The 230,686-nt window shown below is 41.8% G+C and carries 209 protein-coding genes and 4 tRNA genes (2 of these 213 only partly in view); 100 read left to right on the plus strand and 113 right to left on the minus strand.

What is annotated here, in order from left to right; genetic code table 11:
• Positions 1-315 carry the 5' end (the start) of an MBL fold metallo-hydrolase gene (locus tag BM008_RS03725; protein ID WP_091933330.1) on the minus strand. It extends 441 nt beyond the left edge of the window, so only the first 315 of its 756 coding nucleotides appear in the window; it begins with the start codon at positions 313-315; the stop codon falls past the left edge of the window.
• 87 nt (positions 316-402) lie between these two features.
• Here BM008_RS03725 and BM008_RS03730 point away from each other — a divergent pair.
• Positions 403-487 (plus strand) — tRNA-Leu (locus BM008_RS03730).
• A 236-nt stretch (positions 488-723) separates the two neighbouring features.
• On the opposite strand, the gene BM008_RS03735 is transcribed toward BM008_RS03730, so the two are convergent.
• From BM008_RS03735 to BM008_RS03745, 3 genes are all read right to left on the minus strand, one after another.
• Positions 724-3,828: a hypothetical protein gene (locus BM008_RS03735; RefSeq protein ID WP_091933333.1), complete on the minus strand. Its 3,105-nt coding sequence runs from the start codon at positions 3,826-3,828 to the stop codon at positions 724-726.
• Positions 3,825-5,570, minus strand: a complete 1,746-nt coding sequence (locus BM008_RS03740) for a hypothetical protein (protein WP_091933336.1) — start codon at positions 5,568-5,570, stop codon at positions 3,825-3,827. Before BM008_RS03740 ends, BM008_RS03735 begins: the two co-directional genes overlap by 4 nt.
• A gap of 278 nt (positions 5,571-5,848) precedes the next feature.
• On the minus strand, positions 5,849-6,316 hold the full coding sequence (locus tag BM008_RS03745) for a hypothetical protein (RefSeq protein WP_245747853.1): 468 nt from the start codon (positions 6,314-6,316) through the stop codon (positions 5,849-5,851).
• 53 nt (positions 6,317-6,369) lie between these two features.
• Between BM008_RS03745 and BM008_RS03750 the strand changes: the two genes are divergently transcribed.
• The 3 genes from BM008_RS03750 to BM008_RS03760 all read left to right on the plus strand — a co-directional run bounded on the left by BM008_RS03750 (position 6,370) and on the right by BM008_RS03760 (position 8,450).
• Positions 6,370-7,059: a DUF4386 domain-containing protein gene (locus BM008_RS03750; protein ID WP_091933339.1), complete on the plus strand. Its 690-nt coding sequence runs from the start codon at positions 6,370-6,372 to the stop codon at positions 7,057-7,059.
• A 167-nt stretch (positions 7,060-7,226) separates the two neighbouring features.
• The gene (locus BM008_RS03755) at positions 7,227-7,490 is read left to right on the plus strand and encodes a 2TM domain-containing protein (RefSeq protein WP_218146683.1); all 264 of its coding nucleotides are present in this window, start codon (positions 7,227-7,229) and stop codon (positions 7,488-7,490) included.
• A 387-nt stretch (positions 7,491-7,877) separates the two neighbouring features.
• Positions 7,878-8,450, plus strand: a complete 573-nt coding sequence (locus tag BM008_RS03760; protein WP_091933344.1) for an acetate uptake transporter — start codon at positions 7,878-7,880, stop codon at positions 8,448-8,450.
• Between the two features lie 144 nt (positions 8,451-8,594).
• Here BM008_RS03760 and BM008_RS03765 read toward each other — a convergent pair whose 3' ends face one another.
• Positions 8,595-9,029: an ester cyclase gene (locus BM008_RS03765; RefSeq protein ID WP_091933347.1), complete on the minus strand. Its 435-nt coding sequence runs from the start codon at positions 9,027-9,029 to the stop codon at positions 8,595-8,597.
• 299 nt (positions 9,030-9,328) lie between these two features.
• Here BM008_RS03765 and BM008_RS03770 point away from each other — a divergent pair, with 299 nt between their 5' ends.
• Positions 9,329-10,243, plus strand: a complete 915-nt coding sequence (locus BM008_RS03770; protein ID WP_091933350.1) for a DUF5996 family protein — start codon at positions 9,329-9,331, stop codon at positions 10,241-10,243.
• A 112-nt stretch (positions 10,244-10,355) separates the two neighbouring features.
• On the opposite strand, the gene BM008_RS03775 is transcribed toward BM008_RS03770, so the two are convergent.
• Positions 10,356-14,291, minus strand: a complete 3,936-nt coding sequence (locus tag BM008_RS03775) for a PAS domain S-box protein (protein ID WP_091933352.1) — start codon at positions 14,289-14,291, stop codon at positions 10,356-10,358.
• 473 nt (positions 14,292-14,764) lie between these two features.
• On the opposite strand from BM008_RS03775, the gene BM008_RS03780 reads away from it, so the two are divergent.
• Together BM008_RS03780 and BM008_RS03785 are read left to right on the plus strand one after the other, a co-directional pair.
• Positions 14,765-15,073: a (2Fe-2S) ferredoxin domain-containing protein gene (locus BM008_RS03780; protein WP_091933355.1), complete on the plus strand. Its 309-nt coding sequence runs from the start codon at positions 14,765-14,767 to the stop codon at positions 15,071-15,073.
• Positions 15,074-15,615: 542 nt separating this feature from the next.
• On the plus strand, positions 15,616-16,314 hold the full coding sequence (locus BM008_RS03785) for a formylglycine-generating enzyme family protein (RefSeq protein WP_091933357.1): 699 nt from the start codon (positions 15,616-15,618) through the stop codon (positions 16,312-16,314).
• Between the two features lie 345 nt (positions 16,315-16,659).
• Here BM008_RS03785 and BM008_RS03790 read toward each other — a convergent pair whose 3' ends face one another.
• Together BM008_RS03790 and BM008_RS03795 are read right to left on the minus strand one after the other, a co-directional pair.
• Entirely contained in the window at positions 16,660-18,024 is a 1,365-nt protein-coding gene (locus tag BM008_RS03790) for a multiheme c-type cytochrome (RefSeq protein ID WP_177187952.1), read from the minus strand.
• Positions 18,025-18,158: 134 nt separating this feature from the next.
• Positions 18,159-18,584, minus strand: a complete 426-nt coding sequence (locus BM008_RS03795) for a hypothetical protein (protein ID WP_091933363.1) — start codon at positions 18,582-18,584, stop codon at positions 18,159-18,161.
• Positions 18,585-18,706: 122 nt separating this feature from the next.
• Here BM008_RS03795 and BM008_RS03800 point away from each other — a divergent pair, with 122 nt between their 5' ends.
• The 4 genes from BM008_RS03800 to BM008_RS03815 all read left to right on the plus strand — a co-directional run bounded on the left by BM008_RS03800 (position 18,707) and on the right by BM008_RS03815 (position 21,977).
• Positions 18,707-19,435: a DUF4386 domain-containing protein gene (locus BM008_RS03800; RefSeq protein WP_091933366.1), complete on the plus strand. Its 729-nt coding sequence runs from the start codon at positions 18,707-18,709 to the stop codon at positions 19,433-19,435.
• A gap of 83 nt (positions 19,436-19,518) precedes the next feature.
• On the plus strand, positions 19,519-20,217 hold the full coding sequence (locus BM008_RS03805) for a DUF4386 domain-containing protein (RefSeq protein WP_091933369.1): 699 nt from the start codon (positions 19,519-19,521) through the stop codon (positions 20,215-20,217).
• Between the two features lie 34 nt (positions 20,218-20,251).
• On the plus strand, positions 20,252-21,214 hold the full coding sequence (locus BM008_RS03810) for an NAD(P)-dependent alcohol dehydrogenase (protein WP_091933372.1): 963 nt from the start codon (positions 20,252-20,254) through the stop codon (positions 21,212-21,214).
• Positions 21,215-21,368: 154 nt separating this feature from the next.
• Positions 21,369-21,977 (plus strand): hypothetical protein, encoded by a 609-nt coding sequence (locus BM008_RS03815; RefSeq protein WP_091933374.1) that lies wholly within the window; start codon positions 21,369-21,371, stop codon positions 21,975-21,977.
• A 46-nt stretch (positions 21,978-22,023) separates the two neighbouring features.
• On the opposite strand, the gene BM008_RS03820 is transcribed toward BM008_RS03815, so the two are convergent.
• Positions 22,024-22,446 (minus strand): VOC family protein, encoded by a 423-nt coding sequence (locus BM008_RS03820; protein WP_091933377.1) that lies wholly within the window; start codon positions 22,444-22,446, stop codon positions 22,024-22,026.
• Between the two features lie 207 nt (positions 22,447-22,653).
• On the opposite strand from BM008_RS03820, the gene BM008_RS03825 reads away from it, so the two are divergent.
• Positions 22,654-23,259, plus strand: a complete 606-nt coding sequence (locus tag BM008_RS03825; protein ID WP_091933379.1) for a methyltransferase family protein — start codon at positions 22,654-22,656, stop codon at positions 23,257-23,259.
• 88 nt (positions 23,260-23,347) lie between these two features.
• Here the strand turns inward: BM008_RS03825 and BM008_RS03830 are convergent, their stop codons facing one another.
• Complete coding sequence (locus BM008_RS03830; RefSeq protein WP_177187974.1) at positions 23,348-23,548, minus strand: TRAM domain-containing RNA chaperone; 201 nt, start codon at positions 23,546-23,548, stop codon at positions 23,348-23,350.
• Positions 23,549-23,795: 247 nt separating this feature from the next.
• On the opposite strand from BM008_RS03830, the gene BM008_RS03835 reads away from it, so the two are divergent.
• Positions 23,796-24,080: a ferritin family protein gene (locus BM008_RS03835; protein ID WP_091933385.1), complete on the plus strand. Its 285-nt coding sequence runs from the start codon at positions 23,796-23,798 to the stop codon at positions 24,078-24,080.
• Between the two features lie 246 nt (positions 24,081-24,326).
• Here the strand turns inward: BM008_RS03835 and lon are convergent, their stop codons facing one another.
• The 3 genes from lon to BM008_RS03850 form a co-directional block, all read right to left on the minus strand.
• The gene (gene lon / locus BM008_RS03840; protein WP_091933388.1) at positions 24,327-26,714 is read right to left on the minus strand and encodes an endopeptidase La; all 2,388 of its coding nucleotides are present in this window, start codon (positions 26,712-26,714) and stop codon (positions 24,327-24,329) included.
• Between the two features lie 64 nt (positions 26,715-26,778).
• Positions 26,779-27,195 carry a MarR family winged helix-turn-helix transcriptional regulator gene (locus tag BM008_RS03845; protein WP_091933393.1) on the minus strand — a complete coding sequence of 139 codons (417 nt, stop codon included), beginning with the start codon at positions 27,193-27,195 and terminating at the stop codon, positions 26,779-26,781.
• A gap of 140 nt (positions 27,196-27,335) precedes the next feature.
• The gene (locus tag BM008_RS03850) at positions 27,336-30,080 is read right to left on the minus strand and encodes a UPF0182 family membrane protein (RefSeq protein WP_091933395.1); all 2,745 of its coding nucleotides are present in this window, start codon (positions 30,078-30,080) and stop codon (positions 27,336-27,338) included.
• Positions 30,081-30,319: 239 nt separating this feature from the next.
• On the opposite strand from BM008_RS03850, the gene BM008_RS03855 reads away from it, so the two are divergent.
• Positions 30,320-30,976 (plus strand): YggS family pyridoxal phosphate-dependent enzyme, encoded by a 657-nt coding sequence (locus BM008_RS03855; RefSeq protein WP_091934197.1) that lies wholly within the window; start codon positions 30,320-30,322, stop codon positions 30,974-30,976.
• Positions 30,977-31,140: 164 nt separating this feature from the next.
• On the opposite strand, the gene BM008_RS03860 is transcribed toward BM008_RS03855, so the two are convergent.
• The 7 genes from BM008_RS03860 to BM008_RS03890 all read right to left on the minus strand — a co-directional run bounded on the left by BM008_RS03860 (position 31,141) and on the right by BM008_RS03890 (position 36,105).
• Positions 31,141-31,518: a hypothetical protein gene (locus tag BM008_RS03860; protein WP_091933398.1), complete on the minus strand. Its 378-nt coding sequence runs from the start codon at positions 31,516-31,518 to the stop codon at positions 31,141-31,143.
• A 138-nt stretch (positions 31,519-31,656) separates the two neighbouring features.
• Positions 31,657-32,376, minus strand: a complete 720-nt coding sequence (locus BM008_RS03865; protein ID WP_091933401.1) for a hypothetical protein — start codon at positions 32,374-32,376, stop codon at positions 31,657-31,659.
• Between the two features lie 104 nt (positions 32,377-32,480).
• Positions 32,481-33,266 (minus strand): helix-turn-helix transcriptional regulator, encoded by a 786-nt coding sequence (locus BM008_RS03870; RefSeq protein ID WP_091933404.1) that lies wholly within the window; start codon positions 33,264-33,266, stop codon positions 32,481-32,483.
• 12 nt (positions 33,267-33,278) lie between these two features.
• Complete coding sequence (locus BM008_RS03875; protein ID WP_177187953.1) at positions 33,279-34,070, minus strand: helix-turn-helix transcriptional regulator; 792 nt, start codon at positions 34,068-34,070, stop codon at positions 33,279-33,281.
• Between the two features lie 338 nt (positions 34,071-34,408).
• The gene (locus tag BM008_RS03880) at positions 34,409-34,927 is read right to left on the minus strand and encodes a pentapeptide repeat-containing protein (protein ID WP_091933409.1); all 519 of its coding nucleotides are present in this window, start codon (positions 34,925-34,927) and stop codon (positions 34,409-34,411) included.
• 53 nt (positions 34,928-34,980) lie between these two features.
• A complete protein-coding gene (locus BM008_RS03885) occupies positions 34,981-35,352 on the minus strand; it encodes a hypothetical protein (RefSeq protein ID WP_143072267.1) in 372 nt (123 codons plus the stop codon).
• Positions 35,353-35,370: 18 nt separating this feature from the next.
• Positions 35,371-36,105 (minus strand): hypothetical protein, encoded by a 735-nt coding sequence (locus tag BM008_RS03890; RefSeq protein ID WP_143072268.1) that lies wholly within the window; start codon positions 36,103-36,105, stop codon positions 35,371-35,373.
• Positions 36,106-36,229: 124 nt separating this feature from the next.
• Between BM008_RS03890 and BM008_RS03895 the strand changes: the two genes are divergently transcribed.
• The 4 genes from BM008_RS03895 to BM008_RS03910 are packed head-to-tail and all read left to right on the plus strand — an operon-like array spanning position 36,230 to position 39,896.
• Positions 36,230-36,670 (plus strand): pyridoxamine 5'-phosphate oxidase family protein, encoded by a 441-nt coding sequence (locus BM008_RS03895; RefSeq protein ID WP_091933418.1) that lies wholly within the window; start codon positions 36,230-36,232, stop codon positions 36,668-36,670.
• Entirely contained in the window at positions 36,667-38,823 is a 2,157-nt protein-coding gene (locus BM008_RS03900) for a PEP/pyruvate-binding domain-containing protein (protein WP_091933420.1), read from the plus strand. Before BM008_RS03895 ends, BM008_RS03900 begins: the two co-directional genes overlap by 4 nt.
• 7 nt (positions 38,824-38,830) lie before the next feature.
• A complete protein-coding gene (locus BM008_RS03905; RefSeq protein WP_143072269.1) occupies positions 38,831-39,208 on the plus strand; it encodes a DUF6713 family protein in 378 nt (125 codons plus the stop codon).
• Positions 39,209-39,257: 49 nt separating this feature from the next.
• The gene (locus tag BM008_RS03910; protein WP_091933425.1) at positions 39,258-39,896 is read left to right on the plus strand and encodes a CDGSH iron-sulfur domain-containing protein; all 639 of its coding nucleotides are present in this window, start codon (positions 39,258-39,260) and stop codon (positions 39,894-39,896) included.
• Positions 39,897-39,939: 43 nt separating this feature from the next.
• Here BM008_RS03910 and BM008_RS03915 read toward each other — a convergent pair whose 3' ends face one another.
• Positions 39,940-40,407 carry a metal-binding protein gene (locus tag BM008_RS03915; RefSeq protein ID WP_091933428.1) on the minus strand — a complete coding sequence of 156 codons (468 nt, stop codon included), beginning with the start codon at positions 40,405-40,407 and terminating at the stop codon, positions 39,940-39,942.
• 181 nt (positions 40,408-40,588) lie between these two features.
• On the opposite strand from BM008_RS03915, the gene BM008_RS03920 reads away from it, so the two are divergent.
• Positions 40,589-41,395 (plus strand): HD domain-containing protein, encoded by an 807-nt coding sequence (locus tag BM008_RS03920; RefSeq protein ID WP_091933430.1) that lies wholly within the window; start codon positions 40,589-40,591, stop codon positions 41,393-41,395.
• 68 nt (positions 41,396-41,463) lie between these two features.
• Positions 41,464-41,889, plus strand: coding sequence for an FKBP-type peptidyl-prolyl cis-trans isomerase (locus BM008_RS03925; RefSeq protein ID WP_091933433.1), 426 nt, complete (start codon positions 41,464-41,466; stop codon positions 41,887-41,889).
• Between the two features lie 547 nt (positions 41,890-42,436).
• On the opposite strand, the gene BM008_RS03930 is transcribed toward BM008_RS03925, so the two are convergent.
• The 6 genes from BM008_RS03930 to BM008_RS03955 all read right to left on the minus strand — a co-directional run bounded on the left by BM008_RS03930 (position 42,437) and on the right by BM008_RS03955 (position 47,747).
• Complete coding sequence (locus BM008_RS03930; RefSeq protein WP_091933435.1) at positions 42,437-43,207, minus strand: CPBP family glutamic-type intramembrane protease; 771 nt, start codon at positions 43,205-43,207, stop codon at positions 42,437-42,439.
• Between the two features lie 39 nt (positions 43,208-43,246).
• Positions 43,247-44,686, minus strand: coding sequence for a ribulose-bisphosphate carboxylase (locus BM008_RS03935; protein ID WP_091933438.1), 1,440 nt, complete (start codon positions 44,684-44,686; stop codon positions 43,247-43,249).
• Between the two features lie 85 nt (positions 44,687-44,771).
• The gene (locus BM008_RS03940) at positions 44,772-45,818 is read right to left on the minus strand and encodes a succinylglutamate desuccinylase/aspartoacylase family protein (RefSeq protein WP_091933441.1); all 1,047 of its coding nucleotides are present in this window, start codon (positions 45,816-45,818) and stop codon (positions 44,772-44,774) included.
• A gap of 3 nt (positions 45,819-45,821) precedes the next feature.
• Complete coding sequence (gene rimK, locus BM008_RS03945) at positions 45,822-46,727, minus strand: 30S ribosomal protein S6--L-glutamate ligase (protein ID WP_091933444.1); 906 nt, start codon at positions 46,725-46,727, stop codon at positions 45,822-45,824.
• Positions 46,727-47,206, minus strand: coding sequence for an ATP-dependent zinc protease family protein (locus BM008_RS03950; protein WP_091933446.1), 480 nt, complete (start codon positions 47,204-47,206; stop codon positions 46,727-46,729). Before BM008_RS03950 ends, rimK begins: the two co-directional genes overlap by 1 nt.
• 187 nt (positions 47,207-47,393) lie before the next feature.
• Complete coding sequence (locus BM008_RS03955; RefSeq protein ID WP_091933449.1) at positions 47,394-47,747, minus strand: hypothetical protein; 354 nt, start codon at positions 47,745-47,747, stop codon at positions 47,394-47,396.
• 152 nt (positions 47,748-47,899) lie between these two features.
• Between BM008_RS03955 and BM008_RS03960 the strand changes: the two genes are divergently transcribed.
• From BM008_RS03960 to BM008_RS03975, 4 genes are all read left to right on the plus strand, one after another.
• Positions 47,900-48,247: an ion channel gene (locus BM008_RS03960; protein WP_091933451.1), complete on the plus strand. Its 348-nt coding sequence runs from the start codon at positions 47,900-47,902 to the stop codon at positions 48,245-48,247.
• Positions 48,248-48,298: 51 nt separating this feature from the next.
• Positions 48,299-49,009 (plus strand): DUF2189 domain-containing protein, encoded by a 711-nt coding sequence (locus tag BM008_RS03965; protein ID WP_091933454.1) that lies wholly within the window; start codon positions 48,299-48,301, stop codon positions 49,007-49,009.
• Positions 49,010-49,088: 79 nt separating this feature from the next.
• Positions 49,089-51,413 (plus strand): PAS domain-containing protein, encoded by a 2,325-nt coding sequence (locus BM008_RS03970; protein ID WP_177187954.1) that lies wholly within the window; start codon positions 49,089-49,091, stop codon positions 51,411-51,413.
• A gap of 345 nt (positions 51,414-51,758) precedes the next feature.
• The gene (locus BM008_RS03975; RefSeq protein ID WP_091933460.1) at positions 51,759-52,931 is read left to right on the plus strand and encodes a type III PLP-dependent enzyme; all 1,173 of its coding nucleotides are present in this window, start codon (positions 51,759-51,761) and stop codon (positions 52,929-52,931) included.
• Positions 52,932-52,984: 53 nt separating this feature from the next.
• Here the strand turns inward: BM008_RS03975 and BM008_RS03980 are convergent, their stop codons facing one another.
• Together BM008_RS03980 and BM008_RS03985 are read right to left on the minus strand one after the other, a co-directional pair.
• A complete protein-coding gene (locus BM008_RS03980) occupies positions 52,985-54,436 on the minus strand; it encodes a hypothetical protein (RefSeq protein WP_091933462.1) in 1,452 nt (483 codons plus the stop codon).
• Positions 54,437-54,505: 69 nt separating this feature from the next.
• Complete coding sequence (locus BM008_RS03985; RefSeq protein WP_091933465.1) at positions 54,506-56,875, minus strand: PAS domain-containing sensor histidine kinase; 2,370 nt, start codon at positions 56,873-56,875, stop codon at positions 54,506-54,508.
• A 455-nt stretch (positions 56,876-57,330) separates the two neighbouring features.
• On the opposite strand from BM008_RS03985, the gene BM008_RS03990 reads away from it, so the two are divergent.
• Positions 57,331-59,667 (plus strand): PDC sensor domain-containing protein, encoded by a 2,337-nt coding sequence (locus BM008_RS03990; RefSeq protein ID WP_177187955.1) that lies wholly within the window; start codon positions 57,331-57,333, stop codon positions 59,665-59,667.
• Between the two features lie 165 nt (positions 59,668-59,832).
• On the plus strand, positions 59,833-60,222 hold the full coding sequence (locus BM008_RS03995) for a potassium channel family protein (RefSeq protein ID WP_245747854.1): 390 nt from the start codon (positions 59,833-59,835) through the stop codon (positions 60,220-60,222).
• A 241-nt stretch (positions 60,223-60,463) separates the two neighbouring features.
• On the opposite strand, the gene BM008_RS04000 is transcribed toward BM008_RS03995, so the two are convergent.
• The 3 genes from BM008_RS04000 to BM008_RS04010 form a co-directional block, all read right to left on the minus strand.
• Positions 60,464-60,539: transfer RNA gene (locus BM008_RS04000), tRNA-Gln, on the minus strand.
• Between the two features lie 57 nt (positions 60,540-60,596).
• A complete protein-coding gene (locus BM008_RS04005) occupies positions 60,597-61,001 on the minus strand; it encodes a hypothetical protein (protein WP_091933471.1) in 405 nt (134 codons plus the stop codon).
• Between the two features lie 56 nt (positions 61,002-61,057).
• A complete protein-coding gene (locus tag BM008_RS04010) occupies positions 61,058-61,381 on the minus strand; it encodes a DUF2551 domain-containing protein (RefSeq protein WP_091933474.1) in 324 nt (107 codons plus the stop codon).
• A 155-nt stretch (positions 61,382-61,536) separates the two neighbouring features.
• Here BM008_RS04010 and BM008_RS04015 point away from each other — a divergent pair, with 155 nt between their 5' ends.
• Together BM008_RS04015 and BM008_RS04020 are read left to right on the plus strand one after the other, a co-directional pair.
• Complete coding sequence (locus BM008_RS04015; protein ID WP_091933477.1) at positions 61,537-61,986, plus strand: hypothetical protein; 450 nt, start codon at positions 61,537-61,539, stop codon at positions 61,984-61,986.
• Positions 61,987-65,868: 3,882 nt separating this feature from the next.
• The gene (locus tag BM008_RS04020; protein WP_091933480.1) at positions 65,869-66,990 is read left to right on the plus strand and encodes an MFS transporter; all 1,122 of its coding nucleotides are present in this window, start codon (positions 65,869-65,871) and stop codon (positions 66,988-66,990) included.
• A gap of 137 nt (positions 66,991-67,127) precedes the next feature.
• On the opposite strand, the gene BM008_RS04025 is transcribed toward BM008_RS04020, so the two are convergent.
• Complete coding sequence (locus BM008_RS04025) at positions 67,128-67,793, minus strand: hypothetical protein (protein WP_091933482.1); 666 nt, start codon at positions 67,791-67,793, stop codon at positions 67,128-67,130.
• 764 nt (positions 67,794-68,557) lie between these two features.
• Between BM008_RS04025 and BM008_RS04030 the strand changes: the two genes are divergently transcribed.
• The 6 genes from BM008_RS04030 (at position 68,558) to BM008_RS04060 (ending at position 73,898) form a co-directional block, all read left to right on the plus strand.
• Positions 68,558-70,045, plus strand: a complete 1,488-nt coding sequence (locus tag BM008_RS04030; RefSeq protein ID WP_091933485.1) for a sulfatase-like hydrolase/transferase — start codon at positions 68,558-68,560, stop codon at positions 70,043-70,045.
• Positions 70,046-70,076: 31 nt separating this feature from the next.
• Positions 70,077-70,877, plus strand: a complete 801-nt coding sequence (locus tag BM008_RS04035; RefSeq protein WP_177187956.1) for a metallophosphoesterase — start codon at positions 70,077-70,079, stop codon at positions 70,875-70,877.
• 476 nt (positions 70,878-71,353) lie between these two features.
• On the plus strand, positions 71,354-71,578 hold the full coding sequence (locus BM008_RS04045) for a sulfurtransferase TusA family protein (RefSeq protein ID WP_091934203.1): 225 nt from the start codon (positions 71,354-71,356) through the stop codon (positions 71,576-71,578).
• Between the two features lie 44 nt (positions 71,579-71,622).
• The gene (locus BM008_RS04050) at positions 71,623-72,042 is read left to right on the plus strand and encodes a DsrE/DsrF/DrsH-like family protein (protein WP_091933493.1); all 420 of its coding nucleotides are present in this window, start codon (positions 71,623-71,625) and stop codon (positions 72,040-72,042) included.
• Between the two features lie 44 nt (positions 72,043-72,086).
• Positions 72,087-73,253, plus strand: coding sequence for a cysteine desulfurase family protein (locus BM008_RS04055; protein ID WP_091933496.1), 1,167 nt, complete (start codon positions 72,087-72,089; stop codon positions 73,251-73,253).
• 9 nt (positions 73,254-73,262) lie between these two features.
• Complete coding sequence (locus BM008_RS04060; RefSeq protein ID WP_091933498.1) at positions 73,263-73,898, plus strand: iron-sulfur cluster assembly scaffold protein; 636 nt, start codon at positions 73,263-73,265, stop codon at positions 73,896-73,898.
• 121 nt (positions 73,899-74,019) lie between these two features.
• Here BM008_RS04060 and BM008_RS04065 read toward each other — a convergent pair whose 3' ends face one another.
• The gene (locus BM008_RS04065; protein ID WP_091933501.1) at positions 74,020-74,649 is read right to left on the minus strand and encodes a cysteine hydrolase family protein; all 630 of its coding nucleotides are present in this window, start codon (positions 74,647-74,649) and stop codon (positions 74,020-74,022) included.
• Between the two features lie 593 nt (positions 74,650-75,242).
• Positions 75,243-75,710, minus strand: a complete 468-nt coding sequence (locus tag BM008_RS04070; protein WP_091933504.1) for a hydrolase — start codon at positions 75,708-75,710, stop codon at positions 75,243-75,245.
• 580 nt (positions 75,711-76,290) lie between these two features.
• On the opposite strand from BM008_RS04070, the gene BM008_RS04075 reads away from it, so the two are divergent.
• From BM008_RS04075 to BM008_RS04095, 5 genes are all read left to right on the plus strand, one after another.
• Entirely contained in the window at positions 76,291-77,637 is a 1,347-nt protein-coding gene (locus BM008_RS04075; protein WP_143072270.1) for a hypothetical protein, read from the plus strand.
• 57 nt (positions 77,638-77,694) lie between these two features.
• A complete protein-coding gene (locus BM008_RS04080; RefSeq protein WP_091933509.1) occupies positions 77,695-78,231 on the plus strand; it encodes a DUF2284 domain-containing protein in 537 nt (178 codons plus the stop codon).
• 35 nt (positions 78,232-78,266) lie between these two features.
• Positions 78,267-79,058 (plus strand): ribonuclease III family protein, encoded by a 792-nt coding sequence (locus BM008_RS04085; RefSeq protein WP_091933511.1) that lies wholly within the window; start codon positions 78,267-78,269, stop codon positions 79,056-79,058.
• A 161-nt stretch (positions 79,059-79,219) separates the two neighbouring features.
• Positions 79,220-79,765 (plus strand): LbetaH domain-containing protein, encoded by a 546-nt coding sequence (locus BM008_RS04090; RefSeq protein ID WP_091933513.1) that lies wholly within the window; start codon positions 79,220-79,222, stop codon positions 79,763-79,765.
• 59 nt (positions 79,766-79,824) lie between these two features.
• Positions 79,825-81,318, plus strand: a complete 1,494-nt coding sequence (locus BM008_RS04095) for a carbon starvation CstA family protein (protein ID WP_091933515.1) — start codon at positions 79,825-79,827, stop codon at positions 81,316-81,318.
• A 47-nt stretch (positions 81,319-81,365) separates the two neighbouring features.
• Here BM008_RS04095 and BM008_RS04100 read toward each other — a convergent pair whose 3' ends face one another.
• On the minus strand, positions 81,366-81,605 hold the full coding sequence (locus tag BM008_RS04100) for a helix-turn-helix domain-containing protein (RefSeq protein WP_245747855.1): 240 nt from the start codon (positions 81,603-81,605) through the stop codon (positions 81,366-81,368).
• 768 nt (positions 81,606-82,373) lie between these two features.
• Here BM008_RS04100 and hypF point away from each other — a divergent pair.
• Complete coding sequence (gene hypF / locus BM008_RS04105; protein ID WP_245747856.1) at positions 82,374-84,668, plus strand: carbamoyltransferase HypF; 2,295 nt, start codon at positions 82,374-82,376, stop codon at positions 84,666-84,668.
• An 85-nt stretch (positions 84,669-84,753) separates the two neighbouring features.
• Here hypF and tatC (BM008_RS04110) read toward each other — a convergent pair whose 3' ends face one another.
• Positions 84,754-85,491: a twin-arginine translocase subunit TatC gene (tatC, locus tag BM008_RS04110; protein WP_091933522.1), complete on the minus strand. Its 738-nt coding sequence runs from the start codon at positions 85,489-85,491 to the stop codon at positions 84,754-84,756.
• 134 nt (positions 85,492-85,625) lie between these two features.
• On the opposite strand from tatC (BM008_RS04110), the gene tatC (BM008_RS04115) reads away from it, so the two are divergent.
• The 3 genes from tatC (BM008_RS04115) to tatA are packed head-to-tail and all read left to right on the plus strand — an operon-like array spanning position 85,626 to position 87,103.
• Positions 85,626-86,390, plus strand: a complete 765-nt coding sequence (gene tatC, locus BM008_RS04115) for a twin-arginine translocase subunit TatC (RefSeq protein ID WP_091933524.1) — start codon at positions 85,626-85,628, stop codon at positions 86,388-86,390.
• Between the two features lie 52 nt (positions 86,391-86,442).
• Complete coding sequence (locus BM008_RS15200) at positions 86,443-86,751, plus strand: twin-arginine translocase TatA/TatE family subunit (protein ID WP_091934206.1); 309 nt, start codon at positions 86,443-86,445, stop codon at positions 86,749-86,751.
• Between the two features lie 37 nt (positions 86,752-86,788).
• Positions 86,789-87,103, plus strand: a complete 315-nt coding sequence (tatA, locus tag BM008_RS04125; RefSeq protein WP_091933526.1) for a twin-arginine translocase TatA/TatE family subunit — start codon at positions 86,789-86,791, stop codon at positions 87,101-87,103.
• Between the two features lie 119 nt (positions 87,104-87,222).
• Here tatA and BM008_RS04130 read toward each other — a convergent pair whose 3' ends face one another.
• The 5 genes from BM008_RS04130 to BM008_RS04150 all read right to left on the minus strand — a co-directional run bounded on the left by BM008_RS04130 (position 87,223) and on the right by BM008_RS04150 (position 91,801).
• A complete protein-coding gene (locus tag BM008_RS04130) occupies positions 87,223-88,494 on the minus strand; it encodes a WD40 repeat domain-containing protein (protein WP_091933529.1) in 1,272 nt (423 codons plus the stop codon).
• Between the two features lie 217 nt (positions 88,495-88,711).
• Complete coding sequence (locus BM008_RS04135) at positions 88,712-89,584, minus strand: DUF1638 domain-containing protein (protein ID WP_091933532.1); 873 nt, start codon at positions 89,582-89,584, stop codon at positions 88,712-88,714.
• 3 nt (positions 89,585-89,587) lie between these two features.
• Positions 89,588-90,391 carry a DUF1638 domain-containing protein gene (locus BM008_RS04140; protein WP_091933535.1) on the minus strand — a complete coding sequence of 268 codons (804 nt, stop codon included), beginning with the start codon at positions 90,389-90,391 and terminating at the stop codon, positions 89,588-89,590.
• Positions 90,392-90,505: 114 nt separating this feature from the next.
• Positions 90,506-91,084 (minus strand): TetR/AcrR family transcriptional regulator, encoded by a 579-nt coding sequence (locus tag BM008_RS04145; RefSeq protein WP_091934209.1) that lies wholly within the window; start codon positions 91,082-91,084, stop codon positions 90,506-90,508.
• Between the two features lie 84 nt (positions 91,085-91,168).
• Positions 91,169-91,801: a DUF2115 family protein gene (locus tag BM008_RS04150; RefSeq protein ID WP_342707564.1), complete on the minus strand. Its 633-nt coding sequence runs from the start codon at positions 91,799-91,801 to the stop codon at positions 91,169-91,171.
• 96 nt (positions 91,802-91,897) lie between these two features.
• Between BM008_RS04150 and BM008_RS04155 the strand changes: the two genes are divergently transcribed.
• A complete protein-coding gene (locus BM008_RS04155; protein ID WP_091933543.1) occupies positions 91,898-93,070 on the plus strand; it encodes an ABC transporter substrate-binding protein in 1,173 nt (390 codons plus the stop codon).
• A gap of 68 nt (positions 93,071-93,138) precedes the next feature.
• Here BM008_RS04155 and BM008_RS04160 read toward each other — a convergent pair whose 3' ends face one another.
• The 4 genes from BM008_RS04160 to BM008_RS04175 are packed head-to-tail and all read right to left on the minus strand — an operon-like array spanning position 93,139 to position 97,019.
• The gene (locus tag BM008_RS04160; protein WP_091933546.1) at positions 93,139-93,984 is read right to left on the minus strand and encodes a class I SAM-dependent methyltransferase; all 846 of its coding nucleotides are present in this window, start codon (positions 93,982-93,984) and stop codon (positions 93,139-93,141) included.
• 19 nt (positions 93,985-94,003) lie between these two features.
• Positions 94,004-94,756 (minus strand): ABC transporter ATP-binding protein, encoded by a 753-nt coding sequence (locus tag BM008_RS04165; RefSeq protein WP_091933549.1) that lies wholly within the window; start codon positions 94,754-94,756, stop codon positions 94,004-94,006.
• Positions 94,753-95,823 (minus strand): FecCD family ABC transporter permease, encoded by a 1,071-nt coding sequence (locus tag BM008_RS04170; RefSeq protein WP_091933551.1) that lies wholly within the window; start codon positions 95,821-95,823, stop codon positions 94,753-94,755. The genes BM008_RS04165 and BM008_RS04170 overlap by 4 nt, the downstream gene beginning before the upstream one ends.
• 23 nt (positions 95,824-95,846) lie before the next feature.
• On the minus strand, positions 95,847-97,019 hold the full coding sequence (locus BM008_RS04175) for an iron ABC transporter substrate-binding protein (protein WP_245747858.1): 1,173 nt from the start codon (positions 97,017-97,019) through the stop codon (positions 95,847-95,849).
• A gap of 342 nt (positions 97,020-97,361) precedes the next feature.
• On the opposite strand from BM008_RS04175, the gene BM008_RS04180 reads away from it, so the two are divergent.
• Positions 97,362-98,654 (plus strand): S-layer protein domain-containing protein, encoded by a 1,293-nt coding sequence (locus BM008_RS04180; protein WP_091933554.1) that lies wholly within the window; start codon positions 97,362-97,364, stop codon positions 98,652-98,654.
• An 89-nt stretch (positions 98,655-98,743) separates the two neighbouring features.
• On the opposite strand, the gene hypE is transcribed toward BM008_RS04180, so the two are convergent.
• From hypE to BM008_RS04205, 5 genes are read right to left on the minus strand one after another with little or no spacing between them, the layout of a single operon-like run.
• Positions 98,744-99,796 (minus strand): hydrogenase expression/formation protein HypE, encoded by a 1,053-nt coding sequence (hypE, locus tag BM008_RS04185; protein ID WP_091933557.1) that lies wholly within the window; start codon positions 99,794-99,796, stop codon positions 98,744-98,746.
• 5 nt (positions 99,797-99,801) lie between these two features.
• Positions 99,802-100,470: a hydrogenase nickel incorporation protein HypB gene (hypB, locus tag BM008_RS04190; RefSeq protein WP_245747860.1), complete on the minus strand. Its 669-nt coding sequence runs from the start codon at positions 100,468-100,470 to the stop codon at positions 99,802-99,804.
• A 12-nt stretch (positions 100,471-100,482) separates the two neighbouring features.
• Positions 100,483-100,866 carry a hydrogenase/urease maturation nickel metallochaperone HypA gene (locus BM008_RS04195; RefSeq protein WP_091933560.1) on the minus strand — a complete coding sequence of 128 codons (384 nt, stop codon included), beginning with the start codon at positions 100,864-100,866 and terminating at the stop codon, positions 100,483-100,485.
• Positions 100,859-101,926, minus strand: coding sequence for a hydrogenase formation protein HypD (gene hypD, locus BM008_RS04200; protein ID WP_091933563.1), 1,068 nt, complete (start codon positions 101,924-101,926; stop codon positions 100,859-100,861). Before hypD ends, BM008_RS04195 begins: the two co-directional genes overlap by 8 nt.
• Entirely contained in the window at positions 101,916-102,158 is a 243-nt protein-coding gene (locus BM008_RS04205; RefSeq protein ID WP_091933566.1) for a HypC/HybG/HupF family hydrogenase formation chaperone, read from the minus strand. The genes hypD and BM008_RS04205 overlap by 11 nt, the downstream gene beginning before the upstream one ends.
• 187 nt (positions 102,159-102,345) lie before the next feature.
• On the opposite strand from BM008_RS04205, the gene BM008_RS04210 reads away from it, so the two are divergent.
• From BM008_RS04210 to BM008_RS15205, 13 genes are all read left to right on the plus strand, one after another.
• Positions 102,346-103,482 carry a hydrogenase small subunit gene (locus BM008_RS04210; RefSeq protein ID WP_091933569.1) on the plus strand — a complete coding sequence of 379 codons (1,137 nt, stop codon included), beginning with the start codon at positions 102,346-102,348 and terminating at the stop codon, positions 103,480-103,482.
• Positions 103,483-103,496: 14 nt separating this feature from the next.
• Positions 103,497-105,287, plus strand: coding sequence for a nickel-dependent hydrogenase large subunit (locus tag BM008_RS04215; RefSeq protein ID WP_091933572.1), 1,791 nt, complete (start codon positions 103,497-103,499; stop codon positions 105,285-105,287).
• 16 nt (positions 105,288-105,303) lie between these two features.
• Positions 105,304-106,140, plus strand: a complete 837-nt coding sequence (locus BM008_RS04220) for a cytochrome B (RefSeq protein WP_245747862.1) — start codon at positions 105,304-105,306, stop codon at positions 106,138-106,140.
• Between the two features lie 7 nt (positions 106,141-106,147).
• Positions 106,148-106,615, plus strand: coding sequence for a hydrogenase maturation protease (locus BM008_RS04225; protein ID WP_091933574.1), 468 nt, complete (start codon positions 106,148-106,150; stop codon positions 106,613-106,615).
• Positions 106,616-106,791: 176 nt separating this feature from the next.
• Positions 106,792-107,076: a helix-turn-helix domain-containing protein gene (locus BM008_RS04230; protein ID WP_091933577.1), complete on the plus strand. Its 285-nt coding sequence runs from the start codon at positions 106,792-106,794 to the stop codon at positions 107,074-107,076.
• A gap of 261 nt (positions 107,077-107,337) precedes the next feature.
• The gene (locus BM008_RS04235; protein WP_091933581.1) at positions 107,338-107,829 is read left to right on the plus strand and encodes an AraC family transcriptional regulator; all 492 of its coding nucleotides are present in this window, start codon (positions 107,338-107,340) and stop codon (positions 107,827-107,829) included.
• Between the two features lie 478 nt (positions 107,830-108,307).
• The gene (locus BM008_RS04240) at positions 108,308-109,258 is read left to right on the plus strand and encodes an NAD-dependent epimerase/dehydratase family protein (protein ID WP_177187960.1); all 951 of its coding nucleotides are present in this window, start codon (positions 108,308-108,310) and stop codon (positions 109,256-109,258) included.
• A gap of 8 nt (positions 109,259-109,266) precedes the next feature.
• Positions 109,267-110,454 (plus strand): glycosyltransferase family 4 protein, encoded by a 1,188-nt coding sequence (locus BM008_RS04245; RefSeq protein WP_143072271.1) that lies wholly within the window; start codon positions 109,267-109,269, stop codon positions 110,452-110,454.
• Position 110,455: 1 nt separating this feature from the next.
• Entirely contained in the window at positions 110,456-111,457 is a 1,002-nt protein-coding gene (locus tag BM008_RS04250) for a radical SAM/SPASM domain-containing protein (protein ID WP_177187961.1), read from the plus strand.
• Entirely contained in the window at positions 111,457-112,233 is a 777-nt protein-coding gene (locus BM008_RS04255) for a WG repeat-containing protein (protein ID WP_091933593.1), read from the plus strand. The genes BM008_RS04250 and BM008_RS04255 overlap by 1 nt, the downstream gene beginning before the upstream one ends.
• Before the next feature lies 1 nt (position 112,234).
• Entirely contained in the window at positions 112,235-112,885 is a 651-nt protein-coding gene (locus tag BM008_RS04260; RefSeq protein WP_177187962.1) for a histidine phosphatase family protein, read from the plus strand.
• Complete coding sequence (locus BM008_RS04265; protein ID WP_091933598.1) at positions 112,882-114,537, plus strand: carbamoyltransferase C-terminal domain-containing protein; 1,656 nt, start codon at positions 112,882-112,884, stop codon at positions 114,535-114,537. The genes BM008_RS04260 and BM008_RS04265 overlap by 4 nt, the downstream gene beginning before the upstream one ends.
• A complete protein-coding gene (locus tag BM008_RS15205; protein WP_281246261.1) occupies positions 114,515-114,640 on the plus strand; it encodes a hypothetical protein in 126 nt (41 codons plus the stop codon). Before BM008_RS04265 ends, BM008_RS15205 begins: the two co-directional genes overlap by 23 nt.
• A gap of 36 nt (positions 114,641-114,676) precedes the next feature.
• Here the strand turns inward: BM008_RS15205 and BM008_RS04270 are convergent, their stop codons facing one another.
• Together BM008_RS04270 and BM008_RS04275 are read right to left on the minus strand one after the other, a co-directional pair.
• Positions 114,677-115,189 carry a dihydrofolate reductase family protein gene (locus BM008_RS04270; protein WP_091933601.1) on the minus strand — a complete coding sequence of 171 codons (513 nt, stop codon included), beginning with the start codon at positions 115,187-115,189 and terminating at the stop codon, positions 114,677-114,679.
• 84 nt (positions 115,190-115,273) lie between these two features.
• Positions 115,274-115,711 (minus strand): NTF2-like N-terminal transpeptidase domain-containing protein, encoded by a 438-nt coding sequence (locus BM008_RS04275; protein WP_143072272.1) that lies wholly within the window; start codon positions 115,709-115,711, stop codon positions 115,274-115,276.
• A gap of 437 nt (positions 115,712-116,148) precedes the next feature.
• On the opposite strand from BM008_RS04275, the gene BM008_RS04280 reads away from it, so the two are divergent.
• Complete coding sequence (locus BM008_RS04280; RefSeq protein WP_245747864.1) at positions 116,149-116,478, plus strand: winged helix-turn-helix domain-containing protein; 330 nt, start codon at positions 116,149-116,151, stop codon at positions 116,476-116,478.
• A 315-nt stretch (positions 116,479-116,793) separates the two neighbouring features.
• Here BM008_RS04280 and BM008_RS04285 read toward each other — a convergent pair whose 3' ends face one another.
• The 5 genes from BM008_RS04285 to BM008_RS04305 form a co-directional block, all read right to left on the minus strand.
• Positions 116,794-118,512, minus strand: a complete 1,719-nt coding sequence (locus tag BM008_RS04285) for a thiamine pyrophosphate-binding protein (protein ID WP_091933607.1) — start codon at positions 118,510-118,512, stop codon at positions 116,794-116,796.
• A 230-nt stretch (positions 118,513-118,742) separates the two neighbouring features.
• Positions 118,743-121,973, minus strand: coding sequence for a DEAD/DEAH box helicase (locus tag BM008_RS04290; protein ID WP_091933610.1), 3,231 nt, complete (start codon positions 121,971-121,973; stop codon positions 118,743-118,745).
• A 74-nt stretch (positions 121,974-122,047) separates the two neighbouring features.
• Positions 122,048-122,272, minus strand: a complete 225-nt coding sequence (locus BM008_RS04295) for a hypothetical protein (RefSeq protein ID WP_143072273.1) — start codon at positions 122,270-122,272, stop codon at positions 122,048-122,050.
• A gap of 443 nt (positions 122,273-122,715) precedes the next feature.
• Positions 122,716-123,819, minus strand: coding sequence for a ribosome small subunit-dependent GTPase A (gene rsgA, locus BM008_RS04300; protein ID WP_091933616.1), 1,104 nt, complete (start codon positions 123,817-123,819; stop codon positions 122,716-122,718).
• Positions 123,820-124,259: 440 nt separating this feature from the next.
• Positions 124,260-125,636, minus strand: coding sequence for an autotransporter outer membrane beta-barrel domain-containing protein (locus BM008_RS04305; protein ID WP_218146684.1), 1,377 nt, complete (start codon positions 125,634-125,636; stop codon positions 124,260-124,262).
• A gap of 945 nt (positions 125,637-126,581) precedes the next feature.
• Here BM008_RS04305 and BM008_RS04315 point away from each other — a divergent pair.
• Complete coding sequence (locus BM008_RS04315; RefSeq protein WP_091934224.1) at positions 126,582-128,018, plus strand: TrkH family potassium uptake protein; 1,437 nt, start codon at positions 126,582-126,584, stop codon at positions 128,016-128,018.
• A 32-nt stretch (positions 128,019-128,050) separates the two neighbouring features.
• Here the strand turns inward: BM008_RS04315 and BM008_RS04320 are convergent, their stop codons facing one another.
• A complete protein-coding gene (locus BM008_RS04320; RefSeq protein WP_091933625.1) occupies positions 128,051-128,899 on the minus strand; it encodes a class I SAM-dependent methyltransferase in 849 nt (282 codons plus the stop codon).
• Between the two features lie 478 nt (positions 128,900-129,377).
• Here BM008_RS04320 and BM008_RS04325 point away from each other — a divergent pair, with 478 nt between their 5' ends.
• The 5 genes from BM008_RS04325 to BM008_RS04345 all read left to right on the plus strand — a co-directional run bounded on the left by BM008_RS04325 (position 129,378) and on the right by BM008_RS04345 (position 134,659).
• Complete coding sequence (locus BM008_RS04325; protein ID WP_143072274.1) at positions 129,378-131,342, plus strand: subtype A tannase; 1,965 nt, start codon at positions 129,378-129,380, stop codon at positions 131,340-131,342.
• A gap of 130 nt (positions 131,343-131,472) precedes the next feature.
• The gene (locus BM008_RS04330) at positions 131,473-132,174 is read left to right on the plus strand and encodes an MBL fold metallo-hydrolase (RefSeq protein ID WP_245747865.1); all 702 of its coding nucleotides are present in this window, start codon (positions 131,473-131,475) and stop codon (positions 132,172-132,174) included.
• Between the two features lie 244 nt (positions 132,175-132,418).
• Positions 132,419-132,739 (plus strand): sugar-specific transcriptional regulator TrmB, encoded by a 321-nt coding sequence (locus BM008_RS04335; protein ID WP_245747866.1) that lies wholly within the window; start codon positions 132,419-132,421, stop codon positions 132,737-132,739.
• A gap of 190 nt (positions 132,740-132,929) precedes the next feature.
• Complete coding sequence (locus tag BM008_RS04340; protein ID WP_091933631.1) at positions 132,930-133,403, plus strand: MarR family winged helix-turn-helix transcriptional regulator; 474 nt, start codon at positions 132,930-132,932, stop codon at positions 133,401-133,403.
• Entirely contained in the window at positions 133,373-134,659 is a 1,287-nt protein-coding gene (locus BM008_RS04345) for an MFS transporter (protein ID WP_091933634.1), read from the plus strand. Before BM008_RS04340 ends, BM008_RS04345 begins: the two co-directional genes overlap by 31 nt.
• Positions 134,660-134,711: 52 nt before the next feature.
• Here BM008_RS04345 and BM008_RS04350 read toward each other — a convergent pair whose 3' ends face one another.
• The 8 genes from BM008_RS04350 to BM008_RS04385 all read right to left on the minus strand — a co-directional run bounded on the left by BM008_RS04350 (position 134,712) and on the right by BM008_RS04385 (position 145,058).
• Positions 134,712-135,398, minus strand: coding sequence for an ABC transporter ATP-binding protein (locus BM008_RS04350; RefSeq protein ID WP_091933637.1), 687 nt, complete (start codon positions 135,396-135,398; stop codon positions 134,712-134,714).
• A gap of 2 nt (positions 135,399-135,400) precedes the next feature.
• Positions 135,401-136,612, minus strand: a complete 1,212-nt coding sequence (locus BM008_RS04355; protein WP_091933639.1) for an ABC transporter permease — start codon at positions 136,610-136,612, stop codon at positions 135,401-135,403.
• An 11-nt stretch (positions 136,613-136,623) separates the two neighbouring features.
• A complete protein-coding gene (locus BM008_RS04360; protein ID WP_091933642.1) occupies positions 136,624-137,853 on the minus strand; it encodes a COG1361 S-layer family protein in 1,230 nt (409 codons plus the stop codon).
• A gap of 169 nt (positions 137,854-138,022) precedes the next feature.
• The gene (locus BM008_RS04365; protein ID WP_091933644.1) at positions 138,023-138,781 is read right to left on the minus strand and encodes a formylglycine-generating enzyme family protein; all 759 of its coding nucleotides are present in this window, start codon (positions 138,779-138,781) and stop codon (positions 138,023-138,025) included.
• Between the two features lie 59 nt (positions 138,782-138,840).
• Positions 138,841-141,342, minus strand: a complete 2,502-nt coding sequence (locus BM008_RS04370; protein ID WP_091933647.1) for a GAF domain-containing protein — start codon at positions 141,340-141,342, stop codon at positions 138,841-138,843.
• An 89-nt stretch (positions 141,343-141,431) separates the two neighbouring features.
• On the minus strand, positions 141,432-143,075 hold the full coding sequence (locus BM008_RS04375) for a methylamine methyltransferase corrinoid protein reductive activase (RefSeq protein WP_091934231.1): 1,644 nt from the start codon (positions 143,073-143,075) through the stop codon (positions 141,432-141,434).
• 711 nt (positions 143,076-143,786) lie between these two features.
• Positions 143,787-144,569 carry a helix-turn-helix transcriptional regulator gene (locus BM008_RS04380; protein WP_091934235.1) on the minus strand — a complete coding sequence of 261 codons (783 nt, stop codon included), beginning with the start codon at positions 144,567-144,569 and terminating at the stop codon, positions 143,787-143,789.
• Between the two features lie 123 nt (positions 144,570-144,692).
• Entirely contained in the window at positions 144,693-145,058 is a 366-nt protein-coding gene (locus BM008_RS04385) for a hypothetical protein (RefSeq protein ID WP_143072275.1), read from the minus strand.
• Positions 145,059-145,369: 311 nt separating this feature from the next.
• Here BM008_RS04385 and BM008_RS04390 point away from each other — a divergent pair, with 311 nt between their 5' ends.
• The 10 genes from BM008_RS04390 to BM008_RS15095 all read left to right on the plus strand — a co-directional run bounded on the left by BM008_RS04390 (position 145,370) and on the right by BM008_RS15095 (position 155,803).
• Positions 145,370-147,538, plus strand: coding sequence for an FAD-dependent oxidoreductase (locus BM008_RS04390; protein ID WP_091933654.1), 2,169 nt, complete (start codon positions 145,370-145,372; stop codon positions 147,536-147,538).
• Between the two features lie 401 nt (positions 147,539-147,939).
• Positions 147,940-148,605 (plus strand): corrinoid protein, encoded by a 666-nt coding sequence (locus tag BM008_RS04395; protein ID WP_091933657.1) that lies wholly within the window; start codon positions 147,940-147,942, stop codon positions 148,603-148,605.
• Positions 148,568-148,798, plus strand: a complete 231-nt coding sequence (locus tag BM008_RS14710; protein WP_143072276.1) for a hypothetical protein — start codon at positions 148,568-148,570, stop codon at positions 148,796-148,798. The genes BM008_RS04395 and BM008_RS14710 overlap by 38 nt, the downstream gene beginning before the upstream one ends.
• Before the next feature lie 157 nt (positions 148,799-148,955).
• The gene (mtbA, locus tag BM008_RS04400) at positions 148,956-149,975 is read left to right on the plus strand and encodes a methylcobamide:CoM methyltransferase MtbA (protein WP_091933661.1); all 1,020 of its coding nucleotides are present in this window, start codon (positions 148,956-148,958) and stop codon (positions 149,973-149,975) included.
• 249 nt (positions 149,976-150,224) lie between these two features.
• A complete protein-coding gene (locus BM008_RS04405) occupies positions 150,225-151,088 on the plus strand; it encodes a hypothetical protein (protein WP_245747868.1) in 864 nt (287 codons plus the stop codon).
• Between the two features lie 38 nt (positions 151,089-151,126).
• Positions 151,127-152,536 (plus strand): aldehyde dehydrogenase family protein, encoded by a 1,410-nt coding sequence (locus tag BM008_RS04410; protein WP_091933664.1) that lies wholly within the window; start codon positions 151,127-151,129, stop codon positions 152,534-152,536.
• The gene (locus tag BM008_RS04415) at positions 152,503-153,429 is read left to right on the plus strand and encodes an SDR family NAD(P)-dependent oxidoreductase (RefSeq protein WP_245747870.1); all 927 of its coding nucleotides are present in this window, start codon (positions 152,503-152,505) and stop codon (positions 153,427-153,429) included. Before BM008_RS04410 ends, BM008_RS04415 begins: the two co-directional genes overlap by 34 nt.
• Positions 153,430-153,463: 34 nt before the next feature.
• Entirely contained in the window at positions 153,464-154,246 is a 783-nt protein-coding gene (locus BM008_RS04420) for a DUF5714 domain-containing protein (protein ID WP_245747872.1), read from the plus strand.
• Between the two features lie 386 nt (positions 154,247-154,632).
• The gene (locus BM008_RS04425) at positions 154,633-155,640 is read left to right on the plus strand and encodes an alpha/beta fold hydrolase (protein WP_245747873.1); all 1,008 of its coding nucleotides are present in this window, start codon (positions 154,633-154,635) and stop codon (positions 155,638-155,640) included.
• 7 nt (positions 155,641-155,647) lie between these two features.
• Entirely contained in the window at positions 155,648-155,803 is a 156-nt protein-coding gene (locus BM008_RS15095) for a CRISPR-associated endonuclease Cas1 (RefSeq protein WP_245747874.1), read from the plus strand.
• A gap of 92 nt (positions 155,804-155,895) precedes the next feature.
• Here the strand turns inward: BM008_RS15095 and BM008_RS04435 are convergent, their stop codons facing one another.
• Positions 155,896-156,423 (minus strand): pyridoxamine 5'-phosphate oxidase family protein, encoded by a 528-nt coding sequence (locus tag BM008_RS04435; protein WP_177187963.1) that lies wholly within the window; start codon positions 156,421-156,423, stop codon positions 155,896-155,898.
• A 290-nt stretch (positions 156,424-156,713) separates the two neighbouring features.
• Positions 156,714-157,577: an HD domain-containing protein gene (locus BM008_RS04440; protein ID WP_091933673.1), complete on the minus strand. Its 864-nt coding sequence runs from the start codon at positions 157,575-157,577 to the stop codon at positions 156,714-156,716.
• A 235-nt stretch (positions 157,578-157,812) separates the two neighbouring features.
• Here BM008_RS04440 and BM008_RS04445 point away from each other — a divergent pair, with 235 nt between their 5' ends.
• Positions 157,813-158,595 (plus strand): helix-turn-helix transcriptional regulator, encoded by a 783-nt coding sequence (locus BM008_RS04445; protein ID WP_091934245.1) that lies wholly within the window; start codon positions 157,813-157,815, stop codon positions 158,593-158,595.
• 98 nt (positions 158,596-158,693) lie between these two features.
• Here BM008_RS04445 and BM008_RS04450 read toward each other — a convergent pair whose 3' ends face one another.
• The 4 genes from BM008_RS04450 to BM008_RS04470 form a co-directional block, all read right to left on the minus strand.
• Positions 158,694-159,332, minus strand: a complete 639-nt coding sequence (locus BM008_RS04450; protein WP_091933676.1) for a CDGSH iron-sulfur domain-containing protein — start codon at positions 159,330-159,332, stop codon at positions 158,694-158,696.
• Between the two features lie 153 nt (positions 159,333-159,485).
• Entirely contained in the window at positions 159,486-161,342 is a 1,857-nt protein-coding gene (locus BM008_RS04455; RefSeq protein ID WP_091933678.1) for a monovalent cation:proton antiporter-2 (CPA2) family protein, read from the minus strand.
• 2 nt (positions 161,343-161,344) lie between these two features.
• Positions 161,345-161,953, minus strand: a complete 609-nt coding sequence (locus BM008_RS04460; RefSeq protein WP_091933681.1) for an NAD(P)H-dependent oxidoreductase — start codon at positions 161,951-161,953, stop codon at positions 161,345-161,347.
• Between the two features lie 428 nt (positions 161,954-162,381).
• A complete protein-coding gene (locus BM008_RS04470) occupies positions 162,382-163,830 on the minus strand; it encodes a saccharopine dehydrogenase C-terminal domain-containing protein (protein ID WP_091933686.1) in 1,449 nt (482 codons plus the stop codon).
• A 411-nt stretch (positions 163,831-164,241) separates the two neighbouring features.
• Here BM008_RS04470 and BM008_RS04475 point away from each other — a divergent pair, with 411 nt between their 5' ends.
• The 6 genes from BM008_RS04475 to BM008_RS04500 all read left to right on the plus strand — a co-directional run bounded on the left by BM008_RS04475 (position 164,242) and on the right by BM008_RS04500 (position 172,245).
• Positions 164,242-164,952 carry a matrixin family metalloprotease gene (locus tag BM008_RS04475; RefSeq protein WP_091933689.1) on the plus strand — a complete coding sequence of 237 codons (711 nt, stop codon included), beginning with the start codon at positions 164,242-164,244 and terminating at the stop codon, positions 164,950-164,952.
• A 275-nt stretch (positions 164,953-165,227) separates the two neighbouring features.
• Entirely contained in the window at positions 165,228-166,847 is a 1,620-nt protein-coding gene (hcp, locus tag BM008_RS04480) for a hydroxylamine reductase (protein WP_091933692.1), read from the plus strand.
• Between the two features lie 170 nt (positions 166,848-167,017).
• A complete protein-coding gene (locus BM008_RS04485; protein WP_218146685.1) occupies positions 167,018-167,764 on the plus strand; it encodes an META domain-containing protein in 747 nt (248 codons plus the stop codon).
• Positions 167,765-168,544: 780 nt separating this feature from the next.
• Entirely contained in the window at positions 168,545-169,255 is a 711-nt protein-coding gene (locus tag BM008_RS04490; RefSeq protein ID WP_218146686.1) for an FmdE family protein, read from the plus strand.
• Positions 169,256-169,338: 83 nt separating this feature from the next.
• Positions 169,339-170,094, plus strand: a complete 756-nt coding sequence (locus BM008_RS04495) for a sulfite exporter TauE/SafE family protein (protein WP_091933698.1) — start codon at positions 169,339-169,341, stop codon at positions 170,092-170,094.
• A gap of 219 nt (positions 170,095-170,313) precedes the next feature.
• Positions 170,314-172,245 carry a hydantoinase/oxoprolinase N-terminal domain-containing protein gene (locus BM008_RS04500; protein WP_091933700.1) on the plus strand — a complete coding sequence of 644 codons (1,932 nt, stop codon included), beginning with the start codon at positions 170,314-170,316 and terminating at the stop codon, positions 172,243-172,245.
• Between the two features lie 440 nt (positions 172,246-172,685).
• On the opposite strand, the gene BM008_RS04505 is transcribed toward BM008_RS04500, so the two are convergent.
• From BM008_RS04505 to BM008_RS04530, 6 genes are all read right to left on the minus strand, one after another.
• The gene (locus tag BM008_RS04505) at positions 172,686-173,399 is read right to left on the minus strand and encodes an MIP/aquaporin family protein (protein ID WP_091933702.1); all 714 of its coding nucleotides are present in this window, start codon (positions 173,397-173,399) and stop codon (positions 172,686-172,688) included.
• Positions 173,400-173,410: 11 nt separating this feature from the next.
• Positions 173,411-174,550 (minus strand): phenylacetate--CoA ligase family protein, encoded by a 1,140-nt coding sequence (locus BM008_RS04510; RefSeq protein WP_091933704.1) that lies wholly within the window; start codon positions 174,548-174,550, stop codon positions 173,411-173,413.
• 98 nt (positions 174,551-174,648) lie between these two features.
• Positions 174,649-176,106, minus strand: coding sequence for a radical SAM protein (locus BM008_RS04515; protein WP_091933706.1), 1,458 nt, complete (start codon positions 176,104-176,106; stop codon positions 174,649-174,651).
• A 57-nt stretch (positions 176,107-176,163) separates the two neighbouring features.
• Positions 176,164-176,622, minus strand: a complete 459-nt coding sequence (locus BM008_RS04520; protein ID WP_091933708.1) for a DUF7479 domain-containing protein — start codon at positions 176,620-176,622, stop codon at positions 176,164-176,166.
• Positions 176,623-176,668: 46 nt separating this feature from the next.
• Entirely contained in the window at positions 176,669-177,781 is a 1,113-nt protein-coding gene (locus BM008_RS04525; protein WP_177187964.1) for a uroporphyrinogen decarboxylase family protein, read from the minus strand.
• 359 nt (positions 177,782-178,140) lie between these two features.
• Positions 178,141-178,716 (minus strand): hypothetical protein, encoded by a 576-nt coding sequence (locus BM008_RS04530; RefSeq protein ID WP_091933710.1) that lies wholly within the window; start codon positions 178,714-178,716, stop codon positions 178,141-178,143.
• A 339-nt stretch (positions 178,717-179,055) separates the two neighbouring features.
• Between BM008_RS04530 and BM008_RS04535 the strand changes: the two genes are divergently transcribed.
• Positions 179,056-179,310, plus strand: coding sequence for a DUF504 domain-containing protein (locus BM008_RS04535; RefSeq protein ID WP_091933712.1), 255 nt, complete (start codon positions 179,056-179,058; stop codon positions 179,308-179,310).
• Positions 179,311-179,380: 70 nt separating this feature from the next.
• On the opposite strand, the gene BM008_RS04540 is transcribed toward BM008_RS04535, so the two are convergent.
• The gene (locus BM008_RS04540; RefSeq protein ID WP_091934252.1) at positions 179,381-180,127 is read right to left on the minus strand and encodes a class I SAM-dependent methyltransferase; all 747 of its coding nucleotides are present in this window, start codon (positions 180,125-180,127) and stop codon (positions 179,381-179,383) included.
• A gap of 187 nt (positions 180,128-180,314) precedes the next feature.
• Between BM008_RS04540 and BM008_RS04545 the strand changes: the two genes are divergently transcribed.
• Positions 180,315-181,148 carry a TrmB family transcriptional regulator gene (locus BM008_RS04545; protein ID WP_091933714.1) on the plus strand — a complete coding sequence of 278 codons (834 nt, stop codon included), beginning with the start codon at positions 180,315-180,317 and terminating at the stop codon, positions 181,146-181,148.
• A gap of 146 nt (positions 181,149-181,294) precedes the next feature.
• On the opposite strand, the gene BM008_RS04550 is transcribed toward BM008_RS04545, so the two are convergent.
• Both BM008_RS04550 and fen read right to left on the minus strand, forming a co-directional pair.
• Entirely contained in the window at positions 181,295-182,077 is a 783-nt protein-coding gene (locus BM008_RS04550) for a helix-turn-helix transcriptional regulator (protein ID WP_091933716.1), read from the minus strand.
• A 369-nt stretch (positions 182,078-182,446) separates the two neighbouring features.
• Positions 182,447-183,478 (minus strand): flap endonuclease-1, encoded by a 1,032-nt coding sequence (gene fen / locus BM008_RS04555; RefSeq protein ID WP_091933718.1) that lies wholly within the window; start codon positions 183,476-183,478, stop codon positions 182,447-182,449.
• A 237-nt stretch (positions 183,479-183,715) separates the two neighbouring features.
• Here fen and BM008_RS04560 point away from each other — a divergent pair, with 237 nt between their 5' ends.
• The 3 genes from BM008_RS04560 to BM008_RS04570 all read left to right on the plus strand — a co-directional run bounded on the left by BM008_RS04560 (position 183,716) and on the right by BM008_RS04570 (position 188,435).
• Entirely contained in the window at positions 183,716-183,895 is a 180-nt protein-coding gene (locus tag BM008_RS04560) for a ferredoxin (protein ID WP_342707559.1), read from the plus strand.
• 122 nt (positions 183,896-184,017) lie between these two features.
• Positions 184,018-186,426 carry a phosphoenolpyruvate synthase gene (ppsA, locus tag BM008_RS04565; protein WP_091934255.1) on the plus strand — a complete coding sequence of 803 codons (2,409 nt, stop codon included), beginning with the start codon at positions 184,018-184,020 and terminating at the stop codon, positions 186,424-186,426.
• A 164-nt stretch (positions 186,427-186,590) separates the two neighbouring features.
• Positions 186,591-188,435, plus strand: a complete 1,845-nt coding sequence (locus tag BM008_RS04570; protein ID WP_091933724.1) for a DUF4365 domain-containing protein — start codon at positions 186,591-186,593, stop codon at positions 188,433-188,435.
• Here BM008_RS04570 and BM008_RS04575 read toward each other — a convergent pair.
• Positions 188,417-188,803, minus strand: a complete 387-nt coding sequence (locus BM008_RS04575; protein ID WP_091933726.1) for a hypothetical protein — start codon at positions 188,801-188,803, stop codon at positions 188,417-188,419. The two genes, BM008_RS04570 and BM008_RS04575, sit on opposite strands and share 19 nt — an antisense overlap.
• A gap of 155 nt (positions 188,804-188,958) precedes the next feature.
• On the opposite strand from BM008_RS04575, the gene BM008_RS04580 reads away from it, so the two are divergent.
• Positions 188,959-189,252, plus strand: a complete 294-nt coding sequence (locus tag BM008_RS04580; protein WP_091933728.1) for a hypothetical protein — start codon at positions 188,959-188,961, stop codon at positions 189,250-189,252.
• A 54-nt stretch (positions 189,253-189,306) separates the two neighbouring features.
• Here the strand turns inward: BM008_RS04580 and BM008_RS04585 are convergent, their stop codons facing one another.
• From BM008_RS04585 to BM008_RS04595, 3 genes are read right to left on the minus strand one after another with little or no spacing between them, the layout of a single operon-like run.
• A complete protein-coding gene (locus tag BM008_RS04585; protein WP_091933730.1) occupies positions 189,307-190,080 on the minus strand; it encodes an alpha/beta fold hydrolase in 774 nt (257 codons plus the stop codon).
• Positions 190,058-191,338 (minus strand): radical SAM/SPASM domain-containing protein, encoded by a 1,281-nt coding sequence (locus BM008_RS04590; RefSeq protein ID WP_245747876.1) that lies wholly within the window; start codon positions 191,336-191,338, stop codon positions 190,058-190,060. The genes BM008_RS04585 and BM008_RS04590 overlap by 23 nt, the downstream gene beginning before the upstream one ends.
• A gap of 15 nt (positions 191,339-191,353) precedes the next feature.
• Positions 191,354-192,088, minus strand: coding sequence for a hypothetical protein (locus tag BM008_RS04595; RefSeq protein WP_091933734.1), 735 nt, complete (start codon positions 192,086-192,088; stop codon positions 191,354-191,356).
• A 323-nt stretch (positions 192,089-192,411) separates the two neighbouring features.
• On the opposite strand from BM008_RS04595, the gene BM008_RS04600 reads away from it, so the two are divergent.
• Positions 192,412-192,672: a hypothetical protein gene (locus BM008_RS04600; RefSeq protein WP_091933736.1), complete on the plus strand. Its 261-nt coding sequence runs from the start codon at positions 192,412-192,414 to the stop codon at positions 192,670-192,672.
• Positions 192,673-192,706: 34 nt separating this feature from the next.
• Here BM008_RS04600 and BM008_RS04605 read toward each other — a convergent pair whose 3' ends face one another.
• The 10 genes from BM008_RS04605 to BM008_RS04650 all read right to left on the minus strand — a co-directional run bounded on the left by BM008_RS04605 (position 192,707) and on the right by BM008_RS04650 (position 200,549).
• Complete coding sequence (locus BM008_RS04605; RefSeq protein ID WP_091933739.1) at positions 192,707-192,934, minus strand: hypothetical protein; 228 nt, start codon at positions 192,932-192,934, stop codon at positions 192,707-192,709.
• A gap of 71 nt (positions 192,935-193,005) precedes the next feature.
• Positions 193,006-193,710 carry an LrgB family protein gene (locus tag BM008_RS04610; protein ID WP_218146687.1) on the minus strand — a complete coding sequence of 235 codons (705 nt, stop codon included), beginning with the start codon at positions 193,708-193,710 and terminating at the stop codon, positions 193,006-193,008.
• Positions 193,703-194,059: a CidA/LrgA family protein gene (locus tag BM008_RS04615; protein WP_091933741.1), complete on the minus strand. Its 357-nt coding sequence runs from the start codon at positions 194,057-194,059 to the stop codon at positions 193,703-193,705. The genes BM008_RS04610 and BM008_RS04615 overlap by 8 nt, the downstream gene beginning before the upstream one ends.
• Before the next feature lie 175 nt (positions 194,060-194,234).
• On the minus strand, positions 194,235-195,680 hold the full coding sequence (locus tag BM008_RS04620; protein WP_091933744.1) for a DEAD/DEAH box helicase: 1,446 nt from the start codon (positions 195,678-195,680) through the stop codon (positions 194,235-194,237).
• Positions 195,681-196,395: 715 nt separating this feature from the next.
• Positions 196,396-196,473: transfer RNA gene (locus tag BM008_RS04625), tRNA-Glu, on the minus strand.
• Positions 196,474-196,671: 198 nt separating this feature from the next.
• Positions 196,672-196,749: transfer RNA gene (locus BM008_RS04630), tRNA-Glu, on the minus strand.
• A gap of 66 nt (positions 196,750-196,815) precedes the next feature.
• Positions 196,816-197,166 carry a helix-turn-helix transcriptional regulator gene (locus BM008_RS04635; protein WP_177187965.1) on the minus strand — a complete coding sequence of 117 codons (351 nt, stop codon included), beginning with the start codon at positions 197,164-197,166 and terminating at the stop codon, positions 196,816-196,818.
• Positions 197,167-197,185: 19 nt separating this feature from the next.
• Positions 197,186-197,410, minus strand: coding sequence for an LSM domain-containing protein (locus tag BM008_RS04640; protein WP_091933750.1), 225 nt, complete (start codon positions 197,408-197,410; stop codon positions 197,186-197,188).
• 150 nt (positions 197,411-197,560) lie between these two features.
• Positions 197,561-197,962 carry a DUF3467 domain-containing protein gene (locus BM008_RS04645; protein WP_245747878.1) on the minus strand — a complete coding sequence of 134 codons (402 nt, stop codon included), beginning with the start codon at positions 197,960-197,962 and terminating at the stop codon, positions 197,561-197,563.
• A 109-nt stretch (positions 197,963-198,071) separates the two neighbouring features.
• The gene (locus tag BM008_RS04650; protein ID WP_091933752.1) at positions 198,072-200,549 is read right to left on the minus strand and encodes a DUF5814 domain-containing protein; all 2,478 of its coding nucleotides are present in this window, start codon (positions 200,547-200,549) and stop codon (positions 198,072-198,074) included.
• A gap of 107 nt (positions 200,550-200,656) precedes the next feature.
• On the opposite strand from BM008_RS04650, the gene BM008_RS04655 reads away from it, so the two are divergent.
• Positions 200,657-201,490 carry a DUF7125 family protein gene (locus BM008_RS04655; RefSeq protein WP_245747880.1) on the plus strand — a complete coding sequence of 278 codons (834 nt, stop codon included), beginning with the start codon at positions 200,657-200,659 and terminating at the stop codon, positions 201,488-201,490.
• 31 nt (positions 201,491-201,521) lie between these two features.
• Here BM008_RS04655 and BM008_RS04660 read toward each other — a convergent pair whose 3' ends face one another.
• The 11 genes from BM008_RS04660 to BM008_RS04710 all read right to left on the minus strand — a co-directional run bounded on the left by BM008_RS04660 (position 201,522) and on the right by BM008_RS04710 (position 214,762).
• On the minus strand, positions 201,522-202,316 hold the full coding sequence (locus BM008_RS04660) for an MTAP family purine nucleoside phosphorylase (RefSeq protein ID WP_091933755.1): 795 nt from the start codon (positions 202,314-202,316) through the stop codon (positions 201,522-201,524).
• A gap of 6 nt (positions 202,317-202,322) precedes the next feature.
• Complete coding sequence (locus tag BM008_RS04665; protein ID WP_091933758.1) at positions 202,323-203,423, minus strand: DUF373 family protein; 1,101 nt, start codon at positions 203,421-203,423, stop codon at positions 202,323-202,325.
• Positions 203,424-203,523: 100 nt separating this feature from the next.
• Entirely contained in the window at positions 203,524-204,153 is a 630-nt protein-coding gene (locus tag BM008_RS04670; RefSeq protein WP_091933761.1) for a 6-hydroxymethylpterin diphosphokinase MptE-like protein, read from the minus strand.
• A 7-nt stretch (positions 204,154-204,160) separates the two neighbouring features.
• Positions 204,161-207,337, minus strand: coding sequence for an isoleucine--tRNA ligase (gene ileS, locus BM008_RS04675; protein ID WP_091933764.1), 3,177 nt, complete (start codon positions 207,335-207,337; stop codon positions 204,161-204,163).
• Positions 207,338-207,582: 245 nt separating this feature from the next.
• Positions 207,583-208,434, minus strand: coding sequence for a formylglycine-generating enzyme family protein (locus BM008_RS04680; protein ID WP_091933767.1), 852 nt, complete (start codon positions 208,432-208,434; stop codon positions 207,583-207,585).
• 289 nt (positions 208,435-208,723) lie between these two features.
• Positions 208,724-209,356 (minus strand): NTP transferase domain-containing protein, encoded by a 633-nt coding sequence (locus tag BM008_RS04685; protein WP_091933769.1) that lies wholly within the window; start codon positions 209,354-209,356, stop codon positions 208,724-208,726.
• 11 nt (positions 209,357-209,367) lie between these two features.
• Complete coding sequence (gene cobS / locus BM008_RS04690) at positions 209,368-210,162, minus strand: adenosylcobinamide-GDP ribazoletransferase (protein WP_091933772.1); 795 nt, start codon at positions 210,160-210,162, stop codon at positions 209,368-209,370.
• A gap of 7 nt (positions 210,163-210,169) precedes the next feature.
• Positions 210,170-210,736 carry an alpha-ribazole phosphatase CobZ gene (gene cobZ, locus BM008_RS04695; protein ID WP_091933775.1) on the minus strand — a complete coding sequence of 189 codons (567 nt, stop codon included), beginning with the start codon at positions 210,734-210,736 and terminating at the stop codon, positions 210,170-210,172.
• Positions 210,737-210,777: 41 nt separating this feature from the next.
• Positions 210,778-211,758, minus strand: coding sequence for a cobalamin biosynthesis protein (locus tag BM008_RS04700; RefSeq protein WP_091933779.1), 981 nt, complete (start codon positions 211,756-211,758; stop codon positions 210,778-210,780).
• Positions 211,755-213,248: a threonine-phosphate decarboxylase CobD gene (gene cobD, locus BM008_RS04705; RefSeq protein ID WP_091933783.1), complete on the minus strand. Its 1,494-nt coding sequence runs from the start codon at positions 213,246-213,248 to the stop codon at positions 211,755-211,757. The genes BM008_RS04700 and cobD overlap by 4 nt, the downstream gene beginning before the upstream one ends.
• Positions 213,249-213,310: 62 nt before the next feature.
• Positions 213,311-214,762 carry an aminotransferase class I/II-fold pyridoxal phosphate-dependent enzyme gene (locus BM008_RS04710; protein WP_143072277.1) on the minus strand — a complete coding sequence of 484 codons (1,452 nt, stop codon included), beginning with the start codon at positions 214,760-214,762 and terminating at the stop codon, positions 213,311-213,313.
• 195 nt (positions 214,763-214,957) lie between these two features.
• Here BM008_RS04710 and BM008_RS04715 point away from each other — a divergent pair, with 195 nt between their 5' ends.
• The 6 genes from BM008_RS04715 to BM008_RS04740 all read left to right on the plus strand — a co-directional run bounded on the left by BM008_RS04715 (position 214,958) and on the right by BM008_RS04740 (position 219,530).
• Positions 214,958-215,740 carry a TIGR00266 family protein gene (locus BM008_RS04715; RefSeq protein ID WP_091933790.1) on the plus strand — a complete coding sequence of 261 codons (783 nt, stop codon included), beginning with the start codon at positions 214,958-214,960 and terminating at the stop codon, positions 215,738-215,740.
• A gap of 34 nt (positions 215,741-215,774) precedes the next feature.
• Positions 215,775-216,443, plus strand: coding sequence for a metallophosphoesterase family protein (locus BM008_RS04720; protein WP_091933793.1), 669 nt, complete (start codon positions 215,775-215,777; stop codon positions 216,441-216,443).
• 33 nt (positions 216,444-216,476) lie between these two features.
• The gene (locus BM008_RS04725; protein WP_091933795.1) at positions 216,477-216,962 is read left to right on the plus strand and encodes a cupredoxin domain-containing protein; all 486 of its coding nucleotides are present in this window, start codon (positions 216,477-216,479) and stop codon (positions 216,960-216,962) included.
• A gap of 22 nt (positions 216,963-216,984) precedes the next feature.
• Positions 216,985-218,139: a tRNA (guanine(10)-N(2))-dimethyltransferase gene (locus BM008_RS04730; RefSeq protein ID WP_091933798.1), complete on the plus strand. Its 1,155-nt coding sequence runs from the start codon at positions 216,985-216,987 to the stop codon at positions 218,137-218,139.
• Positions 218,140-218,248: 109 nt separating this feature from the next.
• Entirely contained in the window at positions 218,249-218,827 is a 579-nt protein-coding gene (locus BM008_RS04735) for a helix-turn-helix domain-containing protein (protein WP_091933799.1), read from the plus strand.
• Positions 218,828-218,843: 16 nt separating this feature from the next.
• Positions 218,844-219,530, plus strand: coding sequence for a DUF2110 family protein (locus BM008_RS04740; RefSeq protein ID WP_091933802.1), 687 nt, complete (start codon positions 218,844-218,846; stop codon positions 219,528-219,530).
• 28 nt (positions 219,531-219,558) lie between these two features.
• Here the strand turns inward: BM008_RS04740 and BM008_RS04745 are convergent, their stop codons facing one another.
• On the minus strand, positions 219,559-220,299 hold the full coding sequence (locus BM008_RS04745; RefSeq protein ID WP_091933805.1) for a transcriptional factor MsvR: 741 nt from the start codon (positions 220,297-220,299) through the stop codon (positions 219,559-219,561).
• A 159-nt stretch (positions 220,300-220,458) separates the two neighbouring features.
• On the opposite strand from BM008_RS04745, the gene BM008_RS04750 reads away from it, so the two are divergent.
• Positions 220,459-221,472, plus strand: coding sequence for a class I SAM-dependent methyltransferase (locus BM008_RS04750; RefSeq protein WP_091933808.1), 1,014 nt, complete (start codon positions 220,459-220,461; stop codon positions 221,470-221,472).
• Between the two features lie 349 nt (positions 221,473-221,821).
• Here the strand turns inward: BM008_RS04750 and BM008_RS04755 are convergent, their stop codons facing one another.
• The 3 genes from BM008_RS04755 to BM008_RS04765 all read right to left on the minus strand — a co-directional run bounded on the left by BM008_RS04755 (position 221,822) and on the right by BM008_RS04765 (position 224,979).
• The gene (locus BM008_RS04755; protein ID WP_091933812.1) at positions 221,822-222,295 is read right to left on the minus strand and encodes a DUF2124 domain-containing protein; all 474 of its coding nucleotides are present in this window, start codon (positions 222,293-222,295) and stop codon (positions 221,822-221,824) included.
• 72 nt (positions 222,296-222,367) lie between these two features.
• A complete protein-coding gene (mch, locus tag BM008_RS04760) occupies positions 222,368-223,330 on the minus strand; it encodes a methenyltetrahydromethanopterin cyclohydrolase (RefSeq protein ID WP_091933815.1) in 963 nt (320 codons plus the stop codon).
• Between the two features lie 173 nt (positions 223,331-223,503).
• On the minus strand, positions 223,504-224,979 hold the full coding sequence (locus BM008_RS04765; protein WP_091933818.1) for a response regulator: 1,476 nt from the start codon (positions 224,977-224,979) through the stop codon (positions 223,504-223,506).
• Between the two features lie 343 nt (positions 224,980-225,322).
• Between BM008_RS04765 and BM008_RS04770 the strand changes: the two genes are divergently transcribed.
• From BM008_RS04770 to BM008_RS04780, 3 genes are read left to right on the plus strand one after another with little or no spacing between them, the layout of a single operon-like run.
• Positions 225,323-225,883 carry a helix-turn-helix transcriptional regulator gene (locus BM008_RS04770; RefSeq protein WP_245747882.1) on the plus strand — a complete coding sequence of 187 codons (561 nt, stop codon included), beginning with the start codon at positions 225,323-225,325 and terminating at the stop codon, positions 225,881-225,883.
• Positions 225,880-226,758, plus strand: coding sequence for a hypothetical protein (locus BM008_RS04775; protein WP_091933821.1), 879 nt, complete (start codon positions 225,880-225,882; stop codon positions 226,756-226,758). The genes BM008_RS04770 and BM008_RS04775 overlap by 4 nt, the downstream gene beginning before the upstream one ends.
• The gene (locus tag BM008_RS04780; RefSeq protein WP_091933824.1) at positions 226,755-228,638 is read left to right on the plus strand and encodes a HEAT repeat domain-containing protein; all 1,884 of its coding nucleotides are present in this window, start codon (positions 226,755-226,757) and stop codon (positions 228,636-228,638) included. Before BM008_RS04775 ends, BM008_RS04780 begins: the two co-directional genes overlap by 4 nt.
• A gap of 32 nt (positions 228,639-228,670) precedes the next feature.
• Here BM008_RS04780 and BM008_RS04785 read toward each other — a convergent pair whose 3' ends face one another.
• Positions 228,671-230,152 (minus strand): dihydropteroate synthase-like protein, encoded by a 1,482-nt coding sequence (locus BM008_RS04785; protein ID WP_091933826.1) that lies wholly within the window; start codon positions 230,150-230,152, stop codon positions 228,671-228,673.
• Between the two features lie 91 nt (positions 230,153-230,243).
• Positions 230,244-230,686 carry the end of a cell division protein FtsZ gene (gene ftsZ / locus BM008_RS04790; RefSeq protein WP_091934270.1) on the minus strand. 754 nt of this gene lie beyond the right edge of the window, so the window shows 443 of its 1,197 coding nt (coding positions 755-1,197); the start codon falls outside the window, past its right edge; it ends in the stop codon at positions 230,244-230,246.

Raw genomic sequence — 230,686 nt, forward strand, 5'->3', positions numbered from 1 at the left:
ATAGTCGTAAACGTCCAGTGTCTTCTCAAACCATTCCCGCGTGCCCTGCGGCCCGTACAGTTTCATGTCGGTCCTGCCAATTAGCCAGTTTGCCTTGATGAGTGCCAGTACATCCCCTACGTGGTCGAGATGCAGGTGGGTAAGCACTATACCTGTGATATCCTTATGCTGGTACCCGCTCTCGAATATTCGTCCAAGGACCCCGCATCCACAGTCGAAGAGCAGAAGGGAATCCCCTGTATCCATGAGCACACCGGACTGTACTCTGTCAGCCTGAGGTATGCCAGTTCCTGTGCCAAGAAACGTGATTTTCATATCCGCTATAATAAGACTTAAGTAACTTAATTGTTATTATCTCGTGTTTAAGACCGCAAGACCGGCACACAACTCTTTATTCTTACTGCGGGGGTTGCCCAGCTAGGTCAAAGGCGCCGGACTTAAGATCCGGTATCGAAGGATTTCGAGGGTTCGAATCCCTCCCCCCGCACTTTGTTTTTGGGTAATAGGTATCTTAGAAAATAGATACTCAGAATTTTGGGAAGTTGTATGTTAAAAGTTTACAATGATTTTTCTCCAAAAAACTATAACTCTAGCTATAAATTAACTTCATCAAATAGAAGTATTACCTAAAAATAACAGATAATCAAATATGGATAATTCTATCAAAAAATCATATTCATTTACCTATTTTTGGGTTACTTTAGAAATCAACCATGCAAATTATTAATCCGCGTAAGACCTGCTTAGGTTAAATTTTTTAAAATTATCATTTCCAAGAAAATCAAATTTTCGTTCAAACAATGTGGCTATTTTCTCATTTGATGTTGCAAAAAATACCTGTTTATCACTACTCAATACAAGTTCACGTATATAGTCAAGGAACGACAGTGCATTTAGATCATCTATATGAGCAATAGGGTCATCAATCAGAACGACAGGAGGCCCTCTTTTTAGTTGAGCATTTTGTGAAAGGAAAATTGACAGAGCGAGCGCTGCTCTTTGACCAGTGCTAATTTGATTCAGGTGGGCCACATCCCCATTCTTTCGAATAAGGGATTGCCAATCTGAACTGAATTTTTCAAATTCTGCTGGTGAATGAATACAAGAAAAAATATGCTCAATGCTAGCACGGTTCTTTTGAAGTTCAGAGCCCATAGCTTCTATCAAGGAATGTTCCTCTATCAACTTTTGAAGAACGAAATCTGCATTAACCAGATTATCTATTTCCTTACGCAAATTAGAGCACTTTGGTTCAAGAACATCTAACCGTTTCGTAGAATTTAAAAAATTAATACTTGATTTTTTTTCTTTACTAAGAGCCGTTTGTAAATCCACTGCAAGTTGATAAATTAATTTAGATTCATCCAATAACTCTGTTAGTGGCATTTCACTCGAAAATGGGAATGATGAGAGAAAAGTTCTCAGCTTTTTCTGAATTCTCTCTGTTTTATTAAGTTTTTCTTTCAATTTAACTAGTGCATCAATCGAATCCTGCGTCTCTAGTACTTCTTCCTCCAGATTCATAACAATCTTTTGTTTTAATGCACGTATATTTTCTCCATTAAACTCAGACTTACTTGAAAGAGAGGCCATATCTTGTTCAATTCGATTATGCAGTTGTTCGACGTACTCTTCCTTGAAATCTGCAAACGTATATCCAGACTCATTCAAACTAACTACAATATTCTCCATCTTCGCTTTAGCCAATCCGTTTGGGTCAAATAAAAGTAATTTATCATTAATTTCGACTAGATGAGCTTTAGCTGTTTCAAACCTTTCTTCAACTTCTTTTACTTCTGAAAGTACCTGCTGCAACGTGGAATTTGTAGATAAATTATTCTCATTACAATAACGCATTAACCAAGCCAAAGTGCACTTCAAATCATGTTCATTGCTTACTAATTTGTCTTGAAGATGCATCCGAGAAACAAAATGTTGGGCGTGACTTTTAAGACGTTCATCGATATCCATAGTCATATGATTGACTAATTCACCAGAATCAAATTGTGTATTGCAAAGGGGGCATTTATCTGATTCAGGACTAATCTTCAGAAGCTTATCTGCAATTTCACGAAGCTCTTGTGAAAGACGGAAAGATTTATCTTGTGTTTCAGTAAATTTGTCGTATTCTTCTTTTTGCTTTATTGCAAGATTTCTTGCATCATCAAGTCTTGAAATCGCGTCTTCGTAGCATTCAGCCAAAGAAACATCGAAGTATATCTTTTTAATTGTATCGAGTTTAATTCCATCAAATCCAACCAACAAATCAGCATATTTTGATATGCTTTTTTGTTGTTTTCTTTGATTTTCAAGGAGTATAGGTACGTCTGTTTTTACCAATTGATTTGCCTCTTCCAAGAGGGACAATGCTACTTGTTTTTGATTTTTAGATTTTTCAAGAGCTTTCTGATCTTTTAGTAATGTTTCAAGACGAGAAATGTCGGCTTCAAGCTTTTCAATAAGAGGTTTGGCACTATTGCAGTAACTAACCAAACCGTCAAGCGAGATAGGAGAAGGAATCCACTTAAGTTCCAAAGCTTGCTCCAGTAATACTTTCAATTCAGAAAGATTTTCCACAATATTAGTAGCAAATAATTCCTTATTATTCTGAGTTGAATCCCATCCAATATTGCAAATCTTTTCATTCAAATGAGTATAGATTGAGTCGGACTCATGTTGTACACTATTAGCTTCTCGAATCTGTATTTCCAAAGCAGCAATTTCATCACTTGTTTGTAATTCTAGTGCTTTAAGATTTTTTAACTCAGATGAAAGAGCCGTACGGACTTTTTTTATTGTTGTCTCTATTGTAGAAGTTTCAGAGCCTAATATCAATTTTGAAAGAGCGTCTTTAATGTCTGAAGCTGAATCTGCCAACCTCGAAGCAGCATCTGTATCTAAAAAGTTAAATTTTTCAAAACTTTGGTACAGATAATTTGTCTTAATTTCGTATTGAGAATACCAAATAAGATTACGATCTCGAAATTCAGATAAAGGCCGCTTATGGTCAACTTCATCAGGAGTTCCCTCAGCCAATTCTACACTCAATTTATATTCCAGTGAATTATCCGGATTCCTTCTATTTCGGCCACAGTAATATAATTCAATTGATTCGAGAAGAGATGTTTTACCTGAGCCATTAGGGCCAACAATAAGATTTACTTTGCCAAATTCAAAATGTCTTTGTAGAGGATAATCCAAATATTTTATTAGCTTCATTGATTTAATAAAAGGTACATCCGGTGTTGTTGAATGGGAAGTTCGTGGAAATTGCAGGGATTGTGAGGTTTGTTCAGGATTCGATTCTAAATATGACTTTTTAATCAAATCTAATCTTTCTGGCATTGTATGCTTGTTTAGAATTGCATCCTCAAATCCCGCATCTATAAGGTAATCCGTCCAAATTGAAAGGATACTTTTGTGGAGAGTGCTTTCAGTCGGTATAATATTTGCAGGTGGAAGTATCGAGTCGAGTTTATCTTCTGAGATGACTAATTTACGTGCATAAGTTCGATTACTTTCAATTAATTTTCTAGCCTTCAATATATCGGGCTCAGATAAACGTTCTTCATCCAAAATAAAGTAGAGATAATTATTCCATTGAAGGCTTTTTTTACCCTCGAAATAATAGGGCCCTATAACACCATCTTGATAATTATTAATTTCTTCTGGTGTTTTAGGTAAGTGTTCTACAAGATCTAAATAGCAAATAGCGTAAGGATTACCCCCATCCATCTTAGTGAATCGAATAATTGTATCATCCACTTGTTGGACATCGAAATAATAATCTGAAATGCGTTTTTTTATTTGTTCAAGAGTTAAATTCATTGTTCCCTCCCAATATCAACAGGAGATTCATCACCTGTTTGATCATAATTGAGATTACGGTGTGGTTCGTATAGAACTATTTGATCATTATTATCACGATACCAAATATGGAAGCGCTGTTGCGCTGATATACATTGATTGATATCTGAAGATGATTCATAAATAAAGGAGTTAACACGAGTGACAGTTTTTTCTATTTGAGGAATGGTAGAATCTTCACCCACATAGATTACTGTAGCGTATTTTTCAATTGATGATTTGATATTTTGTTGAGGATTATTTGGAGACCACTGAAACTCAAAATCACCTTTTAAATCGTTAATACTGGGTGGCAAATCATTTTGTTCTATTATATTCCATAAACGACTAAAGCGCTGTAACCTAGATGTTCTGAACTTTATTGCATCCTCATGCATATCTTGGGCAAAAGTTATTCTTCGGACAACCTCAGGTAATTCAATTACACAAGAATCCAATGATTTAACTTCATACCATCTATTTTTATTGATTTCACCAGAAGATAATGCCATTATGCGCTCTGCATTGAAAGGGTTGGTATCTGCTATTTGTTTAATAGCACTTTGAGCATCGATTCCTTCATCCACTAACGTAGAAAAACCATCATCTACAGCATCCAGCACAATCCATTTATTAGCCTCATTATTCCAAGTGCAAGTTCTAGTGAGCCGAGGTCCAGTACGCTTTGATGCTGATCCAGGGACTCCAATATGGGCTACCTTGGTTGCGGTCAACAAAAAAGTCGCTGGTTCATAATTAAAGAATAATGCATGTGATCGGTGTGGTTGAAGATATGTGTAATAAAGCCCAAGTCGGTGATTGGCACAAAGTCTATGGTCAGACTCGTCGAAGTCTTTTGTTTTCAAGTACCATGCTGACCCAGCTATTGTTTTCCAAGACTTATCTTGTCCATTTATTTCCATAATAACATCTGAAGCCCAATTTATACAGAGTATCTCTGTTTCATCCCGACTATATCGTAAAAGATTGCTTCTACATGCAAGAAATGATTCATGTCGTGGATTAGGGTTTAATTGGATATGAAGTATCAAAGCACGATCATGAATCTTTTTAGCAATTGTATCCTCAAACCCAAAAGCATCAGCACAAATCAAAGACACAAGTTTTATGGAAGCATCATCTCCGCCAAATAGATAGAGATGTGTGCCTTTTTGCATACCAATATTCTCAAAATGGTCTACATCTCCCATTGCCTCTGTTTTAAATTGTACGAGTATTACAGTTCTTGATTCCTCTAAATTAGCAGCAATTGGTGCTTTAAAAACATAGGCAAGTGGGCTGACAAATTTAGGAGAAAACGAGTCAAGTGGTTCATAAATTACAGTTGCTACTGAATCAAGAGCTGATTTTAGTGCATCAAGTTCACTTATTTTTATGCTCTCACAACCAAGCGCCCATAATTTCCCATTGGTAGGCCCTTGCCCTTCTTTAATCACTGTTTCAAGAACAGACCATGGCATCGAATACTCTGGAGTAATTAGCAAATCAGCCTGCTTTTTATTTGCATCTTCCAAAAATAGACTATACTGATTAATTGCAAGTGTATGGTCGCGATTTCGAACACCATTTTCATCTGCCTCTATATCACCATGAGGTTGTAATAGTAAAACTTCATAAGTATCCACATTTGAAATCAATGCATTTAATGTTGGATTCCCTAGTCTATTTTCAAGTAGTATCTCCTTGACTGGTATAACGTCCATGTAATTAACAACCTTTGGCCTTATGATCAGCATATTCTAAAGATATTTTGATATTTGCTTTGTTGTAAGTTATGGCTTTGTCTATTGATAGTTTTGTGTATTACATCATACAATAACTTATAAATTATTTGTGTTTAATGTGACTGTTCTCATTAGTCTGTCGCTTTGTCCTTTGTGTCTGTCTCTTGTCTGTCGTCTGTATTTGTCTCATATGTCTCTTGGAATTGTCTCCTAAATATGGCATGAAAAGACAAAAGAGACACATGTCTCCGTCAAAATCAACCATTTGCAACAAGTTTTTCCCACTGATCCAAACGTTCTTTATTATGAGCATTAAGTGTAAAAGGTGTATCTGCCTTCGCATTTTTCTTCATGTAATGCAATGTTCCTTTTGAAAAACCTAGCTTTTTCCAGTCTGAATAGGAAATACTTAGAATCTTTTTTCGTATGTCGCTTGTGTCCTGTCGCTTTGTCTCATACTGAGGGACAATGAAATCAATGTCCTTTCTTTTGTTAGTTAAGTATTGAGCTAATTCCATAGTCTTCAGGAACATGACATAGCTCCACATAGTCATATTTCCTTTATAGCTAACTCTTTTGTTAAACCACAGATTTACTTCTTCAGTTAGTTTCTTAGCCCCGGTAGGTCTCAGACGCAATGAGTAATTCTCTGTCCTGATGAAATCCTTGTTTTCCATCCTCTCTGACTCTATCAGGTTAACCACTGCAAAATCAAAATTGAACATATCCGTAAATAGTAAATAGTTAATTTACCCCACTTATAATGGGGGGATATTAGATGGACTCAAACAGAAAGACTGCAATAATTGTGGGCATCTTGTTCATAACTGCGACAGTTGCATACTCGCTTGGTGTTATTTTATTGGAACCGATCCTGAGAGCTTCAGATTATCTTACTATGGCTTCTGAGAATGAGAACACGATGATAATAGGATCGTTCCTTGTTCTGATAGATGCCGTTGCAGTAGCAGGCATTGGAATAATGATATATCCGGTCCTGAAAAAGCATAGTGGATCTTTAGCCCTTGGGTACGCCGGTGCCAGAATTGCAGAGGGCGTACTTTTTACTATTAATGTGATCGCCATACTGACACTACTGGCATTAGCTCAGGATCTTGCAAAAGCAGGATATCCGGATACTGCCTATTATCAAACCTTTGGCACTGTATTACTGGCAGCAGGTGACCTGGCCTTTTTGTTTGGATTCGCAGTTGCCTTTACTATATCTGCCCTTATCTTGAACTATTTATTGTACAGATCAAAATTAGTTCCCAGATGGTTATCAGGCTGGGGTTTTATTGGAGCTGCATTGCTGTGGGTATATTATTTGTTGCAACCTTTCAATATCTATCTGCTTGGTATTCTATTTGTTCCAATAGCCATGCAGGAAATGGTTTTTGCAGTATGGCTTATCGTCAAAGGATTCGATCCGGATGCGATCGATACCGAGCCTTCGGGAACAGTATGAACGAGATATAATGAACAGATCAAAGTAAATTTGGAGGAATACATCACTTAGCGGTTTCCAATATTCCCTTCCTTGAAGCGTATCCACTGATAATTCCCCTGTAGATATCCATATCCAAAATACTAATTAATCATTCCTTTTATACTCTAAAGGGGGAGGCAATATTAGTGGAAGGAACAGACAGGAAATTATTACGTGCTCAGGCACGAGTAAAGGAACTTAAGAACTTTTACACCCATCTGGTATTATACGTAGTGATAATGGGCCTGCTATTTTTCATCGACTATTCAGATGGAGGCACTTGGTGGGTTCAATGGCCGGTCATTGGATGGGGGATCTTTGTAGTGATGCATGGGATAAATGTGAGCAAATTTGGAACGAACTGGGAAGATAAAAAGATAAAAGAGATCATGGAAAAAGAGGATAAATGATCATCTCATGAATTTTTTCATGTAATAAGGACTGCCTTTTAAGGCCCTATCTTTTTTTACTTAACACTATCCTACGCTTCATTGTAGTCTCGTGATCACAGAGACCACAAGAGCTAAATAAATATATCATTATTATTCATGATAGTTGAGAACTATTAACCTCTGGTTTCATTATCTCTTCCTTATTTGGTTCCATAAATAACCAGGGTATGCAGCTTAATTCTCTGCCTGCCGGGTCTTTTAGAATGGTTCCGGAGTTGAGTTCGATCAGTAAGGGATAAGATCAGCTCATACGAAAAATATAATGGATAATAGTTAAGAATAACTAATATATATCTAAAAATTGGCATTTGTCTGACAATGAAGACTATTTAATGGGGTATTAGTATGGATGAAACTTTGATAAAAGATATAACAGCAAACCCGGCTCCATTGGGGTTGATGGGATTCGGGATGACCACAGTACTGCTTAATTTGCATAATGCAGGATTATTTGGACTGGGGTCAATGATCCTGGCTATGGGTCTGTTCTATGGCGGTATCGCTCAAATGATAGCAGGTATCATGGAGTGGAAAAAAGGTAACACCTTCGGGACAACAGCATTCACTTCATACGGAATGTTCTGGCTTACTCTGGTCTTTATAGTCATAGCACCTCAATTCGGTCTGGGAGAGGCTCCAGGTGCGCTCGAAATGGCTGCATACCTGTTCATGTGGGGACTATTCACCTTTGGAATGTTCATAGGGACCTTCAAAGCAAACAGGGCCTTGCAGGTGGTTTTTGGAACATTGACAGTGCTATTCATATTGCTGGCAATAGCCGATCTCACCGGTAATGGGTCCATAAAACAGTTCGCCGGCTATGAAGGCATCTTCTGTGGGCTTAGTGCTATCTATCTGGCTCTTGCTGAAGTGCTCAATGAAAAGTTCGGTAGAACGATCCTTCCAATTGGAGAATGATAAAGTTAAAGATCTAAACTCAGGACAGTCTCTCTTAAAAGCCTGTCCTGTTCAGTTATTTGCAGATGACCTTGCCATAACAACATTATTTTTGTCATTTCTGCAGGGCCATATACATAATGTTATTTTCACTCAAAATAGCAGTTACATCAGACCTATCTGTTTCATCACTCCAACAAGGTCATAGAACAGTTTCTCATCAACGATCTGTCCGTCCTTCCAGTGAGCAACTGTACAAAAGTCCACTTTGAAGCTCTTATTTGTAGGTGGGATCTCATCTCCCTCTGGAGTTTTCATGGGACCTTTCATGGTACCGGAAAGGACAGCCACTGAACATGTCCAGTCCCCCTGGCCAAAAAGTACCTTGTATGGTCTGTTCTCAACATGATTGTCCGGAAATGTCTTGTAGAACTCTATAGCCTCTTCGTTATGTGCTTTTCTTCCCCTTGTTGGTTCCGTTTGTCCCGGCCAGTAAACAGCCGTGTCTTCACTATGCCGTTTATTGAATGTTTCCCAATCCTGTGCATTCCATGCATCGTCCAGTGTGATCATTAATTCCAGATTCTCTTCAACGGTCATTTAACTCCCCCTTTATTTATTTTCAACGATCAGGCAGCTTGTGATCAAAACAAAACCCAAATATCAACAGGAAAATAATACAACTAAGCTCCCCACTAATAATTGGTTTTCTTTACTATATAATCAGATTGGCTTTGTAGAAAATAGGCCCTATAATAAAAAAATCGAATTGCAGGTTATTTAAGTGGTGTGTCTATATCTAAAGATCTCTCTGATCAGAAGGTACTTTATAGCATTATTTTCATACTTACATTGGGACTACTTAGAAATTATTTTACATATTCTGTGGGAGGAATATTATGAATAACTCATATCAAGAAGAACAATTTCCAGTTCTTCCTATTGAAGAATGGGAAGATACAATGAACACGTTTCATCTGTTCCTGCAAGTGATAGGGAAGATCAGACTTAAGCTGTTCCCTAAAAGAAATCACTGGTGGCATGTGACCTTATACATATCAACAAGAGGGATCACAACAGGCCCTATTCCATATGAGGATATGAGCTTTGAGATGGAATTCGATCTCATTGAGCATGTGCTGATCATCAGAACAAGCACAGATCAGAATAGGAACATCGAACTAAAGGGACTCTCTGTCTCTCAGTTCTATAAAAAAGTGTTCTCAGAGCTTTCAGATATCGGTATAAGTACTAAGATAGTAGCGGTTCCTTATGACACGCCGTTTAGCACAGAACCATTTGAAACCGATGATAAGCATTCTTCATATAATGAAAAGTATGTCAACAGATACTGGCGTATTCTTGTTCAGATGAACTCGATCTTTGAGACCTACAGAGGTACATTCACAGGAAAATGTTCACCATCGCAATTTTTCTGGCACCATAAAGACCTGTCATTGATATTCTACTCAGGAAGATCTGTAGAACTATGGGAAGGTGCCAATCCGGTGGATACTGAAGCCTATTCACATGAATTGATAGCCTTTGGATTCTGGCCAGGTGATGAGAACGTCAGAGAACCTGCATTTTACGCTTCCGTATATCCCGAACCAGAAGGACTTACCGATGAACCGCTGAGCCCTGAGAAAGCATTCTGGTCCCCTGACGGAGGTGGAATGGCCCTATTGATGTATAATGATGCCAGAAGCACTCCTGATCCAAAACAAGCAATAGTGGAATTCATGGAAAGTGTCTATCAGGCCGGTGCTAAAAAGGCGAACTGGGATAAAAAAGCTTTCCAGCTTCCGGTGTAAAAGCAAAAGATGCCATTTTAATGGCACATACAATTGAGATGATCATTGATCATCATTTTCTTTTCATTCAGAAATGCGTTCAATATCTTCTGACCACACATACTCGATCGTTTCACAGACCGATCGGTATTGTAAATGTGAAAGTACTTCCTTTTCCAGGTTCACTTTCAACATATATATCTCCTGAATGCATCTCTATGTAATGTTTAACAATTGCAAGACCTAAGCCGGTTCCACCATGATCACGATTCACAAAGGAACTGAGCTGTTTAAATGGATCGAATATAGCATTTTGTTGTTCAGGAGGAATGCCAATACCATTATCGATGATAGACACCTGAACATTTTCGTTCATTATTTTAGAATCGATCCATACTTGGCCTGATCTTGGTGTGAACTTGATCGCATTACTAAGAAGATTATACATGAGTTGTTTAAGCTTGATCTTATCAGCAATGATCGCCAGTTCATCAAACTCGATATTGACTTCCAGGTCAAGGTCCTTCTCTCTGAAAAGCGGGTCCATTAAGATCAAGATCTCATCTATTAGTCTCCGGAGATCGACCATCTCAGGTATGTATTCCATATTGCCAGATTCTATTTTTGAAATATCAAGAATATCATTGATAAGTTCCAGCAGATGATTACCACTAGTAAGGATATTAGAGACATACTGAACCTGCCTTTCATTCAGATCTCCAAACAGTTTGTCGTTGAGTACCTGAGAAAAACCAATGACCGAATTAAGTGGTGTACGAAGTTCATGGCTCATATTCGCAATGAACTCTGATTTTATCTGGTTTGATTCTTCAGCCAGGGCCTTAGCCTGAAGAAGGGCCATTTCAGCCTGCTTACGCTCAGTTATGTCTGTGAGGAAAAGAGTAAGACCGATAACATTTCCCATCTCATCTTTAAGAGGACTGTATACATTCTCATACCATTTTCTCTCAAAGAATGAATCACCATACTCCTCAACAACAGTGAAGGCTTCACCTGCAAGTACCCTGTCAAAATTAGACCTTGCTTTTTCTATATCCATCGTATTTTTTATATGATCAAGAATGCTGTCCCCTATCTCTATTTTGGTACCCCAGATATTTTCCATCGTTCTCTGATGGTTGTTGTTGTAAGCAATATATCGATAATTCTTATCCAGAGCAAATATGACAACATCTTTGGGACTCTCGATCACTTCCTGCAAGAGCTTGTATGCATGCCGGTATTTTTCCTCTGCATGTTTAAGCATCTCTTCGGCTCTCTTTCTTTCGGTAATATCCCTGCAAACACAAAAAGCCAGTTTCTGACCACCAAATATCGCACCGTTCGAGCTGACCTCAATATCAAGTAAGGTCCCATCTTTACAACGGTGGCGTGTCTCGAATGTGTGTCCGGACTCATCAACATCCTTTATTATCTCAATTATCTCTTCACGTGTCGAATTGTTTTCCCAATCCCATACGTGTAATTTAAGAACTTCATCCATTGAGTATCCCAGCATATCTGCATATTTCTGGTTGGCCTCGACAACCTCACCTTTGTCATTAACAACAACGATGCCATCATTTGATTGTTCAACAAGGATGTTCCTTCTGGCACGTTCCTCTTCAATTTTCCTTTCAGCTCTCTTTTTCTCTGTGATATCTGAATGAGTTCCATACATGCGAAGTGGTCTGCCGTCCTCGTCCCACTCTATCACTTTTCCACGGGAGAGTACCCATATCCAGTCTCCATTTTTGTGCTGCATGCGTGTTTCGTATTCATAGTACTCCAGTTCACCTGTAAAGTGCTTATTAAGAAGTATGTCTGATCCTTTTATATCATCAGGATGGACCAGTTTTTTCCATGTTTGGATGTCGAGTGGAACCAATTCATCCCGGGTATACCCAATGATCTCCGCCCAGCGTTCATTGACCGAGGTCTCATCGGTCTGCACATTCCATTCCCATGTACCAACATTTGTACTCTCAATGATGTTTGCCAGACGCTTACGTTCTTCTATTATGCTGTTTTCGGCTTGCTTTCTTTCAGAAATATCTCTGCCAACACCCAGAACTCCTATGATCTTTCCACTGGAATCATGCATTGGACTCTTTATTGTTTCCAGATATTCCTGGTGTCCATCGTCCGCATAGGTGACAATTTCCTCATTAACTGAAGGTCTGTCAGCTTCTAATGCTTTGATGTCCTTTTGTCTGAAGAAATCCGCAAGTTCCTGATCAACAAAATCATGATCGGTCTTCCCGATGATCTCTTCTTCCTTTGCACCAAAAAAACGCTCGAACTTTGCATTGCATGAAAGATAAACCCCATTGACATCTTTTAGCCATACAAGGTCAGGAATAGTATCAACCAGTGTGCGAAGTTGTCCTTCACTGTTCTTTAATGCTATCTCTGTATTTTTACGTTCAGTTATATCGATCGTTGTCGCCATGATCCTTTCAATACCGTTTATGGTCACAGGACTTAATCTGACATGTTGCCAGAAATGTTCATTCTCTGCATTTATGCTAAGCCATTCAAGTTCTTGTATTCCTTCAGTGGCAGCTTTATGGATCAATATGAGTGCTTCATTAAAGGAATATGGGGGATCCAGCCAGAAATTATTTGCTTTTAACTGCTTAAGCGAAGAAAAGCCATACATTTCATAGGTCTTAGGATTAGCATCAATGATCTCTCCGGTTTCCTTGTCATGTATAATTATCGATATCGGTGCGTCCGTGAAAAGTGCTCTGTATTGCTCTTCCCTATCATGAATAGTTCTTTCTGCCTGCTTACGTTCTGTTATATTCTGAAAAACAGTAGCGAAGATACCTTCATCCACTTTGTAAGCGTTAATACTGAAGTATCTGTCCAAGGGCTCAGCAAACTCTTCAAAACTAATAGGATCGCCTGTAATTACTACGTTACCATACGTTTCTATGAGAGAGGTATTTTCTATGCCAGGTAGAATTTCGGTTACACGCTTTCCAATAATATCGACAACTTTTAGTCCCGTATGCTTCTCAAATGCTTCATTTGCCTCAAGAAATATATAATCTATCGGAGTGCCTTTTTCATCAAGGACCATTTTATGGATCGCTACCCCACTGATATCATTTTCAAATAGGCCACGATACCTTTGCTCACTTTCTATCAATTCCTTTTCTGCACCTATCTGGCCTATAATGTTCCAGGCCATATCCATGAGCAAAGTAAGCTGAAGGGTATCACTCCTTGTGTAATCTGATCCTTTGTTGGCAACTCCCACTACAGCGACAATTTTATTGTTTCTGAAAATTGGCACTGTCATGAAATTATGAAGTTCAACATGTCCTTCAGGATAACCTTTTTTCAATGGGTTCGAAGCATGGAGGTCATTTACTATTATTGTTTTACGTTGTCTGACAGCTTCTCCCCAAATACCTGTGCTGTCAAGGTCATAAACAGTTTGAGGCTCAACTATTCCGCAGTCATTCATTACATTCTTAGACCACGTGTTAAGGGTAAATTGCTTCCTTTTCTCACTATAATAGTAAATATAACCAATTTTACTTTTTGTGAGCTTAATGGATTCATTTAGAGCAAAATCAAGGAGATCCTGTATTGATCCATGTTTTGATCGTAGAATTTCAATGATACTTGTTGATCTGGCCTCTTCAAGAAGCAATTCCTCTTCTACTTTCTTTAATTCAGTTATATCGTGGATCACCAGGCAAAGCAGGTCCTTTTCTTTGGAAGTTATTGGAATTGCGTAGATCTCAACATCCTGAATTTGACCATTTTTCAATTTATGCTTAAAAGTGAAGTGATTCTTGCTTTCGTTTTTAACTCTGGAAAGCTCTGATAGTATTTTTTCCTCAGACAGTATATCTATCTGACTTATTTTCTTTTGTTTTAATTCCTCAGGTGACCAGCCATAATAATTGGAAGCAGCATTATTGGCATCAATGATACAAAGACTCTCAGGTTCAATAAGTAACATGATAACATGGTCATTATTGAATAGTTGAATGTTATCTTCCGTTTTTTCATCTAAATTGAATTCAGATGATCCTGAATTAGTTTTCATTTTTCCTCTTTATGATATTTCAAAGCAAGTTATTATTTATCTGCTTAAAGTTTGGAATATGGTCCGTGATATTTTGGTATGGACAGTTTAAGAAGTTCAAATGATACATAAATGCACTACTACCATAGTAGTCCACATGCTATATAATCGATATGATATCGATAATTTTTATCACTATTCCCTGGATTTTATGAGTTTATTATTATTTAATTTAATATGTTGTATATTCGCTATCTTATAATTCATTTAATTAATTATATATTATACCCCTGTATTTCCGGTGCAAAATATTCTGTAACTACTTGACCGGTTTTTTGACCAAATAGATGTTGAACTGATCTCCAGCTTGTAGAATGCACATATTCATCAAATAAAAATTCAATACATATACTTAAATATGATTACATCAGTAACCTCATTCCGTATATGTCCTTTAATGGGATAGTTCAAAAATATAATAGAGGAGACTTTTCATGCAAAAACCAGAAACACACATATTCGTTTGTGCAAGCACAAGACTGAACGGAATAGTAAAGGGCGCATGCCAGAACAAATCATCACATAATCTTGTAGCTATGATTTCCGAAGAAGTAATGGACAGGGACCTGGAAGGTGAAGTGATGGTCACTGCAACCGGATGTGTAGGTATTTGCGAAAAAGGTCCAATAGTAATGATCTACCCTCAGCAGATATGGTATGGCGAAGTATCAGAAGATGATATTGAAGACATACTTGATGCAGTAGAGGAAGGCGGAGTAGTCGACAGACTTCTCATATCCTGAGAACAAATTCAATGTCTAAAGCGAGTTGTTCAATATAATTCAACAACTCTCTTTTTACTTGTTGATCACTTTATTTTTTACATGATCTTTAGTCCATTTCAATGGTCATTGATCTTTTAATTCACATCTGTTCCTGCTTTTCTTTAAGAAGGTAGCTGCCTTTTTTCATGATAACGATCAAAAAGAATATACTTACTCTTTCTTCCATAATGGTAAAAATGGTAAACAGGGCCACATTATAGAGGTTATGTGTCATGAAAGACCTTTGAAGAATTACAGCAGGTACTGACTACCCATACAAGTACCCGGGACATAAACCTTGTTAAGCTCAAGTGTTACTCTTGCCTTGTATACCATTTACCTGACACTTAGTCTCCCACGTGCCACCGGTCTCCAGATTATTTTTTTGATATTTAGAAGTGGCCAAAAGGAACTATATAGGCGTATACAGGTCTGCATAATCCATAAATGCGAAGTACGAATATATTTTATATAGATGTCGATCAGGCATCAACTTAAGTGAAGAACGTGGCTGGTAAAAAATGAACGGAACTGCTGCATCTTTTAAGAATTCGATAGGAATGGAGTTCATGCTTATTCCGGCTGGCTGTTTCAGGCTGGATCAGAATATGTTCAGTTATGAGATACCAGAACCTGTAGTTACTATACCGGAACCATTCTATATTGGAAAATATCCGGTGACACAAAAGGAATGGAAAGCTGTCATGGGCGATCTGCCTTCTTGTTTTGAAGGGAATGACAGGCCGGTAGAGTGTATCTCATGGGACGATGTTCAGAAGTTCATCAGAGAACTGAACGCAAAAGAAGACAATGGAATTTATCGTCTTCCTTCTGAAGCCGAATGGGAATATGCCTGCAGGGCAGGAACGGATACGAAGTATTTCTTTGGAGACTCTGATGCAGAATTAGGTACATATGCATGGTACTATGGTAACTCAGAGCACAATACGCATCCGGTAGGGAGGAAAAGGCCCAATCCATGGGGACTGTATGACATGCACGGCAATGTATGGGAATGGTGCCAGAACAGGCATCACAGGAACTACGAAGAAGCCCTTGCCGAAGGAACTGCATGGGATACTGTAGGAAGCATCGGTATCGTGCTGCGTGGTGGCGGCTGGGTCAGTTATCCTGATAAATGCTGTTCTTCATGTCGAAGCAGCTATGATTCGGACTATGGTTCTTATTCACTTGGTTTTCGTCTTTTAAGGTCCGTGTGATATCCTGAATTAGTGGTATAGCATAAATCAGGTCCTTGAATATATTGTGACCACTAAAAAGCAGATGTCCAGATAAATTTCCCTAAATGTAGTAATAAAGCATCATTGGCCAAATCAGGAAAGTGGTAAATATGGGGGTGGTTGGTTGGGTTGGCCAATGATACTGGAGTTGGGTAGTTTTTCATTAATTAAAGAGGGTGGTCCGCAATTAATGAGTGATGATGGGATGGTTATGTTGTTCCCAACTCTGCATTCAAAATGCCCTTCATCTATTATATATCTGTCTGTTAACTATGTCGCTTGCTATCGAAATAAACTTAAAACAACTTACAACGAGTTTTATATTCATTTACCTTTCTTTCTCAAATTAACAAATACAACAGCAAAGACACCTGCCATGGCAAGTATGACCTCAAAACCCGGTGAACTTGCGGTACTGGCCTTTGTTCCTTCTATTCCCAGCTGTTCCTCTAATTCTGCATTGAGCCTGATGTTCTCTGCCATTTCCTCAAGTTCGGCCCTGTCCTTTAGAAGTTCATAGAACCCGTGCCACTGTACATAGTCAGGACCCAGCATGAAAGCGCCCATTCTGGCACGTCTGCCTTCATGGTGCCACATCTCGTATATCTTGAACTCGATGGGTTCGTCGAAGTTCTGCTCAGTGATCAAACCTTCTTCCTTCAGTTCATCAACGATCAGTTTTGCATCCGTGTATTTGATGTTGTATAATTCCACGGTGTTGTCCGCATTCGTGTAGTAATTAGCTATCCAGTCATCAGAATGACACTGTTCACACACTGAATACATGCGCTCACGTTTCTCCTCCCAGGTGGAACCATCACTTATGGGAGTTCCCAGCAAGTTAGCTGTGTTATCGGTGCGTCTGGAAACAGGTGTCTCAAGTTCCCATGAAAGACGTTCGCTTACATCATGTGTAGGAGCCATCTCCTGTGTTCCTGACATGTGGCATACAGCACAGGTAGGTGCCCTGTAATCCTCTCCGGCCACCCAATCCACAGATGTCCAGTTCCAGTTATCACCATCGGTATTGTAGATGCTTCCATGCTTAGATTCATCATATATCTCGGTCTGTGGATGATCAGGTCCCAGATGACATTGCTCGCATGATTCTGGTTTCCGTGCTTCCTCTACTGAAAAAAGATGCCGTGTATGGCAGGCTGAACAGGATCCGAGACTTCCATCAGGATTTATCCTTCCAATTCCGTTGTTCGGCCAGACCTCAGGGTCCTCTGTGGTCTTACCAAGCATATTTGTCCCATGACATGCCTGACATCCGTTGACAGTAGCATCATGACTTACAATGGTCTCTCCATCGACAACAACGAGACTTTCAAGATATGGCAATGCCTTGTTATCAAAATCCAGTTCATAATATATTGAACCCAGGGCATGAAGGCTCCTGTCATTCTCTTCGTACTCTGTAGCATGACAGGATCCGCAGTCACTTGCTGACACCACAAGCGTGATATCGTATCCCATATGCGATATAGCATCCGGGTCATCTGGCTGAGCAACGTGACAATCCGCACACGAAACACCATATTCTGCATGTGTACTGTCCTCCCACTCATCTATTATGGCCGGGAAAGCATCCATGGACCTATGACAATCCAGACAATCATACCAGTCGTCTTCAACTGCTCCACATGGCTGAACCATTAACGCAAAAATAGCTATCAATAACCCCATTATTAAATATGTGATATTCATATTCCACCCCAATATAGCAATGCATCCTTCCGGATGACATTCAAACACTCCCATAAAACATTCGCAGGAATAGCATATATATTTAAGTATGTAGAATACCCGATCATCCGGGATCAATTCACGAAATACTCTCTCCTGGACAATATATGGGCCAGAAAGATAAAGGACAAGGCAGCATCTGCAAGCATTTCAATATTCCCTATTACCACATAGATCATGATCCCATTACCTGTACCCCACAGGAACCAGGGTATTGACAAATATAGGGCTGACCTTTTCAAGTCGATCATCCCATAGGCCAGAACAACAGATACTACTGCATAAAAGATGTAAACAATAGTTGAAAGGGTCATATTCAAAGAGTGTCCCAAAAAGTATGCATTTGTTCCTGTAATGGCCATGAACAACTGGGATATAGCTCCAAGACCAATGAGGATCCCAAGTATAACTATTCCTCTTGGTTTTGTTTCATCGAGTCCCAGCATCCGGTAGTTATTTTTAAGGATGGATATCCAGATATCTGCGATCCCATTGACCATACTCTTATTTAGATGTCAACGGTATAAGTAAATATTTGTATGTGATATCAAAATAATTTTCATCTTTTAAGGAACACATAAATAGGACCTGTGTTCAAAAATAACGGGGAGGAAGGGTTAGAATGACAGAACACTTAATTGACGATATATCGTTACGCAAAATAGCACTGATAGCAGGTTTCAGTTATCTGATAATATTCATCACAGGTATTGCATCCAATTTTATTGTTCTTATGGATCTTTTTATACCCGGGGATGCTGCGGGCACTGTAGATAGCCTTCTGGCCAATATGGGTCAGTTCCGTGCGGGTATCCTGGGATTTATAATCATGGTCATCTTTGATGTGATAGTGGCCTGGGCCCTTTACATCCTGCTCAAACCGGTGAGCAGGGGGCTTTCATTGCTTGCTGCATGGCTGAGACTGGTGAATGCAACCATCTTCGGGCTAGCTATCTATGACCTTTTTGCGATCCTGCGGATACTGAACGATACCACTTATCAGGATTTGCTCACCCCGGAAATGATCCAGGCCCAGGTGATGTTATTCTTTACTGCATTCAATGACACGTGGCTTATAGGACTCATTTTCTTTGGGATACATCTGGCATTTCTGGGTTATCTTATCATCAGGTCGGGTTATATCCCGAAATTCATTGGTATCCTTCTTATGATAGCATCAGCAGGTTATCTGATCGACAGTTTTGCCAATGTGCTTCTGGTCAGCTACGCAGAATACGCAGGGATATTCATGCTGATAGTTCTCGTTCCCGGTGTTATCGGGGAACTTTCTCTCACCTTGTGGCTTCTGATAAAAGGCCGTAAACTAACATTGCCTGAATACCCGGCATAAAATATTAGATACCTCATGAAGAAATATCCAGAAACAAATAAATATGGAACAAAATTAAATTAAAATGGGAGGAAGTGATCAGCATGGCAAACCTTTCAACTGATATATCGATGCGAAAAGCTGCCGGCATCGCAGGATATGGACTTCTGCTGATGACATTTTTCGCTCTCCTGTCCGATGCTTTGATCCTACCGCGTCTTATCGTGCCGGGAGATGCAGCAGCAACGGCAGGTAATATCATGGCTGATCAAGTTTTGTTCCGTCTGGCCATATGCAGCTTTATTGTGGTGGCAGTTCTTGATGTGCTGGTTGCATGGGCATTTTATATTTTGCTCAGGTCGGTGAACAGGAGCATATCATTGCTTGCAGCATGGTTCAGGCTGGTATATGCTGCCATCCTGATATTCAGCATTGTTTTTCTTGTAATTGCCCTACAGATACTGAATGATGCTCAATATCTTGCAATATCCGGCACAGATCACTCACAAGCTATGATGATGCTATTTATCAATGCTTTCAGTGAAGCATGGGCTGTTGGGTTGATATTGTTCGGTCTTCATCTTGTGCTTCTTGGTTATCTGGTCCTCAGGTCAGGTTACATCCCCGGAGCTCTTGGTTTGCTTGTGATGCTTGCAGGCTTAAGTTATCTGTCGGATCATTTTATTGGATATCTTGTTCCTGATCAAAATATAGCACTCAGTACGATCTTTGGCTGGGGTGAACTTGTATTTATGATATGGCTTCTGGTAAAAGGACATAGTATACCTGAAATAACTGAATGAATAAATGAATGTATTACAAAATGAAGGGTGCCTGATGAAAGCAATTGTATACGAAAGATATGGATCTCCTGATGTACTTGAGTTGAAAGAGATAGCAAAGCCCATCCCCAAGGACAACGAGATACTTATCAGAGTGCATGCCAGCACGGTTAACAGGACAGATTGCGGTTTTAGGAAAGCTGACCCTTTCATTGCAAGGCTATTTGCCGGTCTGACACGTCCAAGAAATCATATACTTGGAACTGAGTTTGCTGGAGTGGTAGAGTCCACAGGCAAAGATGTGACCGAATTCAGTGCAGGTGACAGTGTATTCGGGCATAGCGGAGATAAGTTCAGGGCGCATGCCGAGTACATCTGCCTTTCAGAAGACGACCCTGTGGCATTAAAACCTGAGAATATGAGCTATGAGGAGGCTGCCTCGATATGTGACGGTGCTGCGCTGGCCTGGACATATCTTGCTAAAGCTGATCTCAAAAAAGGACACAAGGTACTTATCAACGGAGCCTCCGGTTCAATCGGTTCGGCAGGTATACAACTTGCCATATATTGTGGTGCAGAGGTCACGGGAGTATGCAGCACAGGAAATATGGAAATGGTCAGCTCTCTTGGAGCCGACAGGGTAATTGACTATACTCAAGTGGATTTCACAAAGGACGATCTGAAGTATGAGGTGGTCTTCGATGCTGTGGGTAAAAGCACTTTCTCACGTTGCAAAGATCTCATGAAAAATGGCGGGATCTATTTTTCAACTGAACTTGGACCAATGGCACAGAACCCTTTCCTTGATATATGGACCTCCCTTTTCGGAAGTAAAAAAGTGAAGTTCCCTATGCCCAAATACACTAAGAAGGACGTTCTCTTCTTTAAGCAGCTCATTGAGGAAGGACATCTAAAAGCGGTCATCGACAGGCAATATCCACTGGAACAGATAGCAGATGCTCACAGGTATGTTGATACCGGACACAAAAGAGGGAATGTTGTAATAACCATTGTTTGAGTGGGGTTGTTTAATTTCAGCTTTCTATTAGCTCATTTTTGGCAGTTCTTTTGAACAAGTGTCCTTATATGGTAAATTATAAATAATGGAACCTCAGTATATGACTTCCGTCTACTAATTAATATTACAATTTCAACTACATGGAGCCTCCACAATGAAACTGCCTTTACCTATCAAGCATGCATTGATCGAAACAATGATCACCAAGTATATTGAGGACAACTCAGCTTCAAGGATAAGTGAAGAACCTCTTACCTATTCGGTCCCGGTTTCCAGCATTCTGGAAAGTGCCAGTGATTTTGGCCTCACCACAGATGATGTCAAGGCTACTGTCGATGAGAATCAGGGTTCCCTTTCATACAGCGAGGATCCTGAGGTTCTGGAATTCATCTCACCTTTGACAAGGAGTTGTGACCGCTACAATGAATGCTTTGATTACATCAAAGAGAACACATCATCCAATGCTAAGTTCGTCATTGAATACGACCCTGCGATAAAGGAGTCACTTATCTATCACTTCCTTTCAGGATCAATCGTCATGATAGTGCCTGATAGCATGACCAGTCTTTCCCAGCTCAACTTTGCCCTAATGGCCGGTGGAAGCAAGCTTCGTGCGATAATGGACAAATTAGGTGGCGGCTGGGTATATGTGTTCCCGAAATATATCATGGAATATATGGAATGTGGTAAGACGTCTGCAAAAGAGACCAATGTCCAGATGGTGCTTGCAAGTTATATGGCAGACATGTTCCCTGATGCCTGAATAAGATCATCAATATCTCAGTAAGATGGACTGCTCAAAAAGCAGTTCATCCCATTTCTGTATCATGATCGAACTGCCAGTTCACCCCGAACTTATCAGTAACATATCCATAGAGCTCGCTCCAGAACATTTCCTGTAGCTCCATGCTCACAGTACCTTCTTCCTTGAGCTTGTTGAACATCGATCTCAACTTCTCTTTATCATCGCTCAGGATAACCAGGCTGACATTATTACCAACGGTCAATGGCATTCCAGGTGGCACATCGGAGAACATTATAGTATTTCCCTCGATCTCCAGAGATGTATGCAATACCAGGTCCTCCATTTCCCCGCTCACATGGAAATCAGCATCATCCGGCATATCCCTGTAGAACATTATCTCTGGTTCCTCTGTTTCGAAAACCTCTTCATAGAATCTAACAGCTTCAAGACAGTTCCCATCAAAATTTATATAGGCTTGTATAGGCATTTGAACGACTCCCACAGTTTATTAGTTCAATATCACTAAAAGTCCAATACTGAATGTGTCTTTCATTGGATTATAACATTACCTTTGGAGATGATCAGGGTATATTATGGAAAACATAATGTGGAGATCCATCTGTGATCTTACTGACTTTAACGCACAATCCCTAAATACAACATTCTCTAAATAACAAGAAGGAGGTTGTAGAATTTGTTTTCATCAATAGTGATACTTATTATTTGTCTGGTGGGATTTGCAGCAATTCACAGTTTACTGGCAAGTCTGCCCTTTAAGCGTTTCATCAGGCGGTCCTTAGGCTCGAAGGCCGATGGTCTATACATGCCTGTTTACAACCTTATTGCAGTTATAACCATTATTCCGCTGGTGTACCTGCTCTATAAGAACCCGGGTGAGTTCCTGTATATAGTTCCATCTCCATGGAAATGGTTCATGGTAGGTGGTCAGATCATCGCTGCTATTATAGGTCCAAGAGCATTGAGAGATGCACCACAACGGTTCCAGTTAAGAAGACAGTTATCTGCACCAAGCACATCTGAAGCAGGTCCTCTTGATATACACGGTGTCTATCGATGGATAAGAGATCCTTTTCTGTTCTCAGGACTTGTCATTATGTGGCTTACTCCATTCATGACCACTAATCTGCTCATCATATACTTCCTGACAACAATTTACCTGATCATGGGTTCCCTTCACTGGGAAAGCAGATTGGTTGCACAGTTCGGTGATGAATATCGTGAATATCAGAAGAATGTCCACAGGATCGTTCCACGTCTGAAAGCTTACTATAAGAATTAATTGTCAAAGGGAACAATTGAAGAAAAAGAGAATGGATGATCACAAAAGTGGTCTTCCAATTCCGTGTTAAATAGTTATTGTAGAAAAATTAAGCTACTTCGCCAAATGCGAACTTGCGCATTACTTTTGTAACCTTAATGGTTACTTCGTCACCAACAGTGGTGTTTGGCACGAAAACAACAAATCCGCTTACTCTTGCGATTCCGTCGCCTTCTCTTGCAATATCTTCAATAGTTACATCGTAGCTTTCTCCAGCTTCTACTGGAGCAGTTGAATCATTGTTAAACAAATATTTCACGTCCTTTAAGATTAGCTTAAAAGAAACAAAACCCATTGGTCAGAATACGAAAAAACAGTAAAAACAGTTAGTGTAATACTATCTAAACCTATTATTATCAAATTAGTTAAAGCCTCTAAAAGCAACCTTAACACGCTGGGATGCTATATATAACTGTTCCTATACTTATGTGTATATTTCATTTCTGTCTCTTCCAAAAAACATATACATTTTGATCGCTTATTTGCAGGCGATACTTATGATGCACGAAGAAAGAAGCAAAACCTCAGAAAGTACCTTGAACATGAAAAGAGCTATCGATTCTTTAAGAGAGGAACTTGAAGCCGTTGACTGGTACAACCAGAGAGCAGATGCATGTACAGATGAGAACCTCAAGAAGATACTCATTCACAATGCAAATGAAGAGAAAGAACATGCTGCTATGCTCCTTGAATGGATCAGACAGCACGACGATGCTTTCTCCAAAGAGCTCAAAGAATACCTTTTCGCTGAAGAAGCAGACATAGCAAGCCTTGAAGAATAAAGGCTTTACTCTTTTTTATTTTTGGAGCAATATTGTGTTGTTCTCCTGACCAATGTTACATTAAATAACTGTGTTTTTCTATATTTTACTATGGATATCTTTAGCGATGCTAGAACATCATATATAAAGAACTTCAAAACAGATCGACTAAAAACTAAATTCGGGACTGAATATTGATAAAATATAGAAATAAATAAAATAAAGAGAACAAAGATCAATTGTTCCCTTATTCACGTTCTTTTGAGCTCATATACTTCCCGCAGATGCCATCTTTTTATCGATGTAGCTTACTGCCGGCCTGTGCAGGTCGATGTCAAGTGCTTCCTTGAGCACCTCTTCTATGGTCTCTACAGGTACGAATTTGAGCTCGTTCCTTACATCCTCAGGTACATCTTCAAGATCTCTCTCATTCTCTTTTGGAAGGATGACCTTCTTTATACCTGCTCTGTGAGCCGCCAGGACCTTTTCTTTGATACCACCTACGGGCAGTACAGCACCACTAAGTGTGATCTCACCTGTCATGGCAAGCTTCGGATCCACTGCCTTCCCGGTGATAAGGGAAGTGATCGCAGTGAAGAGTGTCACACCTGCTGATGGTCCGTCCTTTGGTGTAGCACCGGATGGCACATGGATATGGATATCACTAGCAGTGAAATCAAAGGCTGTTGCAGTGCCTGCAAGCCGTGACCGTGCCAGACTCATAGAGATATGTGCTGATTCCTTCATTACATCACCAAGCTGACCTGTGAGTGTAAGCTTTCCTTTTCCGGGCATGAATGTCCCTTCTATGAAAAGGATGTCACCACCAACAGGTGTCCATGCAAGTCCTGTGACCACGCCGGGTACATTTTCCTTTCTTGCATCATCCTGACGGACCAGTTCTTTTCCAAGGACCTCTTTGAGCATATCTGCCTTGATGACGTATGGAAGCTCAGCATTTCCAGATACGATCTTCTCGGAGACGAACCTTGCAGCCCTTGCAAGTTGTTTCTTCAGTCCACGGACACCAGCCTCACGGGTGTATCTCTCGATCATCAGTTTCAGGGCATCATCCTCTATTCTCAGCTTTTCAGCGTCAAGACCATGGTCCTCCAGTATAAGAGGGATCAGGTGGTCTTTTGCGATATCAAGTTTCTCATTCTTGGTATAGCCGGATATCTCGATGATCTCCATCCTGTCACGCAGTGGTCCCGGGATGTTCGCCAGTGAGTTAGCAGTAGCTATGAAGAGCACCTCGGAAAGGTCATATGGCACTTCAAGATAGTGGTCAGAGAACGTATTGTTCTGTTCCGGGTCAAGTACTTCAAGAAGGGCACTTGCAGGATCACCTGAATGGGATGATGAAAGCTTGTCGATCTCATCAAGGATGAACACAGGATTCTTTGTCCCTGCCTTCCTGATACCCTGTACGATCCTTCCCGGCATTGCGCCGATATAGGTCTTTCTGTGTCCTCTTATCTCGGCCTCGTCCCTGACACCACCAAGGCTCACGCGTACATATTCCCTACCAAGGGCATCTGCAATGCTTTTACCAAGACTTGTCTTTCCGGTTCCTGGCGGACCTGTGAAGAGAATGATCGAACCCTGCTTTTCATGCTTCAGTTTCATTACGGCAAGATGCTGTATGATCCTCTCCTTGACCTTTTCAAGACCATTGTGATTACTTTCAAGCACATTACGGGCCTGCTCGATGTCAATGCTCTTTCTTTCTGTGACATCCCATGGGAGGTCCAGCAGGAGGTCCAGATAGTTCCTGATCACATTGCTCTCTGGATTGTGGTCCCCTCCGGTCTCAAGCTTCCTGAGCTCGGAAAATGCCTTCTTCTTAACATCTTCGGGCATGCCGGAACGTTCGATCCTGTCCTTGTAATTAGCTTCACCTGACTCAGGGTCATCGAACTCATGAAGTTCTTCCTGGATAACCTTGAGCTGTTCACGCAGCATTGCTTCTCTGTGTGTTCTGTTTACCTTTTCAGCAACCTTTTTAGCTACCTCTATCTGGATATTGATATTCTCCTTCTGGTTGGTCAGGACATAGAGGAATGTAAGATAACGTTCGCGCACTGAGACCGTTTCAAGCAGGTCCTGCTTGTCCTTTACCTCGATCGGCATAAAAGGCATCACATAGCCCATGATCTGGTCTACGGAATCCATTTTGTCAATTGGTTTGGTAAATGTCTCTGAGCTCTTGAAGCGTTCACTAATCTCGTAGATCATCTTTTTGATATCCTTCAGGATAACTTCCCGAAGTCCCTCATCAAGGTCATCTACATCCTGGACATGTTCGTATGTCGTATAGAACATCCCGTCCTTCTTGTAAATAGAAGTTGACCTTACTCTCTTCACAGACCTTGCAAACACAACATAACCTTCATCTGCAGGCAGTATTGATATTATTTCCAGAAGGTTACCTGTCTTGTAGAGTGTCTCTTCGGAGAGGTCCGATAGTTGGGTCCCGTCTTTCATGGTGAGCCCGACCGCATACGCGGTGCCTTCTTCTTCCATCATTGAAAGAAGGACCTGCCCTGTCTTTTTGTCAGCCAGGAATTTTGTCTTGCTCTCAGGGTATATCACTATCTCAGAAAGTCTGATAACTATACTTTCTGTTCCGTTTTCTGTTGCTTGTGGGTACATTGTTTCTCGTCTTGGGTGTTAATAAGTTAGTTAGCCTTTACCTAATCATTGAGATATAAAAAAATCATCTCACCTTTCCTAAGATCCCGATAAGGGTTGACATCTCATTTTCATCAAGTGAAAATGCCATTCTTTCAGTCAGTTTCAATAAAGCGATCTGTTCACGCCGACAAATGGTCTGCCCTTTATCGGTCAGGCATATGTAGTAGGTCCTGCCATCAACGGGGGATCTTTTTTTGTAAACATATTCCATACGGATAAATTTGTTGATCATTTCTGAAATTGTGGGTTTGGAGTTACGTGTGATCTCAGCAAGTCTGCTGAATGTGATCTCCCCATGCTCATCAATGACCTGCAGGTATCTTACCTGTTTTATGGTTATGTCCGGTGATCCGCATTCACAGAGGACATCAGAAGAGCACTGGTTCTTGATATTCAGTAATTTTTCAAAAACTGTAAATAATTGCTCTTTTTCCTCCATTGTAGATCGTCCGTGTAGTTAGTTAGGCTTTACCTAAATATATACTTGTTGGTTAGCAAACATTTATCGTAAAAAGAAAAAAGAGAGTTCATGGCTTACTTTAAAGCCATAGAACGCACTCGAAATACAATCTTTTGCTATCAGCCAGAGATACTTAGCTCTGCCTCTTCGAGCACCTGGGACAACTGGTCGAGTATCTCTTCCACTTTATCCATCTCTTCACCATAACCTGCCCAGTCACCATCTGCAAGATATTCCTGTGCTCTGTCATAGTGGTCCAGTGCCTGTTGTGCAAGTTCCTTTGCAGTCTCCGGTACTCCGGTCTCCTGCTCTGTATCATCTTCCACAACACTGATCCTGCCTTCAACAAGCATTTGCAGTGATTCATGCAGATCCTCTCCCATAACGACCTTCTGCCCGGAGGAGACCACAACTCTTCTGAGCTCAGGGATCTCAGATTCCTCGGCACTGATGAATATCGGTTCTGTGTACAGTATGGAATTACCTATAGGTACTACCAGCAGATTACCTCTGATAACCCTGGAACCTGTCTGTCCCCATAGGGTCAGTTGTTCAGAGATATCCGGATCCTGGTCGATCCTGGACTCGATCTGTGTAGGTCCGTAGATCAGCTCTCCCTTTGGAAGCTCGTAGTGTTTGAGCTCACCGTAGTTAGGCTCGTCACATCTGGCTGCTATCCAGGCGATCATGTTCTCCCTGTTCCTTGGTGTAAATGGCTGCAAAAGGACGTATTCCAGTCCTCCGTCATCGGGGAGCTTGGTGATCATGTAATATGGTTCCATTTCAATACTGGTTCCCCTGTACACTTCTCTGGGTATCTCCCATGCATCCTCTTTGTTGTAGAATGTCTCAGCATCCTTCATGTGATAGTTCTCATACAGGTCCATCTGTACCTTGAAGAAATCCTTGGGATAACGTATGTGTTCCTGAAGTCCTTCCGGCATCTCGCTGAAAGGTTTGAACAGGTCCGGGAATATCTTTGAATAGGTATTGATCACAGGTTCGTCTTCCATGACATAGAAGTCAACCGTCCCGTCATAGGCATCAACAACGACCTTCACGGAATTACGGATATAATTGATGTCATAGAACTTTTCACCATAATAGCTCTCAGAATATGGATATTTGTCTGCCGTTGTGTATGCATCGATCATCCAGTAAACCTTTCCTTCATAGATCACAGGGTATGGATCGCTGTCATATTCAAGGAATGGGGCTATGGTCTGTGCCCTGTCTACTATCTGTCTGTGGTACATCAGTCTGGAACTGTCATCCACATATTCGCTCAATATGAAATTGGATTCGCCGAATGAGTAAGCATATATAAGTCTCTTTACGAACGAGTCCAGCAGTATGCCGCTCTTCCCATCATATTGTGTGAAAACGTTCTGGCCTTCCTTAGGATAATCGAATTCCTCTTTTCCGGTATCAGCTATTTTATAGTCGGTTGTTATCTCCCCGTAGTATATACGTGGATTATCGACGGTGAACTCACCTGTAGGCGGGATATCCTGTAGCACGAACTCTGGTCTTCCGTCATCGGTCTTTGTACTTACCGGGTTCATAACTATGCCGAAACCATGTGTATAGACCAGACGTTCGTTCACCCATGTCCTGGCCTCAGGTGCAAGTTGCATGGTGTCAAGTTCCCTTGCAGATATCATGTACTGCTGGTAACCTTCGTCCATAATGTAGCGATCAGTGTCCACATCATTGAATGTATAATAGGTTCTGATCTGCTGGAGCTGTTTGTATGTTTGTTCAAGGGCTCTGCGGTCCCATATCCGTATATTATCCGTGATATGGGTATTGTTCTCCAGTTCTTCTGCAGTGAGGTCGGTATTAGCCTCAAATGGGCTTTCTTCGATATCCGAAAGTCCAAATGCTGTTCTAGTGTAATTGATATTGTATTCCAGATATTGTTCTTCAAGCTGGATCTCTGTTGGCTCTACCTTGAACTGCTGATAGAGTCCAGGTACCATAGAACTTGTCACCATGAAGAGAAGGACAAGGAATATACTTGCCATGGGTATATTCACGTTCTTCAGCTTTATGTTGGCTATTAGAGCTATGGATGCCAGGAAGGACAGTGCTGTGAGTATATTGAAAAGGGGAAGTCTGACATGCACATCAGTATACCCTGCACCGGCAACCACTCCCTGCTGTGATAAAAGTATGTCATACCTGTCCAGGAAGAATCCGAACGCGATCAGTACGAACATAAAGGCAAGGAGTGCAGAAAGATGAACAAGCACCCTCTCGGGTACAATATCCTTCAGACTTCCTGTCTGGTAAAGGAAATAAGACTCTTCTGTATTGTCTATCTCGATCGCATCTAATCTGAGGACAGACTGAAGCCTCACTGCATAGAGGATCACTGTCATTATGATAGCAATGACAGTAAGGGTCATGAGAACACCGCGGATCATATGGATGAAAGGTAGCTGGAACACATAGAAGCCGATGTCATTCATGAGTATCGGATCATCTATGCCAAAGGCTGTACTGTTCAGATAGAGCAGGATCGTTCTCCAGCTGGTGCTGAATCCCAGACCGAACAGAAGCGAAAATGCCCCAATGAGTATCAGTATAGCTGTGCTGTCAGTATTGCTGTATGCAATATTCTTGTCTTCAAGTATCTTTTTCACCGTGTTCCCTGCATGCTTTGCATTGAAGTAAAGGAAGATGAAAGCAAGCAGAAATCCGGGTATTATTGTAATAATTTTCCATTGTAATATCGTTGTAAAAACGGACGTGTATCCTATCATGTCGAACCAGAGATAATCTGTGTATATCCCTACGAATGGTCCGATACCAAAGAAGAACGCCACGATAAGGAAAAAAACGATTCTAATATCTTTCATAAAGCACCCCGTTACTAAATGTGAAGTCTATGTTATATCTATTGCACGCTTAACCCGGGAAGAGAACTGTGTTTTTTGCAGGTATTATCTTTTTATTTTCGATGCTGGGGATATTTCTTCAGATGCCGGTAATTATCAAAGACAAACGATGGTGGTAAATGTATTGAAAGGTAATTATCTGTGAACTATGTTCAATAAAGGTCATTTGATCAATTAGAATGATCTCAATTGGGGAAAATATGTCAGTTGAAGAGAATATAACCGAGGTCCTGCAAGAACTGGGAAACACAAAACTGGTCTGTGTCACAAAAACAGTGGACCCTGAAAGGATAAATGAGGCTATCAAAGCCGGAGCTACGATAATTGGTGAGAACAGGGTCCAGGAGTATGAAGAAAAGTATGCTTCACTTCTCCCTTCTGAAAGGCACCTGATAGGACATTTGCAGACCAATAAGGTCAAAAAGGCAGTTCAGTTCTTTGATGTTATCCAGTCAGTGGACTCGCTCAAGGTAGCACAGGAGATCGATAAGAGAGCTGAGGAAGCAGCTAAGGTCCAGAATATCTATCTTCAGGTCAACATAGGCGCTGAGCCACAGAAATATGGATTCATGCAGAATGAGATAGAACAGGCAATTGAAGAGATTGCTTCACTGAACAATGTTCGGGTCACAGGTATGATGTGTATTCCTCCTTATGTTCCATCTGAACAGGCACGCCTCTATTTCAGGAAAATGAAGGGTCTTTTTGATGAGCTCAAAGCTTCTACCCAGGAAGGATATGATAATATCGACCTTCAGGACCTTTCCATGGGAATGTCCGGTGACTATAAGGTTGCGATCGAAGAAGGAGCAACTATTGTCCGAATAGGTTCTGCGATATTTGGGAGCAGGAAATAAGATAATTCCTGCTCATTTTGCTACTTTATCTAATGTGCTCTGTAACCATTCTGAAATTCAATTTATCAATTCATCCCTGTTCTTATACAGGTACCACATTCCCCAAAGTCCATATAGTGCGATCAAAGGAAGGACAATTGAATATGAAACATATTTATCCGCACTCAGATAGAAAGTATCCCTGCCAATGAAGATGGCTGCCAGACTGACGATCGCCAATAGACAGTGATCGCCATGGCTGCGAACATTGAGTACAGGCCCCAGTCCATTCTTTTTAGCAATCCGATAATTCCTATGATCAATAGTGGAATATACAATATGGTATCTGCAAATGCAAACCCATTTGCCCAGGCTATACCAACTTCACCGACCTCTTCTACAGATTCCTGTAATCCCAGTGAGACCGTCATGTCGTAGTCTATCAGTGAGAATGTCTGACCTGAAAGAAATAACAATGTCAGTATTATGCCTATGGAGAGAAACAACCAGAAAACGGTCTTATTTATTGTATGTTTATCGTGTTCACTACCATCTTCGCCCATTTGATACCCAGCTCCCGTTCGATGCAAGGATGCATGAATGAACCATCCTTATCATCTATACTTGAATTTTGGACGGGATGTGTATTAAATATTTATTAAATAACGCTGCTCTTCAGTGAACCTGTAATGATACCCGGATCAACATTTGATCTCCAGTGCATTGATTATTTTTTCAGTGTTTTCCGGATCATCGAATATAAGACGCAGATTTCCGTTCTTAAAATAGTAGAGTCTCATTATTTCATCAATATGGGATTGACCCGGCTCTACCTTTATTCCTATTGCTTTTGAAGGAGGTGTACTGTTAAGGGTTATATCAACAAGTTTCCCGAGACTTTCAAGACAATCTAGGGATTGTTCGGTATTTTTCAATGCTTTTAATTTAATTACGCTTTTGTTCCTTTTTTCCACTTCCTCTTCTGAGGATACATGGTCAAGAGGAATAAGACGCCTACAATCGCTTTTGATCCGTTTTAGTATATGGTCGTCATTTTGTAGATACTTGCTCTTGATATGTTCAGCTATTTTAAAAGCATCATAGTTTTCCAGACCCTCGATAAATTCCAGAACGCTGTCGTAATCCACAGGTATCTTTAGATCATTATTGCTTTCGATCTGGATTATCTGGTTCAGGAAGATCTCCTTGATGATGTTTATTGGTTTGTTGAGATTCACAGAATCTGTAAAAGGGAACAGGAACAAAGATTGCCGACTGGTGGAAGGGATAACGTTTCCAAGATGAGAATTGATCTCTCTGACTGTGATCTTTGTTTCTCTCTGAGTATTGCACAATAGTTCGATCGTTTCGTTCTGTAAAGAGTATATCGTTTTTCTGAGATCGTTATTGTCTTCGGCCATCAGCCCCCCTCTTGGCATTTAAATTATATATATCTTCACTGAGGAAAGGGCTTCTGTGACTAGTTAGACAGAACAATGAGCAATTAATTCTCTTACTTCAACTATCATATCTCAGTTATCTGTGTTGCATCCTTAAGGTAATGATCATAAAGGTCCTTTCCCCATTTACGCACTTCAGGGCCCATACATATGAGTTGTTTATTGCTGAAATTGCCATCATTGGTCAGTAATCTTAGAAGAAAACCATTATCTGTAACTGTAAGTGATGATATTTCGACGTCTTTATCATATCGGTATATCTTCACATTATCAAAAGAAAGGAAATACTTGCATTCATCAGGCATTTCAGTAATAAGTTTCTCAACAAGTTCCTTGCTATCGATAATATTTATCTGAAGTCCTGCATCCAGGAACATATTAAATCTTGGAATAAAGTCAGGATGCATAAAGGTGAATATGAGATACACAGATATTGATGTAAGAGTTTCCTTTAGATAATTTCTATTCAGATCATGTGCATCCACATGGCCTGGCTCTACAAGAACACAATTCCTTATTTCACCTATCCTTTTCAATAATTCATCAGGCATCGCATCTGTATTGTGGGTTGAAAAGTAGTGTTCATTTTTATCCAGAGTCTCAATAGTATCAAGAAAAGGTCGCATTTCATCCACTATGACCTTTCCAATAGATGTTAGTCCATAATTATCATCTGAGTGGTAAATGAGGCCATGTTTCTCTAACATCCTTATCTGTGGAAGTAATGATTGTCTGCTTGTATCGAGCGTTCCAATGATATGCCTGATGTCTTTATTCCCATCCTGCAATAACAAAAGGGTTCTCTTCCTTTTGTCAGATGCAAATATCACATCTATCAATGTTCTCTTCATTGATGATCAACTTTATTCTATTTTAGTTATCAGAGTAGCATTTTTCCTGTAATGATCATAGAGGTCCTTTCCCCATTGTCGTCCTTTTGATCCCCCGCAGATCAACTGCTTGTTACTGAATTCGTTATTATTGAATAGTAACCTTAAAAGGAACCCTTCATCTGTTACTGTGATCGATGAGATCCCAGGATACTCATCATACTGATAGAACCTTATATTTTCATATCCAAGGAAATGTTTGAACTCCTTATTCCAGCTATCTCTCAATTTCAGGACAAGTTCTTTACTGAAGATTATTTCAATATTCACACCACTATTTGCAAGCTGAGAAAGGATCAAAGGACAGGAAGGATGCATAAAGGTGAATACAAAATATACTTTTCTGGACCTTAGAGCTACCTCAAGATAATCTGCATTCATGTCATGTGAATTGACAATGCTGGGTTCGATTATCGTACAGCCTCGGATATGACTTATTCTTTTCAGGAAAGGCTCCGGGATAGCATCTATGTTATGAGCTTCCAGATAATTGCTGTTCTCATCAAGTGTTTCGATGGTATTCAAAAAAGGTTCCATTTCATCCACTACGATCTTCCCCATACCTGTCAATCCATAGCTGTCATCAGATTGATAGATAAGATGGTGTTCCTTCAAGATCTTCATTTGTGGAAGCAGTGCCTGTCTTGTAGTATCAAGATGTGCAAGTATCAGCTCCATTTCCTGAGGCCCATCATGCAGCATCAAAAGTACATTTTTCCTTTTATCCGATGCAAATATAACATCCAGCAGTTGTTTTTTCTTCAATATCCAACCCTCCGTCCGGTAGGGATACATATGGTGAAAGTGATCAGGTAGTATAGTTAGCCTATAACTAATATTAGATCAAATTGTAAGACCGAACTTGTTCGATAGGTTGTATACATCTAATACACATAAACTTTTACATATAAAATCGCTCTCTTCTGCCTGCTTTTTTACAGCTTATAAAAATAATATTACATACAACCAACAGATATTTGGTATGTATCCAAATTATCCAGAAGATGTCAGATCACTGGAATTAAGATGTATTGGGATAATATGGACCACTGGTCAGAAAGGTGAACCACTGGTCAAAAAGGTAAAAACCGGATGAGAATTTATCAATCTATCTCAATGTCAAATACATTCAAAAGTGAGAGGACTTCGGGAATGGAGAATTTGGTTTTTTGCAGGCGGTTGTTGTTCGGGTCGATCTCATAGTTCTTTGCATTCCTGAACGATGCAAAACTCAGATCAGTGTTACCGAACATGCTATCCATCAGGTCAGAACCATCAAAATTAGCATTTTTCAGGTTTGTATTGACAAGATCACAACCATGTATCTTGCAATTAATGAACTCAGTATTCTCAAGGTCCATATCAGAGAATATAGAATAGGAAAGTAAGCAGCCTTCAAAAGAAAAGCTCAAAAGGAAGTCATTACATTTTGAAATATCCAGACCCATTACTTTACAATCAATGAACCTGACATCCTGGAACCTTGTGTTGTTAAGGTCGATATTTGAAAGATTGCAGTTCTGAAAAACACAATCTATAAACTTTGTATTCTTAAATGATCTCTCTGTGAGATCGAGATCACTGAATGTTTCTCCTTCAAACTCCTGATCCTGATATTCCATGTTCGATAAAAGTTGTTCTTGCCTGATAAAGTTTCTTCATTTTACTTACACGGTTAGTTATACAGAGCCGGAACTATCAGCAGACCTGCCAGAAATGATATCAGGTTACATATGCATGATAAGATCAGAGCTTTTCTTATCCCTATTTTAAGCAAGAAATAATAGATCACAGATTCAACGAGGAATACGAGTGATTCCCCAGCCATCATATTAAGATAATGATCCCTTATGAAGAAAGGCAATACGAACCAAAGATATGGCAGTGTGGCAAAAGAGGCAAATATTCCTGAGAATAGTAACAGGACATCACTTGCCTGGTCTTTATCGATTCTAAGAAAGTGTCTGACAACTATTATGAGGACAGTTGTCTCAATAAAGATGGTCAGGACAAGGGATAGTAAAAATAAAAGCTCATAGTTCATCATTGAACCTCTGTCAACTTCTTATGCAGAACTGAATAGCCTGTTGAAGAAGTGGATAAGAATATCAGAAAAGCTCCTTTCATTACTACTTTGTTTATCCGAAGCTGAAGCATTTTGCTTTGTATCTCTATTTTCAATGATAGCATCTTTAATAACAACGTCTTCCGTTGTATCTACAACAATAGAACCTTCATTCTGCTCAGGCAGAGAACTATTCAACGTCAGTATCATATCAGTGATCTCTGGTTCTTCGAATGTCTTTACCCTCTTTATATCTCCAACATATGTTGATATCCTTTTAGATTCATACAATATCAGACTGTTGTTGTTGAAACCAGCTATAGAGTAGTATCTTGTTTCCTCGTTCAGTGGGTTTGTTACTGCGACCATATCCCAATCCACATTGAGGTCAAAAGTATATCCCGGATGATCGGTCTCTTTTTCAAAGTCGATATTTTCCAGGCCTGAAACATCGAAATATTCCCGTTCAACAGCATATATCGTAAGCTCGTTAGCTTTATAGAACTGTGTCAGGCATTCATCAGTATCGATTAGATAAGGATTCTCGCATTGGATCACAGGTCCCCTGATATATCCCACAAAGACCACATCAGGAAACTCATCTGTGTTGTTGATCATAACATATCTGTGTATACCCTTTGTCCCGGGGAGCATTATATCTGCATCTATGGGCTGTATAAGCATGATCGATACCACAAGTGCGATCATAAGCACAATAATTTTTGATCTTTTCATATCATATCAACAAATAGAAAATATGGCAATTTTATTAAAAAATATTATGGCCATCTCTCCAACAAAGCATAAATACACAGGGACCAATCTAAAAATGTGGATGTTGTGGGTGGTGTTAACTTAGATGCCTGATGACCGGACAATGAAAGTTCTCAGGAACCTTATGAAAAAGCAGAATTTTGCAGTTCTTGCTACCTTTCATGATGATGAACCGTATACCAATCTGGTGGGATTTGCAAGCAGCGATGACCTCAGATACATCTTTTTTGTAACTCCTGTTGCCACAAAGAAATATACCTATCTTCGGGATTCCGGCAAGGCATCCATAATGATAGATAACAGGTCTAACAGGGAGTCTGATCTTAAGGATGCAATAGCAGTGAATGCTACCGGTACGGTAACAGAGGTTGAAAAAACGAAGGAATTCAGGGAAATATATCTTAGAAAACATCCTTATCTTACTGATTTCCTGGAATCACCATCATCAGCCATGATGAGAATGGAGGTACACAGGTATATCATCGCCAGCCGGTTCCAGAATGTTGTGGAGATAGATATGAGATGAAGGAACTCGTCATTCCAATGGAGAACATACAGGAAGAACATCGTGATCTCATAGGTTCAAAGGCATTCTCACTTCATTCCATATTCCATATCGGTTTTAATGTTCCCTCATACATCTGTATCACTACAAATGCCTATGAAAGGTATCTGAACTCAAGTTCTCTTAAAGGAAGGATCATACTGGAGCTTTCCAGAAAAGACATTAGTGATATGCGCTGGGAAGAGATGTGGGATACCTCTCTTAGGATCAGGAACATGTTCCTCAACACGCCGATCCCCAATTCACTTGCCAGTGATATCCGGAAATATATTGCTGAACGCTTCACTGATACACCGGTGGTTGTCAGATCATCAGCGCCCGGAGAGGACTCATCCCAGACATCCTTTGCAGGGCTTCATGAATCCTATGTCAACATTAGAGGAACTGAGGCAATACTGGAACATATAAGGCTCGTGTGGGCTTCCCTGTGGTCCGATGCAGCTATCCTCTACAGGAAAGAACTAGGACTTGACATAAAGCATAGTAAAATGGCTGTCCTTGTCCAGGAACTCATTGCAGGTGATGTTTCAGGGATAATCTTCAGCAGCAGTCCTGAGAACAAAGAACAATTGGTCATCGAGGCCATACATGGTCTTAATAAAGGACTTGTGGATGGAGATATAGAACCTGACAGGTGGTCGATCGACAGGAGAACAGCATCGATCGATCAATATTCCAGTCCATCTGGTCGCAATAGGATCGTGCATCTCAGGGATTCAGGAACATCCCTTGAAAGTTCCTCTGATGAACTATCTCGTACTGTCCCTTTAGATGAGACCGAGATTCACAGGCTACATAGTATAGCAATGGAACTGGAAAGCTCATTCGGACATCCACAGGACATCGAGTGGACAAAAAAGGATAATGAGCTATATATCCTGCAGTCAAGACCAATAACAACTGCAGATGATGAAGAAAAGCTCTGGTATCTTTCTCTCAGAAGGAACATGAATAACCTGAAACAGCTTCGCCTGAAGATAGAGAACGAACTTATCCCGGAGATGATAGAGGATGCCAGGATCCTTGGTTCTGTTGATACAGGATCAATGAACAATGAAGAGCTTGCCGGGGAAATAATACGGCGAAAAGAACTTTATGATAACTGGGATAAACGATATACTGATGAGTTCATTCCTTTTGCCCACGGAATGCGACTTTTCGGTCAGGTCTATAATGATATGGTAAGACCATCTGACCCATATGAGTTCATGGGGCTTCTTTCCGGTTCAGGATTGCTGAGCATTAAAAGGAACAAAAGACTTGGCCAGATGGCAGATATTTTAAGGACCGATCCATCTCGTTTTGATAAAATAATGGCTGGTTCCATTGATGACTCTTTTGAAAAAGAGATCGATACTTTTCTGGAAGATTTCGGTCATTCTGGTTCCATAGGGAACAGAGATGAGTTGTTAAAGCTCATAACGGAAATGGCTTCAAGACCTGAAAAGAAGATCCCGGTAGAAAGCGGTCATAGTGATGTGGAAGAAAAGTTCTTTTCTTCGTTCCCTGAAAAGGACCGGGCATTTGCTGAAGAACTACTGGATATTGGACGTATAAGTTATCGCCTGCGTGATGACGATAATATCTATCTTGGCAGAATAGAGCATCAGTATCTTTTGTCACTGGACGAGGCAAAGCGAAGGCTTGCAGACAGAATAGAAGGTCCTGAAATATCAAACGATATTGAATTACAGGAGATACTGAAAGCGCTTAACAACGAAACATATGTTCCTGTGATCAGTAAGATGGATGAGAACAAGAAGACTGGTTCAGACAGTAAGCTTTTCAAAAGGCAGATACAGGGTCAACCGGCAGGAAAAGGACTTGTCACCGGTATTGCACATGTGATCGACGATAACAAGGAGCTCTTCAACGTAAGATCAGGTGAGATACTAGTCTGTGATGCGATCGATCCGAACATGACCTTCATCGTACCCATCGTAAGCGGAATTGTAGAACGTAGGGGTGGGATGCTGATTCATGGTGCTATCATTGCAAGAGAATATGGCATTCCATGTGTGACAGGTATACCCGATGCGACCATGGTGATAATGAATGGTGATGAGGTCACAGTGGATGGTTATCTGGGGATCGTCACAATAAAGAGGAAGTGATATTTTGGTGTCGAACACTCTATTCTGGCTATATCTTATCAACTCTGTTCTGCTTATCGACCATGAGATAGATTCTGCCTATTGGGAAGAATGGAATATTTTCAAACTCCCCGGTGGGATCACTGGATTTCTGCTGATACACATACCTGTACTCTTCTTTGTTCTTTATGGACTGGTCCTTGTATTCCAACAGTCATACACAGGTCTGATATTCTCACTTATCCTCAGTTTTTCAGGGTTATTTGCATTCACGGCTCACATGTATTTCATTAAAAAAGGAAGGGAAGAATTCAAAACCCCGATGTCAATGTTCATCCTTTCGGCAACTCTGGTGGTCTCCATTATACAGCTAGTCCTCACTGTAAAACAGCTTTTCAACATCTAAGGGACAAAAACTACAAATCGGATGTGAACGAAGTCCTTCAGAGAATATCATGGACAAAGACAAAAAACCTTCAATTAAAGTCGTTAAGGACGGACCGTTCATTGTTAAGGACCTTAAGACACTTCGAAACTCAAAGAGCGTATTCATTGAGACAGTGCCTGTAATGGCATTATGCAGATGTGGGGATTCAAATAATAAACCATTCTGTGATGGTACACACACAAGTAGTGGTTTTTCAGGTGAAAAGGAAGAGGGACGTGTTCCTGATAAAGTGGACTCTTATGTAGGTAAAAATATAACCGTCCATCATAACAAGGGAGTTTGCTCTCATATAGGTCATTGTATACTGAAATTACCAGAAGTGTTCAGAAAAGGTCAGGTTCCCTGGGTAGATACCGAGGGAGCAACACCTGAAGAGATCGCAAAGGTCATCAGGACATGTCCATCAGGAGCATTGAGCTATACGATCAATGATGAACTACACAAGGATTATCCTCATGAACCGGAGATGTTCCTTGTTAAGAATGGTCCCTATCATGTTGTTGGTGGGATAGAACTGGAAGACCCGGATGGATCAGAACCAGAGACCATGGACCATTATTCGCTTTGCAGATGTGGTTCTTCAAAGAATAAGCCATTCTGTGATGGTACTCATATAGAAAAAGAGTTCAAGGACAGGATCAACTAAAAATTTCCTGTCGCTTTGTTTTTTGTCTTATGCTTATCGAACCTTAAAATATTCTCTTCATCTTTGAGACCACATTGTCAGATATGATGTGGACTTCCATTGACAGGACCATTCCTGCTGTGACCGCTACGATGAAACTGGATGGAATGCTGTGCAGGTCTATTCCTCCAAGCAGGAGCAATGCAGCAACTATGATCGCCAGGTTCAGTACAATTGTTAAAGGTCCAATGATAGGATTATGTGAGAATCCCCTGTGTTTGAATATGACCTTGTAGGGCCACCACAGGAATTTAAGGATGCCCCATCTTTTGTACGGTTTACTGTTTATATCGAGATCCGGACTTAGATAGAATGTTGCGAAAAGGTATGCTAGTGCAAATACCAGCAACATGTAAATGTCCAGATATTCTGCAACTGGAGCTATCTCTTTCCACATAATGTAGTAAAGACCCGACATTAGTGCTAAGAGTACGGCAGTATTTATTCTGTCATGTGTTTTTACTTCTGGCATTATTCATTCATCCCCTGAATTTGAATAATAGAGTCTTCTTACTCTTTTTTATGTAAGTTCGATAAATGAGTGCAGATATATTTTTGTATTGTGGTCTTAAATGGTCTGATCTGGATATAATTCATGATCATCAGGAACATTGCACAAAACCTAATAATCAGCAGGATATTATTATCCGATAATGAAAAAAGAAGATCATCTGGTTTTTAGGAATTGGTTCGATGAGTATGTAAGATCGTTCTATTCAGATGACCCTTTAGTTCAACAGAACATCATTCTCAAAGAGGAACACAGTATCAGGGTCTGTGAGAATGCTTCGCTTATTGCTCTTTCTGAAAAGGTTGATGAAACAAACTATTCTCTTGCCATGACGATCGCTCTTTTTCATGATATTGGCCGCTTTGAGCAGTTCAGTAAATATAGGACATTCAGGGATACAGAATCAGAGAACCATGCAACACTTGGTGTAAAGGTGCTTAAAAGAGAAGGTGTGCTATCGAATATTTCCAGAGAGGATAGAAGAACCATTCTGCTTGCGATCGCAGAACATAACAGGTTCATGATAACCGGCAACCTTGATGAGAGAACTCTCTTTCATGCAAAGCTCATAAGGGATGCAGATAAACTGGATATCTATAAGGTTCTGGTCGACCAGGTGAATTCTAACACAACAAATCCTGCTCTTTATCTGGGCTTTCCTGACACAGAAGAATATTCTCCTGAGATCGTACAGGAGATACTAGACAATAAGGTTGCGAGTGTGAAGCATGTCAGAACATGTAATGACATGAACCTAACACGTCTTGCATGGGTATTCGATATTAATTTCGTTGAAACCATGAAGCTGCTCAGGGAACGGAAATATATCGATGATCTGATAGCCACATTACCTGAGAATGATGAGATATTGTCCCTGCATGCTCATTTGAATGAATATATGGCCTCTGTTCTGGAAAATAACGAATGTAGTACCAAAACACCTAAGTAAAGTAGGCTACTCGGTCGTACCAGAACAACAGTTCATTTTTACATATCTAAAGACATCAGGTTGATAATATGGCAATAAAAGACGGCGATACAGTAAAGGTAGAATACACTGGCACACTTGAAGATGGCTCGGTTTTTGATTCATCTGCAGCTCATGGAGAACCTCTGGAATTCACAGTTGGTTCAGGCAAGATCATAAAAGGTTTCGATAATGCTGTGATGGGGATGGAAGTTGGCGATGAGAAAACAGTCACTTTTTCACCAGAAGAAGCATATGGTGAACGCAAGATCTCACTGGTTGATACTGTATCAAGGGATCTCATTCAATCCGATATGGAAATAGAGGTCGGTAAGACATTCCTGGTACAGACACCACATGGACAACCACTTCCTGCAAAGATAGTTGACCTTACGGAAGATGAGGTCACATTTGATCTGAACCATCCTCTTGCAGGTAAAGCATTGACCTTCAATATCAAGGTCATCGAAGCATAGATATGTGATACAGGTTGTTAAGTTCAAAGGACAGATATGTCCCTGATCTTTCAACCCTTTTTTAACTTTGATCTCTTATGCCATCGATTATTGAGTGGCTGTATTTGTTTTGCGACAACTGTCTAAAACGAGAATATCATTATCATCATTCTCATTATATACTAAAGAATACATATATTTATATACTTGAAAAATATACTAGTGCTTGTAGTCACACAGTCTGGAGATACAGGCTGACTACACGACCAATGATCGGTGGTACGATCTGACCTTGATTGAAAATAACTGAAGCTAAAAACGCATAAAAACTGGAACGTTAACAAACCTACTCCAAATTACTCCCACACAACACACACAAGGTTTGTTGCGTTCAGGCTTTAGTCATCACAATTATCTAAATATAAGATGGAGTATGAGCGACAGGGGAAATATGTTCCTTCAAGGAACAGGGTTATTGTCAATTTCTTTAATTTCCCCTCTACTTTTCATATAACAGAATTATCATCTTTTCTCTGGATATCTCACAACTATCAGGCATGTAGAGCGATCAGAAGAACGATCCTAGAACGACGAACAGCATAAAGCTCGCGGTCAGATTTGCTATGAGCGAAGCCTCAAGTCCTTTTTTCCAGTATAAGCACCCAAACACAATACCTGCTACACCATTGATGACCACAAAACGTAAAGCAGATATCTGATCGATGGTTGCAGATGAATTAAAGAGGAAATATCCAATTGCATATATAAGGCTTATGATCAATATTGAGATCAATATGCCGGTTCTTGTTGGCTGACCGTCTGCTGTCTTTTTTATCTTCCACGATATCCACACAAGCAGTGTGACAAGCATGAATCTCAGCACCACCTCTTCTACAATACCTGCGTATAGAGAGTAAAGGAAACGTTCCCATAAAGGAGGTGTTGTCAGAGTGACTATAAGAGGTTCAGCGAACATTGAAAATACAAAATAGTCAAGAACAAATATAACTACTGTCAGGACCAGGCCTATGAAGATCGACAACTTCACGATCGATCCGGTTTCAGAGGGTAATTCCCTTTTCTCTGATAAGGAATTGAGAATAGGGGTTCCAAAGCCTACTTTTTTTCCAAGATACAGACCCAAAAAAACAGAGATCATCAAAATGACCGTGGAACGGATGAATTGGGTGGCCAGTAGATTGGGTAAAGAAACACCCAGGTCATAAAGGAAGTCCTCTGACATGGTTATGGAATATGGGATAGTTGCAAGCAAAGCGAACTCTGCGAGCATGAAGAGGAACCAGTAGATGTTCCAGTCCACAAGTTCCCTTATCCTCATTTTTCCACCTGTTTAAAAAGTCGATGTGCAATGTGATGATCACATTGCATCCTTTGCTGCCTTTGTGAAGAAATCTATGGCCTGTGCAAGTTCCTCATGGTCCTTTGCATATTCTTCGATCTCCACACCCTTGAGGTAGGCCTCACATGCCTGAACAAGTGCCTTTGCACCTGCCTGTGTTCCTTCAGGATGAGCATGCACCCCAGAACCCATGGTGGTTATGAAATCAACATTACCCATCACATCGATGAAAGGTTTAAGTCTCACTGGATTCAGACCGCCTGATACGATAGGACAGCACTTCTTCATGCCTCTCCAGCTGTCATCCTCAAGTACAACATGGTGTGCTATATCCTCGTTCACAATGGCAATAGCATCCTTATCTGTCTCAGGTATCTTTGACCAGCTCTGTCTGAAGAAATGACCTTCTGCGCTCATATACTGGATCTCGTGAGCTGCAACAACATCCTCTTTTGGTGTTCCCTTCATCTTACCAACACCTGCGGTACCTGTGTGGATACCTGAAGCACCTGCAAGTCTTGCGAACTTGGAGAGTACCAGTACCGAGAATCCCAGTGGGTTCTCAGGTCTTGTGAAAGCTCCGTGAGCTGCCCTGTGGAAGTGGATAAAAACATTCGGATATCTGCGTCTGAGTGTCTGTACAGCCATCCATCCAGCGGTTATCCCATCGATCAGGAATGCATAACTTCCGGGTTCGAAACCGGCATTGACTATCATCTCACATCTTTCGATCATGGTATCGAAATCAGCGGCTGATACATTGAACGAGTGCACCTTCTTCTGACCTGTTTCCTTAACAGCCTTATCCATGGCTTCCTTAACGTGCAATACCATCTTGTCATATGGACAGAAATCCTGATTTGCCTGTGGCTCATCGTTCTTCACGAAATCTCCGCCACCTACCCAGAAGTCATAGCAGACCTCAGCGTATTCAGCAGATGTGAGTCCCATCTTAGGTTTAACGATGGTACCAAGGATAGGTCTGTCATATACATTGAGATATGCTCTCATGTCATCCACTGTAAAACTTGGTCCGTCATATTGCTCAAGCATGGATGGCGGGAACCAGACATCCAGGAGTTTCAGGGCTGCAACTTCCTTCATTCCAAGGATATTACCCACGATATAGGTCAGGATGTTCTGGACATTCCCTCCCCTGTCAAAGAGTCTCCATGGATATGCGATCCACACGAGTTCCCTTTCAAGGTCCAGCTGGTATACCAGTGCATTCATTGTCCTTGAGAAAGGTGTCTCGGTATTGACCTTGAAGTTCGTACCCGTGGACGATTCAGCAGCTACTTCTGCAGCAGCCTGGAGTACATTGAACTTCCCTCCCGGTACAATGTGGAACACACCGAGCAGGTATTCCCCGTTGGTCGGGTCCGGCAACTCCATATTTACATATGCTTCCTGTTTAGAATTAAGCGACTTGACCAGATCTTCGTGAATAGAACTCATATAAAAGGAAAGGGTCAGCAATCTATTTTAGTTTTTGGACACTGCTATTTAAATAGAAGCCATATAATAGAAATTTACAGGACCTCTAAACAACAGGTACTTCACCACTTATTATATCATCGTTAAATGGATCAAGTTCATCATAATCGGTATCTATATGCTGTGATACCTCTTCTGCCTCTGAATATTTTGCAATATGGAATACAGCTTCGCCTTCATGTGTAAGGGGAAGGTTCGTTTTACCAATGACAATACCAGATGCTGAGCTGATAACCTTTGTTTCGATATCACCCAACGGGTCATTTATGTAAGCTAAAATGTCGCCTTTTTGAACAAGTGAACCTAAGGGTACGATCAAACGTAATATACCACTTTCAGGAGCCCGTATCCATTGTGTGGACCCGGATATCAGGGTTTTGTGTTCTTTTATCTTCTTGCTCTTTGGTCTCATACCCAGATAGGACATGACCCCGAGAATACCCCTTACTCCAGCCCGGATAGCAACCTCATTGAATCGAAGTGCTTCGCCAGCTTCATACAAAATTACCGGAATATTGTGTTTGCAGGCAGCTTCACGTAATGAACCGTCACGGACATTAGAATTGATTATTACAGGAACACCAAAAGCACGTGCAATTGCTTCTGTTTCAGGCTGATCATTAAGGAAGGCGCGGATCTGTGGAAGATTCTCCCTGGCAATTGCTCCTGTATGAAGGTCAATGACATGAGTACATTGAGCCACTATTTCTGTCATCAGGATATTGGCCAGGCGTGATGCCATTGATCCTTCTTTTGATCCCGGAAATGAACGATTGAGATCACGTCTGTCAGGCAAATAACGGGATTGGGAAACGAAACCAAATACATTTACAATTGGGATTGCAATTATCGTACCTTTCAGATTATTGATCGTTCTATGCTTAAGGATACGGCGGATGATCTCCACGCCATTTATCTCATCCCCATGGATCGCAGCACATACAAGCAGGCAAGGTCCGGGTTTGCGTCCGTTCACAACATGTACTGGCATTGAAGCTGATGTATGTGTATAGAAACTCGGGATAGGTAGTTCGATCGATCTCCTGGTCCCGGGTTCGATCTCTATACCTGCGATCGTAATGGAGCGCTGCATGGATCAACCTTTTCCACGGGTTGCGGTTTTACCGGGCTTGCTGGATTTCTCACAATACTCGATGATCATACCTGCAATATCCTTACCGGTGGCTTTCTCAATACCCTCGAGTCCAGGGCTTGAATTTACTTCCATTACCACAGGTCCATGATTGGAGCGTAAGATATCGACACCTGCTACATTGAGCCCCATGATCTTTGCTGCACGTACTACGGTGGACCTTTCCTCAGGTGTTATCCTGATGACCTCGGCAGTACCCCCCCTGTGTATGTTCGATCTGAACTCTCCTTTTGCAGCCTGTCTTTTTATGGATGCTACAACTTTACCGCCGATCACAAAACAACGGATATCTGCACCATTTGCTTCACTGATATATTCCTGCACCAGAATATTGGCTTTTACACCCATGAAACCTTCGATCACACTCTCAGCAGCTTTCTGTGTTTCGGCCAGTACTACACCAATTCCCTGTGTACCTTCAAGCAATTTAATGACAAGGGGTGCACCACCTACCATTTTGATCATGTCCTTTATGTCATCTGGCTTACTTGCATATCCGGTTACAGGCAGACCAATACCCTCACGGGATAGCAGCTGCAGAGAACGTAATTTGTCTCTGGAGCGTGTGATAGCAACTGATTCATTCAAAGGGAATACTCCCATCATTTCGAATTGTCGAAGAATTGCAGCACCATAGAATGTTACAGATGCACCTATACGGGGAATGACAACATCAAAGTTATCAAGTTCTTCTCCTTTGTAGTGAATAGAAGGCTTGTGAGAGGTTATGTTCATATAAGCTCTCAATACATCTATTACCTGTACTTCGTGTCCTTTTGCTTCTGCTGCTTCAATTAAACGACGGGATGAATATAGATTTGGATTTCTTGACAATAAGGCAATTTTCATTAATCGACCTCAGTTTTGAAAGTATATACTTCGCCTAAGTCCGGCTGACCACATATAAAGGACGCGCCGGAATCAACAATGATCTTATTTTTCATAGCACTGCGACCTAATAACATCCTGAAACGCATAGTATCTCTGTCAGTAAGGGTTATTTCGATCGGATAATGCAGATCTCCGATAATAACGTTCGTTTCTATAACATAACGTAATTCCCGATGTCCTCCAGAATCGGTTACCTGTCTTCTGTCTATAACAGGCGCTGTGCATTCGATATAATGCTCCTGGTCCTTCTGGATCGGATGAACAAAGAATCTGACCATCTCAATTCCGTTCTCTTCGTATACCTCTACATTAAAAGCATGTAATGCAGATGTTCTGGCCCCTGTGTCCACTTTCGCCTTAATAGCATGTAAACCCAGATCAGGTAATGCAACCCATTCACGCCATCCAAGAATTAATTGACCATTATTTTTGCACATAAGAACCTGTTAAAATGTAAGATGTTGTTTTTATCGTAGTTTATTCCATGATCTTAAAGATTTCTTCAGTATATATTATCTGTGTTAGTATAAGAGTATTTTACTGATCAGATCAAGACCTAAAGAAGTATTCAGGCATCCTGAGTATCTGTTTCTCCTATATAAGGTCAAGGATGAACTATTGACCCTAATAGATGCCCAGTATCAGTAGAATAATGACAATTCCAAAAAGAATGAACTGAGGTGCTGATGCTTTGATAGTTTCTGTTTCTGTTTCTTTGATGCAGATGGCCACAAATACTACCAGACCACAGGTCACCATCATAAGAATAAAAACCGGAAGGATGTAATTGAAGTAAAAGGCAGAATATGCCGATCCAAGTCCCTGCAATAATAAAACAACAGACATCTGATGATATGGAACATAACCTGCTATGCTGCGCTGTTCTTTTTTCTGGAAATAGTTCCTTTCCCCAAATACAATATGAAGGATACACAGGCATATGAGCAAGATACCGGATAACAGCAGATAGATGTTCATATCTGACCTCTCACATAATAGGATTCTCTCAACTTGATATATTTTAGACCATCGTAACATTCATACTTTTCCATATTATGACCTTTTCATTTTTGAAGACCATCTGACAGATTTCAAAAAGTTATAATATGATGAAATAAATTAATATAACTATGAACATTATCCTTGAACGGATCCTACGAAGAAGTTGCTGTAAAATTGGCATTTTTCTGATCATAATACTGGTCATCATGGTATTTTCAGGGTTCATGATGTACTATATAGAAGGGAAGAATAATGGCTTCTCCACTATTGTATTAGCCGTCTACTGGGCATTTACAACGTTAATAACAGTAGGATATGGGGACATAACACCGCAGACAGGTTCAGGCAGGACCATTGCTATACTGCTTCAGACACTTGGATATACTCTCTTTATAATACCTGTTATCGTTGTTCTATACGAGATCGTGAATGCGTTCCTTGACGAATTCACCCGGACCGGCAACAAAGATACATAATGCTTAATATGAGCTCAGGTCTTGTAAATATTCAAAGAAAAGGTTGGATATATGGAATACAAAAGGCTGTTCAGGGATTCTTTCAGTATTGTCATTGGCAATATCATACCTTACGGACTTGCAGCTCTTATTCTCACATTTGCATCAATGCTGATCATAACCGCTCCGCCCTTGCTCTATGGATTTATCTCAATGCTCATAAAAGGAGCACGACAGGAAAAAGTAAGGACCACTGATGTATTCGATGGTTTCCGTTCCGGTAACTTCCTGAGGAGCTGGATATACTTCATTTTCATGATAGCTGTGGTTATCCTGCTAATGATCGCATGGATGGTGCTTTATATCTTTGCAGGGATCCTCATGATAATTTTTGGTTCATTGGCGGGTCCGGTATTTTCTGAAACAATGGTTATTTCCATCCTGATCATAGTTTCGCTTGTCCTGGCCTGCATAGTTGCCATACCGGCTATCCTTATCGTCTATGTGCTCCCCCTTTTTGTAATAAAAGAGTATTCGATAACCAATGCAATATCAGAAAGCATCAAAATGGTAAAGGGACACTTAATTGCCAGTACGATAATATGCACTGTCATTGCACTTATCGCTCTGGCAGGTTCACTACCTTATTACATTGGTCTATTTTTTCACTGGCCACAATGGTTCAGCTTACTTCTTTATTTTGGAGGGATCATCCTGACAACCCCTCTCAGTCAGCAGATACTTGTGAATACCACTTTTGAACTGATGGGAACTGAGTTGTAAAAAAGTATAGATATGCCCTGTAATACTTTCATATAAATCACAAACCTTAATACATACCCGATACCATAAAAAAATGGGAATGGAGAACGAAACAGGCAGGATAAGGATGGACAGTTCATCCGACACGGACGAAGACGATGTCGGACTTGCACAACGCTACAAGACAATTGTGGAGCTGACAGTAGATGGTTTCTGGTACATTGATGAATATGGCAATATCCTCGATGTGAACACCAGATATTGCAGTATGACAGGTTACTCCTATAATGAAGTGATCAGTAGCCCTATATGGGATATAGAAGCAGATATGAACAGATCACAGGTCATATATCAGATAGACCGGACCAAAAAACTTGGTAAAGCCCTTTTTGAGACCCATCATTTTAAAAAAGATGGCAGTCTGATCGATCTTGAAGTGAGTGCAACATATATTGACTATGGGACACCTGGTCTGCTCTGTTTTCTCAGAGATATAACCGATCGTAAAGAACTTGAACAGAAACTTCAGGAAAGTGAAAGGAGCAAAACCGTCCTGCTCTCTAATCTTCATGGAATGGCATACCGTTGTGATTATGACAGGGACTGGACCATGCGTTTTGTCTCAGAAGGTTGCTACGAGCTTACGGGCTACCAGACTGAAGACCTTTTAGGGAACCGGCTGATCTCCTTCAACGATATAATAGAACCCGGATACAGGGATAAAATATGGAATAAATGGGCTGAGGTACTTTCAAGAAAAGAGACATTTCAGGCTGAATACCGGATCCTCACTGCTTCGGGAGAAGTGAAATGGGTCTGGGAACAGGGTAAGGGTATCTTTGATGACAAAGGCAACGTGATAGCCCTGGAAGGTTTCATTACTGATGTTACAAGACAGAAAACAATAGAAGAAGAACTGAGGGAAAGTGAAAGACTTTTCAGGACCACTCTTTATAGCATAGGGGATGCGGTCATTACCACGGATATTCATGGAAACCTGAAGCAAATGAACCTGATCGCTGAAGAGCTCACCGGATGGGGAGAAAAGGAAGCAAGTGGAAAACAACTGGAGGATATTCTGGTCATCATCAATGAGAATACCAGGGAACCGGTAGATATCCCGATCCGTGAAGTACTAAGAGTTGGAGAAGTGGTCGGACTGGCAAACCACATACTGTTGATCTCAAGGAACGGTATGGAAATACCTGTCGCAGATAGTGCTTCTCCTATAATCAATGAGGATGATGAGGTCATTGGGGTGGTACTCGTCTTCCGTGACCAGACTGAAGAACGTGCTGCCAGAGAAGCAATAGCTGAAAGTGAAGCACGCTTCCGTCTTCTTGTTGAAAGTGCGCCGGAAGCTATCTTTGTTCAGACGGACTGGCGATTCGCTTATCTTAATCCCAAAACATTGAAGCTTCTTGGAGCTGCTTCTCCTGCACAGCTATTGGGTAAGAACGTTATTGACCATTTCGATACCAGGTCACAGGATACTGTGAAAGAACTTATCCATGGTCTGAAAGGAGATAAACAGGATGTTCACCTCGTAGAAGAAACATTCATTCGTCTTGATGGAAGCTCATTTGTTGCAGAGGTAGCAGTGGTTCCTATCAACTATGGTGGAGCAGATAGTGTTCTGGTGTTCTTCCGCGATATCACAGAAAGGAAGGAAGCTGAAGAAGCGATCATTAAAGCTAAAATGGCATCTGATATTGCCAATCGCAGTAAAAGTGAGTTCCTGGCCAATACAAGTCATGAACTCCGTACTCCTCTTAGTTCTATCATTGGTTTTTCCGATCTGCTCATAGAAGGAACTATGGGTGAGCTCAATGAAAAACAAAAAAGATATGTTACAACCATAAACAAGAGTGGTAACCTCCTTTTGAACCTTATAAACAATATACTTGATCTTTCTCAGATAGAATTTGGTGAGATGGATCTGGAGTGTGTGAAGTTTGACATTGTCGATGCTATAAATGATGTGCATTCAATGATCTCCATACTCTCTTCCAGGAAGAACATAAGCATTGATATGGATATTGATCTGCCCCAAAGAATGGTCGTGGCTGACAATGAAAAGATCAAAGAGATCCTTTACAATCTGCTGGACAATGCATTGAAGTTCACTCCGGATGGCGGCAGGATAACTATCCGCGCTATTCAGAAGGATACTGGTTTCATCCAGTTGTCTGTTAGTGACACAGGGATCGGCATCCCAAAAGATGATATTAATAAGATATTTGAGCCATTTTATCAGAGCGATGGTTCAACAACACGCAGATATAGTGGTACAGGCCTTGGTCTGACCATAATCAAAAAATTCGTGAAAATGCACGGTGGAAATATCTGGGTAAAAAGTGAACCTGGAAAAGGAAGTGCCTTCTTTTTCACGATACCTGTTTTAACAGACTGTACTGAAAGATAATAGAACACCTATATAGAGTACTTATTTTTATCTATAGACCTATTTATTCTTTATACTATTTTTAAGTGATATTTACCATTTATATTTATTTATATACCTCTAAATCCTCTATTAATAGATTCAATAGTTATTCAAGCACTGATAAGCATTTCAAATCATTTTAAACTTGAATAAATAGATTAGGATGTATATAGGCATCTAATATCTTCTAAGAATTAGTTTTATATATCTAATATGCTATTATCCAAATAATATCAAGTATTTATTAGAATAAACTAGTATAGTCTTTTTTTACAACTTACTAGCTCCTTATAGTACTTGTTTTCCAACATAAAAGGAGTAGATATGAGAAAAGAGCAATATGAATTCCCTCTAGATGATCTCATCTCTGAGGACGACTTTAAAAAGATCAAAGAATTTTCCAGGGACAAAGAGACTCCCTTTCTTATTATAGATCTGGACAAAGTCGAAAAAAGGTACGATGAACTTGTAGAGAACATGCCTTTTGTTAAGATATACTATGCAATGAAGGCAAATCCACTTGATGAGGTAATTCTGTCTCTCAAGAACAAGGGATCGAATTTTGATGCAGCAACTATTTACGAGATAGACCAGCTTTTAAGGCTGGGCGTGGAACCGGAACGGATCAGCTATGGCAATACTATCAAAAAGGAAAAAGATGTTGCCTATGCATATCAGAAAGGTATAAGGATGTTTGCCACAGATTCAGAAAGCGATCTGCGGAAAATTGCCAATAATGCCCCAGGTTCACGTGTATTCTTCCGTCTGCTAACTGAAAGTGACGGAGCTGATTGGCCTCTTTCACGTAAGTTCGGATCACATCCTGATGTTATCTATGAACTGATAATTCTGGCACATGAACTGGGATTGGAACCATACGGACTTTCATTCCATGTAGGTTCACAACAACGTGATATCGGACAATGGGACAATGCCATTTCAAAATGTAAGTACCTTTTTGAAGCTGTTGCTTTACACGGTATAAAACTCCAAATGATAAATCTTGGCGGAGGTTTTCCTGCCAAATATATCTCACCTGCAAATGAACTTGAAACATATGCTCATGAGATCCTCCGTTTCATATGGGAAGACTTCGGGGAAGATCATCCTGAAATAATAATAGAGCCGGGACGTTCACTTACCGCAGATGCCGGTATGATCGTGACCGAGGTTATAATGATCTCAAAGAAAGCAAAGCTCAATCAGTATAAGTGGGTATACCTTGATATCGGTAAATTCGGCGGGCTCATTGAGACCCTTGATGAATGCATAAAATATCCCATTTACACCGAATGCAAAGGTTATGAAGAAGAGGTCATACTAGCAGGTCCTACATGTGACAGCATGGATATTCTCTATGAAGATCACAAATACGTTTTCCCTGATACCCTCAACGAAGGAGAACGCCTCTATATCTTTACCACCGGTGCATATACACAGAGCTATAGTTCCGTGTCGTTCAATGGTTTCCCACCATTGAAAGCATACGTGGTCTGATCGGAAAAGGTATTACCTTTTCCTATTTTATTCACGTTCTTTCTATATTCTGATCAGGCAGTGGACCAGTCACTGTAAACATATGAAGCCCCGGCATTGTCGCCCCATGCCCATATGCCCACACGATATATCTGTCCTGCAGGGACATGGAGGTCTGACACGGAATATGTCACCTTTTCATCAACAGCAAGATCAAGACCCGTGTCTGTTTCCAGGTCATCCCATACCATGCCATCAGCGCTTGTTTCAAGGGTGGCATATATCACAAGATCCTTAGCAGATATAGAACCAACATTCTCGACCTCTATGTCAAGGTCAACGTAGGTAACCTGTCCGATACTTTTTCCAGTGCCACTGAATCCTATACTAAGTTCCGGGTGTCCTTCTGAGATCGGCACTACTGTACCCTCAAAGTCCGCATATTCATCAGGAATGACACCAACATCCCATCCCGAGTTCGTGGTCTCAAGATAATAGTATCGAATGCCTGAATATTCGTAGTAGCTACCTTCAAGAGCAGAATTGCCCTTTACACCTACTGCCATATGTCCTGGTAATTCTATAAGTGCCACACCATAACCCATATCATAGAGCAGGGATGCCAAAAGGATCGAAGAATCCTCACAATCCCCTCCGCCATGGTATAATGTCTCGAAAGGGAAACGTGGATATTCATCGTAACCTGCTGAAGCACTATCACTTACATACGGGAGTGACTGAACGAATGTCATGGCAATATAGGGGATATCATTCCTGCTATAGCCTTTCTCCTCAGCAAGTTCACCAAGCTGGGAGCTTATCTGAGATATAAGTTCATCGTCATAAGGGTCATTTACAAAATGAGTGAACTCCCTGTTACGGCTCCTTTCCGAATATGAATCATATGCCTCTATATTGTATTCATACTCCACAACAAATTCCGTGTTCTCATAATACCATCTATAGGTCCGTACGATAGTATCCTCATTTATTTTGAGATCGCTCTCTATTACTTTCCCTTCATAGGTATCAACCTCAAGGGTTATTTCCGGCCTGACGGTGTAAGTGAGTTCCACAAAAAAGCTATTGTCCAGAATGCTGTTAACATGGACAGAATAGATAACATTCAGATCATTGGTGTCTTTCACATTATAGGTAGAACCTACTAGCATGCTACCGGAAGCATATTCGTTCCCATCCTTCCTGAGCGATACCCGGATCTTACCTTCATCTTTATTGATGGTAAGTACTTTCAATGAATAATTGTTCTCAAGTTCAAGGATGCCTGTTCTTTTAATGGAAGCAGTATATGTGGAACTATAGAGGTCCATATTATCAATAAGTGACATATTATCCGGGGAAAGTTCTTCAAGAACAGCGTCGTTCTCATCACCACTGATCGCATCAATATTGTTATCCCCATTATAGGTCGTAGGCTGATCAGTTATGCACCCTGATGAGACAATAAGGCTAAAGACTATAATGGCTGTGATGAAGAGGACATGATGTTTTTTCAGTAAATTCATGTTATCTCTCTGAATATTATTTGTCAGAAGTGATTATCTGTCCATATCAATGATAAACTTTCTTTCAGTTCAAGCAGTTGAAAATATTAGAGGAATTGTTATGGTAAAGCAACTGCCTTTGCCGGGATCACTTCCAACCGTGATGGTTCCGTTGTGCATCTCAACGAATTTACTCACCAGTGCAAGTCCAAGGCCGGTTCCTTCGTACTGGCGATTGTAGAACGAATCGATCTGCCTGAAAGGATGGAACAGTTTGTCAAGATCATCTGTGGAGATGCCGATCCCTGTATCACTTACTGAGATCATTATCATATTTCCATCTATAACAGCATCCAGGTCTACAGAACCACCATCGGGTGTGAATTTAATGGCATTACTTATCAGATTATAGAGGATCTGTTTGATCTTGGCCCGATCGGCCGTCATCTCAAAACCATTTGTGACATTATTACGAAGCTTGATAGCTTTTCTCAATGCCTGTGGTCCCATTACACTTACAACTTCCCTTACCACATCAAGGAACACAAAGGTATCAACGTTAAATTGCATCTCTCCTGCTTCGATCTTCGAGATATCTAGAATATCGTTGATGAGCATCAGAAGGTGTTTACCGCTATTGGATACGTTGGAAAGATAGCTCAATTGTTTGTCGTTAAGATCCCCGAAGGTCCCGTCTATAAGGATATCTGAGAAACCGATGATAGAATTAAGAGGAGTACGCAGTTCATGGCTCATATTTGCAATGAACTCACTTTTTATCCTGTTGGCAGTCTCGGCTATGATCCTGGCTTCGATTATCTCTTCTTCCGTTCTTTTTTGCTCGGTTATATCCCTTATATGCTCAATTATCCTTGATACGTTCCCTTCACTATCGAATATAGGTATGATTCGAACCTCGCGGGCCGTATTGTCAATTTCAATGTGCTTTTGGTAGGTAATGGTCTCTCCCGAACTGAAAACAGTGAATGGTATACATTGTTCACATGGAGTGTCACGATCCATGAACACTTCATAGCATGGTCTGTTAAGCATTTCTTCTTTCCCTTTCAGATGCTCATGACCTTCCCAATTGCTCAGCACCACACGATGATCCCTGTCAATTACGGAAAGAAGGTCAGGGATCGAGCTAAAAGTGCTTGACAACAATTGTCTGTGCTCTTTTATCTCTTTGTGTACTCTCTTGCTCTCTGTTATATCCCTTATAATTCCCGCGATCATTGAAGGATTGCCTTCATTGTCATAGACAAGATGGGCATTGACCGATACATGGGCTATGCTCCGGTCTTTTTTAAGCAATGTAAGCTCGTAGTGGGTCACAGAACCATTTTTCAGGATCGTCTGAAGGAAAGCATGCCTGTCTTTGGGATCTTTGTACAGGACACTGGTGGGTCTTCCAACTAGCTCTGTTTCATGATATCCCATGTGTTGCAGGACAGAAGGACTTATTGTCAGGATCACTCCCTCAAAATCGCTTTCGTAATAGATATCATGTATCTCCTCGAAGATCCTGCGATATTTCTCTTCATTCCGCGTCATTAGTTGTTCGGTCTTTTGGCGTTCGATACCACTAATGAAGATCTCGGCGATAATGTTGAGCAACTTGATAAGTTCAGTGTCAAATTCTTCAACAACGAATAACGAATTCAGACAGATGAAACCCATTTTGTATCCGGGACCGAACATTGGGATTAGCATAAGGGACCTTGTGCCACTATCTGTCAGTATGTCCAGTTCCGTTCCTTCATGATCAGTGACCGGCAGGTCCTTGACGTTAATAAGAGATGAGGTCTCACTTTTTTCATTGAACCATTCTGTGTTCCTGAGAACGATATCTTTCAGAACAGAAACCCCGGGTTTACTATCTATATTACTGTTCCACTCATGAGTGCAGGTCATCTCATCTGGCTGATAGCCCTGAAAGATACATATGATGTTGGAATTTGTTATCCTTCCAAGAGGTCCCAGAGAATCAGATATGCCTTTATCTATCTCTCCTGTTGGCATTCTTATAAAAGTAGCTGATATCTCACCTATAAAGTGTTCGATCTCGCTCCTTTTAAAAAGGGTTTTCTCTGCTTTCTTCCTTTTTGATATGTCTTCAAAGATGACAACACAACCGATGATCTCTCCATTTTCGCTCCTGTCAGGTCTTGAGCTTATCTTCAGGTAGAGATTTTTACCCCATATCGTTTTGTATGGTGTTTCTACTGTGACCTCCATGCCTGTTCTCATACATTCCTCAAGAGCATCAGGAAGACCTGCCTTTTTGATCGGTTCAAATGTGAACAGGTTTATGGTCTTTGTCTTTTCTTTGGAGGGTGAACCCAGCATTTCAAGCAGGAACTTGTTCACAAATGTTATATTGCCTTCTTTATTGCAACTGAGTATGCCAACTGGAAGGCTAAAAACCATATCCCTGAATCTATCATCATTTGACATATAAAGCGCAGCCTGGAATATATTTGTGTTTTATAAAAAATATAGGTAGCAGTACATGATATTTATGCACTCTTTATAATTATAATTATCCAATACTCCGCTGGTAGTAAGTTCTGTCCAGTTTCATGCCCTAATATAAGGAATAGAGCTGCTGCGATCAGTAATGTCGATCAGCATAAAAATGGTGAATGGAGGATGTTCGAGAACCTCAACTTGTACTATATAAGCAATTCTAAAAAAATTAAAATATATAGATAATTTTATATAATACAAGTAGGAATACAACTTCTTACGCAAGTTGAGGGATACAATGAATGATGATCATGACAAAAATACCGCTATTGTTCATATAAAATGTATAAATACCGGGTTTAATAATAGTGACGCGCTTACACAATATCAATATGTTATAGAGGCAGACCGCACGATCTTGAGAAATGCCCGGGGGAATTGAGATGAGCGGGGAGAAAAGTTTCAGTGTTTTTGACCCTTCAATACGTTTTGAACATCGGGAGTTCTATGAAGAGATAGTCAGTGAACTAAATGTTATGATACCGGTCTGTATTCATGGAGAGACCATAGCTGTTGCAATTTGTGAAAATACAACTGAAAGGGACCAGATAACTGAATTAATGAAACATGTAGAAGATTTCTCGAGACAGTTATTACAGATAACAAAGAAGTTATTTGATCAATACTATGTCGCTAAAGAGGAACAACATGAATCGATCCTTCATACTACTGCCTACAATAAGATCAATACTCTGGACAGGAATCTTCTTGAGCGGACGTGTGACGTGAGATGGTGGGCACTGGAAACAGCTTTTAGTGACTGTATTGCATTTTACGAAAAGACAAAACAAAGTGCATGGTCCATTTTACAGATTCTCGATCAAACTACAGGATCAAATGTTGATAATGATATCAGAGATCGCCTTACAAATTTCCCGGAATTATTAAAGGATGGAGCATTAAAGGACTTCATCGGAAAGTTCAGGAGTTTTAGCCATAGGTTCCAGACAGAGGCACATGATCGCAATACTCTGGAAGACTTTCTGCAGGACCTTATGGACCTGGATTCTAAGATCTCTTTTGCATGTTATAGATTGGAAGATATCAAAAGCTCTTATACACTTTACCGGGATCTGGTCATTGCTGATCCTGAAGGATATATCATAGCAAATTCTAACAGCCTTAGAAGGTCAGAAGTTCTTGGTCTAAAGGTAGATGATGAAGAATGGTTTGCCAGGGCTTTGAAAACCAGGAATGGTACAGAATATGTCGCTCAGGATATCTGCCCATCCAGAGTAGAGGACCAGCTTTCTCTGGTATATTCGACAGCTGTACGTGAAAATAGCAATGAGAATGGCAATGTGATCGGAGCCATGGGTATCTATTTCGATCTTCAGGGAGAGGCTAGTATCATCCTGAGTGAATTCATGCCTTTAACTCCAACAGGGACCATACAGGATGGTTGTTATTCGATGTTTACAACCAGTGATGGAAGGATAATTGCCTCGACAGATGAAGATATGCTTGAGGTCGAGAAAAAAGCGCATATTCCAAGAAATAATCGTGCTCTGGCCGATGGTGAGCAGGTAAATACCTATATGGCTTTCGAAGGCGTGGATTCTGCTATTTTCTCATCAAGGACGGACGGTTATCTGGAATATCGCGGACTTGGCTGGAGTTCACATGTCATCCTTCCTAAGTCCCATATTTTTGCGAATAACGTTCATGCTGATGAATATGATATCGGATCAAAGGAGTTGATGAATTCCAATATCAACCCGGAGATCAACAAACAGACCTACACAAAGATACAGAATGACAAAAATGAGATCCAATTGACATCGCTTAACGGGACTATATATGCCTCAAAAATGGGAGAGCGTGGCGATCAATTAGAACCTATCTTCAAGCAGATAACCCGTTCCAGTAATTTGATAACGTCCAAAATGGAAGACCTGCTGGAAGAGATGGCAGCTGTTGAACTGCAATTGAATCTAAAGACGTTGGAGAACTTTTCTAAACAGGCGATCGATCTGATCGACAGGAATCTCTTTGAAAGGGCAGCTGATATCCGCTGGTGGTCAACTGACGAATATTTCTGGAAAGCACTTTTAAACCCTTCTGAAGAACGATTCAGGAAAGCCAGCGAACGGTTAAAGGTCATCAATGGCAGTTATACCATGTACAGGAATCTGGTTCTGGCGGATGCTAATGGAATTATCAGAGCCTGTTCGAATACTGAGCTAATGGGTGAGCTCAGTGAACTTGATGTGTCTGGCCACATATGGTTCCAGAAAGGAGGACACACTTCACGATCGAATCAGTATGCTGTTCAGGATGTCATGGATTCTCCTCTGGAAAAGGATAAGGAACGTTCTCTTATCTATGCAGGTGGTGTTCGCAGAAATGGTGACAGAGAAGGAGAAACTATTGGAGTACTGGGTGTACTGTTCGACTGGGACACTGAGGCTAGAACGATATTGAAAACATGTCTTCCAAAAGACAGGAACGGACAGGTGATCTCTGGCAGTATTGCTGTCTACGTAGATCAGGACCTTGAGGTGATCGAGACAACAGGAGAGGGTGATATTTCGATAGGTTCTGTACTTGGCCTTCCTGGTAAGGTCTCTGCCCTGCAGCCAGGAGAAAAGGTTTCTGGTATTTTTGAATTAAACGATCAAAAATATATCTATGGTGCATGCAGGACCAAGGGATACCGGGAATATCCGGGATTGAAATGGATCGCCTGTGTCCTTCGTCCTATTTCTACGGATATCTGAAAAGCCAAATGAAGGTCCTGCAGGATCTTTATCCGCTTCTTTAGTTATCATCATTAAGTGGAAAATAGCGAATAGTATTTGCATAGGAAGAAAGTAATAGGTACTGGAAAGACCATGATACCGTTCGTTCTCACTTTCTTCATATTCCTAAGTTCGCTATTTAGAATGCTAAAGCAACCGGAATTCAGAAGTTTTTTTCTGCTTGTTCTGTTCACACTTACTTTTGGAACTGTGGTCTATCATTCAGTGGAAGGATGGAGATGGATCGACTCCTTGTATTTCTCTGTGATAACCCTGACAACCATAGGTTACGGTGATCTGGCTCCGGTCACTGATATTGGCAAGATCTTCACGATACTGTATGTTTTCGTAGGGCTTGGGATCCTATTAGGTTTTGTTAATGCAAGTGGTGAATATTTCAGAAAACAGCAAATAGAAAGAATGTCCAGAGGCATTCCGAACTTTCTGTGGGATTCAGGTAATACTCTGGAGGAAACTGAACGTGACATTCTGGAGAACATAAGGGATCATGAAGAAGAAGAGGGCAGTTGGTAGGCTTTTGTCTCTAAATGGAGCCTTCGTCATAAATACTTCTCTGTTCTCTGAAGAACAAGTCTTATGCCTTTTATTTTTATTTTAACTGTGACAGCTTTTGAAAGTCGGACTGAGGACTGTAACAAAATGAAGGACATAGCTCTCAGTGAATGACTGGTAAGTATGCCTAAAGAACGATACTGATATTCAGGTATTTGATGAATATGTTAAAGATGCTTAAGAAAAAGTATGTAAACGAATTTGGTAGCCCGGCACGGATTCGAACCGAGGTTGCGGGATCCAGAGTCCTGCATGATTGACCACTACACTACCGGGCTACGGTGATTGCATCTCCCTAATTGTAAAGCTTGTATATTAAGGTATCGGACGGATGGTTATTCAAGACCTTCCGGGTTCTCATTCAGAACAGCAGTCCACCACCATCTTGCCATGTCAATAAGGTCTTTACTGAACTGACCGGAAAGCCGATACTCTTTATCTTTATGAGTAATGAGGCCGGCGCCTAGCAGTTTATTGCGCATGGCATAGAATGAGGCTCTGCCTATGTCGAGTTCTTCAAGGATGCTTTCCCATTCACTGGTCTTGATGGGGTTGCCACTTTTCTGACGGTCTTCGACCATCATGAGGAACTTCTGGCCGCGAATGGCGGTTGCCTCCTCCTGGAAAAGGCGGCGCATCAGATTATAATACGGGTCCCTGGAATGGGTTATACGTGAATTTGAATCCGAACGTATCACTAATGTGGTAGATGTACGTGGTGCGTTCTTTACAATAGACATTTGATTACCTGAGGTCGGGAAAATGGTCTCATCTCAACTGCTGTGTTGCTGAATGATCAACAACCAGAAGCAGAGGATCTTGATTCAAGGGCAGAACGTATCATGTCCTCATATTCTTCCTTCAGGGAATACACTATAGGGGTCTTGTAGGACTCTTTATGAGACCTGAGGACACCTAACTTAGAGTAGATGTAGCCTACCATTGATGCAACGGCACTACGGGAGATATCATACTTCTGAGTGATGTTCTCATGCAGTTCATCAACAGTTGTCTCTTTCACTTTTAAGAATAGTGATAATATGTGACTGCGGAGCCCATTACAATCAAGTTCAATGAACTTTTGCAATCTTCGTTTTATCTTTGCGCGAATTGAGTCCATATCTTCACCTCATATATAGCACAAACTTTTATATGCACTTCAATCTATATATATGTTTTTAAAGTATTATAATAAAATGGAAATAATAGGCCATTTATCTAAAATGACTAATAGGATAAAAGTATTCTTTAGTATCTCAATTCTTCGGTGACTATATGGATATCAGGTACGATATTGAAAATAATGTGATGCAGATAGATGATGTTGATATACATCCCCATAGCCTGGATACTAATTTCATAGGTGTCTGCAACAATTGTAATTCAGATGTAAGTAGCATAAGCTATCACACCTATGAAGAAGGGATGGTAGTTGCTGGAAAATGCAGTCTTTGCGACACCATAGTTGCGATAATGTATGATAATGAATGGAACTGGCAGGGAGAAGAAACCATTTCTCAGTTCTTTGATATCAAAAGCAGCAATAACCTGAAAAACCTTAATTCGATCGACCGAAAGAAACTTGCTACGGTTTTTACTCCTGCTGAGACCGATGCTATGTATGCAAAGGCCAGAGGCGAAAAATACGTTCGCCAATACCTATACAGGGCACGTAAGAAATATGCAGATTTTGAAGAGCTGTTCGGGATCCACATAAATATATGATCGGATCATGCTCAAGTATATGCATACTAAAGCTATGAGAGTTAGGAATACGTGCGAAAATAATATAGACAGTATTACTTTGAGTATTAGTGCATAGAGTGAGCATCTGCACAGTTTGTTAAAAACATAGAAGTAGTATTTAAATAACGATGTTTTTATAATATATTTTTTGATTTGAATATGCTAGGGTATTCAAATACAAAATATGCAAATAATACTTGCATAATTTGTTTTACAATAACGTATAATTAATAAACTATTACATAAGTTTATTGTATAAGTCGTAGTGTTTGACGATCTTTCCACATATTATGTGCAACTGTGCATATTATATCAATATCCTGGTAACTACCAAATGCTATTTACTGCAATAGCCATATCATATATCGTATACCTGTACATATTAGCTACAGATAATGGTTTTGTAGGAAACAAGAACAACATATTTATATACTAACGTTTGCATCTTCAGATTTGAAGGGACATTACAATTCTAGCATCCTGATAGGTGCAAGTACCACCACCCAAACATCAAACAATATCATATTTGTACCACCAACCCCCGTTCCTTCGTTTGCCCTATCAGGAACCCACATTTATTGATGAGTGACAATGTTGCGTAACATTGTTTCCTGTTCTTCTATATATTTTAAGAACAGAATAAACTGTGTACAATTCGAAAAGAGGAATATCGGGGTTAGTACACAGGCGTCGAAGACAATAACATCGGCGTCTTCCTCCTTATAATACACCATCATAAGGATATTGATATCTTATGGAAAGCTTGCATAATTATCTTCTGCAGCTGAAAATAGTGGTTGAAAGAATTATATCATTAAATTAAGTTATATTATTGAATATAAAATAAGTACTGAACTTATAAATAGAATAATATAAAAACTAAATGTAGAATATAGTGTGGGATAATATGCTATATCACATATTAGTTGCCTATAGGGTCCTTCAGGATCCCTAACCTAACATGTACCCTTATAGGCAGCATTTTATACTTACGGCAGTGCTCGCTGCAACAATTCCTCCTTCTCTTAAAGTGTGTTGCACTACGGGCCTGTCCAAAAAGTAATTTATCATAAACAGTGTTAATTTTGAGAATCAAATAATATGGATATATATAATATAGAAATAATTAATAGTGTGTGTTACTACATATATAATAGTAACACACCCTATCCAAACCCACACAAGAACACCAACCTAGCAGTGGTGTTCTTCCTCACTGTTACTTTCTAGCATATAACGTATAAGAGTTGCGTAACATTGCTTCCTATTGTATTATATAGAATTGCTTCTCAGGCATTAGAGCTCAATGGGTAGTTTCACTTACATTTACAATATCATATTATCTTTGGTACTGCTGGAATAAAATGCCGGTGTTAAATTATATATAGGTTCAACAACAGTGTAAGGCTGCTTGTTAACACCGTTAACTTGCACATAAAATTGGATAGAGATGGTACATAAAACCTGACAAGGCACCACACCAACCAACCTAACATGTTCCTTGTCAGGTTACTCTGATGGATGATCAAACTTTAATATATGAGTCCCTATTACAATGGTAATACCACCAACCAGCTCATCAGAATCCCGTTTTCACAACTATTCTGCTTTATCCTGCATCTTTATAGCTATCAGTGGCATAACTAACCAGGGAACAAAATAAAAGATAGGTAAATAGCAAATCCGATCTCTTATTTAATGTAAGTTACATTACTAACAATAGATAAGTAACTAAGTTTCATAGATCTGATCTAGGAAGAAGTAGATAATACTATCTTATACACCTCTGATCCGTACCACCCAGAGGTGCATAAATGGTGCCAGGTCGGCTTTAATAGGCACTACATACAAAGGAACCATTATCTATGGTAAATTGCTGTGTGCATAGATAATTATGGTAACTAAAGTGCAGAATTTACATAGATCGAGTGGGGGTAAAGATGAGCCGGGTGCTGATAAGGATATCACCTCGTACCACCATGAATATTCTTATCAGGCAACTTTTTTATATCCTCTGAAGATGTGTTAACTTACTTTTTTAATTAAGGCACAGGCATAACTCAAACCACGCCAAAAAACACAACAATCAGTCTATGAAAAAATAGACAATAATTGGCGTTCACATAAAATACCGGAATGTGTGTTGGGAAAGGAAACATGCCATAAGGAAGACAGAAACGCGATTTAAGACATGTTCATCTGTAAAGGACATGAGAGTAACTCCCGGAATGCAGGTATCCAATTAGAAACTAGTCTATTGATATAATAGTAGTTCAATAGTATAATTGGCACTATTTTTAGTACCACCACCCCCCAAACCCCCAATGAACACCGATTTGCATTGTCGGTGTTCTTTTCTATTACTTTACAGCAACGTTTTTGGTCACCTGTCAGAACTTTAGTTTACTTGAGATCAGGACAATGCAGGAACTTGAAACAGTGATCTTATCTAAAGGACTGGTTGTGAACACAGCCATAAATTCATCTGTTTGGTATAACTTGGGAAGTGTTGAAAGGCAGGTAAAAAGCTGTGAAAACTTCAAAGTCTCGTCAAAATGTTAAACTGTAACTATAATCTATTACAAAATGGCCCTTTTTAGCATATACTTTAGTATACAATGTTGTGTAACAATATTTAGTTACATATATTTATTTGATAGTGATAAAAGTAAGATATTATTAATGTATATTTATAAAGATATACTTAATTAATCAGTTAATTTCGTATCATTGCGAACAAAACCCTCGTTTTTTCCGATTTAGTGAACAAATGCAACAAGATGTAATTAATACATACCATTTGATAACTGAAGGTAATAGAGTCCTATTTCTTTTAGAAGTCATAACATTCTCCAATATATATTATTAGGCTATTTTTATATAATAGTTTTCAGCTTGTTTAGTATAGTAGTGCAGTGCTGAAAAAGCCAAACTAAAACTAACGCCAATAATTTTTGAAGTGCCTGTTTTTTAGCATACTTTACAATATAGTTTAGATGATTATGAGAGGACATTCTAAAAATTATAATCTGCTGTTCAGGACATTAAAGCCAAAATCCATCAAAAATCCATATTCTTATAGTCTATGTGTATGAGATTGTGAATTCTCTAAAAATGCCAAAAAGGGTATGTTTTTCTGAAAACACTTATTCCATAGTATGTAGGAATATGAGAATCCTGACTTGCCACCCCAACATGATCTGCATGAAAATAGTACAAATAATCATACCATATAATCAAACACCTTTATTCTTATGGTCTATGTAATAAATATATTGCATATTTGTTGGTGATAAACAAGAATACTAGACAACTAGAGTCTTGTCTAACTGGCAAGTAATCAGAGATTAGACAGAACAACAAACTGTCGCATAAAATGTACAAGGTAGTGCAGAAATTCAGTCACCTAAATTTATTTAAGTTATTATTAAATAATATGCATGAGTTTTGCATAATTTATTTTGATTAAATCTTAATTTCCATGCAATGTCTTATTTTTATTCATATATTTTTATTATATATTAGTTGGTGTACTTAGTCTATACTCGCAGAGCCATAAAATATAATATAAAAATATCATAATAAAAACATTACTTTCAAAAAACATTTGTTTATTTAAAACTAAATTTATCATCCAGCTAAAATTATATTTACATATTGTTTAACATATATACCGTAGCATCGACTTTTATACTCATACACAGGTCATGACTCAACCAGTCAGAACATATATACTAAAGTATATAATACAAATTCCAACCAGTATCAGTAATCGAACATAGGACATATTGTACCTATATACAAGTTCCTAAACCTAAATATGCCATAATGGCATATTGATGTATCTATGCAGGTGAGCTCATGAAAAAAGAACGGCTTTTGATATATTCCACGGTCTTTCTCATCATGGGATTATCCAATTCTGTAATCCCGGTGCTTCCTGAGATCGCTGCAGGTAGCCTTGTGTCATCAGGAACCATCTCATATACATTACTCTTTTCGGGATACTTCATAGGAGCTTTACTAACCATGATCCCATTTGGTTTCATGGCAGATATCTATGATAATGTGAAGATCATGATCTTTTCCATCACACTAACTCTCTTTGCGGGAATTGTGCTGATACTAAGCGAAAACATATATCTGCTCATTGGTGCCAGGCTACTGGAAGGTATCGCTTGCGGTGCATTCTTCCCTCCGGCATATTCACTGCTTGCCGGTTTTACTGAAAAGAACAGATACATTGGAGAGTTCAATTTCCTTCTTAACGCAGGTCTTGCTGTTGGTGTTCTTTCATCAGGCTTCCTGGCTGCATGGTCAATTAGAGGAGCAATTATCCTCTTCACCGGCCTGTCTATAATAATACTGCTTCTCGGCACCTCAGTTGTGTTTACAGGAAAAAGGCCTGGAAAGATACAAGTTAAGAACATATCACCATCCATTGAAGCCAAAAATGTGATCAGTAAACTGTTCGACCTCAAATTTATCCGTATCTGGATAACCGCATTCCTTATTTTTGGTATCACCGGAGTAATGCTTGCATTCTATCCGGAATACAGCAAGGACCTGCTTAGCAAACCTGAACTAGGCGTGGCTATTGCCATCCTTTATGCCAGCTCCATGATAACAAATATCGTTGTTGGAAGAATGAACCTGGGTTTCAGAAAGATGATATTCTCAGGCATCCTGCTGGCAGCAGCAGGTGTAGTTATCTCCCTAAAGGCTCCATTCATAGGTTTTGCACTACTTGGCATCGGCTCTGGAACAGGAATGATCGGCCTCCCTGTAGCTGTTTCACACATGCCTGTTGAAAGAGGCCTTGCTATGGGAATCTTCAATACATATACCTATGCAGGACTCGCATTCATGCCAATTATAGCAGGAATGTTCGTTGGCATGGGCTACCAGACAGTGTTTATTTTGAGTGCTGCTTTTATGGTGCTGTCCCTTTTCCTGAAGGATGGAGTGGAAAGTGGGGAGTGAAAGCTTCAGAGAAGGAAATTCTCTCAGGTGGTGCTGAGGAGCATCTTTTTGCGAGGGCGTAAGACACCCCACAGCCCATAATTTACTATTTATCTTTAAATTAAGGTTTGATTTGCGGGGTGAAAGTATTATTTTGATTATGGAACTTCAGGGCCAAGTATCAATCCATAAATAAAAAACACGCATAAAACCAATGAACCTACTGTTAACATTATTGGATAGGCATATGTGTTAATTGTGACTTTTTCCCTATCATGGTATAGGCAAATAGATATCAATGCAGCAAAATCGATTAATGCTGAAATATATAGAACCCAGTTTTTAATCTCAAATTTAGTCCCAGGATTAGAAATACTATAAAAATACATAAATGAAATAAATGTTAATAATATTGATAACGGCACTAATGGGACATTCTTTTTTATGTATTCATCTTTTTTTAGTATGAATAAAATAATACTAGTTGAAAGAGCAAAGTAAAACAATAGATAAACACCCATATTTTCTGCGGATGATTGTAGAGTAAAAAGCCCTTCTGGCACTATATAAATGATGAAAATTAATGAAAAAGAACCACCCATTAGGAAAGAAAATATTGGAGATAAAAAGTTTGAATATAGAAACAATGAAGACACAATAAATACTGCAAAACTATAGCTGAAAATAATTCTTGAATTTAAATTTTCAGGAGAGACGAATACAGCTAAAAAAAGACCCATTATGATTAATATTGTTTGTAGAAAGCCTTCAGTGCTTTTTGATTCTGTTAATTTATCTATTTTATCATGAAGTAATTTTATCATCACTCATAAGTATGCAGTTTAATTAGTTAAATTATTTGTTTTAAGGCAAAGTAAATATAACCTAATATTGGCGCAAACTTATATAATAAAGACATAGCCCATATGTATGGAATACCATTTCTAAAAGCAAAACATACACCAATTTTATTGCTATGGATTTTTGTTGAGGTGGCAAGTCAATAACCTCATATTCCTGTGTACTATGGAACAAGTATTTTCAGAAAAACATACCCTTTTTTGCACAGCTCCATCACATGTATAAACAGAGAATCAAAAATGAGATTTTGTTAGTTTGTATTTTAATATCAAGAATTTGTGCAAGATTTCTTTGATTGAGCTGACATACATACTGAAATAAATATAAGTGTTGTTGCTTTCCAAGCTTACTTTTAAAAGTATATTGGATAGATTAATTACACTACTTTGCGTTTGCAACCTCTATACTATTCAAACACTAAATAATTAAATAAAAATAGCATAATACAATTGCTAACTATTGCAATAAATTATTTTTGACACACGGATTTATTTAAATGTTAAAACTGTAACTAAAATTTATCACACATAATTAGACAGTCTAGTATATACTAATTCAATCTTAACGTAACTAAATATAATTACATAAACCCACCCCTTGTCTTAACACACGTAAAAATACCTCGAAACAAAAGATTGATCTAATAAATAAGATGCATCACCTTCATTTTATAAAAAGTAGATTCAAATAGAAACTTTATTATGCCTGTCATTTGTTTCATGAAGTGATGACAGCCGGTAAAAACGGAATGAAGCATAAATATCTTGGCAATGGAAGGTATAACACGTATAAGCATGCTGTTTTTCAGTTATCCATACTATGCTTTTTGTTCTTTGTCCTGATCTCTGTCTGTAGTGCGAACGAGGTTGCTGAGTTCGACCAGGTGAATACGCCACAGGGTGCTGTTATTCTTATTGTTGATGGACTTAGTTCCTGTTATATTTATCCGGAGTATACGCCTTATGCTATTGATGGTAGTGTGCTGGATAAAGCTGAGCCTGAACAGATATTACAGATATTCGACCAGAGTTGCAGAGTACTGGATATTACGGCTCCACAGACATTCACTGAAGGAGGACATTCGGTCCTGGCAACTGGATATTCCAAAGCAGACGGTGAACTTGTAGCATCGTCTGGGACAACAGTATACGATGTAGCACATGATAACGGATATCTCACTTTTGCCATCATGGAAAAAGGAGATTCCTCAGGTATGCGTAGCAAGCAGAATGTAATAGTCCATGATGCTGAGAACTCAATAACAGAACCTGAAATGATCATAGAGACAAACATGCTTTCAGGAGATGGAAAAAGCATATCCCTTGAAATTGCAGACCTGATGCAGGAGAATTCTATTGAACTGCAGGATCAGCTGGACCAGTATCCTGACGGCTCACAGGAAAAATATGATGCCTATGACATATGGGCTATTGATACTGCAATTGAACTCATGGACCATATGGAAAGAGAGTATCCGGAACAACACTATATCCTCACCATAAACGTAGGGGCAGTGGACTGTGCAGGTCACTACAAAAAGAATAGCGGCTACATTGCAACCATTAAAGGCATAGATAATGCAACCATGGACCTGTACGAAACCTGCATTGAAAATGACATGGCATTCATATTCACAGGCGACCACGGTATGAGTTTCGCAACAGCAGATTCCCGTGGTGGACATCAGGCAGACAAGTACTCCATAATGACCGAATCCCAGAAAGTCCCCCTGGTTATCGCAGCAAAAGACGTGAACACTGGAACGATAGAAGGACAATTCGGACAGGAAGATATTGCACCTACAATACTTGAGGTCCTTAACCTGCCCGGAAAACTGAGGGCTGCAGATGGCACAGCGATCCCCGTAAAAGATTATGTCAGCCTGAAAGTCCAGGTCCCGGGAGAAGGTCAGCTTACACTCATTCAAAATGAGGACATCATTTTTGAAAGCAAGATCAATGATGCAATATCGTTTGTAGGGCTGGAACCTGACATGGACTATAAGCTCAAATATAACCCCATATCAGATGCTGAGAAAGATATTGAAAAGGTCATAAACATAGGGTCGAGCACCATTATCGAGCTGGTAACTTCTTCGAACCAGTCCACAAGCGATAAATCCTATCATAACCCACGTTACATTATAGGAGGAACACTGATAGTCTGTGTTAACCTCGCAGGCCTTGCTTTGATACGCAAAGTATTGAAGGAATAAATATTACTTAACAGAATAAGGTCGGATGGCATTGTGCCACAATGACTTACGTACACTTCTCAATGGAGCCTCTGTTATTTTCAAAAAAGAGGGTCCACTCATACACATAAGCTCAGCTAATGCTATGATAGTTGGAGATATCCACGGCAATATCAAAGCACTTGAATTCATCCTTCGAATGTACCAGGAAATGGAATGCGAAGATGTGATATTCCTTGGTGATTACGTAGACAGAGGACCTTATTCTGTTGCCGTTCTGTGCCGGTTGTTCGAATTGAAAATAAGAAACGAACAGAAAACAGTACTTCTGAAAGGGAACCATGAGACCATGGAAATGAACAGCATATATGGCCTTTATGAAGAAATACAGGACCATGATCTCTTTCTTGCAGTAAACAGGACATTTCAGGAAATGCCAGTAGCAGCAGTCCTTAATGATACTATATTCTGTGTCCACGGAGGAATACCCGGAGTTGTTGATATTGAGGAGATAAGTAAAGAGAATTCATTCCCTTACCTCTGGAACGACCCATCCGAACTTCCCGGTATTAACGCATCCGTAAGGGGAATAAGACCAAAATGTTTCGGACCCGATACCTTTGATGAGTTCATGGAACACAATGAACTTTCCCTGATGATTCGTGGGCACACCGCACTTGAAAACGGTTACGAATGGTGGTTCCATAGACGATTGCTATCTATATTCTCTACGCCGAATTATGCAGGCAGAGATGGCAAGGGTGCATTCGCGGTCGTCAAAGATAATGAGGTATCGGTATTTGTTTTTGGAAAGAACAAGAACAATAGAAATGAGAGCTACTGTATTATGTAAAAGCAACCTGAGGATCACTGCTTAAAATGATAAAAGTTCCCATGTGCCGAATAGCGGTTCCCGGCATCATGGAAGAATAGATCGAACTGTAATAAGAATTGCTATATAGGGCCACATGTTAGGGGTTATGTGTTTTTAGTGATTTTTTGAAGAAAGATGATACACACTGACCATCGGTCCCGGGATAAGATGTACTCATGGCGTCGGTTCAAGTGCTACTTCTGCCCTATATAGACGACTGAACTTCGATTACACCATATTTAGGACTAATCAACAGGAAATATATAGAATATATAAAATGAGACATTTTCCTGCCTTTTATTACATATTTAAAGCGATCCTGCATGAGCTCATGCATCCTGGCGAACATAATAAGATCAGTCAGTTCACAATTGTTAAATACAAAGGACCCCATAAAGGATATCCTTAGGGAACATTTAAATTATCCAGATACAGAATGTATAATGGGAGATCCTATGACAGAAACGAATATCGATGTTAGAGGACAGACCTGTCCGGTCCCTCTTGTAGAATGCCGTAAAGCTCTCAAAAAAGCTGCCCCGGGAGATGAGATAATCATTCTGGGAACACACCCTGCTTCTAAAAAAGAGATACCAATGGCCTGTACTGCCATGGGTCTTGAAGTAATGGAAATAGAAGAGAACGCTGACAAGGAATGGAAGATACGCATCAAAAGATAGAATAGACATAGATCACAATAGATGGATAGTAGTGGGGACTTAACATGACAGATAAAGCTGTAATAGTAGTCCATAGTGGGGACCTTGACAAAATATACAGCGCTATGATAGTAGCCAACGGCGCGCTCTCAATGGGAATGGATGCCTCCCTTTTCTTTACGTTCTGGGGACTTCAATGTCTCAAAAAGAACGGATTTGACAAAGGACCCCTTTCCAGAATGAACCTTCTTGGACTGGGTAAATGGATGGTTAAGAGCAGGATGAAGAAAGCCAACGTAGTCTCACTTGAGAGGCTCATGAATGACTACAAGGAACTTGGCGGGAAGGTAATTGCCTGCGAGATGACCATGGAGATCATGGGTATCAAGCCTGAACAACTGAACCGTGAATGGATAGATGAATACGGTGCTGTCGGCACCTATATTATGGAAGCAAAGGACGCAAAGATAACACTTTTCATATGAACTTTAAATATGCTCAAGATCAAGGAGTGTAAGAGGAGGAACAGATGTTCGATAAAATGATATATCTTGATAATTCTGCCAGTACCCGATTGGATGAGAAAGTAATGGACGCAATGAAACCCTATTACTTCGACACATATGCAGTTGCCACATCCGAATTCGGTTACTCAATGGGCATTGATGCAAAAGAAGGACTGGAAGCAGCCAGAGGCATTATAGCAACCTCACTTGGTGCATCAGCAGAAGAGATCGTCTTCACATCAGGCGAGACCGAGTCCAGTAACATGGCCATAAAAGGTGTTGTAGCAGCTCTTAAGAAAAAGAAGGGAGAGCACATCATTGTATCCAAACTAGAGGATTTTGCTGTCCTGAACACAGCAAAGAACCTTGAGAAACAGGGCTACAGTGTAGATTACATCAGCGTTGATGCAGAAGGTATCCTGGACCTTGAGGAACTTAAGAGCAAGATACGTGACGATACTGCCCTGGTATCTATCCAGCATGCAAACCAGGAGATAGGCACCCTTCAGGACCTGGATGCTATCGCAAAGATATGCAAAGAAAAGGATGTACTGTTCCATACCGATGCAACACACAGCTACACAAGAGTACCCATCGATGTATCAACGACACCTGTAGACCTGATAAGCATGTCAGCTCACACCATCCACGGACCAAGAGGTGTCGGTGCACTATACATCCGCAAGGGTACACCCATCAACAAATGGATGGACGGTGGATATCAGGAAACCGACCGTCGTGCAGGACTTGAGAACATCCCTGGTGCAGTAGGATTTGCAAAAGCAGTGGAACTTGTCACTGAAAAGGAGACAGAGTTCCTGACATCGCTCAGAGATTATACCATAGAGAGGGTCTTTGAAGAGATACCTCATGTTACCCTGAACGGAAGCAAGACACAGAGAACACCACAGAATGCGAACATCACATTCCACTATGTTGAAGGTGAATCCATGACTCTGCACCTTGATATGAGAGGCTTTGCAGTCAGTACGGGTTCAGCCTGCTTCAGTCGTTCACTTGAAGCAAGCCACGTGATACTTGGTATCGGTGGTGACCACGAAAGAGCACACGGATCGATAAGATTCACGTTCGGACGCTACAACAGCAAAGAAGATGTTGATGCAGTGGTAGATGCGATCAAAGAGATAGTAAGTCAGCTCAGGGCTATCAGTCCCCTGTATAACAAATGAGGTGAGATAATGAAATTCCCATATACTGAAAAGGTGCTTGAGCACTTTAAGAACCCACGTAATGTAGGGAAGATGGAGAATCCTGATGGAAAAGGACTTGAAGGCAGCCCAGCCTGTGGAGACATGGTTGCAGTTTACCTGCAGGTCAACCCGGACACACAGATAATTGAGGATATCAAGTTCGAATCATACGGATGTGCCTCCAACATTGCAACTGCTTCTATAATAACCGAGCTTGCAAAAGGCAAGACACTAGAAGAAGCAAAGAAGATCTCATGGCAGGAAGCAACAGAAGAGCTCGGAGGACTTCCACCAGTTAAAGCACACTGTTCCGTGCTTGCGGTAGAAGGCCTGAGAGCTGCCATCCGTGACTATGAGGAAAAGCACGGCCTTGTAAGCGAACAGGAACCAACCACTCCAGACGTCCTCAGAAGCAGATTGAAGCATGTCATGAACCCAATGGCAGGACTTGACATCATCAGGACCGAGCTTGTGACAAAGATGGAGATAAACGATGGTGTTGTAAGGATACTTATCGACCTGCCATCCAATCACCAGTTCGCAGCAAACATCAAAGAAGAGGTCATGGAAAAGATCGAATCTCTCTGGGATGTAAAAGAGGTCAATGTTGTCTTTACTGAGTAAATGAAAAATGAGTGGTGCATTTATTGCACCATTATATCTATTTTTGAACTTTTCAAGTTCCTGAATTATATTGTTACCTATTTCTTCGGACACCCCATCTATTCCTTTAGCATGCGGTACATTATCCCATAATTTCAAGCTCCGCAGAACTGCAGACCTGACCCATTATAGGATAGATCACATTTAAGGCAAAATTTTGCTCATCGTCATTTCTCGCAGCAACGCAGTCACTCAGGACAACACAGTTATAGCCCCTATCAAAAGCACTCCTTACCGTACTTTCAACGCAGAGATTAGTAACAGCACCTGCAAATAGCAAGGTATCGCAGTTCAGGGCCCTGAGTATCCGATCGAGGTCTGTGTTGTGAAAGCCGCTCATCGTATGGTATTTAGTAACTCTGATATCCTCTAAATGAGGGGTGAATTCATCTATGACCCTTCCCTGGAACTCGCCTTCTTCCGGCGTCATTTCAGTAAGGTCCATTTCTCTGAGAGGCTTCCAGAAATCTACAGCCGACAAATTCCGGTTCAGTGCTCCTGCTATCTGAGGTCGCAGGTCCATTTCAACGAAGATTATGGGCATCTTTGCTGCTCTGAACTTTTCTATGGCTTTGGCCGTTCTCCTGATCATGTCTTTTTCCTGAGCAAATTTCCAGACACCCCAGTCGATCCCAAATCCATTTTCATGAAGAACAAAGTTCTGCGCATCTACTAAGATAAATGCAGTGCTATCTCCTTTTACTTTTGTCACTTTTATTCCCCCTTAAAAGAACAAACAGAATTAATAGAAAAAAATTTGTTCATTGCACTATTGGCTTTAAAATACGATATATTTTTTGGGACAAATATTACTAAAAAGAATTACTGATCCTGGATACTAATGAGAACACTTCAACTGAACATATACAAGTTTGAATATCTGGCTCTGTAGAATCCCTCATTTGAATGATTCATGAGATAATGCATACATGTGATGATCGAAGACTATCAATTTTGTGGCAGGTATCATAGCTTTTAATGAACTATATGCGGAAAAAGAGTTGAAAGTAACAGATTATTTAAATCATCTTTTCGAATCGTGCCGGCTTCGCCGGACCCTTCGGGATGATCAAAGATATCCATGACTTTTCGATCGATAAAACTTATTGTTCACTGCATACTTGTTTTTATGATTGTTTACAAAGATAATTGATGGACAAAGAACAAGGCAACCATCCGCCGCAGGCGGCACGTTCCTTCACTGCTATCATGAAGGCTTGTGAAATAATGTATTTATTGAAAGTTACTGAGTTCAAAGTTGCAATTAAAAGGATATCTACAGAGCCAAATATCCTGTATTGATACTCACTCGATCTCAGCTATTATCACAACATAGTTCTTACCATATTTCTTTGCGCATTTGGGACAGGTAGTGTACCACATGTACCATTTCCTGATAGTATGACCCTGTTCCTTTGCATATATCTCGAAATCATCACACCATTTCTTAGTATCCTTGAACGGGCCTTCGTATACCTTGCTCAGGAACCTGCCGCTAAGGTTTACATTCTCCGCATCCGGTATCTCTTTATCGACTGCCAGATAGATATCCATGTTCCATTTCGATGTGTGGTCGGAAAGACCGAGAGAATCCGGTATACTTGCACCTGCTTCACGCACTTTCCGGTCAAGTCTCTTCATCACTCCGCCAAAATTGACCGGCATATAGAATAGTGTCAGTACTTTGTCTTTTATAAATCTCTTATTCTCCCACTCAATGACTTTCCCATCCCAGGGTTCAGGATCGAACTTCGGACAGCATTCCTCTTCCATGATAACATCACTCCTTCATGTAATTGAACATCTGGTCCGCAGGTATAAATCATCATTGATATTGTATTTAAAAACTATATCATATTTATTTATTGATTAAAATTAAAATTTATCTTTTAGATCATAATTAAGAAACATTGTTTCAAAAGATTTATGGATTATTAAATATATATCTATAAGATTGGACATATGAACAAGATCTGAATAAAGAAGAGTATTTGACAATAGTGTCATTTCTGATTATTTAGATATCTTTTATTTTTAGCGATTATCGTTGTAGAATTGAATGGATCAACTAACTTCGTAGAAAATACTCTTTTTCAATCTAGTTGGTGGTATTAACACGACAGAAAAGGAAAAAGATAAGCCTGATGAAAACAAAGAGACAGAAGCTGAAAAGGAAAAGGAGCCTCTGGAAAAGATAGCATACTTCTTGCAACGATTTTGGGACTACCACATAGTCCGGGTGATCATTGCGATCATAATATTGATCATGTTAGTAATAGCAATAAGCCTATTATGCATTCTTTCTTTGCAGCAAGAACCCTACAATATAATAGTGACCAGATTCTTTTTCATATTGCTAGCCTCTATTTTTCCTGTCCTGATGTTCGTTCTGTTCATCTGCAGCAGAAGATACAGCCTTTTTACAGAGTTCATACTCGATCTACTGAAACTGGGATTGCTTTCAAGATACAATAATGAACACGAGATCAATTATCAAAGAAGGATCTATGCATATCTGCAAAAATTCCAGGAATACTACGGACAATTCTCCCAAGATATGAAGGAGAAGCTCTCCAAAAGAATAAAAGAGGATGATCCTGAAGAAATAGAATCCATGGGCCCTCTGGGATTTAAAAGTTGTCTGACACCTGAGTCTCTATGGTATATACCGATCGTGTTTACAATATTGCTCATCGCAGTTGGCTGGGTGATCACATTGCCACCATGGCAGACAGGAGATGGTACTGCTGAGATCATCGATCCATTATCTTTTCTTACAGAGAATGAAAGACTGTATCCAATAGATAACAATATCAGTAATGTATCATATTCAGTTTCTGATAAGAACACAGAAACTATAGAGGATCCTGTGCTCAACGGTCTTATGAGGGTCTTTAATATTACAAGAACGCCCGTTACCTTTGCGTTCCTTGGAGCATATTTTTATTCTATGCAGATACTTGTCAGAAGATTCCTGCGAAGGGATTTCAGGATCAATGTATTCATTACAGTTTCACAAAGGATAATATTGGGCATCATAGCCACATGGGTTATTTTTTCAATACCTGCAATTTTGTCAAATAATTACAACTCATTTGCAGCAGTAGAATATATGGGTAAACTGAACTTTCTTGGCTTTATAATAGGAGCTTTTCCTTCTATTATATGGAATTTCTTGAAAAAACACACTGCTGATTGGTATGCGTTCTGTCTACCGGATTTTACTGAAAGATTTCCTCTTACTGAACTTGACGGACTTGATGTATGGGCTGAACTCAGGTTCCAGGAAGAAGATATTAGCAATGTTCCAAGTCTTGCTACCGCAGATATAGTAGACCTGATGCTGATAACAAGGTTCCCAGGAGAAAGACTGATCTTCTGGATCGATCAGGCAATTCTTTATATGACACTGGGAATGGATACTGCGGACAACAATAAGAACAAAAAATGTGAGAATAAGACCCCTATTCAAAATATGGGAGCAATTGGAATTCGAACAGCAACCTCTCTGATAGATAACTTCCAGCAGAATAGATCAACTGATCTCTGGAATAAGGCAGGTTACACGATCGAAGAGATCCAGTCGATCATCACATCGATCGAAGCAAACCCTAATATCAGGCTGATACAGGCATGGAGAAGATTCCCATCCTATGAGCGCCATTGTAAATGTGATCCTGCTTCATGGTTCCTGTTATGAGCGAACTAAGCATTACTCGATCTATTTTTAAATGATCGCATCCCATAACTACAGCAGATGACACAAGATATCCATCCAGTGATAACTAAAGCTGAAGAACTCGGACTCTCAGCTTACATGCTGGATGCTTCTGATATCGATGTTGAGAACAGGGTCAGACTCAAATGTGCCTATGGATGCAGAGGCTATGGAAAACGTCTGAGCTGTCCGCCACATATTATTTCCATCGATGAGTTCAGGAAAATGCTAAAAGAGTACAGCACTGCCATTCTGCTTATCGAAGAGCATGACACATCTGCTGAGGATGATATCTTCAAAGCATGGTCAAGACTGCGTAAGGGTTCATTCCATAAGATGCTTGATCTTGAGTACTTTGCTTTCAGGAAAGGTTTTTCCTTTGCACAGTTGCTTCGTCCCGGTGCATGTAACGAATGCGCCATCTGTGGCGAGGAATGCAACAAACCTGAACTCAGGCGTTTCCCCCCTGAAGCTGTTGGGATCAACCTGTCAAAGCTCATGGAGAAGAAGGGACTTGAAATTGAGTACTGTAACTTCGACAGAGTGAAATGTGTTGGAATACTTCTACTGGAATAAAATACTGAAGACAGCCAATAAGATGAGGGGAAAAAGTGAGACTTAATGCTGACCTGAAAGTGAACGAAGATGACCTGAACGAGTTCCAGACAATAATTGGATTCAAATTCAATGACCAGACCTATCTTATACAGGCTCTTGTCCATGGATCACTTTTCAGTGGAGATAAGGACAAACTGAATGCTTTTAGAAAGATCAACGGTCTTGAGAATAAGGACTATGAGAAACTTGAATATCTGGGAGATTCGGTGCTTGGTCTCATAATAGCAGAGTATGCTTATCATGACAGGGATATTAACGAATATGCCAGCTCAAAAGGACTCACCATTGAAGGAGTATGCACTAAGATAAAAGAGATTCTTGCTTCCAACAAGAGCTTAAAACCTGTTGCAAAGAAAATAAAGCTATCAAGATTCATACTGGCTGAACCACATGTCAACATCGATGGAAAACTATCAGATATGATCGAATCGCTCATCGGTGCTATCTATCTGGATGGTGGTCCGGGACATAGTGACCAGGATAACAACTATTCAATTGCCAGGGATTTCGTATACAAGTTCTTTGATATAGACGATGCACTGGATAAGATAAGTATATCGAATCCCAAAGGGCTCATTCAGGAAATGTTCCACCAAAATGCCTGGGGACATCCCAGCTACAGGATCATCGATGAAGAAGGACCGGACCATGAAAGGTATTTTACAGTAGGTCTGTACCTTGGTGAAAAGCTCCTTGCCACCGGTTCAGGCAACAGTAAAAGAAAAGCTGAAAAAGCTGCAGCAGAATTGCACCTCAAACATCTTCATGAAAGAGAGCAGGCATAACCTGCATCTTGCAATAGATATAAATAAATTGTCACTATTTATCATTATAATGTATTGCTGAGTAGTAGTGGCTATAGATGAACGTTTGCTAGTTTGATCTGTATCGAACAAGCAAAGAACACACTGCTCAAATAACGTAAAAACCGAAGGTGGTAATAAAAATGCTTTATCCCAATCCCAAAAACCAGCATCCTAAGATAAGTGAATCAGCATGGATATCAGAAAATGCGGTGATCGTAGGAGATGTAACGATAGGAGAGAACGCATATGTGGCACATAATACAGTAATAAGGGCTGATGAACCCGGCGCTTCTATTGTTATAGGGGATAATTGCAATATACAGGACAACGTGATAATTCACGGATTATCCAATTCAGAAGTAATGATAGATAATAACACTTCACTGGCACACGGATGTATCGTACATGGGCCATGTACACTAGGCCATGGATGTTTTGTCGGCTTTGGAGCTGTTGTCTTTGACTGTAATGTAGGAAATGACGTGGTCATTCTCCATAATGCCACAGTGCGTGCGGTCGAGATCCCTGCTCGAAAGGTAGTTCCCGATGGACGTGTGGTCACTGATCAAAAAGACGTAGAACAACTGGAAGATATATGTTCCGACCTTAAGAACTTCAAGCACTCAGTAATAAAAGCGAACCTTGATCTTGTTAAGGGCTACATTGACCTCGATTGCCAGAACTGAATTAAATAAAATATGAATTATAGATAAGTATATTGCCTTTAATATATTATAAAGGTACTATGCTTAGTTTTCTGGCTTCTATTATTGTTCTTATTCTGGGTTATTTTGTTTATGGGACTTTTGTAGAAAATATATTTGGAGCAAATAATTCCCGAACTACACCAGCCTATTCTCTGGAAGATAATGTGGACTTTGTACCACTTAGCTGGCCACGCATCTTTCTTATCCAGTTCCTGAACATTGCAGGACTTGGACCTATATTCGGAGCCATAATGGGGGCATTATATGGTCCTGCAGCTTTCCTGTGGATAGTCCTTGGAAGTATCTTTGCAGGCGGAGTACATGATTACTTTTCAGGGATGCTAAGCGTTCGCCATGATGGGAAGAGCATTTCTGAAATAGTAGGGATATATCTGGGCAATAGGGCAAGGATCATCATGGTGATCTTCTCTGTTATTCTGCTTACACTCATTGGAACGGTTTTTATGGCCGGCCCGGCAGGACTTCTAACAGACCTTGGGTCAACAAGCATATTTGGGAACTATAGATCGTGGATAGCCCTTATTGTAATATACTATTTCATAGCCACTGTAATTCCAATTGACAAGATCATCGGACGTATATACCCACTCTTCGGAGCTTCTTTATTAATAATGGCAATAGGGATCGCCTCTGCCCTTATTATAAAAGGTTACAGTATACCGGAGATAACAGTTAAGAACTTCCATCCCGATGGCCTTGAACTATGGCCCATGCTTTTTATTACAATAGCCTGCGGGGCCGTAAGTGGATTTCATTCTACCCAGTCTCCAATAATGTCACGGTGCCTTCCGAATGAAAAGTATGGAAAACATGTATTTTATGGCGCCATGATCGCGGAAGGTATCATTGCTCTTATATGGGCAGCTGCCTCGATGTCCTTCTTCCCTGAAGGAATAGAAGGCTTGAACGAAGTAATAAGTACAGGCGGTGTTGCACTGGTAGTAAATGAAGTGTCCATGGGACTTCTGGGACCGATCGGAGGGGTCCTTTCAGTTCTTGGAGTTATTGCCTGTCCGATCACATCAGGAGATACAGCTTTTAGAAGTGCACGTCTGACAATTGCTGATTCGATTGACATAGACCAGAGGCCATTAAAGAATAGATTGATAATTGCGCTACCACTATTTACTATTGGTACCGCCCTCACCCTAATAGATTTCAGTATAGTATGGCGCTATTTTGCATTCTCCAACCAGGCACTTGCCACCATCGTGCTCTGGACCTCTGCCATATATCTGCTGGAAAAGAACAAGTTTCATTGGATCGCAACTGTCCCTGCTTCTTTCATGACGGCAGTTGTTGCAACATATATAGTGCAAGCTCCCGAAGGACTTGGACTGTCAACTGCTATATCGTACCCTTCCGGGTTTATCTTTGCAGCAATGGTCTTGTTCCTTTTCTTTTACAGGTCTGCTTCTATAAAGAAAAATATAATTGGGAACCCGGTACAATATCCCGGATCAGGAGATATGCCAATTACTGATATTGTACCTGGGACCAATAAAGAATAACACTATGCTGATCATTTTTAAGATCAAAAATAAGAAGGGGGGTAGGATCAGATAAATTTCCCATCCATTTCCCGTATTACATTCCTTCCTGCATCTGTCAGCATATATTTCTTCCATGTGCTTTTAGAAGGATTTAAACACTCTATAAGTCCTCTGTCCTCGAATTCCTTCAGGCCACGGCTCATATTCTGGGTTGATCTTCTGGTTGCCTGAGCTATATCAGAAGCTTTTCCGATAGAATGTTTCTTCAAATATTCTGTAATGATTAGTCTGCGATCTACACTCAAGATCCACCTTACGTGATCATCTACCATAGACTTCACATTTAATTGACATCTCACGTTTTACACCTCGTTTTTTAGTCCCATGCCATATGATACTGTTACAGACCGATGGCACAGGATCTGTATGCAGTGCCCTCCGGCCCTGAATATCGGTCCGTTAGATCTGCGTTCGTTTTTCTGATCATCACCCGATGCGATCGATAAATATGACCCGTATATAACACACATGTCCACGCATGGACGGTACATCCTTAATGCGCACAGCAAACAAATATATAAATCAGATATATAATGAATGCAGGTGTGCTTTTGACAGGCACCTATCCCGATCGAACCGAGGATATTTGCACAATTAACTTTTTTAATATAAATACTCAACTGTTATCTGTATATACAGTTAGCTGCAATTTACAACATTTTTCTTAGGTAACAGTGTTAACACACTTTAAAAAACATAGGTGTTGGTGAAACTTATGAAAATTTCGGTATTTGCTATTAGAAGATATGAGAAGATATACAAAACTGCGAGTAACATCTTTAGATCTAAAATAATAGTGAGAAAGTTAAATTTTAGAAGTTGTTTACACTAAGCGAATAATAAATGCAAATTAAGAATTGATCATATAATAACATATAAAATTAAATAATTCATATAGCTAAAAAAATAAAATGTATATACACAAAAAGTGAGAGATTACTTTTTAATAATGTCAGAGATTAGAGCTATCAATTATAAGATCGTAAATATTTCTGTTCGTGCCATAACGAATATTGAAGTACAAAAAAACAAAGTCCATGATCTGCAGGAACATCACAGTAGAAGGGATCGTACAGGGTGTAGGATTCCGGCCATTCGTATACCGCATAGCGAAAAACCACAACATTTGTGGATATGTCCGTAATACCGGAGGAAGGGTCGAGATCGTGGCTGAGGGCAGTCAGGGCAACATCAAAAACTTCCTCAATTCCCTCATATCAGATAAACCGGATGTAAGCCAGATATATTCCATCGAACAGGAAGAAACTGATATCCATGGCTATACCGATTTTTCTATAATCCAGAGCAGTAGTGACAGAACTCCAAATTCGATACTTGTTCCCGATATTGGCATCTGTAATAACTGTACATTGGAACTTGCAGACCCGCAGAACAGACGTTACAGCTATCCATTTATCTCATGCACTGAATGCGGACCCAGATATACAGTTACAAACACTCTTCCATACGACAGGTACAACACCTCCATGGGTGAGTTCAAACCCTGTCCGATATGCGATAAGGAATATTCATCTCCCTCTGACAGAAGGTTCCATGCACAGACAGTATGCTGTCAGGAATGTGGACCACAACTGAAGTTCACGGACAGTAACGGACAACTGATATCACACAGAGATAACGCCATTACAGATTGTTCCAATGCAATAAATGAAGGGAAGATACAGGCGATCAAGGGATACGGTGGATTCCACCTTGCATGTGATGCATTCAATGTGGAAAGTGTACAGCGTCTCAGAGAAAGGATAGGCAGGCCACAACAACCATTTGCGATAATGGTAAAGGATATCGGAACTGCAAGAGAACTGGTCCATATCAATGACAGAGAAGAGAAACTACTTTTGAGCAGCAAACGTCCTGCTGTCATCCTTAACATAAAAAATGAGACTTGCGGACATGATCTTGAGGAGATCGCACCACAGCTTCACAACATCGGAGTGATGTTACCATATTCAGGCATACAGCAGATGCTCTTCAGGAACACATCAAGTCCTGCATATGTCATGACATCTGCCAATGTCCCTGGTCTTCCAATGGTGATCGATGATGACATTGCTATAAGGGAACTTGGGCATATAGCTGACAACTATCTGTTGCATGACATCAGGATAGAGAACCGCATCGATGATTCCGTTATCAGGTCATTCGAACATGACCATGTATTCATCCGTCGTTCCCGCGGTTATGTTCCTGAACCAATAGAACTGCCATTCGATGTAAGACCCTGCGTAGGAGTTGGTGCTGAGCTGAGCAATACGCTCATATTTGCATCAGGGAACAAAGCATATATTTCCCCTCACATCGGCAATACAAGCCATTTTGAGACCTCTAAGTACCATGCTGAGGTCTTTGAATGTTTCTCAAAGCTAACATCCATAGAACCGGAAAGATGGGGATGTGATCTTCATCCACATTTCAGCACCACGATATTTGCAAAGGATAATGGAGGGGATGCTGTTGTACCTGTACAACATCATCATGCACACCTGGTCTCCCTCATGGCGGATGCTGGCCTTGAACGTGATGCAAGGATGATCGGTATCGCCCTTGACGGTGTGGGGTACGGTTCTGACGGCACTGTATGGGGCGGAGAGGTCCTTGAGACCAGCTATACCGAACACATCAGACATGCACATCTGAAAACCCATGCAATGCCCGGTGGTGACCTTTGTTCCTATTATCCTGAAAGGATGGTACTTTCAATGCTTCAAGGGCTTGTGGACCATGATGAACTGCTGGAACTGCCATTTGAACTGAAGCACGGACAGAAAGAAGCAGAAATGGTCCTTGGACAACTCGATAAGAGGATCAATGTGATCATGTCAAGCAGTTCGGGAAGGGTACTTGATGCAGCAGCAGCACTCCTTGGAATATGCAGATATCGCAGCTATCAGGGCGAACCTTCCATGAAACTTGAATCGATCGCCAGAAAGGCAAAGGACAGGTCACTGGAACTACCTGTTAACATCAAAGACAATATCCTTGATACAGGAAGACTGCTTCTTGAACTGTATCGCCATATGGATGAATATACTGTTCCCGAACTTGCATACGCATATGAGGATGCATTTTCCAGAGGAGTTGCAGAACTCGCCATAAGGTCTGCGAACAGGACTGGTATCGACATAATTGGGCTTACAGGCGGTGTTGCCTACAACGAACACATTAACTATCGCATCCGTGACGTAATAGAGGAGAACGGGCTCAGGTTCGTATCACACAGCCGGATCCCATGCGGAGATGCCGGGATATCACTTGGACAGGCAATAGTTGCAAGTCTGCATGAGTAAAAAAGTGAGAATACCGGAAAGGATCCGGCAAGTTTCAAAGTTCAATGATTATTCTGTGTACTTTCCTCGTACTGTTCAGATATCATCAGGTTTTATCCTTCTTTTTCCCCTTACCTACGATCCTGACGATTATCAAACTCAGCTCAAAGAATATCAGAAGAGGGATACCCACCATCATCTGACTGACAATATCAGGAGGAGTGATAACAGCGCCTATGATCAGACAAATGACATAGATATGTTTCCTGTATGTTACCAGTGTCTGGTACTGTACTATATCCAGACGTGTCAGCGTTGTGAGCACGAGCGGTGTCTCAAAGACAAGACCAAAAATGAGTGAGGCCTGCACCGCGAAGGATATGAAACTGAATATCGAGTAGGTTGCAACCACACCTGAAGCTGCAGCATTCAGGTAAAGATAATCAATAAAGAGCGGGAGCATAATGAAATATGCATAGGATACGCCTGCTAAAAATGAGATGAGAGCAACGACAGACACAACAAAAAGTGGTCCTTTTTTCACTTTTATTGTTACCATGTTCCTTTTCATCAGAGCCTTTACAGCGAAGATAAGTATGAACGGTATTATGAAGAACAGACCAATGAACAGTGCTATCTTCATCTTTAACAGCATTATCTCAAGAGGAGATACATAGACCAGCTTTGCGCCCTCAGGCAGAAGGTCATCCTTTATTGTGCTTATAACTAAGCCGGCAAACTGGAAGGATACCATAAAAACAACAAAGAACAATGATAAAAGGAGAGCCAGTTTCTTTTTGAGTGAAACTATGATCACGCTGATATCTTCCATATAAGAATTCAAAATATCACCTTTACGTTTTTTCGGGTACTATGTTTTTATTCTATAAATCAGGAACTGATCGCAAAAGTTACTATCTGAAAGAACAAAGTCCCAATCAGTTTTTATGTTATATATCCTAAAGCTACTGTGATCTTATGGATTACGAAAAGATTGGAAATAAAAAACGTACTGAAAATAAAGCCAATTCGGCAAGCATCGGCGTGTCAGGTGATTACAATGAACACGTCAGGCACCATCTGCGTGAGTTGCGCAACCGTCTTATTGTAATAATCCTTGCAATGCTTCTCTGTGTATTTGTCACATATCCTTTCACTGAATCTATGCTCATAAATGCGTGGAATGCATTTCTGGGCGAGAACATAGATATGAACATCTATACCCCATTCGAATGGATGTTCGCCAGAATAAAGATATCCTTGCTCATGGCGGTGGCATTCACACTGCCCTTTACGCTCTATGAGCTGTTCAGGTTCGCTTCAAGAGGATTATATCCTAACGAAAGGAGATTCATTAAGAGCGTGGTTCCTGTATCTTTCCTGTTCTTTATTGGAGGGGCTGCCATTGCATTGATATTCATTCTGCCTCTGATGTTCAACTACATCATTCTCTCATCTGACACTGTTGCCGAGAACCAGATATCTGTTAAGCAGACCGTCTCCATGGCCGTTACGCTCATGGCAGGTACAGGTCTTGTGTTCCAGATACCCGTACTGATGTTCTTTGCCACAAGAATGCAGCTTGTCAGGCATGCGACACTGAGAAAAATGAGAGTTCTGGTGTACGCGTCACTTCTGACACTTTCTCTATTTATAACACCGGACCCTACATTTATTGCACAACTTGTGTGTGCGGTCCTCTTGATAGTGTTATTTGAGATAGGATTACTTGTTTCAAAATAAACGAACAAAAAAGGTATATGTCAGAAAGAAATATTGGGGTTTAGTTGATACCATGATAGGTTCGCTAGAGATAGTTGTTGTACTGGTCGCTGCATTGCTAATCTTTGGCCCGGACAAGATACCAGAACTTGCGCGGGCAGCAGGGAAAGCATATGGTGACTTCCACAAAGCACAACTATCAGCTGAACTTGGCCTATCTGACCTCGACATTGAACCAAAGTCCAGAGAGAGAACTTCCTCTGCACAGACGGTTGTCGATGAGAGGATAAGGGAAATTGCAGGGTCAGCTGGAATAGATGTGCAGGATAAGAGCACTGAGGAACTTCTTGCCCTTATGGAAGAAGCTGCGAAGGCCAAATGACATTGAAAAACAGAATAAAAAACGGAGTCGTGAAAATATGATAGGCGGATTAGGCCCAACAGAGCTTATACTGATCTTTGCAGTGATATTTTTGCTTTTTGGTGCTGCCAAATTACCAGAACTTGCACGTTCCATGGGAACTTCCATGGGCGAGTTCAAAAAGGCACAGAAAGAGTCAGAGATATCAGTAAAAGAGTTCGAGCGTTCCCTCAAGAACCCTGGAGCTACAGAGACCCAGGAAACAAAGAAGGAAGCTGACGTTAAACAGGTAGCATCCAACCTTGGCATTGATACCACCGGAAAGAGCGATGATGAGCTCCTCACCGAGATCAACGCCATGCTGAAAAAGTGAGCTTAACACCTTAAGACTCACTTACTTTATGTTTTAATCCGTTTCTCATATTTACTAATTCTTACTAATAATACATAGTTATAGCTTATTTTTAAAGCTGAGACAAATAAAGATATTACTTAGAACATATTTCTTTGCCATGATTCCCATGTCCTTCCTAATCTAAGTATAAAATCGAAAAAATTCTCCTTGTATACATTAGTTTTGATATCTTGGACATCATAAATAAAAACCACATTACCGCTGTAACTAGGTTCAATATCATCATTCAAGGTACCAAAAGATTCTGAAAAGGTATCTGAATCAAGGTGATATTTTGAATCATCATCTAGCCAAGCAACAACAGCGACATATTTGTTATCATTAGAAATGTCAATGCACTGATATTTTACAACCTGGTCATAAGAGGCATGGTTTGATTCTATAATTAGAGAATCCATGTTCAAAATTTGCTTTTTGGCTGATAGATTCCATGCCATTAATGAACTTCCTTCAACAACAACTAAAAGTTCCCCATCAGATGAAAGAGCAATGTCCTCCGACGGATGGTTGATATGCCTTATTCGTAGAACCTCTTCATAATTGCTTGAATTCCAAACGATGACTTCACCATAGATAGTACCACCTGCTGCAAATATGCGCCCATCATCAGAAAATTGAATGTTGGCAACGGAACGCTCTTTAATAACTTTAGTTTCAAGCCCTGTATCCAGATCAAATATTACTATTCTGTCAGGATTTTTCCTATTCAAAAAACTGACTATCAGTGATTTATTATCAGGAGTAAAAGCAATAGAAGTTGCTTCACAATTATTGCTTTCAATAGTGTCAACTAAATTACCTGTATCCATATCCCACAGGCTTATAGTAGATGTTTCATTTTCCGGGTCCATTTCAGAAAGAGCAGCATAAGTTTTCCCATCTGCCGAGATTGCTATGTCCCATAATGCAGGAGTAGTCATATTGTGATATCTTATCACTTCTCCAGATTCGATATCGTGCACGATCAAATATGCTGAAGTTGCCTGATGACCCCAAAAATCATATTCATAGGAAGCAGTTAATAAATATCGTCCATCTGGAGAGTATTTTATTTTAGACAAAGAAGGTTCGGTACTTCCAAAAAGAGACATTAATCTGTATTTGTCAATATATTCAGGATCAAAACCAATATTTTCACCATTTAGAGTATCCCAGATTCTAATAGCACCATTATCATACCCTATTGCAATGTGTTGATTATCAGGAGAGAACTCAACAGATCTTCCGCTTACTTCATAGCCATAAGAGACTTTTACAGATTCTAGTTCCGCAGAAGCCAGAGGTATTAATAATGACAGTGAAATCACTGATAATAATAAAAAACTGAATATCTTGTTTTTGGAATACATGTTGATAGCTCTGTAAGATTAATTGAGATTTTGCAATTTACTTACTAAACTATTGTTATATTATTTCAATATGCTTAAATGATTTATACAGAGATAAAACAGATTTGCTTTAGAATAACGGATAAGTATAAACTAAAAACTTTGAGCCTGCTTTCAGGAGACTTTAGGAATAGTATTCACAACAGGCATTCCAGGCTGGCACATGACTCCAATGTAATTACTTTGTATTCTCACAGACACTTTTTTTAGCTTCCATGTACGAATTGATGGCTATATCCATTGTTCCATCAATGTCGATGATCTCCATGTCAAAGAGTCTTGCAAACTCGGAAGCGTTCCTATGAAAATTAGCATCTTTGTAGTTTTGGTTCTTTATCTTAAAAAGAAGGCTGTACATCGGACTGCTGAGATATTTACGGGCGTTCTGGAAAGATACAGTTGATCTGTAATCCGTTTCATTCATGCTTGACAGCCACATTGGAGTTGCATATATAGCACCTCTGCCATTGCCAAGTACCATCGTTTTCGTGTAAATTTCATTTCCACCAAGTGCTACGCTAACACAGTCATCAACAATGTTCTTTTCATCATCTCTCAGAAAATGAACAGGACAATCAAGCTTCTGTAGTTCATCCTGTACTTTTTCAGAACTATAGCCACATTTACCATAAAAAAGAAGGATGCCATCTGATATTTTTGACATTTCTTTTGCGTTCAGATACACTTCCGACTGCAAATTATCAATATCAGAATGCAGGTCCTTTCTCAGAAGATGAACGACAACCGTTAATTCTCGTTCTTTCTTCCGGTTTAACGAATTACAGATCTGCCTGAAGAATGGAATATTTAAAAGCATCTTCGTGAAACTATCGTGTGAGATACTATTGCTTTCTGAGACGACAGAGTATAGCCGGTCAGACGAAAATACAAAAGGCTTGAGATCTGCAGATCTGAGTTTTTGTACAAATCTGAAACTGTTCCTGTTCTCTACCACGAACAAACGTTTGATTTCAGGGTCCTTTGAGAGAACATAGACCAATTCATCCTCAAGCATTTCACAGGCAACTATACTTAAAAGTGGCATTATCATTTTTTACGTTGTTTTGTTCTTTAGTTCATCCTTTATTGAGAAATAGCATTTCTTGAATATCTCCTGATTCCCACTAACTTCAAAAGTGCTATATCCAAACAAACTGGCATATTCTTCGATCTTTGCATCAATATCCTTTACATATGTCAGGCCGGTATTGACCTTTGCAACCCTTGAATATCCAGCCATGTCGTTGACCATTTTAGCCATCTTAAGAGCTTTTTCAGGATCAGAGGCATATTTATCGATGCTTAGAAGTTCTCTCCATGAATTAGCATACATGGGTGTAAAGAAAAAAGCAGGTTCTTTACTGTGGGTTTTAAGCAGTTTCAGATAATTAGCTCCACCACCAACTGCAGCTCCAATGCAGTCATCCACAATTCGCACATCATCCCTTAGTATCCTGACAATGCAACCATCTTTTTCAAGGCAAAAATCCTCTTCTACTTTACCAAGGACATTACCACAAAGGCCGTAAAAAAGGAGGATACCATCGGAGAAAGGAACCATTTCCTCAATAGTCTGATAAACCTCGGATCTCAGTGTTTTTGGCACTGCATGAAGTCCGAGTTCCAGAATATTTACTATTATGACCAATCCATCTTTATCCGTCACATCTGGATGCTCTTGCATCTTTTCAAAAGGTATTACCTCATAAGGAACATGCTGTTCATTTAATTTTTCTCTAAACTCTGAAATATTTTCGTTCTCAACTATTATGATCCTATCAATTTCAGGATCATTGGTAAAAAGCCACACAATTTCATCCTGCATTATCTTACATGCGATGATACTCATAACAGACATTACAGATCTCCTCCTTTTTTGCGTATTTTATTTATTCAATTTTCTTTCAGCAAAAATAATATGCAACATATAATGCCTACCTACATGCAGATAGGCTGTAGCTAAATAAAAAAATCAATCCCTCCATCCAAGACCAGATTTTATTGAAGAAATTGACCTGACAAGTGTTTTTCTACCTTTAATACTGGCTAATAGTCTGGCCCCCATCAATGTTACGAATACATCTTCTGAACGTGTTTCTACTTGATCTGAAAAATCAAATTCCCCCTGTTCCAGACCAGTTCTCAGAACATTGGTGAGCCAGGCACGTATATCGTCCAGTAGTAATATCTCTTGCTTTTTAACTTTCTCAGGAAGTTCTTCAAAATCGATCATCACCGAACCGGGAGGACAGATACATTTTCCCTCCTCGAACTCCTGCAATGCATGATCGAAATAATATTGAAGCTGCTCACGGGCAGACTTTTTGGACCCATCCATTTGTGCAATAGCTATTGCCAGGTTCTTTCTTCTTTCTTCAAGTAAAGCAGCAACAAGATCTTCTTTTTTAGGATAATAATGATGTATTGAAGCATTTTTTATGCCAAGCTTCTGGGAAATATCCTTATAACTAAATCCATTATAGCCCCTGCATTGCAAAAAGTGTCCTGCATAATGGAGTATTTGTTGATTGGTAGAGTTAAGCTCGGTCATATTAATCAACATGTCCTCTTGTTCATTATATAGATGATATATATCCATACCTTAAATATCTACCTACATATAGGTAGGCAACAGTTAACTCGTTCTGCAAACACAATATTTGCACAGGGACATTTCTTCTGATATATGCTTACTCTTTACAGGACAATAATAAACTCCATTGTTCTCAAAGATCATCTGATCTTCAGTTACGTACATTCCCGGCGGATGAAGCGGTTCTTTCACTACAAAAGTAAGATATGTAGAAATAATACGAATGTATTCCTTCAGATCACTTTGACCAGGAGCATACGTGTCCATATACTTGCTGATCCTGAATGTAAGATCATCAAGCTGTCCAATGTCTATCTCTTCAGATAGATCAGTACAGTCCCTCTCTTTTAGCTCGGAAAATTTCCTATGGTTATACCTTACAAGATATTCGATATTGTATCGGGGACTTCCCGGAAGACTTTGAATACTATCTGCTTCATTTTCACTTGTACTTATTAAGTGCTCATAAGATAAGCTCTCAGCTTCTTTTTTTAACATAAGCAATAATTCATGTGAATTGATGTGAAATACCTCCAGAGTTTGCATATGAATATCTTTCAAGCTTATAGCTTCGTGTATACTATAAGTGCCTCTTAAAACAGACCCTAAAAAGCACCTTTTCATGGTGCTTCTCTTCAAAATACCGTATATAAAAGAACTATTTACAACACACATTATATAAAGCAAATGACACACACTTGTTAGTTAAAATAGACATATGTATATAGTTTAACGCAACATTCACTCATAGATCTTCATCGGAGGATAATAATGAGTGAAAACAGAACGATCTTAGCAGTACTTTTTATCGCATTGACCATGGCCTCAGTATTGGTTTCCGGATGCATGGGCGATGCATCGATATCCCAGAGTATCCTGACACCTGAGGAAACAGAGAATGAAGCAGAAATGATCACAGTCCAGGATTCTCTTGGCAGGAACGTAGAAGTCCCTAAAGATCCGGAATCGGTCATATGTTCCGGTGCAGGAGGACTTAGATACCTGACATATCTTCAGGCAGAGGATAGAATAGTTGCAGTGGACAGCAGCGAACACAAAGTATCGGTTGGTAAAGCCTATGCAGTTGTGAATTCCTATTTTGAAAGCTACCCGATGTTTGGGAAGAACGGAGAGAATCTGGAAACCATCCTTAACCTTGACCCACAGCCACAGGTGATCTTCACAATGTATACCACCAACGGATATGACCCTGATGAAATGCAGGATAAGACCGGTATTCCTGTCATTGCCCTGAAAGAAGGAGATATGGTGAACAACCGGGAAGATATGTACCAGATACTTCGCATCATGGGTGAAGTAATGGATAAAGAGGAAAGGGCAGAAGAGGTCATATCATTCTTTGACTCGAACATAGCAGAACTCAATGAACGTACAGAGAACATACCTGATGAAGAAAAGATAACATGCTATGCCGGTGGTGTCGGAAGTTCAAGCGCATATGACTTCCTGCGTACAGACTCAAATTACCCTGCACTGTACTTCATTAACGCGAACAATGTAGCATATAACCCGGAAAATATGAGTGTTGAGAAGATATCAAAGGAAAGCATACTCGTATGGGACCCTGAGATTGTATTTGTTGAACTCAGACCAAGTATGTTCGACGGGGAGAACTACGCACCATACCAGCTTGAACATGATGAGGCATACAGCCAGCTTCAGGCAGTACAGAATGAGAACGTGTATGGAATGTTACCTTACAAATTCTACTCCCATAACCCCGATACTGCTCTAGTGAATGCATACTTTGCAGGAACAATACTCTTCCCGGAACAATTTGAAGATATCACAGTAGAGGATAAAGCTGCAGAGATCTATGGATTCCTTGTTTGTGAAGGTGACAAAGAAAAAGGGATGTCAGTCTATGAGACAATGCTGACCATCTCCGACACACCTGTATATGAGAGTATAGAATTCGAATAAAGAAAAGTAGGTAAATAATATCGATTCCAAAAATAAAGGAACAGGTAACAGATACCTGCTCCTTATCATCAGTTGTTCTGCGTATCCCACCAGATCCGGACCCTTCTGGTAGAACCATCGAATATGTAATTCCCATTTTCTTTTTTAAGAACATTTTCCAGATATTCTTCCATTACCTGTTTGTGAACATCGTTCTCCAGAGAGAAATGGAATGAAAGTTTGTCTACAGCATCCTCCAAACTCTCATATACCTCGGTCCTTCCAAGTGTGAACACTTCCATGTTAGGGTGAATTCCCATCTGATAGAGCAAGTTAAAAAGTATATCACAATGGGGTTTTTGACAATATTCGGTCCCATGCAGTTTGGGCCATATCTCCCTGAAATGTTCATCTCTGGCAGTATTTCCGGCAAACCAGTAGAGATAGACCTTTCCTGAAGCCACTGAGAGCATATCCTCTATTGCCCTGCGTATGTCAGGCATACCAAGAGAAAAGGATGCAATTATCACATCATAAGGTCCGTCAAGGTCTTTTTCAACATCAATATCCTCCCATCTTTTCTTGATAAGGGAAATATTATCGCGCTTATATTCAGTGATGTTATCCTCAAACACTTCGATCATACCTTTTGATGGCTCTACAGCAGTTACATGTCCCACCTTTTCAGAAAGCGGAATAGCAAGTGAACCCGGACCTGCACCAATATCAAGAACCCTTGAATCCGGAGTGATCTCCAGAGCACTGATAACTTCCCTTGCTCTTTTCTGGTCATCCCGAAGGGACATCTCCCAGAATCGTTTTGCACTTTCCTTTTCTTCCCAGATAGAAGCACATTCTTTCCTGTTACCGCTTTCCAGATGCATTCTCATCTGTTCTGTCCAGACATTACCCCAATCTATATCCTGATGGTTCATAGTTATCCTCTCCTTGATATCATACCGGAATCACAACTGAAACATCCTGAAAATTCTCTATTGTTACAGGTACCCCGTAAACCTCTCCGATAATATCAGGAGTGATCTCATCCATACTTCCTGCTGCAAATATAGTTCCATTTTTAAGGAACAGGAACTTGTCCGAGTACCTGAAAGCCAGATTAAGGTCATGCATTGTCATGATGGCTGAGACATTTTCCTTCCTGACAACATCCCTTACCGTATCCAGTATCTCAAGCTGATTTCTAAGATCAAGACTGCTTGTAGGTTCATCCAGCAGAAGCAGTTTGGGATTCTGGGCTATAGCACGTGCAATACCTACTTTCTGGAGCTCTCCACCGCTGAGCTCATCGATATAGCGCAGAGCCATCTCTTCAAGATGCAATTTCTTGATGGTACTCTCAACTATCATAACATCATCAGGAGTAATGCTCCATTTCATGTGTGGCATCCTTCCAAGAAGTACTGCATCAAAGGCGGTCAGTCTTGCAGGTTCACAACGCTGTGGCACATAACCAAGACGTCTTGCTATCTCTATCTGCTCCAGTTCGAGAACATTTTCCTTTTCTATCAGGACAGCTCCCTTCTTTGGCTTGAGGATAGCGTTCATACATTTCAGAAGTGTGGTCTTGCCCACACCGTTCGGTCCAAGTATGGAAAGGATCTCGTTCTTTTTAAGTTCGAACCTGATATCCTTCAATACTTCCTTACTTTTATACTGGAATTCCACTCCTTCCACTTCTAATATCATATTCTTCTTCCTCCTAATATCAGGTAGATAAATGTAGGTGCACCCAAAAAAGAGGTCAGCACCGCAACCGGTAACTGGTATGGTTCGATCAGCATCCTTGCAGCAGTATCAGCACTGAGCAGAAGCAACGAACCTATTATGAGACTTGCCACTATCAGGAAACGGTGGTCATCCCCTACGATCCTGCGGGCCATGTGAGGACAGATCAGACCTACAAAACCAATGACCCCCAGAAAGGAAACAATGATGGCGGTTACAAGGGAAGCACACATCATACCCCTCAGCCTCACCTGTTCAACATTGACACCAAGTCCTTTTGCAGTCTCATCCCCGGCATCTATGGCGTTGTATTTCCATCGTTCAAGTGTAAAATATATTATAGATAGGACCACTACGAAAGTGATAAGCGCAAGTTCTCCCCAGCTTGCTCTGGAAACATCCCCGAAGGTCCAGAAAACAATAGATGCAAGCTGCGTATCATCAGCAAAATATTGCAGCAGCATAGTTCCTGCTGTAAAAAGCGAACCCATGGCAACCCCTACTAAGATCATAACCTCAGGTGTAACTCCCCTTAACCGGGAGAAAGCAAGGATCATCACAGTAACAAGAAGGGAAAATCCAAATGCTACTATCGTAGTGATGTAAGGATTGCTGATAGTAACAGCACTGCCAACGTTCGTGTGTGTTGCTCCGGTTCCCAGCACCATTACCGAGAATGCTGCTCCAAAGGCTGCTGCATTTGAGATCCCAAGTGTGAAAGGAGATCCAAGAGGGTTCCTGAGAATGGATTGCATTACAACACCAGCTACTGAAAGCCCGGCACCGGCTACAATGGCAGTGAGCACCTGAGGTAGGCGTATGTTCCAGATAATGCTGTCCCATCGCTGTGAGACCTTATTTCCAAAAAGGGTCTGCATCACTTCCAGTACTGGAATGTCAACAGGACCCAATGAAATTGATATCACCATTAGAATAAATAAAAGAACGATACCGGCTAGTATATACGTTATCTTCTTTCCGGTATGTTCTTTGTAACGACGGGCGATCTCGCCCGAGCTAGTGTCCATTTTTTCACCGTTTTCTTTTATTCTTATACATCCAGCTTTGTGAATGCAGGAATGTCATAGGCATTGATCATAGAATCATAGATCTCCCTGCCTTTTTCTTCATCTCCCTGGCAAACAAGGAATGTGTAGATCTCCACAGTCTTCTCTTCAAGAGATACATCCTCAAATCTGTCAGGATAGAGTGTCTTGCCTGCAAAGTAAGAGTCTGCAATTACTGAACCAAAGTTGGTTGCATATTTATTGAACGGCAGGACCCCATACACATTTCCAGACCGTACTGCCTGAAGCTGACTGTATGATCCATCATCCCTGAGCAGACTGACACCGCTTCTTTCATCTCCGCATTCTATGGTGTTTAGATCAAGGAATATCATATCAGGATCCCACTCAATGATCTTTTCCTTGGAAACATCTGCAACATTGATGTTCGTATCACCATAAGCGACATTCAATGCGTTGGTGAAAAGGAATGGAGGATATGTTGCTTCTGTGGACTGGAAACCCTGTGGTCCTCCTGAACGTCCGATACCACCTACATAACATGTTGGCCTGTCTTCCTCTGCGACATCTTCTGTGCGTGTATCAAGATCCTCTAATGCCTCATCGAAGAATGAGATCACTTCTTCAGCACGTTCTTCTTTCCCTACGACCTGGCCAATTATCCTGATACTAAGATCAAGTTCGTCCCTGTTCTCTGCCAGATCCCCGGTATAGATAACAACAACCGGAATACCTGTCTTCTCCTGAAGTTCTTCGGGGTCGTATCCCATTGCAGAATATGTCTTAATAATAACATCAGGAAGAGGGTCAAGGGAAAGTATCTTTTCAGGGTCATCCTGACCTCTGGTCTCACCGAATATGGCATAATCCGTGGCAAATTGCGGGTTTGCAAGTGAGTATGGCTTTGCATTGGAGGCAGTGCTTGTTGTTTCCCCTCTCTCTATCCCCACTATCATATCCTGAGCTTCAAGATACGTAAGAAGCCTGAGTGAACCGACACCCGAACATATCACATGTTCAGTTGATGCAGGGATCTCCACTTCTCTGCCAAGGGCATCGGTGATAGTAACTGTTGTAACTTCTTCCTGTGTCTGTATACTTTGTGATGTATACGAATCAGTACAACCTGATATTAGAACTGATATCGCGATCAACGCAAATAAAAAGCACATGAACTGAGTTTTGTTTCCTTTCATTTTGTTTCTCCAAAATAGTAAATGTCAAAAGTTGTATGCAAATTAACTATATATGTGTTCTTATTCTAAACAAACAAAAATCAAAATAATAAAGTATATATCACATAATACTAACAAACATGATACGTATTACAAAATGATGAGAGCTAGAAGATTGAACTAGTAATTAGTACATATATGAACATTATCTATCTGGCAAAAATCTCATTTTGATATTTTAAGAAGATCAGAGTACATCCAGATCAGACAAACAGATCAAATATCAGTTTATTTTGGTGTTGCTGTCGGTTCTTGTGTAATTGGGTGGGGTTCTGTCCGTGATCTTTTTCAGGAGAAATTCATATGAAAAAAATTGTTAAATTCATGTTTGTAGTATCGGTCCTGATGGCTATGTTCATTGTACCGGTAAGTGCAGAAGACGTAACTTACAAGATCCGAAGTAGTGTATATGACAGTACAGATACTTCTACAGCAGCAGGAGACCACTATTGGGATGCAAATAGTTTTTCAGGATTCTGGTATCCAATAAAACCCGGTCTTTCAAGTGAGGTTCTTTACATTCACAACAGCGTGAACTCTTCAGAAATGATCCAGCTTGGAGATACCATCAAAGAAGGCGATCTCTACTATGTGGCTAAACCACAAAAGAAAAAATCAAAGATAGCAGGTTCAGATGACGGAGGAACCTTTGTAGTTGATGATGTTGATCTGGAGTTCATCTATCAGATGGGATTCTTCGGTCCGGGGTATCTGGTCATGCCTGAAGATCCTTCAGACCCTTCACAGGGATGCAAACCAGATGAAATTGCCAAAATAATGTTACAATTTGATAGTGATGATAAGAAACAGATGTTCTCCGGGGAAGAATGGGAACTGGCAGGCGGATGGACATTTGTCGTAGACCAGGTCGATGTCGAAGGAGAAAAGGTCTGGGTGCATCTGAAGAAAAATGGTGAGGAAATTGATAGTGGTGTAATTTGTGCATCTGCAAATATGACCAACATGGAAAAAACCTATCTCTATAAGGACAGCGATGATAATCCTGTGTTCTATTGTACTGTAGAATCAATATTCAGCGGCACAGATACAAACTTTGCTGTTTTCAAATATGCTTTCCTCCGAGGAGATATCACCACTATTGAGAGTGATGCAACATATGGTATTTTCGATGTGGAAGGTTTTAAAGTACCTGCTCTTATGGACGGTATTGACTATGCAGGAAGCGGAAAAGGTACTGTTCTTCACACAGATGATGATGCTGTTGTCCTTTCCAGCAATAAGGCAGTGACATTGAGCCCTGATAAACAGATCGATCTGCACGCTGGTCTTTACCTTCAAACAGAAGATACCGATGCACCATGCCTGAAGATGTCACTCTGGAAAACCTGTACCATAAAGGTTGAGGATACAGCAACAGAAACGGAGAAAGACACAGAGGTAGTTGTTGTAGACCTTGCAGAAGAGGATACAACAGAAAAAGAGGAAAGTACCCTTGCAGACACAACTGATGAGATAGAGGCCCAGACAGATGAAGAGGTCGAAGAGGTTGCTGTAGAGAGTTCAGTCTCTGCACCTGGATTTGGATCTATTTTGGGGTTTATTGGATTAGCTGGTGCAGCACTTATCCGAAAATGAGTATCCTGAGAAGAAAAATAGCTGAATGCTGAGATTCAGCATTCTTCAACTTTTTATAGTTAAATTAAGAACAATATTGAGCCTGCTCTTCAGCAGACCCTTGGAATTGGATCGCCAACAGGCATTCCAAGCTGACGAAGACTTCCTATGGATGTCCTGAGAAGCACCTTGCCTGTATTCTCGCTGACAGCCTTGCCAACTATACGGGCATTTGCACCATATTTGTGAGACCTGAGCAGCTCAAGCACCTCTTCGGCATATTCTGGTCTGACACCTATAACGGCCTTTCCTTCATTTGCTATCTCAAGAGGGTTCAGTCCGAGCATCTCACAAGCTGTGTTCACTGCCATATCAACAGGAATATCACTTTCTTCAAGGACAATACCTACACCACTCTTCTGCGCCATCTCATTGATGGATGAGGCCAGTCCACCTCTTGTTGGGTCCTTCATGGCTGTGATAACAGGCTGGTTATCTTCTGTCCTTAAACTGAGTGGTCCTTTCAGGAGATCATTGACAGGTGAAACATCTGAGACGAGCTTTGTCTCGAAATCAAAGCCTTCCCTGTGGGAAAGTAATGCAATTCCATGGTCTCCGAGATTACCAGTTACTATGATGGTATCCCCTGCTGAGAGTCCGTTATCCCTGATAACCTTAGGAGCAATTCCCACTCCTGTGGTGTTGATAACCATAGAATCAAGTTTGTTACCCTGGATCGTCTTGGTATCACCGGTGATTATAGCAACTCCGGCTTCCTCTGCTGCAAGGTTCATAGATTTCATAATATCTTCAAAAACTGAGAGTTCGAACCCTTCAGGAAGAATAATGGCACATGTCAGTGCCAGTGGTCTTGCACCCATGACCGTCAGGTCGTTAACAGTTCCACAGACCGCCAGTTTTCCTATATCTCCGCCAGGGAAGAAAAGAGGATCCACAACATGGCTGTCAGTTGTCATAACAAGTTCAGCTCCATCTTCCAGTTCTTCCGGAAGGGAGATCGTAGAACCATCATCAAGATCATCAAGGCCAACAGTTCCGGCAGAACGTTGGGTTATGTTCTTCAGGATCATGCCACCGATCAGTTCCTGCATGAACTGCCCACCGGCACCATGTTCCATTGTTATCGTTTTTTTAGAGGACATTTATATCAGTCCTTTTTGCGCTCATCAGCAAAGGATGAGATAGTTGAGAACCACTGGTTCATGCTCTCAGCATCGTGTATAGATGTCTTCAGGACAGGTATCTCAGAATTAAGATGTCTGACATCTGCTTCCATCTTTTCCGTGCTGGCAAACACTGCCTCTGCAAGGTCCTTCTTGTGAATAATAGCAATGTCTGTGCTCTTGAAGATAACAGGATGTTTCAGGACAATATCATCACCTTCGGTTACACTTACCACAACAACACGCAGGTGCTCACCAAGCTGGTAATCAGCAGGACAGATGAGGTTACCGACGTTCTCCATGAGCAGAATATCGATGTTCTTGAGGTCGAGGGATTTCAAAGCTTTCTCAACCAGTTTAGCATCGAGATGACATTCTCTTCCTGTGTTCACAGGTATGGTGGTGACACCGAGCTTTGCTATCCTTCCTGCATCCATATCAGCGATAACATCTCCGGCTATCACAGCTATGCGGTATTTCTTACCCAGCTCTGTGATGGTTCTTTCAATGAGCGTGGTCTTTCCTGAACCTATAGCACCCATGAAATTGATGGCAAGAACCCCGTTCTTGTCCAGTTTTTCCTTGTTCTTCTTTGCAAGTTTGTCGTTGGCCTTGAGAACATCATGGCCCACATTGATCACATGCATTAACATAATAAGTTTCTCCTATTGTTCAATATCAATGCTTTCGATGATAAGTTCACGCCCGCCTGAAGCATGCATCATTTTCCCGCATTCGGGACATGGCACCTCAAGGAAGGCCCTGATATCATCGACAACCTCGTCACCTCTGGTGCAGAATTTATCACCGCTGTCTGAAAAACCACACTGGCACTCCATATCAGGATAGATCTCATTGAGTATTATCTCAGCACCCTGAGCAATATTATCGCTTACAAGGGCTTCAAGACAGAACATCAACTGGTCCGGGTTCACATGGGTCAGTTTACCCACGCCCACGGTTATCGAGTTCACGCTCTTTGCCTGATTGGACTCTGAAATAGAGACCACGTTATCCATGATCTCACATGCCAGTGAATACTCATGCATCCTCAACACCTCTGTAGCGATACCAGTTATAGCACATGCCTTCCTGGCTTACCATACAGGAACCAACTGGGTTGGCAGGGTTGCACTTCTTTGTGAAAAGAGGACAATCGCTCGGTTTTTCCTTTCCTTTCAGTATCTCAGCACAGCGACAGAGAGAGGATGCGGAATTCTCGTATGAGATATCTTTCACTTTCTCATTGATGAGGTCCTCATAGATCACTGCTGCATCATACATTGCGAACTCAGGTCTTAGCTTCATACCGGAATCCTTTATTGTCCCGATGCCACGCCAGTCAGAATCAATGACCTCGAATACCTTTTCCATCATTTCCTGAGCACGTCGGTTCCCTTCGTTTTTCACGGCTCTTGGATATGCATTCTCAACAGTATGGTTACCAGATCTCTGCTGTTCGAGTACCATGAGAATGGAAAGAAGTAGTTCATCAGCCTCGAATCCTGCTGCAATTACTGGAAAACCCTTTTCGGCAAATTGGTCGAAAGGATGTATACCTATAATAGTGCAGACATGACCAGGAGCAATGAAAGCATCTACCTCGATCTCATCGATAAGTTCGTTCATTGCAGGGATGGTCAGTTTGTGGGACAATAGCAGACTAAAGTTCCCAGGTGGTTTTCGAAGGACTGCTGCTGCATTGGTAGGTGCAGTGGTCTCAAAACCAATAGCAAAGAACACAACCTTGCTCTCAGGTTCCTTCTCTGCAATGGCAATGGCATCATCGATACTGTACACCATTCTCACATCAGCTCCCCTTGAACGGGCTTCCATGAGACTGCCATTACTTCCCGGAACACGCATCATGTCCCCGAAGGAAGTGAGGATCACACCAGACTCGGCCAGTGCTATTGCACGATCGATCTCCTGTTCAGGAGTGACACAGACCGGGCATCCCGGACCACTGAGCACTTCTATTTCTTCAGGTAGCACATCGCGCATACTATACTTTGAGATGGTCCTCTCGTGTGTCCCGCAGATGTGCATGATCCTGACAGGACGTGAGATATCACGTATCTTATCCAGGAGTTCTGACTCAGCAGACATCCTGTTCTCCTTCCATAAGCTCGCCTATGAGCTCAAGGGTTTCTTTTCCTTCTTCTTCTGTAAGCAAAGAGATAGCATAACCAACATGCACCAGGACATACTGCCCAAGAAGCGTATCATCGCATTCGCCAAGAAGATCGAGCTTGATCTTCCTTTCAACGCCTCCAAAATCAACCATGGCAGTATATTCATCCAGCAGTGAGGTCACTTTGCCGGGAATTGCAATACACATGGGTTTGAATTAGCATTATAGGTATATAAAAGATACTTACTCAAAAACTGAATAGCTATTAGAAATTATTATTGAATATTATAAAAAATTAAAGACAGTCGGAAACCTTTATTAGCATAAACAATCATGATAATCGCGTTCAAATATTCACAATCCAAATTCGTCTGGTTACAGGAGCTTAGACCCCATGGAAAAAACAGAAAAACAGGACTTTTTAAGTATGGATAGACGAACGTTTCTCAAGGTGGTAGGTGCGATTGGGGCGTCTGCTTTTTTGGGATTACATCGTTCACAGATAACAAAAGCTCTCGAGCTTTCAAAAACAAAGATCATCTGGCTGCACGGTGCAGAATGTACCGGATGTTCAGCTTCTCTTCTTGATGCAGAGGACCCGGACCTCACCCAGGCACTGAACAAACTCAGTGTTGACCTGGTATTCCACGAGACATTGATGGCCCACCAGGGAATATTCGTTGATGGGAAACCAGCATCTACTTCTGAACTGAACTCTGAGATCCTTCTGGATGAGGCTATCGAGGAAGGAAACTACATCCTTGTAGTCGAAGGAGCTATCGCAAATGGTCCGGATGGTTCAGGTAAATACTGCATGTACGGTGAGCGTACCTTCAAGGACATGTTCGCAAAAGCTGCAAGCAACGCTAACATGATCATGGCAGTCGGTATGTGTGCTGCATTTGGTGGTATCAACACAGCAGACAGTGACCTTGCAGACCTCACAGATTTCAGAGGCGTTGACTTTGTGAAAGAATCCCACTCAAAGGGAATGCTCACAGAGCTTGGAATTGACAAACCTGTCATCAACATCGCAGGATGTCCTTCACACCCTGACTGGATCCTTCTTACATTAGCAGCTGTTATCCTCGGAAAGATCGACATCAATGATCTTGACTCTGTTCTTGACAAGTACAAGCGTCCTCTTGTATTCTTCCCGGAGACAAACACAATGCACGACAACTGCCCACGCAGAGGATACTATGACAGAGGTATTCTTGACGAAGACTTCTCAGGCGAAGGATGCCTGCTCAAGGTCGGTTGTAAAGGACCATACGCAAGATCCGACTGTGGACTTCGCAAGTGGAATGGCGGTGTCAGCATGTGCACACAGGCTGGTTCTTCATGTATAGGTTGTTCAGAACCTGGTTTCCCGGACAGCACATCACCATTCTATGAGATGGGAGAAGACAAGCCACTCATGTACGGAGTGGACATTGACACAGCAGCAAAGGTAGGAACCGCAGCTGCAGCAGCCGGTGTAGGAATACATGCGATCCGCAGGTTCGTATTCAAAGATGATGAGGAATAAAGGAGGGTTGAAAAATGACAAAAGTTGTAGTTGATCCATTAACACGTATAGAAGGTCATCTCCGTATTGCAACAGAAGTTGACTCTAACGGCGTGATCACAGATGCACAGAGCTCAGGAATGCTCTTCAGAGGAATTGAGCGTATACTTGTGAACCGTGACCCAAGGGATGCAGCACGTCTCACACAGAGAATATGTGGTCTCTGCCCAACAGCACAGTCACTTGCTTCTGTAAATGCTCTCGATGACCTTTTCGGTGTCGCTGAAGAGATCCCAAAGGACGCACTTGTTACAAGGAACATCATCCAGGGTCTTAACACCCTTACCAGTCACGCAACCCACTTCTATGTACTGTGGATGCCTGATGTGGTCAACCCTGCATACAGGGACATACTCGCAACAGTAGATGATACAGGCTCTGCACTCTGGAAGGAACTCCTTTCACGCTTTGCACCTATCAGTTACAAGATGGACGGTGAAGCCATTACTCCAGGTACTGGTTACATCAATGCTATCAAACAGAAGAAGAACCTCGAAGAGGCAATGGCACTTATCGCAGGAAGGATGCCACACCAGATGTCAACCATCACTGGTGGTGTGACCTACCTGCCAAATATCGGCGATATCGGTAAACTCACATCATACTACCTCACCCTTATGGACTTTATAAATGGTTCAACCCTCGGGGTAGATGCACAGACATGGCTCGATAACACTTACAGAGCTTCTTCACCACAGAAAGCTGTGAGCTTCATGCTTGAGCACCTTCAGGATGTCGTTGACGGTTCACTTTCATCCCAGAACTTCTCCAAGTCAAAGGGATGGGGAGACTTCGAGCTTTTCGCAGCATTCGGTTCAGAGCTTATCGGTGAGGATACCCTCGGACTTCCTGTTAGCTTCAAGTTCGACCGTACAGGTCAGTATGCAGAAGATTCCGATGTAGGTTACCTCTCATACGGTGTTTTCTACGATGTTGAGAACGGTGACGGTTATGACCCAACCGGATTTGGTCAGAAGAGCTTCCAGAAGGCTGCATTCATCAACAGTGCACTTGAGAAGAAGACCTTCGATCACAATTACATTACTGAAGAGACAACACATGGATTCTACACCCATGATGAAGCACTTCACCCATTCGACGGTGTTACAGAACCTGTGAGGACTGCAGATGAGATCACTTTCGAAGGCGGAAGCGACAGCAGATATTCATGGATGAAAGCACCACGTTACAACGGTATACCATGTGAGGTAGGACCTATCTCCCGTCTCATGGCAATGGATGAGCCACTTGTTACCGGTCTTATGAGCTTCTTTGCAGAGAACGGTTATTCAGCTGCTAACAGCTTCACAAGAATGGTCGCCAAGATGCAGGAAACCCTCATACTTTCAGAGCAGCTCCTTAAATGGGTAACAGTAGACCTTGATCCAAACGGAAGATACTATGTGAACACTGAGCTCAAAATGGCAAAGGATTCACAGGGTATCGGTCTCTGGGAAGCACCTCGTGGAGCACTCGGTCACTGGATCAAGTCCGGTTCAGACTCAATGGTAACCAATTTCCAGATGGTAGTTCCAACAACATGGAACGGTTCCCCAAGAGATGCGAACGGAGTTGCAGGACCTCTTGAACAGGCACTTATGGGTACCAAGATCTCAGCAGCAGAGAACATGATGGGAATAGACAATGCGAACCCTACAGGAATTCTGCACACTGCAAGGTCATTCGACCCATGTATAGCATGTGCTGTTCACACCATAGATCTTACAGGTAAGAACAAGGAACAGGGCACATTCACCATTGTATGATCCCGGGGTGAAGGAAATGAGGAGAAGACAAAGACTGACTCCCGAAGACAAGAGGATCATCAAACTTCACGGCGGCGAGAGACATATCGAGAGGTATTCATTCCTCGAAAGGCTTGCGCATTTTGCGCATCTCCTTTCATTGTTCATCCTACTGTTCACAGGTTTTAAGATCTATCTTGGCTGGGACTTCATGAGCTATCACTTAGCTCTGTACATCCACATGATATTCGCTATCGTGTTCATCCTTGCAAACTGGCTGCTGATCCCTTACAACATTGCGACCACAGAGGTCCCTCATTGTGAGAAATGCAAGTCAGGAGAACACAACGAATTCGTCCACTCTGCTATGAACATTGCAGGCAGGTACCTCCTTGGTCCACAGGACATCAAGAACATGTACCATATAATGCTCAACTTCATTGGCAAGGGCGACTACCCTGCATTCACAGTATACGATGTCAAGAACAAGGGATACATTGGAAAGCTCCACCCTGCAACAAAGTTCCTGCTTGTATTCGAAGGTATGGCAGTAGCAGTTATCGTGTTCACCGGAATTGTGATCTACAATCTCCAGTGGAGCCTGCTTGGAATAATACCAGTAAGCCAGATACTGCTTGCTATCGGTGATATTGTAGCACCACTGTTCAACATGGGCACCATAGCATTCATGCGCGCACTTCACCTTGCAATGGCCTACTTCTTCATAATAGAAGTTATAGTCCACGTAGGTATCATCGAGATGGACCCTAAGGTATGGAAATACCACAAGGCGATCTTCATCGGTGGCGAAGAAGACCTTTGCGACCATAATTACATTAAGCTCATCAATGTAGAGGCAGAGCCCGGGGAGTGATCCTACGATAAAAGTACTTGGTTGTGGTAACCCCCTTGTGGGTGATGACGGTATTGGCATCCATGTTATTGAGAAGCTGGGCGAAATGAGGGATGAGCTCCCTGATGACGTCGAGCTTATCGATGCAGGTGTCTGCGGACTCGATCTGCTGAACATGCTGGAAAATACCAGTAATGTGATCATCGTGGACGCGGTCAAGGGTGCCGGGAACGTCGGTTCTGTTCATCGGTTGTCGGCCGATGATGTTAAAGGAGCCACATCCAACGGCGGCCTGTCAATTCATGACATCAGCCTTGCAGACGTGCTTTCTATAGCCGAGGAGGTCCAGGAAATGCCAGATCAGCTCACTATCTTTGCTATAGAGGTTGAGAAGGCAGACGAGATATCACTCGACCTGTCCGAAAAGGTACAGGCTTCCCTGGACACCACTGTAAAGCTGGTGATCGATGAGATCCGTGCAATGAAAGCTTGCTGAACAAAGTGTAAGGATGGTCTGACCAACCTGTCACTGAATTCGGAAAGAAGGACGCACGAGCACTATGAGTTCACTCAAAGTACAGCCATTTAAATGACAAGAGAGAAAGGTCATTAAAAACCAAATAAACTCACAGAGTAAATAGTTGATTTCAAAAACTTACTCAGGAGATAACAATGGAAAATCCACGCTCAACTCCTTTAGAAGAACTAATCGTATGGATACTCAGCGTTGACCGCCGTGTCATTCTGATGGAATCCATCGACAACCATCAGGTCATTAAAGCATCTGATGTTGCACAGAAAACGAACAGATCAACACAGAACATAAGCCGTGCCTTGAAGGAACTCAAGACAAAAGGCATCATAAGGTGCCTTACCCCTGAAAAAACGACTTGGAAAAGGTATATGTTAACAGATACAGGAAAAGAGGTTCACCAAAGACTCAAACATTACTATTGACCTCTACCCGACATTTTCTGTCAAAATGTTAACGTGTTGAATTAATGGGCTTTTGCCCATTAGATTTTTTTCAGACTTTTTCTAATACTCTTTTTTTCCAATATTCTTTTTCTGGTGAATTCTCCCCACTGATATTAATTCTGATATTCTAATGGAATTACAAGGATCGATACTGTAGTAATTACTTTCACCCTGCCTTCTATGGACTTTTATAATACAAAGTACAAATTTAAAAATGAACATTAAAGGTGGGAGATAGATTTGGAAATTATCAATGAACCTGAGATAACGAATATAGATGAAAGAACTGTGGCATATGTTCCATTCGTAGGGAACTACATCGGGAAGGAGGAGGTCTTTGCAGAACTCTTTGGAGAACTTCTCGGCTGGGCGATCCCCAGGGACCTTATAGGACCGGATACACTTATGCTGTCCGCATACTACGATGACCCGGGCGTTACTCCGCCTGAAGAACTGAAACTGGATGTGTGCATGACCATAGGAGATACCGTGGAGGTTGCAGGGAATGTCAAAAAGAAGATACTTCCTGGTGGTAAGTATGTTGTTATGCGTGCTGAGCTCATAGGAGCAGAAGAATATGCTCCGGCATGGGAAAAAATAGTTGAGTGGTTAGTTCAGAACAAGCTCGAGATCGATATGTCAAGAGCAAGCTACGAGGTGTATCTGAACTCTCCTGAGGAACATCCTGAAAAGCACCATATTGTAGACATCTGCATGCCTGTTTTGGGCTAATGATTATTTTTTGTCCGAAATAAGCTACAATTTGTATTTTTTATAAGCAAGTATGATGCCTAATCTCGTAGAAGAATAGAGATGTCCTCTATTCTGTGCTTTTGGATAGTCGACTTTTAAAACTTAAATCCTTTTCTAAAATTCCATATCGAAATATTGCTTATCAAGCAACATATAAAATTTATAACATAAACAGATAAATATTATAAAATCATTAATAAGTTTGCAGATACGCCACCCATGTGAATTAGTTCACATGTGCGAAGTCAATGTTCGTCCTTTCAGGTATGATCTGAAGGTGGATGTATGTGCAAGCTCAAATTGGAAGGGAACATGATTAAAAGACAATTTTGCAACAGCTGTTCTGAATATGCGTTTATTTCCTTAGTTTGTACTATGTATAAACATTTAATCAACGCAACAGAACACAAACCGTTTGTTTGTGGCATTTTTTCCCTTTCACATGGAGATAAGAACAATGAAAAGGGAAGAAAGAATATTGGTAACCGGTGGAGCTGGGTTTATAGGCTCAAGTGTTATTGAAAGAGCAATCAGAGAAGGAAAAGATGTTCACTGTCTGGATCACAGAAATGATCTGGATAAGTTCAGTCATTTGAATGGTTCAGTGAAGACTGTAAATCTTGATACCAGAAATAAAAATGATCTAAGATACTTCCTGGAAAAGTACAGTTTTAATGGTGTAATTCATCTTGCAGCAGTTTCCAGAGTTGTCTGGGGAGAGGAGAATCCACAAAGGTGCAAAGAAGTAAATGTGGATGGCACACAGAACCTTCTTGAATGTCTCGAAGAAACAGGGCAAGATCCATGGTTTATATTTGGAAGCAGCAGAGAAGTATATGGCGAACCTGCATCTACTCCTGTTAAGGAAAATGCTCCAAAGGTGCCCATTAATATTTACGGTGAAACAAAGCTCGCAGGAGAACAAGCGGTCAGAGAATGGTCAGTTCGTACAGGCAATTCTTCGGTGATCCTCAGGTTCTCCAATGTATACGGTAACGAAAAAGATATACTGGACAGGGTGCTGCCCAGATTCGTCTTGAGGGCTCTAAAAGGCCAGCCATTGGAGATCCATGGGGGAAACCAGTTGATCGATTTTACACATATCGATGATACAGTGGAAGGTATCTTCAGAGCAATTGATTACCTTGGGAACGGTTGTCCTTTGCATGATGATTTTCATCTGCTGACAGGAAAAGGCACTACTTTGCAGGAAGTGGCCAGGATAATATCTGATCATCTTGGACAGGATGTACAGCTTCTTAAAATGGACTGCCGAAACTATGATGTTGACAGGTTTGTTGGTGAACCATCCAAAGCTATCAGCAAAATAAACTTCAAGGCCAGGATCAAACCGGAAAAGGGTATTCCAATGACCATTGACCGTTTCAGGGAGGTGTTCTCACTTTGAGGATATTGATGGTTATTCACGGATTCCCACCATTTTACATGGCTGGCTCAGAAGTATATACATATAATCTCTGCCAGGAACTTACTAAGAACAATGAGGTATATGTCTTTACAAGGATAGAAAATCCATATGAAGATCCGTATACGTACTATGATGAAGATTATCATGGTCTGAAAGTTCGCAGGGTCAATAAACCTCTGAGAGATTACACTCTGACCGACAAATACCTTGATCCAAAGATCGATGCAGTTTTTGAAACATTTCTGGAAGAGATAAAGCCAGATGTTGTGCATATTGGCCATCTATCTCATCTTTCCACCAATTTACCAGAGATTGCAAGGAAAAAAGGTTGTCCTGTGATCTATACTTTGCATGATTTCTGGTTGAAATGCTATCGTGGACAATTGATCAAACCTGATCTGCAGATATGTTCAGATCCCTCTGATGAGAACTGTCTGGACTGCGTAAAGCGCACATTCAAGGATAAATGGGACATTGAAGATGTAAAAGTATACCGGAAGCATATGGATGCTGTAATATCGCAAATAGACCTTCTGCTATCACCATCTCATTTCCTTTTGGATTTCTACAAAAACAACGGTGTAGATGATAAAAAACTTGTCTTCTCAAAATATGGTTTCAACAAGAGTATCATTCTTCCTAAAAAGAGGAACTATGAAAATGACTCTAAGATATCTTTTGGATTCATGGGCAGAGTAATACCCGTAAAAGGTATCAAAATTCTACTTGAAGCCTTCAGGGAACTTGAAAGAAGTGAACTTCATATCTTTGGTTCAGTAGGTGGACAAAAGGTATTCCTTGAAAAATATGTAGATGAAAATATCTTCTTCGATGGTTCTTTTGACAACTGGGAAATTAATAAGGTTCTTGAGATAATTGATGTTCTTGTAGTTCCTTCGATCTGGTACGAGAATTCACCACTGGTGATCCAGGAAGCGTTCATGGCTGGCATCCCTGTGATAACGTCTGATATCGGCGGGATGGCTGAACTTGTAGAAAATGGAATTGACGGCTTTACATTCGATACAGGTAACAAAGATGCGTTGAAAAGTATCATGAAAAGGATAGAAGATAATCCAACAATCCTGAACGGTCTTAATGTGAGCAGTACAAAGGTAAGGTCCATTCAGGATGATGCTGCTTTTGTGCAGGAATTGTACAGGGAGGTGCTTTGAAATGGAAGATGGACCCTGGAGAATAACTTTTGATACGAACCCCGATTCCTGTAATATCCATTGTATCATGTGTGAGGAGCACAGCGAGTACAGGAAGGAAAAAAAGCCCAGCATCAGGATAATGAATCCGGACATTATCTCAGAAGTTATTGCAAACGCGGCTCCTCATGGGCTCAAAGAGATAATCCCAAGCACAATGGGAGAGCCTCTTCTGTACAGACACTTTGATAAATTACTGGAATTGGCAAATGAACATGGACTTAAGATCAATCTGACAACCAATGGAACATTTCCTGGTCGTGGAGCCGAGCAATGGGGCAATCAGATACTGCCTCTGGCCAGTGACATAAAGGTCTCAATAAATGGTTCATCTAATTCTATAAATGAAAGCATAATGAAGGGAATTGACCATGAAATAACCCTTGAGAGCATAAGGACATTGACAAGGATATGCGATGATCTGCGTGATAAAGGAATCAATTGGCCGACAATTACCTTCCAGGTAACTTTCATGAAGAAGAATATCAGGGATTTGAAATCTCTTCTTCAGCTCGCTATCGATTATCGGGTTGATAGGTTCAAAGGACATCATCTATGGATAACCTGGCCAGAACTGGAAGAAGAATCTCTGACTGGAAATGTACATGACCGTATTGAGTGGAACAGAACGGTAGATGAACTCGTAGCTCTCGGCAAAGACAGAATTGAGCTGGCCAACGTGTCTAAAATTCCTATAGACAGCGTCGACAACCTGTTGCCTGAACACTATGAATGTCCGTTTGCGGGGAAAGAAGCATGGATTGCATGGGATGGGACCTTTAATGTGTGCTGTGCGCCGGATGAGCTTCGAAAAGGATTTGGATATTTCGGTAATGTGAGAGACACTACATTTATGGAACTCTGGCAATCAGATAAGTATCAGTCTTTTATCAGGTATGCTGGTAAAAACGGTGTTTGCAGAAATTGTAATATGAGAAGGTCAGTCGAAGGGAGTGGTAATTAATGGGATATAACAGAACCCATATCTCCTTCGATGGCACACACCATCTAAAAGATGGGAATCCATTGTATAATAAGAGATTCAACGCTGTCCAGAGTTTCCATGATCCAGGGATCGCACCGGTACAAGATGATACTGGATGTTTTTATATTGATATCAAAGGAAACGATCTGTTTGGCAAGAGATTTCTCCGAGCATACGGCTTTTATGAAAGTCTTGCTGCTGTGGCTGATGTTAGTGGATGGTACCATATTAACCTTGAAGGAAATCCTGTTTATGGTAATAGATTTGAATGGGTAGGAAACTTCCAGGACGGGCTTTGCACAGTGAGAGACAGGAACGGAGCCTATTATCACATTTTACCTTCTGGTGAACCTGCCTATCAGTCGAGGTTCATATATGCAGGCGATTACAGATACGGAATAGCTGTTGTTTTTGAGCATACTGGGCAGGCACATCATATATTCCAAGATGGAACAAAAGTCCATGACAACTCATTTGTTGATCTCGATGTTTTTCATAAAGGATTCGCACGAGCAAAGGATATGCATGGCTGGACTCATATAAATATGGAAGGAGAGGTCGTATATTCCGAACGTTATGATATGGTAGAGCCATTCTATAATGGTCATGCCCGGGTGATGGATAAGAATGGTATTTTCCTTATTATTGATGAAAGAGGCGAAATAATCCATAAAACAGAATCGGTTCAAATTCAGGAACAAAATATCACAGATGAAAATAACTCTCCCGAAGGTCTTATCAAAAGGAGGATTTGAGATGGAAAATATACCTGAATCTTTCCTGAGGTCATTGGACAAAGTGCAAGATCTGAATCAAAAAAAGTTGATATTGATAAGGCACTCTGACAGGGAAAACATACTTCAGGGAACATTAGGAAGTGATGTTCATATTACTTTGGAAGGAAAAGAGAAAGCTTTCGAATTAGGAAGAGTCCTAAGATCCTTACCTATAGAATGGTGTAAGACCAGTCCACTTCTCAGGTGTACACAGACCATTGATTCGATAGGTGATGGGTATGGAAAAAGAATAATTCATTCAATTTCGGAATTGCTAGGGGAACCTGGGCCTTTTGTTTTTGATGGTGATCAGGCAATTAACGCTTTCTTCGATCATGGACCAAAAATAGTAGTGAGGGAAATGATCAAAGGTCAGTCTTTTCCTGGAATAAGGTCTTCCGGGGAAGGAAGCGTGATTCTTTTAAAAGGTCTCATAAACTTCCTTGAAGACAGTACAGGAGACGGTATTTGCATATCTCATGATTCAATTCTCATGCCTTTTATTGCACATTACTGTGGTGAGCAGTTCAATGGAAAATGGATAAAACCACTTGACGGAGTGGTATTAGTCAAGCAGGAGAATACATATGATCTCTGGTGGGACGGGCAGATGCATAAGGTGGTCGTATGATTACAGTGGGTCTTTTTGGAATTCAGGACGTTGGCAATGGACCTCATCCAATGTATACTCATGATCATGGGATTGCTCTGATGAAAGATGGAAAAGTTCTGACGACCATTCAGCTGGAAAGATATACACGTCTCAAACATGACAACAGACTTCCAGTCTATATACATGAACTACTTGACAAATACCTGCCTTATGATGAAGAAGTACGTTTTGTTAATACCAATTCATTTTCAGGAAGTTCATTTATTTCTGGGGATGGAAGACTGAGAATTGAGCCCGATTCTCAGATGGATGTTGAAAGTATTCTCTTTCAAGCTGAAGTGAAATGGTATGATACAGCTGGAAAACAAAAAGAGACAAATGCCAAAATTATCTGCCACGAGTTTGCTCACATTGCATCAATACTTCCTTTTGTAGGAGAATTCCTACCAAATAGTCTCCTTGTGCATATTGATGGAGGTGCATCGCGATCAGCATGTTCTTTCTGGTATTGGGATGGAAACTGCCCGAAACTACTGGAAGCCTCCTGGGATCTATTGAAAAATCAGGTAAATAACTTCAATGTAAATCCACTGGCTATGGCTATTCTTCATCAGGAAGAATGGCAGCATCTTTCTTTGCCTGGAAAACTGATGGGATATTGCGGGCTGGGAAAAACAGACCCGGAGATCTCAGATTGGCTGAAGACCAATAATTGGTTCTTGGATTTTCAGGGGAATAGAACCAGTATGCTGGATCTATTGAATAGAAGGTGGAAGACCAATTTTACAGCCTATAATAACAGATCTCCATTTTTCATGAATCTATGTGCTTCTATACAAAAGGATTTTCAAGAAAAGATTGTTGAAGTAATTTTTAGATCCCAGGAAGTAACAGGGACAGAAAACCTATACTACAGCGGTGGTGCAGCTTTGAACATACCCACTAATCGTTGTCTTGAGGCTTCTGGTCGTTTCAAGCGGATTTTCATACCGCCTGTAACAAGTGATTCCGGACTGGCCCTGGGAGCTGCTGCCTGGATGGAATATCTCGACCATGGGAAACTGGAAATAAACAGCCCTTTTCTTAATCGATTCGGTATCGAAAAAAGAAGAGAACATCAAGATGACAATGATGATATTAAGAAAATGATATTGGATGGAAAAGTGCTTGGAGTATGCAATGGGTCAGCTGAGGCGGGTCCACGTGCACTTGGTCATCGGAGTCTCATAGGATTAGCCAATTCCAGAGAAATAAAAGAACGTTTGAGTGAACAGATCAAGAAAAGAGAATGGTACAGACCTGTGGCACCTATACTTTGTGAGGCTGCAGCAAAGGAAGTCCTAGAGGATATGGCCCTGAAAAGTGAACTTTCGCATTTCATGCTGGGAGCTTATGAGATTGTTGAAGATTCTAAAAAAGATTTAGATGGAATAATCCATGGAAATGACCTGCTAAGAGCACAGATCGTCAGGTCAAAGGACAGGGATAATCAATGGATATATAGTCTTTTGTCTGAGTTATGGGAGGAAGATGGTATACCAGCTCTTATCAATACTTCATTTAATCAAAAAGGTAAGCCAATAGTACACTATCCTTCAGAGGCTATCGATGTAGCTGGTCGAATGGGACTTGATGGAGTGATTATAAATGGGTCCTTACATCTGTCCTGAAGCTCTTGAGAGGGGTAATCAACATTTCCATTTTATCCAGAACTCTCCTGAGGAGCATCCTGAAAAGCACCATATTGTGGATATCTGCATGCCTGTAATGTGATGCGGGAAATGGATCATGTGTATCCATCATCCATTCTTATTTTTTAGATGCATAGACCAGTTCTACAAGACCTGATCCAAACTCCTGTGTACCTTTTAGCTCAAGTTTGATACTCTTCTTAATTTCCCTGAAAAGCGGGATACCTTTGCCCAGAATGACCGGCTGTATCGTTATCCTGAACTCGTTGATAAGTCCACTGTTAAGAAGCTGGGAAATGACAGAAGCACCGCCTACGACCCATATAGCTCCTCCTGTACCAAGCATCAGGTCCTCAGTGGTACCGACAGGATCGTTTGAGAATGTGACCTTGCCATCTTCCTGGTCCATGTGTTCATTGGTAAAAACATAGGTCTCTTTGCCGCTATAAGGCCATTTACCAAAACCAAGTACCTGTTGATAGGTCTTGTGACCCATGAGCAGGGTCTCTACGCCTTCAAGAAATGTATCGAAGTCATATTCCTCCTCACCGATCAGCCAGTCGACATTTCCATCTTCTGCTGCTATGAAGCCATCAAGGCTGCATGTTATCAATAATACTACATCACGCATGTTCTTTACCCCACTCCCACGAACACTCTGTTATGCCACCATATTATCTGATCAAATACCTTTTCAGGATAAAGGTCTGATATATCAGGTCAGAGCATATGGGAATTCTGTTATCTTCCATTCATCTTCCTCTTTAAGCAGTTCGATCACTTTAGTGGTCTCCTCGAACTCAGGCTCGACCTCAATAAAGTTCCTGAGTGAGAATTTGATAGCAACGCTGGATTCGTTCACAAGGACGTCAACTACAGCGGAATCCTCATCAACATACTCTTTTGTTACTTCAATGAACTGATACTTATCAGGATTGACATCTTTGCATATATCAACGAAATCTGCAAGACCGGTTCCCTGCTTGTATTCTGATGACATCATATCATAACATGTGTCATAGTTACCTTCATCGAACTCTGATACAAAATCCTCTACTGTCTTTGAAGGGCTGCTACCTATACCAGTACACCCGGCAGTCAAAAGTGACACCAGTACTAAAGTCAATATAGTCGTTATTACTGCTTTTTTCATAGACCACACCAGAATTGAACTTATTACTTCAATTAACAATTGTTCTTTTTTCTATAAATGTGGAATTGTAAAACAGAGCTTCCGTCCATCTATAAGTTTAAGAGTAATGACCGGAAGTGACTTTCCGCCCCAAGTTAACGCTATAGTAGAAACACTAAGCAAAATAATATTCGTATTTAAACTATCAGACTGGAAAATGCGCATGCACTTAGAAGATATGAGAACTTATGAGAGACTGTGAAAACATTTGGGAAAGGTTTAACTACATGAATAATCATGAGGTATCCTTGTCAATCTATCATTATTAATCATAATGAAGAAATATTAATGGAGACCCGTACCATGAAAAAAACAGAGAATTCCTTTAGAGCAACAGAATTGAGAACATCCAAAAAACTGCAGAACTATTCCAATGGACATGAAATGGGGGAATTGTTTTGCTAAAAGCAATAGGAGCACTCAATATGATGGACCATGCTCAGGGAAACATGTCTGAAGATGAGTTAATAGCATGGGTGTTCGGTGTCGACAGGCGTATCGTTCTTGCAGAGGCCATGAAAGATCAACCTATCCTGAAAGCATCTGATATAGCCCAGGAAACTAACAGGTCAACACAGAACATAAGCCGTGCCCTGAAAGAGTTCAAAGAACAGGGATTTGTCATGTGTCTTAATCCTGAGAAGACCACATGGAAAAGATATGCTATAACAAATGAGGGAAGAAGATTATTGAAAATTATCGATGACCTCTATTTCAGTCATAATTAAGTAGTGAGAGGTTGCTAACGTCAGGGTCAGCATTCCTCTTTTACCTCTTTTTTTCATTTTCAGAAAGCCTGTTATTTAAAACTTAAAGGTAAGCAACAACAGAGCCATCAAGGAGTGAATAACTTGATCTATCCCGAAGGGTCCGGCAAAGCCGGCGTTTCCCAAAAGACTGGAAAATGATCCGCATAATACCTTGAAGCACTTTCTAACAGGATTCCTGTAGGATCATCCATGTGACTATATCCTGTACAGCATTATGGGAATGTGCCGCCTTCGGCGGATAGTTACTTTGTTTTAGCTTCCCGGCTTTTATAATCAGTCCTCAACCTCTTTGATATACGGACCCAGTATCATGTCCTTGTAAGCTCCACCTGCAGGAACCTTTGGATACAGAACTTCTTCCCTGTCCGTGCAGATCTCAAGGAAACATGGTCCTTCTGAGTTCAGGAAGGCTTCCATGCCATCTTTTAGCTCACTTCTATCGGTTATCCTTTCTGCGAAGTTGAAACCGAATGACTCTGCGATATCAGCGAACTGAACATCCTTTGGTCTCTGTGTACCTGTTCTTTTTCCATCATAAGCAGCATCCTGAAGATTCTGGACCATTCCATCGCTCCTGTTGTTGAGCATGAGTATCTTTATCGGGAGATCCAGTGATGCAATTGTGTGCAGTTCTCCAAGATTCATACGCAGGCTGCCATCTCCATCTATGGCTATGACCCTTGCTTCAGGGTTTGCATAATGGACACCGATGGATGTTGGCATGGAAAAGCCCATGGTGCCGAAGGAACCGGAGGTCATGAAGGACTTTGCCTTCTGCATTGGGAGATACTGGGCTGCAAGCATTTGATGGTTTCCGACACCTGTGGTTATCTTTGTATTGCTGTCAATATAGTTTGAGAGCAGGGACATGACCTCGGCAGACTGGATATATTCGGATCCCCGGTTGTAGTCCAGTGGCCAGGACCTCTTCAGGGATCTTGCACGTTCCTGCCATTCATGGATGTTCAATGTGATGTTATGCTTTTTAGCGTAGTTGAGCAGGTCCATTATGGCCGTGGCAGCATCCCCGATGAATGAGAATTTAGGTCCTCTTTCTATCTTTATCTGGTGCATCTTCTCGGGATTGATATCGATGTAAGCAACGTCAGTTCCTATTGCAAATCCGACCTTCTCAGCGACCCTGTCATCCCAACGGACACCGATGGCAAAGAAGAAGTCGTTCTCCTGGATGAGCATGTTAGCATAGGGTGTACCGAACATCCCGAGCATTCCAAGATTGAGATCATCGTTGGCGTCGATGACACCTTTTGCCATGAGAGTGTTAACTGAAGGTATGCCGAAGTATTCGTTGAACTCACGGATGGCCTGGCTTCCTGCTTCTGAGTTAAGACCTCCTCCCAGATAGAGAAGCGGTTTTTTGGATCTCAGGAACATCTGGTAGAACTCTTCACACTGTTCTTCGCACAGGTGTCTGTCATCATGGTAGCTTTCCTCGAACCTCATGACGTTCATGTTCTGGTATTCATGCATCTTCTGCTGTTTATCCAGAGGTATGTCTATGACAACAGGCCCGGGTTTTCCAGACATTGCAAAGTAGTATGCATCCTTGACAATAGCCTCAAGATCATCACCATCAGAAACCAGCATGACCTTCTTTGCAGCTTCCCCGAAGATGCCCTCAACATTGATATGCTGGAAGGAGTCGGTTCCTATCTTATGCGCAGGGACCTGCCCTGCAAAGACAAGCAGTGGAATGCTGTCACCATAAGCATCGGCGACACTGGTCAGTGTGTTGGTGATCGCAGGTCCGGATGTGACTATGGCAACACCGACCTCGCCTGATGAACGGGAATAACCGGCTGCACTAAAAGCTGCTGACTGCTCGTTGGAATTGATAACTATCTCGATGTCACTCTTTTCAAGTGCATGGAAGACCGGCAGTATCGCCGCTCCGGTGTAACCGAATATTTGTTTGACCCCAAGGTCCTCCAGACTTTTAACTAATATTTCTGCTCCATTCATTTCTTCCATTATAATTCTCCGTGAAAGAAACGATCCCGGCACAGGATACACTATTCAGTAAAATGACCAAAAAACAGTGCACTTGAGCCAGAAAAGTTTCTGATTATCTTGCTCAAGCGTGTAGCACTACCACTACTACTGACACATTGCGTAAAGTGTTAGTTGTGGTAGAGTATGACATTAGGTTAGGATTGGGGGAAGTGGTATTTAAAGGTTATGAATACACAGAACACCATTTATTAAGGATTGATAGGTATTTCCTCAATCAGTGCTTTAGCATAAGCCGCTGCTACTATGGTAGCATACTCATGCCAATCATCTGACTTGTGTGAATCACAATAATCACAAGTTCCACGTACAATAAGATAACCAACATTTCCTTGCCATGCTGCATCTGCAACACCAGAACCTTCCATTTCTATTGCTTTGAGTTTAAATGTTTCTCTTAACTCGTCTCTAAGTTCTGAACTTTTTACGACTCTATTTCCAGATCCAATCGGACCAATAAATACGCGAGGTTGACCTTCAATCCTTTTTTTATCGATTGGATGACTTGTAACAGTACCTGTAGAACAAAACAAAACATCCTTATCATCAGAAGGGCGAGTAAGACCTCTTTGTTTCAGTTGCTGCTCAATATAATTTATCCATGGATATTTTCCAAAACTTTCATTCATTTCTAATAATCTTGCAACTTTTAACAAGTCAGAACTTGGAGGTCTTGGATGATGTCTATGCTCAACACGTTCGTCATCTTCTTTTATTAGGTCGTATTGAATTACACCCATTTCACTTGACACAACAATATCTCCAAGACGAACATGATCATCAACTTTTTCAGCATATGGAACGGCTCCTGCAATACCTACCATTATAATATACTTAATACTTGGAAATCGTTCAATCATAAGAGTTGTACGATAAGTTGAATTATTATTTCCCATCCCTGCAAGTGCTAAAATTAAAGAATGTGTGCCACCATTAGTTGCTGAAATCTCACCGATGTCATAGTTTGCCAATCCTCGAGAAGAGTAAGTAATTTGTTGTGGATTTTTAATTTGATGTTTCATTGAAACATACTCTTCTGTAAGTGCAGTGACTATCCCTATCGTAGGTTTATGATCATTCAACAAATGTTTTATCTCTTCATTATCTTCAACAGCCTGTTTAACTTCTGTATATATTTCATCCTCTTCAAAAATAGACTGTTTTTCAGTATCATCTTGCTTAAAATGATTGATAACTATTTTAGAATAATATGGTCCAATGATTTGTGATAAAATACTATATTCCAATCCTTTCAATGCAGCATAATCATAGCCATGCTCAAATAGTTTCCTTGCACTTAGCCTTTTGATACCTTTTATTCTAAAATAGTCCAATAATTCAGTTTTAACCCCAAAAACAGCTCTGTCACAATAAAATAGTACTTGATCAGTAATATCACTAGGTACGCCTTCCAGAATCATAATTTTAACTAATGCATCCCCTAACCACTCAATAATTTCTCCATAATTATAAATATCTGCTTCATCAATACCTTTATCTCCAATACCTTTTTCCCAATCTAATAAATATTGGAGTGGCTTTTCATCAATCCATTTTTCTAATATATTTGCAATAACAGATGCTTGATAAAATTCTACTTGCTCAGTTGGATTAGAGGGTTTATCAACAAGTAAACATTTAAGATTTTCAACTGTAATCCTTATACCTGCTCCATTTTTATCATAAGCTTTAAGCATAACATGTGATGACATCAAAAGAGCATGGAAAACAGACCAAGGATTAAGCAAATGTAATCCTTTTCTTTGTTTATTATCAATTATTTTAGTTGATATTTGTTTAAACATAATTGCTGTTTCACAGTCAATACATGAATCCGAAACAATTTTTCCAAATTTTGTAGAGATGAATATATTTTCTATTTTTTCAACAAAACCATTATCTTCTAGATAGTTCAAGTCTTCATCAATCATTTTTTTGAAATCGGATTCGCCAAATTCCTCTATGAAAAGAGTGTACCATAAAGTTGTTTTGAAATATTCATGGACTTTATCCTCAACTATAAAATCATTTGAAGATATCAACCCATTTAAATTCATTCTCCTCTTACTTACATTTTTAAACTGCGATAATACTTTTTCCGGTTTTTTTACAGCATACCTACTGTGTAATAAACCATCAGTAACTTTGTCTTCAACTAAAACTGCATTACCTACTTCATGAAAACCTGGCCTTCCTGCTCTGCCCATCATATTTAACACACTATTGACAGAAAGGGGCATATAAGCCATATCATCAGAACTCCACATAGTATTATCAGAAATTATTACAGTCTTTGCAGGAAGATTTATACCTTGTTCTAATGTAGTAGTTGCTACAAGAACACATAAAGTTCCATCTAGAAAGGCATTTTCAATTTTCTCTCTTAGTATTAACTCGATTCCTGCGTGATGAAAAGAAATACCATTTCGAATACAATATAATAATTTATCAGAGAAGTTTGTTCTTTCTTCAATTGATTCATTCAATTCTTCTGCAAAAGGAAATGAATCCTCATTATCGAACTTGTACCCACCAGAATCTATATCGGATGCTAATGCAAAAGCCAAATTTTCAGCATGTTTTCGACCAGTAGTAAAAACGATACATTGTTCCCCTTTACTTACAATACTTTTTATCAAATCTATAGAATTGCTGTATCGTTCCGCTTTTTCTTGATCAGTCCTTGGTGCTAACCTTCTTCTAAATAAATTCTTTCTCAGTTTAATTTGAAAACTGGTTTTATCATTAAACCTTAATAAACCACCATTATTCAAAATACCTTTCTTAAGTGGAATTCTACGTTCTTCAGTATAAATAACCTCCTCTGCCATCCAATGTCCAAAGTCTTCAGGGTTCCCAATTACAGCTGAAAGTCCAATTATCTGAGCTGAACTATACTTCCGAATAATCTCAGATACTGCAATTTCTAATGTTAGCCCTCTAGAAACGTCTTCTACCATTTGGATTTCATCGATTACAAATAAAGAGACTTCATTTAGAAATGGTTCATTATGACGCATGAGAGAGTCTAATTTCTCATTTGTCACAACTATTACTTGCTTATCCCCTAAATTAGTATATTCGTGTTTTGCATAGTCTCCAGTACTTATCCCAACTGTTATTCCTAAATTTGAGAATAATTTTTTAAAATGCTCATATTTTTGCCTAGCAAGTGCCTTTAATGGAACTACATAAATTGCTTTCCCATTTTGTTTTATCACTTTATTAATAATAGCTAATAAAGCAGGGAATGTTTTTCCAGTTCCGGTTGGTAGCGATATAAATGTATTTTTTTCTTCAAAAACACATTTTTGAATGCATTCCAATTGTTCATCCCATATCTCACTATATCCACAACTTTTGAGGACATCTATAGTAGCTTCATCAAAAAAAGATATTAACTCATCTATATTTTGCGTCATGTGAAACAGTATATAATACTTTTTATATAAAGTTAATTACTATATTTTAAATTACATATACATTGAATACAAAATCATAACATTGATAAACAGATGTCTTTTGACATCTCTTTCTTTACTAACCTTCCTCGCTTTACAGACCCCTTCAAACCAATATTGTCCTTATCTGCCTGAAAAGCCAGTTCATCGCTGAGCTTATGGTAGCTGTCAAACCTTTCCAGAATTATGATGCCATCGTCAATTCCTTTTCTGACGGCACAGTGTGGCTCATTCAAAGTGTATAATTCTTGAAACGACAATTATGGAAAAGCTCATCAATATCGGAAATTTGGTTTATAGCTAAAAATATTGATTCACTTAAATAAACTATATATATTTGCGTATAAACGGCTCTGTAGAATTCCTGTAAACATAAGTGACAAGTGACACATACTTTGCTTTTTTCATTTCCATAAAAACAACTTGCAAACTAAAACCAAAGCAACCAACCGCCGAAGGCGGCATATTCCTATGTTGCTATACAGATCATAGTTGCATTTGTGCGAGAATTCTACAGAAGCCAGTAAAGAAGGCACAAGGTATTATGCAGATTATTTTGTATAGTCTTATGGGAAAACGCCGGCTTCGCCGGACCCTTCGGGATCATTTAAGATATTCGTAATCTGCGAAAAATCATAATGGCAGGATTTCTACAGAGCCGTATAAACTCGTATTTTTAATATTTTCCGTGCTCAGCCTTCCATCACTGTTCCTTTGACTTGACATATCTCCTTGCCACTGCTACCCCTTTCCACTTTTTCTTCTCAACTCCCTTCAACCCGATCTCAGCCTTATCCGCCTGGAAGGCTAGCTCATCGCTGAGCTTATGATAGCTGTCAAACCTTTCCTGAGATATGATGCCATCATCCACTGCTTTTATTACGGCGCAGTGTGGCTCGTTGCGGTGTGTGCAATCCTTGAAACGGCAGTTTTGAGCTAGTTCGGCAATGTCGGAAAAAGTCCTGTCTATACCATCGGATGAATCTCCAAGCTGGATCTCACGGATGCCGGGGTTGTCGATGAATATCGTGCCGTTGGGGAGAGTGAAAAGCTGTCTTACAGTAGTGGTGTGTCTTCCTTTATCGTCATCTTCACGTACACTTAATGTCTTCTGGACATCGTGACCTAAAAGAGCATTGATGAGAGTTGATTTGCCAACTCCTGAGGAACCGACTAGAGCTATCGTTTCATCCGGGTTCATGAAAGGATCCAGCTTTTCCAGATCAGTACTTGTAAGAGCACTGAGAGTGATCACCGGAACATCATCAGCGATATCTCTAATTTCCTGTATCGTCTCTGAGACATCATCCGGCAGGGTCTCGACAAGATCGATCTTATTAATGAGAATAACAGGTCTTGCACCGGAAGAATGAACGATGGTGAGATATCTTTCAAGTCTTCGCACGTTAAGGTCATGTCCCACTGCTGTGACAATGAAGATAGTATCAATGTTCGCAGCTATCAACTGTTCTTCACCTGAATCACCTGCAGAGCCTCTGGAAAGACAGGATGTTCTCGGGAGAATATCCACGATAGTGTATGAACCGATATCACTCTGGTCAAGCAGTACAACAAAGTCCCCGACAACTGGCTGCTTGCCAACCTTACGCATAACTCCTGATATTGATGCCTGTATCTCACCCTTTTCAGTAAGGATATTCCAGACTGTCTTATGCTGGGTTGAGATCCTCCCAGGAATATATGGTCCATTATAAGCTGAAAAAGCAGATGCAAGTGAACTGTTCCAGCCGGGAATAACACATATGGCTGAAGTATCACTTCCTTTGTTCCTGCATTCACCATTCATAACATAAACACAAGATGTAATGGTGAATAAACTTTTTGATAGAAGTTCCCAGATCTAAGATAAAAGTATCACATCTTTGTATTTGTACCATTATAAAGAGAAATAAAAAAAGAACAATACAACCATCCACCGAAGGTGGCACATTCCTATAGTGATGTGAAGATGATCGTTGAATTTGTGCTGATAAATATCAAAAGGAAGTATCGAAGAAAAACATTGCATGAACACGCATTTTATTTCATTTCTTCTTTTGGGAAAACGCCGGCTTCGCCGGACCTTTCGGGATAATTCAAGTTATTCAATGCCTACACCGGTCAGTTTGCAAACGTATAACAATGCAACTGTCCGCTGCTATACAGAATATTGAATTGAAATGTTGAAGAAAAAAAAGAAAGCAAAAAAACAACAGAGGAGAAAGCTCTCCTCCATTCTCAATAGACTTACTCGAAAGCAACTCCGTCTACATACAGTGTGTAACCGTTCAGATCGATGTTGTCGGTACTTCCACTCAGTTCTGTAACGTAGCTGTCACCGGTGAGGGTCCATGTGCTTGTGTCATCGATGCTTACAGAGAGCGCAGAAGCTGCTGTTCCGTCGGTGTTCATTGCACCGGTATATGATGTTCCGTCTGAAAGGGTCAGGGTCATTTCAGAGATGGAATCGACCATTATGTCACCTGTTGCAGTCTGCTCATTGAAGTCGACCTCACAGACACCGCCATTGGAACCTTCAGTTCCCCAGCCTCTTGAACCATCATTACCAGCGATCACAATAAGGTATGTGTCGTCAGCAAGGGTCAGGTCAACATTGTTCAGTGTGATGACACTTTCAGTATTTGTGACATAGAACATGTCCCCATTGTTAGATACAAGGGATCCGCCGGTCATTGTGAATGAGCTTGTTCCTACCTCTGCATCACCGGACATACTCTGGTATAACATCACATTATGGATGTTCTCTGAACCTTCATCGCCATATACACCTTCCATATTTCCTGATACATCACAATTATTGATGGTTACTGAGTTCAGTCCTTCAACAACAACTGCCTCAGAGGTCTCAGCTGTAAGTGTTGCGTTGCTTACTGTAACATCTGCTGTACTGTAGATCGCAGGAGCACCTGAGCTTCCACTGGTTGTGTATGTTCCGCCATCAACGACCATTGTTCCGCCGCCACGGTCACTGCGTATTGCAGCTTTTACTGCTGAGAAGACATTAAGGTTGGTAGCATACATTGTTCCTCCACCGGCAACTTCGATACCGCCGGCATTTCCGCCAGTCACACTGATCTCGGTATCCTCTATGTAGATAGTTGCACCATCGTATGCAAAGACACCATTGGAACCTTCAGTTGTAGCTGTGACCGTACCGCCATTGATGTAAAGGACGGAATTATCCAGTGCAAGGATCGCTGAGTTCAGACCATAGAAACTTGATGCATCACTGCTTGATGCAGAACCATCTGTTTTCTCAACGCTTACATCAGTAAGTGTTGCAGTAACTTCATCTTCAGCTCTGATGGCGTTCTCATCGTCATTTGTAGATGTGTATGTTCCTTCGGTCAGCTCTTCACCATCAGCCAGAACATATGCACCGGTCCCGGTATCTACGCTGGTAGAACCGCCTTCTCCACCAGGAGGTGTACCCATTTCACCATCCGGCATTCCATCAGGTGGGGTCATATTACCGTCCATTTCAACCGCTGATCCATCGTCCTGTGAATCAGATACATCAGTTGGATCCGAATCGCTAGCTGTTTGATCATCCTGGGTATCAACACAACCAGAAGCAAAAACCAGTAGTACAAGAAAGATCATTAATGTACTAAATTTTAAAACATTCATCCAAATTCCCTCCTATTTTAATTAAATTTAATTAGTTTATATATAGATAATCCTTATTTGTAACTATAAGCAAAATATTGTAAGAATATCCCTTGAGACCAGTTCAAAGGTGGTTGTGAGGTAGGAAATGACCGATCATATCCTATCTCAGAGCTGGTATTTTGGATAGTTTACAGAAACTTTTTATCTGTATCATTCTTCGTCTTTGGTTTGCTGTTTAGGCAATACAGCCATGAGTACAACGGCTGTTGCTGCTATACAGGCCATTCCTTTCAGGATCTTGTGTTTCATTCATAGCCTCCTTTTCCTTATTTTACACTATCATCATTGTGTTTCTCAGCCAATACAATCCAATGAACTCGACTATGAACGATAGATAGACCACACCTTTGAGCAATCTGTAATTCATTTATTTTCTCCGTCGTTATTTTTATCAGGCCACATTGAGACTTGAGTATTGTCTGAACATATGCCAGTGTTTTCTGACAGATCACTGATTAGCCGTTTTTAATATAAGCATACTTAATAAGAAAAGCTTCATTATGAAATCGAATTCAAAAAAGAAGCTTTATTAAAGCTTCATTGCCACTATTATTCTTTAGAAACAAAATAAGAGATCGATGTCCTAAGGACTCCATTTCCACAAAGAATTTACTTGCATTGCATAACAGAACATCTGGATCGACCCGGATATGCTGCTGCAAGAACATTATATCAAGCATTAGCACTAACATGAAATAGAGTGGAGAAATGCCCTTTTGTTAGTACCCTGGGTTTATGGTAATAACTATGGATGAAAGACATATCTGCATCCTGTTGGGCATATGGGTATGATCAAGAGTGGGAACGCCTTTTAACAGCAGTGAAATATGGCTTTTTCTGTGATAAAAAAGCAATATTAATATGGATGTGATCGGTTTGAGATCTCGAGTAGTTCTGGGGGTATTGGGTCCTGTTCTGTGGTTGCTTTCCGGATTTCTTATCATACCGATGATGGTTGCTCTGTATTATGGGGAGCCACTGCATATTTTTGCTATACCTCTGGTCTCCGCAGTAGTTATTGCTTATATTTTTACATTATTCTTTAAAAGGCAGAAAGATGAATGGAATCGTAAGGAGGGGTTCTTCATTGTGGCATCGACCTGGCTTATTGCAGCAGTGCTCTATTCGCTTCCCTACATGTTCGAAGGCGTACCTCCGATAAATGCCCTGTTTGAATCCATGTCCGGAGTAACAGCTACAGGAGCAACTGCACTCCCCGACATTGAGAGCCATAGTAAAAGCCTGCTTTTCTGGAGAGGTCTGACCCAATGGCTTGGAGGCATGGGGATCATCATGTTGTTCGTTGCGATCTTACCAAAGCTCGGTGTTGCAGGGAGGCAAATGTTCCGTGCAGAAGTTCCGGGTCTTCAGGAAGAAAAACTGCGTCCGAGGATCAGAGAAACTGCAAAGATCCTGTGGCTTGTTTACATTATTTTATCTATTTCAGAATTCATTATCCTGAAGATCGTCGGATTGTCTACATATGATGCCATCACCCATACATTCACATCTATCTCATGTTCTGGTTTCTCTCCATATGCGAACAGCATAGCAACTTTCAGTGACCCTCTGGTAGAGGGTATTTTCGTTGTGTTCATGTTCCTTGGAGGAGCAAATTTTGCCCTTCACTACAAAACGATATATTCTGACAGAAAAAGTCTGATAAAGGATCAGGAATTCAAGTTCTACTTCCTGATAATTGTATCTGCAACCCTTGTTCTTGTCTATGAGCTTTACAGAGCCGAAGTCTATTCTATCACTGATGCTTTCAGATACAGTATCTTTCAGGTCATTTCTATTCTGACGACCACAGGCTATGCAAGTGTGGACTTTGATCTCTGGCCCGATTCTCCCAGGTTCATACTCTTTCTGCTAATGTTCATAGGAGGTTGTGCAGGATCTACATCAGGCGGTGTGAAAGTAGTGCGCTTGCTCCTTCTGCTGAAATACGCACAGAAGGTCCTTCTAAATGTTATCCATCCAAAAGCTGTCATACCGATCCGCTTTAACAACAAAAAAGTACCGGATGATGTTATTCATTCCATTGTGTCCTTCCTGGTGATATACATTCTGATCTTCGCTGTCAGCTCGACCCTGCTTTCCATGTTAGGAATGGATTTTATCACCACACTGAGCGCTTCCATTGCAACCCTTGGAAATGTTGGACCGGGGCTTGGTCTTGTAGGACCGATGGCCAGCTTTGATAACATACCGGATCCGGGAAAGCTGATACTGATCGCCAACATGTGGATCGGGAGGCTAGAGGTATTTACTGTTATTGTACTGTTAACACCTGCTTTCTGGAAACATTGAAAAAAGGAAATGGGACTTTGGTGTCTAAACACCTATTCCCCGTCAATCTTCCTTGCCTTACAGAACAGAACATTCTCCCCGTTCCACATATCAATATCCGGCAACACATCATCAGAACATTCGATATCTTCAAAGCCTTCCGGCTCCAGGATCCGTTTCAGGTCATCAGACTCAAAGAAATGTGTCCAGAAACGATAGACATCGAACTTGTCAGACTCGTCCGTCGCGATATGCTGGTACAGTATCACCTTTTCATCGGGGTAGAGAAAAGAATCCGAGAGTATCAGGTACGGCCTGTCCTTCCAGAAACCACTCTCTTCCATCTCCCATGTCCTTGCAGAGACTTTAGCTTCGAGGTTCCTGTTGCTCAGGACATCAAAGATGAAAACTCCACCCGGCTTTAAAGCCCTGTGTACGTTCCTGATGAGTATCTCCCTTTCATGTGGCCTCAGGACACCAAGGTCGGCGAAGACCATCATTACAAGATCGTACCTTTCCTCCTCATTGAGCTCAAGATAGTTCTGGTTCACATACTCGATATCCAGACCTTTTTTGGTGGCTTCCTTTCTGGCATATTCAATGGAATTCTTAGAAAAGTCAACGCCTGTGACCTGATGGCCTCTCTCTGCCATCATTTCACAATACAGACCCGGACCGCATCCAAGGTCGAGTATGGTCATCTTTTCCTTGTTCACCGGATCAAGGATCCAGTCAACCGTAATGTCAATACTTGACCTTTTCCGGCTTGCAAGATCCACATCCGGATCCAGGTGGATGTTCAACAACTGTTTCGAAATGTGGGCATCCGTCCACATAATCGCATTTCCTTCAGCATATAGCTGTGGCTTCTGTGTAAACTCAATAATATCTGTCAAATTCATAGGCGAGCCCTCCTTTAGTGGGAAAGTCCCGGGACTCAATATCTTCGATCAACTGCTAACAACTTCAATAGAACAGGATGCTTAGTTGTTGTTCATCACAATAGAAAGGATAGTACATCTTATTAAACTTTTGTGCTGCACTTCGTTGATGATCAATGTTGAACAGGTTTTTTGCATAACCTGAATTACAAATATAAATGATCAGAACATCTGTGACATGTTTGTTCGGTACCTCATCGGGTGGCTAAAAAGAAATTCTGGTGCAAAATGTGAAATTGGGGTTCGCATGCATCAAAAAATATACAGCAGGTGAGTAAATGAACAACAATATTCAATATCCCAGTGAAAATACTACCTTTTCTGAATTGATATTCAGATATAGGGACTACCTTTCTTTCTTCCTGTCGTCTAAATTATTTATATTACAAGATCAGAATCCTATTGGGGATCTTGTACAAAAGTATCCGGGAAGTGTAATATGAAATTACTCAAGAGGACTTTAATTCTGATGCTTCTTCTGTCGGTGCTAATACCACTTTGTTCGGCCAGCACTGCTGAAGAACAGGCAGAAATTATCAGTAGCTATGATCAGGACAATGAAGCACTGACCTTTGACAACAGTGCATGGAACTATGATGAGGACAACGATGTCTACTGGCAGATCAGTGTCGTTTATTGTTCCTCTCCTGAAACAACCGATTATGAAAGCATGGGGATCTATGTTCCGGGAGCCTACATGGACGCAACAGACAATGGTGACGGAACCTACACCTGTACCGTCAATACGGAAAACGAGATCAACGGTTACACTGCCAATACAGCACCGATCGTCCTTCCGGTGAACACTGCAGGCTACTCCGCACAGGCAGCTCCGACATCCTACAGTTATAACAGCATTTCAAGCTATCTTGAAGAAGGCTTTGTGTATGTATATGCCGGTATGCGTGGCAGGGACAATGGTTATGATGAGAACGATGAGCTTACCTACAGTGGCGGTGCCCCATGGGGTGTAACAGACCTGAAGGCTGCAATACGCTATTACCGCTTCAATCAGGACCTCCTTCCGGGAAACATGGAACATATCTTCACATTCGGCCACAGTGGAGGTGGCGCACAGAGCAGCCTTACAGGTGCCACCGGTGACAGTGCTCTTTACTACGACTATCTGAGCTCTATCGGTGCAGCTATGTATGATACAGATGGTAACTACATCAGCGATGCCATCTATGGAGCAATGTGCTGGTGTCCTATAACAAGTCTGGATCATGCCAATGGGGCATACGAGTGGAACATGGGACAATATTCCACTACCGGTACCCGTGCTGATGATACATGGACCTCAGCCATGTCCGATGACCTGGCAGAAGCATATGCATCTTATATCAACGAACTTGGGCTCATGGATGAGGATGGAGATGTCCTCACCCTTGAAGTTTCAGATAATGAGATCTATGCATCAGGAAGCTACTATGAATATCAGCTTTCGGTCATTGAAGGTTCCCTGAACAACTTCCTGAGCGATACCACATTCCCATATACCGCATCTGCCGGTATGACAATGGCAGACGGAGGATTTGGCGGAGACGGTGCCCCTGATGGAGAAATGCCTGATGGTGACTTCTCTGGAGGGGAAATGCCAGATAACAGTATTCAATCAAATGAGGATACATCAGAAGTGGTATCTGCATCATTCTTTGATAGTATTATCAATTTCCTGAACAGCCTGTTTGGAAATGATGATACTGCCACAGATGGTGACAGCACATCAGATGAAGATACTGACCAGTCCGCAGATACCTCGTCCACAACATATGAGACTGCACAGGATTACATCGATTCTCTTAATTCCGATGAAGTGTGGATCGAATATGATGCCGAAACGAACACTGCAAGTATTGTAAGTATTGAAGCATTTGTGAACCACATCAAGAACCCATCTAAGGACGTAGGTGCTTTCGATGACCTGGGCCGTGGACAGGCAGAGAACACACTTTTCGGAAATGATCAAAGCAATGCCCTTCATTTCGACACCGTCATGGCAGCTCTTCTGGAAGAGAAACAGGAGAAGTATGCCGAATACGATGACTGGGATCCTTCATATATTGAAGAATATCAGAATGACCTTCAGGCTGTTGATAAGTTCGAGAATGGTATCGAATACCGCATGAATGCATACAACCCAATGTACTACATCAGTGACTACTATGAGGGCTACGGTACTTCAACAGTGGCACCTTACTGGAGGATACGAACAGGTATAGAACAGGGAGATACTGCTACAACGGTCGAGTCAAACCTGGCACTGGCACTGGAACAATACGATGAGGTTGAAAGTGTTGACTTTGAAACAGTCTGGGCACAGGGTCACACCACAGCAGAACGTACAGGTGACAGTACGGAGAACTTCATTGCATGGGTAAATGAGTGTTCTGCTCAGCAGTAAATGACAGAATGAATGTGTTTTAGAGAACACAAAGAAGTTGACGGTGGTAAATTTATTTCCCCGTCAACTCATATTTGATTAATTACCTATTGCATATCAATAAAGTAATACATGTATCACAGGCGGACCAATGATGGGACAAAGTAAGAACTACAATATAGTTCCCATTGACATGGGAAGATCCAATGCGTATCTAGTATACGGTTCTGAACAAGTGCTCCTTATCGATACAGGCTGTTCCGGAAATATTAACAATTTAGAAGAAGCTCTGGAACAAAAAGAACTTCTTATCACCGATATTGACCTCATTATCATAACACATTCCCATTATGACCATGTGGGAAACCTTGCCGAGATAAAAGAAAAAAGCGGTGCAAGGGTTCTGGCTCACAGGGATGCAGCCTGTTACCTGAAAAAAGGGCACACACCTTTTCCAAAAGGGACAATGATGCCTTTTAAGATCATCAGTAATACGGGAAATCGTTTCTTTTCCAGTGGTGGCAGATTTACTCCTGTAGAACCGGATATTGTAATTGAAGGTGATTATGACCTGTCAACATCTGAACCCCCGGTAAATATTATCCACACTCCAGGTCATACCTCCGGTTCCATATGCGTAATAGTCAATAATGAAGATGCAATTGTTGGTGATACTCTTTTCAATATCATTCCGGGAACTGTCTACCCACCTTTTGCCAATGATGAGACTGAACTGATCAAAAGCTGGGAAAAGTTGCTTTCAACCGGATGCAATACTTTTTATCCCGGACATGGAAAACCATTCTCACGCGAAAAGTTCAGGAAATGTTTTGAGAAAAGAAAAAATAAATGAACTGCTTTTTGGCTGGAAATATCCGTATCACAGTGAATAGCGCCATAAGTTAACTTTTCTCAATCAGCTTTTTTCATGTATAGCAGGTAAAGTCCTGAAAAAACATGTGCACGCTACTATATTTTGCTAAAAACAGCACACTGCAAGCTACTATTCCAACACCAGTTACATTTAAATATCAGATATACTATTGTTGTCATAACAACTGTTGCTTTGACAACAGTTGGAAAAACGGATGATCATTATGACACAATTGAGAGAAACATTGAGATCAGATGGAAACGATCTGAACAGCATGTCAGATGCTGAACTGTTCGCGTGGGTATTCGACGTTGACCGACGAATTATCCTGCTGGAATCCATGAAAAAGCACTCTGTACTGAAGGCATCTTATATTGCCCAGGAAACAAGCAGGTCCGTACAGAACATAAGTCATGCTCTGAAGGAATTCAGAGAACATGGATTCATTACATGCCTTAATCCTGAAAAAACAACATGGAAAAAGTATATAGTCACTGATAATGGAAAACTGTTATTGGAAAGACTTGATAATTTCAATAACTGATCCCTGCCAAAGAAAAAGAGGCTGTTAACGTCAGGTTGTTCGCATTCCTCTTTGCTATTCTTTTATTTTGGGCTAAGCACCCATATTCCGGTTCAGAGTACTTTTACTAAACAATACAGTTAAGTATTAAATAATCATAAAAGTTGTGAAGACAACAGTTGTTTCGACAACTAGCAGCAGAGGAAAATAAATGAAATACATACCCCTTGGGGCATACATCTCAATGACCTATCGGAGTCATTTTGTTAGGATCAATAACCAGATGAAAGAACTTGGACTTTCATCAGGCCAGTTTCACGTACTCATGGTACTTGCTGATCAGCAGGGTATTACACAGGATTTCCTGGCAGGTTCACTGCTCATTGACAAAGGAACAGTTGCCAGAGCGGTAAATATTCTTGAGAAAAATGGGATCGTAAGACGCATCCCGGATGAAAACAACCGCAGAGCTGTGCTTGTTTACCTGACCGAGAAAGGTGAAGAGCTCATCCCTGAGGTGGAGAAGATAGACAGAGAATGGGAAGAAGCTGTCTTAAGAGATCTTACAGAAGAAGAGAAAGATCAGGCTAAGTCCTTGCTCCGCAAGATAGCGCAGAACAGCTACGCAAATGCTTACGAAAAAGGTGACAGAAAATGGAAGGAATTTCCACTGAAAGACCATTAGAACATCAAAAACAGAATTCAAAGCAAAAAAATGAGACTTTAAAGCTCATAGTCATCCTCAGTGCATCCATGCTCACCATCATGGGTTCAGCAGCCGTAGCACCGGCACTTCCGGAGATGTTAGAATTCTTTGGTGATATCCCTGACGCAGGTCTGCTGGTATCCATGGTAGTCACACTACCGGCACTGGGTATCATTCTCAGTTCACCCTTCATCGGCATCCTCGCTGACAGATACAGCAGGAAGAACATGCTCATGGTCTCCCTTGCCATATTTGCAGTTGTAGGAGTCACCGGTGCTGTTCTTAATTCACTTTACGTAATACTTGCTTTCAGAATATTACTTGGAGTTGGAATTGCAGGAATGACGATCTGTGCCACAGCCCTGCTCGCAGACAACTATTCCGGTGCTGAACTTAAGAAAAAGATAGGACTGCAATCTGCATGCATGGGTTTTGGAGCTGTGGTCCTTGAAGTTGCAGGTGGTGCTCTTGCAGATATCAGCTGGCATGCACCTTTCTACATATACCTCATCTCACTTCTGATAATCCCTGGAGCTATGATCTCGATTAGTAGTTCAAAAAGCAATAATAAAAATGACCATCATGCTGAAAATATTAATGCTGAAAGGCATTTTAAAGAAAAGAAACTACAACTCAAAAGTATCGCTCTTATTTATGTAGCCACATTCACACTAATGGTGCTTTTCTTTTCAGTACCAACAAAACTTCCATTCGTACTGGACGAGAAAGGGATCACATCAGCATTACTAATTGGTGCTTTGATATCAATTCCAGGACTTTTCGGTACTGTTGGAGCACTGGCACAAGTAAAGGTCTCAGGTTTCGTTACAGAGATGAAGACAAATCTCTTCTTCTTCATAATGATGGGAGCAGGCGTATTCATCCTCTCCATTGCACCTGATATGCCATCTCTTATAGCCGGGCTGATAATAACAGGGATAGCTTTTGGTATCATAAACACCACGAACCTTAGCTGGCTTGGAAGGATCGCACCTGAGGAATCCCGTGGAAAGATATTCTCAGGATTTACTACTGTGCTTTTCCTCGGACAGCTCGCAAGTCCCCTGATAATCCAACCGATCCTTAAAACCGGAACACTCTACGATGCCTACGCATTCCTTGGAATTGCAGGGATCGGACTTGGATTGATATTTGGTATTGTCAATGCCACTGGAGTTATCGAACAACCTCATATGGTGATCGAACAGCCTATGGGAATAGGATCAAAAGAATAGAAAAGATCATTATAAGGAACATGTAAGATCCTGCTCATCAGGATCTTGCAAACTACTGCTCTTCTACCCACTCATCACTGACCAGGACACCATCCTGGAATGTGATCACCCTGTCAACATACTTCACATGCCATGGTTCATGTGTCACCATTACAATGGTCTGGCCATAATTATCGTTCAGGTCCTTGAACACTTCCAGTACCTGTTCTGAATTTCTGGTATCAAGGTTTGCACAGGGCTCATCGGCAAACATAATGTCAGGTTTTTTAGCAATGGCCCTTGCAATGGCCACCCTTTGCTTTTCCCCACCTGATAACTCATCAGGGATCCTGTCATGTTTATCTTTCAGGCCAACCTTGTCAAGTGCTTCAAGGGCAACTTTATAGGATTCCTTCTTAGACTTGCCTTCCATCATGGAAAGAATATACACATTCTCTGCAGCGGTCATCTCATTGATAAGTGCATAGTCCTGGAACACATAACCCACCTGTGTTAACCTGTAATAGCTCCTTTCCGCCTCGGGCAGGCTGGAAACCTTCAGACCCCTGATGGTGTATTCCCCATCCGTTGCATCATCAAGCAATGCCAGAATTCTCAGGAGGGTTGTTTTACCACATCCCGATGCTCCCATAATGGCTACGAACTCACCTTTGTTGATCTCAAAGGAAACACCATTAAGAGCTTTAACTGTCATATCCCCTGAACCATAATACCTTTTCAGGTCCTTTACAGTGATCATTATCAGCGTCCCCATATGGCTTTGAGTATACTTTCCTTTGATACGCTCCATGCAGGCAGCGTTCCGGCGATCACCGACAGAGTGAGCATTGTAGCTATGCTCTCGATAAGCAGCATTACATCTATCTGCGGCCTTATTTCCATAGTCTCATAGAATACCACCGGATTTGCCTGGAAATAGAGCATAAGTGAGAGATACAATATCAATCCTGCAAAGATCCCGATCGAAACATAGAACATACTTAAGAATGCATAGGACAGGACTATCGACCTTGGAGTGATCCCCACAGCTTTCAGGATGCCGATCTCCTTTTTCCTGTTGAGTATGTTGATGTAGATTATAATAAGTATCAATGCTGCACCGACTATCAGACCCACGAATTTCGACATAGTGTCTATAGCACCCAGACTTTGCATTGCCTGCCTGATAAGGGTCTCTGATTTATCTGCCCATGTGAAGATCTTTTCGTTCACCCCGGCTTCCCTTATCTTGTCCTTCATTTCATCTTCAGTACCCTGTTCATCTATCCTGACCACTACACTGGTAGCCTTGCCGCTATCCAGGCCGTATACATCTTCTATCTCTTTGTAATGGACCATAGCATTCAGGTCCACAAGTTCAAAATTACCTTCCATGATGCCTTTGACCTTATAGGTCCGCTTCACACCATTGCTGTATGTTACATCAACAAGTGATCCTGTTCTGGTTTCACCCAGATCATCATAAATTTCACCAAATGTCGTACTTGTACCTGAGATAATAGAGCCGATGATGATCTCATCACGGGAAAGATCACCCAGAAAATCCCCTTCTTTGATAATGTACGGATATTGTGAAATATCATATTCTTCCGTAGGGATCACACCTGTGATGGTCGCTCCCACAACATTCTGTTTATGTTCGATAGATGCTCCCACATCCAGCCTCTTGGTTGCAGCCCTCACACCTTCCACAGCACGGACCTTCTTCAGGACATTATCGGCATTGTTGATGTAGGTATTATCACCTGTAGGTTCGATAACAATGTCCCCATAAGGATAATCACGCATGAAACCTGTGAACAGGACCGTCATCCCTCCTATCATCGAAGGGAGAAAAACAAGGTTCATAAAGATAAGTGAAAGCACAAAAACAATGAATACCAATGTTTTTTTGTTGCCTCTCTTTATGCTGCTGCCTGCAATGAGTGCTCCAACCCTGATATCATCTATCATACCGGACACCTCTATTCTTCTGTGTCCTCACCCGGGATGCTACCGCCTTCCATTAGCTGCTTGATGATCTCATCCTTTGACCTTTTAGTCCTGTAATTGTTATAGGCCAGTCCACCAATGACCGCCAGAAGCAGCAATACAACAATGATAGTTCCTGCCCCGCCACTCTTTTCCATAACTATGACATTGACCTTCGTCTCGATCTGCTCCTCCCCGAAATCATCGATATAAGTGATGATCACCGGGATCTCGAACTCTCCTTTCTGGTCTGCAATAAAAGTGATAACTGCAGGTCCATCCTCATCAGGGTCAAGAGTTCCGATGAAGGATTCTTTCAGTCCTTTGAATGGATGGTCTGCATAGACACGTATCGAATTGATGGTCCTGTCACCGGAGTTCTCGACCCTCATGGTAAGTTCCACAGTATCATCCACATAAGGAAGAACAGGATCGACCTTTACAGATGCGAGGTTCAGACTTCCTTTTCTGTCAAGAACGGTTATCTGAATATCATATTCATCCTTCTGAACACCGTAATCATCCTCATATTCTATGATGACTGGTATTTGAAATGTTCCTGAAATGTTAGCCTTGAACTTGAACGATGCTGTCTGAGTGTCATTTGCTGCAAGTGCCCCTATAGTGGAACCTGTGATCCCTTTAAAATCATGTTCCAGATAGACCTCTACGGACTTTGCTATTGAATCCCCGAAATTCTGTATCTCAAGATCAAGATCAACCGTGTCACCGGCATAGATATACTTCGGATCGGTACTGACAGAAGCGATCCTTGGTTCTGCGTGCTCACCTGTAACTATGATCTCAACTTCATAGTACGCTGTTCTTTTGGCATCCGTACTTCCGTATGTAAGTTTCAGTTTAATGATATGAGGACCTGGAGTAGCATCCTGGGTCGTTCTCATATGGTATATCAACTGCCTCTCGCTATCTTTATAGACGAACTGAGGAATTTCAGTGGCAAGGTCCTCTGTAACTATAATGTCAGGTGGAATACTGATTATCTCGAATGTGATATCTTCAGGCACCTGGGTCCCGCAATTCTCAAGGCTTATCCCCACAGTGAACTCTTCATCCCTGCCAACAGAACTTGGACTGATATCTTCCACTACTGCTCTTAAACATTCATCCCCGGATGATTCTGCCTGAACAATACTTGCTCCTGCCATAAGGATTGCAACGATAACCAGAAATGAATAGATAGCTTTTGTATTTCGACCCATCCTCTACTTAACTCCCTTGTATTCTTCCTAAATTACAAGTTATTATTAGAAAATGTGTAAATTATCATGTATATAGACTTTGGACATAACAGCAGATCGAACCGGGTGAAAGATGTCTATGGGGAGATCGTGCTAACTAAGGAAAAATACCATTCTTGCTCCAGGAAGGTCAAACATCCCTTACAAGCCGTAATCCAACACGACTACTGTTCCTTCTTACAACCGAAGGCAGGTAATAGCGACTTGCAGATCGGCATCCCACAGCAGGTGTCTGCCAGCTGCCTCCCCGCAGCACCCTCATAGACCTTGATCCATCAAGATCCTCTCTTGCACTGCCATCCCGGGGAGCATTGTCATAACTGTCATGATAGACATCCTGCATCCATTCCCAGAGATTCCCGTGCATATCATACAATCCCCAATTATTGGGTTTTTTCTCTCCAACTGGATGAGAACCGATATCCTGATTCCCATAATAACAATATGGATCAAGTTCAGTTTCACTATCACCGAAAGAATATCTCGTAATACTGCCTGCCCTGCATGCATATTCCCATTCAGCTTCAGATGGCAGACGGTATCTGACCGTATCCTCTTTTTCGTTCAACCTCGCAATGAACTCCTGTCCAGCACTCCATGAGACCCTGTCCACAGGTCTCCCGGACCCTTTGAACTTAGAGGGATCGTTCTCCATTATCTCAGACCATTGTTCCTGTGTTACCAGATATCTTCCAAGATAGAATGACCTTTTAATATTCACTTTATGAACAGGACCTTCGTTTCTGTACCAGTTCTTTTCAGGCACCACGGAACCCATTTGAAACTCGCCGGAAGGGATCGATACGAACTCCATCCCGATCGAATTGACCAGAGTGACAGGATGCTCCCGCCTTGCTGTTCCTGAGATATAGCCTGTTTGCAGATCCATATCATTGACTTCCTGTATACGGACAATAAAAAAAGATGAGAAAACGGACTATGCACACATCAGTTCCATTTAGGGATCTTTACATGGAACGAACTTCCCTGTCCGATCTCGCTCTCTATCCAGATATCTCCCTGATGGGCAGCCACAGTATCCTTGCAGATATACAGACTGGATTCAAATCCCTGGAACATCCTGGCAATAGAATCATCCGCCTGATACATCTTGTAGAACAGACGTGGTATCAGGTCCTGTGCTATACCCTCGCCATTATCCTTTATGCTCACATGCAGGTGTCCGTTCTCTTCATAGACATCTATCCCTATGCTGTTACCTTTAGGCGTGAGATTGATAGCATTATGGATCAGGTACACGAACATCTCTGTCAGCTTATCCTTATCACCTTTCACAGGCGGCAGACCTGTGGGTATATTCTTTTCAAGAGCAAGCTCTTTCTCATCGATAAGCAGGATCTGGTTCAACAGGACATCAGAAAGTACAGTGCCTAAACTCACCGGTTCAAAGGAATACTCGATCCTGCCTGACTGCTGAAGGTCACTATAAAGTACCGCATCGATAAGCAGTTTCAGTCTCTCGGAGTTGTTCAGTAATGCAGAGATAGCCTCCTTCTGGGAATCATCCAGCAGGTTCAGAGTTTCATCGTCCAGTGCATCGAAACTATGTAAAAGGTCATGACCTTTCCTCATACTATCCTCGAGGAACTCCTCCCTGATCATATTCACCGATCGAAGCTTTGTATTAGCTTTTGATAATTCTTCGGAGTACTTGCTCAGAGCACCTATCAACTGCTTCCTCTGGATAAGTTTCCACATACCCTGCATGAGAAGTGTGAGCTGGCGAACATCGGATTCATCATAGTTCTCCTCCTTGTTACCGACACCCACAACAGCAACGATATGATCACCATCGAATATTGGGACATTCATATGTCTTATAAGTTCGACATGTCCCTCAGGATAACCTTTCTTCATTGGGTCAGGAGCAGCATAATCGTTAGTTATGATAGCCTTTCTTTGTTTTACAGCCTCACCCCAGAGTCCTGTGGATTCTACAGGATAGATGAACTGCCTGTCACTTATCCCACACTCTGCCATTGCATTCTTTGACCACGAATGCATGATAAGATCAGTTTCACCGGCATTCATGAATGCAAGATAACCAAGCTTGCTCTCGGTAAGTCTTACAGCCTCTTCCTTAACGAACTCAGCTATCTCATCAAGGGAATCACCTGTCATCTCATTGAGCCTGATAAGAGCTTCCAGTCTGGATTCGTTCAAATGCTTTGCCTTTTCGGCCTTCTTACGTTCAGTTATATCACGTGCAACGGAAAGGATCGTCTTCTTACCATTGTAATTGATCATCCTTGCATTGATCTCCAGAGGGATAACAGAACCGTTTTTACAGATCGCTGCTGCCTCGTACATGACCTTATGGTCCCTTTCGATCACCTTGATAAGTTCACAGGCACGCTGTACATACCATGAAGGAACAATGTCTATAGGGGATGAATTCAAAATAAAGTCCTTTGAATAACCAAGACTATCTACTACCACCTTGTTAACATCTATGAGATTACCGTTCAGTTCACTGACATAGATCTGGTCATTGATGTTGTTGAAGATCGTCTTGAACCTGTGATCAGCTTCCCTGAAGCTCTCGTTAGCGATCCTGTGCTCGATCTCGATAGCTGCCAGATCAGCATTGGCTTTCAGGTACTCGTAACATGTTTTCTTGGGTTTGTTCGGGAAATTGAAATACATCAGGAAGACACCTAATATCTCACCGGTGGAGGCGGTGATGAGCTCTGCCCAGCTGGCTTTAAGACCTGCTTTCTTTGCAAGCTCCCTGTGTCTTGCCCAATATGGATGCACCTCTATATTATCGACTATCACCCGTTCTCCCATATAGAGTGCAGTACCTCCCGAACAAACTCCGTATCCTATCTCCAGCCCTTCTAGAGCTTCTTTATAAAATGAAGGAAGATTAGGTGCAATGACACGACAGATATGCTGATGCTGCTTATCCAGTAGCATAACGGCACATGTAAGCCCTTCGCGGATCCTTTCCGCATTGGTGACAAGTAGTCCCAGAACATCCTCAAGTGAGATCTCAGTAAGCACTTTCCTTCCATGGTTCTTCTGTTGATGGACTATCATTTGATGGTGCTTACGCTCAGTGATATCAGTTATCGTGCCTTCGAGGTGGATATTGTCCTTGTCATAGACCTTTATACGAACCCGGTCCTCAACAAAACGCACCTCATCGAACCGGCTCAGTATCCTGTATTCCTGAATGAACTCAGGTAACTGTTTATTAAGGTACTTGAAAGCCTTCATTACAGCTTTCCTGTCATCAGGATGGATAAGGTCAGCAAATTTTACCTTACCTGAATAGAGTTCTTCAGGTGCATAGCCGAACTGTCTTACATTGTTAGAAATATACTTTACCGGAAGACCTTTTTCGACTTTCCTTGATATCACAATAACTGGACTATTGTTTATCACCGATTCCATGCTGATATCTAGATCTGGTTGTAAGCTCATGTTTTTACCACAGATTATGTTAATTCCTGAATTACTCTTCGATCAAATGAAAATACAATGCTGAAGAACTATACCATAAAAAATGGGGATCATACTGCAGGCATGTCCCCTGTTGAGAATGATCTTATCTCCCTGTAGCTTATCGCCTTTACAGGACAGACACCAACACACCTCTTACAGCTCATTCCAAGACACAGATGAGCGGTATAATCCACATAGACATGTCCGTCCTTCGGGACAACATGTAGTGCCTGCTCGGGACATTCACGTTCACATATCTTACACTGCATGCAGCCACTGGATTCCTCTTCAATGATCATATCCAGGTCCTTTATGATCTTCAGACCCTGATATCCAGTGTCATCGATATCCTTATTGACCCTCTGTTCGATCGAAGGTATATCTGTGACCTCTGGCAATCCGGGCATTCCATATGCTTCAAGGAAATGATTATACATCTCAGCCTGCATACCTTCGGTCCAGTAGGCCAGTTCACATGCATAGATGTTCTTGAAAGTGTCATTGGAAGCCAGCATTATGTGATCTGCCTTTATCCTGTCAGCAAGCTCCACGATCTCATCCAGTTCAAAGTTCCCGAGAACCACGTCCTTTGCGAGTTCCAGTGACGTATTTCCGAACTGTACGATGTTCTTGGAGAACACAGGAGCAAGTCCTATCTTCCTTCCTTTCTCTGCATCGACATAGGTCCCTGATGCACCAGACATATACATGTACTTCAGGTCCTCATACTTCAACCCGGACTCGATCAGCAATGTAAGATGAGCTGCTCTTATGGCACCGATAGCTTTTCCTGCCTCGGCTATGTCCTCGTCAGTAAGAAGGACGGTCTCACCAAGTACAAGTCTGCCCTTTGGCAGTTCAGGTAACTTCTTTATCAGGCCGGTATTTACAGCCAGAGAAATAGCTGAGATGACACCGGTTCCTGTGATACCTCTTGCATAGACCTCACCCTTTTCAACGATGACACCTGTTTCCGGATCGATCAGGTCACCTTTTCCAGGTTCCATATTCTCATCCAGAACCGTCATACGCCAGAAGCCATCCTCAATATTCACATCTGAAATAGCTCCCGGACTGGCAAGCATTCCGCATTTGATACCCTGACCTTCGATCGAAGGACCTGCTGCTGCACTGCATGTTACGATACGGTCACCGACCTTCAATGCCATCTCAGCATTGGTACCGTAATCAGTGACTATGGCGATCTCTTCCTGCCTGATGAAATCGGTCTTTATCATCATTGCAAGAGCATCGGCACCGATCTCATGTTCGATGGAAGGAAGGACTATGATCTCACATTCGTCCAGACCTGAATCGATACCAAAGATATCACTGCCTTTATAGATCCTAAGACCTCTTTTCACTTCCTCGATACCAAGCCTTCTCTGCATGTTCTTACCTGCATAGGCAAGATCCCTTATCTCGATATTCTGGAAAAGGGATAACTGGATAGGATTTCCACATACAGCTATCTTTGTGATCATCTCCAGAGGGATGTGTAATTCATCGAGCATCTTGTGGATAGTGTGGGTCATTATCTTGTTCGCACTATCCTGTCCTACCTGAATTGCAAAACCCAGGTGATCGATCACGTTCCCACCGGGAAGTGGATGCCTCATTGTCATTACTGTTTTTACAGCACTCTTTTTACTAAGGTTCAAAAGCTGCAACCGAAATCCGCTTGTTCCCAGATCCAATGCAATTCCGTACAAATTATTCCTCCTTTTGATAGTGAATTTTGAAAGGCTGCTGACCATTCACTGTTATATGCCGAATAATCTGTGAGATAAGTATAAATAACGAATTCGAGCAAAAAATAAGAGCTGGCGATATAATCAACAGCTCAAACGTGAATGATATGATCGATAGAACAACGCCTTTATCAAAAAATAATGCGATCGATAATATCAATGCTATTTATTTTATACTGAAACGATAGATAGATCGTCCATTTGTAAAGAGAAAAGGTCGCAGAGCCTTGTATTGTGTGGAGAGACCCTGCGACATGTGTAGATGGTACGTAGAATATCGCACAGTTGTGTAGAAATGGTATCTAATCATATCTTGAAGGCTGATCTCTAATGTTGGAAGTAGAGTGGATAGACCCTTGCAGTGCGATAGTCCCTGCATCTACGTGCACCTGTCACGTCATGACAGGTTTACAATTCCTAGTATCTGGTAAAAGGATATATAATAACCTCTGGTAATTGATCGATGATGCAATTATTATCAATAACGTAAACCTGGTCAAAATGATTGATCGTGAGAACAGGCAAATTCCAGATATAAGCATACAAAAGAACAGAGATATAAGAAGAATTTAAGCCATTGATATTATCAAAAGTGTGGATCAGGAGATGTGCAGGTTCCACTTGAAAAGAATGATTCCTCGCTCAAAGACCTTGGTAAAGAAAGAAAAAGGATCATTTGACCTGTTCTGCAAGGCCTCTGTAATGCAAAAAGAACTCCTGACCCCATTGTCGTGCAGTATCTTCAAAACTTATAACCTTTTTATGATCGAAGAATCCCTTCTTGTTGAAGAACGAGAGCAACAGAAGATTATCCGTGACCGAGATCGCACCTGGTTTTATAATATTCTCATCACAAACGAACAGATGTGAGTTCTGGGATTCCATGATCGCATTATACTGCTCGGTGTACTCTTCCTTCAGTCTTTCATATACCGGCCTGGTAAGGATAAGGTTGTAATTCACTTCCTTTCTTGCCAGTTCTGCATAGTTGTTAGGACATGTGGGACAGAAGTACGAATAGAACGTGCATACATTCTTTGTCTGTTTAAGACTTGTAAGCAACTCCTTTGGTGGTTCGAAAAGATGGTTCAGGTCCGGTTCATGTATCATAACATCACCAAGATCCCCGATCCTGTCAAGCAACATATCAGGTACTGCACCCAGATCCCTGCTTGCCCAGAAATCCTTGTTCCCTTCCACAACGTTCAGAGCCTCTATTAATGGTTTTATCTTCTTGAGAATTATCTGCCCTACATGGGTCAATCTGTACTCATCATTCTCCTGTTCGATCAGTCCCTGCTCAAGAAGTATCTTTATCTGAGCCATGATCGCACTGGTGGTACCATTGATAGAACTCTTTATCTCATCGATACTTGCCGGTTTTTCCATCAACATGATAAGAGTGTTCTTCCTCTTCTCTGACAGAAATACTGTACTAATCAATTCTGTTTTCATGGTTAGCTCACCTGCCCTTCCTTTGATAGGGTCACCTGGTCCGACCGAACGCAACTGACCTGTAACTGGTAAAATACTGCCATTTTTTCACCTGAGATAAGGGGACCACAGCGACCCCCATTATTATTGACCTGGTCTTTCTCCAAATGTGTGATGATATCGCTTGATGACAGATCCGATATAGTTGGATGTCATCCTGGATGATCTTTTTGACATGAAATTGTTCAGTGGGAACTCTGTATGACAATGTGTGCATCTGGCAAGTTCACAACCCCTGACCAGACTTGGACATCCTGTACATAGTTTTGCCCTTGAGTAGAATAGGTTGAAGGTAGTACCACACTCAGGACAATGTAGCATCCTGTTCGCGTCGTAGAAACTCTTGTTGACCCCCTTCCTTTGAAGCTCAAAAGAATATCTTTCATCACGCTTCAGGTCATCGATAAATCTTTTCTCATCTGACATCTTTTTCACCTTGTTGACTGCCATACATGATTTTGAGTTCAGGTATATATATAACGAATTATGCAGGAAAATCAAATAGGCTCAAGAAATCTGTTGTCAGCAAAAAAACAATGGTCTTGATAAAATCAAAGCCTTGAACATAACAACTGGATCAGATATAATAATCTGTTTTATCCATATTTTATACATATAAAAAATGAGGAAGATATCTGAACAGAAAAAAGATACCTTCTGGCAAACTGCATTTTGCAAACTATCCAGTATTCCCTTATTCTATAACTGGAACGATCAAAAATGGTGTGTTAAAAATGAGAGCAGGTATTTTGTGAGGATCCATGGCATTTCAGAGATTGTTCGAGCCTGCGTATATTGGGAAATGCCATCTCAAGAACAGGATCATCATGGCACCTATTGGTAATATCAATATGGCAGACCCCACCGGACGTCCTCTTGATAAGATGACAGAGTACTTCAAAGAAAGAGCAAAGGGTGGAGCAGGACTATTGATAACCGGCCTTGTCCCTGTTTCCTATGGTATCGACCCCTGCCTTTACGAAGAGAACAACACAACATATTTTCCCCGTATCGATGGTTCTTCCAGAACAAGACTTAGCGGATGGAGAGACCTCACAGCAGCGGTCAAACCATATGGATCAAAGATATTCATTCAGCTTTCACCCGGACTTGGAAGAGTAGGTTCTCCTGAACCTGCATTGAAAGGAAAGATACTAAGATCTGCTTCATGGAACAGGAACTTCTACATACCCCAGGTACCTCATCTTCCACTTTCTGATCGCAAGATAAAGAAGATCATCAAAATGATGGGACAGAGTGCAGCTAATGCGAAAGTATCAGGGTTCGATGGTATCCACCTGCACGGACATGAAGGATACCTGATGGACCAGTTGACATCTGCACCCTGGAACCGAAGGATCTTCGGCAGGTACAGGAACAGGTTCCAGTTCGGTATCGATGTTGTCAAGGAAATAAAGGAACGTTGCGGAGAGGATTTTCCTGTGATCTACAGAATAGATCTTACACAGGCGTTACAGGAAAGTTATGGAAATGAGGTTTTCAGGAAACGTTTCCACGGAAAAGAAAGAGATATTGAAGAAGGACTTCAGTTCTGTAAAGCTCTCCATGAAGCAGGTGTGGATGCATTCGATGTCGATAAGGGATGTTATGATAACTGGTTCTGGCCACATCCTCCTTCCTATTTTGATGATGCTATATACGTCAAAGAAATGGCCGGCAAGCTAAAGGAGTTCTTCAGACAGGAAGGAATCGATACAAAAGTGATAGCTGTAGGTAAACTTGGAAAACCTGAAACTGCTGAAAATGTCCTTGAAAAAGAATGGTCAGACTTTGTGATGCTTGGAAGACCTCTGCTTGCCGATCCATACTGGCCTGCTAAAGTAAAAGCTGGCAGAACAAAAGAGATCATCCATTGTATAGGCGACCATGAAGGCTGCATGGAATCGTTCAAAAAAGGCGGCCATCCCTGCTGTTCAGTGAACCCTTACACCGGTTTTGAGGATACAAAGAAACTGGTCAGATCAGATACTATAAAGAAAGTGGCTGTCATTGGTGCCGGTCCTGCCGGTTGTGAAGCTGCTATGACCGCATTCAAGAGAGGACATGATGTAACTCTCTTCGAAAGAACTGACAGGATTGGCGGTCAGTTGTTCACTGCCGGTAAGATGGCAATAAAACATGATATCCGAAGGTATCTCGATAACCTGCAGTACCAGATAGGACTTATGGAGAAGAAAGGTCTGAAACTGGAGTTCAATAAGGAGATCAGGAACCATGACATCGCTGATCAATATGATGTTATTATCTGCTGCAACGGACTGCGAACATCATTACCTGATATCAATGGGATCGATAACGTTGATCATATCGAGGCACGGGAGTTCCTGAACCGGAACATGAAGCTTTCGGCAGGTGTTAAAGATATAATGGTAGTAGGCGGTGGGATGATCGGTTGTGAGATCGCTTATTCCCTTGCCTGTGAAAAAGGAATAGATGTAACGCTGGTAGGAAGGAATAAGGAACTTATGCCGGAGACCACACATGCCAACCGGGCACAGATGCTCTGGATGATGATGGGAAAAGGTTCACCATCTGGAAAGGAAGAGGATGTCCTTGAAAGAGCAATAAGGGTGTTGAATTCCTCTAATATAGTACGATTCTCAGATGGCAAAGCCCATGTTAAAGCTAACAGGGGAAGAAAAGACCCATACACACCCTGGAAGCCATTGATCCCTGAAAATGTAAAGGATCCCTTTGAAAAGGAACTTGACCCTGATGATGTGGAAGATATCATCATCGACACCGATCTTGTGATCTTTGCTACCGGTGGGAAGGCAGATGATGCACTCTACTATGAACTGCTGAAAAGAGATGCTGCACCAGAGATCTATTCAGTGGGGGATGCAAGTGGGACCGGAAGGGTCTGGGAAGCCGTTACCGGAGCTAATGAGATAGCCAGGAATATCTGATAATTCTCTGAATTCAAGAATAGGAACGCGATCGTGTGAATGTGATCAGATCACAAAAACTTCTCTTTCGTTCAACAACTGATAATATTCATGCTTTTGATAATATCAAAGGTGTTCTTTTTTTGCATACCGGGGTTTTTCTACAACATATAGATCCTGAATAGCCGATCTGCAATATCCACATTTTGAATTAAGAATATAGTATTGATAATAATTATTTTGTTGATTAATTACTCTAAGTTATTATATATATTCGTATGGGTAATGGTAAATTGTCAACCATTACAGATCCATGATCTGTTCTGTTGACCTGATACATAATTCACAGAACAATGTTCAGGAATGCAGCGAACTGAAATACCCCCATTCCTGGACCTTGACAAAAAGATCGGAGGTATTCTATGGAAGAAAATGAGATCATCAACGGACTGACCGATTCAGTGGTCAATGGAAAGAAGGATCAGGCAATCGAATTAGCAGAAAAGGCACTGGCAGAAGGTATTGATCCTTACATAGCAGTGATAAATGGTCTTGCAAAGGGCATGGAGATCATGAGCGAGAGATATGAGCAAAAGCAGGCATTCATGCCACATCTCCTGATGGCTTCCAACGCAATGTACGGAGGTATGGACGTACTCGTACCACACATCAAGACCGAAGGTGAAGGAGCAAGAAAGGTCCTTGTCATCGGCAGTGTGGAAGGAGATGTACACGATATTGGAAAGAACCTCGTAAAAACCATGATGAGTGCTGTTGGTTTCGAGGCTATAGACCTTGGTAAGGATGTACCTGTCGAACAGTTCGCAGAAGCTGCTGTCGAGCACAAGGCAGACGTCGTATCTATGAGCACACTCATGACATCAACAATGGATAACATGCAGAGGGTCATGGACAGTCTTGAGAGCAGAGGCATCAGGAACAACCTGAAGGTGATCATCGGTGGTGCACCTATAACTGCAGACTTTGCAGACGAGATCGGTGCAGATGCGACCAAGACCGATGCCATGGAAGCTGCAAGATGGGCACAGGATGCAGCAGCAGCACTTTCACCTGAAAGGTGGAGCTAAAGATCAAACGACTACAGAAAAGGCACAGACAACATGTTCGGCCTTATCTGATCCATGCCCATGCCCTGGTTCACAGATCAGACAGGCCACACAAAGCAACAACCAACCATCAGGAAGAACTGCCGACTATCAAAGACTCACCCGGCAGTTAATACGCACATTCGAACAGGTCCGTGCCGGTACTGTAGTATGATGACGGGACCCTGACAGCTAACTAAGGAGGAATGGACATGTCAGTTGGTCCTGTTCATCCTATATCCATTTCACAGAGAATTAAAAACAAAATTTGTTCCCTGATCCGTGATACGGGTCTTATTTCATAATTATAAAGATTACAGGAGTTCACTTCAATGGAAGAATACACACCAAAAGAGAGACTGTCACGTGCATTAAGAGGAGAAGCAGTTGACAGGATGCCAGCTATCTCTGTTACACAGACAGGAACTGTGGAACAGATGGAAGCCTGTGGTGCATTTTGGCCGGAAGCTAATGAAGATGCACAGAAGATGGCAACACTTGCAGAAGCAGGACATACTGTCATTGGTCTTGAAGCCGTGCGTGTTCCCTTTGACATCACAGCAGAAGCCGAGTTCTTCGGATGCAAGATAAAGGACGGTACCAAGGAACAACAGCCATCTGTTGTAGGTCACGTAGTAAAGTCTATCGAAGATGTCGAGAAGCTCAAGGATTATGACATCAGTGAAGGCAGGATCGGCGTTGTATGTGATGCCATCAAGATACTTGCAGAGAAATACGGTGAAGAACTGCCTATCATGGGTAGTATGCTCGGTCCTTTCTCCCTTGCACAGCACATGAATGGTGATGACTGGTTCATGGCTATCATGACCGATGAGGATTTCGGTTTTGCTCTTATGGAACTTACTACCGAGTTCAACATAGAATATGCAAAGAAGATGGTCGAGAACGGAGCAGATACAATGGTCATAATAGACCCAACTGCAAGTGCAATGCTTATCGGTGACGAGTTCTACCAGAAATTCGTGGTACCTGCACACAAAAGAATAGTAGATGCAATGCGTGAACTGAACGTTGCCACCGTACTGCATATCTGTGGAGATACAACACCAAGTCTGGGACTTATGGAATCTTCAGGAGTTGACGCCATAAGTGTTGACCAGAATGTAGATGTTGCTACTGCTCTCAGCAAGGTTGACAAAGCAGTTATCGTCGGCAACCTTGACCCGGTAAGTGCCCTGTGGAAGCAGTCCCCGGAAGATATCAAAGAGGTATCAAAGGGCATACTGGAAGCAGGGGTCGGGCTTCTGGGACCAGGCTGTGGTATCGTGAGCAAAACACCAAATGCAAACCTGCAGGCTATGGTCGAAATGGCCAAAAACCACAGGTATTAGAAATTCAAAGATCAAGATCAAAGATAATGTCTCCCAGTTGTCTCTTTCATGTTCAATGACCTTCCACCAGGAGAGATTATCAATTTGATATGATGGGACCTGAATATCAAGCGCATCGGGTTCTATCCGGAGATCTACCTCCGCACTTCCCTGGCCAGTGCCTTATCAACACTGGCTTTTTATTTTTTTAGGGAACTGAAACATCAGATAAGAACAGGAGTTCTAACTCCGATCCTCTCTCCACAATATATGAAAAATGTAGTGATCGATATGTCATCTCAATTAAAGGTATTCTTAGATACACAGGAACTTCAAGATCCTATGCCACTTCAATATATGAAGACATCACTTGAGGAAAAGAGCAGGATACTTCTCAATGATCCACAATATTTCTTCATCTTTATGCTCTCAACGATATTCGGTGTCCTCATATATTACAGGGCTACCGTTGACGAGATCCTGCCTACGATAGTGCTTTCACTGATCTGGGTCCTTTTCTGGAAGAACACCGACCAGAAGGGCAGGATATTCCTTGTTATAGCAGCTGTCTTCGGTTATGTGCATGAACTTCTTGGTGTCAGCTATGGATATTTCACATATCTTGGAGGATTCATAGGCGGATCCCCGATCTGGCTCATCCCGGGTTACGGAACGATATTCTGGTCATCCTATAACCTGTGGGAGATCTTCGAGAGAACGTATTCAGAAAGAAGATGGTTCCGGTTCACGAATATATTCATACCTGTCAGCCTTGCTTTATTGATAGCTATTGATCACATGGTTTTCGATCTGGCACTGAAACCTCTCAGCATACTGGCAAAGTTCACACTTGCACTCATGCTCTTCAGGACATTTGAAGGAATAAGACTTGCCTATTTTGTGGCTTTCTTCACTGTTCTCACAGAACTTACAGGAGAGATGATAGGTACGTGGACACACCCTGAATTCTCGCTGATATCCCTGATGGCAGGCTATGTGTTCCTGCTATGGGTCTGTCTTACGATAAATGATGCTTCAAAGGGCAGGATATCAAAGAACGGAAAAGAGGTCATTGCAGGCTTATTCCTTACGACCTTCTACATATTCCTCTTACTTGGATCAATTTCGGTATAAGATATAAAGAAAACAACAGGAACGAAGTGATACACACGATGCAACCTGACATCAGAACCATATTTGGCGCACAGAAGGAAAAAGTACACAGAAAGGGTTCACTTGATGCAAAAGAAAGACTTGAGCGTGTACTTCGCATCGATAGTTACCTCAGGGATGAGAAGAACCTGCAGGATCTTTATGAGGCGCTTTACAATGATCTGAGAAAACCAGAGGTTGAGGTCATAGCAACAGAAGTGGGCGTTATCCAGGCCCAGATATCCTATATCAAAAAGAATCTGCAAAAATGGGACCGTGATCACCGGGTCTCCACTCCGTTGCCATTGCTCGGTACACGGTCCTATATCCGCTATGAACCAAAGGGAGTAGTTCTCATTATCTCTCCATGGAACTTTCCCCTCAACCTCTCCCTTGTACCTCTTGTCTATGCATTAGCAGCAGGTAATGCTGTTATATTGAAACCAAGTGAGATCTCGTCCCATACTTCAGCTTACATCAGGAAGATGATCACTGAACTGTTCAGATGGAACGAAGTAGCCGTTGTTGAAGGTGATGCAACGGTAGCAACAAAGCTGCTGGAATTACCTTTCGACCACATATTCTTCACCGGCAGTCCACGTGTTGGAAAGATAATAATGGCAAAGGCTGCAGAGCATCTTACCAGTGTGACCCTGGAACTTGGGGGGAAGTCTCCTGCTATCATAGATGAGACCGCTGACATCCCACGTATTGCAAGACGGCTGGCATGGGCTAAATCGATCAACTGTGGTCAGACATGTGTTACACCGGACCACGTTATCATCCATGATTCTAAGAAAAAAGAGTTCATAGAAGAGTTCAGGTCATCTATCACAGAGCTCTACAACAGGGCCGGAACCGGTACTGAACACTCACCGGATTATTGCAGGATCATAAACCCTCATCATTTTCAGAGACTTGGTTCTCTCTATCAGGATGCAATAGATAAGGGTGCTCACCTGCTTACCGGGGGTAACTTTGAGGAAGATGACCTGTTCATCGCACCTACATTGCTTGATAATATCTCCGAGGATATGAGCATTATGCAGGAGGAGATATTCGGGCCTCTGCTCCCCGTTATTACCTATAATGACAGGTCTGAGGTGAAGGATATCATCCGCAGACATCCAGATCCCCTGATGCTCTACATAGCCAGTGATGACAGGAAGAACATCCAGTATTTCATGGATGGAAATCCCGCTGGTGGCACTGTTATCAATGACTATATGCTCGGTTACAGTAATCCGAACCTTCCTTTTGGCGGAGTAAGTAACAGTGGCATGGGAAAGTCACTTGGTTTTCACTGCTTCATGGAGTTCTCCAACAAGCGGAGTGTTATCCATCGTAAGTGGGGGTCGCTGGATATGATATATCCACCCTACAGCGACCGTGTATTGTGGATGGTAAGATCATTGTACAGGTGGATGTGACCATGAAAGAGAGGGAGATCCAGAATGACCATGTCACTGAAAAGTGCAGGAAGACCGTCCTTATTACCGGAGGAGCAGGAGGTATTGGTCAGGAGCTTGCAAAGCTCTTTGCCCGTGATGGTTACGACCTTGTATTGGTTGACAGAAACAAGGAAGAGCTGAAGAAGGCCAGGGATACTTTGCAGGGTATCAACCTGAACATGAGTGTATACCTGCTGGCACAGGACCTTACAGAACCGGATGCTGCGGAAAAGGTCTATTCATATACATGTGAGCAATGTGCCAGTATCGATGTGCTGGTGAACTGTGCGGGTTTTGGGACATACGGTCCTGTCAATGAGAAAGATGAGGATAAGGAACTTGACATGCTGCAACTGCATGTTATCACGCTCTACCGGATGACACGGCTCTACCTGAAGGATATGGTCGAAAGAAATGATGGCAGGATAATCAATCTGTCATCGATATCGGCTTTCCAGCCAAACCCGTATTTTGCCACTTATGGTGCCAGCAAGAGCTTTGTTCTGAACTTCAGCAGGGCGCTGAACTACGAACTGAAGGAGAAGGGACTGGATGTGAGAGTGATGGCGGTCTGTCCGACCGCTGTGAAGGATACGGGATTCAGGACGGTGGCAGGAATGGACCACACCAAGACGTTTCGTTCATGGATGTCAGTGAATGCCGGTGTTGTTGCACGTGATACCTACCGTGCGCTTGAATGTGAGAGGGATGTGGTGATACCGGGCAGAGGTCTTGGTCTTTTGCATCGCATTGCCTGCCGTCTGCCTGTGAGCTGGCTGATGAGGATGTCACGTTCAGAATTGAGGGAGGACGGTGGTATCCGTTCCAGAGAGACGTTTATCTGCTCCTGTGAAAAGGGAGCTGATCAATAATGTGTTCGAGGTGAGAAAAATGGAGATAGGATGTATGGAAAATACAAAGAATGATGTTTGTGGAAAAAATAGTGATAATATTCCTGTGATCCAGGTTTTAAGTACAGGCACCAGGAACACCTGCAAGACAGATTGTCTTGTTTGTGGTACTGAGGTAGATTATATGAGCGAGCCGGTGAATGCGACCTGTCATTACTGCGGAGTTGAGGAGAGGACGTATTTCGTGTGCAATGACGGGCATTACGTGTGCAACAGGTGTCATTCCGAAGATGCGATGGCCGTCATTGAGAATATCTGCAGGACTACGGATATTGCAGACCCGCTGACCATTGCGGAGATGATCATGGAGCACCCCAGTATCCATATGCATGGACCGGAACACCATGCTCTTATCCCTGCGGTCCTTGTTACCGCCTACCAGAACTATACAGGTAATACGGATAAGGGACCGATCGTTGAGGCAATGAGACGTGGCAGCCTGGTCCCGGGTGGCTACTGTGGTCTTTATGGAGCATGTGCTGCCGGAATAGGAGTGGGTATTGCCATGTGCGTGCTGCTGGAAGCCACTCCCCTCACACCCGAGGAAAGAGCACATGCCAACTGGGCCACTGCCTGTACCCTGAAATGCATAGCCGATGCAGGCGGTGCCAGATGCTGCAAGAAGTCGACCCGCATCTCACTTGAAGAAGGAATGAAGTACCTCTCCGATATGTTCGACCTCGGCTGGTACGAAAAAGCAGACTTCCATGTGAATTGCGACTATACACAGTACAACAGGGAATGTGACACAGATTGCAGGTATCGGAGCGAAGGCTGATACCTGTTTTTGTTTTATCTGGTGATTTTATTTATTTTTTGTGATATGGTCTTTTGTTTATGATCGTAAAATGAGATTGCGTAAAATTTCAAGTTGATATCAAAGTCCTTTGGTTCAAACTATAGAAGTAGCAATGTTATTTTGGGAAGTAGGTAAGCTCGAAGAACGGAACTCTTACTTTTAATTTCTACTGTATAGTTTGTTGAAGAATCGAGAAAATATGAAACTTTCGTTCTTACAAATAATCAGAATCCTCAAGAGTTTTTATTTTTGTGTGGAAATAGAAAAGATTATAAGATACCTGAATTATGGGATATTATAGGGATAGTTCCTATGATCAAATGGTCGTAGCTCGGGTATAATAACTACAAGTCAAAGTGATCTTCTTGAAAGAAGTTAAGAGCAGGGTCCGGAATATTTTACTAATTGTATTGGCATTTTCAATTTTGATAACTCTTATACTAATTGCTCTGACTTATCCTGACTATAACGATACAATGACGGAGAAACAAAAGCAGTTGCTCGCTGACAGTAATATTTTGCAAACTGAGTATGGAGATATTGAATATGCTGTGAAAGGAGGAGGGACACCTGTCTTAATGATACATGGAGCAGGCGGTGGTTATGATCAGGGTCTCTGGTTGGGTAAAGTGTTTTTCGGGGACGATTATAAATTCATCTCAGTCTCACGATATGGCTATCTTCGATCAAGCATTCCGAATAATGCATCGGTAAAGATGCAATCTGAAGCGTATAAGCCTCTTCTGGACAGTTTAAACGTAGACAGAGCAATTGTTATTGGTGTTTCGGCAGGAGGGCCTTCAGCCACTCAGTTTGCCAATGACTATCCCGACAGATGCTCAGCATTGATATTGATATCTGCTGTAAGCATGGGGCCGGCACCAGATGACAAAGACCCCTTTTATGTTGGTATTATTCACACGATCCAGCAATCCGATTATGGATATTGGATTGTTACAAGATTTTTCCAGCCCACAATTCTGGAACTGATGGGAATTCCCACCGACGTATATGAAACATTCGATCCTGAGCAGAAAGAACTAGCACAGGAAATGCTTGATGTAATGCATCCAATGTCTCAAAGGTATGAAGGCACTATAAACGATGAAAGAATGATTAGATCATATACTGTGCCTGCAGATAATGTCAGTTCACCAACGTTAATTATCCACGCCAAAGATGATGTGCTGGTAAGTTACAAACATGCAGAAAATGCTCATAATAAAATAGCTCGATCACAATTGGTGTTATATGATACCGGTGGTCATGGAATGCTGTCTCAAATGGACAGTACAAGGCTGCTTGTAAAAGACTTTCTGAATGGATCCACTTCTAACAGCACCAATTATGTATCAGAACCTCAAGATATTTAATCCAAGTATGAATAATTTAGCCTATGACATACAAGAGCCTTTCAGATTCCTTGTTGATCTCTCAATTATCGACTTGATCGAGTTGGATAAAATGGATAACAAGGAATTCATCAGGCTGAGAGTTATTCTCTCAGCTCAAACCATCAGGAACAAAGAAGGTTGACTGAGGAGTTCAATAACTGGATATACACGACATATATTCATTCACATTCATGAACAGTGATACTCCAGTACCCTTTTGAATGTGCTGATCTATCATTCCCTGTTAGCACTATCGTTGTCGTCAAAGAGGACGAGGTCTGTATGTCCGAATCCCTTAGAAAAGTCCAGAATTGACATCACGGTGGTACGGATATGATACAGGTTGGTATTGGGGTCGGGGAAGACCTTGTCGCCGCCGTCGTAGGTGATCTTTGCAAGTTCTGGCATTTTCTCTAACAACCTACGGTGAAACTCCCTGGCTACCGTTTCGTCGTTCACCTCTTCGGCATATCCAGCCAGCGAGATACCGCATCCATTCAGCAGATCCTCATAGAAAGGCCAGATAGCGATCGATACACGAGGGTCATGTGCAATGTTCTTCGCCTTTGAAGTGTACCTGGATGTTTCAAAATAAATGTCAGGCCCCATATTCACGAAGCTGACGGTATTGACCTGCGGCCATCCGTCTTCCCGCACGGTGGAGATTGCCATATCCTTACAGGATGAGACTATCTCGATTATCTTCTCATACAATTCGTCATTCATCTCGTCGATGCTATTCGAAAAGGTTCTTTTCTGCATCGATCCATCGACCTTGTTTTGAACCCTTGGAATTCCCGTGTCCTGTTCGGTCATTTCAGCTTCCTTCGCTTTTATTACATCCCATTTTTACATCAGTTATGCGCAAATAATTGCACATTATAATATTGTTTTTTGTATTCTATATCATTTATGGAACATTATTACTGAATAACTTAGCAATGCATCTCTTTCGATCAATTGAGATACGTGGATATAAAAAGAAAATAAAGAACAGGGTTCTCTAATAGTTATACAATAACGGTGTCTGCTCAGCCATTTTCATCTGTAGTTCAGAAAAGCTCTTCCACACACACCTTAAGCTCACGGTAAGCATGCGTATCTTCTATGCTCTGCGGACCCGTGGCGAAAGCTTCCAGCATTGAGCGATAGTACCATTCCTGTTCTTCCTTTGCTGCGTTGAAATTGTCCCAGAAGCCTTCTCCCTGCATCCTGAGTTCACTGATGAGATCCCTGATATTTGCAAGCTTGTCCGCACATGAGAGAAGTTTGACATCACGGTCAGCACTCTTGATATCCATAATGGTATGTTCCTTTCGCTGCTTCCAGGTACGTGCCTTGTCACCGGTGGCAGGCTCCCTTAGCTCTTCAGGTTCGGTAACAGCATTCACATAGTCAGCAACCTGCTGGCCGTATTTATCTGCTATTGTTCCAATGTCAACATCGGTATCTTCAACAACATCATGGAGCAATCCTGCCATAACAAGTTCAATAGATGCATTCTCTTTGAGAAGCGTGGACGCTACGTCCATTGGATGCGATATATACAGAGTACCGGACTTTCTCAGATCATAACTGTGTGCACCAACGGCAAACGCGAACGCATCAGCAAGATCTGTGAGATCTGCCTCCTTCTGCACCTCATACTTTTCCTGAAGGTCGGTCAACTGTATCCTGTAGTTTGCCATCCTCACGTGTTCGTAAACAGTTAATTTGCCATCTATCTCTGTTATTATCATCCTGTAAGCATCGCTTGCCCAGATCCTTCTTAAAGGTTCCTCGGAAAGCTGATCCAAATAACTGAACACTTCGGGTGTCTCTAGAGGTTCAGGAACATCGAGCGTATAGATAGTGATCCCATTCCCTTTTTTCTCAGTATTGATGCAATACTGACTGATAATTTCGCGTATTTTCATGATGATAACTCCCTGATCGGTATAGATGGTCTTAATACTTGATTGGCAGGTCTTTATCCATATGCTTTAAAGTTAATGGTGTCCCATCCCATTGGATGATCATCTGAAATGACCCATGCTCACAGGACGGCCACCAGGTCATTAATATGCAACAGTATACTTTAAATACGACATGTGCATAAGTGCAGCATCAACTTTGATTTGAGCAGTATCTGCTCATGTGGGTGTTGATCAGTTGAAAAAACGATTACTTGATGTAATATATGCTTCTGATAAGAGAAAGAATGTGCTATTATTGTTACAGAATGGTTCACAGAAAATGGAGCATCTTCTTGATTCAATAAAAACAACAAGGCAGGCACTGCTCCCTCAAATAAGGATCCTTGAAGATCATCATCTTGTAAGGCACTATAACGATACTTATGAACTAACGACCATTGGGAAACTTATCGTAGATGATATGAGACCTTTATTATCAACGGTCGAAGTACTCGGACCAGACATTGACTACTGGGGAACACATAACATTGACTTCATTCCACCCGATCTCCTGAAAAGGATGAGAGAATTCAAAAATTGCAAGATCATAAACCCTTCTGTCACAGACCTATATTCAATGCACAAAAGTTTTCATGATAAGAAGAATACAGGATCTGTCTTTAAAGTGACAAATTTCCTTTATCCGGATTATCGTACAATATTCAATGAACTGCTAGAGAACAATGTAACTATAAATTATATTGTCTCGCAGCAGTTACTTGATAAGATAAAGACTGAACACTATGAAGATTTCAAATTTTTTATTGGATCGGAATTCTTTAATCTATACGTTTACAACAATGGATTTAAATTTCTGTTCTTCACATTCGATGATTTTCATATCGTCATCAGTCTCTTAAGAACAGATGGAGATTTCGACGGCAAGTTCATTCTATGCAGTGACCCTGATGCTCTCAAATGGGGAAAAGACCTATTTGACCATTATTTGAAGGATTCTACACAAATAACAGAACTTTGATGTTCTAACAGTAATGTGATCAGAACAAGAGAAGTCGTTTTGATCACACTCTTATCCGATCACTCTCTCATTCTACGACCATAAAATGTGACATTTATTCAGGCTTCATGGTCATCCTTGAATTCAATATCACGATGACTGCCATCACAGAACGGTTTATTTTTAGATGCTCCGCATCTGCAAAGGGAATAATGGTCCTGTGTCTCGGGTACTGAGCCCTCTGGGTCATTAAGTTCTATACCTGTGACATTATAAGGTCCATCTTTTAGAATAGAGATCTCCGGTTCTTCCGAGTAATCCTTATTCAATTCCCCGTTGATGGTATAGCTCAATGCACCGGAAGGACATGACCTGATAAGAGCTGCTACCTCTTCAGGATCTGCTGCATCCGGTTCTGCCCATGGATTCCTTCCTCTTTCAAAAACCGCAGGCAGATTGTGAACACAGTAACCTACATGACAACACACACCTCTGTTACGATGGATAGTGATATTCTTCCCGACGTAATTCTCCATCCTGTCAGGAACACGGTCTTCTTCTTTTTCCCCGGAAAAACCGATCTTTGCATGTGTTCCATCACAGAATGGAGTATTTGCCGAGCCTCCACACCTGCAAAGTGTCATAACGGGTTTTGTCTCAATTAGAACACCCTTTGAATTCCTGAGCGTCTTAACGTCTTTAGCAATATACGGACCATTTTTTGATACCTTTATTGAAGGTCTGGATTCTTTATCCACTGACACACCTCTCTAAACTAGAATTTGTCTGCATCCGATTTCTAATTTTTGCAGGCATCACTCTCTGAAAGAGACGGATGTATCTGCATATATCATTGAAATTTATCTGATGGTATGTCTCCATTTATCCCATCAGAATTTCGTTCCGGCGTATTATTTTTCCGGGTTTGCAGCAGTCCAGGCCTTGTCGATCTCTTCAATGTTCAGGTTCAGATCGAGCATCATTAACTTTTCAAGGTCTTCATTATGCTTCTGATACATCGATATGTAACTGTCCTCACCTTCATGGTGCATTTTATGCAATTCCGGCATCATCTCTTCATCCTTTTTCCGGAAAATACGCATCAATTTATGCGCTTCATATGGATCGAACCCGAGAAGTTTCAATGCATCCTGTCCCAGTGCCAGAGCACTGCCAAAGGTCTCCCTTCTTATCTGGGTGATTCCCATATCCATGAGCTCATGAGCAGACGCACGGTCATAGGCATTGACTGCAATTTTAAGATGCGGATAGTGCTTACCTGCTAATTCGATCAGCTTTCTCGATTTATCTACATCACCTATGGCGATCACTAAGAGCTCAGCTTCAGCAGCTCCGGCAGCTTCGAGAAGGTCAAGTCGTGTAATATCTCCGTAATACACCTCAAATCCGAATTTTCTCAGAATATCCACATTATCCGCATCATAATCAAGAATGACCGGTTTGATCCCGGCAGAGATAAGGAAACGACCAAGATCAGTTCCCAGACGACCAAATCCGGCAAGGATAACCTTGTGTCCGGTGTGATCGATAGTATCTGAAGTACGTCTGGATGCATCATCCCCCTGAGCACGTGTACTGAACTTCTCATATACCAGGAACATGAGCGGAGTAAGGAACATGGAGATAGCAACTGCGGAAATAAGGGGTTCTATAGTTTGATCAGGCAATACCCCATTGGTCCTTGAGAACTGGAAAAGGACAAATGCGAATTCTCCTCCCTGAGCAAGTGCAACAGCAAAAAGTGAACGGTCCTTTTTCTCCATTTTAAAGAAAGAACCAGTACTTACAAGGACCAGCCATTTGAAACCTATCAGGCCTGCAGTAAGTCCTGCGATCAGCATGATCTCTTCCCCTATCAATGTGAAGTTGAGACTGGCACCAATGGAAATGAAGAAGACGCCCAGTAACAGGCCCTTAAATGGTTCTATATCACTTTCAAGCTCGTGACGATATTCGCTGCCTGCAAGAACAACACCGGCAAGGAAGGTTCCAAGAGCAGGGGATAGACCAACTGCAGTCATAAGTATCGAGATCCCAACTACAAGGGCAAGGGCAGCAGCAACAAAGATCTCCCTGACCCGCGTAGCTGCAATGGTCCTGAATATTGGTCTGCTTGCATATTTACCTATGAAGAAGATAGACAGTATCGCGAGCAGCGTTACAATGATCTGCATGTATTCCGGCAGTGCGCTGATATTAAACAGGGCTGCTTCAGAATGTCCGTCGTCATGTATAGCGATGGTTGCCAGAAATGGCAGAACAGCAAGCATAGGAATGACTGCCAGATCCTGGAAAAGGAGGACCGAGAAGATAGACCTTCCGGAAGAGGTTCTCATCAACCCTTTCTCCCGCAGGGTTTGCAAAACTATGGCCGTAGAGGAGAGGGAGAGAGTAAGACCAACGGCCACTGCCTGTTGCCAGGGCAGAAAAATAAGTGCTATACCGGAAATGATGACACTCGACAGAACAACCTGCATTCCACCCATTCCCAATATTGGAGTACGCATCTGCCAGAGCAGTGATGGTTTAAGTTCGAGTCCAACCAGAAATAGCATCATCACTACGCCAAACTCTGTGAAATGCATGACCTCTTCAAGGTCAGCAATGAGAGAGAGACCAAAGGGTCCGATGACGATACCTGCGATGAGATATCCGAGCACAGAACCAAGCCCCAGTTTCTTGGCAATCGGAACGGCAATGGCTGCTGAAGCCAGGAAAATAAATAACTGTAACAGGAAACTTTCCACTTTTACGTCCCCCTGATGATCGAATCCAGGTCGCTGTTAAGATATTGACCTTGCTTTGCTTTCTCAATATCCAGCCTATCGTCCCGTAAGGCAGTGACCATGCGGCGATATTCTTTTGCATGGAACTCAACTTCCTCCTCAGACAAGCCCTGATGTATTCCAAGAACTGTGAATGGTGGAAGCCAGTTCATGTTGCACAGGTTTGCCATGGCACAATAGGGAGAAGTAAGCTCTCTGATCGTAAAAATATTACAACCATCTTTCTGATAGGTACTGTCGTCACCGCCTGCAGAGATAGCCTGCAGGAAGAGCTTTCCTTCGAGAGCCTTGCCTTTCGAACCGTAGGCCCAGCCATGCTCGAGTACCAGATCAAGCCATTCCTTTACTATTGAAGGAGGGGAGTACCAATAGAACGGATGCTGGAAAATAATGACATCGTGTTCTTCACAGAGACTTTGCTCCCTTTTGATATCTATCAGAAAGTCCGGATAGTTCGCATAGAGGTCATTGATGGTCACATTTTCAAGACCTTCAACAGCAGCACGAAGAGCACTATTAATTTTTGAGCGGGTTCTTGCCGGATGGGCAAAGATAATAAGGATCTTTTTCATGGTCTTCTCTCCTGAGCGGGTGATATGTTAGTAATCAAGAACTGTTCTAAAACTGTTATGTACGTTTGGGACCTCATTCTGATAATGAGAAGATGGCCTGAAAAGAAGGACCACATACTTTCTACCCCCTAGTATCAAAATATACCAGGTAGTACTTATAGTCCATGCAAATATTCTCAACTGTCACCACAAACAAGTAAACAATAATATGAGAAATATCAACTAAAGAACTGACATACAGATAAAGATGTAAACAGATCTGGTATATTCCTGATCATACCATTTTCTGAGATCCAAAAAACTGATATTTCGATATACAGGAACAGACAGAAATGCCTGACCATTCCCATATATACCATATTTCCTTCCGGTAATGGATCTGCTTTATACTGCAGATCCATAGACCGAATCGGGACCTTTCTTTGAGTTTATCCTATGAACTGGAAATTCTCAAATTGCCATGGATCAGGATCATGTTCCACTGCCGGATTTTCCTTAAAGAATACCTTACGGTTCTTAAGTGGGGTCCAGTCGGATGGAGTGGAGATGAACTTACCAAGATACGGCTTTGCAATATCAAGGACAAAATCATGTGGAAGATCTTCAGGTGTCCTTATCCCTTCCTTTGGATTCTCAAGCATCCAGAGTATAGCAGCTACTATACCAGCAGCTACCTGAAGTGTGGTTGCATTCTGACCAGGAGCAAGGGCCCTTGTATCTTCGATGCTCAAAGCACTTCCGGTCCACCATGAATTGTAAGAATGACCCATCAGAAGTGCTCCCAGTATATCTGCACCGGAAACGATCTCATCTGTCATTATCCTGAGCTTTGGCTGAAGCTCATAATTACGTCCACGCAGCTCAAAGAGAGATGAGAGCGTATCATGGCATGGCATGTAAGCGTAATGGATGGTTGGTCTGAAAACAGCCTTCTCTTCATCACAAACTGTCAGTAATTTTGAAAGACCGTATGATTCCCCATGTCGGATAACCATACCAACGATCTCCTGATCAGGTATCCATGACCTTACCCAGGTGTTCATACCCATCTGTGGCATGAAGATAACATTCTGTGGACCAAAGTCTGGAACCTGAGCCAGTGGAGGCATCTTGTTCTCATGACTACCCCAGGCGATCTCTACAGGAGCTGTTCCTTCTTCCCGAAGTCCCTCTATGCTCCATGTACCTACAAATTCATCGACTTCCTTTGCACGGTTAGCAACCTGTGTGTCACGTTCACTGCAGTGAATGACCTTTACACCAAGTTTGTGGGCAAGATGAGCAAAGTCTCTTTTCTCAGCAAGTTCTTTGATCTCTGCTTCATCTTCAGGAGATACCTTCTTGTCAGCACAGGTTCGTTCTGCAATGTCCAGAAGACCCTGCTTTACGAAATGAGTTATCAGACCTGGATTTGCACCGTGATCAACAATAGCTGTAGGTGCATCCTTCCAGTCACGGGAAAGCTCAAGTAATTTCATCTGGCGCAAATAGAGGGATTTTTCCAGCAGACTTCTGTTCAGGAAATCCTCTGTTGGATCCCATACTTCGACAGATGTGTTTACGTACAGCACATTATGCTCATGACACCATGTAATGATATCGACAGCATCGATATTCCATGAAAGGTCTATGATCAGACCATCATTATCCATATGTCTGGATAAGACCTGACCCAGGTTTTCCGGGGTGATCTTCTCACGAACAAATGTCAATCCCTGATCAGTATATTTCTTCAGGGCATTTGCTTTGTCTTCAAAATCAATTAATGTAACGTTTTCTAGCAAAACATCGATCTTGTCCAGTAAGAGAGGTAAGGTGCATTGCGAAACTGAACCGTAACCGATGATGAGAACCTTTTTTGAGAATTCTGGTTTCATGTTTTCTTTACATACCTAAATAACATATAACCTTTTTGTGATCCACGCTACATTAAATTTTATTTTAATATATTTATTTAAAACGGTCGATCCCCAGAGTAATGTTCTCCACCAAAAACACAAAAAGTATGATCGTATTTGTTCCTGAACTCCTGAGCCATGTTCACATCAAGAGGCTGCCATTAATGTTATTGGTTTATTGCCTATTTACGTAACTTAAATTAAGACAACTCTTTTTTCTGGAATTACTTTATCAGTAGTTAAAACAATGTTTTATTAGTGGTTAATCGCTAAGCTGGGTCGTGGGAAATGGATATTTGGGATCGTGAATGCATCCTGAATATATTGTAATATTTACTGGTAATTCCAGAATTATCCAGTCAGATTGACCAATATAAAGGGGGTAAATAAGTGAACAAACTGATCATAGGTTTAGTGTTAGCATTATTGCTTCTAAGCACAGCAGGAATAGGTGTGGCAACTGATAACAAGCCAGATAACGCTCCACCTGATGTCCAGAAAATAACTTTTGTCCATTATGCAAAATCGGCTGATAATTCTAAAACAGAGTGGGATGAAGAAGTTGATGTGTATAAGTTGTTACCATCTAAAGTTAAGTGGTATGATACTGTGGAGTATGAAATTTATGCTGATGGCAGTGGCCTGAACAAAAAAAATACTTATGATGCTATTAGTGAGAGTTTACAAACATGGGATGCTGAAACAAGTTTTGATCTGTTTGCAAAACCCAAATGGATGGAAGGACAAGCCTCTGTAACGCCTGGAGAATTAGACGGTAAAAATATAGTCGTTTGGAATGACCTTGGTAGTAGTGGAATAATTGCTATGAATACATTCTGGTTCTACCGAGCAACTGGAGAGATTGTTGATTCTGATGTTGAATTCAATACATACTATGAGTGGAGTACAACTGGTGAGACAAATAAAATGGATCTGCAAAATATAGCAACCCACGAATTCGGGCACAACGGACTAAACGATTTGTATATCACAAAATGCACAGAACTGACAATGTATGGATATAGTGGTTATGGGGAAACTAAGAAGCAAACTCTGGGAACTGGCGATATATCAGGTATACAGGCATTGTACGGAGAATAAATTTCTCTGTCTTTTTTAATAATTAGTTACTCCGATCAACGATTCTGTCCCACATCTCCAACTCCTTACAGATTGCCTGAGAATCCTGCCTTATAGCACCATAAACAGGTTTACTGTGATCAATTGTATTCCTTTCTGAAAACATACTGAACAAACTCCTTTATCTTCAACAATAGAGATAATTCTACAAAAAGAAAGTATCACGCATTTCCAAAGATCCCCACCAACCAAAGTATATAGATACACCTGCAAAACATACACAATAATGTGATAAAATGTTCTGCTACCAGTGTGAAGAAACAATGAACGGGGAAGGCTGCACAAAGAACGGCATGTGCGGTAAGAAAGGGGAGGTTGCAGACCTTCAGGATGATCTCATCTATGTGCTTAAGAGCATTGCATTCTACAACCAGAAAGCAAGAAAGGAAAATATTTCTGAAACCAGCACTGATGACTTCATGCTTGATGCATTGTTCTCGACCATAACCAATACCGATTTTAGAGCAAGCGGGATCCAGGAACGTATTGACAGGGGGTTCATACTTCAGAATGAGATCAGACAGAAACTTCTGGACAACAATGCGCTTGATGAGAAAGACCTGCCTGAGATAGCAACTTTGACACCTGAGAATCTCAAGGACAGGGATACAGGCATACTTGCCACAGAGAATGAAGATATACGGTCATTGAGAGAACTGCTTATCTTTGGTATCAAAGGAATAGCAGCATACGCCCATCATGCCATGATGCTTGGAAATGTCAATAAGAAGGTCAACTCGTTCATTGAAGAAGGACTTGTGGCAACAACGGATGACAGCCTGACCGATAAGGACCTCATCTCACTGGTCCTGAAATGCGGGGAAAAAGGGTTTGATGTAATGGCAGACCTTGACAGGGTGAATACCACTGCATTCGGAAATCCGGAACCTACACAGGTCAATATAGGAACAAGAGGAAATCCTGGAATTCTCGTAAGCGGACATGACCTGAAGGACCTGAAACAACTACTGGACCAGACAGAAGGCACAGGTGTGGATGTCTATACTCACGGCGAGATGCTCCCGGCAAACTCATATCCTGATTTTAAGAAATACGAACATCTGGTAGGCAACTATGGCGGGTCATGGTGGCATCAGAAGCAGGAATTCGAGAGTTTCAACGGGCCAATATTACTGACAAGCAACTGTATAGTTCCTCCAAGGGAAAGCTACATTGGCAGACTATACACCACAGGATCCGTAGGTTATGACGGTGCCACACATATCGTAGCTGAAGATGGGAAGAAAGACTTCTCCGCCCTCATTGAACAGGCAAAGACCTGCGAAGCTCCGGTACAACTGGAAGAAGGCACCATAATGGGTGGTTTTGCCTACAACTCCGTGTTATCAAATGCGGACAAGATAGTTGATGCTGTTAAAACAGGGAAGATAAAGAAGTTCATTGTCATGGCAGGCTGTGATGGACGCCACAAGGACAGGCAATACTACACGGATTTTGCAGAGGCATTACCCGAAGATACTGTTATCCTTACTGCCGGATGTGCAAAATATCGCTACAACAAACTCGACCTGGGAGAGATCGATGGGATCCCGAGGGTTCTGGATGCAGGACAGTGCAACGATTCTTTTTCACTGATAGTTATTGCACAGGGACTGATGGCAAAACTTGGATTCACAGACGTGAACGAGGCACCGATCTCATACAATATCGCATGGTATGAGCAAAAAGCAGTACTTGTGTTGCTCACACTTCTGAGACTTGAGATACAGGATATCACACTTGGTCCAAAGCTACCGGCCTTTGTCTCACCGAATGTCCTCAAAGTACTGGTGGAGAAATTCAACATAACACCGAACACCACCATTGAAGAGGACATGGAAAGGCTCTTGAAGTAGCCTTTCACTTTTTTAAAAACAGCCTCATATGCTTTAAAATGAAAAATGAAGACTTCAAATTGGTTCGAAGTTTAGAAAGTGCCTAAATAGTAACAGGTTCTATTTGGTGTCAGGAGCAAAAACATATGAGATCTATAAGGAAAATACTGGCTTTATTTTTCATATGCAGTTTGGTCACAGCCACTCTTTTAGTATCCGGCTGTACTGAAACTGTAGATGATCAGGATAATTTGAACAACGAGGAAATAGAAACCGAGACCATTTCCATAGACGATATAACTGACATTAAATGGCAATGGTCAGGACTTATTGAAACTGAACCTGCCAGTCAATTTGTAGTTCCTGATCCTGAAAACTACACACTCATCTTCAACTCTGATGGAACATACTCACTTAAAGCAGACTGCAACATTGGAAGTGGAAGCTATACACTGGAAAAAAGTGATCTTACATTATCTCCTGGACCAATGACACTTATGTACTGTGGTTCCGATTCACTGGACAGTCAATATCTTTCCCTATTGAACAACGTGGCAACTATTACAATTGAGAATGACCAGCTTGTTCTTGGTACAGGTGAGAATGGCGACAGAATGCTGTTTGTAAAAGAGGAAAGCTCTATAGAGAACAATGACGGGGCTGAAGCTCTTAACAGCTTCAATGGAACTATATCTTCTCTCGAAGATGGAGATACTTATCCAATGTTCCTGCTTGAAAGCGAAGAAATAAACAGCTCGGGGTATACAAATGGAATTAAGTTTGTAATATCTAATGAAACTGTAATAGTAGACCCAAATGGAGGTCTTTTTGATGCAGAAAATCTAAGAGAAGGAATGAATGTCAGGGTTTTCTTTGGTCCTGCATTGACCAGGAGCATTCCACCAATTGGGCAGGCTGAATTGATCCTAATGAAGTAAATTACTTTTTTTATTTTTCATTTTTACCAGGTATCTATCTTTACTGTGAGTGTACTCACAAAGTAGCCTATGTTGTTGAGACAATACTCATGAAGAAAAATGAAAGCAACAGCTCTGATGTTGATTAAAATAGTTAGTAAGGTGGTCACAAGGTGTTGAAGGTTATTACGGGATCGGGTTCTATCCCGTCCTGAATTTCACTTCATTTCAGCTATACGTTGATGAAGCGACTTTGAAACGGGCTCTGTCCCGTTCTGAATTTTGCTTCATCCAAATTACGCGTAAATGAAGTTTGTTACGGAATGGTTCCAATGTAGTCCCCATTCTGAAAACGCTGCCCCATTTTACAGCTTACTCCCTTATGACCAAATAAAATTATGTATTTAATAATATAAGCAACTGACGGTCATACAACTGTGAATTATTTGAGGAAAATAATAAAGCTCAAGTTAATGTATCTTAATTATAACTATGACTGGAAAGGACCGGAATCTTTGAGAGATGCATCTGATCATATAAAAAAGAATGCTAAAACTGACAAGTTCTTTACTCTTAATGCTTAAATAACACTCTTCAAATTTCAATTGGAGATTTTCGTAAAAGAGTCATGTTTCACGATAGCATATATTGAAACTTTATTGTGTTTCAAATGATTTTGAAACCACTATGTTTAAATATAGGCAGACCAATTGTACAATATCGGTTTTGTGAGTGAATCCCAATACCGTGCAAGTGAGTTTCTGGAGATATCCAATATAGAAATGACAAAAAGTGAATTACTTGAGCTCAGATCTCACGGATATCATTGGACAGGAATATCGCCTTGATCAACACCAGCCTGGAAAACCATGGAAGGAACTGGCGTATCAAGAACAAAGGAAGGATGCTAAAATGATCGATGTAAATGACTATCTTGAAACTGGATTTATTTTTCACGGCCACAGGTGCCCTGCTATGCCACTTGGAATGAGGATCGGTGCTGCTGCTATGAATGCACTTGGGGTCGACAGATCGAAAGATAAAGAGCTCCATCTTATCGCAGAGACAGGAAATGACCATGCAGCCGGATGTTTTGTTGATGGTCTTATGGCCATTACTGGCTGTACTTATGGAAAAAGCAATATTGAGAAGACCTACTATGGCAAAATGGCCTTTACGCTCATCGATACCATAAACCAAAAGGCTGTCAGAGCATACATAAAACCTGAGTTCTTTGGGAACATGCTGGGATCTCCGTTCGTTGAGCAGAGGAAAGCAGGTGTACTGCCACAGGACATTTCTTCTGATATCGCGGAGCCTCTGGTTAACAAAATACTGAGCATACCTGAAGAGAATTTCCTGGAGCTAGGACCTGTTCTCGACTATCCGTTCGAAAAGAAGAAAGGGGTTTTTGATACAGGATTGTGTGAGGAATGCGGTGAACGCACATTTGCTCATAAATTGCAGGATGTCGATGGCAAAATGCTTTGCAAACCCTGTTCAGACAAATAAGTAACTGATAAACTGAGCATTTGGTGTAGGTGCAATTGCACCAACCATTTTTACAATATACTACAAAGTCTGGAATTGGTCATATGGATGTTATTCTAATTGCTGTTATCATCTTTTTTTTAGCTGTTATATTTTCAATGCTTGGTCTGGGCGGATCTCTGGTATATGTACCATTGTTCTACTGGCTTGGCATCGATATGCTAATAGCGATACCTACAGCATTGCTTCTCAATGGTATAACTGCCAGCTCAGCAGCGATCACATATTACAGAAAAAAAATGATAGACCTGCAAGTGGCAGCTCCTTTTGTATTGACTTCCATCATAGGGGCTCCACTCGGCGCTTACTTTACTAAGTTCGTTCCAACTGAGATACTGCTATGGATACTTAGTATAGTGTTGATCTTTGCCGGAGCACGAATGTCATTTTTTGGAAGGAAAGGAGCAAAGAATGTATCAGCTACTGACACAGCTAAGAAGAACAGAACTGCCATTGGCATCGTTCTTGGCCTAATGATAGGTTTTTTCGCCGGACTTCTCGGACTTGGTGGCGGTGTGTTCATTGTACCTATCCTGATCGCACTTGGGTTTGAGACAAAACGTGCTTCTGCCACATCAGCGTTCATTGTATTGTTCTCTTCGTTCTCAGGTTTCTTTGGTCATCTGAGCACAGGACATCTGGACATGGATCTCATGATCTATACAGCCCTGGCTGCATTCGCAGGAGGACAGGTAGGTTCTCATCTGATGTACAGCAAAATAAGATCAGAAACCATTAAACAGATGTTTGGTGTGGTTCTGTGGATAATGGCCATCAAAATAGTTTATGGGTTAATGTAGTTGTGCCATTGTGTGGGTAGCATAGGATCTTGTGCTGCTCCATATTTCATTCTGACCAAAAAGGGAAAAGAACTTGTTATAGAAAGGATAAAAGATACTACAGATCCACTTCTTATCAATACTATATCTTTGCCTGTACTGCCTGAGTAGAAGCGAACGGGGGAATTAAAATATGGCAGGTCAGGCTACTTTGAAATTCTTAAAAAGGAGCTATATATCATGCAATTCAGTCTAGGGATCGATGCAGGAGGAACGTACACGGATGCCATCCTTGTAAGGGATTCAGATGGCTCAGTGGTTGATTCGAGTAAAGCACTTACAACATATCCTGACCTTGTAACAGGTATCAGGAATGCGATCGAGGGTATAGGGTCCGATTATCTGAAAGATATCACTCTGGTATCGGTTTCCACCACCCTTGCAACAAATACCGTGCTTGAAGGCACCGGAAGTCCGGTAGCTCTTATCCTTGCAGGCGACCATCCGGTAAAAGGTGATTTTCCTGCAAAACACGTTCTTGAGATTGCAGGCGGACATGGATTCAATGGCGAAGAGATCGAGAGACCAGACCTTGAAGCTGTCAGGAAGTTCGCTGAAAAGGTAAAGGATGATGTAGCTGCTTTTGCAGTATCTTCCTTCTTCAGTATCAGGAATCCTGAACATGAACTTGTCATAACAGATGTTATCCATGAACTTACAGGACTGCCTGTAGTATGCGGTCATGAGCTATCACAGGATCTTGGTGCATATGAGAGAGCGGTCACCGCTGCTTTGAATGCTCAGTTGCTTCCGATATCTCACAAATTCATCCTTTCTGTCATTGACGAGATCAAGAGAAAAGACATCAATGCCAGATTATTGATGCTGAAATGTGACGGAACGGTAGTTGGTCTGAAGGACGCTCTGGACAAACCCGTAGAAACCATATTCTCAGGTCCTGCTGCAAGTCTTGTAGGTGCCTCATTCCTTTCTGGTCTTGATACATGTGCAGTTGTGGATGTCGGTGGGACCAGCACCGATGTTTCAGCCATAACCGATGGTATCCCTGAACTATCGAATACCGGTGCTGTTGTAGGTGGCTGGAAGACAAGGGTCCGTGCAACAAGGATGGAAACATCCGCAATGGGAGGAGATAGTCATGTATGGACCAGATCGAAGAAAATAAATGTAGGTCCAAGAAGGGTGATCCCTCTGTGTCTTGCTTCCTCGAAGTTCCCCGGATTCATAGAGAAATTAAAAAGAACACCTGTTCCAAAAAGAAGTGTACTGGACAGGAACATACAGCCTACCAAGTTCTTCATGCGATCGGGTTTTGAGCCTAAAGGTCTTGAAGATGCAGAAACTGAGGTTCTTTCTGCAATTGGTGATGAACCAATGAGCCTTGATGAGATAGCTGTTATCTCAAGAAGATATCCATCTTCCATTGTAATTGATTCTCTTATACAGAAAAGACTTATACAGCCGGTTGGTTTTACGCCAACTGATGCACTTCATGTACTGGGTGAGTATGCACTATGGGATGCCAGGGCTTCAGAAATAGGAGCTGAAAAACTGGGAAAGCTCAACAAGCTCGATGCTGTTGAATTCAGTAAAAAGGTGAAAGACATTGTTGCAAAGAACATGGCCTTTGACCTGATGTCCTTTTTACTTCCTGGTATTGAGAGGTCCGGTATCAGGAAAATAGTTGACGGACAGTTCAAGTCCCGCTTCAAAATAGATGTCCCCGTGGTCCTTCTTGGTGGGCCTGTATCTGCCTATCAGGACATCATGAGCGAAGTTATCGATGCGGACATTATCATTCCTGAACATGCAGAGGTTGGCAATGCTGCCGGTGCCCTCTTTGGAAAAGGTATCAAGAGGATCGAGATAATAATAAGACCAATGTCGATCGATGACCCTGATGAGGGATACTTTATGTTCTCTCCGGTTGGCAGAGCCTCATTTAAAGGATATCGTGAAACAGTTGATCATGCAAATGAGCATGGGAGAAAACTTGTTCTTGACTATATGAGCGAATGTGGTGTCAGCAGGGATTTTGTTGAGATCAAAGCGACAAAAAAGACCTTTTCTCCCGAAGACTGGAAACATGACCCTGTTGAGACAGTGATCCAGATAACAGGCATTGGTTACCCGAAGAAATTCATGATGTGAATCACATCATTTGTTTTTTACTTTTTTTACTTATTTAATATTAAATGATCCATAATCGGCTCAATACCAGACCACCATGATCTAGAAAAGAAGTCTGGAACAAAATGCAAGCAAGACCCCTAAAGTGACATAGAGAGCAAAAAGGACAACTAAGCCCTTTAACAACAGACAAGTCTGATCGTTCATAATATCGATGAAACTCCAAATTCAGGATGCTTCATTACCAAAGTTTGAAAATAGGTTTCACGATCAGCAAGTGAATGTAACATGCATTCTGATGATGCGAGAAAAACGTGGTGCTTTTGTGATGTCATTTTATACCTCATTAACAACATCCAACCTTTAGACAATTCCCAAAAAGAATTATATCTAACCCACGTTTAGAAGTGTATAATAGTATTTTAAATATACGGTTGTTGAAAACATTATCCGGACAAAGATCACAGTCCTTGTCCTATAGTATCCCCATTCTCTCCGAGAACATTCTTCTCAATGAACACATTGTCATACAGCAATGCTGCGACGATACCACCAATTATCGGACCGATCCAGTAGACCAGATGATCTGTCCAGTAACCTGAAATAAGAGCCGGACCGAAGGATCTTGCAGGATTCATTGATGCACCGGTCACCGGTCCTCCTACAAGGATAGCAAGAAGTACAAATGAACCAATAGCAAAACCTGCCATACCCGGTGGAGACCTGCTGTCAACTGCAACACCAAAGATCGTGAATACCAGTAAAAAAGTGAGGATCGCTTCGATCATCAGACCTGTTCCAGGAGAGATATCGGTTCTAAGACTTGTTGCTCCAAGGTTCACACTGCTCACTGCTGAAGGAAAGAGTTCCATAAGAACAAAGCTTGCAGCACATGCTCCTGATACCTGTGATACTATATATCCAAAACAATTCCTGGCACCCATCTTTCCTGTCACTGCCATAGCTATCGTAACAGCAGGATTGATATGAGCACCCGAGATGTGTCCGATAGCATAGATCATCACCATAACAGTTACACCAGTGGTAACAGCCATGCCGGTAAGACCCAGAGAGCCATGTGATATGTGGTCGATAGCATTGGAACCGGCAGCTATGAAGACCAGTGCGAATGTTCCCACGAACTCGGCCACATATTTCCGGAATGGAACAGACATGTTCTATTACCTCAATTACCGGTCCATCTTTCTATGTCGCTTATCCTCTGATCCACACAGGAACCACACTGACATGGTTCATCGATAATGGAAGTGATATCACGGGTCCTGTAACGGATAAGAGGCATACACTTTCTCCTCAGGGTTGTGACAACAAGCTCCCCTTTCTCACCTTCAGGCAATACCTTCCCCGTTTCAGGATCAATGATCTCAACAAGGAAATCAGGATTGTTCAGGTGGAAGCCGTTCTGGTGATCACACTCAATGGCATTTGCCAGACCTAGCTCTGTCATTCCCCACTGCCTGAGGGTCTTACAGCCCCAGACACTCTCGATCTCTTCCCTCATTTCCTCTGTCAAAGGTTCGGATGAGCAGATCATCCTCTTGATACCAAGTTCTCCAGGTTCGATGAGCCCACGTGCCTGTCTTGAAAGATCATAGAGGAAAGACGATGTCCCTATTATGAAGGTAGTACCAGATTCCCTCATGGTCTTTATCTGCTGTTCTGCATCAAGAGAATCCTCGATAACTGAATTGAAACCTCCAAGAGCACATGCTTTGCTGAGAACAAGTCCGGGATCCCATGTTGCCGTTATAGTCGGATACATTATCTGCAACACGTCATCCTTTGAATCCATACCTGCCATTTTCAGACCGGATATAACAGAATCAACTATCTCCAGTAGTTCATCCTGGGTATATGCCATCCTTTTGAGCATGTTAGTGGTACCGGAACTTGTGAACTCACGGATAATGTCCTTTCTTGGAACACAAAGGAAGTGATAAGGTTTGTTCGCAAGGTCCACCTGTTCTGTGAGTGGCAGTTTTTCGATATCTTCATAGCTCCTGATATCAGAGATAGCGATGCCTGCATTTGCATAGAGGTCCTGGTAATAGGGACTATTATCCAGTACATATGCCAGAAGTTCTCTGAACTTGAAGAGCTTGTACTCTTTGATTGATTCCCTGTCAGGTTCTTCGCTGCCAAAGTAATTGCTCATTACCCTGTTGTTCTTGATATCGCTTCTTATCTTTGTAAGACCCCACTGTTCAAGCGGGTTGCCTTGCTGGATGTTTATCTTTCTGGAATCGAGCTTCCTTTTTGCCACACTCATACGAACAGACGTGTTTATCTTTGTGCAAAGACTCATTTTTCTGCCTCCTGTATCTTCTGGACATACTGTCCCGTTCCCTGATGAAAATAATAAGGATAATAAAAAGAAAAAATAAAACGAAGGAATATGATATATCAGGCAGCATCCCTGTAGAGGAAGTTGCCATTGCAATCGGTCATATTATAGTTACAGAAGGGGATGAATCTGCCGTCACGTGTGACAACATGTATACAGCAGTTCTCAACACGGTCCTGCTCATATGACCATACATCCTGGAATGCCATGGTTGAAATTGTGAGGTAATTGTTCTTGCTCATCTCAATGAAATCTGCCCAGCCACCGGTCTTATCCTTACCGGAACCCGGGTTCTTTGAAAGGACATCTATAAGTGGTTTCTCACAACAGGACCCCTTCACGGTCAGTTCACTGAGAGGCTTTTCACAGCAGGAACCCTTTATCAGCAGATCACCACATGAAGATGCTGGCTTTGGGTCCTTCTCAAGACCTTTCCATCTGCCCATGATGGACTTCTTGGTCTTACTTGCCACGTCAGATGCAGACTTTACAGCTCCCATGGAAACGTTTGTAAGTGGCAGGAAGCCGCCGTTGTCGATAAGTGTGAGACATGTGGCTCCACAATGTGCATGTGGCATCAGTGAAGGTGTAAAATTGCTGACCTTGAGCTGTCCTTCTGTTTGCTTTTCGATCTCCCTCAATAGTTCCAGTATAGTTACCTTGTCCGTCATGTCAGATGGTGATCTTCCTGAATGGAACACTGGCTGGAAGTGAACACCCCTTACAGCAGGAACTCTTCTTGCTGCGAAATCTATTATCTTGCCGACCTCATGAAGATTGTAGCCCTTGGCTACCAGTGGTACGAGCACAACACCGATACCGGCCTTTTCGCACCTGTTAATGACCTCTGTCTTAACATCAAGCATCTTCCTTCCGGTCCTCTGCATGTAGACCTCATCCGATACGCCGTCAAATCCAAGATAGACTGCATCGATACCTGCAGCAGCGATCTTGTCAAAGTACTCCTGGTCATTTGAGATCCTGACACCATTGGTGTTCAGCTCGATGTGGCTGATACCTATTTCCTTTCCCATTCTGATGATCTCCGGGAGGTCGTTCCTCAGGGTCGGTTCCCCGCCGGAGATCTGGATACATGTGGGTTCATTCTGGCATTTCTTTACCGTCTCGAACATCAGCCTGATGGTATCCATATCAGGATCAAGGCTCTCATCCATTGATGAATTTGCAAAACAATATGTACATTTCATATTACACCTGTCAGTGATCTCGACCACTGCCAGGCAGGTATCCTGTTTGTGAGAGGGACACAGACCGCAATCGTAAGGACAGCCTCTTTGTGTATCCGTTAAAGGCGCTCTGGCCTTTGATCTGTCAACATCGAAGCATTCATCCATCTGACGATAATGGTCTATATCTTCAGAGACAAGGGTTATGAAGTTGCCATGTTCGGCACAGTTCTTCATTATGTAGACCTTGCCATCTTCGACATATTTTGTGCCTTCGATCTTAGCAAGACATTCCGGACACAGACTCTGTACTTTTTCGATCGGTTCCATTTTTATCCCTCTCAAAGGTGGTATTTATCTCAGGGATCCTGAGACTTGGGTTACAATTTAAGCTCTCTTCTCTTCCAGGATCGCTTCTGCGGTCTTCAGTGTCTTTGCCACACCATCGGATACGTAGAATTCATCACACTTTGGACATACAAGTCCTGGTCCCGGTCTTGTAACGCCCATGTATGTCATGTCCACATTCCTTTCCAGTGCGATCTCGCCACATTTTGCACATGCCCATTCGCTTGCATCATCATAGTCGATCTCATTGAGCTCTCCGCCTGTGAGACCGAGAATGTTCATCTTGTGGGCGTACACGTCTAAGAGTTCATCAGGTGAGTAGACCGCATAGACTGTGAGGTTGTCCGATCCACCCTTTGCAATTGTTACGTTGCCATCTCTGGCCTTGAGCTTTGTACCACTGGCCTCTGCATTTGCAATGAGCTCCTGGATCTCTTCCTTTTTGAAACCGTTATCCTTCAGTGTGTTGTCAAGTTCTTCAGTTATCTTAATATCCATTTTGAAACACTCCTTAAATTTTCCTTATTTGCTGCGATCCTCATCCTCAGAACTTCTCATACTTTCCGTGGTCTTTTGCAGCCTTTACCAGTGCATGGACATTTACAGGTGGTGCGTTGGTCGGACATTCACATGCAGTTCCAAGAATGAATCCTCTTGGACTGTCCTTTCCTGCAGTTACCTGTTCCTTGGCCTGTTCGTATACCTGTGCAGGAGTTCCACGATCAATGAGCTTTGTGTCCACTGTTCCAAAACATGTACATCTGTCACCGAAGTGTTCTACGAGCTTGGATGTTGGGAAGATGTTCTGTCCGTCATATCCGATCTGTACGATGGTAAATGGACTCATTGGAGCGTTCTTCCACATCTCGAAGTCATCGGTATGGTTTCCACAGAGGTGGTAGTAGATACCCGGACCTGCTCCTGAGTTCAGGACCTTTCTGACAGCACGTGAGACTGGCTGGAAACCGAACCTCTTGATCTGTTCTGTGTCCATGAGATCACCACTGGCGATAACGGATCCTGTGATCATTACGTTGGCACCGTACCTTTCGGATGTTGCCTTACATGCGTTCACCATGTGGTCTCCTGCCTTTACACAGAGCTTGTCAACGAGTTCAGGTTCTGTGATCATCCACATGAAGACGTCCTCAATAGCAGCCCAGTTGGTTGCTACTTCCATTGTTCCGCCTAACTGTGTGATAGGAGCGAACATGTGAGGGAATTCTTCTTTACAGGTATCAAGAGCCTTGTAGTGTGTTGTGAGGGTCGGACCCTTGGTCAGTTCATCAACATCAAGGACCTCGAAGTTGTCCACATCTTCAGCGGTCTTGATAGGACGCTTTGTGATACCTGGTGGAGAGTTGGTCTGGACCTTTATTTCGGCTCCATAGTCCTGTCCCCAGTAGTCTGCATACAGATAGTGGCCAACAGGAGTGACATCGTAGAGTTCACATGCATGGCATACCATTCGTATCGCTTCGTCAGGATTCTGATAGAAATATCCTGCATTTTTTCTGAACAGGCTTGCAGCATGGGACAATATGATCGGATCTACAATGACCCTGTCAGATGGCTTGTCAACCCAAGGTGTTGTCCACAAACTTCCTGCTTCTTCTAGCCAATTTTGATCTATTGGTGCGTAATCTTTTGCTGGCATGATTTGATCACCCATGTTCTTATATGGTCGGCAGATCACGGAAATCAGAATTACCGCCCTTTGCCGCCTATTTAATGATTAACTATGTGTGGTCGGTAATACAGACCGAGATCCGCAATTACTGACTAAAGAGAAATAGCAAGCTGGAGTTATATATAATAACTTCAAGTAATTAATCAACGCATGAATTATTATCAATACTATATTCCAGGATCAAATAGTGATCATAACGAATACCATATTTTAGAACGATACCATGCAGGAAGACTTTGATAAGAAGAAAAAAAGAACCTTTGATATTATCAAGGGCATGGATATTGACAGTGATCGATCATTGACAAATTCTGCCCTTCTAATATCTACTGATAAACGGTCAAATAGAAACCACTTTCAGCAACGATCTTTATTCTGTCGCCAGTTGGTATATAATATTCAATGTATTCACCACAATGGTTGTCAGGTCCGTCTATAAACTCCATCTCATTCCACTGATCATCATAATAGTCATATATGTAGTAATTGATATCTCCAAGAGTGCATGATGGACAGGTTGAACATTCATCTCCTCTGGCCTGAAGTTTAACTGCTGATCCGGGAACTACATCATATATTTTCCAGCCACCACAATTTCCATAATAGAACCAGGTAGCAGAACCTTCTCCAGTGGATGGATAAACAGTTCTTTTAGAATCAAGACAAATATCATCAGGGGCTTCAGAAGGATAAATTATGTGTTCTGTTTCAGAAATCCCTTCCTGACTTCCGGTCAGATCGAACCTGATTCGTAGAAATTCATATATCGATGAATCATCAAGGTCTTCCAAAGTATTTACCAACATTACACCAGCAAAGAGTACTACTCCCACAATGATCAGATCCTTGATCATATTATCCTTTTTAGAAGCACCTGGTTTTATAGGGACATTTTTTTCCATCTGACCACCATCCAAATTAACGTGGGAAGTAACATATACATAGATATAAATTTTTCTAAATTGTTATGGATCTGTTTGCGAGTACTAAAATAAATGAAATATGTTTTGAATCAGTTGACTTATCCACTAGTGTAACTAGATAGATCTGCAGTATGATCTCTATTTAATAGCAGATCAATAAAAGTTCGATCATTTCTTATTCTGATCAGGATCATCTTCAATAACTATTTATCAAGGATCACTCAAACTGATATTGGGGAGAAAAAAACAAATTCAAAGACCACTGGGTCTGTATGAACGATCCCAAATATACACATCAAGCCTTCTGGAAGTTATTCCATGAGCACTGCAATAAGATCGAAACATCCAAGGGATATACTCAATGAGTTGAAATGGAAAGATGGTCTTGACATAAACGAATGCAATATAGAGTATATCCACAGAGGCGCACCCGGAAATACAAAAAGGATCTCTGGCGATAATATTGTAGATATTGGGCATTCATTTTTCACACTAGTTCCAGATACTATGATCCCATATCACAGAATACTTAAGATCAGGTACAAAGGGGAAACTATCTACGTAAAACCTTAACCAGAGCATGAGGGATCAGTATTCGGATATGACCTGCTTTTCATGAGCAAGTCACTCCACATATGCGCTATTAGAGCTTGTTCTTCTGAAAAATGTAGAACGCATAACCATATTCATCCGGGATTTTTCTGAATAGTTCTATCTCTTTTCTGTTAAACTCAAGTATCATTTCTGCCTCAGTGTTCCCTTTATAGTTATCACTGATCTCATCAACTCTTTTTTCCAGGTTGTCATAGAACTCGTACCAGACAGAAACTGGCAATTTAAAGTGATCAATGACATCATATCCTACTGCCGTGATAACTTTTTCAGTGTCAGGTATGTTCATTATACCAGGATATATTTCCTGCCAGAATTCAACAACTTCTGGAGAAGGTTCATCCTTGAACCATGTGTTCTCTGTCACTGCCATATAGCCACCATCTTTTAAGAACTGTTTCCAGTAGCTTATCCCCTTTTCAAAACCAAGGATAAAGATGGAGCCTTCTGCCCAGATCACGTCGAATTCTCCTGCTTCAAAAGGCAGGTCATCCATGGAAGCACAAACTGTGCTTATCCTGTCATCAACTCCTTCTTTAGCTGCATTTTCCATCAGTTTATCCAGAAAAGGCTGGTAAATGTCAGTTGCAGTGATATGACAGTCCTTGCAGATACTGGCAAGGTGTATTGTCTGCATACCGACACCACATCCAATATCAAGGATCTTAACACCTGCAGGAAGAGAAGAAAGCATATTGAATGCTTTTTCAGTACATTCGTTACTACCCGGACCCTGTCTGGGTAAACCATCAAATATCTCAAAAATTGCTGATCCCATTTTTGCACCTATATTCATCATTTATTTTGCCTGGTATAAATATGCAACAAATTCATTATGACTTTTTGACAATTACATTGATAGTTACATTGATAATTACAAATTTATATGTTCAAGCAGTGATTCTTAATACTTCTCAGAATAGATAACAATTTTACTTTACGATAAACTAAAAAGTAGTGAAAAGATGGATGAAAAGTTACTTGCAAATATCGGTTTAAACAAATATGAAAGAACCGTTTACTGGACACTTTTGAAAAAAGGAGAGCTGGAAGCAAGTAAATTATCACAGTTATCACGAGTTCCTATTGGTAAGATCTATGAGGTTTTGAGCGACCTGAACAAGTATGGTCTTGTGGAGATCAAACCTTCAAGGCCACGAAAATTCAGGACTGTTGAGCCTAAAATTGCTTTTGAAGTTATGTACAAAAGGAGAGAAGAAGAAGCACTCAATGAGCTCAAACTACTCAGGGAAGCATTTGCTGAAATTGAACTGCAACTTTCCAAAGACGATTCTCCAAAGCATGTTGAAACAACATTCTGGCCCGATAAGTTCCATGATGATGAACTACAAGAGACAATTAATTCATTTTTTGAGGGGATCGAGCATGAAATATGTGTTGTTACTCCCAGTAAGTATAAGCCAGGAGTATCAGAACAATATGATGACTCAATGCCGGTATTCAGCAAGGCTTACTTAAATTTGGCACAGCGTGGCATTCATGTTAAGATCCTGGATTCCCACTCTCAACTGTTACCTTCAATAAAAGAACTTGTTACTTCAATAGAAGATGAATCAGTCAAAAGTGATCTTCAGAAATTCATGGAGATCAGAATTCTGGAAACAAAGCATGATTTCGTGATCTTTGATTCAAAGACCCTATTCCTTGATATTGAAGATCAGATAGATACGGGTACCAGTCTCGGTATGACGCAAATTCATGATGAGGCATATACAAAGCGTTTCAAGACTAAATTCGACGACCTCTGGACCAAGGGAAAGCGATTCGATATCACATAAACTGATCCATGTTATGAGCTTCTTATTGATGCCTGCTAGTCATATGATCTCTTAAGATCCCCCTTTTTTACAAGTTATCTATAATTCCTTATCTAATAATGAGACAGGCAGGATTAGCAAAGATCTAGTTTCTAAAAAACAAAACCCTACTTTACCCTCTCAGACCTCTCCTTGTAATACTGGAAGAGATCCTGTCCCCAGTTGCGGGCACTTTCCTCGAAGCTTATGACCTTCTTGTGATCGAAGAAACCATCCTTGTTGAAGAAAGCTATGAGCATCAGGTCATCGGTTACGGAGAGAGCACCCAGTTTCATGGATTCGTCGTCGCAGATGTACATGTGGGAGTTCTTCGAGTTCATCATGGCATCATGCTGTTCCTTGTATTCATCCCGCAGCCTTTCATATACCGGACGGGTCAGGATGAGATTGTAATTGACCTCTTTTCTTGCCAGTTCTGAGTAGTTGTTAGGACATGTGGGACAGAAATATGAGTAAAATGTACACACATTCTTTGTCTCATGAAGGCTGGTAAGTAACTCCTTTGGTGGCTCGAAAAGGTGGTTGAGGTCAGGCTCATGGATCAGTATATCTCCAAGGTCACCTATCCTGTCAAGAAGGAACTCAGGTATTGGATCAAGGTTCCTGCTGTCCCAGAAATCCTTGTTCGCCTCCACCACATTCAGTGTCTCGATGAGAGGTCTGATCTTCTTCATTATCAGCTTTCCAATGGAAGTGAGCCTGTATTCATCCTCTTTTTGTTCTATAAGTCCCTGTTCAAAGAGGATCTTAACCTGGGCCATTATCGCACTGGTTGTCCCTGTGAGAGACTCTTTTATCTCGTCAACGGTAGCTGGTCCATCCATTAACATCAAAAGAGTTTGCTTTCTCTTCTCTGACAGAAACACCGTACTTATCAATTCGGCCTTCATGATAACTTTCCTATTATTATTTTGTACTGCTAGTATAAAATTTTGTGCTTGTTTATACTGGTGAACCTACAGTTACACATTATTTTGTGACGCTATTACACTGAATAAATAATAAGCTTTTGTTAACACCGTTAACACCAGCCTTCCAAATTCATTTATCGAACCTAGATATGAGTATCCACTTTGATGCTTCGTGCGTAAGCTTAAAAGGTTTACTCAAAAAAGGCAGGACTTGTTCTATTTCTTAATAATAGTCGATATTATTATGACTATGTAGATAAATGTGCAAAAGAGAAACAAAATAAAATAGATAAGTATAAATACTTACCAATAAGGAACCACCTTTTCAAACTATCAGGTTAGCCTTCCTCACCAGTCACCAAGACATGACTGACACTCAGAAGCAGCCCTCTCCTCAAGTGTCTGAGTATTCTTTAGAACCTGTTTCTCCGAGAATCCCCTTTCAGTTACAAGGAAATCGAACAATCTATCTGACCGTGGTTTGCTCCATTTAAGCTTAGAAGCATAGTCTGTGGTCACAGGTGGGTCCATGAAGAAATCCCTGATCTCCTCAACAGATGCACATGCACGGATATCCTTGCTCTCTTCACTGATCACGGTATTGATATTACCATGCTTTCTGATGAGCTTGAGAGCTGTCTTAGCACCCACACGGTGCATCCCCTCATTGAAATCCGTACCGATGCAGATAGCAAGATCAATAAGCTGTTCCCTGCTCAGATCAAGTTCCTCGAGACTGGATGAAAGTGATATATGTTCCGGAGTCTTTGCCACATACTTATTCTGACCGGGAACCTTTCTCTTTCCAGTGCTTCCAAGATTGCGGACAACATCCTCAGCACCAAAAAGGAAAACATCATAATCCTGTGAACCAACAAGGTCTGCATCTCCCCGAGACACCATAAAAGCAGCCTGTGCTTCGGCTTCGGATTCTGCCTGTATCCACGGGATGCCCATGAGCTCAAGTAGCCTCTTTGAAGTATCCAGAATATCCGGAGTTATCCTGGAAGTTCCCTGTGCATATTTTTTCATGTCCTCAAGGTTGCCTTCATCTTTAGCGATCTCGTAATTGAGGACTGCATTCTCCTTGCATTCCTTACGCTTTTCAAGGGTCTCTTTTTTCATCTCAGGTGGTTTTCCATCAAAGATAAAAACTGGTTTGATATTGGATTCTCTGAGCTTGCTTGTCCTTGAGAACAGACCTGTGAGATGAGATACAGGATTGCCTGAAGGATCAGTGAGAAGTGAACCGTCACGCTGGCGAATGGCACTTAGGAACTGATAGATCGTATTGTACGCATCTATTGCTATCACTTTACCTGAGAGTTCCTCATAGCTTATCGGGTTCTTTGTGAGTAATGTTCCTATCTGTGTGCCCATGGTATGCTCCTTTTCGATATTGTCCTGTTTGCCTGCATAAAGGAGAAAGTCGTTTAATAATACACTGGTTCAACCATCCTGAATTTTACAGTTGTACAAATTTAGTTCCCGGACTTAATATTTTATCTATTATGTTCTTCAAATAATAATTGATACTTAAAAGTACCAATTAAAGGGGGAGTGTAAATAGCAGACAAAGAAAAGAAAGTACCGGAAAATGTACCCGGGCCATATTACGTGGATGACAGTTGCATCTCATGCCAGCTATGCAATGACAGAGCACCTGACCATTTCAAAATGAACGAGAGCAATATGAACTCATATGTTTACAAACAGCCGGAAACTGATAGTGAGATCAGGAACTGTGAAGAGGCACTTAGTTCCTGTCCTGCTTCTGCTATTGGCAATGATGGATGAAAGATAAGTGTCATATTCTCTGAACTTTTTAGCATTCCTGACCTTACTCTTCCACAAACAATAATAGCCTTCAAAAACAATGCTATTACAAATAAAGAATTTTTTACGTGGAGCGGGTGATGATGACAGGCAACAAATATGTTCGCTGGTTCGAGGAAATTAGCATTGATGATATTCCATCCGTTGGTGGAAAGAACGCATCCCTTGGTGAGATGTACAGGGAACTGACAAATAAAGATATCAAGATACCGAATGGTTTTGCGATCACTGCGGATGCGTACTGGCATGTGTTAGAAGATGCCGGGGTGCTCGATGAGCTAAAACAGACACTTGAAGGACTTGATATCGATGATGTCACCGACCTTGCCAGCAGAGGGAAGAAAGCAAGGAATCTGGTACTTGATGCCGGTATCCCCGATGACCTGTGGGATGAGATCAAAGAGGCATACGATAAACTCTGTGAGCAATACGGGGAAGACGTTGATGTAGCTGTACGCAGTTCGGCCACTGCAGAGGACCTGCCCAATGCATCATTTGCAGGACAGCAGGAGACCTACCTTAATATTCACGGCTACCATTCACTTAAAGACGCCTGCAACAGGTGTTTTGCATCACTTTTCACGGACAGGGCGATATCATACAGGGTGAACAACGGGTTCGACCACTTTTCAGTAGGCCTGTCCATTGGTGTTATGAAGATGGTTCGCTCGGACCTTGCATCCAGCGGTGTGATCTTTACCCTTGATACGGAAACGGGATTTGAGAACGTTGTCTTCATTACCGGAGCCTACGGACTTGGTGAGAACGTCGTACAGGGACTTGTGAACCCGGACGAGTTCTATGTATTCAAACCCACGCTGGGAGACGGATACAGACCTATTATCAAGAAGAAACGCGGCAGTAAAGAGATCAAGATGATATACGGTCGTGGAGATTCCCGTGTACTGACACGTAATGTGGATGTTCCGGAGGCTGAAAGGAAGCTGTATTGTATCACCGATGATGAAGCGCTGGCACTGGCAGGGTTCGCCATTACCATCGAGGAACACTACTCAGGAAAGAAGGGGAAGTGCATGCCTATGGATATTGAATGGGCAAAGGATGGAGAGACCGGTGAGCTGTTCATAGTCCAGGCACGACCGGAAACGGTGCAATCACAGAAGAGGAAGGATGTGCTGGAGACATATTATCTCGATGGTACCTCAGATGTAATTGTCACGGGAAGGAGTGTTGGTGCAAAGATAGCTGCAGGGAAGGTACATGTGATCCCTGATGTGTCCATGCTTTCCGACTTCAATGCCGGTGAGATACTGGTTGCCGATACCACAACTCCGGACTGGGAACCTGTGATGAAGAAGGCTGCGGCTATCATTACCAACAAAGGTGGAAGGACATGTCATGCAGCTATCGTGAGCCGTGAGCTTGGTATTCCTGCTGTTGTAGGTGCAGGGGATGCCACGGAAAAATTGAGAGATGAGATGGATGTGACGGTAAGCTGTGCAGAAGGGGATGCAGGCAGGGTGTATGAAGGTATCCTTCCTTTCCATATAGAGACCGTTGACCTGAAAGGACTTGAGAAGACAAAGACCGAGATAATGATGAACCTGGGTAATCCCGAGGAAGCGTTTGCCATGTCCATGATACCGAATGATGGTATAGGACTTGCAAGACTGGAGTTCATTATCACAAGCTACATCAAGGTCCATCCAATGGCACTTGTGCATCCCGAGAAGGTTGAGGATGAGGAAGTTTTGGAAGAGATCGACAAACTCACCGGCAGATACGAGAACAAGGCTGATTTCTTCGTTGAGAAACTGGCTCAGGGTGTTGCAACGATAACAGCAGCATTCCACCCGAAGCCTGTTGTTGTCCGTATGAGCGATTTTAAATCGAATGAGTATGCCAGCCTCATAGGCGGAGAGTATTTCGAGTTCGAGGAAAGCAACCCCATGATAGGTTTCAGAGGTGCTTCACGTTACTACGATGAGCGCTACAGGGAAGGCTTCGCCCTTGAGTGCAAGGCCATGAAAAAAGTGAGAGATGAGATGGGACTGACCAATCTCATACTGATGATCCCGTTCTGCCGTCGCATCGATGAAGCCAAAAAGGTTCTCGAAGAGATGAAGAAGAACGGTCTTGTCAGGGGAGAGAACGACCTCAAGGTCTACATGATGACCGAGATCCCAAGCAATGTCCTGCTCATAGACGAGTTCAGCAAGTACTTTGACGGCTTCTCCATCGGCTCCAACGACCTCACACAACTGACCCTCGGCGTTGACCGTGATTCCGAGATCCTTGCATCCACCTTCGACGAACGCGACGAAGCCGTGAAGAAACTAGTTTCAATGGCAGTTCAGGGTGCCAAAAGGAACAACAAACACAGCGGTCTCTGCGGTCAGGCTCCAAGCGATTACCCGGAGTTTGCTGAGTTCCTTGTGAAGGAGGGAATAGATTCGATCTCGCTGAACCCTGATTCTGTGATGAAGATAGCAGTTAAGGTGCTGGAGGTTGAGAAGGGGATGGGGGAGTGAATTTATTATGGATTAAAAATTCAAATTTAATCCCTCTTTTTTGATTAAGGGGATATATACAACTCAAATTATGGCAACGATTATTTAAAACATTCAGCACATCATAGATTATCATTGTAGGGTAGGGAAATATTTTAAATGTTTGAGACTCATTTTTTTCTTAAATGGATGAAACTATCACTTGTAAACCTGCAAAATATCCATATAACGATACTTTGGAAAACAATGCTATTACAGTTTTGGAGTATATACTTGACCAAAATTTTGTGAAGACAGATTTGAATAAAAGAGATAAAGTACCTAATATCGATGGATATTTCGAAATTGTGGATATTGACCAAATTCCAATTGGAAAATTGGAAATACAAGTGAAGAAATTATCAGATAATAATTTAGAAAATCCAAAATATCAATGCAAAGTAGAATTTTTGAAATACTGCGAAGAAAGTGTTCTTCCTGTTTTTCTTATCTTGGTTGACATTCAAAACAATATTGCTTATTGGAAGCTATGCAATAATCTTTTTAAAGAATTATCGATTAGCAAAAACGCCAAAACAAAAACTGTTAAAATTTTACCTGAAAAATATATTCGAAAAGGAGAAAGTGGTTATATCCAAGAATGGAAAGAAATCATTGCAAATTACAAAATTAGAATAAGTTCGTATGAACCCTTAAAGGAAGAACTTCAACAACTAAAAGAAGATCATGATTTGCTTATCCATAACTCAGAGCCACTTTTAAATTCGGAAAGAGATGAATTTCAAAAAATTCATATTTTTTTAGATAATTTGAACTTTCATTTTGATACATATCTGAATAATATTAAAAAAATACTTTACCCTAATTGTTGGAAGCTAGGACTTGCTTATAGTGGTTATGAAAAGGATTCGATTGCGTATATTTTATACCCAATTAATATGAGTAGTAATGACTTGCAAATAAGGGAATTCTCAAGTAAACTAACGAATCAATTGGATAAAAGTGAGTTTGGATACACAACAACAATTTTCTATAGTGAAAACCCAATTCAAACTAGACCAAAAGAATATGCCACTGAATTGGCAAAAAAACAAGCTAAAGAAGTGTTGGAAAAAAAAGCACTAAATATACAAAATTTGCTTTTAGCTGAGGAATTGCTATTTTCTTTCATTGATAGAAATAATGAGTATTTAGGTTTGAAGATTAAAAATAAATATGATATTGACGAACTTGATTATGCTTTTTTCGTTTATTTTCCTATTTTTATCGAAGAAACTGCAAAAAAAGTAAACCACAATTTAAGCCTTAACCCCATAATTAATATTGATTTATTAACAAGTAAAATAGCTGAAAATGACTTAAAGCTTATAATTGCAAATGTAAAAACAAGGCTTGAAAATAAGGATCGCTCTATTTTTGATATTTACCTTAAAAGCACGTTTTTCTCTTCAAATATGATGAACAATTTGTTTGATTTTATTAAGAATTCTAGGAGAAAAACAATAAATAGAGTCTATGTGCCACCTGATTTTTCTAGATTACAACAAGTACAAAATAATATTTGGCATGCTTATTCATTAGAAGACATTCAAAGAAATGCAGAAATAATATATAAACAATCAGTTGAAGTTTATAATTTTGTGATAGAAAAACATTTTCCTCTCTTAAAAGAGGAAATGTCTTTTTTTAAAAATTTTAATCGAATTATTTTTGTAATTGATAACAAAGAAAATCCTGAACAAAGACCTATTATTACTACATATTACCTCCAAAATAAAGAAGTCCATGAGCAACGTATTGATGTATTTTTGAAAAATCAAGATCAAAATCCTTTTAAGTCTTTAAGTGACGTTCAGAAAAAGCGAGACAACTTAATTCTTGATGGACAAAAATATAAATTGATGACATTGTCAAAAGGGGTTAGTAAATATCTTTTTGACCCACTTCCAATGCATAATTATATCTATGATTTATTAAGTGCAAAATTAGACCGAGTGGATTTTAATTCCGATCAATTGTTGCAAATATAATTCTGAACCAACACCTTCACCGCACCATGTTCATAATTGAGCTTCTTCCCCTGCTCAATTTCATCCTTAATCCACTTCAGTGTACTCCTATCCTCAATCCCCATTGGCAGTACATCTTTAGGTTTTAGAGAAAGCACCCATTCATGAAACTTATTGATATCAAGATATGTTTCAACTTTATTGCTTTCCAGTTCTTCCATTTCAACCTTGTTTGCCTCCTTGCCAATATATACACATCCTGTGAGCTTCAAATATCTCCTTTGTAGAATTCCAATATCCCCTTCAAACATGGCTTCAGGATGGTCTAAGTAATCAAGAAATACATCACTTAATGGCTTCCTGTATTCCTGTTTCTGACTCCTACCCACAATTATTCCAGAGCAAACTAAAAGAAACAATGATCTGGAAGGACAAATATCAGAATTGACCGGATATTACCATTGATCAAATACACATTTACTTTATTACTTATTTTTATATATTATCCCAACATTTAATAATGTACAATTTAAGGGAATCGTATATGACAACACAATACATTAACAAGGTTGGAGTCTTCTCTCTCGGGAAGATACTTGGTGCAGTTTACGGAATACTCGGACTCATAATAGGAGCTATGATGAGTCTTTTCTCCATTGCCATGGGTTCAATGATGGGAGAAATGGGATTTGCCAGTGGACTTATGTTCGGTGTCGGTTCGATAATAACCCTGCCGATCTTCTACGGAATAATGGGATTCATCAGTGGTCTGATAATAGCAGTGGTATTCAATGTGATAACCGGCTTCATAGGTGGACTGGAAGTAGATATCGAGTAGGTCGTTCATTTGAACGATTAATCCTTTATTCTTTCTACTTTTTGTTTTTTATTATCAAGCAAATACAGATCTCAGATACCTTAGAACGATATCATTGAACTTGTCATATTGCTCGATCGAGCAGACATGCCCGCAATTATCGATTATCTCAACACGAGAATTGCTTATCCTCTTACTGTATCTCAAAGTATCCTTCAGGAAGAGATGGTCCTCATCACCTGAGACATAAAGTACCTGGATATCATCATCAAGTTCATCCAGCCATGTGAGGCTGTCATTTGTTTGAGGGATGAGATCCACCCATCTGCAGAACTCATCATAGCCTAACTTCTTCGCTTCGGTCACGAAGATAGAACGCGATCTCTTGTGATTGCTCCTTGGAAGTATGATGTAGGCGAAGAACCTGTACAGGATCATGTAATTGATCCATCTCTTGAACGTGATAGCAAGGTAAAGCAGGAACTTCGTCCTCAGGTTGAACTTGATTATCCCGCCTCCAAGGATCAGCGAGCTGACCTTTTCAGGATAGAGCACAGCAAAGCGCAGGCATATCAGTGAACTGAAGGAAAAGCCCATGAAATGAGCCTTTTCGATATTGTGGTGTTCCAGCGTGCCAGCTATGAGCCTGCAAACCTTATCCAGCTCCAGTTCCCCGTGGACCTTCTCTTTGTGCATCTCCAGAACAAGCAGGTTATAGTGCTTTGAGAAGAACTCGGTCTGGTTCTTCCACGTCCTTGCACTGCCTCCAAAACCATGCACGAACACTATCCAGTCATTAGAACCGTCCTTAAGGTGAACCTCAGCACTAAACCTTTTTCCTTCTGCCATCGGTCATTCCTTTCTTGAAAGCAAGGTACTTTAAGAACACAGGGAAGTTCTTCCGGTTATGCTCCGGCATCTTCTCGAAAAGTTCCTCTGATAATGCTTCCCATTCCAGGGCACGCTCATAGCTTTTCTCTGCAAGATGTTCAGGAGATTCAGGATTGGACAGATGGGTCGATCTGGCACCACCTTCCCTTACAACATCAACAATAGCCTGCGGGTTATCTATCAATGGACATGGCCTCAGCGGATTCTCTGAGAACGGCTGAGCAGCCCTGAAAGTGGTGAAGAACTTCGATCTCAGTGCATCAGCAAGTGAGACATCGTGTATATTGGAATCTGAATAATGACAGAAAGCACACGGCTCAACATCACCCTTGGCATTGATGTGGGCAAAGCCAGTACCTGCACCAAGACAACCGAAACAGAGATGGCCGTTGTTCCAGAAATCCACTATCACATAATCATGCCTGTCGCAGTAATCCCTTATCTTCTCCTGCACATACGCCCTCTGTTGAGCAGTACACACAAGAGACGTATCGGCATCACTACCCACCGGAATATACTGGAACATCCACCCGAACCATGCACCCTTCTCACGCATCTTATCAAGGAACTCATCACTGGCGATGGTCCTGTAGTTCTTAGAATGATAGCACGCAGAGAAAGAGAAGCCGATATCTCTGGACCTCAGGATATCCATGGCCCTTATCGCTCTATCGTAGACACCTTCCCCTCTTCTGAAGTCGGTCTCTTCCTTTGTTCCCTCGATACTGATAAAGACATTCAGATTACCAACTTTAACCATCTCGTCAGCAAATTCCTCATCGATAAGAGTGGCATTGGTGAACGCACCGAATGTCATACGGTCATGTTTCCTGCACAACTTCAGGATATCATCTTTCCTGAGAAGTGGTTCACCACCTGTCATCAGGCAATCCAGAATACCTAGTTCTTCAGCCTGAGTCAATATGTCATCGAACTTCTCATAGGAGATGTTATGTCCGCTCTCATAGTCCTGTGACCAGCAGCCCTTGCATCTGAGATTGCAATCGCTGGTCGGGTCGATGAGCAGGACCCTTGGAATAGAGCACTTGTGTTTGAAACCATTGTAGAGCTCTTTTAAGGTTATGAACTCTCCCATCGTAAGATGAGTGGCAATACCCTTCGCTGAGAAGAACTGCTTACTCCTGTAGACGTAAGCCTTATGGTGTGGAAATGGGGGTATCTCCTTTTTTTCCCCATTTACCATTAGATATTTCAAATCCTAACCTCTGCCTTATTTCTTGGTTACAGAGACCTTTTGTGGAATGACACCATCAAAGACGAACTCGCCATTCTCATTGGAGTCAAGACTTGTGATCTCAAGCCCCGGAACAACAGTATAGATCCTCGGGAAGTATTCTTCCATTACATCCACACTTTCTTCTTCCATATACTTCTCAGGCAGAGAAACAGGGCCAAGATAGAATGATTCCGGATCACCGCTCAACTGGTTATTGGTAACACTGATACGTCCTTTGCTGTAGATGTTCAATTTGTCAGGAAGAGGAAGCGGGACATCATCTGCAACATCTGAATAAAGGTCGGTCTTAAGCCTCCCGATATCTGCAGTGCTGGATCCTTCCATAGTACCATCAGGCAAAACCTTTACCTGAAGGTCATCGAACCACCAGAATCCAGGTGCGATCTCATTCAGCAGAGCCGTTGATTCTGCTGCGGTCAAAGTGAACTCCTTTCTTTCATAATCAGAGAACTCGAAATTGTAATCATTGATAGATTTCTTTTCTGCATTCTGTTTGTATTCTTCCAGCTCTTCACCGGTCATGCCTTCGAACTCTATCTGCATACCGGTCTTCTCCAGAGCGCTCAGATAGTCCTCATGGGTATATTCGACCCCGAGATCCTTGGGTCCCAGTATCGAGAAACTGGCATAGACCCAGAATACACTTCCTAATATCACTACAGCTGCCGCTAAGAGTACATACTTCAGATTTCCTTTTTCACTGCTCATTGCACCACATCCATTTTTAAGATCATTAATACAACCACCTTCGCGCTATGCTATTTGATGAAGTATCCAACCCAGAACAGTCAAATATCAAGTGCGAGCCTCTGATAATGCCGTATCATGTAGAAGAAAAAGCGATACGAACAAAACCATGTTATTTCAGATGTTAACAACCTGAATATATGTTTTACGATTTTATCCGCATCCGCTCAAATAAAATTTAATTTATATTAATAATTTTTAGCATTTATGAAAGATAGATAACTGTCAACATCTTTTTATGCCAATATTGCACTATTTTATAATCGTGCGAGGATGAGCTTCAAATGCCAAATATACATATTACAAAGATAGATACAATAGCAATGGGAAAGAAAGTTGCGATCATCTTTGCAGTCCTGTTCGAACTTCTTGTGATAATTCTCGTGACACCACCATCAATATCAGATATCGGAAGTACCGAAATGTTAATAGTAGCAGGAATTATCCCCCTTGCACCTTTATTCTATGGTGCACTTGGTTTTATTACAGGATCCATCATTGCAATGATGTTCAATATCGCCAGTGACCATTTTGGTGATCAGTAGCTCAAATTGAATAGATAATAGATCAAAAAGCATTTCAAGGTTCGATCCACACTTCCAGAACCCTGTCCTTTATCTCATAGTCCTTTACAGTGGTTATCTTCATGTCCTTGGGGTTCTCTATCCACCCGATATCATAATCCTTCTTTTCCCTTCCACCACAACAGACCTTCCTTGTGATGCCAAGGTTCAGTTTAACACGGTCGATACCCTTCTCATCGATCTCTTCAACATCGTCCTGATATCTTCTTTGTATTAAGATCATGTAAATTCCCCATTACAAGAATAGTATCATTCATCGAGATAATCGTTTCCATGCAGGACAGGTCTCACAAATTACATCAACAGCTTAGCCAGCAATGGTGCAAGGAACACAGTGATAAGTCCGGCAATGCCGATGGCCAGACCGCTCATAGCTCCTTCGGTCTCTCCAAGTTCCACCGCTTTGGTCGTACCAAGGGCATGGGATGAAGTACCGATGGCAATACCTACTGCCACCTCGTCATCTATCCTGAACAACTTACAGACCATTGGACCCAGGAGAACACCTGCTATTCCGGTAAAGACTATGGCAGCCACAGTAATAGATGGAATTCCACCAAGCTGGTTGGATATCTCGATACCTATAGGCGTTGTGACGGATTTAGGCAGCATTGAGATGCTGATAAGTTCATCAAGCCCGAACATCTTACACATGACGATGATACTGGTTATGCCTGCAGCCGAACCTATACTGATACCTGCAATTATAGGAACGACATTCTCCTTCAGCAGACTTATCTTCTTGTATAAAGGCACAGCAAGGATAACTGTGGCAGGACCAAGGAAGAACGATATGAACTGCCCTCCCCTGTTGTAATCATCAAAACTTATATGGAAGCTCAGAAGCAGAGCTATTATCATCAGCATGCTCAGAACAAGCGGATTCATGAGTGGGGAACCTGTCCTTTTGTAGAGCAGTCCGCCTGCATAGAATGTCAGCAGGGATATCCCTATGCCGAACACAGGTGACTGCAGGAACTGGGATATAAGTTCACTCAAGGGACTGCCTCCTTTTCATAAGGATCTGTACCGTTGCCCCGGTCACAACTGCAATGATGAACGTTGAGACCACGGATATAATGAAAAGTGCGGTCCACTTCCCTTCAAGGATCGTAAAACATGTGATAAGTCCTACTGCTGCAGGTATGAAGAAGAACGAGAGATGTTTCAGCAAAAAGTTACTTACATCCTCTATCATCGACAGTTCCAGTATACCTGTAAGCAGGAGAATAAGCAACAATACCATTCCCAGAACGTTTCCCGGAATGGGAAGAGCAAGATAATTATGGATGAGATCACCCACATAGCAGATAGCGAGAATTATTGCGAATTGGATGACATACTTCATTCAAGGTCACTTTCGTTTTTGTAGATAAGCAGCACAATATATGTTCTGCTATGAAGCGGATATAAGGTCGGTAGCTGATATTAGCACTTTCGGTTCATGCTGTGATCGATGCTACTGAAAGAACTAAGCAATGATCATCGATATTTCCGATGACCATTGAATTATCTATTTGGAATTATCTTCTGGACTGAGGTTTGTTCCCGGAAGCCGGACTTCTACCGGTCTTGTTCCTGCCCTGCCCTTTAGGACCACTCTGGCCACCTTGTTTACTCTGACCGCCTTGTTTATTCTGTCCTTTACTTGGACCAGAAGACTGTGGGCTCTTTGCCTTTACGTTCTTCTTTTCCCTTCTGACAGGTTTCTTGCCGTCTTTAGCTTCGCCTTTCTTGCCCCTTCCCTGACCTCTTTTATGACCGGAACTTCCTCTTGGTCTGCCGCCCTGCTGTCTGGGAGCAGGTTTAGCGTCATTGCCAGTGGCATTCATGGCCTTATCGGAGTGATACTCATGCTCTGCAACCTCGATCTCCATCCTGATAAGCTTCTCGATCTCACGGAGGAAATCACGCTCATCGGCAGCACAGAAAGAGAATGCAGTACCATCGGCACCTGCTCTTGCAGTACGTCCGATACGGTGTACATAACTTTCTGAAATGTTTGGAAGGTCATAGTTTATCACATGGGATATATCGTCGATATCGATCCCACGAGCTGCAATATCTGTTGCTACCAGTACACGTAGATGGCCTGACCTGAAGTCCTGAAGGGCCTTTGTACGGTGTGTCTGGGATTTGTTACCATGTATCGCATCTGCAGGGATCCTGTTCTTGTTAAGCATCTGCGCTACTTTGTTGGCACGGTGCTTTGTACGGGTGAATATAAGAACACATTCAAGGTGTTTGCTTCTCAGAAGCTGGAGTATAAGCTCATTCTTGTCCTCCGAATCTACGAAAAAGACGAACTGATCGATACGTTCAACAGTTGTTGCCTGTGGAGTGACTTCCACGGTGACAGGGTTTGTCAGCATTTTCTTAGCAAGCTTTGAGATCTCAGGGGACATGGTTGCTGAGAAGAAAAGGGACTGACGTTCTTTTGGCAATAGTGCAACTACCTTGTACACATCATTGATAAAGCCCATGTCAAGCATCCTGTCTGCCTCATCAAGGACGAAATACTCCACGTCAGAGAGTTTTACATGACCCTGGTCTACCAGGTCCAGTAATCTGCCAGGGGTCGCTACAAGGGAATCTACACCCTTAAAGAGTGCTCTGACCTGAGGACTCTGACCCACACCGCCAAATACCACTGTATGCTTGAAGCGGGTGTATTTACCATAGGTTGAAAAACTGTCCCCGATCTGGGCTGCAAGCTCTCTTGTTGGTGCAAGCACGAGCACACGCGGACTTTTCGGACGTACCCTCTTCTTTGAAGCTGACATGTTGTGCAGGATAGGTAATATGAACGAAGCGGTCTTGCCTGTACCTGTTTGAGCGATACCTATCATGTCCTTACCACTAAGAAGATGTGGTATAGAACTTTCCTGTATCGGAGTTGGATTTGTATAGCCTTCATCGGACAAAGCCCGTTGAAGCGGAAATATTAGATTTAGATCATCGAATGACATGGTTGTACCTCAGGTTACAGTGCAAAACTTCTTGGAAATCGCTTCCTGTCCAACCTTCATAATAAACAGTAACATTGTTTTTTCGGAAGAACACCGGGACTAATTCCACACAGTATAACGTCTGTAAATAAGATCATAGTTATTTTCTACAAGAACGACATCAATAGTTAACAAACAGTATTTAACAAGAAAATACGAATATTAATTTCAATAATTTACTTGAAAATTTGTATGATGCTCCCGACGAGATCCAAAAATTCCCGCAGGCCCATAATTGAACATTAGATCAATGTATATATCGCATATATGTGTTAACGGTCGATCTGTAAAGATAAACTAGATAAGTTTTTTTAATCTCTCCATTATAATAAATTTGAGTTGCTTCCTGAACGGGTTTATGCTATTTAGCTCTATTCCATTTGGGAAATATCTATAGAACCGTAAGAAAGGACCTAAACATCATCAGAGAAACCAGGATCGTTCACATTGACCATCTTAGGATATCTCAGAACTTCCACTTTGACCATCATTTTTCCTGAGTAGTATCAGACATTTAGAACGGATAATGAAAAACATTGTTAATATCCCATATGATCATAACTGCCAGATCTGAATAAATGGTCAAGCTCAAAGCAATATCAGAATAGAATACCAGCTAATGATAGAAAGATCAGCTAATGGTAGAAAGATCGTTAGAAGAGCAGAGTAAAGAGATTGGTGCTCCGGCCGGGATTCGAACCCGAGTCTTCGGCTCGAAAGGCCGGAATGATTGGCCGGACTACACTACCGGAGCACGTTGATTTCGCTTTAGTGAGCACTCCAACATAGCATATATCATTTATAAACCTTTTGAGTGTATGTCCAAGAGCATTGCAAATTGATCATATAGTTCCAACTAGCTGGTCGGAATATAGAACCATGGTTACAAGAGCTTACGAATAAAGAACCAGTTAATGATAGAAAAATTGTTAGAAAAGCAGAGTAAAAAGATTGGTGCTCCGGCCGGGATTCGAACCCGAGTCTTCGGCTCGAAAGGCCGGAATGATTGGCCGGACTACACTACCGGAGCACGTTGATTTCGCTTTAGTGAAGCGACTCCAACATAGCATATATCATTTATAAACCTTTCGCTTGATCAGCAAAATTCCCCTGCTTTTTCATCATCACTGATGTTTGCAACCCATGCAGTGATCTTTTCACAGCTCTCAGGCTGGCATGCATCTCTGCAACCAGCACATGGTGAGAACATCTCGCCGGACATCAGGAGATCGAAGCATGGCTTCTCTTCTTCCTTGACCTTGAGAAGATAGGTCCTTGCTCCATTGGAGACAGCTTGCTCCCGGGTGATGAGGTCATCATCCAGAAGCTTCGACACAACTCGTGAGCACTTACGGCTATCGATCTCAAGGACCTTCCAGAGCTCGTTCTGGAAAACCCCTTCTTTGCTGTCTCGAATGATCTTCAATGCAGTCTCTTCAATACTCATGTTAGTTTCCACTAAGTGTTTATTCTTCCATTGGAACAACAAGAATGATGTTGTTTCCACGCAACACCACAGAACCAAGGGAACGCAGGCGCTCACCGTCAGCCATCTCAACGGTGTCCACCATATGCAGATTCATATAATCATCTGCACTTTTCAAAGTTCCTTCGAGCAGGTGAAGGTCACCTTTCATCTCAACCTGGACCTTAGATCCAATTAACTTCTGGACTTTCTTACTAGGGAACAAAATTAATCCTCTCTTTTATTTAAAAGAATAATTTAAACATAACATCTGTCATGGTAATTGTCTGAATAACATTCATTTTCAGGCTAATAAAAATAGCCAATATCATATTTATTCTTGGCGACTTACCTGAAAACGAAATATCTTCAAAGTTTACATATAGCCTTGCAGATCAGTGCTGTCCTGTACAGGCTCTGCCTTCTTCTTAACAGCTCCTGCCTGTGGTTTAGTGATCTGACCGAATGCATTCTCATAGTTCTGTATATGCTGGTTCAGCCATCGTACGAGTTCCACCGCAGCCAGAGGAGAAAGTATGACCTCTGTCTCAAGTCTTCTCTGAATGACCTGTTCACCGCCGGACTTACCCATTGCCATAGGCATATCGTTGTAGAACCCTATCCTGAAATCATAGGGACTGTGACCTCCTACCGCTCCAATGGAATATACCTGTTTGAAGTCATCCGGCTTATACAGCTCTATTTTCACGCTCTTTTTCTTCTTTATCTCTTCCGGTTTATCGGTCATTATCTTACCTTCTGGTAGTTCTGTGTCCATACCACCATATCCTCAATGGGTTCTATCTGCATACATAACTATTATAATTTTTGATAGCCGGGTACGATAACACAGCATTACACCCGGGATCAAAGCGCAGGAGATAGCCTTAACCTTCCACAAGTTTTCTAAGATCACGGGCTTTGTATGCGATCTCCCTCTTTGAATAGGCAGAAGCTATCAGTTCCACCGCCTCAAGATTACGCACCACATTATCAAGATAACCCAGAACATCCCCCGGATAGGCAGTGATACCATAAAGGTGCTCAAGTTTCCTCACAATACCTTCCGGATCGTACCCTTCTGCCCTGATGGATATTATCTTCTCAGAGAACTTGCGTTCCGCACAGCCACAATAAGGAGAATCACGACAGCTACACGTCAGGAAATCTCCGGCGAAATCAAGCAACTGGTCACGCAGGGTCACATCCAGTTTATCCATATTCTCCCCCTCAAATAGAATATCCAGTGAAGCACCCTGAAATACCCTTGAAGGAAGATTCACATTAAGAGCTGCAGAGACACGTGCAGCATATTTGTAGTAAACAGCATCGAAGAACTCAAGGTTCGATACAGTGACAATAGGTTCCTGGTCAATAAGAACTGAATCACGTATGAGGAAAGCCCTTGAAACAGACAGGAAATGTCCTGAAGCTATCTTTCCGAACCTTGTAAGGGCGATCAGGTCACCCTTCTTGTGCAGGAACTTATTCCTCGCAAGCTTATCAAGCAACATATCAACATTATAATCGGCCAGCATATAGGAATGGATCATCTTCAGATCGTTCCGGGAAGAGGTAACAGCAGCCGAAGCAAGGATCTCTTCCATCTTCTCATCATCCCCATAATCGACCTTTGTGTGCTGCATCTCCCCCTTTAGCAACTTCAGGGCAACAGCATCCTCTGTATCTCCTTTGTCCCCGGAGTATTTCTTATTGGGAACAGCAAGCACCACTACCTCACCACGGTCGTGGTAATCAGGCCTTCCCGCACGTCCCAGCATCTGAAGGAAATCCTGCATTGTAAGCCACTCAATACCCATCGCCAGGGACTCGAATATTACCTGTGAAGCCGGAAAATCAACACCTGCCGCAAGTGCTGCTGTTGTAACCACAACAGGTAGCTTACCCTTGACGAATGCGACCTCCACCTTTTTCCTTTCCTGACTTGTAAGACCTGCATGATATGCAGAAGCTGAGATCGGGAGAGCCTCAGATATACGATGACAATTACGTCTTGAATTAGTGAATATAATGGTCTGCCCTTTATGACCCTTCGATGAGGTCGTCGAGAATTCCTCTCTCACAAGACGTGCCATTATCTTTGTCTTGGAATGTTCAGGGCATAGAATGAGATGTCTCTCAATAGGTACCGGACGATACTCATATTCGATCAGTTTTGCGTTAAGCTGTTTGGCACGTAACTGGGGTTTTGCCACAGTAGCTGAAAGGTAGATGAACTGAGCACCGGCTGCAACGTACTTAAGTCGTGCAATGACACCATCCAGGCGGTGACCCCTTTCAGAGTCCTCTATAGTATGGACCTCATCGATAACAACCGTCCCTATCTGACCAAGAAGATCAGCATTACCGGTCCTTAATATCTGATCAAGACCTTCATATGTTCCAACTATTATGTCAGAATCCAGGGTCCTCTTCATAGAGGCACCTTTCTTTGTCTTGATACGCTCGCTACCTACACGTATAGATGTCTTGATACCCAGTGAGGAATATCTTTTCGTGAACTGGTCATATTTCTGATTGGCAAGTGCCACAAGAGGGACCAGATAGATCAGTCTTCCCTTTTTCCGAAGAATATTCTCGATACCTGCAAGCTCGGCTATCAGTGTCTTTCCGGTAGCTGTTACAGATGTGACAAGCTGGTTCTGGCCCTTGAGAAGACCATTCTCTACGGACAGTGACTGGACCGGCAGAAGAGTCTCTGACTTGGCAAGGAGGATCTTCTTAAAACCCTTATGTAAAGGCAGGTCCTTTATCAGCCCTTTCGGGACGGAAGTGTTTGCAGCGATCGAATCGAACCTTGTAAGATCAGGGTCGATATCATCAGGACTTATCATGGCCATGGTCCTGTCAAGGTCCTTGGTCTTGAGCATTATATCCTCGAATCGCTCACATATTTCATCACTGTAATTTACATGGGAACTTTTCAGGGTGTTAAAAAGCTCTTCACGTCCACAATCCTCACAGACCTTTTCCCTGTGATATCTTATGGAGCGCCTGTTCAGGAAATTGAATCTGTTCTTCAAAAGGCAGAACCTGCATGCATTGACAACATCAGCACTCATCTGGAAACCCTGGAGCATTTCCACAAAACTGGCTGTCTGTCCTTCATCGCCACCCCTTGCTATCATTATACGATCTGTCTTCCTCAAAAGTTCAACGAATTCCGAAGGTGGTTTGAACTCACCTTTTCCATTATCCTTTACCTTGAACTTATGAGGACGAGGTCCTGCATCTGTATCTCTCAGGATGAGCTCACCGACAAAAAGAGGTTTTTTCTTTTTATCCCGTATCGGCAGGATTATTATCTTTGACCTTTCGGCGCTTGCAAGTATCCAGAGAGTCATTGCTGACCTTTGATGACTCATAGGCTATAAATACTATTGTATATATGAAAAAGAAGATTTTTATAATATTAATCATAATATAATCAATTATTATTGAGGATAAAAAAATGTTCGATCCTAAAAACATAATGGAAACAGAAACCATTAGCCAGGAGGCTGAATCTGGAGATATGGGAGAGCCATCTTTGTATGACAGTCTTAAAAAGCAGGATCAGAGCCTTGTTATCGAAGAAGGTGTACGTCTTAGTACCACAGGGATCAATGTTCTCGACAGAACACTTGGAGGTGGATTACCTGCCGGTTCACTTACCTTTTTCTCAGCTGACCCAAGATCGATGTCAGAGGTATTCCTTTATCAGTTCACACAATCCAGGAAGACATACTATTTCACGACCTCCCGAAGACCCAGATACGTCCTGAATGATGTCATCAACCTTGGTTTCGACCCGTCAAATATCATTTTCGTAGATATATACAGCGAATATTACTGCACTTCATGTGGCGATATGTCAGATAATGTCGGTAACGAGTTCATAGACTCTAAGATCATAGAGTTCACAGAGTACAATCTGCGCAATATAGCAAATGACTCCAGTGGAGAGGAAGTGAACATAATCTTTGATTCGTTCTCGTTCTTCATAGACCTTACTATTAACAAAAGTCTGGTAAAGCAACTGATCAACGTGCTCTACGAGACAACAAAAGAACTTGGATGCCTTACATATCTCTATGCAACGAACACTAACAAGAATAGCGACATAGAGAATTTCACATACAGCTTATGTGACGTTATCTTTGAGTCAATGCTTGACAAAGGAGCTGACAAGGTGATCAGCAAACTGGCGATCCCAAAGATAAGGGGAATGATACCAAGTACGGAGATCATCAAGTTCAAGATAGGCGATGGTGTACAGATAGATACTTCCAGAGATATTGCATGATATTCATGCAAATCAATATTTTTTCACTTTTTTAAAGTTCTGAATCCAATGTTGCATACATACAGCTGCAGGAACAACTTTCAGGTAATGCCTGGATAACATCAAGCAGTACGACCTGTAATTTCTCATTGATAGCTGCAAGGGTATCCAATACTTCACTTACGGTCATTTTGCCATCACTAAGTCCACATGCATCATTGGTCACTGTACAGATAGATGCATAGCACATGTTCAGTTCCTTTGCCAGCACTACCTCAGGAAGACCGGTCATACCCACAACATCACCGAACTGTCTCATCATACGGATCTCAGCCCTGGTCTCGAACCTTGGTCCCTCGGTGCATACATAGACACCTTCTGAAAAACCGATATTCCTGTTCACAAGTGAACCTTTCATAAGGTTGCGGATATCAGGACAATATGGTTCACTGACATCAACATGGACCGTCCTTTCATTGAAGAACGTCGAGGGTCTGGTCCTGGTGAGATCTATGAAATCATCAGGTAAAAAGAAACTTCCTACAGGGTGGTTCTTCATTGTCCCTACAGAGTTAGTAGAGATGACATTCCTCACACCTAATTCATGTATAGCGTAAATGTTAGCCCGATAGTTGATCATATGCGGAGGTACATGTCTGTCACCATTCGCATGCCGGGAGAGGAACACAACTCTCTTACCACCGATATCGGAAACATTTACCGGAACCTTACCATATGGCGTACTTACCGTAAGTTCTTCACATGAACTTGCAGAGGAAAATGCGACACCGCCAATAACAGCAGCATCAAGATGATATTCCTGATATTCCTTATCATTTTTCTGCATTATTCTCTACCTTTTTGACCTTTTGTCTTTGGGCTTTGGCATACTTGAGACCTTGATACCTGCCAGTGCAAGTATAATAGCGAACACCACTGAGTACACAAATAACTGTATACCGGTACGAGGGTCACCATTGTCTGCAAGTACCGAGCTCATAGATATGAGATAACTTGTAGCTCCCCAGAACAGGAAACCTATGGACAGTATGAAGAAAGCCGGTATCAGATACATACGCACTGGCTCTCCACGTGTTCTGCAATCTACGATCTTCCCGGCATCTGCAAAGAGCAGTGCAAGGGCATAGATCCATACGGTCCTGTGGACAAAGGAAGTAAGCAACGGAACTACTCCATAGTACCATATACCTTCTGCAGTGTAAAGTGACCATACATCCATAAGACCGAGTATTGTACCCAGTACCACAAGGAAACCTGCCGTAGCATATGTGAAAAAGGCCATCCTTCCTGAATAGAAGGAATCCTTCAATTTCTCCCAGTAGAGATCAACAGTATCGTTGAATCCCCTGTAAAGCATGTAAAGACCCACTGCTGCAAGTATTCCTATGATCGCACCCTGGGAATAATCGATCAGCAGGAAGAAAGCGTAAATAAGAGCAGCAAGTCCCAGCGGAACAAAGAATGTCTGGGATATTTTTGGGTCATTGAATGCATGTTTGATAATATAATAAGTACTTTCCAGATTCGCGCTCTGCATAACAACGATACGCCTCACGGAATCGATCTTCATCCGTGACTGGACAATAGGGATCAGTGTTTCATCCTCTGCACCATCGGATACGAATATTGCCGATTCTGCAGGGAACTTCTTCAGGATCATGTCAAGCTGGTTTGCGATCTTCTGATCGGATATGATACCGATGTTCTTGTCCCCGGCAAAAGTAACGATCTCCGCATCAACACCCTTAGCAAGCAGTTCATCAAGTATCTTGACCCCGCCAAAGATAGTGTTGGTATCAGAATCTTCCGGGTCTGCTGTTGCCAGTTTCACAGCTGCCTCTATGTTGGCCTCCTTGCCAATAAGAGGTGCCTGGACATTTGCTTTATCCCCGAGATCGTTATCCCTGTCAATACAGATCACTAATGTTTCCATGAAACTCCTGTAGCATATTTATAACGAAAATATAAATAGATTCTGATAAAACAGTATCTGCAAGGAACTTAAAAAAAGATAAGAAAAAGTCCCGCTGATATTAAGGAACGATCTTTTCTATCAGCATACGAGCCCATTTGAGCTTCTTTTTCTTGATAGGATCGACATCCTCATCATCAAAGTCAAAACCCATCAGGATTATACTGGAAGCCCCGAACTCCTTTGCCAGATAGACACACCTGTCACCATCACTGAAACCCCCGAAATTATAGATGTTCTTCAAGGGTGCAGCCTGTGTACTACCCACAATTCTATTGAGACGCGGAACATAGCTCTCCAGTTTATCGATGTTATCACCGTGTCCATGGACCACCATGAGAGAACCTTCCCGGTTTGCAAGGATCTCTTTCTCAACATCACCATCAAGGTCTGTGACGATGATATCAGGGACCATGCACTTGTCCATGAGTACAGCTGTGGCTCCATCGGCAGCTATTATAACAAAATCATCCTGGTCGATAAGGTCAAGTTCTCCTTTAAGCACAGGAGCATTGCCGCAGACAAGGACATCCCTGCCTTCAACCAGTTCTCTTATTTCAGAAACATCGACCGAGTTAGAGGGTAAGAGCATATCAGAGAGGATGAGAGCAGCCTGCTCATCACCTTCCCTGCTAAAGCCCATATCCTTTAAGATGGACTCGTAAATGGGTTCCCATTCTTTGAAGTCCATTATATCCTCATTCAGCCTTTGTTATGCCGATGGTCATGGATATACCTTCGACATCCCAGTCCTTCTCAAGGGACCCGGAAGTATCCACATCAAGACCTATGACCTGAACATTGGCACGTGTCTCTTTTGCAATATGCTGTTCGCGGTCAAGTACAAGATCAAGTACTCTCTCATCGTTGATCTGTATATGGGACCTGATGTTGTCATCCACTGCAAGATCGAGCTCTTTCCTCATATCCTGCACTCTGCGGATAACTTCCCTTGTGAAACCTTCTGACTCGATCTCACGAGTAAGGTTCGCATCGACATATATTATACCTGCAGTTGACTGTGCACTTGCAACCATTTCAGGTAATGTCTCTGTAAAGTTAACCATTTCAGGTTTTATTGTAACTGAGCCGCCAGGGATCTCAAGCTCGAACTGGTCCTCAAGTGCCAGTGCCTTCTTCAATTCACTTGCATCTGCCTTTTTAATGGCACCAATTACCTTTCCGGCATCGCCCTTGAACACAGGACCGATAGCACCGGGATCAGGGTTTGCCTCGAAACCAAGCTCATCCCATGCCTCATCAATACCTGTGAGCACGATGTCCTTTGAGTTGGTCTGGTCCATGAGTACAGATTTAAGCTCTGTAACTGCATCTGCTGCCTGTTGGTTCATAGGTGTGAGTATGATACGTGATACCGGCCATCTGAGCTTCCTGCCTACCTTCTGACGTGCATTGGATGCTGATTCCACAATTGAACGTACCATAGCCATGTGAGTTTCGAGGTCCTTGTCAACAAGGCTCTCGTCCACCTGTGGCCAGTCGTTCATGTGAATAGTTACCGGTGCATCAGAGTACACATTCTTTACAAGGTTCTGATACATCTCCTCTGCCAGGTGCGGCATGAACGGAGCGATCACCTTTGCGGTGAGAACGAAGACATCATACAGTACACGATATACTGCAAGTTTGTCAGGATCATCTGCCTCTACCCATGTCCTTGGCCTGATAAGCTGGATGTACCACCTTGAAAGGTCCTCAAGCACGAACTCATTGATAGCTCTCAGTGCCCTGTGCAGTGTGCACTTTGACATGGCATCGTCCACATCAGCCACAAGTGACTGTGCCTTTGAGAGTATCCATCTGTCCTCTTTACGCAGATGTGCTTCTATGGACTCGAATGATACCTTTGAAGGATCGAACTTGTCAAGAACCATGTAAGGCAATGGGAAACGGTAGACGTTCCAGAGGATGTTCAGTGTCCTGTGGATGTTCTTGAGCTCATCCTCGGCGAATTTCAGGTCATCCCATGGTGCACTTGATGATAATACGAAGCTCCTCATTGAATCAGCGCCGAACTTATCGATAACATCACCAGGAGCAACTACATTGCCCAGACTCTTGGACATTTTCCTGCCTTCACCATCAAGGGTAAAACCGTGCATTAGCACGCTCTTGTAAGGAGCCTTTCCAAAGGCCACCATACTGGCACCAAGCTGTGAATAGAACCATCCACGTGTCTGGTCCTGTCCTTCTGTGATGAAGTCTGCAGGCCACCATTTATCGAAATCTTCCTGCTGTTGTGGGAAGCGCAATGTTGCCCATGAAGCTACGGCTGAATCGAACCAGACATCGAAGACATCTTCCACACGCTTCATCTTTCCGCCACATTCACAGTCCAGCAGGACCTCGTCCACATATGGCCTGTGAAGCTCGATATCTTCAGTGACACCTGACATCTGCTGAAGTTCTTCCTTGGTACCGATAACATGCATCTTGTCACATGTACTGCATTTCCATACAGGTATCGGGATACCCCAGTATCTCTGACGGGATACACACCAGTCACGTGCTCCCTCTATCCAGTCCTTGAACCTTGCAGAACCTGCCCATTCAGGATACCACTTGACCTTGGCGATCTCATCCAGCATCTGATCCTTGAGCTCACCTATCTTGATGAACCATTGTTCAGTTGCAAGATAGATTATAGGGGTCTTACAGCGCCAGCAGTGTCCGTACCTGTGGTTGATGGTCCCTTCTGAAAGAAGTCTTCCACGCTCAATGAGGTCCTCGATAATGACCTTGTTCGCCTCACGGATATGCATTCCTGCATACTCTCCGGCAGCTTCGGTGTAACGCCCGTCAGAACCTACAGGACAGAATATCGGCAAACCATTCTTCTTACCGACCTCAAAGTCGTCCATACCGTGACCAGGTGCGATGTGTACACAGCCTGTGTTCTCTGCGGTAACGAAATCTGCAAGATAGATGCCGTGCTCCATGGCTGCCTGTCTTGGCACCATATCAGCAAGCGGACTTTCGTATGATAATGATGTAAGGTCCTCTCCAAGCATGGTCTCGATGATCTCATAATCGGTGTATCTTCCCTTTCTGAGTACGTTCTCCACAAGTTCAGATGCAACTATAAGGACCTCTTCATTGCCGTCTGCTGCCACTGCCTTTACTTTTGCATATTCGAATGATGGGTGTACTGCTACCGCAACGTTGGATGGTATGGTCCATGGTGTTGTAGTCCAGATGACGACAAAGGTGTTCTCCTCACCTTTTATCTTGAACTTGACGAAGATGGACGGATCGGTCCTGTCCTCATACTCCACTTCAGAGTCAGCAATAGCTGTTTCGCATCGTGGACACCAGTTGACAACACGTTTACCCTGCTCAAGGAGATTCTTCTCCTGTGCCTGTTTGAGGGTCCACCATGCAGCTTCGATGTATTCATCCCTGAGGGTCATGTAAGGGTCTTTCCAGTCAAGCCATGCACCAAGTACCTGGAACTGGTCGGTCATATCATTCTTCTGGTTGAGTGCGAATTCCTTACACTTCTCGATGAAATTACCTACGCCATAGCTCTCAATGTCCTTTTTGGATGTGAATCCAAGGGCACCTTCCACTTTTACCTCGATAGGAAGGCCATGCATATCCCATCCTGCACGGTCAACGATATCAAAACCGTTCATGGAACGGTATCTCAGAATGGAGTCCTTGATGATCTTGTTCCAGGCAGTTCCAAGATGGATATGTCCGGTTGTATATGGTGGTCCATCTACGAAAAAGAACTTTTTCGCGCCTTTCCTGTGCTCACGTACTTTAGAATAGGCATCTTCCTCTGCCCAGAGGTCATGCACCTTCTTCTCTATTGTCTTTGGATCGTACTGATTGGTGATCTCCTCTATCATTTAGGATTCTCCATGTAAAGGTCAATTATGATTAATGTATATGATGTGATCGTGATATTCCTACTGCAATATTCAATTTAAATATATTGCATTGACCGGATATATCATTTCATTTGACTGAACACTTTTTCAACTAAGGGCAGCATGGATTGTACTTAAAAGTTTCGAATTACAATATCACTAAAAGATAAGCAGACAAAAAAAGAAAGAAAAAGAAAAGAATTATAGGATACCCATAAAGGATATCAGATCTCTTTTATAATACGGAAACCGACGTAGTCTGCACGGCTACCTTCACCGATACTATCTCTGACAGCAGAACGACAGTTGTCCTCTGAGTTTTCCCAGCTTCCACCACGTATCACTCGTCTGTCAACGCCGCCGGTCCATTCAGTTCCGTCAGTTGGTGCATCATTATAGTTGCTGTGATATTCATCAAGTACCCATTCTGCAACATTCCCATGCATGTCATACAGACCCCATGGGTTTGCTTCCTTCATACCTACAGGGCGGGTCTTATCCTCGGAATTGTCATCGAACCATCCATAGTCCACCATCAGATCAGAGTCATCACCAAATGAAAAGGCAGTCTCTGTTCCAGCCCTGCATGCATATTCCCACTCTGCTTCAGTAGGCAGACGATATGATTCGGTACCTTCCATTCCATTGAGCTTCTCTACGAACTCATTTGCGCTCACCCATGATATCTGTTCTACCGGCAGGTCAGCACCTTCGAACTTAGATGGCTCATCTCCCATTACTGCTTCCCATTGTTCCTGGGTCACTTCATATGCACCCATATAATAATCATAACCAATGGAAACATAATGTACAGGTCTTTCATTCTTGTCGCTGTAAGCCTCTTCAGAGGGAGCGCCCATGTAGAACTCCCCCTCAGGTATCTTCACAAATTCCATACCTATGGAATTTGTATAGGTGCTGTCATCCACCTCAACCTCTTCAGGTGTTGTATCAGCTACAGGTTCTTCATATTCTTCTTCAGTACCTGTATCATTGGAGTCGGTACAGCCACTGCCAATTACCGCCAGGATAACAATGATACCAATTATAAATGTCAAATAGGATCTTTTGTTCATAAACTACCCTCTGTATAACAACCAAAATATTATTTGTTCTATTCCAACACGTAATTTAAGTTCTTTGGTTTGAACCTGACAGAAGCAACTTGCCGATCTGACAGTAGAATATGAAAAAAAGAAAGATATCAAAAGAAAAGGAGGGGCACCTTGTATAGGAAGATGCCCGATGATGTCTCAACCACCCATGTAGCTGAGTGCCTCCAACCAGTTTCAGTTATGACTGTTAGTGATGATGCAATATAAATTATACGGCAAGACTACTGATATATTCATTAACAATATTATATCATTGAGTGGTCACAGGCCGGGAATCCCTCTCAAGAAGCATGTCCTTGCATCTTTTGAGATCGTCAGGGGTGTTGATATTAAGAGCGAACTCTGAATCATCCAGTACCAGACTGACATATTCCTGTTCGTGATCCACATTGTTCCCGTCAAGGATATTGATACCAGATGGTACTATCAGTTCACCATCCCAGTTGAATACCGTATCCGGTCTTATTCCAAGACCCTTACATACATGGATCGGTGAGAAGATCGACATAGCAGGTTTGCCGCACTCCTTATACTCCATAATGACCTTTTCAAGGAGTTCCGGATTCAGAAGTGGCAGGTCTGCCATAAGGATCAGAAGCGGTTCATTGATACCTGCGACCTTTACCGCATATACCATGTCACCAACATAGTTCCCTCCACCTGTCGGGATGACCTGTACTTTCCCTTCATATTCCTTCTGAACAAATGATGCTGTATTCGGGGTTGCAGGAGAGACAGCAACATATATGTCACCTATACTTTCCGTTCTCTGCAGAGTGTCTATCACATAGGATATGAGAGGTTTTCCTAATAGTTCGACACAGGGTTTCTCACCCATACCAAGCCTGCTTCCAAATCCCCCTGCCATTATTATAGCGTGCAAACGATACCTCCTTACATCAATACCAGCGTAATGGTGATCAATGCTATTATCCTTCCTACTTCATTAGATGCGCCAATGACATCGCCATTGACACCACCAAAGTGCCTGTTGCTTACGTTCAGTAATATAAATGTCGCGAAGATCGCTGCCATGAAAGCATAGATACCTGTAAGTCCGAGACCAAAGTAATATGATGCCCCAATGCAGGCGACGATACCCATTACAAAACCTATAAGGTATTTAGGTACTGTGGTATTGTTCACAAGTATAGAACCAAGTCCTTCATGGATAGACTTGCCGAATGCAGCTATTGTGAGCATTGATTGCATGGCGCTGACCTCTGACACGAACATGGCAAAGAAGAATATACGTGCGACCTCAGCAGTTGTGTACAGCAAACTAACCTCACCATACAATGCTGTAAGGGATGCATAGAGTGCGATTATAATAAGAGCAGCATATGCAACACCACCTATGCCCAGGGACATATCTTTTAGCGCTTTTAGTTTCTTCTCCACCGAACCATGGGCTGTCAGACCGTCACCAAGATCTGCAACACCATCCAGGTGGTTAAGACCGGTAAGATAGTAAACAAAAGCAATTATCAGTACGGCACTTATTGATATAGGCACATAACTTACCAATGCATAAGCAACTGCACCCATGATCAGACCAAGGACTATACCGACCACCAGATGGAGATATGTCCTTTTGAAGAACTCATCAAGTCCCTCCATTGTGATCCCCACAGGGATCGTTGACAGGAAACCAAAACTTGACCTTAGAGCTAGTAGAAATCCATTCATTCTGCTATCACTCACTTTCAGGTTCTTTTTTCTTAGACTTTCCTGCTGCCTCTGCCATGGCCCTTGTGTACATATTGGCAGAGACTCCGCCGATAAGACCGCCTATTATATCGTCCATGAAAGGACCGAGCTCTGCAAGGATACCTGGCTTCTTTTTATCAAAGCGAACGAACTCGAACATACCTTTATCACCACTGATGTATCTGGCGATGCTCGTTCCAAGTACCTCATCTGCTATTATGAACGTCAGGTCCTTTTCATAGGAGCTCTTACTGATATTAGGCAACCTGCCCTTCTGCCCCTCATTCTCCAGTAATACACCAGAATATACCAATAGACAGAGGTTAGGATCAGATATCGCGATATCCAGTTCCTCAAGGAACTTTGCCTCTGCAAGCTCTCTTGTTTCGATGCCAGGGTGAGGTGCATATAGTTCCAGTGCAGCATCAACAAGCATCTGGACTGTTATTCCTTCTTCTTCAAGGATCTCTATTATATCCCTGGTGATCTCACCTTCCAGTTCCTTTGACTGGCCCTTTTTACGGTCTTCTGATTCAATATCCGATAATTTCATTGCCATCACTTCGGGGAATCTATTAATGTTAATTTAGTCGGTCAGGAGTATGCTGTAATTATGAATGAAGATACAATTATTGCAAATAACGATGCCACAAGTATGATCCAGCTTGTTAGTTTTATATCCTCGGACATCGGGTAAACAAAACCCTCTCCAAGGACATAGGTATTGGGTTTCTCAAGTTTTACCTTGAGAGCACCTGCTATTGATGCCATTGGATAACCTGAGTTGGGAGATGGTGTTCCCGAGCCTTCGCCAAAACCTCTCTTGAAGGCACTTTTGTGATCGGGCACTTTCACCTTGCGATATACCAAACCTATCACAAGCGTCCCTGCTGTCAGGAAAAGTACAGAGAAGCGTGCAGGTATCCAGTTCAGTACATCATCAAGCTTTGCAGAGAACCATCCCACCTCACGGTGACGTTCATCCATATAACCAACCATTGAGTCGAGAGTACTTGTTGCTTTGAAGACATATGCTGCTATCAGACCACATGGTCCGAAACATGCATAGAACAACAGAGGCGAAAGGATACCATCAACGTAGTTCTCTGATGTTGTCTCGATTATAGCTGATGAGACATGCGCTTCATCCAGTCTGGATGTATCCCTGCTCACATACATGGATAACTTCTGTCTTGCACCATCAAGCCTTCCGGCATCCAGCTCTACCCGTACTTCGTCAGCAGCCCCGGAGAGACACTTTATAGCGAATGTTGCCTTGAGGAAATAGGCTGCCACAAGGTAGCGCAAAGGTGAAGGGATGCTTTCGATCCCCATGAAGTACAGTACAAGATACGCTATGAGCGCGCCAAAGAGTATGGTTACAAGCCCCATGAATATTCCATAGAGCTTCCTGTTGGTCTTTGGTATGTTCTTTTTGAAAAAACCTATCAATCTGCCCATCCATACAACAGGATGGATCGCAGAAGGTGGTTCGCAGAACAACAGGTCCAGGGCATAGGCCAGCAGGAGCACTATAACGAGATCCAATGCATCGGCCTGTACCGGTATTATCATAGGTTGTTCTCCATTACGGTTTCCCAGGCTTTCTTTATGCTTTCCTTGTTCAGTCCATCGGCCGTGAACACTGAAAGCAGATCATCAACAACCTTTTCCTCATGAACTATATTGCACTTAAGGCAGCTCCATACCTGCCCTCCACTGGAACTCTCGATCCAGTTCCCACCTGTGCGGGAATCCTCACAAGGATAGAAAGGACAGAAACAGAAAGTGCAGTCCTGGCCTTCGAAATGACATGGATAATAGTCGCAATCGGTGTTACTTCCCTTACGGCCGCAATCAGCAGCATCTTTTATGTTCTCTGTGAGCTGTAACTCCGCCTGCTCCCTGCCCCATTCATAGATCACCTGACGGATGGTGGCTGCGATACGCTCATTCTCTTCCCTGGTGCGTATAGCTATCCTGATATGGTCCTCCCCGATGTTCTGGAAAGAACTGCAATCACGGATAAGCACACCATGAGAGGCCATACGTTCTGCAAGTTCTGCAGAGTTGAGCGAGAGATCGGAGATATCCACAAAAATATAATTGACACTGCTCTCAAATGGTTTGAAACCCCTGCGAGAGAGCTTCTCCATAAGGAAAGCACGTTCTTTTGCTATGAACTCTCTGGAGTCCACAAGATATTTGCTGTTTGCACCGCCCTTCATGCTTAACAGTGCAGTTGCGATCGTATCTGAGATACAACCCATGTTCCAGGAAAGCCTTGCATTGTTCAATACGCATGCGAATCTTTTAGAGGCTACTCCAAAGCCCATCCTTATTCCGGGAATGGCAAAGGACTTTGTAAGGGAGCGCTGTATGAAAAGATAATCATTTTCTTCTACTAAATATGCGACACTCTGATCAGGATCTGCAAGTTCGATATATGCTTCATCAACAAAGAGAATGGTCTTGTTAGCCGCACACTTCTCTGCAAGTTGCTCCATCCTTTCCTTTAAGAACATCTCACCTGTAGGATTATTGGGATTGCATACAAAGATGATCTTTGCTTCATCAAGGACCGCATCATCAAGGTCAAAGATATCTTTCTGGTCGATGTATCTGATCTTTGCACCCATTACCTGACACTGCATCTCATATTCACTGAATGTCGGTTTAGGTATGAGTACTACATCGCCTTCATCTATGACACATTCTGCAACCAGCCTGATTATCTCAGTTGAGCCATTACCAGGTATGATATTCTCATATGTAGTTCCCATACCTACAAAATCCGCTGCTGCGTTCCTGTATTCAAGATAACGATTATCAGGGTACTGTTCCATTTTCTCAAGCCCTGAACTGAGTAGCTCCTGTAGATCCAGTTCTGGCGCGGGTTGTTCAAATGGTGTTCCCAGCGGATTCAGACTGGCACTTGCATCCAGCATCTCGGACTCTGGGATCCCATATTTCTGGGAACTTTTTCTTATCAGTCCACCATGAACGCATGGTTCAAGGCTCAAAAGATATTTCTTTACCGGAAGAGGTGATCTTTGGTCAGTCATAGTAATCGAAGCATGTTATGATCAGGAAAATAGAATACCTGCTCTTGCGACCTTTGGAAAGGTCAAAGCAGAGGTATTATTACCTCCTTCCATGCTCTCCTTATATTATCATCAGTATCTCCGTCTGCCATCAGTGCATCAAGCACCATCTTGGCGACATTTGGTCTATGCAATAAAGTACAATGTTCGCAGCTCCAGACCTGCCCGCCTGTAGAGCTCTCGATCCATTTTCCACCTGTTCGTTCTTCCTCACAGGCATAGAAAGGACAGAAACAGAAAGTACAGTCCTGTCCTGTGAAATGACATGGATAATATTCGCAGGAACCCCTGCCAGCAGTTGAAGCACCACCATGTTCAATGGTCTCCTCAAGTTTCTCCCTGGCATCCTCGCGGCTCATCTCGGCAAATACATCATCAAGGGTACGTATCAGTCTCTCGAACTCATCCCTTGGCCTTACAGATAGCCTTACATATCTTTTCTCACCGTTGAAGAGATCACTGCAATCACGTATCATTATACCATGGGATGCAAGTCCTTCTGTGAGCCTGGCAGAATCCAGGAAAAGATCACGGATATCCACAAGCACATAATTTGCACTGCTTTCAATAACATCGAAACCGTAGATCCCTGAGAAACGTTTACTGATATACTTGCGTTCCTTTTTGATAAGGTCCCTTGACATGGAAAGATATTCACAGTCGCTTCCTCCTTCCATTGAAAGGAAAGCAGTTCCAATGACCTCATCCACAACACCGATATTCCACGACAGACGGGCAGAGTTCAGTATCCCAGCCAGTGAACGGGAGGCAATACCGTAAGCCAGCCTTATACCCGGCATACCTATAATATTAGATACAGACCGGATCACCAGAAGATGATCGTTATCCAGTGCCAGGTCCACCATGCTCATATCAGGGTCTGAAAGCTCGATCGATGATTCATCGACTATAAGCAGGGTATTGTGCTCCGAGCACATCTCTGCAAGATGGATCAGGTCATCTTTCTGCAACAGTTCCCCTGTAGGGTCATTTGGATTCTGGATGATAAGCACACTTGCCCTTTCCAGAGTCATCTTAGGAAGGGTAAGCATTTCCTTTGAAGTAAATGAATGTACACGAGCACCGAATATACCTGCAATATGGCGATACTGCCCAGAAGAAGGTGAAGGGACTATTACCAGATCATCTTCTTTTACAACAGACTCAACGGCCAGACGCAATATCTCACATGACCCACTGCCAGGCACTATATTGTCAAAAGTAACTCCATGACCTGTAAAGCCGGCAGCAGCATTCCTGAGCTCAAGATACCTGTTATCAGGATATTGTTCGAACCTGTCCACCGAACTAAAGATAATCTGTTCCAGGTCGATGCTATCGTCCTTATAGTTGAAAGGTGTCCCCAGCGGATTGAGGTTTGAGCTGAAATCAAGAATACCTGATTCTGGAACGTCTAGTTCTTTTGCCAGATCACAAGCCCTCCCGCCGTGTTTCTTTGCTTGCAGTGCAAGCAAGTAGTGCTTCAAATGGAGTGGGAAATTTTTTCGGTACACACTTATCAACAGGTGGTTACGCAGAAGAGCTATATTAAACTATTCAAGTTGAGTTGTGCTACAGTCCGCAATTGATGCCCTTTCAGGATAAACCAATAAATAGGAGTAACACAGATCTATCAGAAGTTATTAAATTCATACATTGGAGGCTAATTGATGGCAGATGAGATAGATTATAAGATAATTGGAAGTGAGATGCAGCTTGTGGAGATAGAACTTGACACTAATGAAGCAGTAAGAGCAGAAGCTGGCGCAATGATGTACATGGGTCCCGGGATCAAGATGGAGACATCCACAGGTGGAGGACTCCTCAAAGGCCTCAAGCGCGCGTTCACAGGCGAGAGCTTCTTCATTACCAGTTTCATCCACCAGGGAAATGATAAAGGATACGTTGCATTCGGTGCACCCTACCCCGGAAAGATCATAGCTCTTGACCTTGGCAAGTTCGGCGGAAGTTTCCTCTGTCAGAAAGATTCGTTCCTCTGTGCAGCAAATGGTATAGATATCGAAATGGCACTCACCAAGAAAATAGGAGCAGGACTCTTCGGAGGAGAAGGTTTCATCCTCCAGAGATTAAAGGGAGACGGACTTGCCTTTGTACATGCCGGAGGAACTATAGTAGAGAAAGACCTTGCACCTGGTGAGACGATACGCGTAGATACCGGATGTATAACCGCATTCGAAGAAAGAGTTACCTACGATATTCAATTGGCAGGTGGATTCAAGAATGCACTGTTCGGAGGAGAAGGACTTGTACTTGCAAGCCTCACTGGCCCGGGAAAGGTCTATCTGCAAAGCCTCCCGTTCTCACGTCTGGCAGACAGGATAGTTGCTGCATCAAGATACAATACAGGCTCCCAGAGAGAAGAGTCCTCAGGAATAGCAGGCATAGGCAGCAATGCCCTTGGAGGACTGCTTGGTGGGGACCGCTCATTCTGAGCCTTAATCAAAGAACAACGGAGATCAACTAAAAATGAGACTGTTCGCAATTGCAGACCCGCATGGGAACTATTCGAAGATAGAAGAGCTACTGAAGATAGCAGGAAAGGTCGATGTTGTGCTCATAGCTGGAGATATAACCAACTTCGGCCCGGATGAGAAAGCTCTTGAACTCTTCTCCCTGTTCGAACAGCCGATCCTCGCGGTACCGGGTAATTGTGATCAGCGCTCAATAATTGATCTCATACATAATTCCCCTGCAACCGATCTTCACAGAAAGTCCGTGACCATCGAAGGAGTAAGATTCATAGGAATGGGAGGGTCTAACCCCACTCCATTCTGTACCCCTTTTGAGATACAGGAATGTGACTATGAAGAAAGTCTCGGAAAGATGACAGGGGAAAAACACGATCATAAAGAACCATTGGTGATCCTTACACATGCACCCCCGTTCGGAATACTTGATCAGGTCGGGGACGAGCATGTGGGATGTAAGGTCCTCACCGATCTCCTTGACATTGCAGATCTGATGGTCTGTGGACACATACACGAGGCCAGAGGAATTGTGCTATCCGGAAAGACCACAATAGTAAATCCCGGAATGGCAGCATTGGGCTTTGCTGCGGTTATCGATATAGGATCAGATACCGAGGATCCCAATATAGAAGTAACACTTATAGAGGCAGGTAGAGAAGATATTTAACCATCGAAAATATATCATAATGCAGGTGATCTCATGAAAGCAAAGATCTTGATAATATTGTTGATACTACTCTCATTCACGGTCATTGGATGTGTTGACGACGAAGAGGAAACCACCGTCGTGAACGACACGGACAATGTAACCACCGAGGACGTTGTCGAGGAGACAACTAACGACACTGATATGAATGCGACCGTTGAAGAAGAAATGGATGACCCTTCCGAAAAAGACGAACCAAAAATAATAGACTATGAGGGAGCAAAGACATATACTATCTATATGGAGAACTTCCTCGCACAGCCCAGCGATCTGACCATCAATGAAGGTGACTCCGTCATGTGGTTCAACCGCAATGACCCTAAAAGGATATTCACCCTTATAAGCAATGAGGATCTCTGGGAGAACACTTCCATGGGATATAGATTGTCCTTCACATACACTTTCAACGAATCCGGTACATACACATACAAAGTACTTGGTTGGGAAGAAAGGATGAAGGGAACCATTACCGTTAAATAAGAAAGGATATTCAGGGAACCCGATGAAAGTAAGGACTATCAAAGAAGGAGATACTGAAGTACTGGTTCCCGTCCCTGAGGAAGGGGCTAATTTTGCTCCTTCTGCAGCACCTGTTTTTTATAATCCGGCCATGGAGATGAACCGTGATATCTCCATAGCTGCTACATCTGTTTTTCTCAAGGGGATCGAACCGGACCCTGAGAAGGTGATCACCTATGTGGATGCACTCTCAGCATCCGGCATACGCGGGCTCAGGCTGGCAAATGAGATCGGCGTTCATACCACGCTCAATGACTGGAGTGAAGATGCCTGTGAGCTCATACAACAGAACATTGACAGGCTGGATATTGGAGATAAGGCAGTTGCAAGCCATAAGAATGCAAATGTCCTGCTTCATGAGAAACACTTCAATATAGTGGACCTTGATCCATTCGGGACTCCTGCACCATTTCTTGCAGCAGCTGCACGTTCCGTGGTCAACCTGCTTGCAGTGACTGCAACCGACACTGCACCCCTTTGTGGTGCCCACCTCAATTCCGGCATCAGGAAATATGCAGCAATACCTTTCAATAACGAATATCACAGCGAGATGGGAGTGCGTATCCTCCTTGGAAAGATAGCAAGGGAACTATCACTCCATGATAAGACTATGAGACCACTTCTATCCCATGCTACAAGACACTACGTTCGTACATATCTTGAGATAAAAAAAGGTGCAAAAAGAGCGGATCAGATGCTCAATGATATCGGGTTCATTGCTCATTGCCCATCATGCGGACACAGAGAAGCTATCAATGGACTTGCTGTACCTATTGAGAAGAATTGCAGCAATTGTAGTGAAGAGAATATGATCGCAGGTCCTTTGTGGCTTGGAAAGCTCCATGATCCTGAATTTTGTAGTGACATTATTGCTGACCTGGAAGAGCGCAACTGCGGCACCGGACAGAAAGCGATCAAAATGCTGGAGTTCTGCAGGGATGAGCTTGACATACCTATGTTCTACGATCAGCACCTGATATGTAAAAAACTTGGATTGTCAGCGTCTGAAATTGATAGAGTGATACAGGAACTTCGCGACAATGGATTCCTGGCATCAAGGACACACTTCAGTGGTACATCTTTCAAGACGGATGCAAAGATCACGGATATAGAGAAAATTATCTCTAATATCCGATAGAAATATATACTATTTTTATTCTAATGATATATATTAAAATATATAATACAAGGTATTATGATACTTTTTCAAACAAAAGGGTTCAAATTGCTTGTAAAGGGGAAATATTATGACGAAAGAATATGCTGAGCAACTTTTTTTACAGGAGAAACCAACTCTTGCCCTTCTGGCTATATGGTCCTTTCAAAAAACATATGCATCAGTGATCACAAAAGAGATCAATTCGACTTTTGCCCATACAACCAAGATACTGTCTAAAATGGAAGAGCATGGTCTTGTTAAATTCACAGTAGAGGGACGTGTCAAATATGTGGAGCTCACTGACCACGGCTACAGAGTGGTCGAGGCCCTTAAGAATCTGATAATGGCCATCGAAGGTGAAACACCTGAGACCACCGAGGGAAGCGAAGGCGAGGATACAGATGCCCCTGCCGAAGCCACAGAGGATGAAAAGAAACTCACCAGGGACCATATTGACAGGTTACATGAGCAGATAGTATCCACATACAATGATCTTTTCAATAATAGTTCAAAACCAGAGGAAATGAAGATGAAGATCGGTCCTTTTAGCCGGGATATCCAGTTACTCTTAAATTCTATAGAGAAGAATGAGGACCTTATCGATGATGAAGGTCTGGATAAGCTCGGTGAGATACAGAGCATCTTTGATACGGTTATGAAGCAATAATTGAAAGGATAATAAAATGGTCACTGTAACACTATTATTGAACGTCTACGGAAATAAGGAACGTGCACTGCATTCTGCTGAGGTCCTCATAGACAACGAACTGAAAGAACTCGATGCATCTGCAAAACTCTCAATATCAGATGATAATTGGATAATAGCAGATATCAGCGGAGAGGACAGTGAGTTCGTTTCCAATTTCCTGATGCAGAAATACGGCACACCTGTTAAAAAGCTCATTAAGAATGAGACCTACATAGGCGTTATACGTCAGATACATCAAAGGGAAATGGTTGTTGATATAGGGAACCTTATAACCATCCCACAAAAGAACCTTGCAATACTTGGAAGTGGAACTGCCGAACAGATCGCCACCCGCTTTGGAATAATAAGACACCTGCCGGTGAAGATCGAGATCACCGACGAGAAAGCGAGGCAGGGTACTTTTACCAAAGAGCAGGCAGACATCTGGTGGAACTGGAAGAAATCCGAGCAGGACAGAGTTATAGCTAATTCAGTTACACGTTCCGAGCTTAAGGCCGCAATCAAAAAGACAGGCCATTCAAGAGATATCTATGGCATAGAAAGACTTGGACTTATGGAACATATGATAACCTGCAGAGAGAACACTGATGGACCGGGTATTGTTGCCGCCATTGGCAGGCTTGTTAAAGGTGAGCTAGGGGTTATCAGAACAGAGAAGTAGAACAGGTTTTTTTTTAATAAAGGTCCGTTTAAAGTTCTATCATCTGGAAATGGCATGCATCGCAGTTCTCATCACATTTACCAAGCATCTGCATCACGCATTCCACACCCAGCTTTTCCTTGAAGACACCTTCAAAGACACCCTGGGCAAAAGAGCATAATGTTTTTTCCTTGATCGGTATGGACCTGCAATCAAAAAAGTCATGAACAGCGATCTTTATCGGATCTTTACTTATAACAGTGAAACTTCCGATCTCATGGTCCGTCCAGAAGGTTACCATCTCATCAAGGATACTACCCATATCATTTGAAACGAAGTTCTTTGAAAGACTGGCACCAACATCGTTCCCTATTTTCCTCATAATAGGATCACAGTTCACACCATGGGCACGGAAACCATATTGTACGGCATGGAACAGACATTTAAGACAACCAAAAGAGTCCATTTCAGGAGAACCGATAACATCAAGCATTTCGCTATAGTGTTTCATTCCCGGTTCCTGAGAACATGCAACGTACTGACATTTTAAGAAATAGACCTTTTTCCTTTTGTCGTTGGCATCTGTTGCCTCTTCAAGAAGGTTCTGGGTCTTCAGGTCGTTGAGATGAACAGAGATCGTTGACTTGGCCTTTCCTGTATGCTGAACTATTTCATCAAATGATCTGCAACCGCCCTTTAGGAACTCAAGTATCTTTATCTTTACAGAACCATTAAGAGCAATAACTCCAATATCAGTGGAAAAAATAGCCGTGTTATCTCCGTTGTTCATTCAATATTGAATATTGCAACAATGTATTTAAATGTTCGCAATTTGACGAATGATTTATAATCGATAGTCAAAGACTATATACAATTCCCTATTTAAAACCTTTTATTTTAATATATTTGAATAGATCCTCATAGAAAGAACCACCAAGAACAGATCAATATGAGAAAAGTCATTCGTGTACCAATAGAAGAAGCAGAGAGCCTAAGACTTGAAATTGCAAGCTCGGGCAGGCTCGACCAGGATAGAAGGATAAAGGTTATCGAACAGGAAGAACGCTTCCTTGAAATACCTGTCACTGAAGACATTGAGGGTTTTGAGACATATCTCCAGGAAGAACCAATATTCTACAACAAATGGCGATCCCTTGAAGACAGGATGAAAGGAATTGTTCCCAAAGATGAGATCGACCTGTTACCTTCTGGATGGCAGATACTGGGAGAGATCATAGTTATCACGATCGATCCGAAGATCGAGCATCTGAAAGAGAGAGTTGCGGAAGGCCTTCTTCAAATGTATCCAACATGCAGTACAGTAATACGTGACCTTGGGATAAGCGGTCAGTTCCGGCTCCCTCAAAGAGAGATCATCATCGGAGAGACAACAGAGACCATCAACAAAGAGAATGGATGCCTGTTCAAACTTGATGTTACAAAGGTCATGTTCTCCAAAGGGAACCTGCACGAGAAAGCCCTCATGAGCAACATAGGCGCCAATGAGACCATCATCGATATGTTCGCAGGCATTGGCTATTTCACGATCCCAATGGCAGTACATGCAAGACCTGAAAAGATAATTGCGATCGAGATAAATCCACAGTCATACGCATACCTGAAGGAGAACATAGCTCTGAACCATGTAGAACACATAGTTGAAGCACTGAACGGAGACTGTGCACAACTTACTCCAAAAGGTGTTGCTGACAGGGTGATCATGGGTTACGTGAACACCACTCACCACTATCTCGATCAGGGAATAGCTGCTTTGAAAGAAAGTGGTGGTATCCTGCATTACCATGAGACCACCCCTGAAAGTCTCCTGTTTGAAAGACCTGTGGAACGTATCAAGCAGGCTGCATCAAAAGCAGGCAGAGATGTCGAGATACTCGAATGCAGGAAGATCAAGAAATATTCTCCCGGCGTCTGGCACGTCGTTGTGGATGCCCGGATCAGTTGAAGTTAAAAAGTCAGGGCTTTTGCTACCACCATTCAGAAAAAGAGCTAAGTAAAAAATATGTGTCATTTTTTAGGGACGTGCCGGCTTTGCCGGACCCTCCGGGACGGTTGAAGTTATACATGATCAGTGATCGGTCAAACTTAGTATCCCCTGCGTCCTTGTGTATCTTATAGTTCTGCAAAGATCATTGGCAGACAAATAACAATATGACCATCCGCCGCAGGCGGCACGTTCCTTTACTGCTATATTGCAGACTATCGAAATAGCGCAGTTATTGAAAATTGCTGTGTTCAAAGTTGCAGTTAGCAGAATCCCTACAGAACCTAAAAAAATAGAAAAATATAAGATGTCAGAGCTTTTTGACCTCATTGGTCATGTCTGCATCGATTATGTAATCGAAGTCAATGTGTCCCGGCCAGTTGCAATTTATAAGCATTGACTGGAAGCACACACCAATGATGAGCTTCTCCTCAGCATCCTTCATAAGATCATCAACAAGAACATTCATCTTTTCCGGCTCAACACCTATCTTTGGCATTGCAAGCCCACCCAGCAGAACAACAGTATCAGCAGAGGGGTCTGCTATATCTCCAAGCTGCATTCCGTTAGTAGATGGAACTATCATGCGTGCTTCGTCTGAACGAAGATCAGGAAGGAACACCAGTTTTTTATCGGTACCTCTAAGGACAAATGCCATCAGCTCTGCAAATGGTGTGCAAAAACCTACAGTGCCGATAAATGTGATACTTTGAGAATCGTTAACGAGTTTTCTGAATTCGGTAAGCTGGCCACCGATACCTTTTGAAGTACTTATGATCTCCATATACTGTCTCCAAAAGAAAAAAGTAATACAACCTTTAAGGTTGTATCGGTATTATTTGAGTATGTTAAGTACTCAGACTTCTTTTATGCCAAAGGATTCCAGAAGAATACCAGGGTTGATCCTTCCGCTTGTAAAGGACTTCTTTGTCTTGGTATCGTTCACTGTGATCTTGGCTGGTGCGAACATTCCTGCATCTACCTTGAAGAAGTCGAACTCTGCTTCCTTGAAGGTGGTGTAGAATGGCTTACCGAAGTCCCTTGAGGTTGTGGATGGTGCCTTCTTGACGAAGTCCTCGAGCTTCTCAGCATCTCCGTACTCAACGGTGTAGTAGGTCTCACCACAGTAGATGATACAGTCGTTGGTGGATCCCATACATTTTGTATCGTCACCGACAACAGGTGCAATAGGAGCAACACCGAAACCGCTCTTGATGGTGTTGATGTCGTAGCCGATGGATTCGAGCTTGTGGATACCAGTCTCGACAACACGTGCTGAGATCTGTACGCATCCTGCAATTGAAGCTGTTGGTGCAACAGCGATGTAAACGTTCTCAGGGTCGACACTGCAGTGCTTTGCAATGTATTCAACGACTTCCTCGGTTGGTAATTCGCTTGATTCCATTACAAGAACAGCATACTCAGAGTCATCTTTGTAGCCTATTTCTTCGTAGAGCTCTTTTGGTTTAAGACCCAGTGCCCTTGCAGGACCTGAACCCATACCGAAGTATTTACCTACTGCAATTCTCCATCCTGCATACTGGGATGCCATACATGCGATGGTTGGGTGGTCGGTAGCTATCTGGATAGCTGGTACTGGAAGACCATCAAGGTCGAACTTTGTGTAGCTTATGTCTGCAAGGTCTGCAAGACAGAGACGGGAAAGGTACATTCCTGCATCATATCCACCTTCTACATTCACACCACAGTCAATTACTGTAGCGCCATTCTCAAGTTCTGTGGACTTGACCTTCAGTTCCTCTTCCCAGTCAAGCATTTCATCGATTATAGCTAATCCCTTTTCGTTGACACTTATCATGTTTATCACTCTAAAGCTGTTGATCGAGTGATCATTGGGCAGTCAAGCATATATAATTGACGATTCTGCATGAAGGTGCGTATGTTGATTTTCGTCAAGCTGTAACTTATAGTCCCAATGTTGTCACTATTAAGATCGATAAAAAGGAAAAATAGCTGCAAACAATAAAGTGATCAGGCTTCTTTTTTAAGCGTGAGCCAGAAGATACTACCCTTGCCCTCAGGATTGTCCTCCACACCGAACCCCTCTTTGTGAAGGTCCATTATCCGCTTTACAATGGCAAGACCAATGCCGGTTCCACGTATCTCTTGCTTATGAAGACGTTTGAAACGTTCAAAGATGGATGCCTTGCTGGAGTTGGGTATCCCATCGCCCTGATCGATGAAGCTTATCTTTAGTTTATCGCCATGGCTGGCAACCTCAATAATAACAGTGCTGCCTTCGGGACTGTACTTTATAGAATTGGACAGGAGGTTGACGAACACCCTCTCTATCATAGGATTGGCAACAGCATAGGAGCCACTCTTTAACTGAAGCCTTACATCTATTTTCTTTTCTTCGGCCTGATGCATGAAACTATCAATAGTATCATGCAACATAGAATCAATATCGATCTTAACAAAACTTATATCATCTACTGATTCTAATTTTGCAAGATGTGCTGCATCCTCTATCATGGCAATGAGCTTTTCAGTAGACAAATTGACATTGGACAACAGTCTTTTTTTCTTCTCATCAGACTCCATTTTCAGAAGGATATCCACAAATGACTTGATAAGACCTGCAGGATTGAGCAGGTCATGCCGCATGACATCTGTAAAAAGGTCCTTCAGGTCGTTGGAACGCTTCAGTTCGAACGCATACTCCTTGAGCTGTTCTTCAGCAGCCTTTCTTTCTGTGATATCCTCACCTGATATGAGAATACCAACCGTATTACCCGAATCATCCCTGAGTGGAGAATCATACCATCTGTAAAGTCTTTCCTCTCCGCTGCTTATGATAACAGGGAACTCACAATATTCATAGGCCTTTGTTGCACCTGATATGAGTTTTTTGTAATGCTCACGAATAGCATTCAACGAATTACGTGGAATGAAGAACTCGATCCATTCTCTGCCAACCAGCTTCTCAGGACTATAACCCAGAAATTCAGAACCTTTCTTATTTATGTGAGTTACCTTAAGATCAAGGTCCAGGACAGCCACAAGTACACCAATATAATCGAGATATTGATAGGCTTTGTTCTTCTCGGTCAGAAGAGTATCATGCTGGTCTTTTATCCTTAGAAGAGATGCTATCTTCTTATCAAGCTCGAACTTACCCACGGGTTTCTTTAAGAACTCATCAGCACCGGCATCTATACCCCTCTGATGATCTGCTTTGTCAGTGAGAGCCGTTACCATAATGATAGGTATGAAATCCATCTTGAACTCATTGCGGATCACACGGCAGACATCATAACCATCCATTTCCGGCATCATCACATCAAGAAGGACGAGGTCAGGATGTTCCGATTTAACCTTTTCAAGTGCATCCCTGCCATTGTAAGCTGTAACTATATCATATTCATCCCCAAGATAAACTGAAAGTAGTTCCACATTCAATGGTTCATCATCAACAATAAGGATCTTGTGTTTAGAAGATGTCATCCAGATGAGAATATAATTCTACATTTATATAAAGATGTCTAATTATTTAGATCACCATTTCATGAAATGGAAAATTATGCATTCTCCAGCATAAATGCCTATAAGATCTATTATGTCTGCACACATTAAGAAATAATTATATCTAATTGTAAAATAATATTGTGCTGATGAATAGTAGATACATCAGGAACTGAGAGATCAAATGTTATGGCATCATCAAAAATCATCACCATGCAACGGTGGTTTCAATATTATGCAACGATCATACCGCCTGTTGCGGTCAAGATATATCATTTGTTTCATCCCTTGTAACAATTACCAACAGTGAGATGATGATCTGACAATGGAAAGGACAAAAATCATAGTCGCAACAGGAATCATAATAATTGCTGGAATAATTGCAGTGAGCATACTGCTGCAAGAAGCACCTGTAGTGATACAGATAGAAGGAGAATCTTTCAAGATCATCGAGATCCCCTATTCGTACACTACTGGTGAAGCATATATGCTGTTGATATGTGGCCTTTTCTCCGGAATGGCATTGTATCAGATACTGATAAGTCTGAACATCCATCCTTTCGCAGGCGTGGACACCGGATCAATAGATAATAGAGGTTCTGATGTCAAGAATGATAATGAAGAACTTTTATCACCACCCACACTGAGCAGGGAACAGGTCATCCTCATGGCCCTTGAAGGGGATGAGAAAAGGACCGTCCGGACAATTGTGGACAATGGAGGGCAAATGCTCCAGAACGAGCTTGTCAATCGTCTCGATTTTTCCAAGGCCAAAACATCAAGGATCATTTCAAATCTTGAGAGGAAAGGCATCATCAGCAAACAGAAATACGGCCTGACGAACTGCATCTCACTGACCGAAAAGATAAGGGGTGAGAACAGATGAGAAAAGTATTTCCATTGATCCTGGCAGGGATCATACTGATATCTGTCGTGATCTGGTGGCATTATGATAGTACTGTTGATGTCAGAATAACTGGGATCGATGCACCCCGGACCCTGGGGGTAGATACCATCAGATCCAATAACATGAACGAGATAAAGATCACCATACAGAATAATGAGACAAGGCCGGTAGAAATAAAAGTTGAAACTGAAAATGCCTTTGTTAATGCGGAAGGAGAAAGTGTCGATACATTCATTGTATTCGGTTATGACGGATACAGATACACTGACTATGTCTCAACACAGGATAAAATAAAGCTGGAACCTGGAGAGAACGAACTGACCCTTCTGCTTGGATACCAGGTGACAGGTGAACAGGACGTCCACATAAGGATCGTGAACAACGAGGTCGTTCTGGATGAGGATTCTTTTACCGTCGAGGTCATGCCTCCGGAGATATCTGTGGAATTGGATAACGAAATGATCATTCAGGATGAACTGGAGATCTACAATATCGATGCTTATGTGTTGAACAGCGGTATGGGGAGAGCTGAAGGTGTTGAAACAACTTTGAGTATCATCGATCAGGAAACGGGTGAAGTGATCTCGTCAGAGATAAGAAGCATTGTTGTTCCGGCGCATTCAAAAAGTGCTTTTAGCACATGGAAAGACTCGCCTGACGGAGTGATAGAACTAAGTTCAGGGGAGAATTCAGACGAGAGTTACATGCCAGTTCTGGCAGTAGCCAAAGGGAAAACAGGAGACCGATATGTTGTGAAACTTACCGCTATCTGGCAGGATCAGATAGCAGAAGGTGTGATACTGGTCCCCTACAATAATTCAGAAATTGGAGTTGAACTGGAGGTTGAACTATGAGAAGAACACAGGGATCGACACTTAGAACGATCGGACTATCATTACTTATTATAGGAGCTTCTCTGTTTGCACTTGTTTCTGTAGCCTGTGCTTTCAGTGAGCAGGGACATACTGATGATAATGATGTAAAAGTAATTAAGAATTCCAGTGCCCCATTATTTAAAATGGGGTTCAATTTTTCAGCAATAATAGATCATTTCCAGTCATTTATCCATAACGAAAGAAATGATAATGCTAGCCAATTGAAAGATATTACTCAAAATGGATCACAAAGTAAGGAAACTGACATTTCCCGTTCATTCATCCTTAACGGCAAAAGTGATAACGTAAGCCAATGGATCGATGTGCTGGAAAATGAATCAGAGACCGAAGATAACAGGCATCATGCCGCATATATGCTTGGAGAGTCCGGAGACAGCAGAGCTGCAATACCATTCATAAAGATCATTGAAGATACTGAAGAAGAAGATCCCCTGCGTCAGTCAGTTACCAGCTATATGGGAAAAGTAGGAAATGATAAGCATACCGATATGCTGATCGGACTTCTTGATGATGAGCTTTTAGACATACCTGCAACCACATCCATGGGGGACCTTGGAGATGAAAAAGCAGTAGGACCACTCATGGATATACTCGCAAATGAAAGCCAGTCAGAGAATATGCGAATGGCTGCAGCAAGGTCACTGGGACAGATAGGGGATGAGAGAGCAGTAGAATTGTTAATTGAATGTCTGGATGATGATTCCCCATATCTGAAAAGCGAAGTTGCCTGGGCCCTTGGAGAGATCGGAGATGAGAGAGCGGCCGAACCTTTAATCAATATGCTGGATGAAGAGTATGAATTTACAGTTACTAATTCAGCCGAGGCCCTTAACAAATTAGGAATATCAGCAGATGAAATACTCATCGAAAATCTTGATGATAGAGATGTCACTGTCAGAAAGAACTCTATCTATGCACTGAGTTCTGTCGGAGGACAAAATACCCATAGTGTCCTCCTGGAAATTGCAGAGGATAGAACAGAGGATAAAGATGTAAGAAGAGCTGCGATCTCAGCCCTTGGAAGATCAGAAGACCATGACATGATCGACCCACTCACCGACATTATGGAAGATGAAAATGAGAAAAAAGACGTAAGAACTGCTGTTCCCAGGGCTTTATTGAATATAGATAAAGATAAGGCCATTACGATACTTGTAGAGGATCTCTCGATCGAGAACATGGAAGTCCGGGCAAGTATCGTATCCTCATTTAGAAAATTAGAAGAGGACAGGGACAAGGTTCCGATGGTCATCGAGCCTATTGGCTACCTATTACAGAACGACGAGGAATGGCCTGTAAGAAAACAGGCTGCAATAGTCCTTGCGGACATAGCCGGAGAAGATGCTTCCGGATATCTGGATCTGGCTTTGAATGACGAACACCATGATGTGAGGTCCATTGCAGCAAACAAGCTTGTAGCTCTTGCTGACAGGAATTCAACTTACCCTCTGATAAAGGCCCTTAACAATGAGACAAATGAGTATACCCGACGTTATATGACACTTGCACTTGTTCAGACAAATGACAGCAGAGCAGTGCCGACACTCATACAACTTATGCAGGACAGGGAAGAATATCTAAATGTAAGGATGGAAGCTACTGAAGGACTTGGGACCATCGGGAACAGAACAACAAGCAGATCCCTGATGGAAATACTCAAAAACAAAGATGATTCTCCAGAAATTAGAAACACGGCGGCAGTTTCACTCGGTCAGATAAAAGATCCGGCAGCAATAGAACTTCTTACTAAGATCGCAGATGATGAAGAAGAGTATCCTGCGATCAGGCAGAGTGCTGAACTATCGCTTGAAATGATCCAGGGGGCAAAAGCTTCCTGATATCTTAAATTTTGATAGAAAAATCTGGTACTCTAGAATTCATCATCCTGAGCATAACTTCTTCCCAATTTCAGAGCGAGTTCCGCTTTTTTAAGCTCCTGACCCAGATAGGCAGCATGCTCCATTCTCGATACGAGTTCCATTTTAAGGATAGTATCCATGACCTCTCTTGCAGTCTCACCAACTATGGAAGCACTTTCATGTTCTGCAAGGATCTGCCCTCCTTTCATCCCATAGGGACCAGGGATTATACTGACCCTGATACTTCCCTTTGGATCAAGTGTCCACATCTTATTTTTCTCTGCACGTATGAAGGTTTCAGGGAGCATTGAATCAGTACGTCTTCTTTTCTCTTTAGCTTCGATAAGGTCGATCCCAAGGTCCTTTGGAGAACTCTCACGTTCCCTTGCAAGCATCATCATCTGGGAAGCCCGTTTAAGTTCGTTGATCGAGCCCTGGGTCTTGTTGCTGTACTCGGGAGTGAAGAGGATGCTTGCACCAAGGTCTGCACCTATACCACAGAGAGTAGCATTCACACCAGTAGAATCGGCATCGATAAGTTCTGTGACATTGCCGATCCCGAAGAAAACCGGGATATCAGGATTCTGCTCATGGAACTCCATATACCTTACAATTGAGCCACCTATGCCATGACCTATCGGGTCAAGAACAGGATCTGCTATGAGTTCCTTAACCCCTGCTTCACGGGCAAGTTCCATATTCCTGATGAGGCTATCAAAACCCTCTCCCTGATCAGGTATCACAACAGCAGGCACCCCTGCTTCTGCAATGTGAGGACCAACAATAGATATATTGCTGCTGTCAAGGCTCAATACCAGGTCTATACCACTGTCAAGGGCAGCATTGATCAGTTCGGGATCAAGTGTGTCTATGCTCAGTGGAAGAGAAGTCGTATCACGTGCTATTCCTATTGCACGCTGTACATCCTCAGGCGTTGCATGGAGAGATGCACCCAGGTCGATCATGTCAGCACCTTTCTTCTCAAAGCTGCTTATCCTCAGGGCAAGGGTCTCCTTATCAAGTCCTGTGGCATCCACAACCTCTGCCAGCACCTTCATGCGGGAATCACCACCTACCTTCATTCTGCCTAATTCCATTGGAGCTACAGCAGCATCTTCAAGTTCCTGTACCTTCTCAAGAGCCATCTCCCTGCGGATATCTGCAAGTAGCTCACAGGCAGGCACTTCCGTGGAGAAATCCATCTTATCCGCAAAAGGAAGCACAAAACCCAGATCATAGGCATGTTTCGGACCAAGGCGTACCTTGCATCCGAGTTCAGCTTCAACCTTTATGAAATCACCTGCCACAAGACCTGGGATAAAAATAAGATCATGATCAAGGTCACTGATATACTGATCAATGGCCGCAAGCAGTTTGCGAGGAGTGATGAATGCAGCGACCTTTGTGTCAGCAACAACAACATCAGCATGGTCCCCAACTGCACTTCTTACAGTCTGTTCAGCAAGTGTGCCTGTAGCTACAAGAATTTTCATGATTGGAAATAGCAGTGAAAGTAAAAAAGAATAACTGCCGGTCAAAAATTGAACGGCATGTCCGACATATGCCGGACAGCTTGCTTAAAGATCAGTGAATTATGTCGATTATCGAACCGCCATTGCTTCTGGTCTGGATAGGCTCGACTACCGGACGGCTTACTCTGTTCATTGAGGTGCTTGCACGCCTGTATGAACGTGGTGCCTCTGATTCCCTGTTTGAAACCGGTGCACTCTCATAAGCGATGTTTGCCTGTGGATGTCCGAGTATCTGTGCTGACTGGACACCTGTCATGATAGCCATTACACGTACCTTGCCCTCATACTCAGGAGTTATACGTGCTCCCCAGATAACATTTGCACTGGATGAAAGCTCGTATGTGAGTGAAGCAGCGATCTCCTCAGCCTCTTTAAGACTAAGGTCAGGGCCACCTGTGATGTGTACAAGACTGCCTGTTGCGCCTCTGTAGTCCACATCAAGAAGTGGGTGGTTGAGTGCTGCGCGAACGACATCGTCGCTCTTGTCCTGGTTCT

It is taken from the genome of Methanolobus profundi (assembly GCF_900114835.1).
GTDB lineage: Archaea > Halobacteriota > Methanosarcinia > Methanosarcinales > Methanosarcinaceae > Methanolobus > Methanolobus profundi.

Bases quoted from the DNA above. Each gene is read 5' to 3' on its own strand.
- BM008_RS03775 (WP_091933352.1), bottom strand. From the start codon at position 14,291: ATGAAAACTAATTCAGGATCATCTGAATTCAATTTAGATGAAAAAACG.
- BM008_RS04715 (WP_091933790.1), top strand. From the start codon at position 214,958: ATGGCAGATGAGATAGATTATAAGATAATTGGAAGTGAGATGCAGCTT.
- BM008_RS03815 (WP_091933374.1), top strand. From the start codon at position 21,369: ATGAAACTGCCTTTACCTATCAAGCATGCATTGATCGAAACAATGATC.
- BM008_RS04245 (WP_143072271.1), top strand. From the start codon at position 109,267: ATGGTTATTCACGGATTCCCACCATTTTACATGGCTGGCTCAGAAGTA.
- BM008_RS03770 (WP_091933350.1), top strand. From the start codon at position 9,329: ATGAATAACTCATATCAAGAAGAACAATTTCCAGTTCTTCCTATTGAA.
- BM008_RS04600 (WP_091933736.1), top strand. From the start codon at position 192,412: ATGCCAAATATACATATTACAAAGATAGATACAATAGCAATGGGAAAG.
- BM008_RS04680 (WP_091933767.1), bottom strand. From the start codon at position 208,434: ATGAACAAAAGATCCTATTTGACATTTATAATTGGTATCATTGTTATC.
- hcp (WP_091933692.1), top strand. From the start codon at position 165,228: ATGTTCTGCTACCAGTGTGAAGAAACAATGAACGGGGAAGGCTGCACA.
- BM008_RS04440 (WP_091933673.1), bottom strand. From the start codon at position 157,577: ATGAAAATACGCGAAATTATCAGTCAGTATTGCATCAATACTGAGAAA.
- BM008_RS03930 (WP_091933435.1), bottom strand. From the start codon at position 43,207: ATGAGGATAAGGGAACTTGTGGACTGGAACATCTACTGGTTCCTCTTC.
- BM008_RS04090 (WP_091933513.1), top strand. From the start codon at position 79,220: ATGCTTTATCCCAATCCCAAAAACCAGCATCCTAAGATAAGTGAATCA.
- BM008_RS03985 (WP_091933465.1), bottom strand. From the start codon at position 56,875: ATGTCAAATGATGATAGATTCAGGGATATGGTTTTTAGCCTTCCAGTT.
- BM008_RS03765 (WP_091933347.1), bottom strand. From the start codon at position 9,029: ATGACCGTTGAAGAGAATCTGGAATTAATGATCACACTGGACGATGCA.
- BM008_RS04745 (WP_091933805.1), bottom strand. From the start codon at position 220,299: ATGAACAACGGAGATAACACGGCTATTTTTTCCACTGATATTGGAGTT.
- BM008_RS04150 (WP_342707564.1), bottom strand. From the start codon at position 91,801: ATGTGTGTTGTAAATAGTTCTTTTATATACGGTATTTTGAAGAGAAGC.
- BM008_RS04545 (WP_091933714.1), top strand. From the start codon at position 180,315: ATGGATGAAAAGTTACTTGCAAATATCGGTTTAAACAAATATGAAAGA.
- BM008_RS04755 (WP_091933812.1), bottom strand. From the start codon at position 222,295: ATGGAGATCATAAGTACTTCAAAAGGTATCGGTGGCCAGCTTACCGAA.
- BM008_RS04510 (WP_091933704.1), bottom strand. From the start codon at position 174,550: ATGAGTCTTTGCACAAAGATAAACACGTCTGTTCGTATGAGTGTGGCA.
- hypE (WP_091933557.1), bottom strand. From the start codon at position 99,796: ATGTCCTCTAAAAAAACGATAACAATGGAACATGGTGCCGGTGGGCAG.
- BM008_RS04550 (WP_091933716.1), bottom strand. From the start codon at position 182,077: ATGAAGGCCGAATTGATAAGTACGGTGTTTCTGTCAGAGAAGAGAAAG.
- BM008_RS04025 (WP_091933482.1), bottom strand. From the start codon at position 67,793: ATGATAAAATTACTTCATGATAAAATAGATAAATTAACAGAATCAAAA.
- BM008_RS04635 (WP_177187965.1), bottom strand. From the start codon at position 197,166: ATGAGTATTGAAGAGACTGCATTGAAGATCATTCGAGACAGCAAAGAA.
- BM008_RS03885 (WP_143072267.1), bottom strand. From the start codon at position 35,352: ATGATGAACTATGAGCTTTTATTTTTACTATCCCTTGTCCTGACCATC.
- BM008_RS03750 (WP_091933339.1), top strand. From the start codon at position 6,370: ATGGACTCAAACAGAAAGACTGCAATAATTGTGGGCATCTTGTTCATA.
- BM008_RS15200 (WP_091934206.1), top strand. From the start codon at position 86,443: ATGATAGGTTCGCTAGAGATAGTTGTTGTACTGGTCGCTGCATTGCTA.
- ppsA (WP_091934255.1), top strand. From the start codon at position 184,018: ATGACAGGCAACAAATATGTTCGCTGGTTCGAGGAAATTAGCATTGAT.
- BM008_RS03890 (WP_143072268.1), bottom strand. From the start codon at position 36,105: ATGAAAAGATCAAAAATTATTGTGCTTATGATCGCACTTGTGGTATCG.
- BM008_RS04660 (WP_091933755.1), bottom strand. From the start codon at position 202,316: ATGCAGAAAAATGATAAGGAATATCAGGAATATCATCTTGATGCTGCT.
- BM008_RS04230 (WP_091933577.1), top strand. From the start codon at position 106,792: ATGGAAAATCCACGCTCAACTCCTTTAGAAGAACTAATCGTATGGATA.
- BM008_RS04775 (WP_091933821.1), top strand. From the start codon at position 225,880: ATGAGAAAAGTATTTCCATTGATCCTGGCAGGGATCATACTGATATCT.
- BM008_RS04180 (WP_091933554.1), top strand. From the start codon at position 97,362: ATGAAAAAAATTGTTAAATTCATGTTTGTAGTATCGGTCCTGATGGCT.
- cobZ (WP_091933775.1), bottom strand. From the start codon at position 210,736: ATGAAATTATCGGATATTGAATCAGAAGACCGTAAAAAGGGCCAGTCA.
- BM008_RS04195 (WP_091933560.1), bottom strand. From the start codon at position 100,866: ATGCATGAGTATTCACTGGCATGTGAGATCATGGATAACGTGGTCTCT.
- BM008_RS04335 (WP_245747866.1), top strand. From the start codon at position 132,419: ATGACACAATTGAGAGAAACATTGAGATCAGATGGAAACGATCTGAAC.
- BM008_RS04505 (WP_091933702.1), bottom strand. From the start codon at position 173,399: ATGTCTGTTCCATTCCGGAAATATGTGGCCGAGTTCGTGGGAACATTC.
- BM008_RS04145 (WP_091934209.1), bottom strand. From the start codon at position 91,084: ATGACCGAGCTTAACTCTACCAATCAACAAATACTCCATTATGCAGGA.
- BM008_RS03860 (WP_091933398.1), bottom strand. From the start codon at position 31,518: ATGGGCGAAGATGGTAGTGAACACGATAAACATACAATAAATAAGACC.
- BM008_RS04495 (WP_091933698.1), top strand. From the start codon at position 169,339: ATGGATGTTATTCTAATTGCTGTTATCATCTTTTTTTTAGCTGTTATA.
- BM008_RS03980 (WP_091933462.1), bottom strand. From the start codon at position 54,436: ATGAATTTACTGAAAAAACATCATGTCCTCTTCATCACAGCCATTATA.
- BM008_RS03845 (WP_091933393.1), bottom strand. From the start codon at position 27,195: ATGGAGGAAAAAGAGCAATTATTTACAGTTTTTGAAAAATTACTGAAT.
- hypB (WP_245747860.1), bottom strand. From the start codon at position 100,470: ATGTTAATGCATGTGATCAATGTGGGCCATGATGTTCTCAAGGCCAAC.
- BM008_RS03735 (WP_091933333.1), bottom strand. From the start codon at position 3,828: ATGAATTTAACTCTTGAACAAATAAAAAAACGCATTTCAGATTATTAT.
- BM008_RS03995 (WP_245747854.1), top strand. From the start codon at position 59,833: ATGCTAAAGCAACCGGAATTCAGAAGTTTTTTTCTGCTTGTTCTGTTC.
- BM008_RS04460 (WP_091933681.1), bottom strand. From the start codon at position 161,953: ATGAAAAAGATCCTTATTATCTTTGCCCATCCGGCAAGAACCCGCTCA.
- BM008_RS03880 (WP_091933409.1), bottom strand. From the start codon at position 34,927: ATGGAATATCAGGATCAGGAGTTTGAAGGAGAAACATTCAGTGATCTC.
- BM008_RS04320 (WP_091933625.1), bottom strand. From the start codon at position 128,899: ATGAATTTGACAGATATTATTGAGTTTACACAGAAGCCACAGCTATAT.
- BM008_RS04620 (WP_091933744.1), bottom strand. From the start codon at position 195,680: ATGTCATTCGATGATCTAAATCTAATATTTCCGCTTCAACGGGCTTTG.
- BM008_RS04350 (WP_091933637.1), bottom strand. From the start codon at position 135,398: ATGATCACTGTAAAGGACCTGAAAAGGTATTATGGTTCAGGGGATATG.
- rimK (WP_091933444.1), bottom strand. From the start codon at position 46,727: ATGAAAATTGCCTTATTGTCAAGAAATCCAAATCTATATTCATCCCGT.
- fen (WP_091933718.1), bottom strand. From the start codon at position 183,478: ATGGGCACACAGATAGGAACATTACTCACAAAGAACCCGATAAGCTAT.
- BM008_RS14710 (WP_143072276.1), top strand. From the start codon at position 148,568: ATGCAGCAGCAGCACTTTCACCTGAAAGGTGGAGCTAAAGATCAAACG.
- BM008_RS03800 (WP_091933366.1), top strand. From the start codon at position 18,707: ATGACAGAACACTTAATTGACGATATATCGTTACGCAAAATAGCACTG.
- BM008_RS03900 (WP_091933420.1), top strand. From the start codon at position 36,667: ATGAAGGAACTCGTCATTCCAATGGAGAACATACAGGAAGAACATCGT.
- BM008_RS04770 (WP_245747882.1), top strand. From the start codon at position 225,323: ATGGAAAGGACAAAAATCATAGTCGCAACAGGAATCATAATAATTGCT.
- BM008_RS04360 (WP_091933642.1), bottom strand. From the start codon at position 137,853: ATGGGTCGAAATACAAAAGCTATCTATTCATTTCTGGTTATCGTTGCA.
- BM008_RS03870 (WP_091933404.1), bottom strand. From the start codon at position 33,266: ATGAAGAGAACATTGATAGATGTGATATTTGCATCTGACAAAAGGAAG.
- BM008_RS04595 (WP_091933734.1), bottom strand. From the start codon at position 192,088: ATGAGCAGTGAAAAAGGAAATCTGAAGTATGTACTCTTAGCGGCAGCT.
- lon (WP_091933388.1), bottom strand. From the start codon at position 26,714: ATGTACCCACAAGCAACAGAAAACGGAACAGAAAGTATAGTTATCAGA.
- BM008_RS03960 (WP_091933451.1), top strand. From the start codon at position 47,900: ATGAACATTATCCTTGAACGGATCCTACGAAGAAGTTGCTGTAAAATT.
- BM008_RS04645 (WP_245747878.1), bottom strand. From the start codon at position 197,962: ATGGACACAGAACTACCAGAAGGTAAGATAATGACCGATAAACCGGAA.
- BM008_RS04080 (WP_091933509.1), top strand. From the start codon at position 77,695: ATGACACAAGATATCCATCCAGTGATAACTAAAGCTGAAGAACTCGGA.
- BM008_RS03935 (WP_091933438.1), bottom strand. From the start codon at position 44,686: ATGAGTTCTATTCACGAAGATCTGGTCAAGTCGCTTAATTCTAAACAG.
- BM008_RS04250 (WP_177187961.1), top strand. From the start codon at position 110,456: ATGGAAGATGGACCCTGGAGAATAACTTTTGATACGAACCCCGATTCC.
- BM008_RS04650 (WP_091933752.1), bottom strand. From the start codon at position 200,549: ATGACTCTCTGGATACTTGCAAGCGCCGAAAGGTCAAAGATAATAATC.
- BM008_RS03970 (WP_177187954.1), top strand. From the start codon at position 49,089: ATGGAGAACGAAACAGGCAGGATAAGGATGGACAGTTCATCCGACACG.
- BM008_RS04340 (WP_091933631.1), top strand. From the start codon at position 132,930: ATGAAATACATACCCCTTGGGGCATACATCTCAATGACCTATCGGAGT.
- BM008_RS04265 (WP_091933598.1), top strand. From the start codon at position 112,882: ATGATTACAGTGGGTCTTTTTGGAATTCAGGACGTTGGCAATGGACCT.
- BM008_RS04010 (WP_091933474.1), bottom strand. From the start codon at position 61,381: ATGGACTCAATTCGCGCAAAGATAAAACGAAGATTGCAAAAGTTCATT.
- ileS (WP_091933764.1), bottom strand. From the start codon at position 207,337: ATGATAGAGGAGATCACCAATCAGTACGATCCAAAGACAATAGAGAAG.
- BM008_RS04255 (WP_091933593.1), top strand. From the start codon at position 111,457: ATGGGATATAACAGAACCCATATCTCCTTCGATGGCACACACCATCTA.
- BM008_RS03950 (WP_091933446.1), bottom strand. From the start codon at position 47,206: ATGTGCAAAAATAATGGTCAATTAATTCTTGGATGGCGTGAATGGGTT.
- BM008_RS04390 (WP_091933654.1), top strand. From the start codon at position 145,370: ATGGCATTTCAGAGATTGTTCGAGCCTGCGTATATTGGGAAATGCCAT.
- BM008_RS04665 (WP_091933758.1), bottom strand. From the start codon at position 203,423: ATGGAAACATTAGTGATCTGTATTGACAGGGATAACGATCTCGGGGAT.
- BM008_RS03785 (WP_091933357.1), top strand. From the start codon at position 15,616: ATGAACGGAACTGCTGCATCTTTTAAGAATTCGATAGGAATGGAGTTC.
- BM008_RS04735 (WP_091933799.1), top strand. From the start codon at position 218,249: ATGACGAAAGAATATGCTGAGCAACTTTTTTTACAGGAGAAACCAACT.
- BM008_RS04210 (WP_091933569.1), top strand. From the start codon at position 102,346: ATGGAAAAAACAGAAAAACAGGACTTTTTAAGTATGGATAGACGAACG.
- BM008_RS04765 (WP_091933818.1), bottom strand. From the start codon at position 224,979: ATGACATCTTCTAAACACAAGATCCTTATTGTTGATGATGAACCATTG.
- BM008_RS04045 (WP_091934203.1), top strand. From the start codon at position 71,354: ATGACAGAAACGAATATCGATGTTAGAGGACAGACCTGTCCGGTCCCT.
- cobS (WP_091933772.1), bottom strand. From the start codon at position 210,162: ATGAATGGATTTCTACTAGCTCTAAGGTCAAGTTTTGGTTTCCTGTCA.
- BM008_RS04020 (WP_091933480.1), top strand. From the start codon at position 65,869: ATGAAAAAAGAACGGCTTTTGATATATTCCACGGTCTTTCTCATCATG.
- BM008_RS04345 (WP_091933634.1), top strand. From the start codon at position 133,373: ATGGAAGGAATTTCCACTGAAAGACCATTAGAACATCAAAAACAGAAT.
- BM008_RS04720 (WP_091933793.1), top strand. From the start codon at position 215,775: ATGAGACTGTTCGCAATTGCAGACCCGCATGGGAACTATTCGAAGATA.
- BM008_RS04205 (WP_091933566.1), bottom strand. From the start codon at position 102,158: ATGTGTATTGCAATTCCCGGCAAAGTGACCTCACTGCTGGATGAATAT.
- BM008_RS04140 (WP_091933535.1), bottom strand. From the start codon at position 90,391: ATGTCTGTTATGAGTATCATCGCATGTAAGATAATGCAGGATGAAATT.
- BM008_RS04615 (WP_091933741.1), bottom strand. From the start codon at position 194,059: ATGAAGTATGTCATCCAATTCGCAATAATTCTCGCTATCTGCTATGTG.
- BM008_RS03780 (WP_091933355.1), top strand. From the start codon at position 14,765: ATGCAAAAACCAGAAACACACATATTCGTTTGTGCAAGCACAAGACTG.
- BM008_RS04395 (WP_091933657.1), top strand. From the start codon at position 147,940: ATGGAAGAAAATGAGATCATCAACGGACTGACCGATTCAGTGGTCAAT.
- BM008_RS04540 (WP_091934252.1), bottom strand. From the start codon at position 180,127: ATGGGATCAGCAATTTTTGAGATATTTGATGGTTTACCCAGACAGGGT.
- mch (WP_091933815.1), bottom strand. From the start codon at position 223,330: ATGATAAGTGTCAACGAAAAGGGATTAGCTATAATCGATGAAATGCTT.
- BM008_RS04500 (WP_091933700.1), top strand. From the start codon at position 170,314: ATGCAATTCAGTCTAGGGATCGATGCAGGAGGAACGTACACGGATGCC.
- BM008_RS04175 (WP_245747858.1), bottom strand. From the start codon at position 97,019: ATGAAAGGAAACAAAACTCAGTTCATGTGCTTTTTATTTGCGTTGATC.
- BM008_RS03940 (WP_091933441.1), bottom strand. From the start codon at position 45,818: ATGCAGCGCTCCATTACGATCGCAGGTATAGAGATCGAACCCGGGACC.
- BM008_RS03865 (WP_091933401.1), bottom strand. From the start codon at position 32,376: ATGGCCGAAGACAATAACGATCTCAGAAAAACGATATACTCTTTACAG.
- BM008_RS04030 (WP_091933485.1), top strand. From the start codon at position 68,558: ATGACAGCCGGTAAAAACGGAATGAAGCATAAATATCTTGGCAATGGA.
- BM008_RS04330 (WP_245747865.1), top strand. From the start codon at position 131,473: ATGATGGGACAAAGTAAGAACTACAATATAGTTCCCATTGACATGGGA.
- BM008_RS04285 (WP_091933607.1), bottom strand. From the start codon at position 118,512: ATGGAAGAAATGAATGGAGCAGAAATATTAGTTAAAAGTCTGGAGGAC.
- BM008_RS04365 (WP_091933644.1), bottom strand. From the start codon at position 138,781: ATGGATCTGCAAACAGGCTATATCTCAGGAACAGCAAGGCGGGAGCAT.
- BM008_RS03790 (WP_177187952.1), bottom strand. From the start codon at position 18,024: ATGGGGTTATTGATAGCTATTTTTGCGTTAATGGTTCAGCCATGTGGA.
- BM008_RS04580 (WP_091933728.1), top strand. From the start codon at position 188,959: ATGACAACACAATACATTAACAAGGTTGGAGTCTTCTCTCTCGGGAAG.
- BM008_RS04385 (WP_143072275.1), bottom strand. From the start codon at position 145,058: ATGGCAGTCAACAAGGTGAAAAAGATGTCAGATGAGAAAAGATTTATC.
- BM008_RS04605 (WP_091933739.1), bottom strand. From the start codon at position 192,934: ATGATCTTAATACAAAGAAGATATCAGGACGATGTTGAAGAGATCGAT.
- BM008_RS04055 (WP_091933496.1), top strand. From the start codon at position 72,087: ATGTTCGATAAAATGATATATCTTGATAATTCTGCCAGTACCCGATTG.
- BM008_RS04670 (WP_091933761.1), bottom strand. From the start codon at position 204,153: ATGGACTTCAAAGAATGGGAACCCATTTACGAGTCCATCTTAAAGGAT.
- tatC (WP_091933524.1), top strand. From the start codon at position 85,626: ATGGATTACGAAAAGATTGGAAATAAAAAACGTACTGAAAATAAAGCC.
- BM008_RS04005 (WP_091933471.1), bottom strand. From the start codon at position 61,001: ATGTCTATTGTAAAGAACGCACCACGTACATCTACCACATTAGTGATA.
- BM008_RS03965 (WP_091933454.1), top strand. From the start codon at position 48,299: ATGGAATACAAAAGGCTGTTCAGGGATTCTTTCAGTATTGTCATTGGC.
- BM008_RS03805 (WP_091933369.1), top strand. From the start codon at position 19,519: ATGGCAAACCTTTCAACTGATATATCGATGCGAAAAGCTGCCGGCATC.
- BM008_RS04525 (WP_177187964.1), bottom strand. From the start codon at position 177,781: ATGCCAGCAAAAGATTACGCACCAATAGATCAAAATTGGCTAGAAGAA.
- BM008_RS04155 (WP_091933543.1), top strand. From the start codon at position 91,898: ATGAGTGAAAACAGAACGATCTTAGCAGTACTTTTTATCGCATTGACC.
- BM008_RS04220 (WP_245747862.1), top strand. From the start codon at position 105,304: ATGAGGAGAAGACAAAGACTGACTCCCGAAGACAAGAGGATCATCAAA.
- tatA (WP_091933526.1), top strand. From the start codon at position 86,789: ATGATAGGCGGATTAGGCCCAACAGAGCTTATACTGATCTTTGCAGTG.
- BM008_RS15095 (WP_245747874.1), top strand. From the start codon at position 155,648: ATGAATAATTTAGCCTATGACATACAAGAGCCTTTCAGATTCCTTGTT.
- BM008_RS04530 (WP_091933710.1), bottom strand. From the start codon at position 178,716: ATGGAAAAAAATGTCCCTATAAAACCAGGTGCTTCTAAAAAGGATAAT.
- BM008_RS03920 (WP_091933430.1), top strand. From the start codon at position 40,589: ATGAAAAAAGAAGATCATCTGGTTTTTAGGAATTGGTTCGATGAGTAT.
- BM008_RS03810 (WP_091933372.1), top strand. From the start codon at position 20,252: ATGAAAGCAATTGTATACGAAAGATATGGATCTCCTGATGTACTTGAG.
- BM008_RS04655 (WP_245747880.1), top strand. From the start codon at position 200,657: ATGTTCGATCCTAAAAACATAATGGAAACAGAAACCATTAGCCAGGAG.
- BM008_RS04410 (WP_091933664.1), top strand. From the start codon at position 151,127: ATGCAACCTGACATCAGAACCATATTTGGCGCACAGAAGGAAAAAGTA.
- BM008_RS04240 (WP_177187960.1), top strand. From the start codon at position 108,308: ATGAAAAGGGAAGAAAGAATATTGGTAACCGGTGGAGCTGGGTTTATA.
- BM008_RS04435 (WP_177187963.1), bottom strand. From the start codon at position 156,423: ATGCAGAAAAGAACCTTTTCGAATAGCATCGACGAGATGAATGACGAA.
- BM008_RS03975 (WP_091933460.1), top strand. From the start codon at position 51,759: ATGAGAAAAGAGCAATATGAATTCCCTCTAGATGATCTCATCTCTGAG.
- BM008_RS04370 (WP_091933647.1), bottom strand. From the start codon at position 141,342: ATGAGCTTACAACCAGATCTAGATATCAGCATGGAATCGGTGATAAAC.
- BM008_RS03820 (WP_091933377.1), bottom strand. From the start codon at position 22,446: ATGCCTATACAAGCCTATATAAATTTTGATGGGAACTGTCTTGAAGCT.
- BM008_RS04470 (WP_091933686.1), bottom strand. From the start codon at position 163,830: ATGAAACCAGAATTCTCAAAAAAGGTTCTCATCATCGGTTACGGTTCA.
- BM008_RS03850 (WP_091933395.1), bottom strand. From the start codon at position 30,080: ATGAAAGATATTAGAATCGTTTTTTTCCTTATCGTGGCGTTCTTCTTT.
- BM008_RS04050 (WP_091933493.1), top strand. From the start codon at position 71,623: ATGACAGATAAAGCTGTAATAGTAGTCCATAGTGGGGACCTTGACAAA.
- BM008_RS04420 (WP_245747872.1), top strand. From the start codon at position 153,464: ATGGAAAATACAAAGAATGATGTTTGTGGAAAAAATAGTGATAATATT.
- cobD (WP_091933783.1), bottom strand. From the start codon at position 213,248: ATGACTGACCAAAGATCACCTCTTCCGGTAAAGAAATATCTTTTGAGC.
- BM008_RS04215 (WP_091933572.1), top strand. From the start codon at position 103,497: ATGACAAAAGTTGTAGTTGATCCATTAACACGTATAGAAGGTCATCTC.
- BM008_RS04700 (WP_091933779.1), bottom strand. From the start codon at position 211,758: ATGATAATACCGGTACAGGCCGATGCATTGGATCTCGTTATAGTGCTC.
- BM008_RS04275 (WP_143072272.1), bottom strand. From the start codon at position 115,711: ATGAAAAAAGCAGTAATAACGACTATATTGACTTTAGTACTGGTGTCA.
- BM008_RS03910 (WP_091933425.1), top strand. From the start codon at position 39,258: ATGGACAAAGACAAAAAACCTTCAATTAAAGTCGTTAAGGACGGACCG.
- BM008_RS15205 (WP_281246261.1), top strand. From the start codon at position 114,515: ATGGGTCCTTACATCTGTCCTGAAGCTCTTGAGAGGGGTAATCAACAT.
- BM008_RS04725 (WP_091933795.1), top strand. From the start codon at position 216,477: ATGAAAGCAAAGATCTTGATAATATTGTTGATACTACTCTCATTCACG.
- BM008_RS04785 (WP_091933826.1), bottom strand. From the start codon at position 230,152: ATGAAAATTCTTGTAGCTACAGGCACACTTGCTGAACAGACTGTAAGA.
- BM008_RS04260 (WP_177187962.1), top strand. From the start codon at position 112,235: ATGGAAAATATACCTGAATCTTTCCTGAGGTCATTGGACAAAGTGCAA.
- BM008_RS04730 (WP_091933798.1), top strand. From the start codon at position 216,985: ATGAAAGTAAGGACTATCAAAGAAGGAGATACTGAAGTACTGGTTCCC.
- BM008_RS03990 (WP_177187955.1), top strand. From the start codon at position 57,331: ATGAGCGGGGAGAAAAGTTTCAGTGTTTTTGACCCTTCAATACGTTTT.
- BM008_RS04015 (WP_091933477.1), top strand. From the start codon at position 61,537: ATGGATATCAGGTACGATATTGAAAATAATGTGATGCAGATAGATGAT.
- BM008_RS04165 (WP_091933549.1), bottom strand. From the start codon at position 94,756: ATGATATTAGAAGTGGAAGGAGTGGAATTCCAGTATAAAAGTAAGGAA.
- BM008_RS04130 (WP_091933529.1), bottom strand. From the start codon at position 88,494: ATGTATTCCAAAAACAAGATATTCAGTTTTTTATTATTATCAGTGATT.
- BM008_RS04070 (WP_091933504.1), bottom strand. From the start codon at position 75,710: ATGGAAGAGGAATGCTGTCCGAAGTTCGATCCTGAACCCTGGGATGGG.
- BM008_RS04305 (WP_218146684.1), bottom strand. From the start codon at position 125,636: ATGATCTTTCTTGTACTACTGGTTTTTGCTTCTGGTTGTGTTGATACC.
- BM008_RS03895 (WP_091933418.1), top strand. From the start codon at position 36,230: ATGCCTGATGACCGGACAATGAAAGTTCTCAGGAACCTTATGAAAAAG.
- BM008_RS04405 (WP_245747868.1), top strand. From the start codon at position 150,225: ATGAAAAATGTAGTGATCGATATGTCATCTCAATTAAAGGTATTCTTA.
- BM008_RS04535 (WP_091933712.1), top strand. From the start codon at position 179,056: ATGAGCACTGCAATAAGATCGAAACATCCAAGGGATATACTCAATGAG.
- BM008_RS04380 (WP_091934235.1), bottom strand. From the start codon at position 144,569: ATGAAAACAGAATTGATTAGTACAGTATTTCTGTCAGAGAAGAGGAAG.
- BM008_RS04095 (WP_091933515.1), top strand. From the start codon at position 79,825: ATGCTTAGTTTTCTGGCTTCTATTATTGTTCTTATTCTGGGTTATTTT.
- BM008_RS04585 (WP_091933730.1), bottom strand. From the start codon at position 190,080: ATGGCAGAAGGAAAAAGGTTTAGTGCTGAGGTTCACCTTAAGGACGGT.
- BM008_RS03760 (WP_091933344.1), top strand. From the start codon at position 7,878: ATGGATGAAACTTTGATAAAAGATATAACAGCAAACCCGGCTCCATTG.
- BM008_RS04355 (WP_091933639.1), bottom strand. From the start codon at position 136,612: ATGATAGATGATATCAGGGTTGGAGCACTCATTGCAGGCAGCAGCATA.
- BM008_RS03925 (WP_091933433.1), top strand. From the start codon at position 41,464: ATGGCAATAAAAGACGGCGATACAGTAAAGGTAGAATACACTGGCACA.
- BM008_RS04520 (WP_091933708.1), bottom strand. From the start codon at position 176,622: ATGGATATTAAGATAACTGAAGAACTTGACAACACACTGAAGGATAAC.
- BM008_RS03915 (WP_091933428.1), bottom strand. From the start codon at position 40,407: ATGCCAGAAGTAAAAACACATGACAGAATAAATACTGCCGTACTCTTA.
- BM008_RS04570 (WP_091933724.1), top strand. From the start codon at position 186,591: ATGGATGAAACTATCACTTGTAAACCTGCAAAATATCCATATAACGAT.
- BM008_RS03740 (WP_091933336.1), bottom strand. From the start codon at position 5,570: ATGGACGTTATACCAGTCAAGGAGATACTACTTGAAAATAGACTAGGG.
- BM008_RS04170 (WP_091933551.1), bottom strand. From the start codon at position 95,823: ATGGACACTAGCTCGGGCGAGATCGCCCGTCGTTACAAAGAACATACC.
- BM008_RS03745 (WP_245747853.1), bottom strand. From the start codon at position 6,316: ATGTTCAATTTTGATTTTGCAGTGGTTAACCTGATAGAGTCAGAGAGG.
- BM008_RS04060 (WP_091933498.1), top strand. From the start codon at position 73,263: ATGAAATTCCCATATACTGAAAAGGTGCTTGAGCACTTTAAGAACCCA.
- BM008_RS04160 (WP_091933546.1), bottom strand. From the start codon at position 93,984: ATGAACCATCAGGATATAGATTGGGGTAATGTCTGGACAGAACAGATG.
- BM008_RS04325 (WP_143072274.1), top strand. From the start codon at position 129,378: ATGAAATTACTCAAGAGGACTTTAATTCTGATGCTTCTTCTGTCGGTG.
- BM008_RS04780 (WP_091933824.1), top strand. From the start codon at position 226,755: ATGAGAAGAACACAGGGATCGACACTTAGAACGATCGGACTATCATTA.
- BM008_RS03955 (WP_091933449.1), bottom strand. From the start codon at position 47,747: ATGAACATCTATCTGCTGTTATCCGGTATCTTGCTCATATGCCTGTGT.
- hypD (WP_091933563.1), bottom strand. From the start codon at position 101,926: ATGTCTGCTGAGTCAGAACTCCTGGATAAGATACGTGATATCTCACGT.
- mtbA (WP_091933661.1), top strand. From the start codon at position 148,956: ATGGAAGAATACACACCAAAAGAGAGACTGTCACGTGCATTAAGAGGA.
- BM008_RS04290 (WP_091933610.1), bottom strand. From the start codon at position 121,973: ATGACGCAAAATATAGATGAGTTAATATCTTTTTTTGATGAAGCTACT.
- BM008_RS03795 (WP_091933363.1), bottom strand. From the start codon at position 18,584: ATGGTCAATGGGATCGCAGATATCTGGATATCCATCCTTAAAAATAAC.
- BM008_RS04135 (WP_091933532.1), bottom strand. From the start codon at position 89,584: ATGATAATGCCACTTTTAAGTATAGTTGCCTGTGAAATGCTTGAGGAT.
- BM008_RS04270 (WP_091933601.1), bottom strand. From the start codon at position 115,189: ATGCGTGATGTAGTATTATTGATAACATGCAGCCTTGATGGCTTCATA.
- BM008_RS03835 (WP_091933385.1), top strand. From the start codon at position 23,796: ATGATGCACGAAGAAAGAAGCAAAACCTCAGAAAGTACCTTGAACATG.
- BM008_RS03855 (WP_091934197.1), top strand. From the start codon at position 30,320: ATGTCAGTTGAAGAGAATATAACCGAGGTCCTGCAAGAACTGGGAAAC.
- BM008_RS04515 (WP_091933706.1), bottom strand. From the start codon at position 176,106: ATGGAACCGATCGAAAAAGTACAGAGTCTGTGTCCGGAATGTCTTGCT.
- BM008_RS04750 (WP_091933808.1), top strand. From the start codon at position 220,459: ATGAGAAAAGTCATTCGTGTACCAATAGAAGAAGCAGAGAGCCTAAGA.
- rsgA (WP_091933616.1), bottom strand. From the start codon at position 123,819: ATGAATGGTGAATGCAGGAACAAAGGAAGTGATACTTCAGCCATATGT.
- BM008_RS04740 (WP_091933802.1), top strand. From the start codon at position 218,844: ATGGTCACTGTAACACTATTATTGAACGTCTACGGAAATAAGGAACGT.